The following is a 228,448-nucleotide window of genomic DNA, read 5'->3' as shown; positions in this document are numbered from 1 at the left end:
GCGGCCCGGCTTCGAAGGATATTTTCCGCCTCTCGCCGCGCCTGTTGACGGCGCGAATGTCTGCATGATCGGGATTCGCAGCGTCGATCCGGCCGAGCGGGCGGCGCTGGAGGGGACACAAATTACTGTGCACGACATGCGGACCATCGATGAACATGGTGTTGCGGCTCTTCTGAGAGATTTCCTGGAGCGGGTGTCGGCGGCCGGTGGCCGTTTGCATGTCAGTCTGGACGTCGACTTCCTGGAGCCGACCGTTGCGCCGGCCGTGGGCACGACTGTGCCCGGAGGTGCTACCTTCCGCGAGGCCCATCTTGTCATGGAGATGCTGCACGACAGTGGGCTGGTGACCAGTCTGGACCTGGTCGAACTCAACCCCTTTCTCGATGAGCGGGGGCGCACCGCCCTCCTCTTGGTCGACCTGACGGCTAGCCTGCTCGGCCGGAAGGTGCTGGACCGACCCACAAGGAGCTACTGATGCCGATTGCAGGCCTGAACCTGGTTCCGTTCATAAGCGTCGAGAACATGATGGACCTCGTGCTCGAGACCGGCATCGATGCCTTTCTGGTCGAGCTGGCCCAGTACATTGAGGAGGATTTCCGCCGCTGGGAGCACTTCGACAAGACGCCCCGTGTCGCGTCGCATTCGGCCGAAGGCGTGATCGAACTGATGCCGACCAGCGACGGCAGGCTTTACGGTTTCAAGTATGTCAACGGTCATCCGAAGAATACACGCTCGGGACGGCAGACCGTGACGGCCTTCGGAGTGCTCGCTGATGTCGAGACCGGTTATCCGCTGTTGCTTTCGGAGATGACGATCCTGACGGCACTGAGGACAGCAGCCATGTCGGCGGTTGCTGCCCGCTATCTCGCTCCAAAGAACGCGCGGACCATGGCGCTGATCGGCACCGGAGCGCAGAGCGAGTTCCAGGCACGTGCCTTCCGTGCATTGCTTGGGATCGAGAGCCTGCGTCTGTTCGACGTCGACGAGCCGGCAATGCGGCGCTGCCGTAGCAACCTGGCCGATCTGGGGCTATCTATCACCCTCTGTACGTCTCCGGAGGAGGCGGTCGAAGGGGTGGAAATCATCACAACCGCGACAGCGGACAAGCAGAATGCCACGATCCTGACCGACAACATGATCGGTGCCGGCGTTCACATCAATGCAGTGGGTGGGGATTGCCCAGGCAAGACGGAATTGCATCGCGACATCCTGCTGCGCTCCAGCATTTTCGTGGAATATCCACCGCAAACCCGTGTCGAAGGGGAGATCCAGCAACTCGATCCGGATCATCCGGTGGTGGAGCTTTGGCGCGTCATCTGCGGCAAGGAGGCTGGTCGCGACCGTTCGGACCAGATCACGCTCTTCGATAGCGTCGGCTTTGCCGTCGAGGATTTCTCCGCATTGCGTTACGTGAACGAGAAGCTGAAGGGGAGCAGGCACTATACCGCCTTGGACCTGCTGGCAGACCCGGACGAGCCGCGGGACCTTTACGGCATGCTGCTTCGGCGGCAGGCTTGGTTGAGACAGGCCTCCCTCGCATAGGCGCGCTCAAGCAAGTGGCATTATCTCCGTCGCAGCCTGCCTGATTGTCTGCATCAGGATGGATTGCGGGGCGGAAGGTGGCTGATCTGCCTTGAGGGTCAGTCCAACGGGACCTTTGGTCTCGCTGGTATCCACGGGTAATGACGCCAGGAACCCCTCCGCTAGGTCCCCCGACACCACGCCTTCCGAAATAATCCAGACGGCGTCGCTCGCGCGGGTGAAGGCGCGACCGAAGGCGTGGGAGACAGTTTCGACCTGCTTGGGGAGGCTTCCCACACCATTTGCGATTAGGAGCTGCTCGACGAAAGGGCGGATGATGGAGCCTCTCGTCGGCAGCAGAATGGGGAATGTCGGCAGGTCGGAGAAGATGGAGGGGCTGCCCTCCAGCAGCGGGTGTCCCGGCCGTACCGCCAAGACGACGCGTTCGGAGTAAAGGTGCTCGAACGTGAAACCTGTCATCTTTTCAGGTGCGGCGAGGCGCCCCACGACGAGGTCGAGGTCGCCAAGCCGCAGCTGCTCCAGCAGAACGGCGTTTTCACCCGTCACGATCTTTATACGGCTACCGGTTTTCTGTTCGAGGAAAAGTGACATCGCGCGCGGCATGATGCGCATCGAAACGGTTGGCAGCGCCCCAACGCGAACAGGCGGGGCGGCGTCGAAAAGTTCCTGTGAAACAGCATCGAATCCCTGCCGCAAAGCGGTCAGCGCCGCGCCGGCGTAACGGAGGTAGATCTCGCCATAGCGCGTGATACGGATGCCTCGCCCGTCCCGCTCGAAGATCGCGACACCCAGCGCTTCCTCCAACTCGCGGATGGTTTTCGTTACCGCGGGTTGGCTGACGTGAAGGACTTCCGCCGCCTTGACGACGCTTCTTTGCCGAGCGACCTCTAGGAATGTATGCAGGTGCCGAAACTTGATGCGAGGGTCGCCCAACTGATATAACCTGTAGGTTAAGGAAACGGCTGATAATGTCATTTTACCTAACCATTGCGGAGCTGCAATGGTATTCTTGGGAGGAGAGAGACAATGCAGTTTGTACGCATCAGCGATGTCACGATTCACTACGATGTGACCGTTGCGGATTCCGGAAAGCCGGTGCTGGTCTTCATTAACTCTCTGGGCACCGATTCCCGCATCTGGCACCACGTCCTGCCGAAACTCTCCGATGACTTCACCATCCTCACCTTTGACAAACGGGGGCACGGGCTTTCCGATCTCGGAACTCCGCCCTACAGCATAGATGACCATGTCAGCGATCTCGTCGGCCTGCTCGACCATCTCGAAATGGCGGAGGTCTTTATCTGTGGCCTGTCAGTGGGTGGATTGATTGCGCAGCGAGCCTATGAGCGACGCCCGGATCTGGTTCGGGCGATGATCCTGTCGAATACGGCGCACAAGATTGGGACGCCGGAGATGTGGAACCAGCGCATATCGGCAATCGAGACAGGCGGGATTGCCAGCATGGTCGACGATATCATGGCCAAATGGTTCACGCCGGAGTTCCGGGATCCGGGCAATGCAGCCTATCAAGGCTACCGCAACATGCTGCAACGTCAGCCTGCTGCCGGATACACCGGCACTTGCGCGGCGATCCGCGATGCGGACTTCACGGAAGCAGCGCAGAAGATTGCGGTCCCCGTCCTCTGCATTGCCGGTGAACATGACGGCTCAACGCCGCCGGCTCTGGTCCGATCGATGGCCGACCTCATCGACGGGGCGCAATACCGCATCATTGAGGATGCGGCTCATATACCCTGCGCCGAAGCGCCTGCCGCCTATGCGGCGCTGATCCGCAGTTTCCTGTTCAATGACGTCGAGGATTGAGACCATGACCGATTCATCTCCCGAGACGGAACGCTATCGACAGGGTCTTCAAACTAGACGGTCCGTTCTTGGCGATGCGCATGTCGACGGTGCCCTTGCCCGCGAAACCCCTTTCGATCGCCCATTCCAGCAGTTCATCACGGAAGGGGCCTGGGGGACATTGTGGTCGCGGCCGGGCTGGACGAAGCGGGAGCGCTCGATCGTAACGATTGCACTGCTAGCGGCTCTCGGTCACCACGAGGAGGTCGCCATGCATGTGCGGGCGACGGCTCGCACCGGTGCGACAATGGACGACATCTGCGAGGCCCTCATGCATGTGGCAGTATATGCAGGCGTCCCCGCGGCAAATCATGCTTTCAAGATTGCCAAGGCGGTCTATGCCGAAATGGACGCCAACACCGAGGACGGGGGAGACAAGAAATGAGAAACGCACCGCCTGAAACGACACCTTTCTTTGCCCGCGACCGCGACATGCATCCGCCGGCCTATACGCCGTGGTACAAGACGACGGTGCTTCGTTCCCCGCAGCGCGCGCTGATTTCGCTGGAAGGTACGAAGAGCGAGATCACCGGGCCCGTCTTCGGGCACAATATCATCGACGAGTTCGATAACGACCTGATCGTCAACTATTCAAAGCCGGGCGAGGGACCGATCGGCCAGCGCATTCTCGTCCATGGTCGGGTACTGGACGAGCGGGGGATCGGCGTTGCCGGAGCGCTTGTCGAGTTCTGGCAGGCCAATGCGGGCGGCAGGTACCGCCACAAGAAGGAGACCTACCTGGCTCCTCTGGACCCGAATTTCGGCGGCGTCGGCCGGACGATCACGGACGAGAACGGCTTCTACTGGTTCAAGACCATCAAGCCCGGCCCCTATCCCTGGCCGAACGGGGTGAATGACTGGCGCCCGGCGCATATCCATTTCTCCATCTTCGGGCACGGATTTGCCCAGCGCCTGATCACCCAGATGTATTTCGAAGGCGATCCGCTGATCTGGATCTGCCCTATCGTGAAGACAATTCCGGACGAGGAAGCAATCAAGCGGCTGATTGCGCCGCTCGACATGAATGCGACCATTCCGCACGATATGCGGGCCTACAAGTTCGACATCGTGCTTCGTGGCCGCCGCTCAACCCTATTTGAAAATCGCATGGAGGGTAACTGACATGGTTCAGCCACTCGGCTATCTCAAGGAATCGCCGTCGCAGACCGCAGGCCCCTATGTCCATATCGGCTGCACACCGAACTTCACCGGCGTACACGGCATCTTCGACAAGGATCTCGGCTCCGAATCCATGGTCAACGAGCAGACGCGCGGGGAAAGGATCACCATCCGCGGGCGCGTCATTGATGGCAGCGGAACGCCGCTACGGGATGCGCTCGTCGAGATATGGCAGGCCGATGCCGACGGCTTCTACAACAGCCCATCGGAAACTCGCGGCGAGGCGGATCCGAACTTCTTCGGATGGGCCCGCTGCCCCGGCGACATGGATACGGGTGAGTTCGTCTTCGAAACGATCAAGCCTGGCCGGGTGCCGTTCCGGGACGGTCGGATGATGGCGCCGCATGTCAACTTCTGGATCGTGGCGCGGGGTATTAACATCGGCCTCAATACGCGAATGTACTTCTCCGACGAGGAGGAGGCGAACGCGGAAGACCCCATCCTCGCCCGCATCGAGCACAAGGTCCGCGTCCCGACCCTGATCGGCAAGCGCGACGGCGATACAGTGACCTTTGACATCCATCTCCAGGGTGACAAAGAGACGATCTTCTTCGACGTCTGAGTTGCCGATGACCTTCTCCGCCTTCGACCATCCCTATCTCTCCGCCCTTGTCGGCGACGACGAGGCTGCCGGTTTCTTCTCGGCGGAGGCGGAGTTTGCGGCGATGCTTTCCTTCGAAGCCGCCCTCGCGAAGGCCGAGGCGCAATGGGAGGTGATCCCGGCGCCTGCTGCAGCGGAGATCGTGGCGTGCTGCAGGAACTTCCGGCCCCATATGGAACGGTTGCGCGCGGGAATTGCCCGGGATGGTGTGGTCGTGCCGGAACTGGTCAAGCAGGTGCGCGAAAGCCTGAGTGAGGAGTCCAAGCCGTACCTTCACATGGGGGCCACCAGCCAGGATGTGATCGACACGGCGCTGATACTGCGAATGAAGGGCGTGTGTGACCTCCTTCATTCGCGGCTCCTCGCCTTGCAAGGCGCGATGGAGAAGGTCGAGGAGACGTTCGGCGACAGGGTGCTGATGGCGCATACGCGCATGCAGGCGGCGATCCCCATCACCGTCAGGGACCGCGTGCGTGCATGGCGGGAGCCGCTGCATCGCCACGCGTCGGAGATGGATCGCTACAGGGCCACCGATCTCGTCCTCCAGTTCGGTGGTGCTGCCGGGACGCTGGAGAAGCTTGGCGACAAGGCAGAAGCGGTCCGGCGAACGATGGCGGCCGAGCTTGGGCTTCTCGATGCTCCGCAATGGCACAGCCAGCGTGACAGGATTGCCGGCTTCGGGAGTCTCCTGTCACTCCTGACAGGAAGCCTAGGCAAGTTTGGGCAAGATGTTGCCTTGCTTGCCCAGATGGGGGGTGAGATCACCCTCGCCGGCGGCGGTGGATCCTCCGCCATGGCGCATAAGCAAAATCCCGTCGCTGCGGAAATGCTGGTGGGGCTCGCGCGGTACAATGCGGCTCAGGCCGGCGGGCTTCATCAGGCCCTCGTCCATGAGCAGGAGCGCTCAGGGGCTGCATGGACCCTGGAATGGATGATCCTGCCATCCATGGTCGCGGCCACCGGAGCGGCCCTCCGCCTGGCGGATCGAATTGTGCGTGACATCCGCGACATTGGACGCAAGAGCTAGCCGCCTAGCTTGGTACGAGGAGGCCCGTTAGCTCAGACCTGAGGCAGCAGTTGCCGCGAGTTTGAGTTCTGCCCCTGCAGGACCACAACTCGTGACCCGTTCGGTACCCGCCGGTACAGGTCGATGATGTCCTGGTTCAACAGACGGATGCAGCCACTCGAGACTGCCTTGCCGATGGTCCATGCCTCTGTCGTGCCATGGATGCGGTAGAGCGTGTCCTTGCCGTCCTTGAACAGGTAAAGCGCCCGCGGGCCGAGCGGGTTCATGACGCCCGGTTCCATGCCGGCGGCGAGGGGTCCATAACGTTCCGGTTCCCGGGCGATCATGTCCTGCGTCGGGGTCCATCGCGGCCACTGCCGCTTGTACTGCACCACCGCCTCCCCCTCGAATTCCAGGCCTGCTTTGCCGACGCCGATCCCGTAGCGCAGCGCGCGACCGTTCTCGCGGACCAGGTAGAGGTACCGGGCTTCGGTATCGACGACAATCGTTCCCGGAGGCTGATCGGTCGGATAGGCAACATCACGCCGGAGGAACTGCGGCTCGACGCGCGCCAGATCCGTTGCTGCAACCGGGAAGGCCTCTCCATCGACTGCACCATACATGGCTACATACTCGTCGGGGATCAGCGGCTTCACTGTCCGGGTGCGGGGCGAGGTGGTGGTGCATCCGGCAGCAAGCAAGGGAACTGCAATCAAGAGTGAACGGCGCGTGAACTTCAACAAGGCAGGTTTTCCGGGAGGATGGAGGAGAGACCTGGGCTGGGGTTGGCCCTAGGAACGAGATGCCGGCCTGGAGCAGAACGTTCAAAGACGGCGCCTCCGCTATTAGCGCCAGCTCGCCACGGGCGGCAATTCACGGTCGGTCACCGAACCGTGAGCGGGGCGTGCCGCCATCAACCTCATCGAAGCATCGGTCCCAGTACGTCCGCCGTCTTCCTGAGTGGCGCGAGGAAATGGCCGACTAGTTCACTGGCAGGAATCTGTGCAGCGGATGCACCGATGTTGAGCGCCGCGAGAACATGTCCCCGTTCATCCTTCAGGGGTACGGCGATGGAGCAGAGACCGACCTCAAGCTCCTGGTCGATGATGGCGTAGCCTTGCTCCCGAACCCGGACAAGCTCGTCCATCAGGTCTTCCGGCTCCGTTAGTGTCGAGGGAGTGAAGGCGCGGAGTTCACTCTGGCGGATACGCACCAATGCATCCTCGGGCGGCAGGGCCGCCAGCATCACCCGGCCCATCGAGGCGCAATAGGCGGGTAGCCTGCTTCCAGGCATGAGATTGATGGACATTACCCGTTGATAAGACGCCCGTGCGACATACACGATCTCGCTGCCGTCCAGGACGCTGACCGAGGCGCTTTGCGCGACGTCCTGCGAGAGACGGTCGAGATGCGGCTGCACGATCCGCGGCAGGGGTGTCGCCGAAAGGTAGGCATGACCAAGGCGGAGCACGCGTGGGGTCAGCGAGAAGAACTTTCCGTCGTAATCTGCATAGCCGAGGCGCGCGAGGGTAAGCAGGCAGCGGCGCGTGGTGGCCCGGTCCAGTCCCGTGAGCCTCGCGACATCCGCAATCGACAGTTTCGGCCTTGCATCGGCGAAGGCTTCCAAAACCCGTAGCCCCTTTGCAAACCCCCCGAGGAAGTCGGTCTCCTGCATTTGAACAGGCCTTCTTGTGCGGTATATGAACAAACGTCGAATAACGCACAAATCCATTGATGTCCATGAGCCAGCCGGGTAACTCTGAATAAACGGAGACAGGAAGGATCACATGGACAAGTCTGTCGCGAACATTGCAGACGCCGTGGCTGGGATCGAAGACGGTGCCATTATCATGATTGGCGGCTTCGGCGGGTCGGGCGCGCCGATCGAGCTTATCCACGCCCTGATCGACAAGGGGCCGAAGGGCCTCACTGTTATCAACAATAACGCCGGCAACGGCCGGATCGGGATCGCCGCGATGATCGATGCCGGGATGGTGCGGAAGATGATCTGCTCATTCCCGCGTTCCACGGACCCCCGCGCCTTCACCGACCGGTATCTCGCGGGCGAGATAGAACTGGAATTGGTGCCGCAGGGGACGCTTGCGGAACGCATACGCGCAGGCGGGGCCGGTATCCCTGCCTTCTATACACCCACCGCCTACGGCACCGAGCTTGCGGAGGGCAAGCCGACCGCCGAATTCGATGGCCGCCACTATGTACAGGAGCGCTGGCTGAAGGCGGATTTCGCCCTCGTCAAAGGACAGGTTGGCGATACCCACGGCAACCTGACCTACAACAAGGCTGGCCGAAACTTCAATCCGCTGATGTGCATGGCCGCGGCGAAGACAATCGCACAGGTGACGAGGATCGTTTCGCCCGGCGGCATCGACCCGGAGCATGTCGTAACACCTGGAATCTTCGTGGACTGCGTGGTCGAGGTCAGCCAGCCCCGACAGGAAGAAGATCTCATTCGAGCCGGAGTGGCCTACGTATGACCGCCGAAACCCCCGTCAACACTCGCGAAGACATCAAACTCTCCAACGCCCAGATCGCCTGGAGGGCGGCGCAGGACATCGCCGACGGCGCTTATGTGAATCTCGGGATCGGATTTCCCGAGATGGTTGCGCGATACCAGCCCTCGGGGCGCCAGGCAATCTTCCATACCGAGAACGGCATCCTGGACTTCGGCGAGGCGCCGCCTGAAGGGGAAGAGGACTGGGACCTGATCAATGCCGGCAAGAAGGCCGTCACCCTGAAGCCGGGCGCCGCGTTCTTTCACCATGCCGACAGCTTTGCCATGGTTCGCGGCGGTCATCTGGATGTGGCGATCCTTGGCGCCTACCAGGTGGCGCAGAACGGCGACCTCGCCAACTGGCGCGTCGGCGCCAAGGGCGTTCCGGCTGTCGGTGGTGCGATGGACCTGGCGCATGGCGCCAAGCAGGTCTGCGTCATCACCGAGCATGTGACGAAGAAGGGCGAGCCGAAGCTTGTCGACCGATGCAACTTCCCACTGACCGGGGTTGCCTGCATCACACGCGTCTATACGAGCCATGCCGTTGTGGACATTGTCGGTGGGCGCTTCGTCCTGCGGGAGAAACTGGCGGCCATGACGCTGGAGGAACTGCAGGCCATGACCGGTGCGCCGCTTCACCTAGACGGCCCCGTCGCCGATCTCGTTGTTCCCGCTCTTTGAGGATATCCATGACCGAAGCTTTCATCTGTGACTACATTCGCACACCGGTCGGCCGGTTTGGCGGCTCCCTTTCCGCCGTGCGCGCCGACGACCTCGGCGCGGTTCCGCTTCGCGCGCTGATGGAGAGAAACACCGGAGTCGATTGGGAAGCGGTGGATGACGTCATCTTCGGCTGCGCCAACCAGGCCGGTGAAGATAATCGGAATGTCGCGCGCATGTCGCTTCTCCTGGCCGGCCTGCCGGTCTCCACAAGCGGTACTACGATCAACCGCCTTTGCGGATCAGGGATGGATGCCGTTATCGCGGCAGCGCGTGCCATCAAGGCGGGTGAGGCAGACCTGATGGTCGCTGGCGGTGTCGAGAGCATGAGCCGTGCTCCCTTTGTCATGCCCAAGGCCGAGACGGCCTTCTCTCGCAATGCCGAGATTTACGACACGACCATCGGGTGGCGCTTCGTCAATCCGCTGATGAAGAAGCAGTATGGCGTAGATTCCATGCCGGAGACCGGCGAGAACGTCGCAGAAGATTACAAGGTCACGCGCGAAGACCAGGACACATTTGCGCTCCGGTCCCAGGCGCGAGCCGCCGAAGCCCAAGGCAATGGCCGCCTTGCTCGTGAGATCGTTTCCGTCACCATCCCGCAACGGAAGGGAGAACCGGTCGTAGTCGAGCGGGACGAACATCCGCGCGCGACAACGCTCGAGGCGCTCGCCAAGCTTGGTACGCCCTTCAAGAAGGAAGGTGGCACGGTCACGGCCGGCAATGCCTCCGGCGTCAATGACGGAGCGGCGGCGCTGATCATCGCTTCGGAAGCCGCCGCACGTAAGCACGGGCTTGTTCCGATCGCCCGTATCCTGGGTGGTGCCAGCGCCGGTGTCCCACCCCGGATCATGGGAATCGGCCCCGCTCCGGCGACGCTGAAGCTTTGCAGCCGCCTCGGCCTATCGCCCCAGGACTTCGACATCATCGAACTAAACGAGGCATTCGCGTCTCAGGGCATAGCCGTGCTGCGCGAACTGGGTATTCCGGAGGATTCGGACCGGGTGAACCCGAATGGCGGCGCAATCGCGCTGGGGCACCCGCTCGGTATGTCGGGCGCGCGGATCACGGGTACGGCCGCGCTCGAGCTTCAGCTCCGAAACGCGAAGCGCGCACTTGCGACGATGTGCGTCGGCGTCGGCCAGGGCATCGCCGTAGCGCTGGAGCGCGCCTGAGCCAGAATTCCTGTCAATCGCGCGCCGGTGATGCTCCCCCCGGCGCGCCTCCTGCGAAGAAGGCGGCTATGTCATCGAAGAACTCCGCCCTCGATGCGGGATCCGTGTAGAACATGTGTCCGCCGCGATAGAGCTGCAAAGAGGTGCGTTCTGCCGCAAGCCGGGGGGGCAGATGGTCAAGCACGTAGCGGCTCATCCCGTGGGGCGTGATCGCATCGCTGTAGCCGTGGGCGACGAGCACACGAAACTCGGGAATGACGGATAGCAGATCGCGCAGATCGTCCACAGCAGACGCGGTAGCTCGTCCACCCCCGCCATGCTCACCATTCCATTCCCAACGCCGGTTCACCTCTTCGTTGAGGAGCGTGTAGGTCATCCTGCTGCGATAGCCCAGATGATGCTCGGCATAGGACGCGAAGACACCGCCATAGGCGCGCGTATAACCATCGAGGATCGGATCGTCGTTCCGTCCATAGGCGGCTTCCGGATAGGGATCCGGCCTTGCATAGGCGGCGTCATAGCGGCTGACAATCTGCCCGCTCCCCCCAGAGTTCTTGCTGTAGATGTCCGCCAAGAACCCCCGGCTATCTGCGACGACATCCTCCGGGATGCCGGTGAGCGCAGAGATCCTGCTGTAGAATTCTCCCGCAGCGTCACTCGCAAGTGGCGGTCCGGCGAGGGTTAAAAGGTAGTCAGTCATGGCGAAGCGTTCCGCCTCGGCCAGCGCCTCTCTCGTGAATGCTCCTTGTCGTTCGAGTTCGCCAGCTGCAAGAGCAGGCAGTTGCAGCGCCGCGCTCAAAGGATCGTCCCCGGAGTTGAAGAGGAAGCGGCCTTCGAGAAGTGGCGAGAGCATGATGATCCCCGACACCAGAAGGCCCTGGTTATCCTTCAGAGCAGTGGCTACTTTGGCCGCTCGGAACCCTCCGTAGCTTTCTCCGAGCAGGTATTTCGGGGATTGGAAGCGATCGGTCTTCTGGACGTAGAGGGCAATCAGCTTGGCGATGCTGTCGGCGTCCTGATTCACGCCATAGAAGCTGCGGGCGACATCATCGCTGGCAGCGCGGCTCCAGCCCGTGCCCACAGGATCGATGAAAACGAGATCAGTGAATTGCAACCAGCTGTCGGGGTTGTCGACGATGCTTGGCGAAGTGCCGCTATTGCCGTCGGGGCCGAAATCCACCACCTTCGGGCCCGCCAGCCCGAGGTGGAGGTAGGCTGATGCGGCGCCTGGCCCGCCGTTGAATGCAAAGGTAACGGGACGCGGTGACGGGCCCTCAGCCACATAGGCCGTGTAGAACACCTTTGCCGTCTGTCTCCCGTCCTGACCGTAGAGGTCCAGAGTGCCCGCCGTCGCCTGGTACTCCAGTGGCGAACCTTCAGACGATAGCCGATGCTCGGTGGTCGAATCGGCCGGAATGAGACTGAAGATGCCCGGCGGCTGGCTTTCCGCTTGCTGGGCTGCTGCGGGAAACACGAGCCCGGACAGAAGCGCGAGGGACAGAAGGAGGGGGGGCATGAAAGACACGTAGATCACTCCGGATTGTCGGAAGACGCAATCTAAGGCGATCGTCCGGCACAGACACTTCAATAGAAATTGAAGATCCCGCGGTCAGGACCGCCCTTGCCGGTCACGCATGATCATTGGGCTTTGCTGCGGTAAGCGGCTGGAGATGCAATTGGCGTGGCTTAAGAACGCTGTCATAAGCTTCGCATCTTCCGATGTAGATGATCGCGGCATTGTCCAGTTCTGCCAGGATCGCGGCCAGCTCCAGCTGAACATCTGCCTCCAAGCCCTCAAGAATGTCGTCCAGGACGAGCCAGCGCGGCTCGATCAAGAATAAATTCGCCAACCGCAGGCGCGCCTGATCCTCCTCTGACAACTTCCGATCCCAGCGCTCCGTCAGGTCAAGCGCAGCTACCAGGGGAGAAAGCCCGACCCGTTCGAGTGCAGTCCGAAAGCGATCCTCGTCCATGAGTGCGGAATCGAGCGGATAAGCCAGCACATCGCGCAGACGGGCATGCGGCAGGTAGCCCTGTTGAGGAACGAATACTATCCGGCCGTCACTCGGCAGGGCGATCTCGCCCTTTCCCCACGGCCAGATGCCCGCAAGAGCTTCGAACAGGAGCCGACGGTTGGCGCCGACGTCGCCGTTGATCATGATGTGCTCGCCCGGGAGGATCGTCTCGTCGGCGGGGAGACGCAGACCGTGGTTGCGCGGCGTGCCGGGGCTAGCAGTGTAGAGTTCAACTCCCCGCATAACCAGGCGATCCTGCTCCGTCGGCGGATATCGCAAGTCGCCGGCGCCGGGCGTCTCGTCCAGGGCAAGCAATACCTTCCTAAACGTCGAGACCCGCATCAGCGTTGCCTTCCAGTCGGCGATCTGGCGGAAGTTGTCGACATACCAGCGCAGGGCACCATAGACCTGGTTGAACGCGCCCACCGCCATCATCAGTCCGCCGAAGGTCAGGTTGCCGGCAAAATAGACGGGTGCCGCGATCAGGATCGGCACGACGGTGGAGAGCCAGCCAAAACCCGCGGAAACCCAGGTTAGATTTGTATATCCTCGGGCGAGCCGGCGGATGACATGAAGAACAACCGTGATGGCGTTCTGCACACGGTCGCGTTCACGGTCTTCCCCTCTCGCAAGGGTGATCGCCAGAATGTTCTCGTTCGTGTGCATCAGGGCGAAGCGAAGCTCCGCTTCCTTGGCATAGCGCTCGGCGTTCAGATCCGGCAAACGGCGGCCGACGATATTGCTGAGGATCGACGCGAGGCCCGCATAGCCGAGCGCAGCCCAGACCATGTAGCCGGGTATCGTGACGCGTTCGCCGTTAAACTGGAAGCTGAAGGTTTCGGAGATTGTCCACAAGACGCCGATGAAGCTGACCAGTAGAATGGTCGCGTTGACGAGGCCAATGGCGAGCGAGGTGGTCAGTTCGGAAAGATTTCGGGCATCCTCGTGCAGCCGCTGGTCAGGGTTGACCCCCATTGTCCGCATGTGAAGAAGCTTCAACGCCCGCTGAGGCCTCAGCCACTCGTCTACCAGGTCTCGTGCTAATCCCTCGCGCATGTGAAGGGCAGTGATCTGGTTCAGATAGGTCTGGACGACGTTCAGCAGGAGGAGAGAGCCTCCGATCAACGCAAAAACGCCCAGCTGGACCATGAACTCGTCCAGATCCCTCCTCTCGATGGCGTTGTAGAAGGGCACATTCCACTGATTGAGGCGATACTGCGCGTAGACCGTCGCCAGGATGATCACCAGCAGGGTTACCGCGAGGGCGAGGATGCGGTCTCTGGCGTGTGTGCGCCAGAAGGCCGACGCCATGAAGCCGACTTGCTCGGAAAAGGAAAGATGATGATCCTGGACATCCTCGTCCAGGTCCCGGATGGTCAATTGCTCTGTCGCCATGCCGACGCTGCCTCTTCGCCGACTATCTCCATAGCCCATCCTCCTTTACGAGGGATTGAAGCAGATCAATATCCGGCGCTTGTCGCCAGTTTCGGCTCGGAGAGCATGACGAAGAAGAAGCAGAAACAAAGAAAGCTTTCGAGGCACGGCGAGGTGCAGGACCGCAAACAGGCGCGGTCGGCACTCGACAAGCTTCGCAAGACATGGAAGAGGGCCTCCGAGAACGAACGAGAGGCCTTCCTGGCGGAAGCTGGACTGCAATTTCTGCATTCCAGCCTTAGCGGCGAGCGCCGCCTGATTGCGGATGGACGATACCTGCTGCCGAATACGATCAGTCGGATCGAGACTATCATGGTCCGACGGCGCCTCTCACAGGATGCATTGATGGAAGAACTAGGCTTTCCGGGCGAGGGAAAAGACCTTGTCCGCGCGCTCGCGAAGGGACGGAGTCTTCGGTTGCGGGTGATTGCGGCCCTGGACGAGTGGCTGACTGTACAGGAGCAAGGCGACCCAAGTGCAGGAAAAGCGGCAGATTGATCTAAGGTAGCCTTGAAATGCTGCCTTGAGCGGACAGATAGCTCGCCATGTCCCGACACCGGAAGCGGGCGAGTGGAGTATGGGTAAGCAGCAATGAATGTTCTGGTTCTGGAAGACGACGTTCTCCTGGCGATGGATGTGGAGGATTACCTTATCGAACAAGGCCACCAAGTTGTCGGACCATTCGCGCGCATCCCGCAGGCGCTTGCTGCCATCCGGGAGGGCAGGATCGATGGCGCGATTCTCGACCTCAACCTCAATGGAGAACTCTCCTTCCCCGTAATCGAAGCCCTTCAGGAGCGAGGCATACCGTTGATCGTGTGCAGCGGCTATGCAGAGCTTCCGGAACTCAAGGCCACGCTCGCAGGGCTGCCGCTGATCGCAAAGCCCTGGAATCCTCAGAAGATGTCAATGCTCATGGACGAGCATTTCCCGGCCTTGCCCGAGCGGCGTGCCGCCAGCAACTGACGGCTTGCGCGTCTATCCGGAAAGATCTGCGAGGGGGATGCCTATTTCGCAACCCAGCCCGGTCTCGAGATATTCCAGGCGGACCTCGCCATTCAGTTCGTAACGGACGCTACGTTCGATCAGCGTCATGCCGAACCCGGCTTCTTCAGGAATCCGGACGGCAGGCCCGTCGCTTTCCTGCCAACGTAGCGTCAACACGCCTTTGCTATCTGTTTGCCAGCTGACATGGACAGTCCCGTGCTCGCCCGAGAGCGCGCCGTGCTTTACGGCGTTGGTGGCAAGTTCGTTCAGCACCATGCTCAGTGCAAGGGCGGCCTTCGGGGTCAGCAAGGTTAGCGGCCCGGCATCGATCCGGACGCGTCCGGTGCCACGATCCTGCGGCGCAAGCGTCCGCCTGACGACTTCCAGCAGTTCCGCCTCGTTCCAGTTCGTCTCGAACAGGAGGGCATGCGCATCGGCCAAAGCACGCAATCGGCCGAGGAGGTTCTCAACGTAATCATCAAGCGAGGAGCTCGTCTTCACCGTGCGGCGTACCAGCGACATCACCATTGCCATGGTGTTCTTCACGCGATGGCTGAGCTCGCGGACCAGCAATTCCTTCTGACGCTCGGCGTCTCGACGCTCTGTCCGTTCGCGTGCCTCCGCGAGCGCCCGCTCGACTGCCGCCGGTAGTCTTATCAGGCGTTGCTTGAGGACATAGTCGGTGGCGCCTTGTCGGAAGGATTCGATTGCAACTTCCTCCCCCAGGATGCCGGAGACAAAGATGAAGGGCACCTCCGGTGCCACGTCGCGGGCCAGTTCCAGTGCACTCATGCCGTCGAAGTCGGGCAGGGAAAAGTCTGCGAGGATGACGTCATAGTCGCCCCCGTCGAGAGCCTCCTCGTAGGTCTTCCGGTTCTGCGCGTACCGGATTTCCGGGACGGGCTTCAGCGTCTCCAGGTGCTCCCGGATCAGTTCCGCATCCAGGTGGCTATCCTCGAGAACCAGGATACGGGGTTGGCGAAGCTGATTATGCACGTCCATTGCGCAGCGATCCGGGTGGGGGTTCGTTCAGCAGCGCCCAGAATACGCCGAGGTCCTGGATGGCCTTGAAGAACTCGTTGAACTCGACAGGCTTGACCACAAAAGCATTGACGCCGAGCTCATAGCTCTTCACGAGGTCCTGCTCTTCTCGCGATGATGTCAGCATAACGATGGGGATGTGACGGAGCCTTTCGTTGCGCTTGACCCTTTCAAGCACTTCCAGCCCATCGACCTTGGGCAACTTCAGGTCGAGCAGCACGACGGTCGGGTCGCCCTCCGGACGGCCTTCATAAGTGCCCGTGCCAAACAGATAGTCGATCGCCTCCGCGCCATCGCGCGCGATCACGATCTCATTGGCGAGCTGGCATTTCTCCAAGGCCGCGAGTGTCAGTTCAAGATCCCGCGGGCTGTCTTCCACGAGAAGGATCGGTCTCAGTTCAGGCAATCGCTCTTCCCTTTCTATCCGGTGTCGGCAGGGCGAATACGAACTCGGCGCCCTTGCCAACTTCACCTGTTGCCGTGATCGATCCGCCGTGGCGGTCAATGATGCGTCGTGCGAGCGCTAGGCCGATGCCGGTGCCTTCGAAATCTTCCGCGCGCTGGAGCCGCTGGAATACGCCGAACAGCTTCCCGACGTAAGCCATGTCGAACCCTACCCCATTGTCGGATATCCGATAGACGCGCTGTTCCATGTCTGCGGAACCATCGATGGAGATGACGGCCGGATCCTGATCTCTCGTATATTTCACCGCATTGTCGACCAGGTTATACCAGACCTGCCGTAGCAGGGTAGAGTCACCCCAGGCGACAGGCAAGGAGGCGATCCGCCATTCGATCTTCCGCTCACTCTGGGTCAACATCACGCTCTTGACCACTTCCGAAACGAGCTTGTTCATATCCACCTTCTTAGGCACGATCGCCGTGCGTCCGAGGTGCGAGAAGTTCAGAAGGTCGTCGACCAGCCGGCCCGCAGCGAGCGCTGATTCCGATATGTTGCTAAGATAGTGCCGGGACTTTTCGTCGAGTTCCCCCTCGCGTTCCCGCAGCAACTGCGCGAAACCCACGATGTGTCGAAATGGCGCCCGCAGATCGTGCGAGACGGAATAGGAGAAGGCCTCCAGTTCCTTATTGGAGCGCTGCAGCTCACTGGTCAGCTCCGCAAGTTCTTCCGCGCGTCGAAGGACGATCCCCACAATTGCAGCACGGAGGTCGCGTGCTGCCGCGATCTCCGCTGCTGTCCAGGGTAGTGCCTGCAGGCGCACCTGCTCCTGCCAGGCCCCGAAAGATTTGCGGGGATGGATACGCCCATTCTCGGCGACGTGCTTATGAGGATCGCCTCCCCAGATGACGGTCCGATGAACTTCCGGGCGGACCCAGATCAGCCAACTGGGGTATAGCTTGGAGAGTCGGATTGCCAGAATTCCACTCGCCGTATCGGCGAAGTCGGTGGCGGAGGCCAATTGGGCAGACAGCGAAGCCGTGGCGAAGACTTCGTCTGCATCCCCATTTTGTTCCAGCCAATGCACGATTGTCTGAAGCTGCGGCTCGGAGGGGGTGCTTCCCCGGCAGATGCACCGGGCGTCAGTCATGATTGCCGCACCTGTTGCGCTCACCTGCCTCAGCAGGTCGTCACGGGCTTCCGCCAATCCTTCGACCCAATCGGAACTAGCGCTCATGGAGGCAAGTAGCCGTCCGGTAACCTGGCTGAGGTGAACTCGTTGGGACGCTTCGGCTGCGCGTTCCTGGGCGGCAATACGCATGGCCAGCGACTGAACGACAAAGTCGCAGAGATCCCGAAGCGTCGAACTCACCTTGTGCGGCTGCGCACTGTGGCAGGAGACCAGGCCCCAAAGGTGCCCGTCAATCATGATCGAGATGGACATGGAAGCAGCAGTGCCCATGTTTCTCATGTACTCAAGATGAACGGGAGAGACGCTGCGCAGCTGTGCGGAACTCAGGTCAAGCGGCTCGTTCGTCTCGGGGTTGAGAGCGGGCTCGAGTGGAACGGGTTCGTAGCGTGCATCCGGGATAAGGCGAACCCGATTGGTGGCGTATAGCGCCCGTGCCTGCGCGGGTATGTCGGAAGCCGGAAAGCGCAGGTCCAGATAAGACGGAAGTCTTCCGTTCCCGGCCTCGGCGACGACTTGGCCATTCCAGGCGTCGTCGAAACGGTAGGCGAGGACGCGGTCGAAGCCTGTGAGTTCCTGCACGAACCGCACCGTTTCATTGAGGGAACCCGGCGTGTCAGTGTGGGCGGCCAGGCGTTCGATGAAACTTCGCAGTCCGGAAAAGATACCGGAGGGCGTCGCCTCTTCGGCCTCTTCCACTTCGCCAATGATGAGGCCGTTGGAGCGATGGGCGATCAGGATCAGGCCCCGGTCCGGTATGGCTATCTGTAAAGCCGGCTCGCCGCTTTCATACCATTCCCGGATGCGTTCAACGCTAGGGCCAAGGTTTAGTGGCTTATCGCTCAGGATGAGGCTCGATCCGAGCAGATTTCCTGTATTCGCACTGGCCTGAATGACGGTCATGTCCGAGGGGCGGAGCACGAACAATGCTCCGTGTGGCTGGATTGCTCCGGGGATGTGGATTGGCTCCCGCGCGCAACCTTCGAGATCCGATTCGGGCTGCACCACGTAAACAATCCTCCTGCTTCACCTCCGGCGATAGGGCTCTCTCACTGAACCGCCTCCGCCGTACTTCCGGACGTTAGTGTCTGGCAGAATAGAGCGGACCATCTCGATGTAAACCTTCTGCCCTGAAGTTAGGCATTTCGTGTCGCTTCAGGCGATCTTCTGCGTGATGAAGAACCCGGCAGTGGCAGCGAAGGAAGTCAGGACAGTGCCCCATGCCATGTCGGTGATGGTCATGGCCAGCGGCCAATTCTTCAAGGTCGCGAGGTTGGTCATGTCGTAGGTTCCATAGGCTACAAGGCCCAGGATTGCCCCTGCGATGGCGGCCTGTGTCCAGCTGTTTGCGGCCAGCGCAGGCATGACGGCGAAGTAGACGATGCCCGCCACGTAGACGAGGTAGAAGGCTCCCGCGGCTGCGAAGTTCGGCTGCTCAAGCATCATGTCGCCAAGCCAACCGCGATAGAGACCGGTTGCAACCCGACCGAGCCAGATTGCGTCAATGGCGAAGAATGCGACGGCGGTGACAAGATAAGCGACGACAGGTACTGGCATCGGACATACCTCTCCGGCTCTTGGATCAGATCTTGAGGATCGGCTGGATCATCCGAACGATCCAGCTCGTGAATTTCAGCGGCGCTTCGGTGACGGCGAGGCAGATGCAGTCTTCCCCTTCCGTCGCCACCGGCGTGTGAAGGAGTTCATCGTCCGCCTCCTCCATATCACCACGCTCGAACAGCTCGTCTCCGTCGCGGAAGCTTCCCGACAGCACGAGCGTAAGCTCCCGGCCCCTGTGGGTGTGTTCGGGGACCGGCTTGCCAGCGGGGATACGGAGCAAGCGAACCTGTGTGGAGGGGTCGCTGGTTGGAATCCGGATCTGATAGGCGCCGCGTCCCAAGGCGCGCCATTTCAGGCCGTCCACATCGCTGCCTACATAGGAGCGCAAGGGCTCCGGCAGGACAGCACTCGGCGTGCCAGGGGGAACTGTCCGCACGCTGTCGCCGGGAGCAGCAGCCTCCGGGTCAGTTGCCTTCTCCTTCAAGCGCGTCCGGAAACGGTCCCATGAATCACCGAAGTCATCTGACACCGAAATCTTGTCCAGGAGCGCACCGGCTGCGCCTTCCATGGCAGAGAGGTGATTGCGGCAGGTCGGGCAGAGGGCGAGGTGAGAGGCAACTGCAATACTCCAGCCCTCCGACAAGGTTCCGGCGGCATAATCGAGAAGCATTTCCTCGCTGATGTGGTGACGTACCTTCATCGCCGGTCCTCCAGCGCCGCGCGGAGCTTTGTGAAGGCCAGCCGGATACGCGACTTCACGGTACCAAGCGGCAGGTTCATCTGCTGCGCGATGGCAGAGTGCGGGATGTCTTCAAAAAATGCCTTCTTGAGTACATCCTGCTGTTCGCTCGGGAGTGTCGAGAGTGCCCGTCGCAGCAGATCTGCCTCCTGCGCCTGTTCGAACTCGCTGTCTGCAGGAGGTATATCGTCTGCGACGAAGGCCGGATCCTGGGGGTCGAACATGGGTTGCTTGCGCCGGTAGGCGTCGATGCGGATGTTGCGTGCCACGGTGAAGACCCAGGCGGATACAGTGCCTCTTGCCGGATCGAACTGGGCCGACTTCGACCAGACCGCCATCATCGTTTCCTGCATCAGTTCTTCCGCGGCCTGCCTATCCTTCGTCTTCAGCGCCATGAAGGCGCGGATTTTCGGGGCATAGAACCGGAAAAGCGCTTCGAACGCCTCCACGTCACGGTCCCGTCCCACGGTCACAAGCAGAGTTGCGAGATGCGCCGGTGTGGGTTCGGCTGCCTTGCTCGCCGGTGTCTTCGGCTTTGTCATACCTATGCCTTGCCTTGCCCGCCGCCGCCGAAGCGGTGCGGATGCATGGTTCTGGCACGTCTGGGGTGCAAATGGAATGCTCAAGCTCATGCGGCCCTCTACGCCCGCCGCATCAGTATGGATCATAAAAAAAAATCGCTGCCGTTTCCGATGGCCGGCCGATCCATCGTCCGATCCAGCGCGTAGAAGCGATCAGTCAATCATGTAGGGCTTTAGGTATGGGGCTGGAGTTTTCGGGCGGTGTGGGACCAATGCGCATCGCCGTCATCGGCTCGGGCATCAGCGGCATGTCGGCCGCTTGGCTCGCCAGCAAGAGCTGTGAGGTGACGATCTACGAGGCCGAGGATCGTATTGGTGGGCACTCGAATACGGTGACCATCGATGTCGATGAAGGAAGAGTCCCCGTCGATTCCGGGTTCATCGTCTACAACGAGCGCAACTATCCGAACCTGGTTGCGCTGTTCGATCATCTCGGCGTTGCGAGCGAGGCAACGAACATGTCCTTCGCGGCCTCGCTGGATGAGGGCTCCTTCGAATACTCCGGGACCGGTCTCGGAGGGCTGCTCGGCCAGCGGCGCAATGCGGCCCGGCCGCGCTTCTGGCGCATGGTGTCCGATGTGGTGCGGTTTTATCGAGACGCGCCTCAATTGCTGCAGAGGCCTGATCTGGATGGTCTTTCGCTGGGAGAGTTCCTGGTGCGCGAAGCGTATTCTCACGCATTCATCGACGATCATCTGCTGCCGATGGGCGCCGCCATCTGGTCTACCACAGCGAGGGACATGCGGGACTACCCGCTCACCGCTTTCCTGCGCTTCTTCATCAATCACGGGCTGGTGCAGTTCAAGGATCGCCCTCAATGGCGGACGGTGACGGGTGGCAGCGTGGAGTATGTCCGGCGTCTCATGGGAGATTTCCGGGGCGAGATACGCTTGAAGAGCCGGGTCACGGAGGTTCGATCTGAAGGAGGCCGGGTCATCGTAAGGGATGCCTCCGGAAATGCCGACCGCTTCGATCAGGTGATCCTGGCAACCCATGCCGACGATGCGCTCGCCGTTCTCGCCGATGCAGATCGGCGGGAGCGTGATGTGCTCGGTCGATTCCGCTACACGCGCAATCAGGCCGTCCTTCATTGCGACCGGTCGCTCATGCCGAAGCGAAAGCAGGTCTGGTCGAGCTGGAATTACATCGGCGCGAAAGCTTCCGGTGAGGATCGGCAACTTTGCGTAACCTACTGGATGAACCGTCTGCAGAACCTCGAAACCAGCAAGCCGTTATTCGTGACCCTGAACCCATGCCGTTCCATCGCCCAGGAGCACGTCATCCGGACGTTCGACTACAAGCATCCGTTGTTCGACGCGGCGGCACTGCAGGCACAGCGGCAGATCTGGGACCTGCAGGGAAGGCGGGGCGTGTGGTTCTGCGGCGCACATTTCGGGAGCGGGTTTCACGAAGACGGGCTGCAGGCCGGCCTTGCCGTGGCGGAACGATTGACCGGCAACCAAAGACCCTGGAAACTTGCCGAACCGTCGGGACGGATTTTTGTGCCCGAGATGCTCGAGGCTGCGGAATGAACAGAGGATCGGCCATCTATGTCGGCGACGTCGTGCACCGTCGATATCGACCGAAGGAACACCGGCTTCGCTATAAGGTGTTCTCTCTCCTCATCGACCTGGATGAGTTGCCGGATCTCGATCGCCGTCTTCGGGTGTTCGGCTATAACCGCAACGCATTGATCAGCTTCTGGGACACGGATCATGGCTCCGGGCAGCCGGGGAAGCTTCGGGAGTGGGTGGAAGCCCAGCTCTCTGATGCCGGGTTGGATCGAGCGGACCTTCGAATTCGTCTTCTCTGCTACCCGCGCCTGTTTGGCTATGTCTTCAATCCGCTGACGGTCTATTTCTGCGAAACGCGGGATGGGGATCTGGTGGCGATCCTGTACGAGGTCTGCAACACGTTCCACGAGCGGCACACCTATGTGATCCCGATCGACGGCGGTTCGCGGAGCGTCGTGCGGCACTCCTGCCGCAAGGAAATGTATGTCTCGCCATTCATCCCGATGGACTGTTCGTATCAGTTTACCACGCGACGGCCCGACTCCCGGGTTGCCATTGCGATACGTGAAGCGGATTGCGAGGGCTCTCTACTGTCGGCGTCTTTTTCCGGCGAACGAAGGGTTCTGTCCGATGCAAGCCTGTTGCGCACATTGATCGGCTTTCCGCTGATGACGTTGAAGGTGACTGCGGCTATTCATTGGGAGGCGCTGCGGCTCTGGCTGAAAGGCGTGCCCATTCACCGGCACATCAGGAGCCTGAGTCCACATGCCCGGACAATCGTCCAGTTGGAGGAGCGGTGATGACGGATCTCCAGCATGTCGACCACCACCGCGGATATTCGCGGTCACCGATCTGGCAGGCAGCCCTTTGCCGCTGGGCAGAGATGATCGTGGCGGGACGTCTCACACTTCGCTTTCCGGGTGGAGCAGAACGACATTTCGAGGGTTCTGCGGCCGGGCCTAGTGCGATCATCGAGCTCGCCAACGCACGTCCAGTACGCCGCCTCCTGGCGGGAGGGAGCCTGGGCTTTGCCCGTTCCTACTTGGACGGAGACTGGAGTTCCCCGGACCTGGGAGCGGTTCTGGAGCTCGCCGTTGCCAATGACGCCGCTTGGGGCCGGCTTCTTGTCGGCAGTGGTCTGCGAAAGCTCGTGGCATATGTGCGCCACCGTCTTCGCGCGAACTCGCGCTCAGGCAGCCGGCGGAACATCTCGTATCACTATGACCTCGGCAACGACTTCTACAGTGCCTGGCTCGACCGCACGATGACATACTCCTCGGCCTGCTTTGACGGTGCCGACCAATCGCTCGAGATGGCCCAGCGCGCGAAGTACGACCGTATCGTCAGGAGTCTCGATATCGGTCCTGAGGATCATGTGCTGGAGATTGGCTGTGGCTGGGGAGGTTTTGCGGAATATGCGGCGAGGGAAACCGGATGCCGCGTTACCGGGCTGACCTTGTCAACTGAGCAGGCTGCCTATGCGCAACGTAGGCTGCAACGCATGGGCCTGGCGGATCGAGTGGAAATCCGTCTTGAGGATTATCGCGACTGCCGGGGGCAATTCACCAAGATCGTCTCGATCGAGATGTTCGAGGCCGTCGGCGAAGAGAACTGGCCGATCTTTTTCGATCGCGTCCGCCGGCTGCTGCAGCCGGGAGGCGAAGCGGTCATTCAGACCATAACGATCGCGGAGGACCGCTTCGAGCACTATCGAAGGAATGCCGATTTCATCCAGACCTACATCTTCCCGGGCGGGATGCTTCCATCAGTTTCCGCCTTCGGGGATGCCGTCGAAAAAGCAGAGATGCGAGTTGCCGGGAGCTTCCGGTTCGGCCGAGATTACGAGCGGACACTGCTGCAGTGGGACAAGGCGTTTCATAAGAACTGGTCCCGGATCGCACCGCTGGGGTTCGATGAACGCTTCAGACGGATGTGGCACTACTACCTGCAGTATTGCGCCGTCGGCTTCAGGGCCGAGCGGTTGGATGTCGTGCAGTTCCACCTAAAGGTCGGGTAGCGATTCTTGGCTACTACCGCACCATCCGCTTCGTGATCATGAACAGCAGAGGCCTCGGGAGCGCACGCAGCAGTCTGATCGCCAGCGCCATCTTCCATGGAAAGATGATCTCGAAGCGGTCCGAAGCGAGGCCTCTCAGGATTGTTTTCGCGGCCTCATCCGTGCCGATCAGGAACGGCATCGGAAAGTCGTTCCTTGCAGTCAGGGGTGTTTCGACGAAGCCGGGGTTGATGACGCTCAGCTGTACGCCGGCGCGTTTCAACTCCGGATACAAACCCTCGCAAAGCGTGATCAGCGCCGACTTTGTGGCGCCGTAGAATGCGCCGCCCGGAAGCCCGACATATCCCGCGACTGAAGCGATGACGGCGATCCTGCCCAACCTGTTCTCCATCATACCCGGCACGATCGCTTCCAGGCAGTGACCGGTGCCGATAACGTTCAGGGTCATGACATCGGCCAGCGCCTGGGAATTGAAGCGCCTGGCGCTGTCGCGCCGGTAGCTTCCGGCGGAGAATATCGCCAGTTCGATCGGACCATGAGCCGCTTCGACGCGGGAGGCGACCAAGAGCGTGGCATCGCGATCCGTTACGTCCAGCGGGTAGGAGACGATGTTGCCGGGGTGTTCAGCCTCAAGCTCGGCAAGCTTGTCCCGGCTGCGCGCACTTACAGCAACAGTCCAGCCCTCGCTTGCGAGACCAAGGGCGATAGCGCGTCCAATGCCCGAGCTGGCGCCGGTCACCCAGGCAATTCTGGAGGCCTCGGACATGAGCGATATCCTCTCGCGATATCAATTCTGACGAATGATACGGCAAGTCACGGAACTTGGATTGCTAAAAGGTAAAGAAGGCGACGCCAGAGTTGCCGTCTAAGGGCGTCTGAGTGTCAGCCTTTATCCGATGCAAGATTTGCTCAGTCGCGGACGGGCGGTGGGCTGGTGTCTCGAACCGCCTCATCGTGGTACCAGCAGGTATCAAGGGCAGCGGCCGCAATCTGAGCTACCCTGTCCCCGGCGACTTTCCCGGTTTCAGCTTTCCGCCGGCCCGACCGGACCGGAAAAGGAATTATCTGGGCAGATCCGAACTCAACACCTGGGGTCATGTCGTTTCCTTACCACGGGCTTTGCGGGCACTATCGCACATATTTTGCGCAAATGCACTCTCAGTGGTCACGTATTGCCTCTGTTGTTGGCCAACCTTCCTTGGCTGGCACCTCATGAAACAACGCCGATCGAGTGTTGGCGTTCCGCTTCATGCCGGCTGGAAGCGCTAGCTGCAAACAATGGCGCGGAAACTGGGGTATCGACGCGGAAAAGGGCGGAGAGGCCGGGCGAAGGACACGCGGAAGGTACCCTCGTGCAATCTGGCATGAGAGTTGCTTAAGGGGAATATCCGAACCGGCAGGCGTGCTGCGCCGGGCCGGACGGCGATCTGATCGCGGTATCCACGAAGAGAGAGTTCCGATGACGAAATACAAGCTCGAGTACATTTGGCTTGATGGCTACACCCCCGTTCCGAACCTGCGCGGCAAGACGCAGATCAAGGAGTTCGATTCGTTCCCGGCGCTCGAACAGTTGCCGCTCTGGGGCTTCGACGGCTCCTCGACCATGCAGGCCGAGGGTCACAGCTCGGATTGCGTTCTGAAGCCGGTCGCGATCTATCCGGACCCCGCCCGCACCAATGGCGCGCTGGTCATGTGCGAGGTCATGATGCCGGACGGCGTCACGCCGCATCCGTCCAACGCACGTGCGACGATCGTCGACGACGAAGATGCGTGGTTCGGCTTCGAGCAGGAATACTTCTTCTACCAGGACGGCCGTCCGCTCGGCTTCCCCGAATATGGGTTCCCGGCTCCCCAAGGTCCTTACTATACCGGCGTCGGCTACAAGAATGTCGGATCGCTCGCTCGCCAGATCGTCGAGGAGCATCTCGACCTTTGCCTTGCCGCCGGCATCAACCACGAAGGCATCAACGCCGAGGTGGCCAAGGGCCAGTGGGAGTTCCAGGTGTTCGGTAAGGGGTCCAAGAAAGCCGCTGACCAGATCTGGATGGCGCGCTACCTGCTGCTTCGCCTGTGCGAGAAATATGGCATCGACATTGAATGGCACTGCAAGCCGCTCGGTGATACCGACTGGAACGGCTCGGGCATGCACTGCAACTTCTCGACCAAGTACATGCGTGAAGTCGGCGGCAAAGAGTATTTCGAGGCCCTGATGGCAGCCTTCGGTCGGAACTGGAAGGAGCACATCGACGTCTACGGCCCCGACAACCACATGCGCCTCACGGGCAAGCATGAGACCGCGCCCTGGAACAAGTTCTCCTACGGCGTTGCCGACCGTGGCGCCTCCATCCGCGTCCCGCACTCCTTCGTGAACAATGGCTATCGTGGCTATCTCGAAGACCGCCGCCCGAACTCCCAGGGCTGCCCCTACCAGATCGCCTCGCAGGTCCTGAAGACGATCGCGGAAGTGCCGACGGCTGACTTCGCCCGCAACGCCGCGTGATCCTCCTTCGGCGCCGGACATGCTCCGGCGCCGCAAACCTTGGGATCAGCTGCGGATCCCCGGTGATCTCTCAAGCCTTGCTGGACAAGGTCCCCGACCGACGCATATGGCTGTCTGCCATGACTGCGCATCACGGGAGACAATGCTCATGAACAATCCGCTCTTCAGCCTGGAGAAAAGAACTGCACTCGTGACAGGCTCGTCGCGCGGTCTTGGGCTGGCCATCGCGACCGGACTTGCGGAAGCTGGCGCCGCCATCGTTCTCAACGGAATCAATGCAGACCGTCTCGAGGAGAGCGCGGCAAGACTTCGCGACCGCGGCTTTGCCGTTACCGCGGCTGCCTTCGATGTTACCGATGAAGCATCGGTCGTTGCCGCGTTTGAGCGCTTCGATGCCGAGAAGCTGCAAATCGACATTCTCGTCAACAATGCCGGCATCCAGTACCGCAAGCCGATCGTCGAACTCGACAGCGCCAATTGGCAACGCGTCATCGACACCAATCTGACAAGCGCCTTCCTTGTCTCCCGCGAGGCCGCTAAGCGAATGCTGCCGCGCAAGCGCGGCAAGGTCGTCAACATCGGCTCATTGATGAGCGGGCTGGGACGGGCGACGGTGGCGCCCTATACCGCGGCCAAGGGCGGTATCAAGACCCTTACCCAGTCGATGGCCGCAGAGTGGGCGGAGCATGGCGTGCAGGCCAATGCCATCGGCCCCGGATATATGCTGACGGACATGAACCAGGCGCTGATCGACAACCCGGAATTTGACAACTGGGTCAAGGGCCGCACGCCCTCGAAGCGCTGGGGAAAGCCGGAGGAGCTGGTTGGTGCTGCCGTCTTCCTGGCATCGGACGCGTCCAACTATGTCAATGGCCAGATCATCTATGTCGACGGCGGCATGAGCGCCGTAATCTAGGTTTAATTCTCTTGGTAAATGATCCTCCGCGGCGATACCGCGGAGGATGTTATCCTTGGATCCACTACTCCGCCGCAACCGGCAGACACGCTTCGCAGATAGCGCTGACGTGCCTGTGGTCGGTGCCGCAACAGCCACCGAGGACCCGCATCGTGGGGTAACTCCGGCGCAAGTCGCTGTAGCGGCGAGCAAGGTCTACGGGATCCCCGATGTCGATTTCGGTCGCCTCGTCCAGTTCCGCATGGCTTTTGATTGAAGCATTGGCGCGGACGCCGCCGATCCGTTCTATCCAGCGTTCACCGCGATTGAGTGCATCCTCGAAATGCGTGGGGTGGGCGCAGTTGACCATGTAGTAGACCGGTGTGCCGCCGGTTTGACGATCGGTTTCCTCGACCGCCTCGCGAAGCGCCATCCCGCTCGCCAGCCGGCCGTCGGTCTCGACCGTGAAAGAGATCACGCAGGGCAGAGCAGCGCCGCTTGCCGCACGTGCGATGCCGATCGCTTCCTCGACGTTGTTCATGGTGATGGCGCTTACCATGTCGATTTCGGATCCGGCGAAGGCGCCGATCTGGAAGGCGTGGTAGGACTGCGCCTCGTCGACGGTCATCGAACCCGCCTTATAGCCGTCACCGCGCGGACCGAGCACCCCGTTGAGGACGATCGGCAGTCCAGGCCGTTCCCATAGTTCCCGCAAGAACGCGACATAGGCGACGGAACGGCGATTAATGGCGGCAAGGCCCTCGAAGTCGTAGCCGAGTTGTGCTGCCCAATCCGGGTTCGCTCGCCACGTCGGCGTGTCCAGAATGAACCCGAGGCCCCTTTCTCTCGCAATTGCCAGGTAGGCTTCATAGTATTCCGTCAGCTCCTGCCGCCCCTGCTCGTCATCGACGAGTGGAAAGGATGCAAAGAGCGGCAGGTCGATGCCGCGCTGGAACAGCAGGGTTGTCTCGAGTCCTCCATCCGTCAGGAAGGTTCCACCCTCCAGTTGTGGCAGTCGTGATCTGTATTTTGTCATGAGTTACTCCCGTGTTAGTATTTCTCGGCTTGGGGCCGGCCATTGTTTTGACCCACGGGTTTTCGCCGCATAACGGACCAGGAAATAGTAAGCTCGCGGTCAAGCTCGACTTGCCGTGACATAAATTCTCTAAGTATCAGGAGGTTAAGATGCTGACTTCCGCAGTCGTCGGACTAGGTGAGCCGTCCGGTGAGCCCGAAACTGCACCCGCGGTACAGCGATCTCCTGCGCCCAGGCGTGCCAAGGGCGAGGCGACCCGCCAGCGACTGCTCGAGATCGCGCAGGCTTCGGTCCTTGCCAAAGGGTTTGCGGCGACGTCGATTGACGAAGTGATCGCAGAGGCCGGCATAACCAAGAGCGGCTTCTTCTATCACTTCCGGGACAAGAACGAACTGGCGCGCGCAATGCTGCAGCGCTACGTCGAAGAGAACGACGAAATATTCGACGAGATCTTCGGCCGCGCGCAGGAACTCACGGACGATCCCCTGCAATCATACCTGCTTGGCCTGAAGCTGCTCGCGGAAATGACACGGGATCTGCCCGGAGGCCATCCTGGGTGCCTTGTTGCTTCCATCTGCTACCAGGAGCGACTGTTCGACCATCAGGTCCACGCCCTCAACGCATCCTCCGTCCGCAGGTGGAACGCGCGGTTTCACGGCTATCTGACAGAGATTGCGGCTGTCTACCCGCCGCGGGAAGAGGTGTCCCTTGAGGACCTTGCCGAGACGCTGACCTGCATCTTCGATGGCGCCATCATCATGTCGAAGGCGTTGAAGGACCCGGGCCAGCTCGAGAGGCAGGTTCTGTCCTACAGGACCTTCATCAAGATCCTGTTCGGCCGCTGAACCTGCCTTCACTGATGCTAGTGGTTGTGCCTCGGCGGCGTTTTCGCGATCTGCCGGAAGTCGGCCGCGCCCTCCAGGACGGCGCCGTCCGAAAGCTGTGTTACAGACTTTCGATAGATGCGTTGCCAGGGAGTGGCGTCTGCGGGCACGGCCGGGATGCCTTCGGCCTTGCGTCGCTCGATCTCCTCGGGCGCCACCAGCATGTCGCAGCGTCCCTGATTGAGGTCGATGCGGATGATGTCGCCGGTGCGCAGCCAGGCGAGCCCGCCACCTGCCGCGCTTTCCGGCGAGGCATTGAGGATGGAGGGGCTGTCTGCCGTGCCCGACTGGCGACCATCACCGATTGTCGGAAGGCTCATGATGCCCTGTTTTAGGATATAATCCGGCGGCTGCATGTTGACGACTTCGGCCGAACCGGGCCAACCCAGAGGGCCGGCACCGCGGATCACTAGGATCGTGTTCACGTCGATGCCGAGCGACGGATCGTTGATGCGATGGTGATAGTGTTCTGAACCGTCGAAGACGACCGCTTTGCCCTCGAACACACCCTCACGGCCGGGCTCCTGCAGGTAGCGCTCGCGGAAGCCTTCGGAGATGACGCTGGTCTTCATGATGGCGAAATCGAAGAGATTGCCTTTCAGCACCAAGAAGCCGGCCTTGTCCTTCAGGGGCGTGATCGAACGGGTAGATGACCTCGCGATCCGTGGCTTCCCTGCCTTCCAGATTCTCCGCAACCGTCTTGCCGGTGACCGTCCGGCAGCTCCCGTCAAGCTTTCCGGCCTGCAGCAGTTCCCACATGATGGCCGGTGTGCCGCCAGCGCGGTGATAGCGTTCCCCGAGATACTTGCCCGCTGGCTGGACATTGGCGAGCAGCGGAATGTCGAACCCGTGAACCTGCCAGTCGTCCGGGAAAAATTCGACACCTGCATGCTTGGCCATCGCGGCAAGATGCGGTTGTGCGTTGGTCGAACCGCCGATTGCGGAATTGACACGGACCGCATTGAGGAAGGCTTCGCGGGTCAGGATGTCGGATGGCTTCACGTCCTCCCAGACCAGTTCCACCGCCCGGCGCCCGGTGCGGTAAGCCATTTGTCCACGCTCCCGATAGGCCGCGGGAATGGCGCCGCATCCCGTGAGCGACATGCCGAGCGCCTCTGCCAACGCGTTCATGGTCGAGGCCGTTCCCATGGTATTGCAGTGGCCGACTGATGGGGCGGAATCGAGCGCTGCCTGAAGGAATTCGTCACGGTCTATCTCGCCGGCTGCGAACTTCCGGCGCATGCGCCAGATGACAGTGCCTGAGCCGACGAGATCGCCCTCGTGCCAGCCGTCGAGCATCGGTCCGCCGGAGAGCACGATGGCCGGAATGTCGACGGTAGAGGCGGCCATGATCGCCGAAGGCGTGGTCTTGTCGCAGCCGGTGGTCAGTACGACGCCGTCGAGCGGGTAGCCATACAGAACCTCGACCAAGCTCAGATACGCGAGGTTACGGTCAAGTGCCGCGGTCGGGCGCTTGCAGTTCTCGAAGATCGGATGCGTGGGGAACTCGATCGGAATGCCACCCGCATCCCGGATGCCGTCCCGCACGCGCTTGACCAGTTCGACATGGACCCGGTTGCAGGGAGTGAGATCGCTGCCGCTCTGGGCAATGCCGATTACCGGCTTGCCGGAACGCAGTTCCTCCGGCGTGACGCCGTAGTTCATGAAGCGCTCGAGGTAGAGTGCCGTCAGGTCGATATGGTCGGGGTTGTCGAACCAGTCCTGCGAGCGGAGGCGGCGCTTCGGGGTCGTGTTGTCGCTCATGGCTATGCCTGATCTTTCCGGTTGAGCTCTTCGAGATGAAGGAGGAGGCCGCTATGGTCCTTTTCGGCGCCGCCTTCGGCCACGAAATCGGCGAACTCCTGGCGGACCTGACGGGTCAGCGGCAGGGTCAGCGACAGGCTTTCGGCCATGGCCATGACCGCGTCGAGATCCTTGAGCTGGTTGGCGGACGCGCCGCCGGGAACGAAGTTCCGCTCGACCATTCGCTGTCCGTGCAACTCAAGAATACGGCTCTCGGCAAAGCCGCCGCGGATCGCATCTCGGAATGCGGCACGCGAAGCGCCGCCGGCTTCGGCCAAGATCATTGCCTCCGCGACCGCGCCGATGGTCACGGCGACGATCTGCTGGTTGGCAAGCTTGCAGATCTGGCCTGCGCCGCTCGGGCCGACATGCGTGACGCGGCCGAGTGCGGCGAAGACGTCGCTCAATGCCGCGACATCGGCGGCATCACCGCCGGCCATGATGGCAAGGGTGCCAGCGGCAGCGCCAGCGGTGCCGCCGGAAACCGGTGCATCGAGACTGCGGATGCCCCGGTCGGCCAGCCGGCCGGCGTTTTCCTTCGCGATCGGCGGGGCAATGGAACTGCAGTCCACGAAGATCGCGTCCTTCGACATCACGTCGGCCACGCCTTTGTCGAACAGGATCTCGCTGACTGCCGCCCCGTTGGTCAACATCGTGAAGACAACGTCCGCCCCCGCCGCGGCTTCGGACGGTGAATGCACCTGCCGCGCGCCATCCGCGACAAGGGGAGCGGCCTTCGCGCCATCACGATTCCAGACGGTGACGGGGAAGCCTGCGTTCAGGAGACAGCGCACCATGGGTGCGCCCATCAAGCCTGTGCCCAGGAAGGCAATCTTCTTCCTGACCGTCATGGCAGCTTGCCTCCCAGTTCATCCTCGATGTGGACCCGAATGATCTCGTCGAAGGAGGTCTCGGCGGTAAAGCCCAGTTCCCTCGCCCGTTTCGCCTCGAAGCCGGGAGCCCAGCCGGCGACCATCTTCATGATCATCTCGTCGGGTTCGCGGCGGATCAGCGCGATTGCCTTGTCGCCGGCAACGCGGCGCAATGCTTCGATCTGTTCGCCGACGGTCGCGCTGAGACCGGGCATGGAAAGATTGCGGCGCGGACCGACCTTGTCGAGATCCATGGTTGCGCCATGGATCAGGAAGCCGACGGCGGAGCGCGGCGAGGTATGCCAATGGCGAACGTCTTCGGAGACAGGAAGCACTGCCTCCTGCCCGACAAGCGGTTCGCGCAGGATGTTGGAGAAGAAGCCAGAAGCTGCCTTGTTCGGCTTGCCCGGCCGGATGCAGATCGTTGGCAGGCGAATGCCAATGCCATCGAAGAAGCCGCGGCGGCTGTAATCGGACAGCAGCAGTTCGCAGATCGCCTTCTGGGTGCCGTAGCTCGTCAGCGGGGTGAGGTGGAACTCGTCCGGGATCGGGAAGGGCAATGGGGCGCCGACGACGGCGATGGAGGAGGTAAAGACGACGCGGGGTTTATAGCCATCCGTGTTATGGGCCAGGCGAATTGCATCGAAGAGGTAACGGGTGCCGTCGAGGTTGATGCGATAGCCCTTGTCGAAGTCGAGTTCGGCCTCGCCGGACACGATGGCGGCGAGGTGGAAGATGACATCGGGGCGACCGGCAACGAGTTTTTCGGCTTCGCCCGGTGCCGAAAGGTCGCTTTCGCGCGCGTCCACGATGCCCGAAAACCCGGCTGGCGGTTCCGGCTTCACCACGTCGACGAGCGTCAACTTGTCGACCGTCTTGCCGCCGAGCGTCTTGTCCGCAACGAGCCGCTGCGCGAGCTTGCGGCCAACCATACCGGCGGCCCCGATGATGAGAATGTGCATGGGGTGCTTTCCCTCCTGGCGAAGTGTCACTGCCTGAGGGGCCTCAGGTGCGACTAATATCCTGCTTGTAAGGTTGTCTGATAACTTTATATGGTCGCATTGAAAACTGTTATTTATAAGCCGCAAGATACCGCTCTCAAATTGATTGGTGTCGGCGGCGAGCAGGGGCACGAGGCAGATGATACACGATACCACCGCTTCCATGGCCGAATGGCGGGTAAAGCTGCGCAGCACGCTAGGCGACGACATCGTCCTCAGCGAGAGCGATGAGATGCTTCCCTACTGCCGGGATTGGCACGGTGACGTGACCAGCAACGCGGTGGCGGTTCTAAGGCCGCGCTCGACGGAGCAGGTGGCGCAGGCAGTAAAGTTGTGCAGCGAACTTGGCCTATCGATCGTGCCCCAGGGGGGCAATACCGGCCTTGTCCTCGGCGCCGTCCCGGATGCGGATGCCAACCAGGTGGTGCTGAGCCTTGAGCGGATGAACAGAATCCGGCAGATCGATGCGGACGATTTTTCGGCCGTGGTCGAGGCTGGCTGCATCCTCTCCGAGCTCAAGGACGCGATCGCGGAAAAAGGAATGTTCTTTCCGCTTGCACTCGGCGCCCAGGGCACGTGCCGGATCGGCGGGAATGTCTCCACCAACGCGGGGGGCATCAACGTCCTGCGCTACGGCATGACGCGTGAATTGATCTTTGGCCTCGAAGTGGTACTGCCGGACGGTAGCATCTTTGACGGGCTGTCGACGCTGCGAAAGGACAATCGCGGCATCGACCTAAAACAATTGTTTATCGGAGCCGAGGGAACACTCGGCATCATCACGGCCGTCTCCGTAAAGCTGACGCCCTATCCGGACCAGGTGGCGACGGCGCTTCTCGGGCTTGCCTCGCTCGATGACGCCATCAAATTGTTCCGCCGGGCGCGCCGCGACTGCTGCGACCTGATGTCCGCCTTCGAGTTCATGCCGCCGCTGGCCTTCACACTGGCGAAGGAGGCGATGCCGGACCTGCCGATCCCGATCGCCGCCGACTATCCCGCCTATGTTTTGATGGAGATATCCGGCTCCGGTCTCGTTGATATCGACGACCTCATAGGCCGCTTCCTCGAGGCAGTCATGGAGGAGGGTATCGTGCTCGACGGGACCATTGCAGCGTCGCAGACGCAGGCTCGCAACCTTTGGCTCATTCGCGAGGGCATGAATGAAGGTCAGGCGAAGCGCGGCATGCATCTTCGGACCGATGTGTCCGTCAAGCTGTCGCAGCTGGCGGATTTCGTCGCTGAGGCGGAGAGGGCGGTCGCGGAAGCCGTGCCGGGATCGACCTGCGTCTCCTATGGCCATGTTGGCGACGGCAATGTTCACCTCAACGTCCTTCCGGCGGCCGAGGCGACGCTGGAGCAGAGGATCGAGCAGATCTACAAGGCGAAGGGCGCGATCAACGCTGTACTCGACCGTTATCAGGGGAGTATCAGCGCCGAGCACGGTATCGGCCGCTTGAAGCGGGCCGATTTCGAGGCGCGCCTGTCGCCGGTGCGGCGCCAGTTGCTGACCGCGCTGAAGAAGGCAATCGATCCGGACATGATGATGAACCCCGGCTGCCAATTGAAATTTTCCACGAACTCGTAGAACTAGGGGTGATGCCAGGGGAGGGCGGACGTGGCTGTTGCCGATTTCAACCAGATCAGACGCAGTGAGCATCTGCCGGCGCGGATCGCCGGCCAGATCGGCCGGGAGATCCTGGAGGGGCGGATAGCACCCGGTGAGAAGCTTCCGACCGAGCATCTACTGGCCAAGACCTTCGGGGTCAGCCGATCGGTGGTCCGGGAGGCGATCGCCCAGCTGCGGAACGAAGGTCTCGTCGAGACGAGGCAGGGTGTCGGAGCCTTCGCTACCGAATTTGGTCAGCGGCAATCGCTGAGGATCGAGCAGGGCGACCTGACCGATCGCGAAGCGTTCAAGAACCTTTACCAGTTGCGCATGCCGCTGGAGATCGAGGCCGCGGGACTTGCAGCGCTCCATCACACGGCGGATGATCTTGCACGGCTGGACGAGACCCTCGAGCAGATGACCGGTGCAGAAAAGTGGACCGAGCAGGGAATCGTCGCCGATCTGGCTTTCCATCGGGTCGTCGCCACTGCGACCCAGAACGAGTATTTCCCCCTCTTCATCGGCTTCATCGCCGAACGAATAAGTCTCGCAATCAAGGCGGCTCGTGCGAAGGCCGTTCTGGAGGAGATCGTTGAGGTGACCATTGCCGAGCACGTGGCGATCCGCGATGCCATTGTCAGCCGTGACCCCGCCAGGGCGCGCGATGCCATGCGCCAGCACCTGATCAAGGCTGCGGGGCGCTTGGACCTTACCTTGGAGACCTGCTGATCTTTCTCTGCCGACATTTACCGAGTTTTTCCCACAAGGGGGCTGGTGACTGGACAGGGCGGAAAAGTCATACTAGAAACGCCGACGCTTGTCAGACATCCTGACAATCAGGGAGATTTGGCATCTCCCGCCAAGGAGGAAATTTGGTGAAGTCCGAGACGATGTTGCGCGCACAGTCTATCCTGCCGCAAGATGCAGATGATGCTCTGCTGGTTGGCCGGGTTTGGTCGAAGGCTGCCAATGGCCCCTGCCCCGTTCTCTACAGGTCGGGCAGCATTTTCGATCTTTCGCCATTGGCGCCGACGCTCTCGGGACTGCTTGAGCATGAAGACCTGGTGGCCCGTCTTCGAACCGCCACAGACCTCAACGCGCTCGGAACGCTGGACCAGTTCCTGGACGGCTCTGCCGGCGATCTTCTTGCCCCGGCCGACCTGCAGGCGGTCAAGGCCGCTGGCGTGACCTTTGCCGACAGTATGCTTGAACGCGTGATCGAAGAGCAGGCCAAGGGCGATCCGCTCCGGGCACAGGAGATCCGCGGCCGGCTGGCGCCGGTGCTGGGCGACAACCTGAAAGGGGTCGTCGCCGGCTCGGAGAAGGCTGCCGAAGTCAAGAAGCTCCTCCAGGAGCTTGGCCTGTGGTCGCAGTACCTGGAAGTCGGCATCGGACCGGATGCGGAGATCTTCACCAAGGCGCAGCCCATGTCCTCCGTCGGCTGTGGCGCGACCATTGGCATTCACCCGAAATCGGACTGGAACAATCCCGAGCCGGAGGTGGTCCTGGCAGTTACCTCCGCCGGCAGGATCGTCGGCGCAACACTCGGCAACGACGTGAACCTGCGCGACTTCGAGGGGCGATCTGCCCTCCTGCTCAGCAAGGCCAAGGATAACAACGCCTCCTGCGCAATCGGACCGTTCATTCGACTGTTCGACGATCATTTCACCCTGGAGGATGTCAAGCAGGCAGAAGTGTCGCTCGACGTCCAGGGCAGCGATGGCTTCAGGATGACCGGACTGAGTCCGATGGCCGCGATCAGCCGCTCTCCGGAAGACCTCGTGGGTCAGTTGCTCAACGACAACCATCAGTACCCGGATGGCGTCGTCTTCTTCCTCGGGACCATGTTCGCGCCGGTCAAGGATCGACGCGGCGCAGGTCTGGGATTCACCCATGAGATTGGCGATCGTGTAGAAATCTCGACGCCGCGGCTCGGTCGACTTATAAACTGGGTGGAAACCAGCGACCGCTGCCCGAAGTGGAGCTTCGGCCTTGGAGCCTTTATGAAGAACCTAGCCCAGCGTGGGCTCTTGTAATCAACGGGAGGGACACGATGCAAAGGGCGGTCGATCTTTTCTATAAGTTTCTAGAATTCCTGCTGATCCTGCTGCTTTCCGGCATGGCCATCATGGTCTTCCTGAACGTCGTGCTACGCTACGGGTTCAATTCCGGAGTGAATGTCTCCGACGAACTGTCGCGATACTTCTTCGTGTGGGTGACATTCATTGGCGCCGTCGTTACCTTTCGCGAGAATTCGCATGTGGGCGTAGAGACGCTGGTGATGATGTTCGGACGTCGTGGACGCATCATCTGCATGATCCTCTCCAACATCGTCATCATCGCCGTGTCGGCGATCTTCTTCTGGGGTACGTGGAAGCAGGCACCGATCAACGCCAGCATGGTGGCTCCCGTCACCAAGCTGCCGATGATCTGGGTCTATGGCATCGGCTTCTTCACCGGCGCCGGCGTTGTCATCATCGCCCTGGAGCGCCTGTTCCGCCTGCTCACCGGCAGGATAACGGAAGAGGAAATTGCCGCCTTCGCCGGAGAGCACATGTCACTCGAGCAGCTTTCGGAGCGCACATAAATGACTCTGGTCGTCTTTATCGTATCGCTCCTCGGCGCCATGGCGATCGGCGTCCCGGTCGCCTTTTCGCTGATGTTCTGCGGCGTCATGCTCATGTGGTACATGGGCATGTTTAACACGCAGATCATTGCCCAGAACATGATCGCGGGTGCCGACACTTTCACGCTGCTTGCAATCCCCTTCTTCATTCTCGCCGGCGAACTCATGAACGCCGGAGGTCTGTCGCGGCGCATCATCGACTTTGCGATTGCCTGCGTCGGCCACATTCGCGGGGGACTCGGCATCGTTGCCATCATGGCCGCTGTTATCATGGCCAGCATTTCTGGCTCAGCTGCCGCCGATACCGCCGCACTCGCCGCTATCCTCATTCCTATGATGGCCAAGGCCGGCTACAACGTGCCGCGTTCGGCCGGCCTGATCGCTGCAGGCGGCGTGATTGCGCCTGTCATTCCGCCATCTATGGCCTTCATCGTCTTCGGCGTTGCGGCCAACGTGTCGATTACGCAGTTGTTCATGGCCGGCATTGTTCCCGGCCTGCTGATGGGGATTGCACTCGTCCTCACCTGGCTCATCGTGGTCCGCAAGGACAAGGTCGAGACGCTGCCGCGGACTGATGCAAAGGAACGTCTGCGTGCCACAGGGCGCGCTCTGTGGGCGCTTGGCATGCCAGTCATCATCCTTGGCGGGATCAAGATGGGGGTGGTCACTCCGACCGAAGCGGCCGTGGTCGCCGCGGCCTATGCGCTCTTCGTGGGGATGGTGATCTATCGCGAGTTGAAGCCGCGCGAATTGCCGGCGGTCATCCTGCAGGCCGCAAAGACGACTGCAGTGATCATGTTCCTCGTCTGCGCAGCGCTTGTCTCTTCCTGGCTGATAACCGCGGCGAACATCCCGGCCGAGATCACGGGCTTCATCTCTCCGCTGATCGATCGCCCGATGCTGCTTATGTTCGTGATCATGCTGGTGGTCCTCGTCGTCGGAACGGCACTCGATCTGACGCCGACGATCCTGATCCTGACGCCAGTGCTGATGCCGATCATCAAGCAAGCCGGGATCGATCCGGTCTATTTCGGCGTGCTGTTCATCATGAACACCTGCATTGGGCTGCTGACACCGCCGGTCGGCGTCGTGCTGAACGTCGTCAGTGGTGTTGGTCGCGTGCCTCTCGGAAAGGTGACCGTAGGCGTCTGGCCGTTCCTGGTCACGCAGGTCCTGGTACTACTCCTTCTGGTCCTGTTCCCAGACATTGTCCTCGTGCCCGCACGATGGCTCTACTGATCCGCAACCCCTCAACAACTTATCCAAGGGAGGATATATTATGAGGAAACTGCTTCTTGCCACGACTGCAATCGCGTTCGGCCTTTCGGCCGCAGCGCCGGCCTTCGCGGAGTTCAACGACCGCAACATCCGCGTTTCGAACGGCATCAATGAAGACCATCCGGTCGGCAACGGCATCAAGGCCATGCAGGCCTGCCTCGACGACAAGTCGGGTGGCAAGCTCAAGCTGACTGCATTCTGGGGCGGCGCGCTCGGCGGCGACCTTCAGGCAACGCAGGCCCTGCGTTCGGGCGTCCAGGAAGCCGTCGTCACCTCGTCGTCCCCGCTGGTCGGCATCATTCCGGCGCTCGGCGTGTTCGACCTGCCGTTCCTGTTTGCGAATGCCGAGGAGGCCTATGAGGTTCTCGACGGTGAATTCGGCGACATGATGAACGAGAAGCTGGAAGAAGCCGGCCTGATCAATCTTGCTTACTGGGAAAATGGCTTCCGCAACCTCTCCAACTCGGTACGTCCCGTCACCAAGTGGGAAGACTTCGAAGGGATGAAGGTTCGCGTCATGCAGAACGACATCTTCCTCGACACCTTCCAGAACCTTGGTGCCAACGCTACCCCGATGGCCTTCGGGGAGGTGTTCTCGGCACTGGAGACCAATGCGATCGACGCACAGGAAAACCCGTACGTCACCATCGACACTTCGAAGTTCTACGAAGTGCAGAAGTACGTAACCGAGACAAACCACGCCTACACCCCCTTCCTGTTCCTCTTCTCCAAGGCAATCTTCGATACGTACACTCCGGAAGAGCAGGCAGCTCTGCGCGAGTGCGCGATCGTTGGCCGTGACGAAGAGCGTAGGGTTATCCAGGACCTCAACAAGAAGTCGCTGGAAAAGATCAAGGAAGCCGGTCTCGAAGTTAACGTTCTCTCTGAGGAAGAGCAGGCTCGTATCCGCGAGAAGTCCATGGTCGTTTACGAGAAGCACAAGGCAACCATCGGTGCGGATGTCGTCGACGGCATCCTCGCCAAGCTGGAAGAGATCCGCAAGTAACGGATCTAGCTTGCGTGGCTGCGATTTACAGCCGCCCATCAGGAGAGGCTCGGAACATTGTTCCGGGCCTTTTCTGTGTTTCCAGGCCGCACAGGTGGCGCACCTAACTTCCCTCCACCGCTTCAGATGAACGACAGGCATGAAAAAAGCCGCCCCGAAGGGCGGCTTCTCTACGTCCTACGTGAAAATCGCGATGTTTACGGCACCTCCATCGGACGGTCCTGTTTCTTCTTCAACATCTGCTCCCGGATGAAGATGAACAGGCCCGAAGCAATGATCAGCGCAGCGCCGACCATTATCGTCAGGCGGGGAACGTCACCGAAGAACATCCACCCGAAGATCACTGCGTAGAGCAGCAGCGTATACTGCAGCGGAGCGACCGTCGCGGCATCGGACATCTTGAGCGCCCGATTGACGAGCATGTGTGCGGACATTGCCACGACGCCAAGCAGCCCGAGCAACAGAAGGTCAGTCTGGGACTGGATGGGCGACCAGTCGAAAGGCGCGAAGATGAGGCCAGCCACGCCGGCGGCGCCGGTTTGGAACAGAACCAGCGTCGTATCCGGTGTGCCGCGCAGGAAGCGGCCGGAGATCATCATGAAGGCGAATGCTGCACTGCCGATGATGGAGATGATGGCAGGCAAGGTGAACATGGCGCTCGAGGGCTCAAGCGCAATGATGACCCCGACAAATCCGATAGCAATCGCCGTCCAGCGCCGCCAGCCGACGCGTTCGCCCAACAGGAGCGGAGAAAGTGCGGCAACGTAGATCGGAGCCGCGAGCCAGAACGTCATCACATCGGCCAGCGGCAGGTACATGACGGCATAGTAGAAGCAGAAGACCTCGCCCGTGGAGAAGAGAACGCGGGCAAGCTGCATGCCCTTTCGCTCCGCGTTCACGATGGGTGCGAGGCCGGCCTTCCACAACAGCGGCGACAGAATGATGAGGGCTGCCACGCTACGGATCAGGATGACCTGCCCCAGTCCATAGGAGGACACGAGCCATTTTCCCATGGCATCGTTCAGGGCAAACAACAGCATTCCCAGCAACATGACCAGCGGTCCGGCTGCAGATGAGACCCCGAACCCGGCCGTAGCCGAAGCGATCTTGGTCATGATTCCTCCCGAAAAAAGCGTGGCGTCAGATGGTGGAAGCGTCGGAGAATCGACGGCTGACGGTGAAGGTCTTCTCTAGCTCCGGATGCAGTTCCATGCCAAGGCCAGGACCAGGCGGAACGGTGATCATGCCGTTCTTGACTTCCGGCAGTGCGGTCACGAGATCCCGATACCAAGTCTTGTAGAAGGCGCGTACGCTTTCCTGGACAAGGGCATTCGGGGCATTCAGCGATAGATGGGTCGAAGCACATAGAACCACCGGGCCGGTGCAGTCATGCGGGGCGACCGGCAGGTGCCAGGCTTCTGCCATGGACGCAATTTTGCGCGCTTCCGAGAGGCCGCCACACCAGGATATGTCGAGCATGACAATGCCCGCGGCTCCCGTTTCCAGGTAATCGCGGAAGCCCCAGCGGGTCGCCAGCGTCTCGGATGCCGAAATCGGCGCCGGCGAGATTTCGGCATAGCGCTTCAGGCTCGACAGGCTGTCCATCTTGATTGGGTCTTCATGCCAGAAGGTCTGGTATGGCTCGAGCGCCTTGGCGATCTGCATCGCCGGCAGGAGCTGCCACATGGAGTGAAACTCCACCATGATGTCGATCTTATCGCCGACAGCCTTGCGGATCTTTTCGAAAGGCTCGAGGGCGAGCTTCAGGTCCGGCATCGAGATATACTGGCCGCGCGTCTTTTCTGCGGCTGCATCGAAGGGCCAGATCTTCATCGCGGTTATGCCGTCCGCGAGCAGCGATTCCGCCAACTCGTCGGCGCGGTGCAGGAAGCCGTTCAGGTCGTCGTAGGCGGTGCCTCCGGTGAGGCCGTAGTTTGCGGTCGTCTGGCCTGTATTCTTCTTGATGTATTCAGTGCCGGCGCAGGTGTTGTAGGTGCGGATCTCTTTGCGGCTGAAGCCACCGAGCAGCTGGGCGATCGGCTGGTTCGTCACCTTGCCGAAGATATCCCAAAGTGCGATGTCAAAGGCAGAATTCCCTCGGACCTCTGCGCCGGACGACCGGAAGCCGAGATAGCCCACCAATTCGTTCGCCAGGAGATCGATCTGCAGCGGGTCGCGGCCGATGACGCGTGGCGCGACGTATTCGTGCATATAGCTTTCCACCGTCTCCGCGCCGAAGAATGTCTCCCCGAGCCCGGTGATGCCTTCGTCGGTGTGGACGAGGACCCAGAGGAGATTGCTGCGCTCGGCGATGCGCACGGTTTCGAGCCGGGTGATCTTCATAATGATTTCCTGTTGTCAGATAAGGCCCGCGCGCAGCAGGGCCTTGATACTCTCGTCGAAGTGCTCATCCATCAGGCGCGCTGCTGCTGTGGGTTCTCCGGCAGCGATTGCGTCGGCAATCGCAACGTGGAGTTCGCTCATCGCCTGCCGCTCATCGTCGCTCGTGCGACTTTTCCAGCCTATCGGCCACGTCTGTCGGGTGACGCCGCCGAAGGCGCCGATGATCAAGGTGAACAGCGGGTTGCGGGAGGCGTGGGCGATGGCAAGATGCAAGGCAATGTCGTGCTCCATCACCTTTCGCGGATCGTCACGATTCTCGAGCATCGCGCGGGCATGGGCCGCGATCGCCCTTGCCTCCGCATCCGTCCGGCGCAGGGCTGCCAGGGCCGCGGTACGGGCTTCTATGGTTCGGCGTGCATCGTAGATCTGCTGGATATCGATCTGATCCGTTACCACGCCGTGCTCGATCGTGAGCGAGAATGCGTCGTTATCCAGTTGCGCTACGGTCGGGCGCTTGCCGGCGCCAAGCTGGACAAGATGGAGCGCAGCCAGGGATCTCAGGGCTTCACGAATCACCGTGCGCGATACCTGAAGTTCTTTCGACAGGGTGCCTTCGGCAGGGAGGCGATCACCTGGTTTCAGATCTCGATCACGAATAAGCCGGGCGATCGCCGTGACCGCGCCGTCGACATAGTCGCTCCTGATCTGACCCTGAGGTTCAAGCATGTCCTACATTCTTCGGAAACCTGTATGATAGGTTTACGAGCGTCGCCACGGTTTGACAAGCAGAACCTTGTGCTGCGGCCCTACATGGCGGATGCAGAATCGTAGGCGGCAATCGTGGCTTGGGCCCTCTCGAAGACCTCAGCGGCGCTCATGCCCGGTTTATAGAGGCTGGAGCCGAGACCAAAGGCGGTGATGCCGGCATCTATGTAGTCGCGGAAGTTCTTTTCGGAAACACCGCCGACGGCGGCAATCAGCAAGTCCTTCGGCAGAACCGCCCGGATCGCCGTGATACCCGCCGGGCCGAGTACATTGGCGGGAAAGAACTTAAGGCCGGTCGCTCCGGCCCTTGCAGCGGCCAAAGCTTCGCTCGGTGTGAAGACACCCGGAAGCGTCACCATGCCCCTCGCGGCAGCGGCGCGGATGACGTCCGGCTCCACGTTCGGGCTCACCATCAGCCTTCCACCTGCCCCATCAAGCCGTCCCACATCCTCCACGGTCAGCACGGTGCCGGCGCCGATCAGGCAATCGGCCGGCGCGAGTCGGGCCGCGATTTCGATCGAGCGAAAGGGTTCGGGAGAGTTCAGGGGAATTTCAATTGCCGTAAAACCAGCCTCGATCAGTTTGCCGACCACCGCTTCTGCTTCCGCTGGCTTCAGACCCCGCAGGATGGCGACAAGGGGATAGGCCATGTCTGGGAGCGGGATGCGCGTCATCATGTGGTCCTTTGCAATTGAAGCGGTAGTATCTGACGTGCGGCTGCCGAAAGGCCGGCGCGAACGGCCTCGTCCGCGTCGATCGTGGTGAACGGCAGCGACACCGCAGTAAACGCGCCCTCATAGAGCCCTCGCAACCGGCCGGAGGCGACAAGGCGAATGGATGCTGCCTGTGAACCGGAGGAAGACAAGCCGCCTGCCATCTCAGCGCCGATCAGTGCTCCCGACAAGCGAGCGGCGGCATCCGTGGCTGTCAGTCCGGCGAGCAGCGTGCCGGACCGTACCGTAAAGAGGAGGTTCGTGAGACGCCGCGGCGCTTCAAAGGCTGCGCGTACCGCTGCAGTGAAAACGGGATGGTCGCCGTCGAACGAGTCGGCATCGGCAAGGGAATGCGCCAGCACCGAATGCTTTGAGACCACCTCGAAAAGCTCGCCCGTCATGTAGGTGGAAAATCCGCTGACCGTCTCACCGCTGAGATGCACCCACTTCGAGTGAGTGCCGGGCATGCAAACGTTCTGCTCACCGCTTGGCGCAGATCCGTCAATCGCACCAAGCAGTTGTGTCTCCTCACCACGCATCACGTCAGGAGCCTCTGGCGCACGCTGTGCGAGACCGGGCAGGATGTGGACCTTTCGGTAACTTTCCGGAACCTCCACTGCGCCTGAGAGTATGGCGGGCAGCAGCGCCGGGACGTCCACGTAGCCGGCCTCGATCCAACCCTGGCGGGCGCCTGCCATGCCACAGATAATGACCGGCAGATCCGCCGGGGCTTCGACCGCCTGCAGGTGGCTTTCCAAGACCTGGGGGAAGCCCATCTTTGCTGCGGACGTCATGCCCTCGCCACTGCGGCGCTCGGCCAGAATTCTGCCGGCCGGGTCCATCAGCCACAGGCGGAAGCTGCTCGTCCCCCAGTCCACGGCGGCATAGGCGGGCGTCGTCAAAGCAATCCTCCGTCGATGATGATGGTTTGCGCCGTCATCCCAGCAGAGGCTGAGGAGGCGAGAAATAGGCAGGGGCCGACGAGATCAGCTTCCGCGAGCGGGCGCTTCAAGCATTGCCGGGCAACGGTGCTGGAGAGGATCTCCTCCGTCAGCCACAAACGCTTCTGTCGCTCAGTGACGATCATGCCGGGCAGGATGGCATTCACTCGGATACCTTCCGGCCCAAGTCGGCCGGCGAGGCTTTTCGTCAGACCGATGATTCCGGCCTTGGCCGCCGCGTAGGAAGGCAGGTCGCCCATGTTGAGAAGATAGGAGATGGACGAGAAGTTGATGATCGATGCGCTGCACGCCTGCCGCAGATAGGGGAGGCTGGCCTGGGTGACGAAGAACATCTGCCTCAGATTGACGGCTTGGCTTTCGTCCCAATAGCCCTCGGTCACCTCGTCCACGTCATGCCGATCGTCCCAGCCGGCATTATTGACGAGCACGGAAATGGAGCCAAGGCCGGCTGCGGCTTCCCGAACGGCATACTGTGCCTGCTCGACGCTTCTCAGGTCGGCTTTGACGTATGTCACCGGGTGCACTGATCCGGCGGAGAGTGCAGCCGCCAACTCGCGGCTCGGCTCTTCGGCAAGGTCGATGAAAGCCACCTTCGCACCCTGGGCGGCGAATCCCGCAGTCAACGCGGCCCCTATGCCCGAGCCGCCGCCGGTCACGAGGACACCCTTTCCGGCAAGATCGGAGTGCTGGACAATGGGTGCGGACAAGGCTTGCCCTTCCTGTCGGCGCTGCTTCGTCAGTTGAGGGTGTTCTATGCAGGCAGTCACCAAAACACAAGAAGCCTCCAATGGAGGCTTCTTGATCTGTCGGCGCGTCTAGGAAGCGCTCCGTCGACGGAGGCTACTTCTCAAGCCGCTGTTTTTTTCATCCGCGATGCAGGGGTGGCATTCTGCTGACTTCCCGCGATACGGAAGCGCCCGATCAGTGCAGCCAACCGCCCGCTGATTGCCGAAAGACTTTGTACCGAGGCATTCGCCTCCTCCATCAAGGCGGCGTTCTGTTGGGTGATCTGGTCCATGCTGCGCACCGCCGAGTTGATCTCGCCAATACCGGATGCCTGTTCCTGGGCGGATCGCGTCAAGGATGCGATGTTCTCGTTGATCGAGCCGACCCGCTTCCCAATTGAACTGAGCGATTCTCCCGTCAGATTGACGAGATCTACCCCGCGCTTGACGTCGGCGGATGACCGGTCGATCAGCTCCTTGATTTCCTTCGCGGCAGCAGCGGATCGCTGAGCCAGCTCCCGGACCTCCTGGGCGACGACGGCGAAACCCTTGCCCTGTTCGCCGGCCCGCGCGGCCTCGACACCGGCATTGAGTGCCAGAAGATTGGTCTGGAAGGCGATTTCATCGATGACACCGATGATCTGGTTCATCTTCTGTGACGAACCTTCGATATCGCCCATGGCGGCAATGGCTTCCTTGACGATCTGCCCCGATCTAACGGTCTCCGATTCCGATTCCTGGACGACCGCCTGAACCTCGATGACGCGCTTTGCGGACTGGCCGGAGATCGTCGTGATCTGTTCCAGGGCGGCAGCGCTTTCTTCGAGCGCAGACGCCTGATGCTCCGTACGCTTGGCCATGTTGTCGGCAGCCGACGCGATGCCATCCACCTCAGCGCGCACCTCGAAGACGGCCTGGTTGATTTCCTGCATTGCCGCGTCAAGCGCTGCCACAGACTCGTTGAAGTTCGCCTTCAATACGTCGAAGTGAGGAGCAAGCTGCTCGCTCACCTGGCAGGTGAGATCACCTTGTGCCAGCCGGGAAAGAACAGGGGCGAGTGCAGACAGGGCAGCGTCCTGTTCTGCTTTTTCCGCCTGGCGCTGGGCCTCCAGGCGAGTGCGTTCCTCAGTCAAAGCATCAAGATAGACCGTGATCGCATAGTCCATGTCCACCAAGGCCGCCTTGGTGACGGCGGCAAGGTCGTTGCTAAGCTTCTCGGCCTTGCGACCGTGCAGGAACCCTTTGAGTTCCTCTTGAACGACCGCCTTGATGATCTGCTCGAGGATGAGGGCGTAGCCACCAATATACCAGCGCGGCTCAAGACCGATGCGCGCATGGGTTTTGCCAACGGTCGTCACACCGTCGACATAGTCGTCACGGTAGCTTCCCGAAGCAATCAGGGTCCAGTGCTTTTCCTGGCGGGACTTGGCATGCGCAACGTGGGACTTGTCCTTGAAGAAATTCGCGGTGTGCGGGTGGCGGGTGATCTTGCCATAGAAGGTGTCGAGGGCCGGGCCAAGAACACGGCTGATGAGAGGCTGGATGCCGGAAAGGCTGCGCAATTGCGCGGCATCGAGCCCTACAAACTGCAGTCGGTCTTGAAGATCAGTTGTGCGGTGGTTTGGCATGGTGCCCTCTGTGAGATGCTTGTTATGGGCGCGCTACGAGGCGGGTCGATCTACAACTCTCAATTCGCAATTAATTTAGCGTTAGCGATGATTGCCGCGGCATGTGTGAAAGAGCGAAGAGGCGGAGGGTTCTGCTACTCCCGAAGAGTCCGACGCCTGGGTCAGGTTGCGATTCAGCTTTTGTGAAGGAAGTGACGCCAAGCTGGCACCTGAGTTCCGAATCGTTCCAGTGCCACGAGTAGATATGACCCTTCTCCAATTCCCGTCCCATCGCCGCGCTGCAGACATCCGTCGATGTGCAGCGACCCTTCGCGACCTGCATGGTGAGAAGGCCAACCAGTTCTGGCGCAATGAGATGGCTCTGCTGGTGTCAGCGCTCCGGGAGGTTGGGGCGTGCGAAGCGGAAATCTCGCATCAGGCTCAAATGTTCATGAATGCGGTTCAACTGGAGCTACAGGCGGGCTTTGCCAGCGAATCCATCGGATAAGTAGCCGCTCTCAGCGCTTCTGCTTCAGATAGGAGCTGGTGACGCGCTTCCTCCTACGGGCTCGTGGTGCGCCTTGTCGACCAGTGCCTCAGCGTGGACTTAAAAAGACGAACCCACCAACTGCCGCTGGTACTGATGAGGCGTCTCCGGACGATAAATCATGCGCGTCGCAAGCTGGCCAGTGTCTTCGTTGCGGGATAGCGTGACTGCCAGTCCTCGGCAAATGCCATGAGGTCCGCTGACGACATCGGACGGGCGAAGGCGTAGCCCTGCAAGGTCTGGCAACCCATCTCCCTCAGGATCTCCGCATGGGTCATCGTCTCGACGCCTTCCGCCACGATCCCGATCCCGAGCGAACGTCCGATCTCGATGATCGACGCAACCAGGCGCCTCTGGGACTCCGAGACGTCGATGGGCGCGACCAGCTTCCGGTCGATCTTCAAGCGGTGCGGCGCAAGTTCCAGCAGGCTGACTATGGATGCATGGCCAGAGCCGAAATCATCGATCTCCACCTGTACGCCGCGCTCCTTGAGCAGGCGTATGGCCGCTTTCAAGTATTCTTCCTGATCCTCGAACGAGATGGATTCCAGGAGTTCGAAGGCAACGGTATAGCCGTCCGTGGGAAGGGCTCCCAACATTCCAAGCAGTTTCGGGTCCTTGAGACGCTGCGCTGAAATATTGACCGATAACTTTGGGATCTCGATGCCGTGGGCGCCCCAGCGCGTCATCTGGAACAGGGACTTCTCGAGGATCAGCGCGTCAATCTCGGCAACCCGACCGAGGCCTTCCGCAACCTCCAGGAACTTGTCGGGCGTCAGGATGCCCCGTTCGGCGTGCTCCCATCGCGCCAGCGCCTCAACGCCGCTGATAGCGAGGGTCTGAGCGTCGAACTGCGGTTGGAAGAAGGGGACGAACGCGTCGCCTTCTAGCGCTCTCAGCAACTCGTCCGCCGTCTGTTTCGTCTGAATCGTGACCGCTCGAAGATCATCAGAGAAGATCTCGACGCGGTTACGCCCTTTCTTCTTTGCCTCGTAGAGGGCGATATCGGCGTTCATCAGCAGTTGCTGCGGCGTCTCGCCCGCCATGGTCTGGCAGGCGATGCCAGCGCTACAGCCGATACGGCACTCCTGGCCTTCAATCTCGATGGGACGCGCCAGCATGGCGACGATCTGAAGGGCCACTTCCTGCGCCCGGTCCGCCGGATCAGGGCCGCAGGTGACGATCACGAACTCGTCCCCGCCGATCCGGGACACGACCTCCTCCGGGCCGACAATTTCGCGAAGCCGCGCCGTTGCGGCCTTCAGTACCTCGTCGCCGGTGCCGTGCCCAAGCGTATCGTTCACATGCTTGAAATGATCCAGATCGATATGAATGAAGGCGAGCTTCTGTGAAAGATCGGAAGTATCTGCCGTGACCATGAACTGGTCGAGAAACCGCCGGTTCGGCAGTCCGGTAAGGGCATCGTGCAAGGATTGATGCTCGAGGATGCGGCGCGTGGTCCGCAATTCCCGGTTCTGCTCCTCCGCCTTCGCTCTTGCTGTCCGCAACTCGACCTGCATGGCAATGTCCTCGGTGACATCCCAATTGGCACCAACAACGCGCACCGTCCCGTCTGGAGCTTCTTCCACGGCGCCATGGGCGCGGATGTGGCGAATCTCTCCAGAGGGTAGAATTATCCTGAAGTCCTTCAAGTAGGGGAGACGTTGGTCGATCGATCGCCTGAATGTGGCCTGGGCGTCGATCAGGTCGTCGGGGTGGAGCCTGGCTGCCCAGTCCTGGAACGATCCCTGGTTCTGGTCATGGGCTTGACCATAGAGGTCGCACATGTGCGAATCCCACAGGAGATTGTCTGTTTCGGGGTGGTATTCCCAAACCCCGATCTTGGAGGCCTCAAGCGCCAGTTGCAGGCGGCGAGACAATACCTCCAGCCGCTCTTCGCGTTCCCGCAGCAGGAGATGGCTTCGATGTCGTTGCTGCATCAAAAGTCCCGCCCACACGAGAGGCGCGACGATGAAGAACGCCACGAGCGCCGCCAGGAAGCGGAACCGGGACATGTCCGAAGGCTCGCTGCTCCACCCGCCTTTGGGAACTGCCGCGAGATACCAGCTATCGTAGCCCAAATCGATCGCTGCCGTCACCGAATCTTCAGAGAACAGCTCCGGTCGACCGAAGAAGACATCACCCTCGCGCGGCGTCGGGCGCCGCGAGATAGCAATATCGAGTGTCTGGGACGGCGAGTTGACGTTGCTGTCCCAGTAGAGCCGGTTGAGATCGATAACTGCGGATACCAAGCCCCAGAAGCGGTTTGAACTGAGCGAGAAGACAGGGTACCGGGCAATCAGTCCCTGTCCGCCCTGGACGAGATCAACCGGGCCCGTGATCATTACCAGGCGACGGGCGACAGCCTGAACGGCCGTCTCTCGCTGGGAGGGTGTTGCCATGTAGTCGAGGCCCAGGCTGGCCTTGTTGGGCTCCTGGGGGTAGATCAACCGCACGACAAAGTCCGGTGCGCCGGCAACATTGCGGAGCTGGGAGGGGACCGCGAAGATCCTTTCCGCGACCGCTGCAAAGCGGGGCTGGCTCATATGCGGATCGGCCGCAACCGCTGCGACAAGACCGTGCACGAGGTTCACGTTCCCGTGCACGTTCGTTTCGAGGCGTGAGATGACATCGGCCAGTTGTTCAGAAGCCTTGGCGCGCTGGGTTTCCCGATGCTGCGAAAGCCGATCGGAATCGGAGAGGGCGAAGATGGTCAGAACGGTCGTGATCGCGAGTAAGGCCGGGACGTAATAGGTCAACCCCCACCTCTTACGGGTGGCGTTAGGAGCGCGATGAGGGGGCTCTGATTGCATAAGCTGTGTCCGCGAGTTCAGCTGCAATCTCTCCGATAAACTTTAAGATATTCTATCCCGGATTGCCCTGAACCGCTGGGTCTCCGATGGCGCGAAAAGCTGCCACCATCCGTTGCCCTTCAGAACCTGATCTCCGGAAGAATACTGCAAGATGGCACGGATCATGCAGCTACACCCATCAACGAACTGATGGAGCGCAGCATGGGCTATAAAGTGTTACAGAGCGAGCAACCGGGTCTCGAAGTGGGACAGAAGCAACATGCAAGTCGGCACAACCAGCCAAGCAGCCCGCACTTGCCGAGGACGCAAGAATGGCTGAGAAAGCAGCGGGGAAGGCTTGCTAGCAGGCTCGCCATGGGCCTTATTTCCTCGCAGTCGCGCTACGCCCTGCGGCGCGATCTCGAATTGCAGTTTGCTCCGCGACCCGCCAAGATCCCCATAACGGTCCGGCCCTTGTGCGCGGATGACCTCGATCTGCTGATGCCGCAGGATGATCTTTCAAGATCCTTCGATGAACAGCAGGAGATCGCATGGCGACGGAGTTTCGCCGACACAGTGGGAAGCGGTGGCTATGTGGCGATTGACGGTCGCGACGGTCGGCCGTGCTATGTGCAGTGGCTTGTCGGCGCGTCGCAGAACGATCTGATCCGACGGCTGGGAGGCTTCCCGCGGCTTGATGAGGACACTGCGCTACTGGAGAATGCCTACACACCCCCTAGTCATCGCGGGTTCGGTATCATGTCCGCCGCGATGGCCCTGATCGCGGAGCGCGCGGCCTCGTTTGGTGCGCGCTATGTCCTCACCTTCGTTGGAACGGACAATGTCCCCTCGCTGAAAGGCTGCCAGAGGGCCGGATTCGAAGTGCACCTGGTTCAGCGCCGCCTACGCATGGGGTACGGATTGATCGACATCAGTCTATACACAAAGGGCGGCGTTAGCGACGCACCCAAGTGACATCCCATCCGCGATGAGCAACAGGATTGGCGCCAGGCTCTCCGAAGCAGAGACCAGGTCACGTGGTGATCAGGCTCCGGTCGTCCTCGGCAGCGATCAGCGTCTCGAGCATGAACTGTTCGCACAGGATGTGGCGACGAAGAGCCTCGGCAAAGCCGGTCACGAGCTGTCGGTCGGCCTGCTCGCCTGGAGAATAGTTTCCCCCCTCCAGCCGGTTCAAGGCCTGCAAGACGCGCTTGCAGGCATGAGCGTCGCCGCGATGCTCGGCCCTCAAGCGTTGAACGGCGCCTGGAGAAAGCGGCGATACGACCGTCCTGTCGAAGCTCGCAAACAGGCTGCGCTCTTCCAACTCATGCGTGTCCTCCAGAAGCGGCTGCATGGCATCGGCAGCAGTTCGCCAGTTCTCCGGGGCAATCTCTGACGGACCAGAGGTAGCAATCTCCTCCAGCAGAAGGCAGAGCGAAAGAAGCGTATGGTGATTGCGCTCCAGCGCGGCAACATCTGCCGCTCGCAGTTCCGCTTTTCTCGTCATGGTTCTCGCAATCTTCTTCGCCATCAAGCAAAGAAATCTAGTCCGGCACACGTTTCACGAAGTTGCGCTTCCGCAAACAAATTCAGCGGGGCGGACCATACTCGCTGGCAGTTACGAATCCGGCCTCGGCGCCGCCTCAGTGAAAATCGAGGGTGTTGACTTCAACGTCTCACGGTCCATTCTTGATATGAGCCGAATGGGAATAAGGAGATCCGGATGGCTGACTACCCGGTCAACGATCCGCCGGCGAAGGCGCCAAAGTCACGACGCCGATCTGAGATCGCGACCTTTCTCGTTCTCGCATTCGGGATCTGGCCGATCGTTGCCGTTGGCGTGGTCGGTGGTTACGGTTTCTTGGTTTGGATGTATCAGATCATTGCGGGGCCACCTGGGCCTCCGGGCCATTGAGGCAGGCATGGGCGCGCCTCTTTCAAGACGTGACTTTCTGCGCGGGCGCGGCCCCACCAAGGGCAAGGTGGTTCCTCCCGGTTTCCTTGGTACCCGACCCGACGTCTGTTCTTCCTGCAGTCTTTGCCTTGAACGATGTCCTTCCGGCATCGTTGTATTGGACCATGGCCTTCCCGCCCTCGACTTCACCCGGGGCGAGTGCACTTTCTGCGGCGAGTGCCGAACCCATTGTCCTCAGTCCGAAAATCTCTTTGCCGGACCTGTCCTTCTATCGCATGTCGTTGAGATCGACGGCGGCTGCCTCGCCATGAACGGCGTTGACTGCCAGGCCTGCCGCGATCACTGCCCAACCGACGCCATACGCTTCCGACCACGCCTCGGTGGACCCTTCCTGCCCGAGATCAACGAAGATGCCTGCAGCGGCTGCGGTGCCTGCATCGGCGTGTGCCCGGTCGCTGCGGTCGCCGTCAAGGCTGCAAAGGAGTTCGCAGATGCCTGAGAAGCCCCAGCGCTACCACGTTTCCAGCGCCGTCGTGGTTACAAGACCGGATGCGGCCGACAGCGTCGCTGCAGCGCTTTTAGCCATGGAAGGTGTCGAGATCTTCGCAGTCCAGGACGGCAAGATCGTCGTCGTCATCGAGGGCAGGACCAGCGGGCAACTCGGTGCTGTGCTTTCCGAGATCTCGGGGCTGCCCGGGGTCTTCGCGGCCAATATGGTTTTTGAACACGCAGAAGACGAGGAGGCTTTCGGCGATGAACGCAGAACTGACGCGGCGTAACCTGTTGAAGGCGCATGCGGCCGGAATTGCCGCAACGACAGCGGGGATTGCGCTACCGGCGGGCGCACAGCCGGTTCCCGGCGGGGTGGAGTCGCTGGAGATCAAGTGGTCGAAAGCGCCCTGTCGCTTCTGCGGCACCGGCTGCGGCGTCATGGTCGGCGTCAAGGAAGGCCAGGTTGTCGCCACTCATGGCGACATGCAGGCGGAGGTCAACCGAGGCCTCAACTGCATCAAGGGTTATTTCCTGTCGAAGATCATGTATGGCGAGGACCGTCTGACACAGCCGCTTTTGCGCAAGCGCGACGGCGTTTACGCGAAGGACGGGGAGTTCGAGCCGGTCGGTTGGGAAGAAGCCTTCGACGTCATGGCTGACCAGGCCAAGCGCGTCCTGCGGGAGAAGGGACCGACGGCCGTCGGCATGTTCGGCTCCGGCCAGTGGACGATCTTCGAGGGCTATGCGGCGACGAAGCTGATGCGCGCCGGCTTCCGTTCCAACAACCTCGACCCCAACGCACGCCACTGCATGGCATCGGCCGCTTACGCCTTCATGCGCACCTTCGGCATGGACGAACCGATGGGCTGCTATGACGATTTCGAGCATGCCGATGCCTTCGTGCTCTGGGGTTCGAACATGGCGGAGATGCATCCGATCCTCTGGACCCGGCTTGCGGACCGCCGGCTCGGGCACGAGCACGTCAAGGTCGCCGTGCTGTCCACCTTCACCCACCGCAGCATGGATCTGGCGGACATACCAATCATCTTCACGCCGAGTACCGACCTGGCGATCATGAATTACATCGCCAACCACATCATCACGACCGGGCGGGTGAACGAGGAGTTCGTCAAGAACCACACGACCTTCATGAAGGGCGTCGACAACATCGGCTACGGGCTTCGCCCAGAGGATCCGCTGGAACTGAAGGCGACAAACGCCGGCGATCCGACAAAGATGGAACCGATCGACTACGAGGCATTCAAGGCGTTCGTATCCGACTATACCCTGGAAAAGACGGCGGAACTCACCGGTGCCGATCCAGGATTCCTGGAGGAACTGGCCGAGCTTTACGCTGACCCGGACCGCAAGGTCATGTCGCTCTGGACCATGGGCTTCAACCAGCACACCCGCGGTGTCTGGGCCAATCACATGATCTATAACCTGCACCTGCTGACGGGAAAGATTTCCGAGCCGGGCAACGGACCCTTCTCGCTCACCGGCCAGCCCTCCGCCTGCGGCACCGCGCGCGAGGTGGGTACCTTCGCCCACCGCCTGCCCGCCGACATGGTGGTCACGAATCCCGAGCATCGGCACCATGCGGAAGAAATCTGGCGGCTTCCTGAAGGGCTCCTGCCGGACAAGCCGGGCTATCATGCGGTCCAGCAGGACCGTATGCTCAAGGACGGCAAGCTCAATTTCTACTGGGTTCAGGTCAACAACAACGTCCAGGCGGCGCCCAATACCGCTAACGAGACCTATCAGGGATATCGCAACCCGGACAACTTCATCGTCGTCTCGGACGCCTATCCGACGATCACTGCGATGTCTGCGGACCTCATCCTGCCAGCCGCCATGTGGGTGGAGAAGGAAGGGGCTTACGGTAACGCCGAGCGCCGTACCCATGTCTGGCACCAGCTGGTGAACGCCCCGGGGGAAGCCCGCTCCGACCTCTGGCAGATTGTCGAATTCTCCAAGCGCTTCACGACGGACGAGGTGTGGCCGGCGGAGATCCTTGATGCCCATCCGGACTATCGCGGCAAGAGCCTGTTCGACGTGTTGTTCAAGAACGGCAAGGTCGACCAGTTTCCGCTGGCCGAGGTGAACAAGGACTATGCCAACCGCGAGGCGGAGGCCTTCGACTTCTACATCCAGAAGGGCCTCTTCGAGGAATATGCCGAGTTCGGGCGCGGTCACGGGCACGACCTTGCTCCTTACGATACCTACCACGAAGTCCGTGGCCTGCGCTGGCCCGTGGTGGACGGGAAGGAAACCAAGTGGCGCTATCGCGAGGGCTATGATCCTTATGTGAAGCCCGGAGAGGGTGTGAAGTTCTACGGGCGCAAGGACGGCCGTGCCGTCATCCTTGCAGTCCCCTATGAGCCGCCGGCCGAGTCTCCTGACGAGGAGTACGACGTCTGGCTGGTGACGGGACGCGTGCTGGAGCATTGGCATTCGGGCTCAATGACCATGCGGGTGCCTGAGCTCTACAAGGCGTTCCCCGGGGCCCGATGCTTCATGAACGCCGACGATGCGCGCAAGCGCGGTATCAACCAGGGAGCAGAAGTCCGGATCATATCGCGCCGTGGCGAGATGCGCTCGCGGGTGGAAACCCGCGGTCGAAATCGCATGCCGCCGGGGCTGATCTTTGTGCCGTGGTTCGATGCAAGCCAGTTGATCAACAAGGTCACGCTCGACGCCACCGATCCCATCTCCAAACAGACGGATTTCAAGAAATGCGCAGTCAAGATCGTACCCGTCGCGTGAGCCGCGGCCCGATTGGAATTGCGGCAGCCTTCGCCGCCCTGTTCATGGCGACGATGGTTGTGGCACAGACGGTGCCGCAATTGTCCGGGCCGTCGGAGAAGATGGAGAATGTGCCCGCGCGGCCACTGCCGAAGTGGACCGTCGATGATGTCCGCAAGATGCGAGCCTATCCGGACCAGCCGCCGGTGATTCCGCATTCGATCGAGGGCTACCAGTTGTCGGTGAACACCAACCGCTGCCTATCGTGTCACAAGCGGGAATTCACCGAGAGTTCGGGTGCGCCGATGATCAGCGTCACCCACTACATGACCCGGGATGGCCAGATGCTGGCGGATGTGTCGCCGCGCCGGTATTTCTGCACAGCGTGCCACGTGCCGCAGGCGGAGGTCAATCCGCTCGTCGAGAACACCTTTCGCGACATGAGCGAGATGGGTGTGAAGCATCTCGGGGAGCACTAGAGAATGGACAGGATAAAACGTCTCTGGGCCTGGGTCTGGAAGGTTCTCAGCACGCCCGCCGCAACGCTCAGCCTAGCTTTTCTGACGCTCGGCGGCTTTGTGGGTGGCGTCATCTTCTGGGGTGCCTTCAATACGGCACTCGAGCTGACCAATACTGAAGCCTTTTGCGTCAGCTGCCACGAGATGGAGACCAATGTCTACGAGGAGTTGACCCGCACCGTGCACTTCTCCAACCGCTCCGGAGTGCGGGCATCGTGCCCCGACTGCCATGTACCGCACGAGTGGACGGACAAGATCGCGCGTAAGATGCAGGCCTCCAAGGAGGTATGGGGCAAGATCTTCGGGACCATCAACACGCGCCAGAAGTTCCTCGACGAAAGGCTACGGCTTGCCCAGCATGAATGGGCACGCCTCAAGGCAAATGACAGCCTGGAATGCCGCAACTGCCATTCCTCCGTGGCAATGGATCTGTCGAAGCAGACGGAGCGTGCGGCCAATATCCATCAGCGCTACCTGTTTTCGGGCCGCGCGACCTGTATCGATTGCCACAAGGGCATCGCCCATGAGCTTCCGAACATGCAGGGTGTGGAGCCGGGTTGGCAAATGCCCGACGAGCTCGAAGGCGAGGTCCTGCCGAGTGCATCCGCACTCGACGAACTGCGAAAGGCAATGGACCAGGCACATGTCGGGCTGGCGAGCATGAAATAGGACGGGTCGGCGCAGCCGATCAGTGGGGTGATGCCGCCGCAGGAACGGAGTTGAACCTCTCGGTGCCGCCCGGCAGGTTCAAGCGGGCAAGGGCTGTCTCTATCGTGGACTCGAATTGGACCATGGGCGGCCGTATCCCCTGGGCGAAGAGTTCGGCCCGGAGCGCCTCAGTCGTACCGGTCAGCAAGATTGTCAGTCCTCGGCGGCCGGCCTTGTGGCCAAGGTTTTCTATCGTGTTTGCGGCCGTCGAATCGATGAACGGAACCGCGTCCAGGTCAATGATCAACGCCCGGTGCCGATCGGAAATGCGGTCGAGTACGGCGCCGATCGAGGCTGCCGCGCCGAAGAAGAAGGCCCCGGAGATGCGATAGATCATGATATCAGGATCACTCGCAGCCGCCTCGTCATAGGCAGTTCGACCTCCCGTCGTCGCATCCGCCTCGTCTTCGGCCACGAGAGCATGGGCATGCACTGCGGTGGTCTGCGACATGCGGTGGATAAATAGCACGGAACCCAGTGCGAAGCCGGCGATAATCGCCTCTGTCAGGTCCCTGAAGATGGTGAGAAGGAAGGTGACGAGCAGCACCGCCGCGTCACCCCGACTGGCCTTCAAGAGGGTCCAGAATGCCTGCTTCTCGAACATGTTCCAGGCCACGACGGCCAGCACACCCGCGAGGCTTGCCAGCGGAATGAAACTGGCCAGTGGTGCTGCAAACACTATGAACATCAGCAGGAAGAGCGCGTGCAGCATCCCCGCAACCGGACCATGGGCACCGGAACGGACGTTGGTGGCTGTCCGGGCGATCGTACCCGTCACGCAGAAGCCGCCGAAGAGGGCGGAGCCCATGTTCGCGACGCCCTGCCCCACCAGTTCGCAGTTGGAGCGGTGTCGGCGCCCCGTCATGCCATCTGCCACCACCGCCGAAAGCAGTGATTCGATCGAACCCAGAAGCGCGAAAGCAAAGGCCGAAGGCATGACGGCCATCATCTTCTCGATGGTAATCTGCGGCAGGTGAGGTGTGGGGAGCGAGCCGGGTATTCCGCCAAACGCCCTGCCGATCGTGCTGACCGGCAGGGCGAGCAGTGCCGCCGCCGCTGCAGTTGCGGTAACCGCGATCAGGAGGCCTGGCCAGCGCGGCCGCAGCCTCTTCAGCGCAACGATGATGGCGACGGTCGATGCAGAAAGGGCGATCGTGGCGGGGTTTGCTGTCGGCAGGTTGTTCCACAGGACGGGTAGCTTCTCCAGAAGAGCGCCCGGTTCGGCGGAGGCGAGAGTAAGCCCCAGCAATTCCTTGATCTGGCTAGCGAAGATGATCACCGCGATTCCGGCGGTGAAGCCCACGGTGACCGGGTAGGGAATGAACTTGATGTAGGTGCCGAGGCGCAGGAAGCCGATCGCCGCCAGAATGAGGCCCGAGATGAACGTCGCAAGGATCAGACCGTCCATACCGTGCGCCTGCACCGTCGCCGCGACCAGCACGATGAAGGCTCCCGCCGGTCCACCAATCTGGAAGCGGCTGCCGCCGAGCGCGGATACGAGGAAGCCACCGATGATGGCCGTGTAGAGGCCTTGGGCTGGTGATGCGCCGGAGGCGATGGCGATCGCCATGGAAAGCGGCAGAGCCACGATGGCAACCGTTAAGCCGGCGATCGCGTCCGCACGAAGATGCTCCAGGCGATAGCCTTCCCGCAGGACCGTGACGAGCTTAGGCGTGAACAGCTCTGAGAACGAGGGTTCTTGTGGTCCAAATGTCGTCGTCGGGTGAGCCATGCGTCCTGCGACCTTCGCGGTGTTGACAAGCGCCTGCGGTGATCATTCCCCGCCGGTACCGTTCATTTTGCATGAGGCTTCCTCCGTCGATCCGTCGGCGGTAGCCATATCGCCATACCAGTCAGCGTCGCGGAAGATTGCAACTGCTACCAAAGTAGCGCCGGAACCTTAATCGACCGGAAAAGAAGGTCTGGGATCACGTCCCGCAGAGGGTCAGGGAAATGACGCCGATGAACGTGAAAGGCGTTGCGGCGGCCGCACCCAACCAGACGTAACGCGAGACCTCGCGGGTGAAGTCCATCAGATCGTCCGCCTTTGATGGGTCTGATCGCGTTGTCCGCTTCTTCCAGGAAAGAAGCATGACAGCAGTGGTGCCAAGGGCCGCCAGCACCGTCAAGGTCCATCGCAAGGCCGGATAGGAACCTGCCATGGCCGAAGGCTCTCCGCCCGCCAAATGGCAGCCGGTCGCCTGAGCCCCATAGAGCAGCAGGAAGAGGACGCTCCACAGAGCAAAACCCGCCATAATGGAGAGGAGCGGAGGCGCCTTCATCGGGGTGTCTCTCCCACAAGCGCCACGAGCAGGATCGGGAAGGCCAGTGCAGTCAGCCCCACGGCCGCGCTGTAGCCGTGCCAGAGTTGACCGATGCGCAAATCCAGAAGCCTCTTCCGGGAGACATAGCCCTTGCTGATACGGAAGAGGCCGAAGGAGGCCAGCACCACCCCGATACTGTTGTGCAGGGCCGCAAATGCGATAACAACAAAGACACTCGCTCCGGCGCCGTGAGCTTGAGCCTGCGGCCAGGCCAGCAGCAGGAGCCAACTGAATATCCCGACGGCGACAAGCTGGCAGACCATGTTGAGCAGAAGCAGGCTCGCCGCACCCGGTCCCGCCTGAACGGCTCTGTGGCCTGTCCATGCGGAGATCACCAGGACCGCGGCTGCGACAAGAGCCGGAAGGGGATCAACACCCAAGATTTCCGCCGGCGGCCAATTGGGGGCGGAAATCCAGAGGAACAGGGCACCGAACAGAAGCGAGATGAATGCCGTGGCATCGGCGATCAGAGCAAGCAGCATGGCCCACCAGGCAGGCGGGTGGGGAGCCTGCATATGCGGTGGAAGAGCCAGACCGTGCCCAATATCCAGGTCCTCAAGGTCCTCCTTCTCGGCGGTGTCACCGGTCCAGAGGAGGAACAAGGCGGGGACGAGCGCGAGAGCCAACGGTGCCATCCAGTAGAGCTTGAACAGGAGCGCGAGGAAAAAGCTGCCCGTGGCAACAGCTGTCGCGAAAGGAAGGAAGGTCTGACGAGGCAACCGGACGACATGGTCTGGGCGCCCACTGGCAATATCGACGGCAAGGAGTTCCATGCGTCCGTCGCGCGGCATGCCGAGATATCCTTCGCCCGCGGCCAGTGCCGGCCCCAACCGATCGGGATCGAGCTGATCGGCGCGGCGCTCGACCGAAGGGAGCGATGCAAAGTTGTAGGATGGAGGCGGCGTCGGCATCGCCCATTCGAGGGTGCCGGCCTTCCATGGATTGCGGTGATAGCGCCTGCCGAACCGGAACAGCAGGATGAAATCCAGAGCGATCAGCGCGAAACCCATGGTCATGACAAAGCTGCCCATGGACGAAATTAAGTTCAGCGTCTCCCATCCGGATTCCGGAGGATACTCGAAGACCCGTCGAGGCATGCCGCGCAGACCCGTCAGGTGCATCATGAAGAAAGTGACGTTGAACCCGATGAAGACCATCCAGAAGGCGGCCTTGGAGAGGTGCTGGACCGGCTGCCGCCCACTGATGTGCGGAAGCCAGTAATAGGCGGCAGCAAGCATCGGGAAGACGAAGCCTCCGACCAGGACATAGTGGAGGTGAGCGACGACGAAATGCGTGTCATGTGCCTGCCAGTCGAAGGGCACCATCGCCAGCATCACGCCCGTCAGGCCGCCGATCACGAACAAGAAGAAGAAACCGAAGATGTGCAGCATCGGGATCGAAAAGCGTGGATGGCCATGGCTGATCGTCGCGAGCCAGGCAAAGATCTGGATCGCCGTCGGCACCGCCACCATGGCGCTGGCTGCGGAGAAGAACGACAGTGCCACATGGGGAATGCCGACCGTGTACATGTGGTGTACCCAGAGCCCGAAGGAGAGAAACGCCATGGGCACCAGCGCCGCGATAATGATGCGGTAGCCGGCGAGCGGCGTGCCGGCAAACACAGGCAGGATGGTTGAGATTGCCCCCGCTGCCGGCAGGAAGATGATGTAGACCTCCGGATGCCCGAACAGCCAGAACAGGTGTTGCCAGAGGAGCGGGTCTCCGCCGCGGGTCGGGTCGAAGAAAGGCAGCCCGAATGCGCGCTCAACCTCGAGCAGCACCGATCCCAAGATGAGCGGCGGGAAGCCGACAAGCATCATGGTCGCGACGACGAGCATGTACCAGGCGAGGATCGGCATCTTGTCGAGCGACATTCCCGCCGCGCGCAACTTGAGGATCGAAACGATGACCTCGATTGCCGCGGAGAGCGCGGAGATTTCGACGAAGGTGATGCCAAGCAACCAGACGTCTGAATTGATGCCGGGGGAAAAGATGTTGGAAGACAGCGGCGTATACATGAACCAACCGCTATCGGGGGCAACTCCTCCGATGAGCGCCGCGATCAGTATTGTTCCTCCGAACAGGTAGCACCAGTACCCGTAGGCAGACATGCGCGGAAAGGCGAGGTCGCGCGTTCCGAGGAGCTTGGGGAGGAGGTACATCGCGCCACCCTCGAAAAACGGGATGGCGAAGAGGAACATCATCACCGTGCCGTGCATGGTGAAGACCTGCGCATACTGCTCGGCGTCCATGAAGGCGCTTTCCGTCGAGGCGAGCTGCGTCCGGATCAGCATGGCCAGGAGGCCCCCGATCGTGAAGAATACGAGCGCTGTCAGCATGAAGCGCTTGCCCACGATGTTGTGGTTCACGGCAGCCAGTCGCGCCCATCCAGGCGGCGTTCCCCATACCTTTTCGAAGGCCTTGTGGCGGGCGATGGGGGAAGGCTGCAATCCCGTATTCTCCCTCATCGGATCTCCTCCTGCGCCAAGGCAGCCGCATAGTCCGTTTCCGCATGCGCCTGAACGAGGAAGCGCATGCCAGCGTGACCCGCGCCGCAATATTCGGCACACTGACCGCCAAAGCGGCCCGGACGATCCGCCTTGAGACGGAGATATGTCGTGTGACCAGGGACCGCATCGATCTTGCCTCCCAGGCGCGGGATCCACAGACTGTGGATCACATCGTCGCTGGTGACCGCGAGTTCGACAGTCACCCCCGCTGGAATATGGAGAACGCCTTCCGAGACCGCTGCCTCGAAGTGTTCGGGATAGCGGAAGTTCCATGCCCAGCGGGTGGCCTTCGCTTCTATCCTGATCGTGTCGCCTGTATGATCGGTGCCGCCCCGCAGGAGGTATTCACCTTGCCAGAAGGCGTAGAAAGTCAGCGCAAACAGGATGGGTAGCGGCAGGACCAGTCCACCGCCAACGATCCAGAAGCGGGGAGATAAGCGCCTTCCGAACTTCGGAACGAATACCGTCGCCAGGAAGAGCCCGACCACTAGGATGAAAAGGAGGATCGAGGCGATGAGCATCACCCACCAGAGCCGGGCGATGGATGCAGCGGAAGGCCCAGCGGGATCCAGGGCGGAGAGATCCCCGGTGCATCCCGACAGAGCGACAAAGGCGGCAAGCCCCAACGGGTACTGGAACCATGGGCGGGATCGCCGGATTATAGCCGCAAAAGGAGAGCCCGGATGGACGAGACCGCAAACACTGCCAACCCGGTGATTTCCAAGCTGGAGGAGAAGGACGTCAGCTCCGCCGTCGCGGTCGCGGGCCACCCGCTCCACGCGATGAGCGTCCATTTTCCCATCGCGCTGGTGTTCATAACCCTTGCAATCGACCTCCTGTACTGGTGGTCCGGCGATCCTTTCTGGCTTCGGGCCGGCCTCTGGTCGGCAGGTGGTGCTTTCTTTTCCGGTATGGCCGCCGGTGCGGTCGGAACGGTGGAACTGCTGTCGGTCGCCGGAATTCGCGAACGCGTCGCGAGTTGGGCGCACGCGATCGCAGCGATGATGTTGATCGCCCTGGCTGGACTCAACTGGGGCCTGCGCGTGACCGATGCCGCAGAAATCCTGCCGCATGGGCTCCTCGTCTCCATCTTGGCGGCGGTCATGACCGGTATGGCTGGCTGGCATGGTGGCAAACTGATCTTTGATCATGGCATCGGGCTCATGGTAACGGCCAAGGACTGAGCGTCCTGATGAGGCGTTGCAGTCCGCCGGGCTCCAGGATGTCCCTGTTCAGCTCTACCGTTAGGGCGGGCTTGGCAAGCACCACGAAGAGGATGATCACGACGACCGCACCTGTGACTGCCGTGGCAAGCAAAAACCTCCAGACCGGATAAACCTCCCCTTCCCGGAAAAGACGGATGATGACGAGCCCTGTTAGTACGTGAAGCATGACCAGCAGGGCGACGAAGAAGAGCTTGACCGAAAACCACCCCGCGAATGTCTGCTGGCCGAAGAGGAGCGCGATGCCGCTTCCGACGGCAAGGAACGCGGCTGGAGAAATGACCGCGACGTAGCTGAAGCGTACGATCATCTGCAATTGATAGAGTGCTCGGTCATCCCTCACATGTGCCCGCTGTACATAGAGGGCCGGGAGGCTGAGGAGGCCACCTGCCCATATCGCAATCGCCGCTATGTGCAGGAACTTCAGCGCAGCGATCATGCTTCGCACCGCGAGGAGCGCGGACAGGATCGAGCCTGCCCAGCCGTGATCACTGCCGGAGTTGCAGAGGGATGCGGGCTTGCCCGGGTGTATTCTTTCGCCTTTGCCGGAATGCACATGAGGCAGGATGTAGCGCGACGAGGAAAAGCTTCTAGGGAAGGCTCATCCTTAACCCGATGGCGTTGGATGCCAACTTCCTGATTTCCTTGACATGGCAGGATCCCGCCGCCGGTTGCATCAATGTCGTGGCGTTTCGTGGCAGGGCGAGGCTGTACGCCGCTGTACGGCCTGGCCCGGCTTCGCCAGGGCCCCCCAGTCCTGTAGGCACTCGGGCAGGAGAGCGACTTCGCTCGGCGCTTGCAGTGCGAGCGCGCAGATGGGGCCTGGAGTTTGCCCACCTTGACTGCAGTCAAGGTTGCCTCTCCAATTATATCATAACCTCTCCCTGCTCGAAGCGGCAAATACTCCGCGACCAGACAGATGCAGCTTGTTCCAGAATGGAGATGAGTGATGAAATACCGCAACGATCCTGATCCGGTGCCGTTGGAAATCGCGGTCGAGAAGGTTTGCTTCCTGATCATCAAGGCCAGGGAGTTCGACGTGAAGGAGGAGGATACGGATCCGGACACCGGCTCCAATCCGACCGACGACGGAGAAATCACCGTGCTCGAGGACACCGCGGATGATCCGGTCGAAGAGGAACTGCGCTCGCTGATCGACGACCTGTCGATCGAGGAGCAGATCGACCTCGTGGCGATTTGCTGGCTCGGGCGCGACGATGCTAACGCCGCCTGGGCCGACATAAGGGCCCAGGCTGCAGAAGCCCACAATCGCCATACGGCAAGCTACCTGCTCGGTGACCCACTGCTGGCGGATCATCTGGCCGAAGGTCTGGCAGCGCTGGGCCATTCCTGCGAGGATGTTGAGCGCCGATATCTCTGACGTTGAGAAAGCGGCAGTGGGTCCAACTCCATGCCGACCTAAGGGGGCAAAACGATGTTCTCCGATCGTAAGCAGGCCGGGCAACAGCTTGCGGCCGCCCTGCAGTCCCATACCGGCCAACCTGTCACCGTGTTTGCGCTGCCGCGTGGCGGTCTTCCGGTAGCGCTCGAAGTGGCAAAGTCTCTTGGGGCGCCGCTGGAGTTGGCGTTGGTCCGCAAGATTGGTCTCCCGTTCTACCCGGAGGTGGCCATGGGAGCCGTGATGGATGGGGACCCGCCGACAGTCATCCGCAACGAGGAGATGATCTCGCATCAGCAGATCTCCGAGCGGGACTTCCAAGCATGCCTGAAACGCGAGCTTGCGGAGATCCAGCGTCGTCGTGGCGTCTATCTCGGCGACCGGCATGGCCGCGACGTCCGCGGCAGGACGGTAGTCATCGTCGATGATGGTCTGGCGACGGGTGCGACGATGCGGGCCGCGATCAAGGGGCTTCGTGCGCGGCAACCGGACAAGATCGTGGTCGCGGTGCCCGTTTGTGCCCTCGATGTCCTGCCCGTGATGCGCCTCAAGGCCGACGATGTGGTCTGCCTCGAGGCGCCTTCGGATTTTCAAGCTGTCGGGATGTATTACCGCCATTTCCCGCAGTTGACGGATCAGGACGTGCTGGATGTCCTGAAGCAGGCCGAGAAGATTGATCCCGCACGTTGAGGGCCGGCGAGCCGACGGCTCACGCCGGCCGGGCGCAGCACAAGTTGTGCCGGGCCTCGCTCAGATCACGCCGAGAGCGTCCATGGCCTGTGTCTTTGCACCAGCGCCGCCAGGGTCATCAGAGTTTCTGCATAAGAGACTGCCGACCAACCCCAGAAGAACCCTTCGCGAATCTCTGCGGGAGAGTTTTGGCTATGGAATCGATGGATCACGTCCCTTCCTTAACTGCGCGCTCCCGCCCCGGGGAGGTGCCCAGCCATCGTGCCTGCTCCACGGATGTCTCGACCGATACGGCTTATACGCTGACTATGGACCGGAAGCGCATCGCCATTTGATGCGCATCAATGTGAGCGGAGCCCAATCGCTCTTCGATGGTGGGGCCCGGTTACGCCAGTCGTGGATCCGAACCGGAAGCATCCTGATGCCACACGTTTGCTGATAGGAGAGAATGATGACTGATGCAAACAACAAGCTGCCTGCCAAGGGGAGCGAGAAGTCGGTGCAGCAGGACAATCCCTGGTCGCCTCTTATGACCCTGCGGACTGAGATTGATCGCCTGTTCGACAGCTTCCTTCCGTCGTCCTGGCGCCCCCTCGAGCGTTCCGTTCTCGCCTCTGGCCTACCGTCGCTGAACGGATGGGCTGTTGCCCCGGCCGTGGATGTTGTCGAGAAGGAAAACACGTTCGAGATCAGTGCCGAGCTCGCCGGAATGGACGACAAGGATATCGAGGTAAAGCTGTCCAACGGCTTCCTGACCATCCGGGGCGAGAAGCAGGAAGAGAGAGAAGACAAGCAGAAGGAATATCATGTCTCGGAACGGCGCTACGGTTCGTTCCAACGGACGTTCCAGCTCCCCGAAGGCGTCGATGCTGACAAGGTCGAGGCAACCTTCAAGAAGGGTATCCTGCGGATCATCCTGCCCAAGAACGCCGAAGCCAAGAAGAACGAGAGGAAGATCAACATCAAGGCGTCCTGAGAATTCCCTTACAGGAGGCGTCGACGGGTCGCCGGCGCCCACATCCGATCAGGCCTGTGCATTAGAGGCGGAAGTGCAGCCGCGAGGCGGGACTACTCGCGAATGGCTGTCAGGATTGCGTCTGAGACCGCTTCCGTTGATCCGGAGGCGTCGAGGTGCAGCCAGCCGATGTGATCCTGCCCTCGCTCCAATTGCTGGGCAAGCACACTTGTATCCGCATCCGAGGGTCCCCCCCGACGGTGCCTCACCCGCTCCCATAGCACTGCCGGATCGGCCTCCAGCCAAACCCCGAAGAAGGGGACGTCGGCATCTCTGGCGACATCTTCGATTGCCTTCCTATCGCCAGAGCGCTGGAACACGGCATCAACCACAACGGAGCCGCCTCGCTCTAGGATGAAAGTGGCGCGCCGTTGGAGCTCGCGATACACTTGCCTCGAGACCTCCGGCTGATAGGCCGAGGCTGGCAACCGGCTTTCGGCGGCCACACCATGCATGCTCTTGCGTATCCGATCGCTTTCGATGATCCTCGCTCCGGGCGCACGCCCAATATCGCAGGCAAGGAACTCTGCGACCGTTGTCTTGCCGGAGCCGCTCAGTCCGGCGATCGCGACGAGGCTTGCACCGGACGTCTGCAGCAGGTCGAGCGCCAGGACGTAGTATGATCTCGCCTCGGTCGAAAGTACTGCAGCCCGGTCCGCCGCGGCCTCGCAGGCTTGTGTTGCCGTCACGTGAGCTCGAACCGCGGCGCGCGTCGCCATGAAGAACGGCAGGAGTCCGAAGCCGTCATCATCCTGCACTTCGTCAAGGTATCGGTTGAGAACAAGATTGGCCAACCTCCGGAGGCCGCGGTGCCAGAGATCCATCAGCAGAAAGGCGAGGTCATAGAGAACGTCCGAGATGGCGATCTGGGGATTGAACTCTATGCAGTCGAAAAGGTGGGGCGCGCCTTCGAACATGCAGATGTTGCGAAGATGAAGGTCGCCGTGGCAGTGTCGGATTCGACCTGCCTCTGCTCTGCGGTCAAGAAGCGCCGTGTGTTCATGCAGTCGCGACCTGAAGAGTTTCGATATCGCCTGGACTTCATCTTCCGAGAAGACGCTGCTCGTGCGGAATCCGGCTTCATTGATGGCGAGAACTGGCGCGATGTTTTCTGAGCCTGTGCCGCTGGAAATGACCGGCGCGGCGTGATGAAAGTGTGCGATCGACCTGGCGGTCTCAGTCATCAATTCGGGCGTCAGCCTGCCGTCAAGCGCCATGCGGTCGAAAAGCGACTCCTGTGTGAACCGCACCATCTCCACGACGGTATCCACATGTCTTCCGGCGCCATCGAATGCGAGCTCGCCGGTATCCTCCCGGGTAATCCTGCGTATGCCGAGGTAAAGCGTCGGGGCCGTCAGCCTGTTGAGGACCACCTCTTCCTGGCAGGCATGATGGCGGAGCGCTACCGTGGAGAAGTCCACATACGGAAGCCGCACGGCCCGCTTCAGCTTGTAGGCACGATCGCCGGCAAGAAAGACTTCCGAGATGTGCGTGCCTATCACCTCGACGGGCCCCGCGACTCCATAGCTCTCATGGGCGCTCAGAAAGGACACGACGCTGGTCTGGTCCTCGACTATCACTGGAGCAATTCCCTCCGCTCTGACTTCCCTCGATCTAGTGCGCCATGAACACCGGCAAACTTGGCCCCTGCAGAACCGACGCCGTCACGCCCCCGAATATCCACTGGCGCATTCGCGAATGTCCGTAGGCCCCCATGACCATCAGGTCCGCCTGGATTTCTGAAGCGTGCTGCTGCAGCAACGTCTCCACGGGGCGCCCATCGCTGGCCAGCTGATCGACCACGACCTTCACCCCATGACGGGCAAGATAGGCGGCGGCATCTGCGCCGGGCTCCTCACCATCGCGGGCCTCCGGATCGACGATGACGAGGTTGACCTGATCTGCATCGACGAGCAGCTTCATGGCCGCTGTCGCCGCATGCGCAGCCCCGGGCTTGGAGTCCCATGCAAGGAGAACACGCTTCGGCTTCAACGTGACGGTGCCCTTATCAGACGCCAGCAACAGCGGTCGACCTGCGTGAAAGATGACAGCGTCGACCACTACACGCCTGAGGTCGGCAAGGCCGGATACGCCCCTTCCAATGACCGCAAGGTCGCTGTGGAGGGCCTTCTGGAACAACATGTCATCGAGCGGGGCTTTTTCAGCGAACGCGATCGCCACCTCGGAGGTCAGTCCGCTCGACTGGCACTGCTGAACGGCACGACTTCTCACAGCCTCCAACTGTCGGGATGCTTCATCGCGGCGTTCAATCCAGCCGATCCCGACGGGATAGTCGCCGACCGTCGGCGGTTCGGCGATGCCCGCCGCAAACACCACGAGGTGCGCCCCCACCTCCGTCGCCACCTGGATGGCAGCGGAAAGATCCTCGCTGGCTTGTTCGCTTCCGAGGATGGACAAGATCGTCATTGTGGCCATGAGGTGCTCTCCTTCGATGCCGGCAAATTAGGGTGATGCTGGACCTGCGGCCATGATCCTCGTCAATTTCAGGACCTCTGATTGCAGTTATGGGGAGAGCCCTTGGGTGATTGGGCCCGACTGTGCCGTGCCGGTTTGCTCCAGGCGCTCCAGTGCCAGCCGAATGTTGCGGTCCGTCTTGTCGATCCAGGGGCCGGCATCCTTCGCGCTCCCGTCCAGCAGGTGGGACAATGCCATGCGAGCCCGCATGGCCGCTCTGAAGGCGCCGTAGAACGCAAACAACTGAGGGGATGCCGGGCCTTCCAAGCGCGCGGTTAGCTGTCGGAACATGGTGGCCGCAATGTTGCTCGCGCCCAGGAATCTGCACTCCATGCCCAGGAATGCGATCTCGTCGAATGGATCGAGCATGCGCAGGGTCGGGTCGAATTCCAGGCAGTCGAAGATAACAAGGGGTTCGGTGAAACAGACATGCTCCGGCCGAAGGTCTCCATGGCCTTCGACAAACCGTCCCTCGACGATGCGCTCGATGATTGCCGGGCGGAATACGGCCAGCTGCGTGTCGAGGCGGTCCAATGCATGCCTGGCGGCGGAACGATCGAAGCCGTGATCTGCATGCTCCAAAACCTGCCGATTGAGATCCTGCTGGTGTTCAAGGGCCCGGAAATGCTGATCTTCATCAAGATGGGGGGAAGGTGCCGAGCGATAGAATTCAGTCAGCCGGTCGGCCAGACGCTGGATATGCCGTCGCGTCAGCCTCTTTTCACGGAGCATCACATCCATAAGACACTCCTCGGGAAGACGCCGCATCTCCACCAGCCAATCGATGACCTCGCCACGACCTCCAAATCCGAGTTGTCCGTCGTCCAGCCGTCGAAGCGGGATCACGCGTTTGTAGACATCCGGCGCAAGACGCCTGTTCAGCCGGACCTCCTCGCGGCAGTTGTTCTCCCGCGCTCGAACGCTGGTGAAGTCCACGAACGGCATGCGCACGGGCTTCTTGAACTTCAGCACCCGCTGATCGCATATCAGTACAAACGACATATGTGTTTCGCGAATGGTCACGCTGCTGCCGGCGGGCGCCGACGAGACGAGGTATGTCGAAAGAAAATCCAGTTCCTCGCGAATGCGGTTCATGGGTAGATTGGGCCTCCAGGGCAGCAGTCTTAGAGACAAGATCATGCGTCGCCGTGCGTCAATCGCCAATCGATCATCGTTTGATGCCGATCATGGCGGAGGACTTTGGCAACTGTTGAAGTGACGCCACGAAACGCGGAGCGAAACCATGCAGGATCAGAATTTCCCTCGATCTCCTCTGCTTTTTTCCCTCGGGGCCGATCGGATCGTCGGCGAGCAGGTGGCACGAGCTCTCGCTCTTCCGCTCAGCCCCGTCGAGGAGCGCCGATTCGAGGATGGCGAACAGAAAGTAAGGCCGCTTGTCAGCGTTCGCGGCCGCGATGCCTATGTCTTCTCCAGCCTGCATGGCGACAGCCAGGACACGGCCAATGACAAGCTGTGCCGGCTGCTGTTCTTCATAGGATGCCTGAAAACCAATGGCGCAAGGCGCGTGACGGCTGTGTCGCCCTATCTCTGCTACATGCGCAAAGACCGCCAGACCAAGGCGCAGGATCCAATCACAGGGCTCTACGTCGCACAACTGCTGGAGGCGGTGGGAACGGACCAGGTAATGACGCTCGAAGCCCACAATCTCTCTGCGTTCCAGAACGCCTTTCGCCGCCCGACCCTGCATCTCACCGCACATGGCCAATTCGTCGAGCGGATGATCGAGATTGCTGGCGACGCGGTATTCTGCGTCGTATCCCCTGATCTGGGCGGAGCGAAGCGGGCGGAGGCATTCAGGGAGCTCCTGGAGGCGAAATTGGGCCGTCCCGTCAACAAGGCGTTTCTTGAAAAGCAGAGAAGCAGCGGGCTGGTTACCGGGGACCTGTTCGCCGGCGATGTTGCAGGACGGGTCGCGATCATTATCGACGACCTCATCAGTTCCGGAACCACGATGGCCAGGGCGGCGGAAACATGCCGGAAGAACGGCGCAGAGCGTATCTATCTCTGTGCCACCCACGCGCTGTTTTCTCCGGGCGCTCGAGCGACACTGGCCTCTACGGCGATCGATGGGATCATCGTCACGGACAGCGTCGCTCTCGAAGAGGAGTGGGCAGGAGCGAAATCGCTCACCGTCCTGCCTATCGCCGGACTCCTTGCTGCTGCCATCTCCAGCGATGCGAACACGACGCATCGCTGACCTCGGCCAACGCGCTTTCGGGTGGCCGTCAACCGAGGCGCTTCTCTATATCGGCAACCGAGAGGTTCACGAGATCCTTTGCGATCTCTGCGACGACGAGCTCCTGCACGGAGGCAGGCACAGCCTTTCGAAGCTCGGCCAGCGCGCGCGGTGCCGCGACGAGAACGACGGCCGGAACCGCCTGCTGGCTGCAGACCTCGCCCAGTGCCTCAGCCACACGCTGGATGAAACGCTGCTCTTCGGCATCATGCATGTCGGCCTGTCCCATGCTACTGCGGTGGCTGCCCATCGCGGCGCGTCCGGGTCGATCCGTTCCCTGCTCACGGGTCGCCGGATTCGGCTCGGCTTCGACCACCTGCTCGACCGTCAGCTTGAGAGACTGCGGGATACCATCGTTCCTGAACACGATGGCCTTCCGGCCGTCTGCAACAAGCACCCTGGCATTCTTTCGTATCGCAACGTCTGGCATCTTCGTTGGCTCCGTTTGGTGTCCGGCACGATCCTATCGTGGCCGGCGCGCAGTCCTTTGATCGACGTCAAGATTGTTCCGAGCAGTTGAGGCATTCTTAGCTCACTAAGCCTGCCACAGCATTGGAGCGTCATCATGGTGCATAAACAGGTTCTGTTTAGAGCAGAGGCCCGCGGCAAGGTACTTCACGGGGCGAGTCAGCTGGCGGACGCGGTCCGCATCACCCTGGGCCCTCGATCAAAATCCGTTCTGATCGAGCGGAAATGGGGAACGCCGATCGTCTGCAATGATGGGGTCACAATCGCCAAGGAGTTCGATCTCAAGGATCCGGAGGAAAACCTGGGCGCTCGCATGCTGCGGGCCGCCGCGGAGAAAACCGGCGAAGTGGTCGGCGACGGCACCAGCACCTCCACCGTGCTGGCCCACGCGATCCTGGCCGACGGCCACCGCAATGTCATTGCGGGCGCCAGTGCCATCGACATCAAGCGAGGTCTCGACCGTGCGCTCGCCCGCACGATCACTACTCTAAAGGCGCTGTCCAGACCCGTCACGACAGACAAGGAGAAGCAGCAGGTCGCCGCAATCTCGGCCCACAATGACGAGGTAATCGGCCAACTCGTTGCGGATGCCATGTCCAAAGTCGGGGAGGAAGGTGTCATTACCGTCGAGGAATCGAAGACGATGGAAACCCATCTCGACGTCGTCGAGGGTATGCAGTTCGACCGCGGCTACATCTCGCCCTACTTCGTCACCGATGGCGAAAAGATGGAAGCTGTTCTGGAGGACGTCCGTATTCTTGTCTTTGATCGCAAGATCAGCGCCCTGACCGACCTCGTCCACCTCCTGGAGGAGATTGCCAAGTCGGGGCGCCCCTTGCTCATCATCGCAGAGGACATTGAAGGCGAAGTTCTGGCAACCCTGATCGTCAACCAGATTCGTGGCACGTTTCGGAACTGCGCCGTTAAGGCGCCGGGATTTGGAGATCGCCGCAAGGCGATGCTGGAGGATATCGCAGTCCTCACCGGCGGCCAGGTCATCTCAGAGGAACTGGGTTTCAAGCTCGAGAACGTGACACTTTCTCAGCTGGGCTCTGCAGCGCGAGTCGTCGTCGACAAGGACAGTACAACCATCATCAGCGGTGGTGGGGACAAGCAGAAGATTGGGGCGCGGGCGGAGCAGATCCGCCGGGAGATCGCCAAGACGACAAGCGATTATGACCGTGAGAAACTGCAGGAGCGGCTTGCAAAGCTCGCCGGAGGTGTTGCGGTCATCCGGGTCGGGGCGCCCGCCGAAGCCGAGATGAAGGCCAAGAAGGACGCGCTTGACGATGCAATCAATGCGACCAAGGCCGCTGTAAAGGAGGGTATTGTTCCCGGTGCGGGTTTGGCGCTGCTGCGATGCATTCGGGCGGTTGAGGAAGAGGAGGGGGCGTGTGAGGGCGATGAGCGTACCGGCGTCCAGATCCTCAAGCGTGCGCTTGAGGCGCCAGCGCGACAGATTGCAGAGAATTCCGCCGTTGACGGTGGGGTTGTCGTGGCGAGGATGATGGAGAGCGAGGGCAATCTCGGTTTCGACGCAGCCCGTAACCGCTACGTCGATCTCATGGAGGAGGGAATTGTCGATCCGACGAAGGTGGTGCGCGTGGCGCTGGAAAATGCCGTCTCCGTTGCGAGCGTCCTGCTGCTCACCGAAGCGACGATGACGGAGATACCGGAACCGCAGGCGCAACAAACTGCAGCGTCGATGCCGATGTAGGATGCGAGACCGTGCCATAAGCTCGCGTCACGCACTCTCGATGCAAATCGGGACTGCGGGTGGATAGCCCCCGGCGGCCACCTTCCTACGCCTTGCAGAACTTGGTGTAGAGGATGGCCATGATGTCGACCACCGCGGGGTCTGCGATGAAATAGTGGAGGGTCCGATGCTCGCGGCGAAAATCGACGATCCCTTCCTTCTTCAGCTTTGCCAGATGTTGGGAAACCGAGGTCTGGGCGATGCCGGTAGCCTCGATGATTGCGGTCACGCTGCGTTCGCCCTGCGCCAGCTCACAGAGAATACGCAGACGATGGACATTGGCGAGGCCGCTCATAAAATCGGCGGCGATGTCGGCCTTTTCAGCGATCGCTTCGGCAGCATCCATTGCTTGATCCAAGATATTGCATATTTGTAATATCATAAATATATGTAATGTTGAGATCCGTTCAACATGCGGATCGACTGGATAAGAGACGGTCCCGCTTGAGATACCTCACGGTGGGAAACAAGGGCCTGAGGAATGGGGTCCCGTCAAGTGGGCCGCATTCGGCGGGCCATCCCGGAGCCGATGGGCTGCGCGACGGTGGTTCTGGCTAAACACGTAGAAGGAAAATGATGATGACTCTCGATCGCTCTGTTCTCGCCTTCGCAGGCTTCATGGTGCTTCTGTCGGTGGTGCTGACGGTATGGGTGTCTCCCTACTTCGTCTGGCTGACGGTCTTTGTCGGTGCCAATATGCTGCAATCAGCCTTCACCGGCTTTTGCCCCGCGGCCATCTTCTTCCGTAAGCTTGGTATCCGTCCGGGCACCGCCTTCTGAGGATTGAACCCATGCGCCTTCTTTTGCTTGTCGCAACTCTTCTGTTTGCCGGTGGCGCTGCTGCCGAGACCATGAAGCTCGAGCCGGTAACGGTGACGGAGTGGAAGTCGGTCTACGGCACCATCCAGGCAAGAACGACGGTGCCGGCGCGAGCCAGGATCGGCGGTTCGGTGGTCGCCATCATGGTCACGGAAGGCGATACGGTGACGGCAGGCGAAAAGATAGCCGAGGTGAAGGACGAAAAGCTCGCCTTCCAGATTGCCGCATTGGACGCCCAGATTGCGGCGCTGGAGTCGCGACTGGCGACGGCACAAACGGATGTCAATCGAGCCGAAGCGCTGATCGGCCGGGGAGCCGTGACGCAGCAGCGCCTCGATGAGCTGCGCTCACAGGCCAGCGTCCTGCAGAACCAGATTACGGCCACCGAAGCCGAGCGTTCGGTCGTCTTGCAGCAGCAGTCGGAGGGTGATGTCAACGCGCCTGCCGATGGCAGGGTGCTGACCGTCCCCTTGACCGAAGGTACGGTGGTGATGCCAGGGGAGCCGCTCGCGACGATCGGTAGTGGTGGGCTGTTCCTGCGGCTTTCGATTCCCGAACGGCATGCAGGTCTCGTTCGGCAGGGCGACGAGCTCCGCATCACGCTCGACGGGCGGCAGATGGAAGGCCGCCTGGCGAAGATCTATCCGCAGATCGAGAATGGTCGCGTGACGGCGGATGTGGAGGTCGATGGCCTTCAGACGTCATTCGTCAATGCACGGGTCCTCGTTCAACTGCCCGTGGGGACACGCCAGTCGCTGCTCGTACCCAGCGATGCGGTGACGACCCGCGCAGGAGTGGAGTTCGTAACACTCAGGGATGGCGACCGAACGGTCGAGCGAGTCGTCTTGTCCGGCCAGGTGATCAATCAGCCTGATGGCGTCTTTACGGAGATACTGACGGGACTTGCTGTCGGCGATGAGGTTGTACTGCCGTGACACCGGAAAATGATCGACTGGGAATTGCCGGTCTTCTGACCCGCTCCTTCATCCGCTCGCCGCTGACGCCCCTGTTCCTGCTGGCATCGCTCGCCTTCGGCATGATCGCGCTGGTAACCCTTCCACGCGAGGAGGAGCCCCAGATCTCAGTCCCCATGGTCGACATCCATGTTCGTGCCGACGGATTGAGAGCGGAAGACGCGGTCAAGCTGATCGCAGAGCCCTTGGAAACGATCATCAAGGGTATCGATGCGGTCGAGCACGTCTATTCGCAGACCCAGGACGACCAGGTCCTGGTCACGGCGCGCTTCTTTGTCGGTACCTCGCCTGATACCGCCGTACTTCGCGTTCACGACAAGGTCCAGGCGAACATGGACCGCATTCCTATAGGGATTGCGCCACCCCTGATCGTCGGGCGCGGCATAGACGATGTCGCCATTCTCGCATTTACTCTTTCGCCGACAATCGAGGCTGCGGAACGCATCACTGCGAACGACCTGACGCGGATTGCCCGTGAAGTGCGTACGGAGCTTTCGAAGGTCGAGGATGTCGGTCTGACCTACCTCGTGGGTGAGGCCCATGAGGTGATCCGCATAGCGCCGGAGACGGAGAAGCTTGCCCTCTACGGCGTGACGCTGCAACAGCTTGCGCAGAAGGTGAACGGGGCCAATCAGTCCTTCCCGGCGGGCACCGTGCGGGATCGGGAGCAGCAGATCAGCCTGGTCGCCGGCGAAACGCTCGCGACACCGGCGCAGATCGGCAACCTTCTGGTCACCACGCGTGACGATCGTCCCATCTACCTGCGCGACCTCGCGGAGATCAGCCTGGCTTCCGATTCAGCTGAAAACCTGACTGCACGCCTCGTGCGCAGTGGTGATGGCTTACAGCGGCTACCCGCCGTGACGATCGCCATCGCCAAGAGGGCAGGCGCCAATGCAGTCGATGTGGCCCATGCGCTGACGGCGCGAATTGAGGCCCTGAAGGGCTCTCTGATTCCCGGCGACATGAATGTCGATATCAGCCGTGACTATGGGGAGACTGCTAACGAGAAGGCCAACGAGCTCCTGCTTCATCTGGGGCTGGCCACTATATCGATCATCATCCTCGTCGGACTGGCGATCGGTTGGCGCGAAGCGGCAGTGGTTGCGATCGTCATTCCCGTGACCATTCTCCTCACCCTGTTTGCCTCCCAACTCATGGGTTACACGCTCAATCGTGTTTCCCTGTTCGCGCTGATTTTCTCGATCGGCATCCTCGTCGATGATGCCATCGTGGTGATCGAGAACATTTCTCGCCACTGGGCGATGGGTGACGGCCGCACCCGGTATCAGGCGGCCATCGAAGCAGTCGCCGAAGTCGGCAATCCGACCATCGTCGCTACGCTTACCGTGGTTGCGGCGCTCCTGCCCATGCTGTTCGTTTCCGGCATGATGGGCCCGTATATGAGCCCGATCCCGGCAAACGCATCTGCCGCGATGATCTTCTCCTTCTTCGTCGCGGTGATCGTGACCCCGTGGCTCATGCTGAAGTTTGCCGGCCGCGCGGCCCCGCATCATGGTGATGCGCATGCGCAGGGCGGGGTCGTGGGCCGAGCCTATGTCGCCATGGCGCGACCGATACTTCAATCAAAAGGCAGAAGCTGGCTTTTCCTGCTTGTCGTGGGTGTCCTGACGCTGGGCTCGCTCTCGCTGTTCTACACCCAGCATGTCACGGTCAAGCTCCTGCCGTTCGACAACAAGTCCGAGCTTGCGGTCATCGTTGACCTGCCTGAGGGTTCTTCGGTGGAGGCCACCGATGGCGTGGTACAGGCGATGGCGCGCACGGCGATGGAGTTCGAGGAAGTCCGTGCCGCCGATACCTACGCCGGGTCGGCTGCGCCCTTCAATTTCAACGGGCTTGTGCGGCACTATTATCTGCGTGGTGCAAGCCACCAGGGAGAGGTGGCGCTGACGCTTCTCGGTAAAGGTGATCGCTCGCGAACCAGTCACGACCTCGCTCTTGCGATTCGTCAACGACTGGCTGACTTGCCAACGCCACCCGGCACGAGCATCAAGGTTGTGGAACCCCCGCCTGGTCCACCGGTCATGTCCACCCTGCTGGCCGAGATCTATGGACCGGACGCCGAGACGAGGCGGCAGACCTCGATGAAAGTCGAGGAAGCCTTCCGCATGGTGCCCTTCATCGTCGACGTCGACAATTCCTTCGGGGAGCCGGCGAGGCGGCTGAGGGCCACCATATCCACGGACGATGCGGAGTTCTTCCATGTCGAGGAGGGGGACGTCCTGGATACGCTCTCGATTCTCAACAGCGGCAAGACGATCGGCTACTCGCATCGCGGCGGTGGCCGGCCGCCGATCCCGATCCGGCTCGAACTGCCGAAAAACAGGAGGGCGATGGACGAGCGTTTCCTGACGACGCCGATTCCTGCGAATGCCCTGCCGGGTGGACGCGGCGTAGTCGAACTCGGCGATGTCATCCGCGTTGCCGAAGAACCGGCTTCCTATCCGATCTTCCGGCGCAACGGTCGTGCGGCCGAGATGGTGACGGCTGAGCTGGCGGGTGACTTCGAGGCGCCGCTCTACGGCATGATCGCTGTGCAACGGGCGTTGGATTCGCAGGACTGGAGCGGTCTGCAGAAGCCGGATATTTCCCTCCACGGCCAGCCACTGGACGAGACGCAGCCTACCCTGCTTTGGGATGGCGAATGGGAAGTCACCTGGGTGACTTTCCGTGACATGGGAGCGGCCTTCGGCGTCGCCCTGTTGGGGATCTACATCCTCGTCGTCGCGCAGTTCGGCTCGTTCAAACTGCCACTGGTGATCCTAACGCCGATCCCGCTCACCTTCATTGGTATCCTGCTCGGCCACTGGATCTTCGGAGCGCCGTTTTCGGCCACTTCGATGATCGGGTTCATTGCGCTTGCAGGCATCATCGTCCGCAACTCCATCCTGCTTGTCGATTTCATCCGCCATAGCGGATCGGACAGGTCGTTGACGGAGATATTGATCGAAGCCGGCGCCGTACGGTCCAAGCCGATCCTGCTGACGGCGCTGGCTGCGATGATCGGTGCCGCGGTGATACTGACCGATCCGATCTTCCAGGGGCTGGCGATCTCGCTGCTCTTCGGATTGGCTTCATCGACGCTGCTGACGGTCCTGGTGATCCCGGCCATCTATCGCGTGCTCCGCACGTAAGGGCGGGACGTAGCGCAGAGGCAGTTCGGGTTGGCTACCGCCGAGGGCGGCAGGATTGTCAGGCGGTGATGCGTTCGGCCTGCCGGATCGGTGGGACCTCGATCACTCGGTTCGACGCTGCCGCTTCCTGGGCCGTCTGGCCCATAAAGGCGGCCCAGAGCCCATCGTCGAGCGTCACCTCGACGGGTGCTTGGCCTGCAACGGCCCTCTGGAAGCGCTGGTGCTGATAGAAAGTGGAGCCGTTGTGGTCTCCGGCCTCCAGAAGCAGCGGATCGACCGGGATTTCCAGCTTCCTCGGACCTTTCGGATCGCGCGGCGAGATGATTACCTGGGCGATTGGAGGAGCGCCAAGGTGTTGTGGCCAGAACCTGCCAGGCCCGGGCACCTTGCACTCGATCTTCCCGCGCGGTCCGATCGCCGAGATTTCTTCCTGATAGCGCGCTCCTTCGGCAAACATGCAGAGCTCGAGCATTGCGCGGGCACCGGAATCGAAGTCGACAAGGACGTAGGCGTGGTCCCACACATCGGACCTGCGCCCGTCATGGAGCTCGTCCAGGTGATTGACAGCCTGTCCGCCGGATGCCGTGATCCGGATCGGATCCGATTTCAGGATATGACGCATAAGATCGAAGAAGTGGCAGCATTTCTCCACCAAAGTCCCGCCTGTCTGATCGTTGAAGCGGTTCCAGTTGCCGACCTTCTGCAGGAACGGGAAGCGATGCTCGCGAATGGTCAGCATCCGGATTCCGCCGGTCGCCTCCTCCGCTTCGCTGATCAAGCGGGCCACCGGAGGCATGTAACGGTACTCCATCGCGACCCAGATCGGCGCGGGGTAGCGGCTGCGCAGCGCCTCCAGCCTCGGCAGTTCGTCCATACTCGTGAACAGAGGTTTCTCCACGAGGACGGGAAGCGGGCGGATGGAGGCCACCTCTTCCAACTGGTCCAGGTGTACGTGGTTCGGGCTGGCGATCAGAAGGCAGTTGATGGCGTTGATCTGCAGCAGTTCGGGAATGGAGGCCACAAATACCGCTTGAGGAGCGATCGCCGCTGCCCGCTGACGCATCGTGGCATCCGGCTCGAAGATCGCGATTACGTCGGCGTCAGGAAGGAGCGCAATATTGCGCAGATGTTCCTGTCCCATCATCCCGCAGCCGATAACGCCGTACAGCAGTTTCATGTTGAGCTTTCCTATTTAAGCCGTGAGACATAGCGAGCCACTTCGTGATCGAGCCAGGTGCGGGATATCTCCGCGCGGCGGCGCTCCTGGTCTTCGCTGATTCTGAGGACATGGACGGCGGCGGCGCCAGGGAGAGGCCGGAATGCCTTCGGCGCCCAGTCCGGCACGACATCTAGCCCGATGCGATCCTCGGCGCGGACGATCCAGAGGCCGATCCTCGTCCGGTAATAGAGGTAGAGGGACTCAGACAGGTCTTCCCGTTCGATCCGGTCCACATAGGATCCGTCTAGCCAGATCTCCTCGATAGCGGCCGGCTTCCCGGACAGGCGGCGAAGCCGGTGTATTCGATGAGCATCGGCGCTGGTTCCGAATTGCGGCAGGCCGTCTGGCTTGCGTATGCGTGCGACATCAAGGACTTCGGCAGTCGGCAGTCCACCCCCATCAAGGAGTTCGAGCCTGAACATGGCGTAGACACTCTTCGGATCACTCACCGCGCGAATGTAGTTGCCCGAGCCCTGGACGCGTTCAAGCATCCCGTGCGCTTGGAGCTCCGAGAGTGCCTTCCGCAAGGTGCCGACAGCGATCCCGAGGTTTTCCGCCATCTCACGCTCCGGCGGCAGCTTTTCGCCATCGATCAGGCGGCCGGCCGCGATATCGCGGATAAGAAGCTCCGTGATCTGAAGGTAGATCGGAAGGCTGCCTGCCGTTTGCTGCATTGTACCCGACTGACTCAGTTGTAGAAATTGATACACTATTGATTTACATCAAGTCCAGTGTTACGCAAGGACAAAATCGTCGGGAGGAATTCGATGACTGTGGTGCTGCCAGTACGCTCTGCCGATCTTGATGGGTCCGAAATATCCTGGTTCGCCGCTCTCTGCTCCGACGATTACGAATATCTCGGGGTTCCGGACGGGCGCCTAAGGTCCAGCTGGGAACACTGTTCCGGGATCGTGCAGCAGGCAGAGGAGCTGGGCTTTCGCAACATCCTGTGCCCCTCCTCTTATCAGGTGGGCCAAGATACCTTGAGTTTCGTCGCGGGCTGCGCACCAATTACGAGCCGCATCAACATGCTCGCCGCCATAAGGTGCGGAGAAATGCAGCCGATCATGCTGGCGCGGACCATCGCAACGCTCGATCATATGCTGAAGGGACGCTTGACGCTCAATGTCATCAGTTCCGATTTCCCGGGCGAAGTGGCCGAGAGCAGCTATCGCTACAAGCGCAGCCACGAGGTTGTGCAGATCCTGAGACAGGCCTGGACGCGCGACAGGATCGATCACGAAGGAGAGGTCTACCAGTTCAGGAACGTAACAACGGACCCGGCCAGGCCCTACCAGCAGAACGGTGGGCCGCTCCTCTATTTCGGCGGGTATTCACCCGATGCGCTCGAACTGTGCGGCGCTCAATGTGACGTCTATCTCATGTGGCCGGAGCCCAAGGACCAACTGGCGGAACGCATGCGCGCCGTCCATGCCCGCGCCGAAGCTCATGGCCGGGTGCTAGACTACGGATTGCGCGTGCATGTGATCGTGCGCGATACGGAGCAGGAAGCGAGAGACTATGCCGAGCACCTCGTGTCGAAGCTGGACGACGAATACGGAAAGCTGATCCGTTCGCGCGCCCATGACAGCATCTCTCTCGGTGTCGCCCATCAGGCGCGGGCGCGAGAACTTGCAGACCAGTTTGGCTACGTCGAGCCGCATCTGTGGACAGGGATAGGGCGTGCCCGCTCCGGCTGCGGCGCTGCACTCGTCGGTTCCGCCGACCAGGTCCTGTCGGAGATCGAGGCCTATCGCAAGATGGGGATCCGCGCGTTCATCTTCTCGGGTTACCCTCATATGGACGAAGCGCGACACTTCGGCTCCAAGGTGCTCCCCCATCTGAAGACATGCTCTCTGCCCCATGCCTATGGCAGGGTGCCGAGCCAGACGCCGGCGACGCCGCTAGGGACAGGAGAACGCGTCTGATGGAACGCATAACGCTTTCTCCGGAGCTGGAGGTCAGCCGGATCGTCTACGGGATGTGGCGCCTGGGAGATGATCCTGAGACGTCACCCGCTCATGTCATAGCCAAAGTCGAAGCCTGTCTCGAACAGGGGATCACGACCATGGATCAGGCGGATATCTACGGCGGCTATCAAGCCGAGGCTATTCTCGGCGCTGCGCTGAAAACGGCGCCAGGTCTGCGCGACAGAATCGAGATTGTCAGCAAGTGCGGGATAATAGGTCCATTCGGACGTCATGCGGCGGCTCGGGTGAAGCATTACGATACCAGCGCAGATCACATCAACGCTTCCGTCGAAGCCTCTCTTCGTGATCTGGCAACGGACTACCTCGACCTGTTCCTCATCCACCGGCCCGATCCTCTTCTCGATCCCGACGAGACGGGTGCGGCACTCGATGCGCTCGTGCAATCGGGTAAGGTCCGAGCCGTGGGCGTGTCGAACTTCCGGCCATGGGATTTCTCGCTTCTGCAATCGTCCATGGAATCGACGCTGATTACCAATCAGATCGAGATGAGTCTCCTGGCCGCTGAAGCCTTCACCAATGGCGATCTTGCCTTCCTCTACGAGCGAATGATTCCGGTCATGGCGTGGTCACCGCTCGGCGGGGGCGCGTTGCTGGCTGGTAGAAGTCCTGAGCTTCTGGCCGCATTGCAGCGGATCGGTTCGGAGCAGGAGGTCGAGCCGGGAGCGGTCGCGGTAGCCTGGCTTCTGCGCCATCCTGCAAAGATCCTCCCGATTTTGGGAACGAACAATCCACAGCGTATCGGAAGCCTCGCGGAGGCAAGCAGGGTGGTGCTGGATCGGCAGACATGGTTCGAACTTTACAGTCTGGCACTTGGCCGGGAGGTGCCGTGATGGGCGCGATCGCATCCCCCTGCAGTCCCGAAAGGCTGTTCGTACCGGAACGCGGCAACGAGCGCGCCTACCGGGACGCACTCGGCAGTTTCACTACAGGCATCACCGTGGTTACCGCCATGACTGACCAAGGGCCCATTGGCATGACCGTGAACAGCTTCACATCGGTGTCGCTTGAGCCCCCGCTGGTGTTGTGGTCGCCCGCGAAGAGTTCCTCGAAGCATGGTTCCTTCCAGCAGGCGGTTCATTTCGCCATTCATGTCCTCGGTGCCGAGCAGGATCACCTGTGCCAGGCTTTCTCGCGTGGCGGGACGGGTTTTGCGGGCCTCTCATGGACTACGAGCAAAGAAGGCGTTCCAACCCTGTGTGATACCCTCGCACGGTTCGAATGTCGGCGTTCCGCCACGCATGATGCAGGAGACCATAGCCTTATTGTCGGGCGCGTGCTGCGAGTGGCCTTGCGGGATGGCGAGCCGCTTTGCTACTCCCGCGGCATGCTTGGTCGTTTCGCAGGAAGGAACTGAGGTTGGTCCCGTTCGTGGCTGGCGTCCATGACGCCTGGCGCAGGTATTTCCGTGGCGTCGCGGTTTCCATTCTGGTCGCGCTTGCCGCTGCCTTTCTCTCCGAGCATTACGATGCGCCGGCGATGCTGCTGGCGATCCTGATTGGCCTCGCCCTTCACTTCCTGTCGGACGATCCCCGGACTACTGCGGGGCTGGATTTTGCCTCGCGCAACCTTCTGCGGGCGGGGGTGGCGCTGCTTGGGCTTCGCATCAGCGCCGCGCTGATCGGTGATCTGGGATTCGGCCTCATTCTGCTCGTGATAGCCGCGGTGGCAGCAACGGTTGCCTTCGGCCTGCTTTCGTCCCGTCTCTTCGGTCAGGATGCGCGCTTCGGGACCTTGACGGGAGGTGCCGTTGCGATATGCGGTGCGTCGGCGGCGATGGCCATTGCAGCCGTGCTTGGGCGGTCGCGCTCCGAAGAAGCGGAGCGGGAGATGGCATTCGTGGTGATCGGCGTCACAATGCTGTCGACGATCGCCATGATCCTGTATCCGATCCTTGCAGACTTGCTCGGCCTCTCCGATCTCGCCACGGGCATATTCCTGGGAGCGACCATCCACGACGTCGCTCAGGTTGCAGGCGCCGGATTCTCCGTCAGTCCCGCGGCCGGCGAGACTGCCGTCTTCGTGAAGCTCATCCGTGTCAGCATGCTTGCGCCCGTGGTGTTGCTTACGGCGCTCGCATTCAGTGGCAGCCGCGCAACCGGACCGTCGTCGCCCGTTCTTTTCCCGGGCTTTCTCGCCGTCTTCATCGTCCTGGCCGGGATCAACTCCTTGATCGGGTTCCCTCCGGTCGTGGGCCAACTGGCGGGTGTGCTTTCGCAATGGCTGCTGCTGACGGCGATCGCCGCTGTCGGTGTCAAGACCTCGCTGGCCTCCATCTTCCGCGTAGGCAGGCGTGCGATCGGCTTGCTTGTCGCGGAAACGCTTTTCCTTGCGGGGTTGGCCCTGTCGGCATTGATGCTGCTGCACCCTGCCGGGAGCTGAGTGCCCTCAGGCCGCTGCGCCACTTTTCGTTATGGGTCTCGTCGACAATAGCCGCAGATCCTGCTCATCGAAAAGGTGCAGGGGCGCAGCATCAAAGTCGAGTGGAACTTCGTCACCGGCTCGATAAACCTGCTGCCCGGGCAGAACCGCCAGGAGCCGCTCGCCGTGGATATCACCATGGATCACCGTTTCGGACCCTAGCGCCTCTACGAGCCTCACCGTCATCCGGGGGCTGGCCGGATCCCGGCTCAAAGCAAGATGCTGCGGGCGTATACCTACCGTTACCTGCTGGCCCGCCTTCAGCCTGGCGTCATCTGCCGTCAGTGCAATTCGATGCCCGCCGGCAAGGGAAAGAACCGCGGAACTGCCGGCCGCTTCCAGGATCTCGCCGCTCAGGAAGTTCATGTGCGGGGCGCCGATGAAACCCGCGACGAAACGGTTGGCCGGCTTGTTGTATAGTTCCAGCGGCGTGCCGACCTGTTCGATCCTGCCGGCCCGCATGACGACGATGCGGTCTGCAAGCGTCATCGCCTCCACCTGATCATGGGTGACATAGATCATCGTCGAGGACAGACGAGCATGAAGGGCGGCCAGTTCAGCTCTTGTCGATACCCGCAGCTCGGCATCGAGGTTGGAGAGCGGCTCATCAAGCAGAAATGCCACCGGGCGCCGAACGATCGCACGTCCGATCGCGACGCGTTGGCGCTGGCCACCCGAAAGCTGCCCAGGCCGCCGATCCATGTATGCCTCGATCTCCAGCATGCGGGCCGCTTCCGTGATTCGCTCGGCGATCTCCGCCTTCGGCATCTTTGAATTCTCGAGGCCGAATGCGAGGTTCTGCCGTACCGTCATATGTGGATAGAGCGCGTAGGACTGGAAGACCATGGCGAGGCCACGCTCGGCGGCGGTGACATCGTTGACGCGTCGCCCGTCAATCTCAAGTGTCCCGCCACTCACCTGCTCAAGCCCTGCGATGACCCGCAGGAGCGTCGATTTTCCGCAGCCGGACGGGCCGACGAAAACGACAAGTTCTCCGTCGTCGATGTGAAGGTTGATGTCATGCAGGACATCGACGGCGCCGAAGGATTTCTTGACGTTGGTGAGCTTGATCTGGCCCATTAGTGGATCCCTATTTCAGTCCGGCACCGGCTATGCCGGTCGTGATGAAGCGCTGCAGGAAGATGAACACCAGGACGACCGGGATCATCGTCACGACGGTCATGGCGAGGATGAAGTGCCACTGCACGTTCAGTTCGCCCGCATAAATGCTCAGGCCGACCTGCAGCGTGTAGAGCTCCCGGCGAGAGAGAACGATCAGCGGCCACAGGAAGTCGTTCCAACGCCAGACGACGGAAAAGATGGCGAGTACCGCGAGCGCGGGTGCGGCCAGCGGCAGGACAATACGCCAGTAGATCTGCCACTCCGATGCCTTGTCCATGCGGGCAGCATCGATCAGCTCGTCCGGAATGGTCAGCATGTACTGCCGCAGGATGAAGACGCCGGTCGGCGTCGCTACCGTTGGCAGGATCACACCCCAGAGGTTGTTGAAGAGCCCCATCGACGAGATGATCGAGTAGAGCGGCACCATGATCACCGATAGCGGCACCATCAGGGTCGCAAGGATCACCAGCATCGCCAACGTGCGGCCGCGGAACTCATATTTCGAGAGCGCAAAGGCTGCCATGGAGTTTACGACAAGGGTAATCAGTGTCGCCATGACGGTGACGAAGACGGAATTCCAGAGATACTGGACGAAGTCGAATTGCACGAAGGGTTGCGTGTAGTTCTCTGTCGCAAGGGACATTGTGCGCACCGGTTTCCGGTCGGCGATGTTCACCTTGATGATCTCTCCCGGCGCCTGCGGATTGACCATCTGGCTGACGATGCCGATGCGACGGACTTCGGCCAGCACGCGGGTGCTCCCATCCGGCATGGCTGCCTCATAGAGGGCAAGTGGCTTGTCGTAACCCTCGACGGTTACCTGTTGCGTCACGTAGGGCAGGATCGTGGGCGGAAATTCGGCCAGTGCCGCCGGCGTCTTGAAAGAGGAGAATGCGAGCCATACAGCCGGACCGAACATGACCAGCAGTCCACCGACGAGCCAGACCCAGGTCACGATGTCCGTCCAGTGCCAGCCCTTGCCGGTTCCGCTTGTGCCCCTGCGCCGGAAGATGAAGCGTGCCGCCGATCCCATCATCTTTCCCCCTTCGCCTCCGAACGGCGGCCAATGCCGAGTTGGATCAGCGTCAGCACCACCAGAACCAGTCCCATCAGGATGGAGGCAGCGGCCGCAAGGCCCGGATTGCGCAACTGCGATGCAAATCCCGTCTCGTAGATGTACTGGGTGAGGTAGAGGGTGCTCGTGCCCGGCCCCCCGCCCGTGAGGACGTAGACCTCGTCGAACACCTGGACGGCCTTGATGAGCGCCAGCACCACGACGACCAGTAGGTTGGGTGCCAGGAGCGGCAGCGTGATCCGCCAGAAGACACGCGCAGGCTTCGTACCGTCCATTTCCGCGGCCTCGTAAAGGTCCTTCGGGATTGCCTGCAAGCCCGCGAGCAGGATGAGCGCGTAAAAGCCCATATGGGCCCAGATCGACACGCCCACCGCTGCGGCAAAGGCCCAGGTGCGGTCCGTGAGCCAGTTGTGCGGCTCCATCCCGAGTTCGAAGAGGGCGAAATTCAGCAGCCCCTGGCGTTGCAGGATCCACTTCCAGATCAGGCCGACCACCACAGGCGAGAGAAGGACAGGAAAGAAAAAGACCGCCCGCCAGAAGGAGCGGGCACGCAGATCGCGGTTGAGGATCAAAGCCGTAGCCAGAGCCAGCAGGATCATCAGTGTAACCTGAAGCAGGACGAACCAAGCCGTGTTCCGGACGGCGGTCCAGAAGGCGTCTTCCTGGCAGGACATCGGATCCAGGTAGGAGCCGCACTGAAACAGGCGCTGGTACTGGTCCAGTCCCACGAAACTGCGTTCCGACAGGAACAGCGCCGTCCCTCCGCTCATGGAATAGACGAAGTTGATGGCGAGCGGCAGCAACACGAATATGCCGAAGATCAGCATGTTTGGCATCAGGAAGAAGGCTGCCATTCCCGTTATTCCGGTCAGCCTCTGCAGCGCCCGCAAGGGTATGTCCACAAGCGTCATGAGACCGTTGACCGGCGCCATCACAATGGCGCCGAACTGCGACGGCGCGGACCGCTTGCTGCTGTTCATATCTTGCCCTCTTCGCGCCAAACCTCTGCGGCCCAACTCCTCCTCTTCCCCGCGGGAGAGGAGGAGTGGCTCAGGCCCCCACTCTTACGATACAGGGGCCGTAACTGTAGCGGCCTCAGCGATCCTAGAGACCGCTGTCCTTCACCTTCTGCGCAACGTCGGCGTCGATGCGGGCAAAAGCATCCTCAAGCGGAAGCTCCCCTGCAAGCGTCTGGCCGATGCGGGTTACGATGGCCGCATAGACGGTGTCGGCCCAGCGCCAGGCTGGGAGCTTCAATGCCGTCTCGGAGGTTGCCTTGGAGGCCTCGACAAATGTTCCGAGTGCCGCCTTGGCCTGCTCGTTGTCGGTCTGGAAGTTCAAGCCACCCTTTTCCACGACCGCTTTGTGGGCCGGCAGGAAGAGTGTCCTTTCGGAGAACTCCTTGACGATCTCCTCCCGCGCCATCCAGTCCATGAAGGTCGCAACCTCTTGCGGGTTCTTCGTGTACTTCACAGCAACGAGCGCCGCGCCGCCGGGCATGCCGGTGCAGGCTGCGGGACCGCAGGGACTGCCGGTTGCCACCCAGTCGAAGGCGTCACCGATCTTGGTGGCGAGGTTTGCGACCTGCCAGGAGCCTGAATAGTAGAAGGCGAGCTGGCCGTTGATGAAGTCATCCGCGGCAGCGCGATAGGTATTGCCAGCGGCCGAAACCCATACGTCCTTGGCAAAGGTGCCGTCTTCGGTCCAGCCCACGAACTTGCTCAGGAAGTCCTTGCCACCCTGGTCGAGCGGGGCAGGTTTTCCGTCCGCACCGATATAGTTCGCTCCATAGGAAAGCATGGGAGCCGTGATTCGGTGCCCCGAACGGTCGATCGCCATCGGGAAGGGGACCTGCTGGCTTTCAGCCACCTTCTTGGCCGCCTCCGCCCATTCCTCCCAGGTCGCCTGAGGTCCGGGGACCTCGACGCCCGCCTGATCGAAAAGCGTCTTGTTGGCGAAGCCACCTGTCAGCGTCAGCTGGGTCATGAAGCCCGAGATCTGGTCGGAGCCATCCGGGCGCATCCAATCGGCCTTGTCGCCGAAGTTCTCGTCCCAGTATTCAGGATCCTTCACCAGCGGCCGCAGGTCGAGCCAGTGGCGGGCGAGGTCCTTGATGGCCGTGACCCGTGCAATATCGGGGCCGTTCCCGGCCTCCAACTGCACCGGCAGCTGCTCCTTAATGACGCTGTAGGCGACATTGTCGAGGATCACGTTGATCCCCGGGTTCTCCTTCATGAAGCGATCGACGAGATCCTTCATGACCTCGCCCTCGACCCCGTCAGAGTACCACATGACGCGGACATCGCCGGCGACTGCGGCCGTGGATGTCAGGAGTGCGAGGGCAAGCCCCGCGATCATCGACGTTGTTTTCATTTCATTTCCTCCCTTTGTGGACGGAGCCTCCTTCCGTCCGGTTAGCATGCGTTAGATCATAATGGTGTCGCCTGCGACCGTATAATCACTTCGCAGCAGCCGCCGGCCCTCCGCCTCCACCGAGCCGTCCGCCAGGAAGCGGACAGGGCCGTATTCCGGATCCTCGACTGTCCAGCTATCGTCCGCCCCCTCCGTCACTGCCAGTGCAGAAAAGCGATCCCCAACGGATTGCAGGTCTTCGGCTTCGCAAATGCGCACGATCCAGCGGGTTTTCGGGCCGTGCTGTCGTAGCTCGCTACCCGCGGACGGACCTTCTTCAACGGGGAGCAGATCGCTGCTGCCCTTCAGGAAGACGGCTCCTCCCCCGCTTCCCGCGAGCGCGGAGCGGCCTTTGACCCGCACCTCGTCAAACTCCGCCTGCGGGAACCAGGCATGGGTAAAATCAGGCTGTTCCGGCTTCAGCCTGAACTCGAGCACCGCGAGGCCACGATACTGCTGGACCCGTGGAACAGTGCCGCAGCCACCCCAATAGGATGGCCGGCCGTAGCCGAACTGGATCGTTTCGCCCGGATGGTTGATCCAGACCGCAGCCTCGGGTCTTTCGCCGAGGCGCAGGTGCAGAATGGTTTCCTGGTATCCCCAATCGTCCCAGCGGTAATGCACCGCCGACCCCATGGCGAAGTGCTTGCCCTTGTAATGGTAGAGAGCCGCGAAGCGGTTCTCGCCCTGGGCAAAGCGCCATTCCTGGTGCGCTGCGTACTGGTGATCAGCGATAGCCTCCAGGTCAGCAGGAACCTGCAGGCCGTGATCGCGCAGGCAGACCGCCAGTTGCGGGAGGGCGTGCACCCGCCGGCCGTACCAGCCTTTGCCCCAGAGAAGCCGCGCGACACCGGAAAGCTCCAGCGACCGCCCGGCGCAGAGCGTATGCTCATAGGACCGGCCCTGTGCCGCCGTCACCATGCCGTGATGGGCGGAGCGCGCAATGACCTCGCACAGCCGGACGATCCCCCTTTTCGCCCGCTCGGCGATGTCGACATCCGGGGAAAGGGCGGCGAGGGCTGTCAGTCCCTTCAAGTCGATCGGGAAGTAGGGGGCGGAGTTATACTCCGCCATTTCCCATTTCTCGAAGTGGTCGAGCCACGCCCTGACCCTTTCCGCGCCGATCCGGCTCTGCTCCCGGCCGATCCGCCCCGAGCGGACGAAGGTTGCCTCGGGTAGCAGGTGGCCGGCCAAATAAGCGGAGGTGTGGAAGAGCAGGGCGTGGTTTTCAGAGAAATACCACTGAACATCGTTGCCAGGCTCGTCCATCCAGTAGCGATAATGGAGAATGGCATTGTCGATCCGGCTCCGCGTTGCGTCGGCGATGTCTGCACCCCAAACCGTCCTCGACCAGATCAGCGGCACCAGCGAGAAGTCAGCGCAGTCATGGCAGTCTTCGATGGAGGGAAGAATCTCCTCGATCATGGCGTCGGTCTCGGATCCGCCACGGCCGCTCGCGAGACGGGCGAAGGCACGTACCGTGTCGCGTTCCGAGTGTTCGGAAACCTCGTTCAAGGCTTCAGTGATCCGGCCGGAAAGAGTTGCCGGCGCCCTTCCCTGACGAGCGACATGGCAGATCTCGACGCCCAGCGAGCGGGAAGCGACGAAGCCACCGGCGTCCAGCGTGACACGGAAATGACGGAAATCGGCTGGGCAATCTTCCGAAGGACCGATGTTCAGCTCCGTTGCGCCAGCCGCCAGGACAAAGTCGCGGTCGAAACGTTCGGTCGACATGAAGTCGCCTTCGATGGCGACATTTACCTGGACCTCTACGGGAAGTGGTGCCGCCAGCTTCAGCGCGATGTCGCCGCTAAAATAGTGGGGACGGTCGAAATGCATTCCACCCAGCGCTGATTCCAGGCTTTCGGCCACCGAAGCCGCCACCGGAACCGGTAGAGAAAGGCGCGCGCCAGGACCTGAAAGGTAGTCCATCTGGAATAAGTAGCGGGCGTCGCGTTCGGCGAGGTCGTCGAAGAATATGGTGATCTCATTCAGCCCCTGTGAGAGCGGCAGGTCGAACTCCTGCTTGGCTTCCAGATTGCGGCTGTAGGGCGCCATCCAGCCGATCTCTTCACCATTCACCCAGACGACGGCGCCTCCGCAGGTTCCGAGCCGGATCGCCGCAGTTCCCGCGGTATCTGCCTCGATATACGTCCGCGCCCAGGCCGCAACCCGCGTCGGGCGGAACCAGAAGCCGGAAAGATCGAGGCGGGGTGAGTCGAACGGCAGCCACCAGCGGGACGCTTCGAAGGTGCCGCGCACGTCGGGCCGCTTGTCACGGTAGGTCTCCGCAAACTGGGTGCGGCACGGATACTCATGTGGGATGAAGTTCTTCACCTTGGTGAGGAAGAAGAAGGGATCCATCTCCCCTTGCATCGGTGCATCCGGCACGTCAAATCGTTCTTCGGAGAGCGTGCCCAACTGCCAGTAGCGGATCGGATCTCCAGGGTTGAGCGCCTTCTGCATCCAGTGTGTCTGTGCGTTCATCACTTTCGCGCTCATTTCAATTCGGAAGGGGCGACGGGTGTCACGTCGTTGTATTCCTGGTTCTCGCCGGTCATTCCCCAGACGAAGGCGTAGGGCCCGGTTCCGGCACCCATGTGGATCGACCAGGCCGGCGAAAGCACCGCATTCCCGTCGGCAACAATCAGATGCCGGGTTTCCTCGGGCCGCCCCATCAGGTGGATCACCCGGTCCTCCTCCGATAGGTCGAAGTAGCAATAGGCTTCCATGCGCCGCTCATGCAGGTGTGGAGGCATGGTGTTCCAGATGCTGCCCTCGGCGAGATCGGTGATCCCCATCAGCAGAAGGCATGACGGCGCGACCTCCGGGTGGATGTACATGCGCAGCTGACGCTTGTTGGAACGCCGCGCGTCCCCGAGGTCAAGCGGCTTCGATTCCGCCTGCGTGATGAGCCGGTGCGGGACGTCAGCGCCGGCGGGTACAGAGTTCATGTAGAAGCGGGCTGGACGCTCCGCCGACACGCTTGATGCGGTCAGTAGGCGTGCGCCCCGGCCGACATAGAGCACGTCGCGATTGCTGAGGTCGAAGCTCTGGCCGTCGACGGTGATGGTGCCCGGGCCCCCTAGATTGACGATGCCCATCTCGCGGGCGGACAGGAGGTGGGGAGTTCCGACGTCCTCGCCGCTACCGAATTCTAGCGTCTTCGATACCGGAACTGCGCCGCCGACGATCAACCGATCGACATGGGTATAAGTAAAATTGACAGTGTCTGGACGAAAGAGATCCTCGACCAGGAACTCGGCACGCAACCGCTCGGTATCGTAGCCTTTGACATCTTGCGGACCTGCACCGTAGAGAATCTTCATTGTCATGTTGCCCGCACTCCTGCATCGATGTGCCGAAGGGCTTCTGACAGGCAAAGGATGGACAGCGCCTGCCCGTAGCCGGTCGGCTGGAGAGGAATGTCCCTGTAGAACTGCAGGTCGTGACCCATCCGCGTGCCGTAGGAGACGTTGAGTACTGTACCGGTCTCATCGATATTGTTCAGTACCGCCTCGACGGCCTTTAGCCCCGCCACGCGCCATTCCGCGGTACCCAAACCCAAGCGATGCCCCTTGAGAAGTCCGTAGCCGATGCCCGCGGTCGCAGAGATCTCCTCGTAGGAGGTCGGATCGTCGAGCAGCGTCCGCCACGCACCGGAGCCTGTCTGGAGCGGCAGCAGGGCATTCACCTGCGCCACGAGAACACCGAGAAGGAAATCCTTCACGGGCCTCGCCACCTCCGCCAAGTCAAGCAGATCAAGAATGCCTGCAGTGATCCACGCATTGCCTCGTGCCCAGCGGGCATCGGCGAAATTATGCCGACCGTCGAATGTCCAGCCGTGGAACCACAGGCCGGTCTTGCGGTCGGAAAGGTAGCGGGCATGGACGAGAAACTGGCGCGCCGCCTCGTCGACGAGCTCCTGGCGACCGCTTGCCTGTCCGTAGGAGGCGAGAAACAGGGCCACCATGTAAAGCGTATCATCCCATAATTCGTGATGATTAACCTTGTCGGAGACGTGATGCTCGAAGGCACCTTCCTCCGTTCGTCCCATCTCGGTCATCACGCGGTCCGCCCAGGAATCGAGCGGCTTCTGCCAGCGCGGATCACGGGTCTCCCGCCACAGGACGGAAAGGCCCAGCATAGGTGCTGTGGTGTTGACGTTGAGGGAGGGCAGTCCGGCACCGATTCGTTCGGCGTACCAGTCCTCGACCAGTTGCCTCAGGTCCTGGCGGCCGGTGAACAGCCAAAGGCGGATGAGGCCGTAGAGGCCGACGCCCTGCGGCCATTCCCAGCTGTCGAAGGAGATGTAGTCGCCTGCGCTACCGTCAAGATTGGGTTCGTCGAATCGACCATCGTGGCGCAGGCCGGTCATCCCCGCGACCAGCAGGTCGAGCTTGCGGCGGATTTCTCCAGCCGATCCTTGCATGTGCATCCTCCCACTCCGTCCAATGTCGGACAGGCGCCTCCTCCGGCTGCGGCGGATGTAAACATCGGAAAAATTCTTGCGCAATCTGAAAATTTTTTGCAGTTTGTCAAATGTGGAGGGACGTCGATGAATGGCGGCATGGGCAAGCGCGGGAAGAAACCGCGGCGCGTACGGCTGGAGGATATCGCGACCAAGGTCGGCGTGTCGCTCAGCACCGTGTCGCGCGCCCTCTCCGGGGAGAAGGGCGTCCGCGAGGATGTTCGCCTGCGTATTCTGGATGCGGCACGTGATGCGAATTACGCCTTGCCGAAGCCGGTGGCCGGAACGAAGGTTGTCCTTGCGGCCTCGAGCGCGGCAATGATCGATTACGTGCGAAATCAGTTCACGCTCTATGTCCTGGAGGGGATCCGTGACAGGGCCGAGGCAGTCGGGATCGAGATCGTTACCAGGCCCGTGGCGGACGCCGCCGAGGAGCAGAGGGTCCTCGAGGAGGCGAGGCTTGATGAAGAGGTTGCCGGCCTGCTGTTCCTTACGGTGGATGACGAGCGAATGCTTGCGGCCACACGCGACGTTGGCAAGCCGGTCGTTCTGATCAATGGCGATGACCCGCTTATGAGGCTCTCAAGCGTCACGCCCTGCAACAGGTCGGCCGCCCAACTGGCGACGGAATACCTGATCGAACGGGGACATAAGCGCATCCTGTTTCTCATGCGTCCGGGCCGCAGAACCATCGTGAGACGGTTGGAAGGATGGCGGGATGCCCTGGCGCAGCATGGACTGCCCCATCCGGACGACCTTGTGATGTCGGTCGATGACTGGCTGCCGGAACTCGCCGATCAGGTCATCTCGGATCGGATCGGGCAGCGTGGGCTTGACTTCACCGCCGTCCTTGCAGCCGGCGAGAGCCTTGCCGTGGGTACCATGCGTGCCCTTGAACGCGCCGGCTATGGCGTTCCTGACGACGTTTCAGTGATGGGAATGGACGATCTTCCCCAAGCCGCCTTCCTTAGCCCGCCATTGACAACGGTACACATACCGGCACGGGAGATCGGGATGACGGGAGTGGATCTTCTGCGCGACATATGTGCGGGATCGCCTGCACTGCCGCGCCGGGTTGAACTTGCCTGCCACATCGTCGAGCGCCAGTCGGTCGCGGGTCGTCGACAAGACAAGGCGGAAGAAGCATAGCGAAGGGGTCTCCGACAGCCTTCCCTCTGCAACCTTTGTGTCTTTGGGACGACAAGCCGAGCGGCATGATCGTGTAAATGACGCTGGCCGTTGCCGCAGATGATCGCCGCCCTATTTTCTGCCGATCGTGTATCGACTTTGAGGGGGCGCAGTTGGTCAAGGCACGCGAGAATTCGGCAGACAACGCGGATCAGCCAGCCGCCGAGCTGGTCTCATCCGAGGGATCAGCCGGCATGTCCACAGGCGAGGCATTGCAGTTGGCGGCCTTGCTGGATGTCCTGCAACGGGTTCGCGGAGGCGACTTCACAGCAAGGCTGAGCTCCGATTACACCGGCCTGTCAGGCCGAGTCGCCGACGCCTTCAACGACATCATCGCAGCCAATCAGCGCATGGCGGCACAGCTTGACCATGTAGGCCAACTCGTGGGTCGTGACGGGCGGACGAAGAATCGTGTTCGGCTCAGCCTTTCGGGCGGTGCCTGGAGCGACATGGAGGATTCCGTCAACGCTCTGATCGACGATCTCGTCTGGCCGACGCATGCTATGACGCGAACGATCTCGGCTGTTGCCAAGGGTGACCTGCTCCACACGGTGCCTCTCGATGTCGATGGACGCCCCCTGAAAGGGGAGTTCCTGCGTTCGGCGGAGATCGTCAACGGCATGATCCGGCAGCTGGGTGTATTCACCTCAGAGGTAACGCGCGTCGCCCGGGAAGTCGGGACGGACGGCAAACTCGGTGGCCAAGCTCATGTCCCGGAAGTGACCGGCGTTTGGAAGGATCTGACCGAAAGCGTCAATTCCATGGCGTCTAACCTGACGGCGCAGGTGCGGAACATTTCCGACGTGACGATCGCCGTCGCGAATGGTGACCTGTCCAAGAAGATCACCGTCGATGTTCGGGGCGAGATCCTCCAGTTGAAGGAAGCGATCAACACGATGGTGGACCAGTTGCGGTCCTTCGCGTCGGAAGTGACGCGAGTCGCCCGGGAAGTCGGCACGGAGGGAAAGCTTGGCGGCCAGGCGATCGTGCCGGGTGTTGCTGGCACCTGGAAGGATCTGACGGACTCGGTCAATGCAATGTGCGGTAACCTGACCGATCAGGTCCGCAACATTGCTGAGGTGACTACGGCCGTGGCGCGCGGTGACCTCTCGCGCAAGATCACGGTCGATGTGTCCGGCGAAATTCTGGAACTGAAGGAGACCATCAATACGATGGTCGATCAGTTGAACGGGTTTGCGGGCGAGGTGACCCGCGTTGCGCGTGAAGTCGGTACCGAAGGACGGCTTGGCGGGCAGGCGAAAGTGCCAGGCGTCGCCGGCACCTGGAAAGACCTCACCGACAACGTCAATTCCATGGCCTCCAACCTCACGGCCCAAGTGCGAAACATCGCTGAAGTCTCGACGGCGATTGCCAATGGAGACCTGTCGAAGAAGATCACGGTGACCGTGTCGGGCGAGATTCTCGAGCTGAAGGAGACCATTAATACGATGGTCGATCAGCTCAATTCCTTTGCCGGCGAAGTCACGCGCGTCGCCCGAGAGGTCGGTACCGAGGGCCGACTGGGCGGTCAGGCAAACGTGCGCGGCGTTGCCGGAACCTGGAAAGACCTCACCGAGAACGTCAACTCCATGGCCGGAAACCTGACGGCTCAGGTCCGCAACATTGCTGAAGTCTCGACAGCGATCGCCAATGGCGACCTCTCGAAGAAGATCACCGTCGACGTGAAGGGCGAGATCCTCGAGCTCAAGGAGACCATCAACACGATGGTCGACCAGTTGAACGGCTTTGCCGGTGAGGTCACGCGCGTCGCCCGCGAGGTGGGGACGGAGGGTCAGCTGGGCGGCCAGGCCAATGTCCGCGGGGTTGCCGGAACATGGAAGGACCTAACGGACAGCGTCAATTCGATGGCATCGAACCTTACGGCGCAGGTGCGCAACATCGCCGAGGTTGCCACCGCCGTCGCGCAGGGGGATCTTTCAAAGAAGATCACGGTGACGGTCTCAGGTGAGATTCTCGAACTGAAGGAGACCATCAACACGATGGTTGACCAACTGAACGGGTTCGCCTCGGAAGTGACGCGTGTCGCCCGAGAGGTAGGGACCGAAGGTCAGCTGGGCGGCCAGGCGAATGTGCGCGGCGTTGCCGGCACGTGGAAGGACCTGACCGACAGCGTCAACTCCATGGCGTCCAACCTCACGGCGCAGGTGCGAAACATCGCCGAGGTTTCGACGGCGATCGCGAACGGCGACCTGTCGAAGAAGATCACCGTCGACGTCAAGGGCGAAATCCTTCAGCTGAAGGAAACCCTCAACACCATGGTCGACCAGTTGAACCGCTTTGCCTCGGAAGTGACGCGCGTTGCGCGCGAGGTGGGAACGGAGGGGAAGCTCGGTGGTCAGGCACAGGTGCCGGGCGTCGCCGGTACGTGGCAGGACCTGACCTACAACGTCAATTCGATGGCGTCGAACCTCACCGACCAAGTCCGCAATATTGCAGAGGTAACGACTGCGGTTGCTCGCGGTGACCTGTCGCGGAAGATCACCGTCGACGTCAAGGGCGAGATTCTCGAATTGAAGGATACCATCAACACGATGGTGGACCAGTTGAACGCCTTCGCCGGCGAAGTGACGCGTGTCGCCCGCGAGGTCGGGACGGAAGGCAATCTCGGCGGCCAGGCTCAGGTACCGGGCGTTGCCGGAACGTGGAAGGACCTGACCGACAACGTCAACTCCATGGCGGGCAACCTGACAGCGCAGGTCCGCAATATCGCCGAAGTCGCGACGGCGATCGCCGGCGGCGACCTTTCCCGAAAGATCACGGTCGATGTCCGCGGCGAGATGCTGCTGCTGAAGGATACGCTGAATACGATGGTCGACCAGTTGCGGTCCTTCGCCGGCGAGGTGACGCGCGTCGCTCGCGAGGTGGGGACGGACGGGCGGCTCGGCGGCCAGGCCGTGGTCCCCGGTGTCGCGGGCACCTGGAAGGACCTGACCGACAACGTCAACCTTCTCGCGGCCAACCTCACCACGCAGGTGCGCAACATCGCCGAGGTCACCACGGCCGTTGCGCGCGGCGACCTGTCCCGCAAGATCACCGTCGAGGTGAAAGGTGAGATCCTGGAACTGAAGAACACGATCAACACGATGGTTGATCAGTTGAACGCCTTTGCCGGCGAAGTGACGCGTGTTGCCCGCGAAGTCGGGACCGAAGGCAAGCTCGGAGGTCAGGCCCAGGTTCCCGGGGTCGCGGGCACGTGGAAGGATCTGACGGATACCGTCAACGTCATGGCGACGAACCTCACCGAACAGGTCCGAGGCATCGTCAAGGTGGTGACGGCGGTTGCGAACGGTGACCTCACGCAGAATCTGACGGTCGCCTCCAAGGGGGAAGTGGCTGCCCTTGCAGACACCATCAACAACATGACCCACACCCTTGCTACCTTCGCCGATCAGGTGACGTCGGTTGCCCGAGAGGTAGGCGTCGAAGGACGGCTGGGCGGCCAGGCGCGGGTTCCGGGAACGGCCGGTATCTGGAAGGATCTCACCGGCAACGTAAACCTCCTGGCCGCGAACCTGACAACCCAGGTCCGCGCCATCGCCGAGGTTGCTACGGCAGTGACGAAGGGGGATCTGACGCGGTCCATTCAGGTCCAGGCACGGGGAGAAGTGGCTGAGCTCAAGGACAATATCAATACGATGATCGGTAATCTGCGGCTTACCACAGAGCAGAATACCGACCAGGACTGGCTTAAGACCAATCTCGCCCGCCTGACCACTACGCTGCAGGGTCAGCGGGAACTCGCTCTCGTCGGCCAGACGCTGCTGCGGGAACTGGCACCGCTGGTGGGCGCACATCAGGGCGTCGTCTACCAAGTGAAGCAGGAGGTGGATGAACCGGCACTGGTGCTGCTTGCGACCTATGCGGACGGCGTTGGTCAATCACATCCGCGCAGGATGCAGCTCGGCGAGGGTTTGATCGGCCAGTGTGCGCGTGATGGCCGGCAGATCCTGATCAGCGACATGCCGGACAATGTCGTGCCGATAGGCTCGGGAACCTTCTCGGCCCTGCCGCGCAGTGCCATCGTCCTGCCGATCCTCTTCGAGGGACAGGTCAAGGCGGTGGTTGAGCTGACTTCGGTCGCGAATTTCACCGAGCTGCAACTTTCCTTCCTGGAACAACTCACATCGTCCATGGGAATCCTGCTGAACTCGATCGAAGCGACGATGCAGACCGAAGCCCTGCTGCAGCAGTCGCAGCAACTTGCGGCGGAACTTCAGACGCAGCAGAGCGAACTGCAGCAGACCAACGAGCAGTTGGAGCAGAAGGCCCAGCAGCTGGAAGAACGCAATGTCGAGGTGGAGGCCAAGAACCAGGAGATCGAGCAGGCAAGACGGGCTCTCGAGGAGAAGGCGACGGAGCTAGCGCTCACCTCGAAATACAAATCCGAATTCCTGGCCAATATGTCGCACGAACTGCGGACGCCGCTTAACTCGATCCTGATCCTCGGGCAGCAGCTCGGGGAAAACCCCGACGGAAACCTGTCGTCCAAGCAAGTTGAATTCGCAAAGACGATCCATGGTGCGGGCACCGATCTTCTCAATCTTATCAGCGATATCCTGGACCTGTCGAAGATCGAGTCCGGAACGGTCTCCGTCGAGGCGGAGGAGATCGCCCTCGGCAATCTTCTCGAAGTGATGGCGCGGCCATTCAGGCACGAGGCGGAATCCCGTGCACTCACGTTCGCGGTCGATCTGGATGACAGCCTGCCCCGCACGCTGATCACCGATGCCAAGCGGCTGCAGCAGATACTCAAGAACCTGCTGTCGAACGCGTTCAAGTTCACCTCCGAGGGCGGTGTCCAGTTAAGAGTGGAAACGGCCGCAAGTGGATGGAGTGAAAGCCGTCCTTCGCTCAAGAACGCCCCGGCCGTCATTGCCTTCCATGTTTCCGATACCGGCATCGGCATTCCGGTCGATAAGCAGAAGATCATCTTCGAGGCATTCCAGCAGGCGGATGCCTCGACGAGCAGGAACTATGGCGGGACCGGCCTGGGACTGGCAATCAGTCGCGAGCTTGCCAACCTCCTGGGCGGCGAGATCCAGCTTTCCAGCACTCCAGGCGAAGGAAGCACATTCACGCTCTACCTTCCGCTGACATTCGTCGGGGCGGCGACGCAGCCGGTCCGTAGCACTACGGGCGGGATGAAGAGCCACAATCACGGGCTCCCGCGCCGTTCCACAAGCATCGGTGAAGTGCCCGAAGACGATCGCTACGGGATCAGTGGTCGAGATGCCATCCTGCTGGTCGTCGAAGATGACCCCGGATATGCTTCCTTGCTGCGGGATGCTGCACGCGACAAGGGCTTCAAGGTGCTGATCGCCGGCCGCGGTACGGATGCGCTGGCGCTGGCCCGGGATTATCGTCCGACTGCCATATCGCTTGACATCTGCCTCCCCGACATGCTCGGCTGGACTGTTCTCAGCCAATTGAAGCAGAGCCCCGAGACCCGTCACATCCCCGTGCAGATCATCAGCGTGGATGAAGACCGCCAGCATGGCCTGACGCGTGGGGCCTTCGCCTTCACGCACAAGCCGGCGACAAGTGACGGGCTGGGAGAAGTCTTCTCGCGATTGAAGAGCTTCTCGGAAACCAGCCGGAAGCGTCTCCTGCTCGTAGAGGATGACGAAAACGAACGCTTCAGCATCACCGCCCTGCTCGGCCACAGCGATATTGACATAACCAGCGTCGGTACCGGTTCAGAGGCGCTTCAAATACTGGAGAACGAGCCAGTCGACTGCGTCGTTCTCGACCTGTCACTGCCCGACATGTCCGGGTTTGAGGTGCTGGAGAAGATCTCCGAAGATGTGAAGATGACGGATGTGCCCGTTGTCGTGTTCACGGGACGCGATCTCTCTCCGGCCGAAAGTGCCCGGCTGCAGAGCATGGCGCGGAGCGTGGTGGTGAAGGGGGTTGAATCGCCGGAACGTCTGCTTGACGAGACCTCCCTCTTCCTGCACCGGGTGATCGCTGACATGCCACCTGCCAAGCAGGACATGCTCGAAAAGCTGCATAGTTCGGACGTGGAGCTTGCCGGCAAGACGGTGCTGCTCGTCGATGACGACGCGCGAAACATCTTCGCCTTGAGCAGCGTTCTTGAACGGCGCAGCATGAAGGTACTGACGGCAACCACGGGAAGTGAAGCGATCCAGATCATCAACGCCCAGTCCGACATTTCGCTGGTTCTCATGGATATCATGATGCCGGGCATGGACGGATATGAGACAATGCAGGTAATCCGTAAGGACGAACGTCACAGCCGCCTGCCGATCATCGCGCTGACGGCCAAGGCGATGAAGGGCGACCGTGAGAAATGCCTGGAGGCGGGCGCTTCGGATTACCTTGCCAAGCCGGTTAATACGCAGGAGCTGCTTTCGGCACTGCGCATGTGGCTCCACGAGTGAGATGACCATGCCTGATCCCGTCAACATTCTGCTCGTGGACGACCAGCCCGCCAAGCTCTTGAGCTACGAGGTAATCCTCCAGGAGCTTGGCGAAAACCTGCTCGTGGCTCAGTCGGCGCGGGAGGCGCTGGAACATCTTCTCCGCACGGATGTCGCCGTGATTCTGGTCGATGTCTGCATGCCCGAGCAGGATGGATTCGAGCTCGTGGAGCTGATCCGCGCCCACCCTCGGTTCGAGAAGACCCCCGTGATCTTCGTATCGGCCGTGATGATGACCGAACCCGACCGCCTGCGGGGCTACGCGGCCGGCGCGGTCGATTATGTGTCCGTCCCGATTGTCCCGGACGTCCTGCGTGCCAAGGTGCGGGTCTTCGTGGAACTCTACCGGAAAACCCGGGAGCTGGAGCGGCTGAATGCGGACCTTGAGCGCAGGGTTCAGGAGCGGACAGCCGAACTCGAGACGTCCTACCAGCAGCTACAGACCCTCAACGAGGAACTCGAAAACCGGATCGAGCTTCGCACCCGGGAGCGCGAGGAGGCGATGGCGCAACTCTTCGAGGCCCAGAAGCTGGATACGATCGGTCAACTCACCGGCGGGGTAGCCCATGATTTCAACAATCTGCTGATGGCCGCGCTTGGCAGCCTCAGCCTTTTGCGCAAACGCATCCCGGCCGAGGAGAAGAACCTTCGGTTGCTCGACAATGCGGTCCAGGCTGCCGAACGTGGCGCGGCACTGACCCAGCGCCTGCTGGCCTTCGCGCGCCGGCAGGAGCTCAAGCCTCAGGCAGTCGATCTCGTGCAACTCCTCGGCAGCATCGAAGGGCTGCTGCAGCGGGCGGTGGGTCCGACCATCCGGCTTGAGAACCGGCTTCCAGTTGAACTGCCTCCGGCCCTCGTGGATGCCAATCAGCTCGAGCTGGCGATCCTCAACCTTGCCGTCAACGCCCGCGATGCAATCCAGCAGGAAGGCGTCATCTCGATCGATGCCGAAGAAACCATTCCCGGCGATCACGATCTCCCGCCAGGGCTGTCGGCCGGACGCTATCTGCGGGTGCGGGTTGCCGATACCGGTTCGGGTATGGACGAAGAGACGCTTGCGCGTGCGGCCGAGCCCTTCTTCACCACCAAGGGGCTCGGCAAGGGAACGGGTCTCGGACTCTCGATGGTCCACGGGCTGGCTGCCCAGTCAGGGGGAATTCTGCAGCTTCACAGCACCCCTGGCGAAGGGACAACGGCAGAGCTGTGGCTGCCCGTCGCCAAGGATGACGTTTCCGAACATGCCGGGGCGGCGCAATCTGCTTGGAGCGCTTCCGGGGAGGCCGAGGCTGCCGCCTCCCTGCGGATACTGGTGGTGGACGACGATGTCCTTGTCTGCATGGGCACGGTCGACATGCTGGAAGACCTTGGCCACAGGGTCACGGAAGCCAATTCCGGGCAGGCGGCCCTGGAAATCGTGAACTCAGGGCAGAGTTTCGATCTGGTTATCACCGACCACGCCATGCCCGGAATGTCGGGAGCCGATCTTGCCCGCTCGTTGCTTAGCGCCAATCCGGCACAGCCGATTATTTTGGCATCCGGCTATGCCGAGCTTCCGGATGGCGCATCGGTCGGAGCCCTGTCGCGGCTCGTCAAGCCGTTTACGCAGGAGCAATTGGCACAGGCGATATCCATGGCGATCAGCAGGGACGCTACGGCAGCCAGCCACGCTCCGCTTCAACGAAACGGGACAATGTGACCGCGGTCCCCCATCGAGGCTATTCCTTGGCAGTCTCGGCGAGTTCAGATAGCCCCTTGATATCGCGGACGAGAAGTTTCTGGCGCCCGCCTTCCACAAGGCCCTTGCTTTCCCAGGCGCTCAGGATCCGCGAAACGGTATGGAGCGTCGTTCCCGTCATCTCGGCGATATCCTGGCGCGAGATCGGGAAGTCGATCCGTACGCCTGAGCCCTCGGCCTTGCCGGCCTGCTTCGTAAGGCGCAGCACCGCGTGGGCGACGCGCCGCTCCACTTCCTCGGTCGACATCTCACGAATTCGGGTATGGGCCTCCTCGAGACGCTGGCCGATCGTGTGCATTGCCGAGACGGCAAGGCGCGGATGGTGGTCGATGAATTCTGGCCAGAGATGCGTCGGCCAACTGAGTGCAACGCTTTCAGCGGCGGCAATCGCCGTTCCCGGGTAGTCTGCTCGCTGCAGCGCCTTCGCGAAACCGAAGAGATCCCCGGGGTGGACCACGCGGACGATGATCTGCTGGCCGCTCGCAGTCACCTGCGTGACCTTGAGGCGTCCATGGAGAAGCAGGAAGAAATGCGTCGCCGCTGCCCCTTGTTCGAAAACGGCTTCGCCGGGTGGGACGCGCCGCGAGGTGGAATGCGCCAGCAGCTTTTCCAGGCTTTCGTCGCTCATCTTGTCGAACAGCGGAAATGCCCGGACCAGGCTCTTGTCGATCTTCACTCTGTCACTCTCCGATATCGCGGTGCAGGATACATGATCACTACCGCTCTCGGAAGAGGCGAAGCCAGACGGCGCGCGGCTAACCTGCCAGGCCCTTCGCGCGAAGCATCTGCAGAACCGGGGCGTACCACGCTGTCGACTTCACCAGCCGGAAGCCCAGATTGTCCGGCGGCGTCCCAACTGAGCAACCGCCGCCGCGGGGGTCGCGGATGAAGCTGCTGGTCGGCGAACGATGTGGACCGACGGCCACGTTGACGCCGCAGATGGTCTCCACGCCCTTCTGGGTCCCGTTGTCATAGAGGTTCACCCGTCTGTGGCAGGTGCTCGTCCACTCCCAGACGTTTCCACCGAAATCGGCAAGGCCGAATTCGTTTTCCCCGAAGCTGCCGATAGGCTGCGGTGCCGGATTCCGCTTTGATCGCGACGCGGCTTCACGTTCGTAGTCGGCGATCCATTTCAGGGCCGGATTCTTGTTGTCTGGATCGAGCCCGGAGGCATCGTCGGGAAAGCTCTTGCCGGCGGCAAACGCTAGGTCCTGATCGGATGGTAAGGCCCAGTATTCGCCGGTCTTCTCCGAAAGCCACCGCGCATAGGCTTGGGCGTCATCGTAGTTGACGCCGGTGACGGGAAGGTTCGTGTCGGATGTGCTCGGATGTGCCGCAGGCGCGCAGGCGCCTTCCATGACGCAAGCGTCGTATTCCGACAGCGTCACCTGAAACTTCATGATGGTGAGTGCATCTGTACGCGTGACAGTCGATTTCGGAGCGTCGATCGGATGAACTCCCCGCACATACTCGCCGTCTGTCCGATACTGGAAGGTATGAGGCGGGATGACCACAGTCTGTGGCTGGTAGAGAGCAGCCGCGGACGGAGCGGCCGCGAAGAACCCGGCCTGGTGAGCAATGCCGATGCCGAGAGCCGAAATCAAGGCCAGTGGAAGGGCGGTCTGGAAGAGCGAGGACGCGGTCTTGCTTGCTGCGGCGGACATGATCGCCTCCTTGGGCGAACCTCGGGCAGTGGCCCGTCAACATGTCATCTGAGGTTTCGGAGGCGCGGGCGAACCCGCGCCTCCGGTTGTCGATCAGCTTCCGGTCGGCGAAACGATGGCCGTCATCAGGTCGTCGTTCCAGTCGCCGGTCACCTTGAAGTGTGCCGCGGCGCCGAGTTCGAAAGCCTCGATCAGGTTGTGATTCACGTAGGCGTAGATGCCCGGCTGCTCGAAGGTGTAGAAGGCTGCGCCGGCGGTGCCGCCAGGGATGAACCAGGTCTCCTGGTCCAGATCCGGAGGGTTGCGGAACTTGCCGGTTGCCCAGACATAGTCGCCATGGCCGCCGATCAGGTGCGGGCGGGTGTCGCGGTTGGCCTGCGAATGGACGATCAGCACCTTCTCGCCGACAGCGGCGGTCATGGCGTTCTCGCCCGTCAAAGCACCGACGGCGCCGTTGAAGACGATGTGCGTGGGTGTCAGGGTCCGCATGACTTCCAGGGTGTCAGCGTAGGATTCGCCCACGCTGTCGTACTTCTTGAAGTTACCCGCCTCGTCGCGCGGCACGTAGAAGTCCTGTTCGCCGACATAGTAGATCTTGTCGTAGACCAGTTCCTTGCCGTGGCCGTCCGTCAGGCCTTCGCGCGGCAATACCATGATCGCGCCGTTCATGCCCGAGGTAACGTGCCAGGGAACCATCCCGGGAGGTGCGCAATGGTAGACGAAGACGCCTGCCTTGGTGGCCTTGAAGCGCAACACAGCCTTCTCGCCCGGGTTGACGATCGTAAGCGCTCCACCGCCCAGCGCACCCGTTGCCGAGTGGAAATCGATGTTGTGCTGCAGTTCGTTCGTTTCCGGGTTGATCAGCGTCAGCTCGACGTAGTCGTCCTGGTGAACCACCATCATCGGACCAGGGACAGAACCATCAAACGTCATGGCGTGGAGTTCAGTGCCCTGGTCGTCGATGACCATCTTCTTTTCCTGGATCGTCATCGTGAACTCGACGATCTTCGGCGGGCCATCGGCCTTCTGGGTGTGGGCATGAACGAACGGGGGCTTTACCAGGTCGACCTTGACGCGCTTCAGCGCAGACAGATCCATCGGGGTGGTAATGGGGGCAACTTCCTCATTCGCCCTGGCGAACGAGGCCTGGACGAGTGGACCAATGGCGCCGGCAATGGCAGCACCGGCCAACATCGAACGTCTGGTCAAATTGAACTGTGTCATCGTCTTTCTCCTAGACTGAGTGGCGGAGCCATCTCCGTCTCTCTGGTCACGGAAACTAGTATTGGTTCGCAATAGCATCTTTGAGCCAAGACAAATTTGGCGAAGGATTTTCATTGCGCATTCGCAAAGACCCTTCTGCTCTCCCGGAATAGACAAAGATCAAGATACAGAAGGAGAGTATTCATGGCCTTAGGTTCCGCAGAACAAGCCCGAAAGGGCGGCATTCCGAGGGGGCTGTCGCAGAGCGCGCCAGTGCTTTTTTCCTATGGGTTCCGGCCGTTCTTCCTTGGCGCGGCCGTGTGGGCCGTCGTCACCATGGCTCTCTGGATCGCAAGTCTGACGGGCCTTCTACCGGTCGCCGAGGACTATGGCCCTGCCCATTGGCATGCGCATGAAATGCTGTTCGGCTATTCCTCAGCCGTGCTCGCCGGCTTTCTTCTGACGGCGGTACCGAACTGGACGGGCAGGCTGCCGGTGTCCGGCTGGCCGCTGTTCTGGCTGTTTGCATTGTGGTTGGTCGGGCGGCTTGCCTTCCTCATTCCGGGGATTGCGACCGGAACGGTGGCCGCCATCGAAAGTTTGTTCCTGCCGACCTTGTTGCTGATCTGCGTGCGGGAGGTCATCGCCGGCCGGAAGTGGAAGGACCTGAAGGTCATGGGGGGACTGCTCGCACTAACCTCCGGCAATATCCTGTTTCATCTCCAGGTGATGCAGGGCGGCCATCCTGATATCGCGTTCAAGCTTGCGGTCTCGGCCTATGTCGTGCTGGTGATGATCATCGGTGGACGCATCATCCCAAGCTTCACCCGGAACTGGATCAACAAGGTCGGTCGCACGGACTTCCCGGCCCCATACAGCCGCTTTGACAGCGTGGCGATTCTTACCGGAGTTGCCGCACTCGCTGCTTGGGTGCTTCTTGCGGAAGGATGGATCGTTGCTGCTTTGAGCTGTGCCGCTTTCATGCTTCATGCAGCGCGGCTGACGCGCTGGCGTGGCTGGACCACGCTGGATGAACATCTGGTTACCGTCCTGCACGTGGCTTATCTCTTCGTGCCGCTCGGGTTTCTTGGTATTGCCGTCGCCGCTCTCGGCGTGGTTTCGCCGACCGCTGCCCTGCATGTCCTGACGGTCGGTACCGTGACCTCGATGATGCTTGCCGTGATGACCCGTGCCACCCGTGGGCACACCGGCCGCGTATTGACCGCATCCCGCACGACCTCGATCATCTATGTGGCGATTGTGCTCGCAGCCATTGTCCGGCCTATAGCGGATTTCCTCCCGGACCATGCCCGGCTGTTGTATGTCATCTCGGGTGCGAGCTGGCTGCTGGCCTTCGGTCTTTTCCTGGTTGAATATGCGCCGATGCTGACACGGGTCAGGCGCAAGATCGGTTGAGCGCTGGGCAGCGTGTCTGGATGGTCCCCTCGCTCAGGGGGCCATCATCCCCGGGTCCCAGCGTGGTTCGTGGGTCAAGCGGACATCCGCCTCAAGCACGCCCTCGACTGACCGGGTAGCATAGCGAACGGCATCTACCAGGAAGGCAGAAGCCGGACATCCTTGGGTCGTCGTCGTCATCGTAATCCGAACAGTTCCCGCATCGCTTGCCTCGACGCCGTAGATAATGCCCAGCGCGACGACATTCTTGCCCAGCTCTGGATCGATGACGGCGGTCAAAGCCTCACGGACCCGTTCCGTCAGATCGTTCTGATGGCCCCCAGGCATCACTCGGCCCTCGATCCGACACGGATCATGATGCGATAAAGGTTTCCGGTCGCGTCGAAGTTGCCGACCCATTGATGTCCACGGCTGGTCAGCTCGGGAAACAGGAACAGCGGTTCGCGAGACAGGACGGCGAAGATGACCTCCCCTGGATCGAGACGCTCTGCTTCCGCTAGCAGCCTGACCATCGGCTCCGGCGGATCCAGTTCCGACAGGTCGAGGTCTATCGAAGGTTCCGGCCAGAGGTCGGGCGACGGACCATCTCCCGAATACCGGATTTCCGGCTCGGCCTGTTTGGGCAGGAACCGGACTTCGAAGTCGCCATCCTGCAGTTCTTCGAGTTCATAGTCGAAGCCACGCCGCGCCATGACCGTGAACAGCGGTTGCGGCCGGAAGGGCGCAAGTAGTTTCAGGCCCTCGCCCGGAGCCAAAGCGTCAACTGCTCCCATGATGGCCTGAAAAGGCTCGCCGCCTGACTCAAGGATCGGCCGAACATCCAGCGTCTTGAATTCTGTGGCCATAGTCATTTCCTTTCGAGCGGGTGGGGCAGGAAGAGATTCGGGCGCGGCGTCGTCACCGCACTGCCCGACGAAAATGATACATAGCGCAGCCGGCGGGTGCGGGCGATCTCGAGCGCCAGCATGCCGACCGACACGGTCTGCAGCAAGGCGACAGTGCGGAAGAGGGCCACGGATCCCAGAAGAAGCGCGAGAACAGCCGCGGCCACCGCACAGATATAGAGGTAGAACCAGCGGGACGCGCGGCGTTCATTGACAAGATCCTGTACCCTCGGGACCGGCTGACGGCCAAGTACGGGGCCGTAGTGTTCGAGCCATGTCATGAAGGCGGCGATCTTGTAGAGCTGGCCCAAGCCGAGCGTCGTCAACCATCCGAAACAGACGAGATAGACGAGGGGTGCGAGCTGTCGCTCGAGTGTTCCGAACGAGGCCAGCAGAATGAAGGCCAGTACGGAAACCAGCAAGGCGCCTACTGCGACAGCAGTGAGGAGAGTATTCAGCTCCAGCGCCTTTCGCTTGCGCTGTCGATACATGACGACGACGTCTGAACTGAAGAGAACAGCAGCGACGGCGGCGAGTGCCAGGCTGGCGTAGATAAGGCCGTGTATCGTGCCACCCAGCAGAAGGACAAGCACAAGCGACATGGCAATCGTTATCGAGGCTGCAAGCAGATAAAACGCGAACTGGCTCGTCCGCCGCTCCCGCTCCGGTGCCAGCAGGAACATCGCCAACAGGCGGTAGCTGACGCCGAAGGCGCTGACGCTCATCCAGCCGACGAGACCGAGATAGGCATGGATCGACAGGCCGTCAGGCAGGAAATTCGCTAGCGGTGTACTGCCGGTGAGGCCTGACAGCTGAAGAGAGAAGAGAAATCCGAGACCGGCCGTGCCGCCAAGTGCCAGAAGGCCCAACGCAACGAAGCGGGCCGGCAAAGCGAGTGGTGTGCCGGCGACCAGCGTCCCGCCGATCATGTAGATGATGAAGCCGAATCCGATCGTCAGCAGCATTGCCCCCATCGGCAGGAGGAAGGCACTGACCTCGATGCGTCCCCCCAGGTGGAGGAAACCGAGGCAGAGAAGAAGAAGTCCGACGATGAGCAGGATCAACGCGTGGAGCGCGAGCGACGGCGCATGGAGGGGGCGAGCCACGAGAACAGGGACGAACTGAAGCAAGGCGCCGCAGAACAGCAGCCCTAGCCAGCCGATCGCCAGCAGATGGACGATGACCAGCGTTTCCGGCGCCTCGACCTGCAGGACAGGGTATCCGAAACCCACGACAAGAAGTGCCTGCCCGATCAGAAGAAAGACGAGCGACGTCGCGAAGTAGGTCATGGTCCAGCGGGAAATCGAGGCGCCTTGCATGTCTCTGTTCCTCAGTGTCCGCAGCAGCAGTCGCAGCCGGAGCTTTTTGCGCGCGTGATCTCGACGCGCCAGGTCATCGGCCCTTGTTCAAGATAGTTCCAGTCGAACTGTTCCGGGTAGCGGCTTTCGATCTGATAGTGCAGCGGTCGCGGGTCATGGTCGCTGGCGACATGCATCGCGGCGCCTGGCTCAAGTGTGGTCAACAGACCAAAGATGCGCGGGTGACGCTCCGGAGGCGGAATGAGCCTCACGTCGATCAGAGGGATCTCGGCAGTATTCGACATCTATGTCTTTCCGAAGGCCTGGTTGATGATGGGTGGGAGAGCAGGCCGAACTCATCCCGATCTCAACCTATCGCGGCCGTTAGCGGCCCACTTTGTGGTGCGACAAACAATCCCGCTGGTGCACCGATCAATTGACATTGCGCAAAGACGGCCCCGTGGATCGCCGGTAGTTCCTTGAGCTGAAATGCTAGAAGGAAGATTTCCATGTCGCAGTCCATCGTGGAAAAATACGGCGAGGCGCGCCTGCCGCGCTATACGAGTTACCCCACGGCTCCGAACTTCACGGCCGATATCGTCCCCGGCACCTACGCCGGCTGGTTGAGTTCGATTCCGACCGACCGTGCCACCTCGCTTTACCTCCACATCCCCTTCTGCCGCTCCATGTGCTGGTACTGTGGCTGTCACACGACCATCACGGAGAAGGACAAGCCGATCCTCGATTATCTCGACGTCCTGCACCGCGAGATCGAGTTGGTCGCCGCTCAGCGGAAAGACAGCCTCAATGTCGGGGAGATCCACTTCGGTGGAGGCACTCCGACAATTATCGAGCCCGAGGAATTCCTTGGGCTGATGCAGGCATTGCGGACGAAGCTGGGCTTTGCTCCCGAGGTCAACACGGCGGTCGAAATCGACCCCCGCCGGCTGCAGGCGGAGATGATGGAAGCGCTCGGACGTTCCGGCGTCACGCGCGCGAGCCTTGGCGTGCAGAGCTTCGATCCGAAGGTGCAGAAGGCGATCAACCGCATCCAGACTGCGGAGGCGACGTTGAAGGCCGTTGATGGCTTGAGGGCGAATGGCATCCATGCCATCAATTTCGACCTGATCTACGGGTTACCGTTCCAGACGGTCGAATCCTGCGTCGAAACGGTGGACACTGCCGTCCAGATGCGTCCGGATCGCTTCGCGGTTTTCGGCTACGCCCATATCCCCACCTTCAAGAAGCACCAGCGACTGATCGACGAGGCTGCACTTCCGGATGCGCAGGGACGCCACGCCCAGGCGGAGGCGATTGCGGAGAGGCTCGTGGCGGCCGGCTATCGACAGATCGGTCTCGACCACTTCGCCTTGCCTGATGACGAGTTGGCCGTTGCACAACGCGAAGGACGCCTGCACCGGAACTTCCAGGGATATACCACCGATGCCTGTGAGACGCTCGTCGGCCTCGGTGCGTCGGCGATCGGCAGGCTCGGCCAGGGATACCATCAGAACGAAGTGCCGCCCGGCCTCTACGCCAACCGCGTGTGCACCGGCGAACTGCCGACGGCCAAGACCTACGCGCTGACGTCGGAAGACCGGCTCCGTGCTGAAGTTATCGAGAGGCTGATGTGCGACTTCTCGGTTGACGTGGCTGCAATCTGCGCCGCGCATGATTTCGACGCGGACCTCCTGCTGAAGGATAACAAGGCGCTTGACGCGCTGGAAAGCGACGGACTGATCCGTCGTGGTGCCGGTACGGTCCAGGTCAATGACGCCCATCGCTTTGTCATTCGCGCCGTTGCGGCTGCGTTTGATGCCTATCTCGGAGCCTCGCAGCGGACCTACAGCAAGGCCGCGTAGACAAAGAACTTCTACAGAAACAGAAAGAGCCCGGCTGGGGGATGTCCCGCCGGGCTCTTCCGTGCGACCGACGCCCCCGCCCTAAGTCGTCAGGCCGCGATAGATGGCCGGCAGTGCCGCCGGCAGTTTTGAGATGTCGCCGACGAGCGCATATCCATTGCGGCCGAACATGATCGGCAGGTAGGATTGGGCGTCCCGGTCGACCGTCACGGCGAAGACCTTGGTGCCGTTGCGGCGCGCTTCCTGGACCGCACGGCGGCTGTCTTCCAGAGCGAAACGACCCTCATAATGGTCGATGTCGTTCGGCTTTCCATCCGTCAGCACCAGCAGGAGCTTTGTGCGATTCGGCCGCTTCTGCAGTTCGGCGGTCGCATGGCGCATCGCAGCGCCGAGCCGCGTATAGTAACCGGGCTTCAGAGCGCCGATCCTATTCTCGACCGCTTGCCCCATCGCCTCGTCGAAGGCCTTGACTGTCTCGACACGAACCCACGAGCGGCGCCGCGACGTGAAGGTCAGGATGGAATGGTCGGTACCGCAGGCGGAAAGGCCCTGCGCCAGCACCAGCAATGCTTCCTTCTCGACATCGAGAACGCGGCGATTGTCGATCCACGCATCCGTCGACAGTGACACGTCAACAAGGATGGTCACCGCCAGATCCGTGGTCTGCGGCCGGCTCATCAGATGAATTCGGTCGCTGCCCTGCCCGCCGGCGATGAGGTCGGTCCGCGAGCGGACCACGGCATCCATGTCGAGCTCCGAGCCGTCCAGCTGTGCCTTCAGCAGCTCATGGCGCGGCCTCAGGATCTCAAACTGACGGCGGACCTTCTTCACGAGCCTCCGTGTCTCGTCATCGGTCGCCAGCGCATCTCCCTTCTCGGAAGCCGGCGCCGCCAGTACGCGGCAGTAGCTCTTGAGATAGGTCGATTTCCGGTAGTCCCATTCGGGGTAACTGAGTTCCGCTTCTATGTGACTCAGGTCGAGCATTTCCGGCGGCAGGTCGAGGTCGAAGCGGAATCGCGACGATGGGCGTTCACGGCGGCGGCCGAGAACCATGTCGTCAAGATCGTCCGCGGCCTTGCCGTCCTCGTCGTCCTTGTCGTCGGTCGGCCGGTCGACATTGACCATCTCGGCCATCGCGAGAATCTTCTCGAAGCGATTCAGGATGAACGGGCTCCGCTCGTTGCGCTTGTCGTCGACGGCCTCCCGCTGGGCGACGAAGCGCTTGCCGCCAGCAGGTGCGCTGGCATCACCTAGTGGACTGTCGGTTTCGCAATTGGCGGGTGCCGTCTCGCTGGTATTAAAGAACTCCGGCCAGAGGGGCACATCCATCATCGGCTGGTAGCCGGGCGGCGACTGTCGCGGAAAGATCGATGCGGGAAGCGGATCCTCTAGCGAGGCCGCCTTTCGCAGGATGCTCAGGATTCGGTTCTCAACGAGCTGTTCGACCGGTGGCAGCTTTCCGCGCTGCCGCTCGGCAAGAATGGCGCCGCAGAGGTTGCGATAACTTGCGCCCAGACCCGGGAAGGCCTTCAGCACCTCCCGGACCGTCTCCTCCGCCCGGTCGATCCGGGCAAGGTCACGCGCCAGCGGCTCGTCCGCATTGATCCCCCGTGACGGGGCGAGCGCGAGATAGGCGGTGAGCCAGATATAGAGACTGCGGTTGAGGGCCCGGTCGGGGAAGAAGTCAATTTCTGCCGGCAACATGACGCGCGCGAAGTCACGGCCGATGCGCGCCACCCGTTCCTCTCCGAGACCGACCAATTGTCGCAATTTCAGCCTGTGGCCGTTCGTCTTCTGTGCCGCAGGCACCAATTGGCACGTGCTTTCGCCGCCGAAGCCGCGGAAGCAGGAGGCCAGCACGGGAGAGACCTCGTCAAGGCGTACGGCCTGCTCCGGATAGCGGGGCATGCTGCGGGTCTGGCCGACAAGGCGATGCCATGTCTTCCCGACGGTTTCTTCCAGTTCCAAGAACTCGAACATGATTGCCTCAGGGTATGATTGCGCCTGCCACTTCGCGTAGCGCCAGCCGTACATCCGGATCGTCCGTCAACGGCTCGATCATCGCTGCGGAGATCGCCTCGCGCGGTGTCAACCCGCTCTCGATCAGCGATGCGCAGTATACGAGGAGGCGGGTCGAGACACCTTCTTCGAGATCGTGTCCCTTCATCGTGCGCAGTCTCTGAGCGAGGTTGACCAGCGGTGCGACATGGCGCTCCTCAAGGCCGCTTTCGGCGGAAACGATCGCGATCTCCTGCTCCTTGGGAAGGAAATCGAACTCGATCGCGACGAATCGCTGCTTCGTCGACGGCTTCAGGGCCTTCAGGATGTTCTGGTAGCCGGGGTTGTAGGACACGACGAGCATGAACTCTGCGGGAGCCTCCAGCGTCTCGCCGGTTCGCTCGAGCGGCAGGATACGACGGTCGTCGGTCAGAGGGTGCAGGACGACGGCGACATCCTTGCGGGCTTCCACGACCTCGTCGAGATAGCAGACGCCGCCATTGCGGACGGCGCGAGTGAGTGGTCCGTCTACCCAGACCGTGTCGCCACCCTTCAGGAGATAGCGCCCTGTGAGGTCAGCGGCGGCAAGGTCGTCATGGCAGGAAACGGTGGAGAGCGGCAGGCCCAGTCTGGCGGCCATATGGCTGACGAAGCGGGTCTTGCCGCAGCCAGTCGGCCCCTTGAGAAGAAGTGGCAGCTTCCGCTTCCAGGCCAGTTCGAAGAGTTCGCACTCGTTGCCCGCCGGGATGTAGTGGGGCACCAGCGCCTTACCTGGCGCCGTGGCGGAAAGATGGAGGTTCATTGTCGGATCCTTTCAACGGAGGAGGTGGGTGCGGCCCCGGTCGTGACGGGGCCGCACCTCTCATTCGGCCGGAACTGCCGCCGTGGCGGAGGGAAGCCGCTGGCGACCCGGCACGAACAAGGCCCAGAGGAACATGATGGCCGACAGCAGCACGAAGACGCCCGAACCCAGGCGGACCCAGTAGAACATCGCCAATTGGTCCTGGACGTCCATGTAGCTCTCGCCCAGCACGCGCTGGAGGTGGACCTGCAGCACGCCTGCGAAGGTCAGTGCAAAGGTCATCACCGACATTGCGGTGCACATGATCCAGAAGCTGACCATTGAGAGCATCTGGTTGTACGGGGCGCGGCCGCGGATCTCCGGTACCGCATAGGCCATGACCGCGAGGTTCAGCATGACATAGGCGCCGAAGAAGGCGAGGTGGCCGTGGGCGGCAGTGACCTGCGTGCCATGGGTGTAGAAGTTCACCGACGACAGGGTGTGCAGGAAGCCCCAGACACCGGCGCCGAAGAAGGCCATGACCGAGCAGCCGATGGACCACAGGAGGGCTGCACGGTTCGGATGCTTGCGGCCGGCCTTCCAGGTCATCACGAAGGTGAAGATCACCATGGTGAAGAAGGGTGCCACTTCAAGCGTGGAGAAGAGCGAGCCGATCCACTGCCAGTAGCCCGGAGCGCCGATCCAATAGAAGTGATGGCCGGTGCCGAGGATGCCCGAGAAGAGTGCCAGGCCGACGATCACGTAGAGCCACTTTTCGACGACTTCGCGGTCGATGCCGTTCAACTTGATCATCAGGTAGGCGAGAATGGACGCCATGATCAGCTCCCAGACACCTTCAACCCACAGATGGACGACATACCACCAGTACATCTTGTCGAGCGCCAAGTTGGCCGGGTTGTAGAAGGCGAAGAGGAAGAAGATCGCTACGCCCCAGAGACCGAAGATCAGGATGTTGGTGACGACCGTCTTGCGGCCCTTCAGGACCGTCATGGTGATGTTGAACAGGAACATCAGGCAGACGACGACGATGCCGACCTTGATGATGAAGGGCTGTTCAAGGAACTCACGTCCTTCGTGGATCTTGAACATATAGCCCACCACGGCAACCGCTGCGGCGCCGAGGAAGAGCCAGAACTGAATGATGGCGAGCTTCGGGCTGTAGAGCTCCGTTTCCGCCTCCTCCGGAAGCAGGTAGTAGGTGGAACCCATGAAGCCGATCAGCAGCCAGACAATCAGCGCGTTGGTATGGATCATCCGCACGATGTTGAACGGCAGGAGCTCGGAGAGCGTGTTGGGCAGGACATAGATCGTGCCGGCGAGGACGCCGAACAGGACCTGGGCGACGAAGAGGCCGAGCGCGCCGTAAAAGTACAGCATCGCGACCTTCTGGGTTTGATATTTCATGGTGGTCTTCCTTTTCCCTCAGGTCAGCCGGCGTCGTTTGGCGGCCAGTTCTGCGTCTTGATCCGGCTCGTCCATTCCAGGAAGGCAGCGAGGTCGTCGAGTTGCTGGTCGGTGAGGTTGAACTGTGGCATCTGGCGACGACCCTCGATGCCGGTGGGCATGGCCGCCATCCAACCCTTCAGCGTGTCGCGGGCCGTTTCAGCGTCTTCGTGGCCGCCATAGCGGATCCAGACATTGCCGAGTTCAGGTGCGAAATAGGAGCCCTCGCCGAGGAGCGAGTGGCAGTTGATGCAGGAGTTCTCCTCCCAGACATGCTTGCCGCGCGCAACGGCATCCGTCAGCGTCGATTCGTCGGTGGAGGTGGTGCGTATGTAGTAGTGGCTGTGCGCCGTCAGCCCGAGGAATATCGCGAAGAAGAACGCGGACCCGCCGTAGAAGACGTTGCGCGCTCCGGTCTTTGTCAGGCGTTCTGACATGCCGAGGTCCTTTCCTGGCGCCCGTCCAGCTGATCTCCGGCGGGCATGTTTGCGTCGCGGCCACCGACGCGATGTCAGATCGGACTCGGTGGGCCATGCTGTGTTTGCGATTTTTCAGGCTGCCCTTCTTTGCTTTTTGGCAAATACATCAGCGGTAGCCGGCAGCATGGCCTGAAATACAAGCAGCCGACCACCCTGGCAGGTAGCCGGCTAATAAGCTGCGGCGCAGAGACTCATCCGAACCAGTAAGAGCCGAGGGCACGACCCAGGGACGCGAACGAAAAGAGGGTCGGCCAGGACCAGAGTGCAATCGCCATGGCGGGACGTGCGGCGCGCAAGCCCATGAAGTCGAGGATGATTAGCCGTGCCTTGATGACGGTAAAAACGAGGAGCAGGACAAGGATCGCCAACGGTACAGCCTGATGTTTCCATTGAGCTGCCATCAGCGCTCCGACGATGGCGAGCATCATGACCCAGTTGGCGCTGGTGAAGAGACGAGCAGACTGTTTCGCGGTCATGACATTCATCCGAGGTAGAGGAGCGGGAACATTACCAGCCAGATGAGGTCGACGACGTGCCAGATCGTTGTGGCCATCACGACGTTCGACTGGCGCGGCTTCCAGGCGATGAGCAACAGGACCAGGGCCAGGAAGGCAACATGGGCCAGATGGAAGCCGGTTATGAGGAAGTAAAGCTCGAAGAAGGAGCCGAAGGCGGCATCTCCGGCCGCCGGCATCTCGGCGGCGTATTCTGCGAGCTTGACGGCGACGAAGCCAAATCCAAGAACCGCCGTTGCCGCAAGGTAAACCTGCTGCAGGCGGCGGTTCGAGACGGCATGCACGGCGAGGGCCGCTGTCCAGCTGCTGGCGAGGAGCACGACCGTGTTGAACCCGGCAATGCGGGTCGAGAGCTGAAGCTTGGCGGCAGCGAATTCGGCGGGCTGGAAAAGCGAGACCACCAGGAATGCGGCAAAGAGAATGCCGAAGGTAACCAGTTCGCTCCACACCAGAATCCAGAGGAGAAGATCTCCTCCCTCGTCAACGGGCTCTGCATGGGAAGCCGGGACGTCCGCCATCTGTCATCTCCAGTTTCGTTGCGGGTGAAGATGGCGAGCGGCTGCAGCTTGTTCTTTGTCAAATCGCAAAGACGGTGAAGGTTTGGCGCCTAGAATGGGCGCAAAAAGGATGTTCCAAGATGACTGATGCCCAAGTCGGCCTTGCGCTTGCCACCCCGATCATTGTCGCCTTCGCGATTGCACTCAAGAGAATGGGCGTGCTGCAGGGCTACAGTTCCTTTGCCGCCGTCCTATTTTCTGTAGCGATCGCGGCCGTGCTGTTCCTTCAGCAATAGCCGCGGCAGATCGAGACGAGGTCCGGCCATGACGCAGTTCCTGGCGGCGTTCACCGTATTCGTCGCCCTTCACTCCATTCCTGCGTCGCCCCGCATCCGGGGAGCGCTCGTGTCGCACCTTGGACACGGCACCTACATCGCGCTCTACTCCGCCGTCTCGCTGGTCGCACTGGCCTGGCTGTTCTACTCTGCTTTCAATCTGGACTACATCGAACTGTGGGCGCTTGCCGCATGGCAAGGACATGTGGCCTTCGCCGCCGCACCGCTGGGCCTTTTCTTCGTTCTGGCCGGGCTCTTGAGCCGGAATCCCTTCTCGACCACCGCGCGGCGCGGAGGGGGCGAGCCGGGCGCCATCGTTGCGGTGACCCGGCATCCGGTACTGTGGGGCTTCGTCCTCTGGGCGCTCGGCCATATTCCAGCAAATGGCGACCTGCGCTCGCTGCTCCTCTTCGGAGGCTTTGCGATTTTCAGCGCCGGCAGCATGGCGATGATGGAGAAACGCAGCCGCAAGAAGCACGGTAACGCCTTAACGGAGATGGCAGCGGATACGTCGATTGTTCCTTTCGCGGCGATCCTGCAGGGGCGGGCACGGCTGCGGTTCGACATGCCGATGCTCCTGGCAGTGGTCGGTATGGCGGTTCTGGCTGCATGGCTGCTGGCGGGCGGGCATGCCTGGCTGTTCGGCGGCGACCCGCTGCTCTTCATCCGCAGCCTCTAGGCCTCAACGTTCCTTCACCGACTGCATGGCGACCGAAGTGGACGTGCTTGCCACATGTGGCAGGCTCGAGATCTTCTCGCCGAGGATCTCGCGGTAGCGGCGGATGTTCGGCGTGCGGACCTTCAGGAGATAGTCGAAACGCCCGGCGATCATGTGGCACTCCTCCACTTCTCTGATCTTCCGGACGGCCTGGTTGAATTCCGCCAAGGCTTTCTCCCGGGTGTCCGACAGGGTCACTTCCGCGAAAGCCACATGCTCGAGCCCGAGCTTCTGAGGATCGAGCATCGCCCGGAAGCCCAGGATGTAACCTTCTTCAATAAGACGTTTGAGCCGCGCGGCGCACGGGGTCTTTGAGAGACCAATACGGTTCGCGAGTTCGGTAACCGCGATCCTCCCGTCTTCGGAGACTATCTCCAGGATCTTCCGGTCGAATGCATCAAGTTGGCTATCTTTTGGGATCTGCATAGGAAATCTTCTTTATCTCGAAGCAACTAAAAGACGATCAGTCTATCATATTGGCCCTGAAAAGTCTGTCGTCCGACCTGCTTCGAAGTATTATTTGTCATCGTCGTTTCACCTTCGGAAGAGCCCGATGTCCAGCCAGGCCCAGCTTCGTTCCAACAGTCGCCCGGGCGGAACGCCCTTCGCCGATTTCGCACCGTCCATCCGGCCGCAGAGCCCGCTACGGCAGCTGATCACGGCCGCCTACCGCCAGCCAGAGCCGGAATGCCTGCAGCCGCTGCTGGAAGGGGCGACGCTGCCGGAAACCATGCGCCTCGATATCAAGGATACCGCCCGGAAGCTGATCACCGCGCTTCGCGCCCAGCATACCGGCTCCGGCGTCGAGGGACTGGTGCACGAATATTCGCTGTCCAGCCAGGAAGGCGTGGCGCTGATGTGCCTTGCGGAGGCGCTGCTTCGCATCCCCGACACAGCCACGCGCGACGCCCTCATCCGCGACAAGATTTCGTCCGGCGACTGGAAGTCACATGTCGGCGGCGGCCGATCGCTCTTCGTCAACGCGGCAAGCTGGGGCCTCGTCGTCACCGGCAAGCTGACGGCCACGGTCAACGACCGTGGCCTCTCCGCGGCGCTGACGCGGCTCATTGCCCGTTGCGGTGAGCCGGTCATCCGCCGTGGTGTCGATATGGCGATGCGCATGATGGGCGAGCAATTCGTCACCGGCGAGACGATTGACGAGGCGCTGAAGCGGTCCCGCGACCTGGAGGAACAGGGCTTCCGCTATTCCTACGACATGCTGGGGGAGGCGGCCACGACCGCGGCGGATGCCGAGCGCTACTTCCGCGACTATGAAACCGCGATCCATGCAATCGGCAAGGCCTCGAACGGGCGCGGCATTTACGAGGGGCCCGGCATCTCCATCAAGCTGTCTGCACTGCATCCGCGTTACACGCGATCGCAGGTATACCGCGTCATGGGTGAACTCCTGCCCAAGGTGAAGGCGCTGGCGCTCCTCGCCAAAGGCTACGACATCGGGCTGAATATCGACGCAGAGGAGGCGGACCGACTGGAGCTGTCGCTCGACCTTCTGGAGGAGCTGTGCCTCGATCCGGATCTCTCCGGCTGGGACGGTATCGGGTTTGTGGTGCAGGCCTACGGCAAACGCTGCCCCTTCGTGCTCGACTTCATCATCGATCTCGCCCGTCGTTCGGGCCATCGCGTCATGGTGCGGCTGGTGAAGGGTGCTTACTGGGATGCCGAAATCAAGCGCGCCCAGCTGGACGGGTTGGAGGACTATCCAGTTTTTACCCGCAAGGTCCACACGGACGTGTCCTATATCGCCTGTGCCAGGAAGCTATTGGGCGCGATGGATCTCGTTTTCCCGCAGTTCGCGACCCACAACGCCCAAACGCTTTCGACAATTTATCATCTCGCTGGACCAGACTTCCACGTAGGCAAGTATGAGTTCCAGTGCCTGCATGGGATGGGCGAGCCGCTCTACGAGGAGGTCGTCGGCGCCGAGAAGCTTGACAGGCCCTGTCGCATCTATGCGCCGGTTGGCACGCACGAGACGCTGCTTGCTTATCTCGTTCGACGGCTGCTGGAGAACGGCGCGAACTCGTCCTTCGTCAACCGCATCGCCGATGAGACGGTCTCGGTCGAAGAGCTTGTCGCCGATCCGGTATCCGTGGTCCGCGCCATGGCCAGTCCAGGTTCGCGGCACGACCAAATCGCGCTGCCGCGGGATATCTTCGGGAAGGCCCGGCCAAACTCCTCCGGTCTTGATCTTTCGAACGAAGAGACCTTGGCTGCACTCAGTGCAGAGCTGCAGCGAAGCGCCACCATGAACTGGTCGGCGATTCCATTGGTTGAAGGCATGCGCCTGAGCGGGATCGCGCGGGCGGTCTTGAATCCTGCCGATCATGCGGATGTGGTCGGCCAGGTTATCGAGGCGAGTGAGGAGGAGGCGCAAGGAGCAGTCCGGTTGGCGGCTGAAGTCGCGCTGGAATGGTTGGCTGTCATTCCGGCTGAGCGGGCCGCACAGCTGGAGCGGGCGGCGGACCTGATGCAGGCGCGCATGCAGGTCCTGCTGGGATTGATCATGCGCGAGGCTGGTAAGTCGCTTCCCAATGCCATTGCCGAAGTACGCGAGGCCGTCGATTTTCTGCGTTACTACGCAGCGCAGGCACGACGGACACTGGGGGCGGCGCACAAGCCGCTTGGCCCGATCGTCTGCATCAGCCCCTGGAACTTTCCACTGGCGATCTTCACGGGTCAGGTGGCAGCGGCACTTGTCGCCGGCAACCCGGTGCTGGCGAAGCCTGCCGAGGAGACGCCGCTCATTGCCGCAGAAGCCATTCGCCTTCTGCACGAAGCCGGCGTTCCGGAGCGTGTCCTGCAGTTCGTCCCGGGGGACGGGCGGGTTGGCGCGGCATTGGTCGGTGCTGCGGAAACCTGCGGAGTGATGTTCACCGGATCGACAGAGGTTGCCCGCGTTATCCAGCGACAGCTCTCCGACCGGTTGCTGCCGAACGGCAAGCCAATCCCGCTGATCGCCGAAACGGGTGGCCAGAACGCCATGATCGTCGACTCTTCGGCTCTTGCCGAGCAGGTGGTGGCCGATGTCATTGCCTCTGCCTTCGACAGTGCGGGTCAGCGTTGCTCCGCACTCCGCGTCCTGTGCCTGCAAGAGGAAGTCGCGGAGCGGACACTGACCATGCTCAAGGGCGCGCTGAAGGAGCTGTCCATCGGCCGGACGGATTGTCTCAGCGTCGACATCGGTCCCGTCATAACCGAAGAAGCGAAAACGTCGATCGAATCTCATATCGAGAAGATGCGTGGTCTGGGGCGCAGGGTCGAGCAAGTCGACCTGCCTGCGGAAACAGCGGCAGGCACTTTCGTGTCGCCGACGATCATCGAATTGCAGTCGTTGAAGGATTTGGAGCGGGAGGTCTTTGGCCCCGTCCTGCACGTGATCCGCTATCGCCGCAACGAGCTCGACAGGCTGATCGATGATATCAACGCGACAGGCTACGGGTTAACGTTCGGGCTCCACACGCGGCTCGACGAGACCATTGCGCATGTGACGAGCCGCATCAGGGCGGGCAATCTCTATGTCAACCGCAACATCATCGGCGCCGTGGTGGGTGTGCAGCCGTTTGGCGGACGCGGGCTTTCTGGCACCGGGCCGAAAGCTGGCGGACCGCTTTATCTCGGCCGGCTGGTGGAAAATCCGCCAGTGCCACCGCAGCACAGTTCCGTCCACACCGATCCGGTGCTGCTTGACTATGTGCGCTGGCTGCAGGCAACAGGCAAGGCCGAGATGGCCGAGATCGCTGCTGCCATGGGCAGCGCCTCGACACTTGGCCTCGACATCCAGCTTCCCGGTCCGGTCGGTGAAAACAATCTCTACGCTCTCCACCCCAGGGGGCGCATCCTGCTTGCACCGGAGACGGAGACTGGGTTGTTGCACCAGCTGGGGGCGGTGTTGGCCACAGGCAACCACGCGGTGATCGACGAGGCTAGCGGGTTGAGACCGATCGCTGCGACCCTTCCGGTTAGCGTCGCTGCCCGGCTCAGATGGTCGGGCGACTGGTCGGCCGAAGGACCCTATGCCGGTGCGCTGGTGGAAGGTGAACCGGAGCGGGTTCGGACAATGAGCGCGCGGATCGCCCAAATCGCGGGTCCGCTGGTACTGGTGCAGGCGGCGCAACCGCAGGCCCTCGAGAAAAAGGCGGACGCCTACTGCCTCGGCTGGCTCCTCGAAGAAGTGTCCACCTCGGTCAACACTGCGGCAGCCGGCGGCAACGCCAGCCTCATGGCGATCGGCTGAAGATTGGTACCATCTGGTCTTGCCATCGGTGCCCGGTGCGGCTTTGATGGTCTGCCGGGACAAGCCTTCCGGTGCAATGCCGGGAGGAGTGCATGGAACCGTTCGTCTTCGCTACAACTGCCCGGATCGTCTTTCGGCCCGGCGCCGCGAGCGATCTTGGCAGGACTATCGAAGGACGCTGCGGCTCTCGCGTTCTGCTCGTGACGGACGCGGGCCTGCGCAGGCTGGGCCTATGCGATGCAGCCCTGCAGTCCCTGTCGGAAGCTGGTGTCTCGGCGACGGTGTTCGATGCGGTGGAGGCCGATCCTTCGCTCGCCACGGTGCTGAAGGCGGTGCAAACCGGTCAGGCAGCCGGTGTCACCGGCGTGGTCGGCTTCGGCGGCGGCTCTTCGCTCGACGTCGCGAAGATTGCAGCCCTGTTGCTCGGCTCCGGCGAGGACATAGATGAAGCCTGGGGTGTAGGGAACGCGAAGGGGCCGCGCATGCCGCTCGTTCTGGTGCCAACCACTGCCGGCACGGGATCGGAAGTGACGCCGGTTTCCATCATCACCGTTGAGGCTGACGAAAAGCGGGGCGTATCCTCACCGATCCTGCTGCCGGACATCGCCGTTCTTGATCCGGATCTGACACTTGGCCTTCCGCCAGCGATCACGGCCGCCACCGGCATCGACGCCATGGTGCATGCTATCGAAGCGTACGCCTCGCTTAACGCAAATAACAACCCCTTGTCGAAGATGCTGGCGCGACAGGCGCTGCAGTTGCTGGGCGCCAACATCGAACGTGCGGTCCTGGATGGCGCGGGTCGGCAAGCACGGGGTGCCATGCTGCTTGGCTCAATGCTGGCGGGTCAGGCTTTCGCCAACTCGCCCGTCGCCGCCGTTCATGCACTCGCCTATCCGATCGGCGGCAGATTTCACGTTCCGCACGGGCTTTCGAACGCACTCGTCCTTCCGCATGTAATGCGCTTCAACGCACCTCAGGCAGAGAAGGCCTATTCGGACATCGCTCCCGACGCCTTTCCGCACCTCGCCGGGGAACGGGATATGCAGGTCCGCTGCAGAGCATTCATCGATTGTCTCGAGGGGCTCTCTGCGCGCCTCGCCCTGCCACAGCGTCTGCGTGATGTCGGTATCGGTGAGGAACATCTACCGGCCATGGCGGCGGACGCGATGAAGCAGACGCGGCTTCTCGTCAACAATCCGCGACCGGTCGGAGAACCAGACGCGCTGGCGATCTACAAGGCCGCATGGTGAGTCAGAGGAGCCCGTGGGTCGCGGCAGCCAATACGAGGTAGCGCGCCCCCTTGCCGATGAAGACCAGCAGCAGGAAGGTTGGCAGCGGCTCCCGAAGGACGCCGGCAATGACCGTAATTGCGTCGCCCCCGATCGGAAGCCAGCTCAACAGGAGCGACCACTTTCCGTAGCGGTGGTACCAGTTACGCGCCTTTTCGAGTTTCTCAGGTGATGCCGGAAACCAGCGGCGGTTACGGAACCGCTCGATACCGCGCCCGAGCGCCCAGTTGACCACCGCTCCCAAGGTGTTGCCAATCGATGCCACGGCGACGACGGCCGCCGTGGAATAGTCGCCGGACAGGATCAGCCCGACCAGAATCGCCTCCGACTGCATCGGAAGGATGGTAGCGGCCAGAAAGGCGGCCGCGAAGAGCGCGACATAGGCGGCCAGTATCGTCTCCTCCCGAATCTTGGCTAAAGAAAAAGGGGCGGATGCAGTACCCGCCCCTTCCGATGTCTGCTTCAGTCTCAGGCTTGCTTTGGCCGTTCACTGTCCTCCAGCGCCGTGTCCTCAGCAACCTCCGCGGCTGCCTTGGCGCGGCGGGTGCGCCAGTCTCCGAGGAAGAGCAGGATCGGCGCCGCAATGAAGACAGAGGACGATGTCGCGATGACGATGCCGAAGACCATTGGAATGGCAAAGCTCGAAACGGCGCTGCCGCCCCAGATCGCCATCGGGATCATCGCCAGGAAGGTCGTGGCGGATGTGTAGAGGCTTCGTGCCAATGTCTCGTTGATCGATCGGTCGATCAATTCGCGGAGTGGCATCTTCTTGTAGAGACGCATGTTTTCGCGCATCCGGTCGTAGACCACCACCTTGTCGTTGACCGAATAGCCGACGAGGGTGAGTACTGCGGCGATTGCCGTCAGGTTGAAATCGAGCCCGGTAATGGCGAAGAAGCCGATAGTCTTGGTGACGTCGAGGATCAACGTGGCTATCGCGCCCACGGCGAATGGCCACTCGAAGCGCACCCAGATGTAGATGAGCATCGCCAGTGCCGCCAGCACGACGGAGAGAATGCCTGCCGTTGCCAATTCGTCGCTGACCTTCGGCCCGACCACTTCTGTCCGCTCCACCTTGGCGGTCGCGTCGATCTGCGTCACCGTTGCACGCAACTGCTCGACTGCGGTGGTCTGTGCCTCCTCGCCGCCCGGCTGCCGCTCGACACGAACGAGAATGTGATTGGAGCTACCAAATTCCTGAAGCGCCACCTCGCCGAGCCCGAGCTCACCCAGACCGCTGCGGAAGGCAGCAAGGTCAGCCGGACCTTCGGTCGCAACCTCCATCTGGATCCCGCCCTTGAAGTCCACGCCGTAGTTGAGCCCGGGTGTGAAGAACAGGATGATCGACGCGACGGAAAGGAAGAGCGAGACACCAATCCCGAAGAAACGCGCCTTCATGAACCGGATCTGCGTGCCGTCCGGGATCAGGTTGATGGGCAGAAGCGGCTTGATCTCGATCTTCTTGAGCTTCATCCGGCCGGTCGCCCAGATCATCGCGATGCGAACGATCGCAACTGCGGTGAACATCGAGATGATGATGCCGAGGCCCATGGTGATCGCGAAGCCGCGAACCGGTCCGGAGCCGAACCAGAACAGCAGGACCGTTGCAATCAGCGTCGTAACGTTACTGTCGACGATGGTCGAGTAGGCACGCTGGAAGCCGGCGTCGATCGCGGCGAATGCACTGCGGCCCTTCCGGCTTTCCTCTTTGATGCGCTCGTTGATGAGAACGTTCGCATCAACGGCGATACCGATGCCGAGGACGATACCCGCTATACCAGGCAGGGTAAGCGTCGCCCCGAGCAGCGTCAGCGCCGCAAACGTCAGGATGATATTGATGAAGAGGGCAATATTGGCGATCAGTCCCCAGCCGCCATAGAGCAGCAGCAGGAAGGCAACCACGAGGCCGAAGCCGATGAAGCCGGTGAAGATCCCCATCTCGATGGCATCGGACCCCAGGTCGGCGCCAACGGTGCGCTCTTCAATGACGGTGAGCTTTGCCGGCAGCGCACCTGCGCGAAGCAGCGCGGCAAGCGTGTTGGCCTCCTCGACGGAGAAGCCGCCGGAAATTTGTCCCGAGCCACCGGTAATCGGCTGGCGGATGACGGGTGCGCTCAGCACCTTATTGTCGAGGACGATTGCGAACGGCCGCCCAACATTGGCCTGCGTGATCTGTGCGAAGCGGCTTGCGCCGGCGGTGTCGAAGCGGAAGTTGACGACAGGCTCGTTGGTCTGCTGGTCGAAGGCAGCGCGTGCATCGGTCAGACGATCGCCGGACAGTTCCACCCGGTCGAGAACCGGGAATTGCTGGCCCTGGTCATCGGCCAGCATGGTAACGCCCGGTTCGCCCTGATTGCCCAGCAGATGGAAGCTCATCTTGGCAGTGGAGCCGAGCAACTGCCGCAGCCGCGAAGGATCCTGCTCCCCGGGCAGCTGGACCAGGACCCGGTCGTCGCCTACCCGCTGGATGGTCGGCTCTGCCACGCCCACCTGATCGACGCGCTGGCGGATGATCTCGAGGCTCTGCTCGACAGCCGCACTGCCGTGCGACGTGATGCCGGCTTCGGTGTAGGCGAGCGTGATGGTGTTGTCGGCCGGAGTCCGGATGCTCAGGTCCGTCTGCCCCACCGCGGTACCGAGGCCCACGGGATTGGCAAGGGTTTCCAGCTGGTCGACGGCGGCTCCGCGTTGCGCGGGGTCGCGCAGCGTCACGGTGATGGCGTCTCCACTGCGACGCACCCCAGCCACGTCGATCCCGTTGTCGCGAAGCACCCGGCGGCTGTCCTGCAGCAGGTTCTGGAGTCGTTCGTTGACGAGGTCTGCGCGATCCACTTCCAGCACAAGGTGCGAGCCGCCGCGAAGGTCGAGCCCAAGCGAGACGCGGTCATGCGGCAGCCACGAGGGCAGGCGATCGAGAGCGCTCTGGGAAAGTACGTTCGGCAAGGCAACCAAGATGCCGATGAAGATGATGAAGGCGTAAGTCGCCACCACCCAGGGAGAATTTCTCATGTCATTGTTCCTGCTCGGCCCTCGCGGCGCGTCACGCGGCCGGGGCGCTGATTTCTAGCCTGCGGATGATCTTTCATCCACGCGTCAGGCCGCGGCCGGAGGTGCTCGCGGTTGGAATGGCGAGGCACCGGTGCCTGCTGTCCCGCCTGGCACCACGAAGCGATAAGTGCCAGGGGCATCGGCAGGGAACGACCAGCGCGCTGGAGGCGGCAGGAAGCTGCCGCCATCCGCAGATGCCGACGCGGGCGCGCTATCGCGCCGGATGTCGACGACAACGATACGAGAAGGCTCCCGCTTGGTCGGATGGGCCATGTCCGAGCCGATTGCGTCGGTATGCGTGGCGACATCGGGTCGGACGAGGTGGCTGGCATCGGCAATCAAGCTGCCGAAGGCAGCGAGAAAAAGCCCGAGCACCATCCGGAGCCACCAAGCCTCCGCCGGTCTCCGTCTATTTCGCGATGATGTCCGCAATCGTGGCGGAAGTCGCGCCATCCGCTTACTCCGGAGCGTTCGCACCCTGTCGTCCGAGGGCTTTTGGCGGCGTTCTAATGGAGAGCCGGGTCAGGGTCAATGTTCCAAGCCCTAGCAGGCCTTCTACGCTCCTCCGGGAGTGTGCCTAAGCAATCTGGCGGCTGCTGATGGACCGGCAGGCAGGATCGCATATAACTTGTGCAGGAGACATGCGGCAGGAGGAAGAAGATGACGACAGCACAGATCGTCGGCTGGGCACACTCAAAGTTCGGGAAATCCGAAGCGCCCACCACGCGAGCACTCATGGCGGAAGTGATCAACCCGGCGCTCGCTCATGCGGGCATCGAGGCCAAGGGCGTTGATGGCATCTTTGTCGGCGTCTTCAACAACGGCTTTACCAAGCAGGATTTTCAGGGTGCGCTTGTCGCCATGGCTGCAGATGGCTTCACCCATACGCCGGCAGCCAGGATGGAGAATGCCTGTGCGACCGGATCGGCGGCGATCTATTCGGCGCTGGATTTCATCGGATCGGGGCGAGGCCGCGTTGCGCTGGTCGTCGGCGCGGAGAAGATGACCTCCTTGCCGACCAAGGAGACGGGCGACGTGCTTCTGGGCGCGTCATTCCGTGAGGAGGAAGCAGATATCGAAGGCGGTTTTGCCGGACTCTTCGGACGGATCGCGAACAACTATTTCCAGCGATACGGCGACCGTTCGGAAGAGTTGGCGATGATTGCCGCCAAGAACCATGCAAATGGCATGGCCAACCCCTATGCTCACATGCAGAGGGACTTCTCCTTCGACTTCTGCAACACGGTCTCCGACAAGAATCCCTATGTCGCGGCACCGCTTCGACGGACCGACTGCTCCCTCGTTTCGGACGGAGCGGCGGCCCTGGTGCTCGCCCACCCCGACGTCGCAGAAGGAATGCAGCGCGCCGTTGCCTTCCGCGCCCGAACGCATGTCAACGACATCCTCGCCATGTCGCGCCGCGATCCCATTGCGTTCGACGGTGCGCGCCTTGCCTGGCAAAAGTCCCTTTCGGAGGCGGGGCTGACGCTGGATGATCTCGATTTCGTCGAGACTCATGACTGCTTCACAATTGCTGAGCTGATCGAATATGAGGCCATGGGATTGGCTAAGCCTGGCGAGGGCTACAAGGTCGTCCGCGAGGGACTGGCCGCAAAGGGCGGGAAGCTGCCGGTCAATCCTTCTGGCGGCTTGAAATCGAAGGGGCATCCGGTAGGTGCCACCGGGGTCTCCATGCATGTCATGGCGGCGATGCAGCTCTGCGGCGAGGCCGGCGACATGCAACTGCCGAATGCCGGGAAGGCTGGGGTCTTCAACATGGGTGGCGCGGCCGTCGCCAACTATGTCTCAATTCTCGAACGGGTAACGTAAGCCGGGAGCCGGGCCGCAGTCGAGACCACATTGACATACGCCCCGCAAGGAAGAAGATGGCCCCCACGATAGCAGCGTTCGGGGGACATCATGTCTAAGCGCGCAATAGTCGATTTCTCTGCATTTGTCTTCACCATTATTCTTGCTCTGGCAGCGCCTCTCCAGGCGGCGGAGCGGCGCCTGGAGATTACGCCGGACGGGGATTATTTCGGCTTCGACCTCCGCACGGTCCAGAACGTCTCGCAAGCCCAGTGCGAGGCGGCCTGCATCGGCGACAAGGCCTGCAAGGCGTTCACCTACAATGTCAGGGCGCAGTGGTGCTTCCTCAAGTCGGACTTCGACCAACTCAACAGCTTTCCGGGGGCAGTCGCCGGCAAGATCGTCGAGGCGGATGCAGAGCCCGATATCGGCGCTCCGACCCGGCTTGGCTTCCTGTCCGACGATCTGTTGCGCGAGGCGCGTGAATACAAGTCCGATCTTGCGCTGGGGGACAATCAGCAGGGCTATGGGGCGGAAGAACTGAAGGCTATCGCCCAGAACGAGCTTCTCGCCGGCAATCTCGACAACGCGCTCTATAACTTCAAAGGCGCCTTATCTCTTATGCCAGAAGACGGTGCTCTCTGGACGGAAACGTCGCGGGCGGCGGGGACGGCAGTCGGCAACTACGCCATGGCCAGCGAGGCGGTGCTGACCGCGATCAACGGCTACCAGCTCAGCAGGACGGCGCAGGCCCGTGCGGACGCGTTGGCCGTACTTGCCGCCGCACTCGAACGGCAGCAGAACTACCGCCCGGCCCTTACTGCCTACAGGGAGAGCCTGGCGCTGGTGCGATCGCAGACGGTTCAGGCTGCCTATGATGACCTCCGTGAACGGCAGGGGTTCCGGGTGGTCGGCAATACCATCGATTCCGACAGCGCCAGCCCGCGTGCTTGCGTTCAATTCTCAGAACCGCTCCTGAAGGCAACCGACTATGCGCCGTTCGTCGTCGTCGATGGCAGGGCTCCGGCGGCTCTGGAAGCAAGCGACAATCAGATCTGTGTCGAGGGCCTGACCCACGGGCAGAAGCTCGCGCTCTCGCTCCGCCGCGGCCTGCCGTCCTCCGTGGACGAGGACCTGCAGCAGCAGGTTGATCTTGAGCTTTACGTGAAGGACCGTTCGCCGGCTGTCCGCTTCACCGGCGACGCCTTCGTCCTGCCGTCCACTGCCCGGCGCGGCATCCCGATCGTCTCGGTCAACACGGACCAGGCGGAACTCAAGCTCTACCGTGTCGGCGATCGAAACCTCGTGTCGCTGATGACCAATTCGCAATTCCTTACCCAGATGGACGGTTACAGCGCCTCCCGGATTGAGCAGGAAAGCGGAGAGCTCGTCTGGGAGGGCTCGATCGAGATGGGTCAGGATCTCAACAAGGAGGTCGTCACCAGCTTCCCCGTGGATGAGGCGCTACCGGCGCGCAAGCCCGGCGTCTATATGCTGATCGCGGAAGCGGCCAATGCTCCGAGCCAGGAATGGAACAGCAAGGCGACCCAATGGTTTGTCGTTTCCGACATCGGGCTTTCTACCTATGCCGGAACCGACGGCCTTCATGTCTTTACCCGATCGCTGGCATCCGCAAAGCCGTTGCAGGGCATCGAGCTCCAGTTGCTGGCCAAGAATAACGACGTGCTCGGAACCGCGACGACCGATGCGGATGGCCGCGCCGTCTTCACCGCGGGGCTGATCCGCGGGACGGCGGCAACGGCGCCAGCGATGGTCACTGCGCGGAAGGGGGATTCGGACTATGTCTTCCTCGACATGACGCGAGCCGGCTTCGACCTCTCCGATCGCGGCGTCACCGGAAGACCGGCCCCGGGTGCTATCGATCTCATGCTCTGGACAGAGCGCGGCATCTATCGACCGGGCGAGACCGTCCATGCATCGGCGCTTGCCCGGGATGTCGATGCCAATGCCATAGAACGACTGCCGCTGACCTTCGTCTTCCTGCGCCCCGATGGGGTAGAGGACCGGCGGGAGGTCAGGGAGGGCGAACTGGGCGGCTATGCGCTCGGCCTGCCGCTGCTGGAAACGGCCATGCGCGGCACCTGGACGATGCAGGTCTTCACCGATCCCAAGGGCTCGCCGATGGCCGAGAAATCCTTTCTTGTCGATGATTTCGTTCCGGATCGGATCGAGTTCGATATCACCAGTACCGCAAGTGAAGTGGATCCGGGGAGCGCGGTGCCTGTCGCGATCGACGGCCGCTACCTCTACGGCGCACCGGCTTCAGGGCTTTCGCTCGAGGGAGAGGTCGTGCTGAGACCAACCCGCGAACGGGAAGCCTATCCGGGATACCAGTTCGGACTGACCGACGAGGAGGCGAGCGAAACCCTTCGCTTGCCTCTCGAGGGGCTTCCCGACGTGGATGACGACGGGAAGGCGACTGTCGATGTCTCTGTCGAGGAAGCTCCGGCGACAACGCAGCTCGTTGTGGCCGATATCGTCATTCGCATGCAGGAGGCCGGAGGTCGGGCAGTCGAGCGGAAACTGACCTTGCCGGTCAAGCCGGATGGTGCGCGGATCGGCATAAAGCCCGAGTTTACTGGTGACCTTCCCGAAAATGCAGTCGCCAACTTTCATCTGATCGGCATTAATCCGGATGGTCAGCGACTTCCGCTCCAGGGACTTGGCTGGAAACTGCTGAAGGTGGAGCAGGAATACCAATGGTATCGGGAGGGATCTGCCTGGCGCTTTGAGCCCGTCACCCGCACCAGCCAGGTCTCCGACGGTCGGGTGGACCTGGAACAAGAAGGCGCTCGGATCTCCATGCCTGTTACGTGGGGACGCTATCGGCTGGAGGTGGAAGGCAGCGAAATCGGCGCTGCCTCGGGTGTGGAGTTCGACGCGGGCTGGTTCGTCTCGGCAACATCGACCGAGACTCCGGACGCTCTCGAGATCGCGCTCGACAAGCAAAGCTATGCGGTGGGAGATACCGCCAGACTCAAGATCGCGTCCCGCCATGCCGGGGAGTTGCTCGTCGTCGCAGGGTCGGAAGAACTCATCTCCGTGCAGACAGAGAGCTTGGCAGCAGGCGGGGGCGAGGTGGAGATTCCCGTTACCGCCGATTGGGGTGCCGGTGCCTATGTGACGGCAACCCTGTTCCGCCCTGGCGACAGTCAGGAGAGCCGGATGCCGATGCGCGCGATCGGGGTCACCTGGCTGAAGGTCGATCCACAGGATCGCGACCTGGAGATCGGCCTCGATGTGCCCGACCAGACGCTGCCGCGGCAGCCCCTCGACATCTCGCTCCAGGTTGCCGGCGCCGGTGTCGGCGAGGATGCCTATGTCACGGTGGCAGCCGTGGATGTCGGCATCCTCAACCTGACCCGCTACGAACCGCCTGCTCCCGATGACTGGTATTTTGGCCAGCGCCGGCTGGGAATGGAGATTCGCGACATCTACGGTCGGCTCATCGATGGATCGCTCGGTGCCACGGGCCGTATCCGGACAGGAGGCGATGGTGGCAGCATGGCCCTGCAGGGCGAACCACCGACCGAGAAACTGGTGGCATTCTTCTCCGGGCCGACCCGCGTGGATGGAGAGGGCAGAGCGAATGTCTCGTTCGACATTCCCCAATTCAACGGGACCGCGCGGGTCATGGCGGTTGCCTGGTCCAGGAGTGGCGTGGGTCATGCCGTCAAGGATGTCGTCATTCGCGATCCGGTGGTCGTGACCGCTAGCCTGCCTCGCTTCCTGGCGCCGGGCGACGAGGCAGACCTGAGGCTTGATTTCGCAAACACGGACGGCGCGCCTGGCCAGTACGAACTTGCCATCGACACCAATGATGCGATTTCCGTGGGCGAGACCCAACAGAGCCTCACGCTGGACGCAGGCGGAAGGACGGACCTCACCATTCCTTTCACCGGTCTGGAGCCGGGAGACGGGCAGGTGACCCTTCGGCTGAGCAATGCCGCAGGCTTGTCGCTCGAGCAGGTTCTTCACCTGCCGGTCAGGCCTGCGACGCTGCCGATGACCGAGCGCCGAGTGATCGCGCTGGCACCCGGAAACAGCCTGACCGTGAGCGGTGACCTTCTGGCGGACAGCATCCTCCCGGGCGCTTCCGTCAGCCTCAATGTCAGCCGCTCGAGCGCATTCGACATCCCGGCCCTCATGATGAGCCTTGACCGCTATCCGTATGGCTGCACCGAGCAGACGACGAGCCGTGCCTTGCCGCTTCTCTACCTGAGCGAACTGGCAGCCCGGAATGGCTTGACCGAGAACGGCGAGGTGAAGCAACGGGTGCAGGATGCGATCCGCCGCATCCTCTCCAACCAGTCGTCGTCCGGCAGCTTCGGCCTCTGGGGGCCGGGAGGCGGCGATCTCTGGCTGGATGCCTACGTCACCGATTTCCTCTCCCGAGCAAGAGAGCAGGGCTATGACGTGGCGGAGCGGGCGATGGTTCAGGCCTTGGAAAACCTGCAGAACACTCTTTCCTACACCAACAACGTCCGCGACCAGGGCAACGAGATCGCCTATTCGCTTTACGTCCTCGCACGAAACCGCAAGGCCGCGATCAGCGACCTTCGCTATTACGCCGACACCATGCTCGGCGACTTCCCCACACCGCTCGCCAAGGCGCATATTGCGGCATCGCTGGCTCTGTACGGGGATGCGCAGCGGTCCCGGTCGATCTTTGCCGATGCGCTGGGAATGGCGGAGCAGTCGCAGCTCCAGCAGGTGAGCCTGGTCCGGTCGGATTACGGCTCCTCACTGCGGGACGGTGCGGCGGTGCTGGCTCTTGCCGCGGAAAGCAGGCCTGTTCCGCCAATCGTCCCGGCGCTTGCGGACGTCGTCGCACGGGATTGGGAACAGAAGAGCTACACGAGTACCCAAGAGCAAGCCTGGATGCTGCTTGCCGCCCGCGCCTTGCAGACAGGGGACGAGGACATCGACCTCGAAGTGAACGGCGCGTCGCATGCCGGGACATTGATGACGCGCATGGCAGGCGAGGCGGTGCTCGATCACCCGCTGACCGTGACCAACAATGGCGACGAGGCGCTTTCGGCCACCGTTACCACGGTCGCGGCTCCAGCCAGTCCGCTCGCCGCCGGTGGGGAGGGCTTCGTCATCGACCGGAGCTATTACACACTGGACGGTGAACCGGCGAATGTCTCCCACGCGCGACAGAACGAGCGTTATGTTGCGGTACTGACCATCACGGAGACCAATGACTGGCCATCGCGGATCCTGGTGCAGGACCTGCTCCCTGCGGGATTCGAGATCGACAATCCCAGCCTTGTGGACAGCGCGCAGTTCGCGAACTTCGACTGGATCGACGAGGTCGAGCCGGCGCATACGGAGTTCCGCAACGACCGGTATGTCGCGGCCTTCAATCGCAACACAGGCGACAATCGTGATATCACGCTCGCCTATGTCGTTCGTGCCGTGACTCCCGGTACCTATGATCACCCCGCCGCGCAGGTCGAGGACATGTATCGCCCGCAATTCTCCGCCCGCACAGCTGCGGGGCGAATGGAGGTTTTGGCGGCCCGGTGAGATGATGAGGTTCGAAAGGATTGCCGTTGGTCTGGGCATGGTGGTCGCCGCCGCTGCGGCGACAGCGTTCGGGCTCGATGCTGCGGACCGGGCCTATCCACCGCCGCTGGAGCGGGCGCTCGTCGTTTCGCCCGAGGTTGTTGATGCCGAGGGTGCCCTGCTCCGAGCCTTTGCGACAGCCGAAGGGCGTTGGCGCCTCGAAACGAAGATCGAGGATGTCGATCCCCGTTTCTTGAGGATGCTCGTCGCCTACGAGGACAGGCGCTTCTTCGACCATTCTGGTGTTGATTCTCTTGCCGCCGGACGTGCATTCCTGCAGCTATTGGCCAATGGTCGCGTCGTATCAGGCGCATCAACATTGACGATGCAGGTCGCCCGGCTGATCGAACCGCGCGAGACTCGTTCCCTCTCGGCGAAGCTGCTGCAGGTGGTGCGTGCGGTCCAGCTCGAGCGGCGGCTCACGAAGAATGAAATTCTCGAGCTTTACCTGACCCATGCGCCCTACGGCGGCAACCTGGAGGGCGTGCGGGCAGCAAGCCTCGCCTATTTCGGGAAGGAGCCGAAGCGGCTCACCGTGGCGGAGGCAGCGCTCCTCGTCGCCCTTCCGCAGGCGCCGGAAGGCCGCAGGCCGGATCGGAAGTGGGCGCAAGCAATGGCGGCGCGGGAGCGGGTTCTGGCGCGTTCCGGCGTGGCGGATGTCATAGGCGAAGGCGAATTGCAGCGCGCGACCCGCGATCCTCTGCCCCAACGGCGACGAGAGCTTCCAAGCCATGCGGCGCATCTGGCTGAAGCAGCAATCCGCAACTATCCGACGGTTCAGGAACATCGCACAACGCTGAGAAGAAGTGTGCAGAAGGCACTGGAAGACGTTGCCCGTGAGGTGGCCTCGAAGCTCAGCCCGAAGGTTGGGGTCGCGATGGTCATGGCCGACGCCGCGACGGGCGAGATCATCGGGGAGGTCGGCTCTTCCGACTATTTCGATTCGAGCCGGTCCGGCTGGATCGACATGACCCGGGTAAGTCGCTCACCCGGCTCGACCCTGAAGCCATTCATCTACGGACTCGCGTTTGAGCAGGGTCTGGTTTCGCAGGAAACCATCATCGAGGACCGCCCCTCCGATTTCTTCGGGTATCGGCCGAAGAACTTCGATATGGGTTATCAGGGCGATGTGACCGTGCGCCATGCGCTGCAGCTGTCGCTGAATGTTCCAGCTGTAAGGCTGCTCGACGTGGTAGGGCCATCCAGGCTGATGTCGCGGTTCCGTCGCGCGGAGGTGCGAGCAGTACTGCCGCCGCACGAGGCGCCGGGTCTCGCAATCGGTCTCGGCGGCCTCGGCATCACGCTCGGCGATCTGGTGCAGGCCTATGCGGCCCTTGCCAACCAGGGCGCTCCGGTTCGGCTCGGTAACGGGATCACCACCGAGCCGGGAGAGCTTGAGCGTGGACCGCTTATGGAGCCGGCGGCGGCCTGGCATGTAACGGACATCCTGTCCGACATCCTGCCGCCGCTCGGAAGCCCCCGCCTCGGCATCGCCTACAAGACGGGCACGAGCTATGGCTATCGGGATGCCTGGTCGGTCGGCTACGATGGGCGCCACGTCCTCGGCGTCTGGGTTGGCAGAGCGGACAACGGTGCCGTGCCCGGCATTTCCGGATACCAGACGGCAGCGCCGATCCTCTTTGAGGCCTTCGCACGATCGGGTGTCGTGCACACGCCGCTGCCTCGGCCGCCTGCCGGCACCACGCGCATCGCCCAAGGCGATCTACCAATAAGCCAGCGCCGCTTCTCCATGACGGCCGGGGGGCTGATCGCCGCGTCGGCCGGCGCGCCGGCGCCGCAGATCGTCTACCCGCCGGAAGGCGCGAAGGTCGACCTCGGTGTGACGTCGCAAGCCGGCGAAATGCCGCTGGCGCTCAAGCTTCAGGGTGGCAAGGCGCCTTTTCGCTGGCTGGCGAACGGCAGGCCGCTGGAGGGTCTCTCCTATCGCCGCACCAGCGAGTGGAGGCCGGATGGTGCCGGCTACGCCACGCTGACGGTGATCGACGCTGCCGGGCGTGCCGCCAGCGTCAGGATCTTCGTGGAGTGATCAGGCCGCAGTCGCCGCTTTCTTGCGGGCGACACGGGCACGAATGGAATCCACATCCGCCCGTGGCGTCGCGGCGAACAGCGTTCGGGTATACTCGTGCTTCGGATCGGAGAACACTGCATCACGGGTGCCGTACTCAACAGCCTCGCCGAAATACATCACCATAACCTCGTCGGCGATGTAGCGGACGACGGAGAGATCGTGGCTGATGAAGACATAGGTCAGCCCGAACTCGTCCTGCAGGTCCGCGAGCAGGTTCAGAACCTGCGCCTGGACCGAAAGATCGAGAGCAGACACCGGCTCGTCGAGGACCAGCAGCTTCGGGTTCAGCATCAGCGCGCGGGCGATGGCGATCCGCTGCCGCTGGCCGCCCGAGAACATGTGGGGGTAGCGGTTGTAGTGCTCCGGCCCCAGCCCGACCTTCACCAGCATCTGGGTGGCGCGGTCACGCCGCTCCTCCGCGGACATCTTGGTGTTGATCAGCAGCGGCTCGCCCAGGACGTCGCCGATCTTCTGGCGCGGGTTCAGCGACCCATAGGGGTTCTGAAAGACGATCTGCACCTTCTGGCGCATTTCGGCGGTCAGCTGGCCGGGACGCGTGTCGATCTTCTTGCCGTCGATGATGAGGTCCCCGGCCGTCGGTTCGTCGATGAAGGTCAGCATGCGGGCAAGCGTCGACTTGCCGCAGCCGGACTCGCCGACGATGGCCAGCGTCTTGCCGCGTTCCAGCTTGAATGAAACACCCTTGACTGCATGGACGATCTTCTTCGGCTTGAAGAGACCACCCGGAAGCTCGTAGTCACGCTTGATATCGCGAACCTCGAGCATGATGTCGTTCGATGCTTCAGTCATGCGCGTGTCTCCACGGGTTCCGGCGTGCCGTCGAAGAATTCGGAGACCGTTGTCAGACGGTCGCCGGTGGCGTTTTCCGGAAGGGCGGCGAGGAGCGCCCGGGTATAGTTGCTCTTGGGGTTTTCGAAGAGGGAGAGGACATCGGCCTCCTCCATCTTCTTGCCCTTGTACTGCACGACCACGCGATCGGCCGTTTCGGCGACCACGCCCATGTCATGGGTAATCATGATGAGGCCCATGCCGTTCTTTGCCTGCAGCGACATCAGGAGATCGAGGATCTGCTTCTGGATCGTCACGTCAAGCGCAGTGGTCGGCTCGTCAGCAATCAGCAGCTTCGGATCGCAGGCGATGGCAATGGCGATCATGACTCGCTGGCACTGGCCACCGGACATCTGGTGCGGGAAGTGGTTGAGCCGTTCCTCCGGATTGGGAAGACCCACCTGCCGGAACAGCTCGATCGCCCGCTCGCGTCGTGCCTTCTTGTCCAGCCCGAGATGGATGCGCAGCACCTCCTCGATCTGGAAGCCGACCGTGAAGCAGGGGTTGAGACTTGCGATCGGCTCCTGGAAGATCATCGAGATGTCCTTGCCGATCAGCTTGCGGCGCTCCGCCGCGCTGATGTTCTGGATATCCCGACCTTCGAAGAGCATCCGGTCAGCCGTAATCTTTGCCGTCCAGGGCAGAAGTCCCATGACAGCAAGCATGGCGACCGATTTCCCGGAGCCGGATTCACCCACGATCGCCAGAACTTCCCCCTTCTCGACGGAAATGGAGACGCCGTCGACGGCGCGGAACCAGCCGGAGGCCGTTTCGAATTCGACGGTGAGGTTGTCGATTTGCAGCAGCGCCATGGTCAAGACCTCTTCAGTTTCGGGTCAAGCGCGTCCCGCAAACCGTCACCCATCAGGTTGATGGCCAAGACGGTGATGAGGATTGCCAGACCCGGGAAGGTGACGACCCACCAGGCGCGGAGAATGAACTCACGCGCTTCGGCAAGCATCGTGCCCCATTCCGGTGCCGGCGGCTGAGCGCCCATGCCGAGGAAGCCGAGGGCCGCGGCGTCGAGGATGGCGTTCGAGAAGGAGAGCGTCGCCTGCACGATGAGCGGTGCCGTGCAGTTCGGCAGGATCGTGCGGAACATCAGGCGCAACGGACCGGCGCCGGCGAGGCGCGATGCCGTCACATAGTCGCGGGTCTTTTCCGTCATCACGGCAGCGCGCGTCAGGCGCACGAAGTGCGGCTGCAGCACGAGGGCAATGGCGATCATGCCATTGATCAGCCCAGGACCGAGGATCGCCACCAGCACGAGGGCCAGCAGCAGCGACGGGAATGCGAGGATGATGTCCATCAGCCTCATGATCACGGTGTCGACCCAGCCGCGATAGTATCCCGCGATGACGCCGATCAGGATGCCGCTGGTCAGCGACAGCGTGGTTACGAAGACGCCGATGAAGAGCGAGTATTGCGAACCGTAGATCAGGCGCGAAAGGATGTCGCGGCCGACCGGGTCGGTTCCGAGAAGATAGCTCATATTGCCACCCTCCAGCCAGGCCGGGGGAAGCAGAACGGCGTCGCGATACTGCTGGAAGGGCGAATGCGGTGCAATCAGCGGTGCGAAGATCGCAGTCAGTACAAGCGCCACGAAGACGAAAAGACCAATCACCGCGCCGCGGTTTTCGGAGAAGTAGAACCAGAATTCCTTCAGCATCTTGCGGCGCAGCGCCGAGCTCGAAATGACTTCCGGGGAATTGTCGATGTCATTGATGGTATCGGCCATGGGATTTTCTCCTTCTAGTGCCGGATACGGGGGTTGATCAGGCCGTAGAGCAGATCGACGATCAGGTTGACGAACATGATGATCGCGGCGATCAGCAAAAGGCCGCCCTGGATGACCGGGTAGTCGCGCCGGAAGACGCTGTCGACCATCCACTTGCCGATACCCGGCCAGGAGAAGATCGTTTCGGTCAGGATGGCACCTGCGAGCATGACGCCGATCTGCAGGCCGATGGTGGTTATGACCGGGATCATTGCATTGCGAAGCGCATGAATGCCGACGACGCGGAATGGCGACAGGCCCTTGGCACGTGCCGTGCGTACATAATCTTCCGAGAGCACTTCGAGCATTGCCGATCGGGTCTGGCGGGCGATGACCGCGAGCGGGATAGTCGCCAGCACGATCGACGGCAGAGCCAGGTGGCTCAGCGCCGACATGAAGGCGCCCTTCTGACCGGACAAGAGCGAGTCGATCAGCATGAAGCCGGTGACCTGCGGGAAGAAGTACATCAGCGAGATGCGGCCCGAGACCGGTGTCCATTGCAGGATGCCCGAAAACAGGATGATCAGCAGCAGGCCCCACCAGAAGATCGGCATCGAATAGCCGACAAGGGCGATGCCCATCAGCGACTGGTCAAAGAATGAGCCACGCTTGATGGCAGCAATCACGCCAGCAGGGATGCCGATAATGACAGCCAGGAAGATTGCGCAGAGCGACAATTCCACGGTTGCCGGGAAAAGCGCCAGGAACTGGTCGAGGATCGGTGTCTTCGAGACGATGGAGGAGCCGAAGTCGCCGGTTACGACGCCGCCAAGATAATCCAGGTACTGAACGACCAGCGGCCGGTCCATGCCGAGCTGGGCGCTGATCTGCGCGTGCCGCTCCGGCGACATGACACGTTCGCCCGAGAGAAGTGCGACGGGATCGCCCGGCAATAGCCGGATAAACGAGAATGCAATGATCGAGACCCCGATAAAGGTCGGGATCAGAACGGCGAGACGCCGCAGGAGAAAGCCGAACATCAGGAAACCTTCTGTGTCTTGAGCCGCGTCAGGTATCGAACCCCGCACGTGGCGCTTGAAGTGGTTTCACTTCATTTTTTTGGGCGCTCATAAAGCAAATGCCGCGGGAAACGCAACGTATCCCGCGGCAGATTCATCAATTACGCGCGATTACTCGGCGATATCGACGTTTTCGAAGGTGAAATCGCCGAGCGGGCTCTGGACGAAGCCGGACACTTCCTTGCGCATGGGAACGATTGACAGCGAATGGTCGATGGTCGCCCACGGAGCTTCACGCTTGAAGACGACCTGCGCCTCTTCGTAGAGCTTCGTCCGCTCAGCCTGGTCGGAGGTGACCTTTGCCTTCTTCACCAGGGCGTCGAACTCCTCGTTGCACCACTGGGCACGGTTGTTGCCGCCGACGGCATTGCAGCCGAGCAGGGTGTCGAGGAAGTTGTCCGGGTCGCCATTGTCGCCGGTCCAGCCGAGCATGACGGCGCCGTCACGATCCTTCGCCTTGGAGCGGTCGAGATACTCGGCCCACTCGTAGGAAACGATCTCGACATTGACGCCGATCTTGGCGAAGTCGTCCTGGATGATTTCGGCGGCGCGGCGTGCATTGAGCATGTACGGACGCGATACTGGCATCGCCCAGATCTTCATAGAGAGGTTTTCCACACCTGCGTCCTGAAGCATCTTCTTGGCGGCTTCAATGTCGTAGGCGTCATCTTCGATCGCGTCGTTATAGGACCACATGGTCGGCGGGATCGGGTTCTTGGCGGGTGTCGCCATGCCCTGGAAGACGGCGTCGACGATCGCTTCCTTGTTGATCGCCTTGTTGAGGGCCTTGCGCACCTCGACCTTGTCGAACGGAGCCTGGGTCGTATTGTAGGCGAGGTAGGCAACGTTCAGGCCTTCCTGCTCCAGAACCGTCAGGTTCTCATCCGCCTTCATCGATTCCACATCGGCCGCGTTCGGGAACGGCATCAGGTGGCACTCGCCGGCCTTCAGCTTCTGATAGCGAACCGCGGCATCGGTGGTGATTGCGAAGACGAGATCGTCGATCTTCGGTGCGCCACCCCAGTAGTCGGCGTTCTTCTTGTAGCGGATGACCGCATCCTGCTGGTAGCCGACGAAGGAGAACGGGCCGGTGCCGACGGGCATCTGGTTCAGCTGTTCCTTCTTGCCATCGGCTTCCAGCTTGTCGGCATATTCCTTGGAGGCGATCGATGCAAACGGCATTGCCAGGTTTGCGAGGAACGGTGCTTCCGGACGGTTGAGCGTGATCTTGACAGTCAGGTCGTCAACCTTCTCGATCGACTTGATCAGTTCCGGGAAGCCCATGCCGGCGGCATATTCCCAGGAGGTGCCAGCGACGTACTGGTTCCACGGATGATCCGCCTTGAGCTGGCGCTCCAGCGAGAAGATGACGTCGTCCGCATTGAACTCGCGGCTCGGCGTAAAGAATTCGGTCGTGTGGAACTTGACGCCCGGACGCAGCTTGAACGTGTAGACCGTGCCGTCTTCGCTGACTTCGTAGCTTTCGGCGAGACCGGGTTCCGCCTCGGTTGTGCCGGGCTTGAATTCCATCAGGCGGCTGTAGATCGGATGAGCCGAGGCGTCGAAGGTCGTGCCGGCGGTGTACATGCCCGGGTCAAAGCCTTCCGGCGAGCCTTCGGAGCAGTATACGAAGGTCTTTGCGCTGGCGGCGCTGGCGAAGAAGGTCGCCGACAGCAGTGCTGCAGCAAGTGTAATCTTGTGTTTCACGGGTATTCTCCCAGTTTTTGTGGCCGGCAAGGCGCCGGATCCGATTGAGACGTGGTGTCGATGCGCTTTTCGCATCCTTTAAGTCTTTTTTGCTTCACCTCCTGCCGACCCGGATTCTCAACCGGGTCGACGATCAAGCTTTACCCCTTTTTGGCTCGCACCCGGATGACCGGCCTACGCTCCTGCCTGTCGCGTCCGTGAATCTGTTTCCCGGGCGCCCCGTCCGGACTTCGAAGAACAATCTGCCTCGAATGCTCCGCAATCAGACATGTTTTGCCACCCTTTGTGGCATCCTTGGAAAATTGCGGCCGGACTGTGGCGCGGGAGCATAGCGAATACCTCGTGCTTGTCGAGATGCTTTGAGCTTGGAGCAATTCGATGTGATTACGGGCATCTTCGGCCACCGCATTTGCGACCGTCCGGGAATACCGGTACCGTCCGCACCCGTCAGGCACTGCAGCAGGGGTGAAGCCGAATGACTTACATCACGCCGAACCATCCGGTCATCTGGGACATGGTGGATCAGAAAAGACAGTCCTTCATCGACCTCAGCGACCGCGTGTGGACGACGCCGGAAACCTGCTACATGGAGACGGAGTCGGCTGCCGCTCATCGCGACATGCTCGAGAAGCAGGGCTTCCAGATCACTGAGAATGTGGCCGGCATTCCGACGGCGTTGATTGGCGAAGCCGGCGAAGGCGGTCCGGTCATTGCTTTCCTCGGCGAATATGATGTACTGGCGGGCCTCAGCCAGAAGGCCGGCCTCACCTCCCACGATCCGGTCGAAACTGGCGGCAACGGCCATGGCTGCGGCCACAACCTGCTCGGATCAGCCTCCCTCCTGGCGGCCACGGCGCTGAAGGACTGGCTGCAACAGACGGGGACCCCGGGCCGCGTTCGCTACTACGGTTGCCCGGCCGAGGAAGGTGGAGCCGCCAAGGCCTTCATGGTCAGATCGGGCGCCTTCGAGGACGTGGACATCGCCATCAGCTGGCATCCCAGCAATTTCGCGGGCGTACAGCGGGAGACATCCCTGGCCAACTGCAGGATCGATTTCGACTTTTTCGGCCGCGCGGCACATGCCGCCGCCGTGCCGGAGCTCGGTCGCAGCGCGCTGGACGCGGTGGAACTCATGAATGTCGGCGTCAACTACATGCGCGAGCACATGCCGTCCGACTATCGCATCCATTACGCTATCCTCGATGCTGGCGGCATCTCGCCCAACGTCGTCCAGGCTTATGCAAAGGTTCGCTATGTAGTTCGAGCAACGGAGCTCGGCGGGCTCCTGACCCTGATCGAGCGGGTCAAGAAGGTTGCACAAGGAGCTGCGCTGATGACGGAAACGCGGATGGAAAGCACCATCCTCGCCGGAGTCTCCAACATCATCGTCAACACGCCATTGATGGACGCGATGCAGGGCATTTGGGAAAGCCTCGGACCGCCCCCATTCGATAGCAACGACATTGCGTTTGCCGAGAAAATCCGGGCGACATTGACGCCTGAGGACATTGCCGCGAGCTGGAGCCAGGAGCGGCTCGACCCGCGCGGTATCCCGCTCGCCGACTTCATCCTGCCCCCGCACAACGAGATCCGGCAGATGGGGGGATCCACGGATGTGGGCGACGTCAGCTGGGTCGTCCCGACCGTCCAGGCCTACGGTCCAACGCTGGCGGTCGGGACCCAGCTTCATACCTGGCAGGTCGTCGCCCAAGGTCAGAGCGCCTTGGCGCACAAGGGCATGGTTGCGACCGCCAAGGTCATGGCGGCGACCGGCCTTGCCGCGCTTGAGAACGCCGATCTGCGCCAGGCCGCCTGGGCCGACCTTCGCCGCCGTCGCAAGGGCCAGGCTTATGTCAGCCCGATACCGGACGGAGCGGCGCCGCCCGTTGCCGCCATGGCTGCCAGGCAGAACTGAGACATCGTGTACCGTTTTTCGCTGCTGACGCGAGTCCGGCTAAGGGATATGAGTGCGGTGTGATTTCGCCAAGGAGACGATCGTGACCGTTCAGCCCAATTCCGTGGAAGCCCGCGACCAGGCCTACCAGCTGCATTCCTATACCAATGCACGGGCGCTGGAGCGTGATGGCGCGCTCGTCATCGACAGGGGCGAAGGCGTCTATGTCTACGACAACAACGGCAAGCGCTACATCGAGGCGATGTCCGGGCTCTGGAGCGTCGCCGTCGGCTTCGGGGAGCAGCGGCTGGTTGACGCCGCGGTGCGGCAGATGTCGATCCTGCCCTATTATCACACCTTCACGGGTCGCACCCATGGACCATCCGTCGACCTTGCGGAAAAGCTGATCCAGATGGCGCCGGTGCCGATGTCGAAGGTGTACTTCACCAATTCCGGCTCGGAAGCCAACGACACAGCCATGAAGATCGTCTGGTACCGGTCGAATGCTCTTGGCAAACCGGAGAAGAAGAAGATTATTTCCCGGGTCAAGGGCTATCACGGGGTTACCATCGCCAGCGCCAGCCTGACCGGCCTTCCCAACAATCACCGGTCCTTCGACCTGCCGCTGTCGAATGTCCTGCACACGACCTGTCCGCATTATCGCGTCTTCGCGCAGGAAGGAGAGACTGAAGAGGACTTCGTCGCGCGATGCGCTAGAGATCTGGAGGACCTGATCCTCAAGGAGGGCCCTGAGACCGTGGCCGCTTTCATTGGTGAACCGGTCATGGGCGCGGGCGGCGTCATCGTGCCGCCTGCAGGATATTGGACTGCTATACAGGCGGTCCTCCGCAAGTACGACATCCTGCTAATCGCCGACGAGGTGATCTGCGGCTTCGGACGGACCGGCGAAATGTTCGGTACCACGACCTTCGGGCTGCAGCCCGACATCATCACCGTATCAAAACAGCTGTCGTCGTCCTACCAACCTATCTCTGCCTTGCTCATCAACGAGCGGGTTTATGCGCCGCTGGCTGACGAGTCGGCGAAGATCGGAACATTCGGGCATGGCTTCACCGCGAGCGGCCATCCGGTCGCAGCCGCCGTCGCGCTGGAAAACCTCGCAATCATCGAGGAGCGCGACCTGGTCGGCAATGTGCGAGAACTCAGCCCGCTCTTCATGAAGCGCCTGAAGGCACTGGAAGCCCATCCGCTTGCGGTGGAGGCGCGGGGCGTCGGGCTGATCGGTGCATTGGAACTCCATCCAAGGGACGGTTTTGCGGCCGGGCAGTTGGGCCCGAAGTTCGCGGCCCTCATGCTGGACAGGGGCGTGATCGGCCGGGCGATCGGGGACAGTATCGCGCTCTGCCCGCCATTGATCGTCGACGAGCAGCAGATCAACACCATCTTCGATACCTTTGAAGCCTCCCTGGATGCATTCGCGAAGGAGATCGGCGCTGATTGAGAAAAGCCATAACCGGCATCGCGCGGTCGCTGATTGCGGGGGGCGAAGAGCTGCCTATATCTTCGCATCATGCTGACCGCCATTGAGCCGTACTGGCCCCACGTCCTCTTCCTGCTCTCGCTTGTGCTGGGGGCGGCGGCTGCCATACACGCGGCGATGACCAAGGAAGAGGTACGGTCGGCAATCGGCTGGGTCGGCATCATCATCCTTTCGCCGATCGTCGGAGCGGTCCTCTACTTTATTGCCGGAATCAACCGCATCCGCCGCAGCGCGATCAGCGACCGGCGGTTGCTCCTGGGCCACGCCCGTGACCATTTCGAGGCCTATGACGCGACAAGCGAGATGATCGCCGACCAGTTCAGCGAGCGCTTCGCGGCAATGAAGATCCTGGGCGACCGGGTGACCGAACACGACATAACCACCGGCAATTCCATTGAGACGCATGTTACAGGCGATGATGCCTACCGCGCGATGCTTAAGGCAATCGGCGAGGCGCAGCGGTCGATCCTTCTCGAAACCTACATCTTCGATCGCGATCGGGTGGGGCGCCGTTTCGTCGAGGCCCTCACGGCCGCCGCCCGGCGGGGAGTAGCGGTGCGGGTGTTGATCGATGCGGTGGGTGCCCGCTATTCCGTGCCGAGCGTGCTAGGGATGCTGCGCGATGGTGGCGTGACGGTCGATGTCTTCAACGGCAATGTCATCATGGGCCTACGCTTGCCCTATGCGAATCTGCGAACCCACCGGAAGATACTGGTCGTCGACGGCTGCGTGGCATTCACCGGGGGCGTCAACATTCGCGAAGCGTTCTCCGGCGAACTTTTCGGGGCAGATTGCGCGGTTGATACGCATTTCAGGATCACGGGGCCGGTCGTTGCGGATATCTTTGCCATTGCCGCCTCCGACTGGCGGTTCACTTCTGGCGAGGATCTTCACGGCGAGCCATGGCAGATCATCTCGCCGACGAGCGAGCCGGGCGAGCCCGTGGCGATCCGTGCGGTCGCCTCTGGTCCCGATCGCAGTGTCGAAACCAACCACAAGATGCTGATGGGCGCGTTCTCCGTTGCAGGCCGGTCGATCCGCATCGCATCCCCCTATTTCTTGCCGGACCGGGAATTGATCACCGCCCTGGTCACGGCTGCGAGGCGCGGGGTGGAGGTCGACGTGGTGGTGCCGCAGGCAAACAATCTGACGCTCGTCGACCGCGCGATGACTGGCCAATTCGATCAGTTGCTGAAGAACTATTGCCGGATCTGGCGAGCGCCGGGAGCGTTCAATCATTCCAAGCTGATGGCGATCGACGGGTGCTGGGCTTTCGTCGGTTCTTCGAACCTCGACCCACGCTCGCTGCGCCTCAACTTCGAGGTCGACCTTGAGGTAATGGACAGTTCTTTCGCGCAGGAACTGGAACGAAGGATCGATCTCGCCATTTCCACTGCAACTCAGGTTACACTGGACGGGTTGCGAAACCGGCCATTCCCGGCGCGGCTGCTCGACAGGATGCTCTGGCTCGGGTCACCCTATTTGTAACTGAGCGGATCAATGATTGCGCTTGCTGGAGAACCATGAGGACGCAACGAGAACGACTTTCGGCCAATATTCTCGCCTCTATCCGGGAGCACCGGCGACGGGGGAAGGCTGCAGGCGGCGCGTCCGGCGAGGATGCAGGCGAGGGGCTGCTGATCGCGTCCTACAATGTCCATAAGTGCGTCGGTGTCGACGGAAAGTTCGATCCCTACCGAACCAAGGAAGTGATCCGCGAGGTCGCTGCGGATGTGCTTGCGCTGCAGGAAGCCGATACACGGTTTGGAGAGCGTCGCGGTCTCCTCGATCTCGAGTGGCTCGAACGCGAAACGGGCCTGTTGCCGGTGCCGCTTGGTGGTCGCTCCAAAGCGCATGGCTGGCATGGCAATGTGATCCTGTTCCGCGAGGGACTGATCCGTGACGTCCACCAGGTGAAGCTGCCGGGCCTCGAGCCTCGTGGCGCGCTGATGACCGAACTGGATCTGAAGGACGGGAGCAGCCTGCGCGTCATTGCCGCGCATCTTGGTCTTCTTCACCGGTCCCGCCACCAGCAGACTCGCATGATCATCGATCTCCTCCGGTCCCGTGACGACCAGCCGACTGTTCTGATGGGCGATCTGAACGAGTGGCGCCTCGGCGACCGCTCTTCGCTCAACACGCTGACGTCCATCTTCGGTCTGCCCCCGGCAGTGCCCAGCTTCCCGTCCCGCCTTCCCGTGCTGGCGCTCGACCGGATCATGGCCAACCGCCCCGAGATACTAGGTCCCGTTGCCGCTCATGATACGCCGCTTGCCCGTCTGGCGTCGGATCATCTGCCGATAAAGGCCCGCGTCCTGCTGCCGAACGTGGAAGGGGTTGCGGATGAGCGTCCGGAAAACATTAGTCATACTATTGAACGCGACAGCTCGACGTCGTAAGTCAGGCCCCGACCGAAGACACAAGGAGCGTGCATCATGACCATCTACCAGAACCTCATTGCCGGCGAATGGGTGGGCAGCGACGCCTCCAAGAACATTAGTCCCTCCGACACCAACGATGTCGTCGGTTCTTATGCACAGGGTTCGGCCGAAGATGCCCGTCAGGCGATCGCCGCTGCCAAGGCAGCCTTCCCCAAGTGGTCACAGTCCGGAATCCTCGAGCGCCACGCGATCCTGAAGAAGACCGCGGACGAAATCCTGGCGCGCAAGGAGGAGCTCGGCAAGCTCCTGGCGCGGGAAGAAGGCAAGACGCTGCCGGAGGCGATCGGGGAAACCATCCGTGCCGCTCAGATCTTCGATTTCTTCGCCGGCGAAGCGCTGCGGCTGACGGGCGAGGTTGTGCCATCCGCACGTCCGGGCATCGGCGTGGAAATTACCCGCGAGCCGCTCGGCGTCATCGGCATCATCACCCCGTGGAACTTCCCGATCGCCATTCCGGCCTGGAAGATCGCGCCGGCACTCTGCTACGGCAATACTGTCGTGTTCAAGCCTGCCGACCTGGTGCCGGGCTGCGCCTGGGCGATCGTCGACATTCTGCATCGTGCGGGCCTGCCGAAGGGTGTGCTGAACCTAGTGATGGGCCGCGGCTCCGTCGTCGGCCAGGCCATGCTGGACAGCCCGGATCTTGCCGGCATCACATTCACCGGCTCCACCGGGACGGGCAAGCGCGTGGCGCTCGCGTCCATCGAGCATAACCGTAAGTTCCAGCTGGAAATGGGCGGCAAGAACCCGATGGTGGTTCTGGACGATGCCGATCTCAAGGTCGCCGTGGAAGCGGCAGCCAATTCCGGCTTCTTCTCTACCGGTCAGCGCTGCACCGCTTCGTCGCGCATCATCGTGACCGAAGGCATCCATGACAGGTTCGTGGCGGCGCTGACGGATAAGCTGAAGGCGCTCAACGTCGACAATGCTCTCAAGCAGGGAACGCATATCGGCCCGGTCGTGGACGAGAAGCAGCTCCAGCAGGACATGGACTATATCGAGATCGGCAAGAAGGAAGGCGCCAAGCTAGAGTTCGGCGGCGAGCGCATCGAGCGCGAAACCCCTGGCTTCTACCTGCAGCCGACGCTTTTCACGGAAGCGACGAACCAGATGCGAATTTCGCGTGAGGAGATCTTCGGTCCGGTCGCGAGCGTCATCCGGGTGAAGGATTACGACGAAGCTCTCGCTGTTGCCAACGATACGCCCTTCGGCCTGTCGGCGGGCATCGCCACCACCAGCCTCAAGTATGCGACGCATTTCAAGCGCAACTCCGAGGCCGGCATGGTCATGGTCAACCTTCCGACAGCAGGCGTCGATTTCCATGTGCCGTTCGGCGGTCGCAAGGCGTCTTCCTTCGGTCCGCGCGAGCAGGGGAAATACGCAGCCGAGTTCTTCACTGTGGTGAAAACTGCCTATACGTTGCCCTGATCAAGGGCGCCGGCTATCGGCGCCTCAACAGGGTCCAACATGACAAGTATCCAGATGATCGAGGCCGCACGCGACCGTCTTGCCGGTCGGGTGCGGCGCACGCCGCTCCTTTCCTCGCCCTTCCTCGATGAGATTGCCGGGCGACGGATCTTTGTGAAGCCCGAATGCCTGCAGCACACCGGATCCTTCAAGTTCCGGGGCGCATGGTCCGCCATCTCGGCCTTGTCGCCCGAGGTTCGAGAAAAGGGTGTGATCGCATTCTCGTCCGGTAATCACGCGCAGGGCGTGGCTCTTGCGGCGAAACTTCACAATATCCCCAGCGTCATTGTCATGCCGTCGGACGCCCCGCGCATCAAGATCGCCAATACCAAGGCCTTCGGTGCCGAGGTCGTGCTCTATGATCGGGCAACGGAGGATCGGGATGCCATCGGCGCCAGGCTTTCCAGTGAACGCAACCTGACGCTGATCCGCCCCTTTGACGAGCCGCTGGTCATCGCGGGACAGGGAACAACTGGCCTGGAGATCGCGGAGCAGGCAAGGGAAGAGGGCATCGAGACGGCAGATGTGCTCGTTCCAACCGGCGGCGGTGGCTTGGCGTCCGGCGTCGCGCTTGCGCTTGAAGCGAAGGCGCCCGCTCTTCGGGTCCAGACGTGTGAGCCCCTCGGCTTCGACGATTTTGCGCGCTCGCTGGACGCGGGGACCATCCAGCGGAATGCCAGCCAGACCGGCTCCATCTGCGACGCGATCGTCACCCCCCAGCCGGGCAACCTCACGTTTCCGATCCTGTCGCGGCTTGCCGGACCGGGCATCGCCGTCAGCGATGACGAGGCGCTTCAGGCGGTCGTGCTTGCGTTCAGCCGTCTGAAGATCGCGGTCGAGCCCGGCGGTGCCGTGGCGCTCGCCGCCGCTCTGTTTCATGGCGAAACGCTTGGCGATACGGTCATCGTCATCGCCTCAGGAGGCAACATCGACAACGATGTCTTCGACGCGGCCCTCAAGCGGTTCGGTTGAACGCCCCTGTCTGCTTAGGCTCCGTTGCTCGCTGGCAGCCAGCTCTCCGCGAGCTCGACCCACAGGGCCGCGCCAATCGGCAGGACGTCGTCATTGAAATCGTACCGCGGATGATGAAGCGGCGGGTCCTTCTCCGTCCGCCTCGTGCCCAGGAAGAAGTAGCTGCCGGGCCTTTCGGCCAGCATGTAGGCAAAATCCTCGCTTCCCATCATCGGGCGCGGGACATCGTGCACCTTCGCCGGGCCGACCACGCGCCTGGCCACCTGCCGGGCGAACTCCGTCTCCGCAGCGTGGTTGACGGTCGGCTCGTAGCCGCGCTCGTATTCGATGCTGACCGACATGCCGTAGCTCGCCGCCTGTCCCTCCGCCACCGCACGAATGCGCGCCTCGAGCAGGTCACGGACCTTGGGATCGAAGGACCGGATGGTCAGCAGCATTTCGGCCCGTTCCGGAATGACATTGCTCGCCTGTCCGGCATGAAAGGCGCCGACCGTGACGACGACGGGATCGAGCGGATGCAGGTTGCGTGATACGACGGTCTGCAGCGCCATGATGATGCTTGCGCCGGCAATGATCGGGTCGGCCGTTTCCTGGGGCTCGGCACCGTGGCCACCCCGGCCGTTGACAACGATGCGGCACTCGTCGACCGCCGCCATGATCGGCCCTTCCCGCAGATGGACTTCTCCGAATGGAAGGGCCGGATCGTTGTGGAGCGCAAAGACGGCATCGCACGGAAAGCGCGCGAACAGCCCGTCCTCGATCATCAGCCGGGCGCCGCCAAAATTCTCTTCTGCCGGCTGGAAGATCAGGTGGATCGTTCCATCGAAATTGCGTCTTTCGGCGAGAAGCCGGGCAGCGCCCAGCAGCATGGTCATATGGCCGTCATGCCCGCACGCGTGCATCAGGCCATCGGTCTTGCTGGCATGTGCTGCCCCCGTCTCCTCCAGGATCGGCAGGGCATCGATATCGGCGCGAATGCCGAGCGAACGGTTGCTCGTGCCGTTCCGGAGCGTTGCCACCAGTCCCGTCTTCGCGAGCCCCCGCGTCACCTCATATCCGAGGGTGGATAACATGCCGGTAAGGTATTCTGACGTTCCGTATTCCGATAGGCCGAGTTCCGGATGCTGGTGGAGATGATGCCGGATTGCCACCAACTCCGGCATGTCGTTCGGGATATGAATCGTCATGTTTCTACTTGCCTTCGTGGTAAAGTTGAGAGTCTGTCGGAGCCGCGGGGGCACCCATAGCATGGCGCATACGCAAGGAAAGCCCAGACACGCGCGGTGGCCGTCATTCAGCTTGCGTTCAGCCTGCGCGGGTTAAGCGCGAACTGCACGATTCCCTCCTCAGGCAGACGCTGTTTGCAAAATCCAGACTCCCCTCTATTTTCCCCGGTCTCGGAGACTTTCTGGTCACCAGGGTGCCTTGATCGGCACGACGATGAACGGCTTGTCCTGCAGGCATGTGCCCCACGGCTCCAGATCGAAGCGTAGACAGAAGAACCATGTCTTTTCACAGCACTCCGTCAGCCTCCCCCCGCGATACCGACGTCAAGCATGTCGATCATAACGACACGATCCGTGCGGCGTACATGAAGAACGAGGAATTGCGGGATCTGGGGCAGGTATTCGGCCGTGACGGGCTGCAGCGCCTTCCGGAGTTCGCACCCTTCGAATTCTACGGTCGCCATCGCTCCAATGAGAAGGACATTCTTCGCATCTACCGGACGATCGCCGCCGACGTCGATGCGGGAGCGGCTATCACGCCGGCGGCCGAATGGCTGATCGACAATCACTATATCGTGGAAGAGGCGATCCAGGAGGTTCGTCGCGACTTCCCACGGAGGTTCTATCGCCAGCTTCCCCGGGTAACCGTCGGCGGTCACAGCATGCCGCGGGTCATGGCGCTCGCTTGGCTCTATGTGGCGCATACCCACAGCACAGTCTCGAAGGAGTCGCTGGCTTCGCTCGTCGAAGGCTTCCAGGAAACGGAGCCGCTCGAAATCGGTGAACTCTGGGCGCTGCCTTCCATTCTTCGCTTCGTGCTCATCGAAAACCTCCGGCGGATCGCGGTGCGTGTGGACAAGTCCCGGCGCATGCGGATCAGGGCGAACGAACTGGCAGACCGCATCATCCGGCTGAACGACGAAGGTGCCAGCGCCGGTGTCCTGAAGGACATGGAGCCCTTCGCTGCGGACCATACCTTTGCGACGCAGTTCTTCTACCGGCTTCGCAACGCCTCGCAGACATCCAGTTTTGCGGTGTCGTGGCTCGACGAGCGGCTCCAGCAGGCCGGCACGGATGCCGAAGAGGTCATGATGGCGGAGCACAACCGCCTTGCCTCCGGCAACGTCACGATGGGCAACATCATCAAGAGCCTGCGCGAGATCGATGACACCGAGTGGAGCGTCTGGTTCGAGGACGTCTCGCATGTGGATCGGATCTTCCGCGAGAGGTCCGATTACGAGGCTCTCGATTTCGGCTCGCGCAACAGTTACCGCAACCGGGTGGAGCAGTTGGCGCGCCGGTCCCCCAGGACCGAGATCGAGGTGGCACGGGCGGCCGTCGAGCTTGCAGCCGAGGCCGAGCGCAGCGGTGCAGATGCAGGTGAGCGCAATATCGGCGCCTTCCTCGTCGGACGCCGCCGCAGGCGGCTAGAGGCGGAAGTGGGTTACAACCCTCCGCTCCTGCAGCGCACCATCCGCCAGGTTCGGCGGCTACATTGGCTGGCTGTTGCCATTCCGGTTGTCGCGCTGACGCTTCTGGCGATGATCGTCGTCGGCTGGTTCCTCGCCGAAGCCGGTATGCCGGGGCCGCTGCTTGCGCTCTTCCTCGTGATGTTTGCGCTGCCGGCATCGGAAGGAGCGACGGGCCTCTTCAACACGCTGGTCACCTATTTCGTGAGACCGGCGCGCCTCGTCGGGTATGAATTCAAGGACGGTATTCCCGAGGACGCCCGCACACTGCTCGCCGTACCGTGCATGCTCACGAACCGGGACACGGTGGATGAACTGGTCCGGAACCTTGAGGTCCATTATCTCGCGAACCCGCGCGGCGAAATCTATTTCGCGCTGGTGAGCGACTGGAAGGACGGCCAGGTCGAGGAATCGCCAGAAGATCTCGAAATTCTCGAATACGCAAAGCGGGAAGTCGCCAACCTCGCGCGCAGATATGCCTTCGACGGTCGGACGCGCTTCTACCTTCTCCACCGGCGCCGGCTGTTCAACCCAAGCGAAGGTGTATGGATGGGTTGGGAGCGGAAGCGCGGCAAGCTTCATGAACTCAACCTCCTCCTGCGAGGAGACAAGGACACGAGCTTCCTGCCGGGCGCAAATGTGATTCCGGATGGCGTCCAATACGTGATGACCCTGGATTCCGACACCCGGCTCATGCGCGATGCGGTGACCAAACTGGCAGGCAAGCTGCACCATCCGATCAACCAGCCGGTTCACGATCCGGATTCTGGTCGGGTAATCGAAGGTTATGGAATCCTTCAGCCGCGGGTTACGCCGTCGCTGACGACGGGCAAGGACGCATCCGTCTTCCAGAGGGTGTTCTCCGTTGGCCGCGGCCTGGACCCTTACGTCTTCACCGTGTCGGACGTCTACCAGGACCTCACCGGAGAGGGTACTTTCACAGGCAAGGGTCTTTATCATATCGATGCGTTCGAGCAGGCGATCAAAGGTCGGATCGACGAGAACTCGGTTCTCAGTCACGATCTTCTTGAAGGATCGTTCGCCCGCTGCGCGCTCGTCACCGATGTGGAACTGGTCGAGGATTTTCCGACACGCTATGAGGTCGAGGTGTCCCGCCAGCATCGCTGGGCGCGGGGCGACTGGCAGCTGCTGCCCTATATCCTCGATCCCAGCCGCGGGATCACCGCGCTCGGCCGGTGGAAGATGGTCGACAACCTGCGCCGGTCGCTGACTCCGATCGCCTGGTTTTTCGCTTCCGTCCTTGGCTGGTACTTCTTCGAACCCCTTGGCGCTCTTGTCTGGCAGATATTCCTGATTTTCCTGCTCTTCGTTGCGCCCACGCTGTCGCTCGTCACCGGCCTTCTGCCCAGAAGCCGGGACATCGTGCCGCGGGCCCACTTCTACTCCGTCTGGTCGGAGATCCGTTCTGCCAATGCACAGGTGGCGCTCCGCGTCGTGTTCATCGCCGATACGGCCTGCCTGATGACCGACGCGATCGGCCGGTCGCTCTATCGCCTGTTCGTCAGCCGCAAGCTCATGCTGGAATGGAAGACTGCCGCAAGCATCCAGTCCAGCGCCCAGGGCAGCCCTTTAGACTATTACAAGCAGATGTGGCATGCGCCGACGATTGCTGTCTTTAGCATCATCTTCGCGGCGATCCCGGGCGACAACGCGTTTCTCGTCGGCCTGCCCTTCGCGATGCTGTGGATACTGTCTCCGCTAGTGGCCTGGTATGTCAGCCAGTCCGCCGAGACGGAAGATCGGCTGTTCGTTCCCGACGAGGTCGCCACCGAACTTCGGCAGATTTCCCGGCGCACCTGGCGTTACTTCGATACCTTCGTGACGGCAGAAGAGAACCACCTGCCGCCGGACAACTTCCAGGAGCGGCCGGAGCCGGTCGTTGCGCGCCGGACCTCACCCACCAATATCGGCGTCTATCTTCTTTCCGTCGTATCCGCCCGCCAGTTCGGATGGATCAGCTTCGCGGAGACCATCGAGCGGCTTGAGCGAACGATCGAGACCGTCGGGAAGATGGAGAAATACCGCGGTCACCTGGTGAACTGGTATCATACGGACAGCCTTGCACCACTCGGACCGAGGTACATTTCCTCAGTCGATAGCGGCAATCTTGCCGGCCACCTGATCGCGATCTCCTCGGCCTGCAAGGCTTGGGGGGAAGCACCCTCTGCGCACCTGCAGTCAAGCCTCGACGGCGTCGGCGACGTGGCGGGAATCCTGTCGCTGGCGCTCAAGGCGCTACCCGACGACCGAAAGACCGTTCGGCCGTTGCGGCGCAGGATCGAGGAGCGGGTGAATGGCTTCGGCAATGCCCTCGCAGCCGTCAAGCGGGAGCACGAATTTGCATCGATCCGGATCATCAATCTCGCCGTGCTGGCGCGCGACATCCAAAAGCTTGCGACAAACCTTCACCACGAAACGCAGTCCCCGCTGAGCGAGGAACTGCTCTATTGGTCGAACGAATTGGTTGAGGTCTGCGAGGCGCATATTTCCGACAGCGTCTTTGACCACGCCAATATCGAGCCTCTGCGTAGGCGGCTCGTCGCCCTCGCTGACAGGGCGCGAGACATCGCCTTCAGCATGGATTTCACCTTCCTGTTTCGGAAGGACCGCCGACTGCTCTCCATCGGTTACCGGCTCGACGGCAACGAACTGGATGAGGCCTGCTACGACCTGCTTGCATCCGAATGCCGTCTCACAAGTCTCTTCGCGATTGCCAAGGGTGACTTGCCCAATGAGCATTGGTATCGGCTTGGGCGTCAGGTGGTGCCGATCGGTGCCCAGGGCGCGCTCGTCTCCTGGTCCGGGTCCATGTTCGAATACCTCATGCCGCCTCTCGTCATGCAGGAACGGCAAGGAGGTATCCTCAACCAGACCAACAACCTCGTCGTGAGGGAACAGATCGCTCACGGACGGCGGCTTGGCACGCCATGGGGCATATCGGAAGCAGCATTCAACGCCCGCGACCACCTGCTGAACTATCAGTACACCAACTTCGGGGTTCCGACGCTCGGCCTCAAGCGCGGGCTGGGGCAGAACGCGGTCATCGCACCCTATGCCTCGATCTTGGCCAGCCAGTACGATCCGCTGGCCGCCATCGACAACCTCCAGAATCTCCAGAAGCTCGGAGCGCTTGGGCGCTACGGTTTCCACGATGCCGTAGACTTCACGCCTACTCGCGTGCCCGCCGGTTCCCGCTGCGCTGTCGTCTACAACTACTATGCACACCACCATGGCATGTCGATCGCTGCGGTCGCGAACGTTGTCTTCAACGGCTATCTCCGCGAGCTCTTCCATGCCGATCCCGTCATCGAGGCCGCGGAGCTCCTGCTGCAGGAAAAGGCCCCGCGCGACGTTCCGGTGATGAGCGCGAAGTACGAGGAGACACCCGGCAGAGGTCGGTCAGAACTGCTGCGGCCGGAGATCCGTACGATCGAGAACCCGGCGTTCCGGGATCGCGAGATCGCTCTCCTCTCCAACGGCCACTACTCGGTAATGCTGACAGCGACCGGTTCCGGCGCTTCCCGTTGGAACGGACAGGTTGTCTCGCGATGGAAGCCGGATCCTACCGAGGACCGCTGGGGCCAGTTCATCTTCCTCCGCGATACGGCGACAGGCGAGTGGTGGTCGACGACCGCCGAGCCCCGGCGCGCTGAAGGTGAAACTGCGCGGACCATGTTCGGTGACGACAAGGTGGAGTTCCACAAGACCGTCGGCGACCTGACAAGCGTGGTGGAGTGCATTGTTGCCAGCGAACACGACGCCGAAGGGCGCCGGGTGACATTGCTGAACATGGGTGATGACGATCGCTTCATCGAGATCACGTCCTATCTCGAACCGGTTCTGGCGATGGAACAGGACGACAACGCCCATCCCGTGTTCTCGCGAATGTTCGTACGCACCGAAATCGGCAAGCGCGGCGATGTTATCCGTGCCTGGCGAAACAAGCGCACCCCGAACGATCCGGACATGATGGTTGCCCATCTGGCGGCCGACAATGCCGGCTCGGCCCGGCCGACCGAATTCGAAACGGACCGACGCAAGTTCCTCGGGCGTGGCCGCAGCCTGGCAGAGGCCGCAGCCTTCGACAGGGACGCCGCCCTCTCGGGGACCGACGGCTTCACTCTCGATCCGATCATGTCGCTTCGGCGTGTCGTCCGAGTCCCCGCCGGCAAGAAGATCACCATGATCTTCTGGACAATTGCCGCACCGAAGCGCGACGAACTTGATCAGGCGATAGAGCGTTATCGCCATCCGGATGCCTTCGCTCACGAGCTGGTTCAGGCGTGGACGAGAACCCAGGTCCAGATGCGCCATCTGGGCGTAAGCTCCCAGCAGGCCGCGGGGTTCCAGCACCTGGCCCGCTACCTGATATACTCGGACATGCATCTCCGCTCGGACCAGGAGACATTGCTCTCTGGTCTGCAGCCGCAATCGGCACTTTGGCCCATGGCCATATCCGGAGACCACCCGATCTTTGTCCTGCGCATCAATGACGACATGGATGTGGGCGTGGCGAAGGAGGCGCTGAGCGCCCAGGAATACCTTCGCTCACGCGGGGTCGTCGCCGACCTTGTCATCATCAACGAGCAGGCTTCCTCCTACGCACAGGAAATGCAGCATGCGCTCGAGAGCATGAGTGAGGGTCTGCGCCGGGCGAGCCAAGCAGAATCGGGGCGTGACCACGTTTTCGTGCTGCGCCGGGATCTCATGGACGAGGGAACCTTCGACGCAATCATATCTGCGGCGCGCATCGTTCTTCATGCCCGCAACGGCAAGCTCATCGACCAGATCAACCGTGCAGTCTCGCTATTCTCGACACCTGCCGATGCGACGACCTACCAGCGGCCGCTGGTCTCCGCTCACGATCCGCTGACCGCATCCGGGTCGGCGCTTAGTGAAGGTCTGGACTTCTGGAATGGCTTCGGCGGGTTCGACAAGGACGGAAGCGAGTACGTAGTTCGCCTCCGCGGCGGCCAGAACACCCCGCAGCCCTGGATCAATGTCGTCGCCAACGAGCGGTTCGGCTTCCATGTCGCAACTGAGGGCGGTGGCTACACCTGGTCACAGAACTCGCGAGACTACCAGCTTACCGCTTGGACGAACGATCCTGTAGTCAACCGGCCGAGCGAGGCATTCTACGTCCTTGACCGCGACAGCCGGGCCGTCATCAGCCCCTTCGCGGCCCTCGCAAGACAGTCTGACACTGTCTTCGAGGCGCGTCACGGGCTCGGCTATTCTAGCTTCTCGACCCGCGAAGAGGGATTGAAGATCACGCTGACGCAGACGGTTGACCAGCGGCGTCCGGTCAAGATCTCGTCGCTCAGCGTCCGGAACGAAGGTTCGACCCCACGGGAACTGCGAGTGTTCGCCTATGCCGAATGGCTGCTTGGAAACAGCTCGGCCAGGACGATGCCTTATGTGGTTACGAGCAATGACCCCGAGACGGGTGCTTTGCTGGCGACGAACCGCTTCAACACCGCCTATCGCCGTCACGCATTCTTAGGTGCGAATACAGAGCTTTCCAGCTTCACGACCAGCCGTCGCGATTTCATCGGCCGCTTTGGATCGATCGCCTATCCGGCTGCGCTGGCATCCCTGGAGGATCTGAACGGCTCGGTTGGGATTGACGGTGATCCATGCGCGGCGGTCGCCTGCGAAGTCACGCTCGCGCCCGGCGAGGAGAAGGAAATAGCCTTCTACCTAGGGGACGCCGAGACAGCGGAGGAAGCGATCGCGTTGCTGCGCGAAATTCGAACCGAAAATCCCGGCCAGATCTTGGATGCGACCAGGCGCCATTGGCGTGATCTCACCGGCAGGTTGTCGGTCGCCACACCCGACAAGGCCTTCGACGCCCTCGTGAACCACTGGCTTCCTTACCAGGCGCTCGCATGCCGCATCACGGCGCGCAGCGCCTTCTATCAGGCCAGTGGGGCATATGGCTTCCGTGACCAATTGCAGGACACGCTGGCTTTCCTCGCCCAGCAGCCGTCGCTCGCGCGGGAGCAGATCCTCGCGGCCGGATCGCGGCAGTTCCCGGAAGGAGACGTGCAGCACTGGTGGCTACCGCAGGGAGGAGCCGGCGTGCGCACCCGGATCGCCGACGATGTGGTTTGGCTCGCTTACGCCGCAAACGAATATATGCGGGTAACGGGGGACGACACCATCCTCGATGAGGAGCTTCCCTTCATCGAGGGTCCGATCCTCGACGAGAGACAGCACGACTCCTTCTTCGAGCCTGGCGCCAGCTCGCAAACGGCCACCCTCTATGAACACGCGGCCCGCGCTCTCGATCTGGCTGTCAGCCGGACCGGAGAACATGGATTGCCGCTGATCCTCGGGGGTGACTGGAACGACGGAATGAACCGCGTTGGCATTGGCGGGAAGGGCTCGAGCGTCTGGCTTGGGTGGTTCCTTCTCGGCACGCTTACCGAGTTTGCCGTCCATGCCGCAAAACGTGGAGACCTGTCTCGTGAAGAGCTCTGGAAGGAGCATGCCGCGCGGCTGAAAGAAGCGCTGGAGACTGCGGGCTGGGATGGGGCCTACTATCGGCGCGGCTATTTCGATGATGGTTCCCCGCTCGGCTCGGCGCAAAACACAGAGTGCCGGATCGATTCCCTTTCTCAGTCATGGAGTGTTCTCTCCGGGGCAGGCGATCCCGAACGCTCTGCTCAGGCGATGGATGCTGTCCTTTCGGAGCTCGTCGATGACAATACGGGGATCATCCGGCTCTTCACGCCTCCGTTCGCAGAAGCGGCCGTAGACCCCGGCTATATCAAGGCATATCCGCCCGGCGTGCGCGAAAACGGAGGGCAATACACCCATGCGGCGGCATGGGTGGTGCTCGCGCTGATCCGGCTCGGGCGAACAGATGAAGCCTGGCGTTGCTTCAACCTCCTTAACCCGATCAATCATACACGGGATGCGGAAGCTGCGGAGCAATATCGGGTGGAACCCTATGTGGTTGCAGCCGATGTCTATGGTGCCGGGGATCTCGCCGGGCGCGGTGGTTGGACCTGGTATACGGGTTCGGCCGGATGGCTGTACCGAGTCGCAGTCGAGGGCTTTCTCGGCATCCGCCGGGAGGCGGAGCGTCTTGTGGTCCGACCGACGATACCAGCCGACTGGCTGGGTTACTCAGCCGAGATCATGGTCGATGGTGTCCGCTACAATGTGGTCGTCGAGAGACGCGAGGAGGGACTCTCGGTTTCGGTCAACGGCATCCAAGTAGACGGCGACCAAGGTATCCTGCTGTCGGAGGTTTCCAGCAGAAGGATGCGGGAACAGGTTATCGCCTAAAGAGACAGGGAAGACATCGGAACGAGATCTTCCCTGTTGTTCAGGCCTGTGCCACGGACATGCTGCTCGCGTGCTCTTCGTCCGTCAGGATGCCGCTGGTCCGAAGCAGGGAGGTAAAGCGGCCGCCGCTACGGCTCAGTTCATCGAACGTGCCCATCTCCACGATGCGACCATTGTCGAGGAAGATTACCTTGTCAGCATCCCTGACGGTCGAAAGGCGATGGGCAATGATGAAGGTGGTACGGTTCTCCCGCAGACGATCGATTGCCGCCTTGACCCTGGCCTCCGTTTCGACATCGAGGGCACTGGTCGCCTCGTCCAGCACCAGGATTGGAGCATTCTTGAGGATGGCGCGCGCGATTGCGATGCGCTGGCGTTCGCCGCCAGAGAGGCGATTGCCGCGTTCTCCGACGGACGTATCGTAGCCGGTGAGACGGCTCTCGATAAAGTCCGTCGCCGCGGCAGCCTCTGCGGCCCTGGTGATTTCCTCCTCCGTAGCGCCTTCACGGCCAAGCCGGATGTTTTCGGTGATCGAGCGGTTGAGAAGGCCGGCGTCCTGGAAGACGGTAGCGATGGAGTGGCGGAGGGAGCGTCGGGTAACGGTCGAAATGTCGATCCCGTCAATGAGGATTTGTCCCTGCCTTGGGTCGTAGACCCGCTGCAGCAGGTTGACGAGGGTCGTCTTCCCTGCCCCGGTTGGACCGACGATTGCGACCGTCTCACCAGCCTTGGCAAGGAAGGAGATGTCCCGGATGCCCTGCGCGGTGCTCGCAAAGTCGAAGCACACGTTCCTGAACTCGACCGTGCCGCGAACATCCGTCAGTTCGGCCATGCCGGCCGGCTCTTCGCGCTCCTGGACCGAGTCTTCGAGAATGAAGAACTCTTCGAGCTTCGCTCGTGCCTCAAAGATCTGGGTTGCGAACTGCCGCATCTGATCGAGACGGCCGATCAGCAGGTTCGCGAAGCCTATGAAGGCGATGACGTCGCCGACCCGCAACTCTCCCTGCTGGACGAGAATGGTGCCGATGATCAGGATCACCATCATCGAGACGGTCGACGCCGTCCGGTTGAGCGCGCTGGCCAAGGCCCACCAGTCGAGGACGGGATATTGGGCGGCGAGAAGGTTCTTCGTGTAGTCCTGCAGCGCTCGCGTCTCCGCCTCTATGCGGTTGTAGCTGTGCAGCACAGAGACATTGCTGATCGAATCGCTCACATGCGAGAACACGTTGTGGTAATGCCCTTCCACGGAAGCCTGACCTTCCTTGGTGCGGTTCATCACCATTTTGCCGATCATCCAGTAGCTGATGCTGAGAAGCACCAGCACGATGCTCATGCGCACATCCATGGAGAAGGCCGTGGGGATGAGGAGCAGCAGAGCCACCGCCGTCGCAAGATGGGTTCGCATGAACTCCAGCCAGAGGCCGAAGAGTGTCTCGCTTGCCCTCAGCAGCGTGTGCAGCGCATTGGAGGTGCCCCGCTGATGATGCCATGCGAGGGGCATCGAGATGATGCGCCCGAAGGCCTCGGTCAGAAGTGAAGCACGGCGCCCGTGGGCCAGCCGATCGGCTTCTCGGGCCACGAGAACATAAGCCACCGTGTTGAAGACGCCGAAGCCCGCCCAGAGCATCAGGATGGCGGTTACCTCTCCGCCCGAAGAGATCGCGTCAATGATGCGACCGAAGAGCACCGGCTCGGCGATCGTGATCACCGCCAGCACGATGTTGGCAAGAACGACCACGGCGACCCGGAACCGGTTATCGGCCAGGTACTTCAGTGCTCTCGTATAAACTTGGAACAGCGTCACCTGCCGCTATCCTTTCCTGATATGTCGTCTGCGGCTCAAGAGCCCGGTTTGGCCAGAGCCTCTAGCTGCCTCAGCATGAAGGCCCGCTGAACAATGGATAGCAAGTCGAAAAGTTCTGCACTGGCTGCTGGGGAACCTAGGGCGGCTCATTCTGTTTCTGTCAGTATTACGTCGCAAAGCGCTAAATCTAGCGATTCAAATTCAACCGTTGATAACCATGGCTGCTGGATTATCAACACTTGCGGGAGATTCGCCGTCTAGGCAGGCAATCGCATTGAGCTGGGGGCAGCTTTGAGTGTTCATCTAATTGTGCAACTTCTCGTTCTTGCAGGCGAAGCGAAGACTGCAGGAGAATTGGTCGGCCAGCTTGAGGCCCTTCTGGGCTCTTACCGGTTCGATTTCTACGAGCTGTCACTTCGTGCAAAGCCGGAAAACGGTGAATCGGAGCATGTTCTCGCTGCGCGGATGCCGGAGAACTGGCGGCAGGTCTATGTCGCGAAGCGCTATGGTCTGGTCGATCCCGTCGCACGCATGCTGCTCGTCGCTCAGCGTCCCTTTCGGATGCGGGACGCCGCTTCGCTGATGCGAAACGATCCGCGGCGGGCTCGACTGCAGCGCTTAACGCAGGATGCGATGCGGCACGGCATCCTCGACGGCTATGTCTTCCCTATCCATGGGCGGAACGGCCTGATGGGCCACATGTCGATCAGTGGTCGACCAGTCGACCTTTCACCGGTTGAGATCAGTCTCTTCGATACGGCAGCAAAGCGTATCATGTGGCGGTACCTTGAGTTGCAGGGGGCGGCCTCGGAGCATGAGAAGCATGAACCGGACAGTGTTCCACTCACCCGTCGCGAACTGGAAGTCATCTCCCATCTCACTCAGGGGTTGACGTCACCGGAGATTGCCCGAACGCTGCAGATATCGAGCCACACGGTCGACTGGTACATAAATGGTCTGCAGGACAAGATGAAGGCGAAGAACCGTCAGCATGTGGTTGCGCTCGCGCTGCGCAAGGGCATCGTGATCTGACTCGGCTATTCTGAAAATGAGTAAATTGAACTTCTCCGCTTAAGCGGCTATTGCTCTTCGCAGTGCAGCAACGGCCGCGGTTGATGGAGGAGATCTACCTTGCCCATATCGAAAATACTTGTCGCCAATCGTTCCGAGATCGCCATTCGGGTGTTTCGCGCCGCCAATGAGCTCGGCATAAGGACGGTTGCGATATGGGCCGAGGAAGACAAGCTGTCGCTCCACCGGTTCAAGGCGGACGAAAGCTATCAGGTGGGCCGCGGTCCGCATCTGGAGCGGGATCTCGGGCCGATCGAGAGCTATCTCTCCATCCCGGAGATCATCCGGGTTGCGAAGCTCTCGGGTGCAGATGCCATCCATCCCGGCTATGGGCTGCTATCGGAAGGCCCGGAGTTCGTCGACGCGTGCAACGAGGCCGGTATCATCTTCATCGGTCCGACCGCCGATACCATGCGCAAGCTCGGCAACAAGGTCGCCGCACGCAATCTTGCGGTATCGGTCGGCGTGCCGGTCGTGCCGGCCACGGAACCTTTGCCGGATGACATGGCCGAAGTCGCTCGGATGGCGGCCGAGGTCGGATACCCAGTGATGCTGAAGGCATCGTGGGGCGGTGGCGGCCGTGGCATGCGCGTCATCCGCTCGGAAGCCGACCTCGCCAAGGAAGTGACGGAAGCGAAACGTGAGGCAAAGGCGGCCTTCGGCAAGGACGAAGTCTATCTCGAGAAGCTCGTCGAGCGGGCGCGCCACGTTGAGAGTCAGATCCTCGGTGACACTCACGGCAATGTCGTCCATCTCTTCGAGCGAGACTGCTCCATCCAACGGCGTAACCAGAAGGTCGTCGAACGCGCTCCAGCCCCCTATCTCAGTGAAGCGCAGCGTCAGGAACTGGCGGAGTACTCCCTGAAGATCGCAAGGGCCACGAGTTATATCGGTGCCGGCACCGTCGAATATCTGATGGATGCTGATACCGGCAGGTTCTACTTCATCGAAGTTAACCCGCGTATTCAGGTCGAGCATACGGTGACCGAGGTCGTCACGGGCATCGACATCGTGAAGGCGCAGATCCACATCCTCGAAGGCGCGGCAATCGGTACAGCCGAGTCCGGTGTGCCGCGGCAGGAAGATATCCGCCTCAACGGGCACGCGCTGCAGTGCCGGATCACCACCGAGGATCCGGAACAGAACTTCATTCCCGACTATGGGCGCATCACCGCCTACCGTTCGGCTGCCGGTTTCGGGATCCGCCTCGATGGCGGCACCGCCTATTCAGGTGCGATCATCACCCGCTATTACGATCCGCTACTAGTGAAGGTCACGGCATCCGGCAGCACGCCGCAAGAAGCGATCAGCCGTATGGACCGGGCCCTGCGGGAGTTCCGTATCCGCGGCGTTGCCACCAACCTCACCTTCCTCGAGGCGATCATCGGCCACCCGAGCTTCCGGGACAATTCCTACACGACGAAGTTCATCGACACGACGCCGGAGCTCTTTGCGCAGGTGAAGAGGCAGGACCGGGCCACGAAATTGCTTACCTATCTTGCCGATGTCAGCGTCAACGGGCATCCGGAAGTGAAGGGGAGGCCCCTGCCGTCGCCGCAGGCCGCCAAGCCGGTAGTTCCCTATATCAACGGTCCGGTGCCGGATGGCACGAAGCAGATGCTCGACCGGCTTGGGCCAACGGGGTTCGCCGCGTGGATCCGCAGCGAAAACCGCGTTCTGATGACCGATACGACGATGCGGGACGGGCACCAGTCGCTGCTTGCAACACGCATGCGCACCCACGATATCGCCCGGATCGCGGAAGTCTATGCCCGAGCCCTGCCGAACCTGTTCTCCTTGGAATGCTGGGGCGGCGCCACATTCGACGTTTCGATGCGCTTCCTCACTGAGGATCCATGGGAACGGCTCGCACTGGTTCGCGAGGGAGCCCCCAACCTTCTCCTGCAGATGCTCCTGCGCGGCGCCAATGGCGTTGGCTACAAGAATTATCCCGACAATGTGGTGAAGTACTTTGTCCGGCAGGCAGCCCGCGGGGGCATCGACGTCTTCCGCGTCTTCGACTGCCTCAACTGGGTCGAGAACATGCGCGTCTCGATGGATGCGGTTCAGGAGGAGAACCGGATCTGCGAGGCCGCCATATGCTATACCGGTGACCTGCTCAATGCCGCACGCCCGAAATACGACCTCAAGTACTACACCTCCCTGGCGGAGGAGCTGGAAAAGGCCGGCGCCCATATAATCGCGGTCAAGGACATGGCGGGCCTCCTGAAGCCGGCGGCCGCACGCGTCCTCTTCAAGGCGCTGCGAGAGGCGACGGATCTGCCGATCCATTTCCACACGCACGACACTTCGGGCATCGCGGCAGCGACGGTGCTTGCGGCCGTCGAGGCCGGTGTCGACATCGTCGATGCGGCGATGGACTCGTTTTCCGGCACAACGTCGCAGCCCTGCCTCGGATCGATCGTCGAGGCTCTTTCGGGCACGGAACGAGATCCGGACCTTGATCCGGAGTGGATACGTCGGATCTCCTTCTACTGGGAAGCAGTCCGCAACCAGTACGCGGCGTTCGAGAGCGACCTCAAGGGACCGGCTTCGGAAGTCTATCTGCACGAAATGCCGGGCGGGCAGTTCACCAATCTGAAGGAGCAGGCGCGCTCGCTTGGCCTCGATGCTCGCTGGCACCGGGTCGCCCAGACCTATGCAGACGCCAACCGGATGTTCGGTGATATCGTCAAGGTCACTCCCTCCTCCAAGGTGGTGGGCGACATGGCGCTGATGATGGTCAGCCAGGACCTGACGGTGGCGGATGTCGAGAACCCGGACAAAGACATCGCCTTCCCGGACTCGGTTGTGTCGATGCTGAAGGGTGACCTTGGTCAGCCTCCCGGGGGTTGGCCGGAGAAGCTGCAGAAGAAGGCGCTCAAGGGTGACACGCCTTATACGGAGCGGCCGGGTTCGCTGCTTGCCGATGCCGATCTTGATGCCGAACGGACGGCGATCGAGACGAAGCTTGAACGCTCCGTCACGGATTTCGAGTTCGCTTCCTACCTCATGTACCCCAAGGTCTTCACCGACTTCGCGCAGGCGCTCGAAACCTATGGCCCGGTCTCCGTTCTGCCGACCCATGCCTATTTCTACGGTCTGGAGGACGGCGAGGAACTGTTTGCGGAAATCGAGCGCGGCAAGACGCTCGTCATCGTCAACCAGGCGACCAGCGGTACCGATGACAAGGGGATGGTCACGGTCTTTTTCGAACTGAACGGCCAGCCGCGCCGCATCAAGGTGCCGGACCGGATGCATGGTGCCTCGGGATCCGCCGTGCGACGGAAAGTGGATGCTGCGGATCCGAACCACCTGGGCGCGCCGATGCCGGGCGTCATCTCCACGGTCGCTGTCTCCGCCGGCCAGACGGTCAAGGCTGGCGATGTGCTGCTGTCGATCGAGGCGATGAAGATGGAAACGGCGCTGCATGCCGAGCGGGACGGCGTCGTGTCCGAACTGCTGGTAAAGGCCGGCGACCAGATCGACGCGAAGGATCTTCTCCTCGTCTACGGGGCATAAGACTCTCACAAGGGTGGCACGTCGAAACAAAATGTGAGGCCGCAGGAGGACTTGCGGCTTGCTATCCTAATCGATTGAAATAGATCTCGCCTCACAACGGGATCTGGATCGAATGGACATGCCCCAAAGCAGGACGGCCGGTGTGCGGCAGGCATACGTTACGCGGGAACGGGCAGGCGTCGCGCTTCTGTTCCTGATGAACGGCTTTTTCGTGGGTGCCTGGGCGCCGAAGATCCCGGAATTTGCGAGCCGGCTGGGCCTGACGGAGAGCGCGCTGGGTGTGATGATCCTCGTCTTCGGACTTGGCTCGCTGGTAATGATGCCGATAGCCGGCGCCCAGATTGCCCGCTTTGGTTCCAGCACCGTATCCCGGGTCACCGCACTGCTTGCCGTGCCGACGCTTCTGTTCCTGACCTGGGTCGGTAGCATCTGGTCGGGAGCGGTCGCCATCTTTCTCTTTGGCGGCCTGATCGGTGCGATGGATGTGGCGATGAACGCCAATGCTGTTGCGGTCGAGAAGCACATGCGCCGGGCCATCATGTCGTCCTGCCATGCCTTCTGGAGCCTGGGGGGCCTTCTCGGGGCCGCCACAGGTGGCTTCCTGATCGAACGGATGGGAGTTTCCGGCCATGTGATCCTCGTCACGATTGCTGCTGCGCTGATGCTGGCCTTTGCCTGGCCCGTGGTCTTGCGGGACGCTCCACATCCGGAAGAGGTGCATGAGCGGTTGCGGTTGCCGAGAACGGCGCTGCCCTGGTTGCTCGGCCTGATGGCCCTCTTCTGCATGATCCCGGAAGGAGCCGTCATCGACTGGAGTGCGCTCTACCTTCGCCAGGAGTTGGGCTCTTCCGTCACCACCTCCGGATTCGCGTTTGCGGCCTTCTCGCTGACGATGGCGATCATGCGGTTCGCGGGAGACCTTGTCCGGGACAGGTTCGGAGCCGTTCGCACGCTTCGAGTCTGTGCCGTGATTTCCGTCACCGGCCTGCTGCTTGCCGGACTGGCTCCGAGCGCCAATACCGCCATCCTCGGATTTGCACTCGCGGGCATCGGGATTTCCAACCTCGTGCCGATCGTCTTCTCGGCGGCCGGAAACCTTCCCGGATTGCGGCCGGGCGTCGGCCTTTCCGTCGTCACCACCATGGGGTATTCCGGCATTCTTCTTGCGCCGTCGGCCATCGGGTTCATCGCCGAGTACAGCGGGCTTGCGATGATATTTGCCGCGCTCTCTGCATTGCACCTGGTCGTATTGATGTTGTCGCCGCTGGCGCGCCATGCCGACGGCGTGCGTCACGACTGAAATCGTGAGACCCGCGTCGGCGGACAATGCCGCGAGGTTGACATTGGCTAGGGCATCCTCCACCTGAAGGGCAGGTTTTCAGACGCGAGAGCTTCATGTCCACACCGCTTGAATATGATCCGAAGCCACGCCGGGCGACCGTGGCAGTCGATGTCGGCGGCGTGATCGTCGGCGGTGGTGCTCCTGTCGTCGTCCAGTCGATGACAAATACCGACACGGCCGACATTGATGCGACCGTGGCGCAAGTTGCGGCGCTGCATGCGGCTGGGTCGGAAATCGTGCGCATTACCGTCGATCGCGACGAGAGCGCCGCAGCCGTGCCGAAGATCCGGGAGCGCCTGCTGCGTCTCGGCATGGACGTACCGCTGGTGGGAGACTTCCACTATATCGGCCACAAGCTCCTGGCCGATCATCCCGCCTGTGCGGAGGCACTTGCCAAATATCGGATCAATCCCGGCAATGTCGGCTTCAAGGACAAGAAGGACAAGCAGTTCGCCGACATTATCGAGATGGCGATCCGCTACGACAAGCCCGTCCGCATTGGGGTCAACTGGGGCTCCCTCGACCAGGATCTCCTGACAACGTTGATGGACCGGAATGCTGCCGAAGGCTCGCCCATGTCCGCGCGCGAGGTCATGCACGAGGCGATCGTGCAGTCGGCGCTGATCTCCGCCGAGCTCGCCGAGAACATCGGCCTGCCACGCAACCGCATCATTCTCTCGGCGAAGGTCAGCCAGGTGCAGGACCTGATTGCCGTTTATTCCATGCTGGCGGAACGCTCGAACCATGCGCTTCATCTTGGTCTCACCGAGGCGGGTATGGGCTCCAAGGGGATCGTCGCCTCGTCGGCCGCTATGGGCTATGTCCTGCAGCACGGGATCGGCGACACGATCCGCGTTTCGTTGACGCCGGAGCCGAACGGTGACCGTACCCGCGAGGTGCAGGTCGCGCAGGAACTGCTTCAGGTCATGGGCTTCCGCCAGTTCATCCCGGTGGTGGCCGCTTGCCCCGGCTGCGGCCGCACCACATCGACCGTGTTCCAGGAGCTCGCCCAGCGCATCCAGGAGGATATCCGCAAGAACATGCCCGTCTGGCGGGAGAAATATCCGGGTGTCGAGGCGCTCAATGTTGCGGTGATGGGCTGCATCGTCAACGGTCCGGGCGAAAGCAAACATGCCGATATCGGTATTTCCCTGCCTGGCACTGGGGAAACTCCCTCCGCTCCTGTCTTTATCGACGGTCGGAAGGCCCTGACCCTGCGCGGGCCGGATATCGCCGCCGATTTCGAAAAACTGGTGATCGATTATATCGAGCAGCGGTTTGGTCAGCGATCCGCTGCTGAATGACAAGCGTCTGTCCCGCAATCGCCGCAATCTGTGGTAAATGACCTTTCACCACAGACGACGGGGACATCGATTCGCATGATCAAGAAGCTTGCATTCGTCGCGCTTGCCGCGACCTACCTTTCCGCCTGCACCACGACCGATCCCTATACGGGTCAGCAGAAGGTTTCCAATACTGCCGGTGGAGCCGCCATCGGGGCCGGTCTCGGTGCCCTCACCGGGCTTGCGGTCGGCGGTGACGGGAAAGGTGCACTGATCGGCGCCGCAGTGGGCGGTCTCGCCGGCGGAGCCATCGGCAACTATATGGACCAGCAGGAGGCGGAATTGCGTGCTCAGTTGCAGGGTACGGGGGTGTCCGTGACCCGTATGGGCGATCGCATCGTTCTCAACATGCCGTCCAACGTTACCTTCGCGACCGACCAGGACCAGGTGATCCCTCCCTTCTATCCGACACTGGATTCGGTGGCGATCGTGCTGAACAAGTTCAACCGGACCCTGATCGACGTCAACGGCCATACGGATTCGACCGGCAGCCTTGCGCATAATCAGGGCCTGTCCGAGCGGCGTGCCGCTTCAGTTGCCAACTACCTCGGAAGCCGTGGTGTTGACCAGCGCCGCATATCGACCCTCGGTTTTGGCCCGTCGCAGCCGGTAGCCTCGAATGCTACGCCGGAAGGGCGGGCACAGAACCGCCGCGTTGAAGTGCTGATCGCGCCGATCACCCGCTGAAGGAAACTCCTGGCGAGCCTCACAGGCGGCTCGTCAGGAGCTTCAGTCCGGCAAAGCAGTAGACGGCAGACATTGCGCCCTCGATCCAACGGCGGGCGGCCCTGTAGACGCGTAGCGCCTGCGGGGTCGAGAACAGGATCGCGTAGCCGGTGAAGATCAGCAGGCCCGAGGCTAGGCATCCGCCGATGATGACGGCGATCGCGGTGCCCGGTGCGCCTTTCGGTAGACCCAGTGAAATGATGGCCAGCCAGGCGAAGATCGCCTTCGGATTGGTCACGTGGATGGCGTAGCCGCGCAGGAAAAGCTGGCGCGAGCTACGGTCTGAACCCCGCACCAGCAAAGGCAGGTCCTCATCCTTCAGGCTTGCCGCCCGAAATGCCTTCCAGCCGAGATAGAGAAGATAGAGGCCGCCCGCGATCTTCAGGATCTCGAGGGCAAACGCATAGTGGCGAAGCAGGGCCGCCATGCCCATGGCAGCGGAAATGGCCCATGTGGCGGAGCCGAGACTGATCCCGAGCGCGGTTATCAGGCCCGCTTTCCTGCCTTGCGCGATGGCCGTCCCGATGATGGTGAAGACTGCGGGGCCTGGACTCAGGACGGCAACCAGATAGGCGACATAAGCTGGCCAGATCTGCGGGAGATAGGCGATCACGTCACCCATTCTCCCGTCCTCAGCTCTTGCGCTCTGCGATGAACCGCGCCGTCTGCTGCAGCGTGTTCGCCCGCGAGCCGAAATGGGCAAGCAGCCCGATAGCCTCCTCCGTCAGGGCCGAGAGGCGCTCCTCGGCCCAATCGGTACCTTTCAAGGCCACGAGCGTTGCCTTGCCCCGGGCAGCGTCCTTGCCGGTCGCCTTGCCCAGGGTCGCCGCATCGGCCTTTACGTCAAGAAGGTCGTCCGCAAGCTGGTAAGCAAGCCCGATCTTCTGCCCGAAGGTTCTGAGGCGCTGGCGATCTTCCATATCGGCGCCGGCGATGATGGCACCCGCTTCGCAGGCAAAGCGCAACAGTGCACCCGTCTTCATGGCCTGCAGGGTCTGTATCCCGGCTTCGTCGGGAGCCGAATTCTCGGCCGCGAGATCAAGTGACTGGCCGCCGGCCATGCCGCCCATGCCGGAGGCACGCGACAGCGACAGCACGAGCTGGATCTTCTGTCTGTCGGCCAGCCTCGTTTCCGGCGCGGCTATGATGTCGAAGGCGTAGGTCAGCAGGCTGTCCCCTGCCAGGATCGCGGATGCTTCGTTGAAGGCCCTGTGGACCGTCGGCCGGCCGCGGCGCGTGTCGTCATTGTCCATCGACGGCAGGTCGTCGTGGATCAGCGAGTAGCAATGCACACATTCCAGGGCACAGCCCACGCGCGCCGCGACCTGTGGGTCGCCGCCAAGAAGCGCCGAGCTTTCCTGCACGAGGAAGGGCCGCAGCCGCTTGCCGCCATCGAGGGTGCCATGTCGCATCGCCGCCAGAAGTGGTGCGGGGCGCGCGATCTCGTCGGGCAGGCAGTTGCCGGAGAGCAGGGAGGCGAGAAGGGCCTCCGTCCGCTTGGCACTCTCGCCCAGATGCTGTTCGAATGAGACGGTCGAAATTGTCATTCCGGTTGTTTGGCACGGGTCGTGACCGACTTCAACTTCGGCTTTGGCACCGCAAACGCCAATCGGTCAATTTGCTGGTCTTTGACCGCACCAAACGTTAAGAAGCGGCCGAATGGAGAGGTGAAGCCAGCTGTGAGATCCGAGGAACAGGCAGGAGAGGGAGGCGAAGGCTTGCATCGTAGCCGAGGGCTCTCGCTCGCTCGTTTTCTACGCCGCCTTGTCCTGATCGTACTGGGGGCATTGGTGGTCCCCTACCTGCTCATTCTTGCCTATGCGTCGCCGGTCGTGCATCCCGTCTCCACGCTCATGCTCGCAGACATCGTGACCCTGAAGGGCTACGATCGCAGGTGGGTCAGCCTGGATAGCATTTCTCCAAATCTCGTCCGCTCGGTGATGATGTCGGAGGACGGGCAGTTCTGCCGCCATGGTGGTGTCGACTGGGGAGAGATGAAGGCGGTCGTGCAGGACGCGCTCGAAGGCGAGACAACCCGAGGTGCGAGCACGATACCCATGCAGACAGCCAAGAACCTGTTCTTGTGGAATGGCCGCTCCTTCATCCGCAAAGCTTTGGAAATGCCGCTGGCGATTGCCGCCGACTTTGTCTGGTCGAAGCCGAGGACGATGGAGATCTACCTCAATGTCGCCGAATGGGGCCCTGGCATCTATGGAGCGGAGGCTGCCGCGCAACACCATTTCGGCGTGCCGGCCGGCGAGCTGACGCGCGGGCAGGCTGCACTGCTCGCGGCAGCGCTTCCCAACCCGATCACCCGAGTTGCCGGCAAGCCGGGCCCCGGCATGAGGCGCATCGCAGGGGTCGTGGAGCGGCGGGCGCGGAACGCGGGCGATTACATCACCTGCATTTATGAATGAGGTTCAGGCTTTTCATTGGTCGCGGCTGCTGATGGCCGCTAGGCTGGGCCGGCTGCACGGAGGGCCACCATGGAAGAGCTTACCCTTTATATCGGAAACAAGAACTATTCCTCCTGGTCGTTTCGGCCATGGATTGCCCTGACGGCGGCCGGTGTCCCCTTCAGAGAGCATCTCATCCCGTTCGACTTCCCGGCCGGGAATCCTCTGTTTCGCGACATCTCGCCAACGGGACGCGTTCCGGTCCTTCATCATGGATCGCTGCGAATATGGGAGTCGCTCGCCATCATAGAGTATGCTGCAGAACTGTTTCCAGACCGGGCTCTGTGGCCGGCCCGGCGCGAAGACCGGGCGGTGGCGCGATCGATTTCGGCAGAGATGCTTTCGGGCTTCAGGGCGCTACGCGGCGCCTGTCCGATGAACATTCGCCGCGAGAAGCGAAGGATCCCTCTTCCCGACGGGGTGATGGAGGATGTCGAACGGATCTCGGCGATCTGGAAGGAATGCTGCGAGAACTCCGGGGGGCCGTATCTTTTTGGGTCATTTTCGGCAGCGGACGCGATGTTTGCGCCGGTGGTCAATCGTTTCGACGTCTATGACCTGACGCAAGACGCGAAGGTGCTTGCTTACATGGAGGCGGTGAAGTCTCATCCCGCCTGGATCCGATGGTGCGAAGGCGCCCTGGAGGAGACCTGGATCGTTCCGGAAGACGAAGCTTGAGACGCGTGACGGAAATTTTGCGACAGGGACTGGTCAAGCTGGCGATCAGCATGTATAAGCCGGCCCAATTTCCGAGATTGAGGGATGTCCAGTTCGGCTAAAGTTCCGGCCGATGACATGCCTTGCACGAAGTGGAGTAGCGAGAATGGCTGTACCGAAGAGAAAAACAAGCCCGTCGAAACGCGGTATGCGCCGTTCGGCCGACGCGCTGAAGGCCTCGACCTATGTCGAAGACAAGAATTCCGGCGAGCTTCGCCGCCCGCATCACATCGACCTCAAGACCGGCATGTATCGCGGTCGCCAGGTTCTGACGCCGAAGGAAAGCGCATAAGCGTTTTCTTCCCGATCTTTTCGTAAAAGAGGCCGGTCAATCCGGCCTTTTTTCGTTGCGCGACAGATGCGTTTTCGCAGGATCAGAGCTTGTCCAGTCTGCTCTGCAGGTTCCGAAGTTGCTCCTTCAGTTCCTCCAGATCCTTGGATTCGGATTTTTTGGAAGCGCTGCCTGCCGCCTCGCTGCCGAAGGGCGAGAACATCTGCATCGCCTGGCGGAACATCTCCGTATTCCGCCGAACCTGCTCTTCCATCAGTTGCATTGGTGCCTGGAGGTTCTTGGTAAGTGGGCTTTCCCCCAAGGCACGCGTCATCTGTTCGCGCATCTGCGCCTGCTGATCGGTGAAGGCCTGCATCGAGTGCTCGAGGAATGTCGGTACGACCATCTGCATCTGGTCGCCATAGTAGGAGATCAACTGGCGCAGGAAGGAGATCGGCAACAGGGTGTTGCCTGTCTTGGACTCCTGCTCGAAGATGATCTGGGTCAGCACCGAGTGGGTGATATCCTCTCCCGTCTTGGCGTCCTGGACGGTGAACTCCTCGCCCTTCTTGACCATCTTCGCGAGGTCTTCCAGCGTGACGTAGGTGCTGGTGCCGGTGTTGTAGAGACGCCGGTTGGCGTATTTCTTGATGACGGTGTCGCCTTCAGTCTTGGCCATTCTCATCTCCTCGCTCCGTCCAAGCTCCTGCCGGAAGAGCTCTCCCCAAGCAAATGTAAGCCCAAACGAAGCAGCCTGACAACGTGTTTTTGTGCGCCGCGGGGAGGCGGTTTGCTGCGCAAAAACAAGCTGTCAAACGTCAACTCTTCATCCGATCAAAGTTGCAGGTAAGCCTGTTTGACTTCGTATCGAAGCTTTGTCACTGTTTCAGCAAAATGGAAATGACGAGGAGACGTCCGTGACCAACCCTTCCATCGTAATCGCCTCGGCTGCCCGCACCGCCGTTGGCTCGTTTAACGGCGCGTTCGCAAACGTGCCGGCGCATGAACTGGGAGCCGCCGTGATCAAGGGCGCTCTCGATCGCGCCAAGGTCGATGCCGCCGAAGTGGACGAAGTCATTCTTGGTCAGGTTCTGCCTGCAGGTGAGGGCCAGAACCCTGCACGGCAGGCTGCGATGAAGGCAGGCGTCCCCCAGGAGGCGACCGCCTGGGGCGTCAACCAGCTCTGCGGCTCAGGTCTTCGCGCCGTCGCGCTCGGCATGCAGCAGATCGCTCTCGGAGATGCCAGGATCGTCGTCGCCGGTGGGCAGGAATCCATGTCGATGGCGCCGCACTGCGCCCATCTGCGCAACGGCGTGAAGATGGGCGACATGAAGATGATCGACACGATGATCAAGGACGGCCTGACCGACGCCTTCTATGGCTATCACATGGGGATCACGGCCGAGAACGTCGCCCGTCAGTGGCAGTTGTCGCGCGACGAGCAGGACCAGTTCGCGGTCCAGTCGCAGAACAAGGCGGAAGCCGCGCAGGCTGCCGGACGGTTCAAGGATGAGATCGTTCCCTTCGTGGTGAAGGGGCGCAAGGGCGATGTTACGGTCGATACCGACGAGTACATCCGCGCCGGAGCAACCCTCGACAACATGGCGAAGCTTCGCCCGGCCTTCGACAAGGAGGGTACGGTGACCGCCGGCAATGCCTCTGGTATCAATGATGGTGCCGCCGCTGCCGTCCTGATGACGGAAGAGGAGGCGAGCCGCAGAGGTATCCAGCCGCTCGTGCGGATCGTCTCCTGGGCGACGGCCGGCGTCGATCCGCAGATCATGGGGACGGGACCCATTCCATCCTCGAGGAGAGCGCTGGAGAAGGCAGGGTGGAAGCCGCAGGACCTGGACCTGGTTGAGGCGAACGAGGCTTTCGCTGCCCAGGCTTGCGCCGTCAACAAGGAACTCGGTTGGGATACGGCAATCGTCAATGTCAACGGCGGCGCCATCGCGATCGGTCATCCGATCGGCGCCTCGGGTGCGCGCATTCTCAATACGCTTGTGTTTGAGATGAAGCGGCGTGGCGCCCGCAAGGGCCTGGCCACGCTCTGCATCGGAGGCGGCATGGGTGTTGCCATGTGCCTAGAGGCGATGTGACGGGCGACGGTTGCCGCAACCGATGCGGCGGCCGGCCTGATTAATTCTGCGCGGGCTCGCGAGGGCTGCTTGAAGGTGCAACGGAGGAGAGCTGCATGAGTAGGGTTGCATTGGTTACGGGGGGGACGCGCGGGATAGGAGCAGCCATATCGGTCGCGCTTGCCGCCGCCGGATTTCGCGTCGCGGCCAGTTTTGCGGGAAACGAGGAGAAGGCGAAAGCCTTCGGCGAAGAGACTGGCATTCCCGTCTTCAAATGGGACGTCTCCAACTATCAGGAATGTGCAGACGGTGTCGCCCGCATCGAGGTCGAGATCGGTCCGGTCGAAGTCCTCGTCAACAATGCCGGGATTACCCGCGACGGGATGTTCCACAAGATGACGCCCGAGCAATGGAACGAGGTCATCGGCACGAACCTCACCGGCCTGTTCAATATGACCCATCAGGTCTGGGGCGGCATGCGTGATCGCGGGTTCGGACGCATCATCAACATCTCGTCGATCAACGGCCAGAAGGGACAGATGGGCCAGGTCAACTACTCCGCCGCGAAGGCAGGCGATCTCGGCTTCACGAAGGCGCTCGCGCAGGAAGGGGCGGCCAAGAACATCACCGTCAACGCCATCTGCCCAGGCTATATCGGCACTGACATGGTGAAAGCGGTACCGGAAAAGGTCCTGAACGAGCGGATCATCCCGCAGATTCCGGTGGGCCGACTGGGCGAACCGGAGGAAATCGCACGTTGCGTGGTCTTCCTTGCATCAGACGACGCAGGTTTCATTACGGGATCGACCCTGACCGTGAACGGGGGGCAGTACTTCGCCTGATCCTCATTCGGAAGACAAAACGAAAAGCGGCGCCGGGGTTACCGGCGCCGCTTTTTTGTTACAGAAGGTGCCAATTAGCGGCAGCGTGCTTCGTAGGTCCGGCCGTAGCGATCCCGATAGACGCAGTAGCCCGAGCGCTCCTGGGAGGCACCCACCAGCGCGCCGACCGCACCACCTGCGACCGCGCCGACCGCTGCACCACCCCAGCTGTTCGTTGCAAGGCCGCCGACAACAGCGCCGGTACCGGCGCCGATGGCCGTGCCGCGTTCCGTGGAGGTGCAGGATGCGAGAGAGCCGATGAGGGCGGCGGCGAGCAAGATCTTCTTCATGATTTTTCCTTCCCGATTTGACGACGCTTTACTAGATCCTGCCCATGAGCAGGAGGATTATGACGATGACCAGGATGAGCCCGAGACCTCCTGATGGTCCGTAGCCCCAGCCGCGGCTGTAACCCCAATTCGGCAAAGCGCCAATCAGGAGCAGTATCAGGATTACCAGCAACACCGTACCGAGCATGCTATTCTCCGATCCAACATTCAGGATGCGGGAACAAACGCATCTTCTACCGTTTTGTTCCGCGGCATCAATGGACGGGAAAACAATTTGTTCCAGGACCAGCGCAAGGAATGCGCACGCGGCCATAGGCCGCGTGAGAACAAAACAGCATCCGAGCGAGTCAGCGATTCGTCGCCAATTTGTTCCGCTTTGTTCATGACGACCTTGCAAAACAGCGGGACAGGCACGCTGGCGTCTTGCCATGCCGGCTTGCGATTGCCATGTCTGGGGCGCTGGTGACGCGTGCTCCGGCACTCACCATGTACGGATACGGATTTGAATTTCCATCCTATGATCCTCAGCGGCCGCGGTGTTACCGCCGTTCTCGGCCCCACCAATACCGGCAAGACCCACTATGCGATCGAACGGATGGTGGCCCACGGCAGCGGTGTGATCGGCCTGCCGCTGAGACTTCTTGCTCGCGAAGTCTACACCCGGGTGGTGGAGAAGGTCGGGACAAACGCGGTCGCGCTGGTGACCGGCGAGGAAAAGATCAGCCCGTCGAATGCCCGGTTTTCTGTCTGCACCGTCGAAGCGATGCCGCGGGAAACGAACGCTGCATTCGTCGCGATCGATGAGGTGCAACTGGCCGCCGATCTCGAGCGCGGACACATCTTCACCGATCGCATCCTGCATCTGCGAGGTCGCGAGGAGACGCTGCTTCTCGGTGCCGGCACGATGCGGCCGATCCTGGAGCGCATCCTGCCCGGCATCACCATCGTCGAGCGGCCACGGATGTCGCAACTTTTCTATGCGGGCCAGAAGAAGATCACCCGGCTCCCGCAACGTTCGGCCATCGTGGCGTTCTCGGCCGACGAGGTTTACGCGATTGCAGAACTGATACGCCGGCAACGGGGTGGCGCCGCGGTCGTTCTCGGGGCGCTCAGCCCGCGCACCCGCAACGCCCAGGTCGGGCTCTACCAGGAAGGTGATGTCGAATATCTGGTGGCAACCGACGCCATCGGCATGGGACTCAATCTCGATGTCGATCATGTTGCCTTCGCCCAGGACCGCAAGTTCGACGGTTTTCAGTTCAGGCATCTCACGCCCGGTGAGATGGGCCAGATAGCCGGCCGTGCGGGCCGCCATCTCCGCGATGGTACGTTCGGCGTGACAGGTCAGGTCCCGCCGCTAGACGACGAACTTGTCGAGCGGATCGAGAGCCATGAGTTCCAGGAGGTCAAAGTCCTGCAGTGGCGGTCGAAGGCGCTCGACTTCTCGTCGCTCCGGGATCTGCGTGAAAGCCTGGAAGTGGCTCCCACTGTTCCTGGCCTCACCCGCGCCCTGCCCGCCACCGACAGCCGGGCTCTGGAGCACCTCTGCCGCTATCCCGAGATCCTGGATATCTCCACGACGCCGGCGCGGGTCGAAAAGCTTTGGGAGGCTTGCGCGCTCCCGGACTACCGTCGAATTGCGCCGGCGCAGCATGCGGACCTCATTTCGACTCTTTTCTTCGATCTTGTGCGTCGCGGAACCGTGAATGAGGAATTCATGGCCGAGCAGGTCAAGCGCGCTGACCGCACGGATGGTGAAATCGATACCTTGTCGGCGCGGATCGCGCAGATCCGCACGTGGACTTACGTCTCGAACCGCCCGGGCTGGCTGACTGATCCGACACACTGGCAAGAAAAGACCAGGGAAATTGAGGACAGGCTGTCGGACGCGCTACATGAACGGTTGACGAAACGCTTTGTTGACCGCAGGACATCTGTGCTCATGAGGCGCCTGAGAGAGAATGCGATGCTGGAAGCAGAAATCAGTGTGAATGGCGATGTCTTCGTAGAAGGACATCACGTCGGGCAGTTGGCCGGATTCCGGTTTACGCCGGTATCGGGCGCTGAAGGTCCCGATGCGAGGGCTGTCCAGGCGGCGGCACAGAAGGCTCTGGCGCTCGAGTTCGAGGCGCGGGCGGCACGCCTTTTCGCGTCCGGCAACAGCGATCTTGCGATTGGCTCGGATGGCTTCGTCCGCTGGCTGGGTGATCCGGTTGCGCGCCTTGCGGCGAGCGATCACGTGATGCGGCCGCGGGTCATCCTGCTTTCCGATGAGCAACTGACCGGTAATGCACGCGATCATGTCCTCGCTCGAATCGAGCGGTTCGTGAACCATCATATCGCGACTGTGCTTAAGCCTCTCGATGATCTCTCCCGTGCCGAAGACCTCCAGGGCCTCGCCAAGGGGCTTGCGTTCCAGCTGGTCGAAAACCTCGGCGTCATGTTCCGCCGTGATGTCGCGGACGACGTGAAGTCGCTTGACCAGGACGCGCGCGCTTCCATGCGCCGCTACGGCATCCGCTTCGGCGCGTATCATATTTTCATGCCGGCGCTCCTGAAGCCAGCCCCGGCAGAACTCATTACCCTGCTCTGGGCGCTCAAGAACGATGGTCTGGATAAGCCGGGCTACGGCGAACTCATTCCGGCCCTGGCCGCCGGCCGGACGTCCGTTGTTGCCGATCCTGGCTTCGAGCGCACCTTCTACAAGCTCGCCGGCTTCCGCTTCCTCGGCAAGCGTGCCGTGCGCGTGGACATTCTGGAGCGTCTGGCGGATCTCATTCGTCCGCTCCTGCAGTGGAAGCCCGGTTCATCGCCCCGTCCGGAGGGCGCCTATGACGGGCGCCGCTTCATGACGACCACATCGATGCTCTCCATCCTGGGAGCCACTCCCGACGACATGGAGGAAATCCTCAAGGGTCTCGGCTATCGCGCCGATACCGTGACCGCAGAAGAGGCGGCATCGTTCCTGGCGGCACAGGATCCCGCTCCGGCATCGGAAGCTACGGCAGAGGCGCAGGCGAAAACTGCTGAAAAGACCGAGGATGCTGCCGATGAAAGCGCGTCTCCCGGTAATGAACCAGTCACTGAAGCGCCGGTTGACGGTGCCGTGGCGGAGCCTGAAGCCGCCGCTGCCGAGGCTAGCGAAGGCGAAGCGGCTGCTGCAGCCGAGCCCGAGGCTCCGAAGCCGGTGCTGCTCTGGCGTCCGGCGGGACGCAACGAGAACCAGCGTGCAGGCCGCCCGCAACAAGGAGACCGTCGCCACGGTCGCGATGAGCAGCGTGGTGAAGGCCGCGGACAGGGTGAGCGGGAGGCCAAGGGGCCGGGACGCTCCAATCGTCGTCCGGACAGCAAGCCTGGCCGCGGTAGCCGCCCTGAGCGGGGCGAGCGCCCCGACCGCGGCAAAGGGCCGCAGCCTGCGAGGTTTGAGGCGAAGCCGCCGCGCAAGGAGAAGCCGATGGACCCGGATTCACCCTTCGCCAAGCTGGCTGCGCTGAAGGAACAGATGAAGAAGTAGGCTGCCATGGACGAAGAAGGCCCACGGGAAGGTTCGCGCCAGCGCATCGACAAGTGGCTCTTCTTTACGCGCATGGTGAAATCGCGCTCGCTCGCCCAGTCGCTGATCGCCGCAGGCGCAGTGACCTTGAACGGCGAAACGGTTCTCCAGCCTCGCTGCCTCGTTCGTCCCGGAGACAGGGTTGGGCTTGCGCTGGAGCGGCGCGACGTCCTGCTGCTCGTGCGCAACGGCGGCGATCGTCGCGGGCCGTTCGAGGAGGCGCGGCTCCTCTATTTCGACATTTCTGAGACCCTCGGCCCACAAAGGCCGCTGACGCCCTTCGAGCGCGCCCAGAGGCGTCCTCGAGCCTGAGTATCGGGCGTATCGGCATTGCGCGAGCGGCCGCACACCAAGGAGAATAATGCTCCTCCCTGATCCGTTTCCGGAGAAGGTTTATCCTTGCTAAGCGTCGGGAAAGGTCTTACCTCACACACCGACGCGCAGGGGTTGCGCCGGGGTGGCCGCGATGGCCGCAATGGCCTCTCGTCTGTGCCGGCGAGCGGCCAATCTCCCGAGGCCGAGCCCGCCAGACCGCAATTCTGGAGTGCTGCATGACCTACGTGGTGACTGACAACTGTGTTCGCTGCAAATATACCGATTGCGTGGAGGTTTGCCCCGTCGACTGTTTCTATGAGGGCGAGAACTTCCTCGTCATTCATCCGGACGAATGCATCGATTGCGGAGTCTGCGAGCCTGAATGCCCGGCTGAGGCCATCAAGCCCGACACCGAGCCTGGTCTCGACAAGTGGCTGAAGGTGAATGCCGAATACGCCCAGATCTGGCCGAACATCACGGTGAAGCGCGAGCCGATGCCCGAGGCCAAGGAAATGGATGGAGTTCCTGGCAAGTTTGACCAGTATTTCTCGCCGGAGCCTGGAAAGGGCGACTGAAGCTGGTGCCGCGCAGTGGGTGTGCCTTCCATTTGTGCAGCTAGGTCAGCGTGCCGTCATGGCGCGCATAAAAGCAAATAATTGATTTCCGCACTTTTTTGTGGTAGACAGGGATTACTGTTCCACGAGCGGCACAAGCGTGCCCAAAAAACATCACGAAAGTTACAGAGCATCCGACGCGGTTTCCGTGACATTCCCATAATGTGTTTGTCGTCGTTTATCGCGGTGGAGGTTCTTTTCGCGCACGTTGGTCGGACCAGTATCGAGTGACCCGACGGTTTCCCCCGTCTCATCCGGGCCTGCCTGACCCGGCCCCGGTCGTACACCGGGTGCGTAACAGGGAGTTTGTGAAACGTATGACGACCCAGCAGAAAAAATCTTCGGCACGCCAGGGCTTCAAGACCGGTGAAGCGATCGTTTACCCGGCACATGGCGTAGGTATGATTACCGCGATCGAAGAGCAGGAAGTGGCGGGCATGAAGCTCGAGCTTTTCGTGATCGATTTCGAGAAGGACAAGATGCGGCTCAAGGTGCCGGTGGCTAAGGCTGTCAGCATCGGCATGCGCAAGCTCTCCGAAACCGACTTCGTCGAGCGGGCCCTCAAGGTGGTGCAGGGCAAGGCGCGCGTGAAGCGCACCATGTGGTCGCGCCGCGCCCAGGAGTATGATGCAAAGATCAACTCTGGAGACTTGATCTCCATTGCGGAGGTCGTGCGTGATCTTTACCGCGCGGAAAACCAGCCGGAACAATCCTATTCGGAGCGCCAGCTCTATGAAGCTGCCCTCGATCGAATGGCGCGGGAGATTGCAGCGGTCAACAAGATGTCTGACACGGAAGCCGTACGTCTGGTCGAGGTAAACCTCGCCAAGGGCCCGAAGCGCGGCAAGGTCGTTGAAGAAGAAGAGTCCCAGGCCGAAGCCGCATAAGCTTCGGCTGCATCGTAACTTTGAGAAACCCGGCCATTGTGCCGGGTTTTTTATTGGAACTTTTTCTCGCGCAGGACGTTAACCCGCCGGAACGGCGACAACTGTGGCGTCTGCAGACGCTTCAAGAACCGCTCCTCAAAACAGGAAATAGGGGCCAGCCGCGAGATGGCAAGGCCTCTTGGGAACGAAGAGGGGACGAGGAAGGCGGAGTGGGTAAATCGTGGCGGCGGCCGCGGCACCATCTGACTGTCATTCTTGTCGAAGCCAGCCAACGTCACGGAGAAGACACGATGAAAGCCATGTCTGCGGACCGCAATATGATCAAGATTGCAATGTCAGCTCCCTATCTGGCCAGAGACGAGGAGCGCAGTCTCGCGGTCCGGTGGAAGGATGACCAGGACCAGGATGCCCGCAATCAGATCGCCCTTGCCCATATGCGGCTCGTTATCGCCATGGCATCCAAATTCCGCGGCTTCGGCCTGCCGATGAGCGACCTCGTTCAGGAAGGTTATGTCGGGCTTCTGGAGGCGGCCGCCCGCTTCGAACCGGCCCGCGATGTCCGGTTCTCTACCTATGCCAGCTGGTGGATTCGCGCCTCAATGCAGGACTACATCCTTCGCAACTGGTCAATCGTCCGCGGTGGAACGAGCTCCGCGCAAAAGGCGCTGTTCTTCAACCTTCGCCGGCTGCGTGCGAAGCTCGCACGGGGCGACAGCAACCTTACATCGCGGGCTATCCATGAGGAAATTGCTGTTGCGCTCGGCGTAAGTGTCGCGGACGTTCAGACCATGGACGCCCGTTTGTCGGGCAATGACGCCTCACTTCAGGCACCCTCCATAGCCGGCGATGCAGACAGCAGCGAGCGGCTGGACATGCTTGCAAGCGGCGAACCCCTTCCCGACGAGCAGGTCTCCGGCATGATCGACGGAGAGCGGCGCATGCGCTGGCTACACGGAGCTCTCACCAAGCTGAATGACCGCGAGAAGAAGATCATCCGGGCTCGCCGGCTGACGGACGAAGGAGCAACGCTTGAGGCGCTTGGTGCTGAACTCGGCATTTCCAAGGAACGCGTGCGCCAAATCGAAAGCCGCGCCATGGAAAAGCTGAAGTCGGCGCTGGTCTCCGCGAATCCCCAGATGGCCGCCTGCTAAGCTGCCAAGGGATTATTCCGAGACGATCTTGAACCGCTGACCCGGCGAGACTGCAGCGCCAGCCGGGAGCGCGTTGATCACTCGGAAAAGGTCCAGCTTCCGGTTGGTCCCCATCATTCGCGCCGCCATGGTCGCAAGCGTATCCTGTGGGCCTGCAGTTACCACCCTCACACGCAATGGTTTGAGGGACGCAATTTCCTGTGGCTTCATCTTCCTGAAGCTTGACTTCAGTACGGTGGAAACCGTTTCCAGTGCCGGGCTACCCTTCGGAACGGCGGTGAGGAAGCGAAAGATCTGATCATCGATCCGGATGACGGTGACGTCAAAATCCCAACGCTCCGCCGAGGCGCGGGCCGTGGCTGCCGGAAGTCCGTTAACACTGGCCATACGCACGCTTTCCGGCTTGAGACCGGCGACCCAGCCGCTGGTGAGGTAGTTGGTCAGGCTGGTCGTGTCACCGGCGTCGACGCCATCGAAACGGATCGCGGTTTCGCCGGGGCCAGTTGCAAGGACGGCATCCACCTTGTTGTCGATCTGGAAATCCTTCGGCACCTCGAAGCGTATGCCGAGGCTCCCGTGCAGGAATGTCTGTCCGCGAACGAAGCCTTCTTCCGGGCTGTCACCGAAGAGAAGCCCGTCGATGCCCGCGAGATAGTAGTCCCGGCCGCGGTCGCCGACGGTGCCTTCCATCCCTTGTGCGCGAGCGTGACGACGGGCGAGGTCGACCCGCTGGGGCGCATTCGGGTGGCTCGACAGGAAGTCCAGGCTCTGGTCGCTGTCCGGATCCACCGAGGAGAAGCGCGCATAGGCCGCCATGGAGTCGAGGAACCGGGGTGCAGCATAAGGGTCATAGCCCGCTTCCCCCAGCATCCGGACACCGATGACATCGGCCTGCAATTCCTGCTGCCGCGAAAAGGCCGCGAGGCGAAGCTTGCCGCGTGCCAGCGCCTGCTTGCCGGCGAGGTCGCTGGACAGGACCTCGGCCACGACTCGGCTGGCAATCACCTCCGCTTCCTCGCGCTTCTGACGCTCGATTCCGTGATTGGCGGTCACGTGAGCCATCTCGTGAGAAAGAACGGCCGCCACTTCCGAGGCATCATTGGCGAGTGCGAGCAGTCCGCGCGTCACGTAAAGATAGCCGCCCGGGAGGGCGAACGCATTGATCGCCGGCGAGTTCAGGATGGTGATGCGATAGGACTGCGAGGGGTTCTCCGAGACGGCAGTCAGCGCTCCGGCAATACGGGCGACGAGCTTCTCCGTCTTGGCGTCGTGATATTCTCCGCCATAGCTCGCGACGATCCGTGGATGTTCCCGCGCACCCATCTGCGCCCGCGGGTCGTTCTTCTGGACCTCGTCGACGATCTGCGGGTTATCGGAGGGGGCGACATTCGGCTGGTAAGCCTGGTCGAGAATTGACTGGCAGCCGGAGAGCGCGGTAGCCCCTGCGAGCAGAAGAGCGAGATGCCTTGCCGCACGCGCAGTACCGGCTCGGCGGGGTGTCGTCCCTTCACGCATCATCGTCAGCAATTTCGGCTTCGTCATTATCCAGACCCGCTTCCCGATCATCCATCGGGTATGCCCCACCGTAAACAAGACCGGCCGCTCCTGTCGCCGGCTTAGCGATTTTCCTTCAGCCAATATAGTGCTTCTTGTTCAGATCGCCTGTGGCGGCCAAAGCAGAAAGACGCTGTTGCTGCGATGCCACCGTGCCACGACCAAATTGTGGCACAGGCTTCAGCTGGCGAGGAATTGAACGACGGCGGGGATGTCGCATCGCCGGAGGAAATCTTCTACTGGAGCGTTCACGAGCACATTCCCGCCCTCCATGAAGATCACATGGCTCGCAAGGCGTCGCAGCTCATCCCGGTCGTGCGTTACCAGGATGACCGTGCTTTTCGTTTCTCGGTGCAGTTCCGATAGAAGATTTGCCATGGTCTGCCGCAGCCCCGGATCAAGCGCTGCGAAGGGTTCATCCATTAGCAGGACCGGTTTCTCGCGAACAAGAGCGCGGGCGAACGCCACGCGTTGCTGCTCGCCTCCGGAAAGCGTCGGTGGCAGCCGGCGCTCCATTCTTCCGAGAGCGACACGATCGAGTGCAGAGACGACGGCCTGTCTCTCCCCTACGGTCAGTCTGCGAAGGGACGGATTGATCCCGAGCGCCACGTTGGTGAAGACGTCAAGATGCCCGAAGAGATTGTTGTTCTGGAAGATCAGCGACACGGGTCGTTCCGATGGATGCCGGAACGTCAGATCCTGGCCGTTAAAGAGGACGCGACCACTGTCGGGGACCTCGAAGCCCGCGACCAGGTTCAGAAGGGTGGACTTGCCTGCGCCGGACGGTCCGGCAACCGCTGTGATCGTTCCGGGTGGAATGTCGCAGTCCAGGTGGAAGCGTGTGCTTCCCAGCGTCAGATCAACGCGGTCCAGGCGGATTTCCGGCGGATCGTCATCGACGGGCATGATGTGTTCCGTTCATTCGCCAGCCCGAAGTGCCGATGATCGTAAGCAGAAGGCATGCCGCGGCAAGGAGAAGCGCCAAGCCATCGGCATCCTGCGTACGATAGCTGGAAAGGCTGCTGTAGAGGAGCCAGGGCAGGGTTACGAAGTCGCTGGAGGCGAAGAGCGCAACGGCGCCCAGATCTCCAAGGGAGAGCGACATTGCAAAGGAGAATGCGAGGAGCGCCGGCCGCGTCAGAACCGGTCGGTCGATGCGCCAGAAGCGCGTCCAGCCGCCGATCCCTAGACTCGCCGTGAGTCGTCCGGAGCGGTCGCGGTTCTCCTTCATTGCCGGCTCTAACACCCTGATGACGAAGGGGATTGCCATCAGCGCGTTGATTGCAACGACGATCCAACCAACCCATAGCGATGCCGAGCCTGAAAGCCTCAGAAGCAGGAACCAGCCCGTCCCAAGCACGACCGGGGGGACTAGGAGAACAAGAAAGGAAGTGGCATCCAGAATGGCAGAGAAACCCCGCAGCAGGACGCCAGGGTTCTTCCGGTCGGCAATCGCCAGGCGCGCATCGATGAGCGTGACCGATGCCATCACCGCCAGCAGGCCTGAAGCCAGTGCAATCAGCGTGCTCGTTGCCAGCGCCCGCTGGAACGCGTCGCTCGCCACGAGGCGCGGGAGGTCTGCCTGGATTCCCGCCCGGAGAACGGCGAGCAGCGGCATCAGGATGAAAGCTGTGGCGACGGCGATGACCAGAGTGTCCCATACCCGCGCCGCGGCTCCTTTGCCGTCGAATCGCCTAACGCGGTGGCCGCTGCTCGGCGATCGGTCGTCGGTCACAGGCAGCCGGGACAGGATGATCAGGAGCATGGCCGTCAGCCCGATCTGCAGCAGTGACAGTCCAACTGCACGGGCAGGATCAAAATTGAAGCGCAGTGACTGGTAGATCGCAACTTCAAGCGTTGTGGCAGCCGGACCTCCGCCCAGTACCAGAACGAGCGTGAAGCTGGTTGCGCAAAGCATGACGATCAGGCCCGCGACGCCTGGCAGGACCCGCAAAAGGACAGGCCATTCGACGAACCGGAAGATGGCGCCAGGCCGCATGCCCAGCTGTGCGGCCAGCATCCAGTATTCGCCCGGCAGCCGATCGAGCGAGGCCACCATCAGGCGGCATGCGAGAGGCAGGTTGAAGAAGACGTGTGCGAGCAGGATGCCGCCAAGACCGTAGATGCTGACCGGCTCGTCGAGACCGCCGCGCAGGAGAAGCGAATTGACCAGTCCTTGCCTCCCCCAGATCGTAATGAGGCCAAGGGCAGCGACGAGTGCGGGCAGACCCATCGGCAGCGCCATCAGCCGCAGGATCCAGAGCCTGCCCGGAAGTTGCGGCCGCCGAGCCAGCGCCAATGCGACCGGAATCGCCAGGCCGATAGACAGCAAAGTGGAGAGCCCTGCCTGAAGAAGCGTGAAACGCAGCACGCGCGCCGTGTAATCTGTACAGAGTGCCTCGCCGCCAGCGTCCGGCGCCGCGGCAAGGAGGGAATAGGTGGCAAGACTGATGAAGGCAGCGACGCTTGCGAAGGTGGCGATACCTCCACCGATTGCAGTTTGCTGCTCCCGCCTCGTCAGCATCGAGCTTTAGCGTCCGCTCATCGCCGCCAGCCACTCATCGATCCAGGCCTGCCGGTTTCTCGCCACGTGCGCGGAGTCCATGAGGAAGGTCTTTTCCGGCTGGACGAGGCGGTCGAACGCTTCCGGCAAGGGCTCGCTCGTCTTGCCGGCGGGCATCATCCAGTTGGTGGTCGGTACGATGTTCTGGAAGGCCGGCGACATCATGAATTCGAGAAACTGGCGCGCCAGGTCCTTATCCTCCGATGTCCGCAACAGACCTGCGACCTCGATCTGGATATAGTGGCCTTCCGAGAAGGGCACTGCCTGGTACCGATCAATGTCCTCGGCCACCATGTGATAGGCAGGGGAGGTGGTATAGGAGAGAACCATCGGGACCTCTCCCTTGGTGAACAATCCATAGGCCTCAGACCAGCCCGGCGTGACCGTCAGGATGCGTCGACGAAGCTTTGCCCATGCCGCCTCGGCCTCCTCGCCGTAAACCGACTTCATCCACAAAAGCAGACCGAGGCCTGGGGTGGAGGTTCTCGGATCCTGGATGACGATCTTTTCGGAAGGGTCGCCCTCAACCAGCTCCTTCAGGCTGGCCGGCGGGGCGGCGATCGATTGGGTGTCGTATATGACGGCGAAGTGTCCGTAATCGTAGGGGATGAAGACGTCGTCCCCGTACCCGCCCGGCACGCTGATGGGACTTGTATCCAGTCCATGCCTTTCGAACAGGCCAGTGGCCTTGGCTTCATCGGCAAGATTGGTGTCGAGACCGAGAACGATGTCAGCCTCGTTATTCTCGCCTTCGAGCTTCAACCGCGAAAGAAGTGCGACGCCATCCGCGACCGCCACGAAGTTGACGCGGCAGGTGCAGGATTTCTCGAACTCTTCCTTGACCCTTGGCCCCGGGCCCCATTCGGCGGTGAAGCTTTCATAGGTGTAGACGGTCAGGCTGCGCTCCTCGGCGACTGCCGAGGTTGAAGCGATCATCGCCGCAATGAAAAGCGAAAGTGCCGAGAGCCGCATCGATGCCTCCTCTTTGGCAGAAAGGACGAGGGGCTGATGGACGCCGTTCTAATCCCTCCGCCGGTGTGAACCGGATCAGGTTCTGCGGGTTGGCGAAAGCCTCTCAGCCACAAAGTGGCACCCCGTTAGATCGGTCAGAGATGTAGCGATCGATCCGGCGCTTGGCAAGCGCCGCCCATGGTTGCTCACTGGGCGTTAGTGGGCGCTTTGAAGGACGCGAAGCTCGCGGGGGAGTTCGGCATAACCTCCCGTTCGGCCTGCAAGGATATAGCCGATCGTCTGCTCGATCACATGCGGCATTACCGGCTTCGTCAGCACCCCGAGCGGCCCATAGCTTCCGGCTTCGATCTCTTCAGGATTGGCAGTCATGAAGATGACCGCAACGCCATATTTCTCGGCGAGTTCGCGGCCGATCGACGGTCCAGTCTTGCCGTCAGCCAGATTGACATCGACAAGGGCAATGTCTGCCGACTGGGCGAGTGCCAGGGCGGGGTTGCGGCCATTGGCGAGGCCTGCGACCTTCAAGCCCATGGCTTCGACCGTATCGGCCACGTCCAAGGCGATGAGAAACTCGTCTTCCACGATCAGGACGCGATGTTCCTCAGAGACCGGGGTCTGCCAACCACTCGTTACACTTGTCAGCATCGGATGCTCCTGATGGTTCGGTGCCGCTTCGTACCGATCCCGGCCGTGCCGCATCGATACTGCCACCCGAACGACCACCTGCCGTCATTGTTCCGCAATGTGACAGGTTGACGGGTTTCAAGTGCGTTTCATGGATAACAGATGGTTAACGTCACCCCTCCAACTCCTCGCGCAGCATTTCAAGCTCGAGCCATTCCTCTTCCATCTCTGCGAGCTGCTTGCGTAGCGCCTCCAGTTCAGAAGCCAGGGCGGTGAAGCCTGCCGGATCTCTCGTGAAAAGGTAGGGATCCGCCATTCGCTTCTCCCGGGCGGAAATCTCGGCCTCGGCCTTGGCGATGTCCTTCGGCAGGTTCTCCAGCGCGAACTTCTGCTTGAAGGACAGCTTGCCGCGGTTTTTCGGCGCCTCAGCGGCCGGCGCCGACGTCTCCGTCCTCTCCCTTGCCTGGCGTTCGGAACGCCGCCTTTCCTCCTGGACGCCGCGGCGTTGTGCCAGCATGTCGGAGTACCCGCCTGCATATTCGATCCAGCGCCCGTCCGGCGTTTCCGGATCGGCGGGTGCTATGGTCGAGGTGACCGTCCGGTCGAGGAAGTCGCGGTCGTGGCTGACCAGAATGACAGTGCCGTTGTAGCCGGCGACGATCTCCTGCAGCAGATCCAGTGTCTCGATGTCGAGATCGTTGGTCGGCTCATCGAGGATCAGCAGGTTGGAGGGCCTGGCCATGATCCGCGCCAGGATCAGCCGTGCCCGCTCGCCGCCGGAAAGGTTCTTGATCGGCGTGCGGATCTGCTCGGGCTGGAACAGGAAATCCTTCATGTAGCCCGCGACGTGACGCTGCTCGCCATTGACGAGAAGCGTTTCGCCGCGTCCGTCGGTGAGGTAGTGGGAAAGCGTGTCCTCGGGATCGAGGTCCTCCCGCTTCTGGTCCAGCGTGGCGATTTCGAGATTTGTCCCGAGCCGCACCGTTCCCGAATCCGGATCGAGCTGCCCCGTCAGCATCTTCAACAGCGTCGTCTTTCCGGCACCGTTGGGTCCCACAAGGCCTATCCTGTCGCCGCGGTGTACGCGGATGGAGAAGGGCGCGACGATAAGCCGGTGTCCATAACTCTTGGTGATCGCTTCTGCCTCGATCACCAGCTTTCCGGATTCCCGACCTTCCGATGCCGCCGCCTGGACTGACCCTTGCGGGCCTTTGTGACCGCGATAGGCGGCACGCATCGTCTGCAGTTCCCCCAGCCGGCGCATGTTGCGCTTGCGCCGGGCCGTCACGCCGTAGCGCAGCCAGTGCTCCTCGCGCTCGATCGCCTTGCCCAGCTTGTGCTGCTCCAGTTCCTCCGCCGCCAGTACCTCGTCCCTCCAAGCCTCGAAATACGAAAATCCGCGATCGAGACGTCGCGACGTGCCGCGATCGAGCCAAACCGTCGCCGTCGATACCTTCTCTAGGAAGCGCCGGTCGTGTGAGATGAGGACGAGAGCGCTCCGCGTCTTCCTCAGTTCCTCCTCCAGCCATTCGATCGTCGGCAGGTCGAGATGGTTGGTCGGCTCGTCCAGCATCAGGATGTCTGGTTCTGGCGCCATGACGCGGGCGAGCGCCGCCCGCCGGGCCTCGCCTCCCGACAGTCGGTTCGGATCCTCTTCGCCGCTCAGGCCGAGATGCTCCAGGAGGTAGGTGACGCGATAGGGATCGTCCCCTGGACCGAGGCCCGCTTCGGCATAGGCCTGTACCGTCCGGTGGTCCCCAAAATCCGGCGCCTGCTCCAGGTATCGTATGGTGGCACCCGGATGGCGGAATACTTCCCCGGACTGCGGCTCGACCAACCCAGCCGCGATCTTCATCAGGGTCGACTTGCCGGATCCGTTGCGGCCGACGAGGCAGATGCGGTCGCCCGGCTCCACCTGCAGTCCCGCACCGGCCAGGAGAGGCGTGCCCCCGAAGCTCAGGAAGATGTCGTCGAGTTTGAGGATGGGAGGTGCCACGGTTCAGGCTCCTGTCAGATCGTATGGGCGGGCGAAGATCATCGCCTTCCCGCGCTTGAGCGAGAAGGCCACCGGACCCTCTGCCACATTGGAAATCGTCCGCGACGAGCCGAAGGGCAAGACGAAGTTCTCGAGCGGATAACGGGCGTTGAGGATGTCGAGGCCTTCCAGCTCGGAAAAACCGATGACAGAGAACAGCGAGCCTGCCGGCAGATCCAGAAGGCGGCGTCCGGGAAGCAGAGGGACGGCTTCTTCGGCGCCGGAGGTCAGAAGGACTTCAATGCCACGTTCGGCCAGGCTGAGGGCGTGGAAGACATGCTGCAGGGCATGGTCGCTTCGCTCGCCGCCGAGCGCGCCAGCAAGCACCAAGCGCTCGGCACCCCGGTCAATCGCTTCCGCCGTCGCGATCTCTCCATCCGTCTCGTTCTTCGCTGCGGGGTAGGGCTGCCGCGGAACTCCGGACTGCGCCTCGATCAGCGCGGGCGGTGTCGAGTCGAAATCACCGACCCAGAGCTCAGGCTCGATGCGGAGGGTTGCGGCATGTCGCATGCCGCCGTCGGCCGCGATGAAGCGGCTTCCTTCGAGCGCTTCGCGCAGCCGCTGCGTGACGGTGAGCTCGCCTCCGAGGAGGATCGTGAACGTGGACTTGGTCATTGGGGATGTCCATAGCCCAGACCGACAGGCAAGGGAAAGCGGCTTGCACCGGTTCGGCCGAGCTTTTAGGTTGCCGCCAAAATTCCCTACAGGTCTCCTCATGCAGTTTCATGGTACATCCGACTATATCGCCGATACCGACCTGATGGTCGCGGTCAACGCAGCCATCCGCCTCGAGCGACCGCTCCTGGTCAAGGGCGAGCCGGGGGCCGGCAAGACGGAACTCGCCCGGCAGATCGCCTCGGCGCTCGGTCTCGATCTCATCGAGTGGAACGTCAAGTCGACTACCAAGGCTCAGCAAGGCCTTTACGAGTACGATGCTGTCTCGCGTCTGCGCGACAGCCAACTCGGTGACGAGCGCGTGAATGACGTTCGCAACTATATCCGGCAGGGGAAGCTCTGGCAGGCCTTTGCCGCGCCGCAGAAGACCGTCCTGCTGATCGACGAGATCGACAAGGCGGATATCGAGTTTCCGAACGACCTCCTGCAGGAACTCGACCGGATGGACTTCCATGTCTACGAGACAGGCGAGACGGTGAAGGCGCAGCAGAGGCCGATCGTCATCATCACCTCGAACAACGAGAAGGAACTGCCGGATGCCTTCCTTCGCCGCTGTTTCTTCCATTACATCCGGTTTCCTGATGCCGAGACCCTCGCGCGCATCGTCGAGGTGCACTATCCGGGCATCAAGCAGGAACTGGTCCGAAACGCTCTGGCGCAGTTCTATCAGATCAGGGAGGTGCCGGGCCTGCGCAAGAAGCCGTCCACCTCCGAGGCGCTCGACTGGATCCGGTTGCTGGTCTCAGACGACATCGACCCAGCCGACCTGCGTGCCGACGTCAAGACGATCCTGCCCCGGCTGCACGGGGCATTGCTGAAGAACGAGCAGGACGTCCACCTGTTCGAACGGCTGGCCTTCATGGCCCGGCGGGAACGGTAGCCCCCCGGCATCGGCGGCCGCAATTGACCTGAGGGGAAGAAGAGCCTATCTAGATTGCACTTCGTGGTGATTTGGCCGGCCGGCTTGCAGCCACGTTAAACAAGTCGCTAAAGGGCCGCGCGAAGTTCACTTTGACGCGCCGGTTGCGATTTGTCGCCGCCGGCTTTTTGTTTTGTGAGTGTGCGATGCCGATCAAGATCCCCGATACGCTGCCCGCCTTCGAAATCCTCGTGCAGGAGGGCGTGCGGGTGATGACCGAGACGGTTGCGGTACGGCAGGACATCCGGCCGCTGCAGATCGGGCTCCTCAACCTCATGCCGAACAAGATCAAGACCGAGCTGCAGATGGCGCGCCTCGTCGGCGCGACTCCGCTTCAGGTGGAGCTGTCGCTGGTAAGGATCGGTGGCCACAAGGCGAAGAACACGTCGGAGGAGCACCTGCTCTCCTTCTACGATACCTGGGACGAGGTGAAGCATCGGAAGTTCGACGGCTTCATCATCACCGGTGCGCCGGTCGAGACGCTGCCCTTCGAGAGCGTGACCTACTGGGACGAGATGCAGCAGATCCTCGACTGGACAACCACCAATGTCCATTCGACGATGAATGTCTGCTGGGGCGCAATGGCGGCGATCTACCACTTCCATGGCGTGCAGAAGCACGAGTTGAAGGAGAAGGCGTTCGGGGTCTACCGCCACCGCAATCTCTGCCCCTCGTCCGTCTACCTGACCGGCTTCTCGGACGACTTCCAGGTGCCGGTGTCGCGCTGGACGGAGGTTCGCCGCGAGGACATCGACAAGATCCCGGACCTCAGGATCCTGATGGAATCGGACGAGATGGGGGTCTGCCTCGTCGAGGAAGCGAAAGGCCGCCGACTCTACATGTTCAATCACGTGGAATATGATTCCACGTCGCTGGCGGAGGAGTACTTCCGCGACGTCAATGCGGGCGTGCCGATCAAGATGCCGCACGACTACTTTCCGCATAATGACGTGACGCTGCCGCCGCAGAACCGCTGGCGCAGCCACGCGCATCTCCTGTTCGGCAACTGGATCAACGAGATCTACCAGACCACCCATTACGACCTGGAGCGGATCGGGACCGAGTAGAATGCTGCTTTCGTTTTTCCTGCAGCTGAGGGTGGAAAAGGTGCCCGTCACGCTGCGCGAATACCTGAGCCTCATCGAGGGGATGAAGCAGGGCCTGGCGGATTTCGATATCGACGCCTTCTACTTTCTCGCGCGCACCTGCCTGGTGAAGGACGAGCGACACATCGATCGGTTCGATCGGGTCTTCGCGTCGCACTTCCGTGGGCTGCAGGCGGTATCGGGAGAGGCCGGACTGGAGGCGAGCGAACTCCCAGAGGAGTGGCTGCGCAGGCTCGCGGAAAAGCACCTGACGGAGGAAGAGAAGCGGCTCATCGAGACGCTCGGCGGCTTCGAGAAGCTGATGGAGACGCTGCGCAAGCGGCTGGAGGAGCAGAAGGGCCGCCACCAGGGTGGATCGAAGTGGATCGGAACTGCCGGCACTTCGCCCTTCGGCGCCTATGGCTACAACCCCGAGGGTGTCCGCATCGGGCAGGAGGGCTCGCGGCATCGTCGTGCGGTCAAGGTCTGGGACAAGCGCGAGTTTTCCGACCTCGACGACACGGTGGAACTCGGCACCCGTAACATCAAGATCGCCCTTCGCCGGCTGCGGCGGTGGGTGCGGGAGGGTGCCGCAGAGGAATTCGACCTGCAGGGGACAATCCGCTCCACCGCGGAACACGGATATCTCGACGTGCAGACGCGACCCGAGCGCCGCAACGCCGTCAAGCTCTTGATGTTCTTCGATGTCGGAGGCTCTATGGACGACCATGTGCGGGAGGTCGAGGAGCTTTTCTCCGCCGTCCGCAGCGAATTTCGCCACCTGGAGCATTTTTATTTCCACAACTGTCTCTACGAGAGCGTCTGGAAAAACAATGGCCGGCGGTCGGAGCGACTGCCCACGGAAGCGATCATTAACGGGTTTGGCAGCGACTACCGGGTGATCTTCGTTGGGGACGCATCGATGAGCCCCTACGAGATCAGCCATCCGGGTGGTTCCGTGGAGCACTGGAACAAGGAACCGGGAGAGACTTGGCTTCGCCGCATCACCGCACACTTCCACCGCTTCGCCTGGATCAATCCGGTACAGGAAGCGCACTGGAGCTACGTGCAGTCTATCGCGATGATGCGCCACATACTGTCGGAGCGGATGTACCCGCTCACCCTCGGCGGCCTGGAGCAGGTTACGCGGGTCCTCAGCCGCTAGCTTTGTCGTTGCATCATCCGCCTGAATCGATCAGGTTCTGCGGCGCTGACCGGGAGGGTGCAATGGCAGAGCAGGAAGTCTTCGGCAAAACGTCACGGGGCGAGACGGTCCATCGTCTGCGGATTTCCGGCGGCGGTCTCACGGCTTCCATCCTGACGTGGGGGGCGATGATCCAGGACCTGCGCCTGGACGGTCACAAGCCGCCGCTGGTGCTCGGCTTCGAAGCCTTCGACGACTATCCCCGCTACTCCCCCTATTTCGGGGCAACGCCCGGTCGCGTCGCCAACCGCATTACAGGTGGGCGTTTCAGGCTGGACGGCAAGCTTCACCAGTTGGAGCTCAACGAGAACGGCGTCACCCACCTCCACGGCGGCAGCGACGGCATCGCGAAGCGGGTCTGGGACATCGTAGACCTTGCGGCAGACCGGGTCGTGTTGCGGATCACCGATCCCGATGGCCGGGCGGGGTATCCGGGCAACTGCACCATTACCGCCACCTATAACCTTGCCGCCGATGGTGTGCTCCGCGTGCTCTACGAATCTTCGGCCGACCAGCCGACACCCTGCAACATCTGCCAGCACAGCTACTTCAATCTCGACGGCGCGGAGACGGCGCTCGGCCACGACATCATGATTGCAGCCGACCACATTCTGGAGGTCGACGAGCGGCAGTGTCCGACGGGAAACCTGACGGCTGTCGACGGCACGCCGTACGACCTGAGGGTCATGGGCCCGACGGACCGTTTGCAGAACGGCGAGCGTCTCCTCTTCGACCACAACTTCTGCCTTTCGGAGGGGCGGGTGGCGAAGCGCTCCGTGGCGCTTGCCCGCAGCGTCAATTCCGGCGTCTCGCTGGAAGTCCGCACCACGGAGCCCGGCATCCAGTTTTATTCGGGCTACAAGCTGAGAGTGCCGACCCCTGGCCTCGAAGGCCGTCAGTATCCGGCCTTTGCGGGCTTCTGCCTCGAAACGCAAGGCTGGCCGGATGCGGTGAACCATCCCGGCTTCCCAAGCGCGATCCTGAGGCCGGGCGAAGTGCTGCGCCAGGAGACGGACTACGTCTTCATGAAGAACTGAAGCCGCCCTCGGCTTCCGGCAGGCTGGAACCGCTGCCACCACGGCGGCAGGTCGCCTGCGGGCCGATGAGGGGAAAACAGCAGGGGACCGTGCGAACGCGCTACTGCTGAAGGTTGTCAGCCTTGGTCGGAACAGTCAATGGGAGAGAGAATTGGAGCGGGTGAAGCGATTCGAACGCTCGACCCCAACCTTGGCAAGGTTGTGCTCTACCCCTGAGCTACACCCGCTCATATCCGCGATCCTGGGGTAGTGGGTGGATCGTGGGCCGGCCGTGTGGCGGCGACGGGCGGTATATGGCCTAACTCGTTTTTGAATGCAACAGGGAAAAGACGATGGTGTCGAGAAATTTTCACTGCCACCGGCGCCCAGACTGAGCTTGCCAATGGGCAAGCGGCGAGGCGCAAGCCACCCATGAGGCTCCTGTGCTTGCCCCCTTCCTGCAGGCAGGATAATCCGGTGCCTGCGGCGGCACGGCCGCCCGACCTGAACAATGGACAAGTGCTGACATGAACGACATCGCGATCCTGCCTGCGCCCACGACCCCCGAGGCTTTCTACGCTTTTCTCGACAAGCTCGGCATCGCCCACAAGACGAAGACGCATGCCCCGGTCTTCACGGTGGCGGAATCGGTGAGCCTGCGCGACGAGATCCCTGGCGGGCACACGAAGAACCTCTTCGTCAAGGACAAGAAGGACCGCTACTTCGTCCTGACGGTGGAAGAGAACGCGACGGTGGACCTGAAGGCGGTCCACAAGGTGATCGGTGCGTCGGGCCGAGTCTCCTTCGGCCGTCCGGAGAAGATGATGGAATATCTCGGCGTCATGCCAGGCTCCGTCACGGTGTTCGGCGCGATCAACGATACGGCCGGGAATGTCACCTTTGTTCTCGACGAGGATCTGATGAAGCATGAGCTCATCAACGGCCACCCGCTTTCCAACGATGCCACCACGTCCGTCAGTCGCGACGACCTGCTTCGCTTCCTGGAGGCGACCGGCCACACGCCGCTTGTCTTGAAAGTCACCGACTGACATACGATGTTTCGCGGCGTATAACGCGGCGAAGACGAGACCGGGAGACAGCATTCATGAGCGGCACAGACAACCCCTATGGCGGCTCCTATGGTGGCCAGATGACGGCCAAGGCGCAGTTCGGCGGTGCGGCCGCAGCGAGCGGCGGCAATGGCGCAGGATCCTTCATCAAGGATACCAGCACGGCGGCCTTTCCTGCCGACGTGATGGAGGAATCGCGTCGCCAGCCTGTCCTGGTGGATTTCTGGGCGCCGTGGTGCGGGCCCTGCAAGCAGCTCACGCCCGTCCTGGAGCGCGTCGTCAACGAGGCGCAAGGGCGGGTGAAGCTCGTCAAGCTGAACATCGATGACCACCCCGCCATACCGGGCCAGATGGGCATCCAGTCGATCCCGGCCGTTGTCGCCTTTGTTGACGGGCGGCCGGTCGACGGGTTCATGGGGGCGGTGCCGGAGACCCAGATCCGGCAGTTCATCGACAAGGTCGCCGGTCCGGCGGGTGCCGATCAGGCTGCCGAGATCGAGGCTGCCGTTGGCGAGGCGGATGGTCTGCTTGCAGCCGGCGACGTCCAGTCGGCCGCCCAGCTCTACGGTGCTGTCCTGCAGGCGGATCCAGAAAATGCGAAGGCCGCTGCCGGGATGATGCGCTGCATGATCGAACTGGGCGATCTCGCGCGCGCTTCCCAGATGCTGCACTCGCTTCCCCCGGAAATTGCTGGCGACCCTGCCGTGCAGGCCGTAGCGAAGAAGCTCGAGCAGTTCGAGGAAGCGCGCAAGCTCGGCGACCCGGCTGCGCTCGAACACCAGTTGTCGCTCCATCCGGACGATCACGAGACGCGGCTGAAGCTCGCCAAGGTCCGCAATGCCGAAGGCAAGCGCGAGGAGGCAGCGGAGCACCTGCTGATCATCATGCGCAAGGACCGCAGCTTCGACGACGACGGCGCACGCCGCCAGCTCGTCGAGTTCTTCGAGGCTTGGGGGCCAAAGGATCCGAACACGATCGCCGCACGCCGGCGGATGTCGTCCATCCTGTTTGCCTGAGCCGGGCTGCCGTTAGGCGGCCTTGCGCTCCGCGCCCGGCGCCCCACATTACCGGCAATGGCGGTGTGGGCACCATGCCCGGTGGTCCTCTGGAGGATTGGGCCTAATGATTGTGGGTAATGCAAGATATGTGAAGCGGGAGGACCTGCCGGAGACGGTGCGGGTATTTCCCTTGACCGGGGCGCTTCTTCTGCCTGGTGGCCAGTTGCCGCTCAATATATTCGAGCCGCGCTATCTTGCCCTGTTCGATGCGGCATTGGCAGGTGACCGCCTGATCGGCATCGTGCAGCCGGCCCTGTCGGATCAGGGCGGAAACGACGTCGCAAGCCCAGTGCTCAGCAGCGTCGGGTGCATCGGGCGGATTACCTCGTTTGCCGAGACGGGAGACGGCCGCTACATCACTTCGCTCAGCGGGGTTTGCCGTTTTCGTCTCCTGGAGGAGATCGGCGAGGGCCATCCGTTCCGCAGCTTCAGGATCGCTCCATTGATGGCGGACCTCTCCGCCGAGGACGATGAGGCTGCGGTTGATCGCGCCGAACTGCTTCGTGTCTTTCGTGCCTATTTGGATGCAAACAAGCTCGAAGCCGACTGGGAGAGCGTGGAGCGGGCGGGCAACCGGACTCTGGTGAACTCGCTTTCGATGATGTCGCCCTTTGGTCCGGCCGAGAAGCAGGCGTTGCTTGAGGCTCCCGACCTCAGGACACGGGCAGAGACGCTGATCGCCATCACGGAGATCCTGCTTGCCCGCGGAACCGGCGACACCGACACCGTGCTACAGTAGGGTGCCATGGATCAGATTGTCAGCAAGGTCGACCCCAAACTGCTCGAACTTCTGGTCTGTCCGCTGTCGAAGGCAAGACTGAGTTTCGATCGCGAGGCAAATGAACTCGTCTCCGAAAAGGCGCGGCTCGCCTATCCCATCCGCGATGGTGTGCCGATCATGCTGGTCTCGGAGGCTAGACGGCTGGAAGATTAGCCGCCGGCATCAGATCGGGTGTCCCGCCAGCAGCTTTGGCTGATTGGGTGCGGACGTGCCGGCAGCCTCTCCGATGAAGTAGGATTTCAGGCCGGGCAGCCGTTCCACCAGCGATAGTCCGAAGTCGCGGGCGATCCGGATCGGCGTGATGTCGTTGGAGAAGAGGCGGTTCAGCACGTCCGTGGTTACCCCCATACGGAAGGTGTCGAAACGGCGCCAGGACTGGTAGCGCTCGAGTACGTTCAGGGCGCCGATGTCGAGACCCAGCCGATCCGCTTCGACGACCGTCTCCGCGAGCGCCGCAACATCCTTGAAACCCAGGTTGAGGCCCTGCCCGGAGATCGGGTGGATCCCGTGCGCTGCATCCCCCGCAAGTGCGACACGCGGAGCGACGAAGGCGCGTGCCAGGGTCAACCCGAGCGGGAATGCCTTTCTGCTACCGGCGACGGTAATCGCGCCGAGCTTGTGGCCGAACCGACGCTGCAGTTCTTCCTCGAACACCAGTTCATCAGCGCGAACGAGCTGCTCCGCTTCCTCGCGCCGCTCGGTCCAGACCAGCGACGACCGATTGCCGGTGAGAGGTAGGATGGCAAAGGGGCCCGAAGGAAGAAAGTGTTCTTCGGCAACGCCCTCATGCGGCCGCTCATGTTCCACCGTCGTCACGATTCCCGACTGGCCGTAGTCCCAGCTGACAGTCTTGATCCCCGCCATATCGCGCAGCTTCGACTTTACGCCGTCACAGGCGACGAGCAGGCGTGTGTCCACCGTGCTGCCATCGGAGAGGGTGACGGTTGTCTTCGTGCTCGTGGTTGTGAAGCCGGTCGCGGACAATCCGTGCCGGATCGCAATGCCGAGCCGCTCGCAAGCGCCCCGCAATGCCCTCACCATTTCCACGTTTGGCACCATGTGCGCGAACGGGCGGCCTTCCTCTACTGCGCCGTCGAAGGTCAGGAAGACTGGCCGCACCGGATCGGCGGTGCGGGAATCGGTGACGACCATCCTGTTGATCGGCTGCGCTTGCGGCAGGATGTCCTGCCAAACGCCGAGGACCTCGAGCATGCGGCTTGCAGCGGCGATGATCGCGGATGCTCTCTGGTCATTCTGCCAGACATGTTCGGGCGCGGCCTCGATCACTTCGATCTTCAGGTGTGGAGCAGACTGCTTCACCGCGACCGCCGCAGAAAGCCCGACATAGCCTCCGCCGACCACCAGCATATCCAGCATTTGAGCACTCTCCCGAGAGACTTGAGAAGACGATAGGGTCCATATAGATCATCCGGCACCAGCTTCCTACCATCGGAGTCTCCAGAATGTCGCGTCCGCCTGAATCGCAAGCCGCCATGGACCAGCTTCTGGCCACGCTCGATCTCGAAAAGCTGGAGGAGAACCTCTTCCGCGGCAGCAGTCCGCAGGTTGGCTGGCAGCGCGTCTTCGGCGGGCAGGTGATCGCACAGGCGCTGATGGCCGCGCAACGAACGGTCGCCGATGACCGGTTCGTCCATTCGCTGCATGCGTATTTCATCCGGCCCGGCGACCCGTCCGTCCCGATCGTCTACCAGGTGGACCGGATCCGTGACGGTTCGAGCTTCGCGACCCGGTGGATCGTCGCGATCCAGCATGGGCATCCGATCTTCTCCATGTCGGCCTCCTTCCAGGTGGAGGAGGGTGGTCTCGATCACCAGGTGCCGATGCCGCCGGTCACGCCGCCCGAGAAGCTGATGGGCGAAAAGGAGTTCAAGGAGCTGTTCCTCGCCCAGGCGCCTGAGGTTGTCCGGAAGTACTGGAGCCAGGACCGGCCGATCGAGATACGTCCCGTCTCGCTCGTGCATTACCTCACGAAGGACAAGCTCGAGCCTCGACAGGACATCTGGGTGCGCGCGGTCGGTGCGGTACCTGCCGACCGCCACTACCAGGCCTCCATCCTCGCCTACCTCTCCGACATGACGCTTCTCGACACATCGCTCTATCCGCATGGAACATCCATCTTCAATCCGAAGCTGCAGGTGGCGAGCCTTGACCATGCCATGTGGTTCCACAGGCCCTGCGCGATGGACGACTGGCTGCTCTACACCCAGGATAGCCCCAGTTCCTCGGGTGCCCGTGGCATGACGCGTGGTGGCCTCTATACCCGCTCAGGCGTGCTGGTGGCCTCGGTCGCGCAGGAAGGCCTGATTCGCAAACGTGCAGATGAATAGATAACCGGCACCTTTTCTCTTGTGGCTATTTTTTGTGCTTATCGCTTCGATCTTGATGCCTTCGTAATGGACGCTTCATTTATACAGTAATGAAATCATAGGCTTATAGCCCATTACCTTCATCTGGCATGACCCTTGTATCTCCTCTGTCAGTCGCCTCGGCTTGATCCGCCGGCGATGAGGGAATTCGGCTTCGGCCGGACTAACAGAGGATGGGAAAGCCAGATGAAAATCGTGATGGCCATTATCAAGCCGTTCAAGCTGGACGAGGTGCGCGAAGCTCTCACAGCCGTCGGTATCCAGGGCCTGACCGTTACCGAAGTCAAAGGTTACGGCCGCCAGAAGGGACACACAGAGATCTATCGCGGTACCGAATACGCCGTGAGCTTCCTGCCGAAGCTGAAGATCGAAGTCGCCGTCCCCTCGGATCTTGTCGACAAGGCCGTGGACGCCATCGCTTCGGCTGCCAAGACCGGCCAGATCGGCGACGGCAAGATCTTTGTCTATTCGATTGAACAGGCCGTGCGCATCCGGACCGGCGAAACCAGCACAGAAGCGCTTTAACGAACGGCTGATTGGGGAGCTTACAATGCAATTTTCCAGATTTACCACCTCGCTCGGCCGCCTGGGGGCTGCGTCTGCAGCCTTGATGGCGCCGGTTGTCGCCTTTGCCCAGGAGGCGGCTGCACCCGCTGCCGAGGCTGCGGCCGCGGCTCCGGTCCCGGACAAGGGCGACACCGCGTTCATGTTCATCTGCACGCTTCTCGTGCTCTTCATGCTGATGCCCGGGATCGGCCTGTTCTACGGCGGTCTCGTGCGGGCGAAGAACATGCTGTCCGTCCTCATGCAGTGCACGGTCGTCGGCGCCTGCATGATGATCGTCTGGGTGCTCTACGGCTATTCCTTCGCCTTCGGCGGATCGGAAAACGCCTTCTTCGGCGGCACGGCGAAGATGTTCCTGTCGGGCGTCACCATGGATTCCACGGCGGCGACCTTCTCTGACGCAGTCATCCCGGAATTCATCTTCATGCTGTTCCAGATGACCTTCGCGGCATTGACGCCGGCGCTGATCGTCGGGGCCTTTGCAGAACGTATCAAGTTCTCGGCAGCGATCCTCTTCTGCGTCCTGTGGGTGACCTTCGTCTATTTCCCGGTCGCGCATATGGTCTGGGATGCCAATGGTCTTCTCTTCGGCATGGGCGCGCTCGACTTCGCAGGCGGCACGGTCGTTCACATCAACGCTGGCGTCGCGGGTCTCATCGGAGCAATCATGGTCGGCAAGCGCATCGGCTTCGGCAAGGACATGATGGCCCCGCATTCGATGACGCTGACGCTTGTCGGTGCGGCCATGCTCTGGATCGGCTGGTTCGGCTTCAACGCAGGCTCCAACCTGGAAGCCTCCGGCGGCGCCATGCTGGCAACCGTCAACACCTTCGTCGCCACGGCCGCAGCCATCCTGTCCTGGTGTGTCGTCGAAACCTTTGCGCGGGGCAAGGCGTCCATGCTCGGTGCCGCCTCCGGCATGATCGCCGGTCTCGTCGCCATCACCCCGGCGGCCGGCATTGCCGGACCGATGGGTGCCATCGTCATGGGGATCCTCGTCTCGCCGATCTGCTACTTCTTCATCGCCGTGATCAAGAACAAGTTCGGCTATGACGACACGGCGGATGTCTTCGGCGTCCACGGTGTCGGGGGCTTCTTCGGCGCTCTGGCAACCGGGATTTTCGCCTCCTCGTCGCTCGGCGGCATTGGCTATGCGGAAGGCGTCACCATGGGTGGCCAGTTCATGACTCAGCTGACCGCCGTCGTCATCACCATCGTCTGGTGCGGTATCGGCTCGGTCATCCTCTACAAGATCGTCGACCTGATCATTGGACTGCGGGTCACTGTCGAAGCGGAGCGCGAGGGGCTTGATCTCGCCTCCCACGGTGAAGCTGCCTACCACTCCTGATCACAAGAGCTTGCGGCGATCTTCAGGATCGCCGCAGAACCTCCCGTCGCGGCCGCCTCCGGTTGTCGCGCTTGCCCGGACCTCGGTCCGGGCCTTTTTATTTCCACGCCTGTCGCAGCCTCCCCGGTCTTGCGATCGTGGTTAAAGACGCATTAACCACCGCCGGGCTACCTTGCGACCCAATGTGGCGGCGTGTGACCTCATGCGACCGCAATCTTCCACGAGTGTTGGCACGGCGGAATCGTAATGGGCAGAAGTACATCAGCGGCGATGGGAAGCGGGACGACCCGGGCAATGCTGCTGGCCTTCGTGATACGACAGGCGATGGCCCTGGCGGGCTTCGCGATCTTCCTCGGTCTTGCGCTGGCGATCGCAGCGCTTTCCACCTGGAACGTTGCCGATCCCAGCTTCTCCTATGCCACCGACAACGAGCCGACGAACCTCCTCGGCCATGGCGGTGCCGCTTTCGCCGACCTGATGATGCAGTTCCTAGGCCTGTCGAGCCTTGTCGCGCTCCTGCCGGTTCTGGCCTTTGCGCTTGCTCTGATCTCCGGGCGCGAGTTCAACCGCATTCCCGCAAGGCTTGCGGCCTGGGGCGGCGGCACCCTGCTGGCCGCCGCTTCGCTCGGCTGCTTTCCCGCCCCGCTGACGTGGCCCATCCCGAACGGTATCGGCGGCGTGATCGGCGACATGATCCTTCGCTTCCCGGCCCTGTTTGTCGGAGCGTATCCTACCGGCGTCCTGGCAACCGCTCTGGGTGTCGTCTTCGCCGTGCCAGCCGTCTGGTTGCTGCTGTTTGCGTCGGGCCTTGTGGGCGAGGCCTTCGAGGCGGAAGACGAGATTTATGCTCCTGCCGCCTCATCAAGCTCGCGTGCGCGTCCGCAGGCGGATGATGACGATGAAGAGGACGAAGGCGGTTTTGTTGGCTTCCTGGCACTCGGTGCCCTTGCGCATTACTGGTATATCGCCCAGGCGCGCTTCCGGCGTCTCTTAGGCATCAGGCATGCGAGCCCGAATTTTGACCAGCCGTATGATTTCAATGAGGACGAATTCGGGACGCTGAACGAGCCGGTTCGCGCGAAGGTCCAGGCGCCCGGAGTCGCTCGTATTGAGCCCTCTCTGGATGGTGCCGCCCGTCGGTCGATCGTGACACCGCCCATGGCTCATGACGACGATGATTTCGATGATGAGCCTCTCGTCCGGCCGGCCGGCATCCTTGCTGACGACGATGACGTGCCGTTCAGCGCGACGAGCCGGCCATCCGCTCCGGGCGCGCGCGTTCAGCCGCGGGTGGCCGCACCGCCGGCACCTCCGAAACCCAGTCCCCGCGTTGCCCGTGAAGCACAGGCGTCATTCATCGACCCGGATGGCTTCCAGCTTCCTTCGGTGCACCTCCTTGCCGAACCGAAGGCGGTTGCACGGGATGCGACGCTCTCCGCCGATGCGCTCGAACAGAATGCCCGTATGCTCGAAGGCGTGCTGGAGGATTTCGGCGTCAAGGGCGAGATCATTCACGTCCGTCCCGGCCCGGTCGTCACGCTTTACGAACTTGAGCCGGCGCCGGGCATCAAGTCTTCGCGCGTGATAGGCCTTGCGGACGACATTGCCCGGTCAATGAGCGCGATCGCCGCGCGCGTCGCCGTCGTGCCGGGCCGCAATGCAATCGGTATCGAACTGCCGAACCGCACCCGCGAGACCGTCTACCTGCGGGAAATGATCGGGTCCAAAGATTTTGAATCCAGCAAGGCGAAACTCGCCATGGCGCTCGGCAAGACGATCGGCGGCGAGCCGGTGGTGGCGGATCTTGCCAAGATGCCGCATCTGCTCGTCGCAGGTACAACCGGTTCCGGTAAGTCGGTAGCCATCAACACGATGATCCTGTCGCTGCTCTACCGCTATACGCCGGAGAAGTGCCGCCTGATCATGATCGACCCGAAGATGCTCGAACTCTCGGTCTACGACGGTATTCCGCATCTCCTGTCGCCTGTCGTGACCGATCCGAAGAAGGCTGTGGTGGCGCTCAAATGGACCGTCCGCGAGATGGAAGAGCGCTACAAGAAGATGTCGAAGATCGGCGTGCGCAACATCGACGGCTTCAACAGCCGGGTGGAGCAGGCGTTGGCCAAGGGCGAGGTCCTTACCCGAACCGTGCAGACGGGCTTCGACCGCCAGACCGGCGAGGCCATGTACGAGACGGAGGAGTTCGACCTCCAGCCCATGCCCTATATCGTGGTTATTATCGACGAGATGGCCGACCTGATGATGGTCGCCGGCAAGGACATCGAGGGTGCCGTGCAGCGCCTGGCGCAGATGGCGCGTGCCGCCGGCATCCACGTCATCATGGCCACGCAGCGTCCGTCGGTGGACGTCATCACCGGTACCATCAAGGCGAACTTCCCCACCCGCATCTCCTTCCAGGTCACCTCGAAGATCGACAGCCGCACCATCCTCGGGGAGCAGGGTGCCGAGCAGCTTCTCGGAATGGGCGACATGCTCTACATGGCCGGTGGTGGGCGGATCCAGCGCGTCCACGGTCCCTTCGTATCCGACACCGAGGTGGAGGAGATCGTCGCCTACCTGAAGACGCAAGGGGCGCCGCAATATCTCGAGGCCATCACGGCCGACGAGGACGAGGAAATGGATGGCATGGGCCCGACCGGGACCGGCAACCTTTCGGAATCGGACGATCCCTACGACCAGGCGGTGGCGATCGTATTGCGTGACGGAAAAGCCTCGACCTCCTATATCCAGCGGCGTCTGGGCATCGGCTACAACCGCGCCGCCTCATTGATCGAGCGTATGGAGCAGGAGGGGCTGATCGGCCCGGCCAACCACGCAGGGAAACGCGAGATCCTCGTGCCCACCGAAGGCGACATTCTGGAACGCTAACGCTCTGCGACGCGTTGTCATGAAGCCGCCGCGTTTTGAGCCCAGAAAGCGGCGGAAGGAGAACACAGAATGAAAAAAAAGACCGTTCGCTCCAGTCAGTTCGGCTCCATCAGCCGCCGATCCTTTGCGGCCGGACTGCTCGGTGTCGGGGTGTCCGCGATGCTTCCGTCAACTGGCGCTGCCCAGGGTGCCGCCGGATCGGCGGCCGCGCAGCGGATTGCCGACCATTTCTCTTCCGTCAAGACGATGATGGGCGAGTTCGTCCAGTTCGGACCTCGCGGCGAGCAGACGGGCGGCAAGTTCTTCATCGAGCGGCCGGGCAAGCTGCGCTTCAATTTCGAGGACCCGTCTCCCGTGCGCGTCATAGCCGACGGCAAGAATGTCGTCATCGGCAACATGAAGCTCAAGACCTGGGACCTGTATCCGCTCTCCAAGACGCCGCTGAGCCTCCTTCTCTCCGACCGGATCGACCTGTCGCACGAGATGGTGCGGGGTGTTCGCGAAGAGCCCGATCTCACCACGATCGTGCTTGGCAACAAGACGGTCTTCGGCGACTCGACCATCACCATGATGTTCGATTCCAAGACGTTCGAGCTTCGACAGTGGACGATCACCGATGCACAGAACAAGGATACGTCGGTGATGATCTACAACGTCAAGAACGGAGTCGGGTTCGACGACCGGGTCTTCCGCATCCCGTATGACGAGGTCCGCAAGCTCTAGCTGTTGGCTCAACGGAAAAGGCGGCTTTTTTACTTCACCGCTTCCGTGAAATCTCCTAAACCTCCGGCATCCCCGCCGAGGTTTAGGAATGACATTCTCCATCACCACCTGGAACATCAATTCGGTGCGGCTGCGCATGCCCATCGTCGAGCAGTTCATCGTGCGTCACCAGCCGGACATTCTGTGCCTGCAGGAGATCAAGTGCCAGGAGCACGAGTTCCCGCTGCAGCCGTTGAAGGATCTCGGCTACCAGCACATCATCATCCACGGTCAGAAGGGTTATCATGGCGTCGCGATCGCCTCGCGGGTGCCCCTCACCGAAGACCATAGGCAGAACTATTGCGGCGTCGGCGACGCCCGCCACATCTCGGCGATCTTCGAGCGCGGTTCGCGACGTATCCGGCTGCATAACTTCTACGTGCCGGCCGGTGGCGACGAGCCTGACCGTGCCGTCAACCCGAAATTCGGCCACAAGCTGGACTTCGTCGAGGAGATGAAGTGCCTTAAGGCAGATCCCACCCCCGGCATCTCCTCGATCCTCGTGGGGGACCTCAACATCGCCCCGCTCGAGCATGACGTGTGGTCGCACAAGAAGATGCTGAAGATCATCAGCCATACGCCTGTCGAGACGGAAGGTCTGCTCGAGGTGATGAGCAAGGGAAACTGGCTGGACCTGATGCGCCAGCACGTGCCGGACACCGAGAAGCTCTACACGTGGTGGAGTTACCGCGCCAAGGACTGGGCAGCAGCCGATCGAGGCCGCCGTCTCGACCACGTCTGGTCGTCACAGGATCTCGGCCCCTTCCTCGATCGGATAGAGGTTCTGAAGGAGGCGCGCGGATGGAACCAGCCATCCGACCATGTCCCGGTCACGGCCGTCTTCAGGTTCTGACGCCTAGCTGAACCGGTTCTGTAGCCCCGCGACGGCGCCGGCCATCGCGACGATATTATCGCGGATGCGCGCTTCCACCATTCGGCCTACCTGCGGGTATTCCTCCAGCAGTCGGTGGAAGAGGGTGCGGGTGACGCGAAGCACTTCGGCGTCCTCAACCGCAATGGCCGTGAATTTCCGTTCCACCATCGTGACCAGTGCCAGCTCCGACAGAAGTGTCCCCGGTACCGCAACGTCCTGGAGGCGGGCCGCACCCCGATCAGACGCGTAGAGTTCAAAGGTGCCCTTTGCGACCACGAAAGCGCATTCCGCCGGTGACCCCTCGCGGAACAGTTCCTGTCCTGCCGCAACGGCACGACGTTCCGCCCCAAATGCCAGCAGCCGCAACTGATCCTCGTCCAGTTCGCGGAACAGGGTGACCTGCGAAAGAAGGCGTATGTCGTCGTTGAGCGCCATGGGTGCTACGGGACGATCTTGTAGCCACCGTTCTCCGTCACCAGGATTTCGGCGCTGGAGGGGTCGCGCTCGATCTTCTGGCGGAGGCGGTAGACATGGGTTTCAAGCGTATGGGTGGTCACCCCGGAATTGTAGCCCCAGACTTCCTCGAGCAAAACGTCGCGGGTTACGACCTTCTGGTCGGCGCGATACAGGTAGCGGATGATCGCCGCTTCCTTTTCCGTCAGCCGGATCTTCTTGCCGTCCTCCGTGGTCAGGAGCTTCTGGCTCGGCTTGAAAATGTAGGGGCCGACCGTGAAGGTTGCGTCCTCGCTCTGCTCGTACTGGCGCAACTGTGCGCGGATCCGGGCGAGCAGGACTGCGAAGCGGAAGGGCTTGGTGATGTAGTCATTGGCCCCTGCCTCGAGACCGAGGATCGTGTCGGAATCCGTGTCGTGGCCGGTCAGCATGATGATCGGAGCCTTGAAGCCGTTCTTGCGCAGGAGCTTCACCGCCTCGCGTCCATCCATGTCCGGAAGACCGACATCCATGATCAGCAGGTCGACCTGGCTCGACTTGGCCACCTGCATCGCCTTGGTCGCATTCGGTTCCTGCAGGAGCGAAAACTCCTCGTAGAGCGCCAACTGTTCGGACAGCGTCTCGCGCAGGTCGTCATCGTCATCCACCAGCAATATCGTGCGAACTGCCATATGCTCCTGCCTCTCGTTTTTCTCGTCCCAAAGGTCCTACGGCGGCCGAGGGTAATTAGATCAGGCACTTGATCTAAGTCGCATCGTGCTATGATTTCAAACCAAATCATCTTCAAAGCAAGAATTCGTGAGGAAGGATGGCGAATTTGTGCAGACAGGGGCGCTCCCGTCGAGGTGTCGTGACCGTGCGGGCTGCTCCCGGCAGTTCCCGCCGGGGGCTCGTTTCCTTCTCTGGCGTCACTGTCCCGGCCGCGCTCGGCCGTAGCGGTCGTACAGCCTTCAAGCGGGAAGGAGATGGCGCCACGCCGATCGCGAACATGCGGCTTCTCTACGGCTTCACCCGCGGCGACCGGATGAAGTCGGTGCAAACGGCGCTGCCGATGCGGAGGATCAGGAATGACATGCTCTGGTGTGATCAGCCGGACCATCCGAGCTACAACCGGCTGGTTCGCGCACCGTTCAGGCCAAGTCATGAGGAGATGATGCGGCAGGATGGCCTTTACGACATCTGCCTGGTGCTCGATTGGAACGTCACCTCGCGCCGCCGCCATCGCGGCTCGGCGATCTTCTTCCACCTGATCAGGCCCGGTTACCAGCCGACCGCCGGCTGCGTGGCCGTCAGCCTCAGAGACATGCAGCGGCTCCTTCCCCACCTGCGCCGCGGGACGATCATACGCATCCTTTAGGTCTACGTTGTCCACCATCCCTCGCAGGGACATGGTTTATGGTGGCAATGCGACCAACCATATATCGGGGCGTCGCCGGACTGGGTGCCGATGAGACCTACCGCAAGGAACGTGGTGTCACGAAGCGGGTCAGAAGGCCGGAGCCCGGTCCGACCTGCCGCCAGTCCGTCACGGGGAAGTCGATGACCGCCAGTGCAGCCGTCGGATACTTCGCCGCCAGCGCGTCGCGAGCTCGTGCGTCCCCGTCGCCGATCAGCATCAGGGCCAGATCCTGAAGGCCGGGATTGTGACCGATCAACAGCAGCGTGGCAGCGGAATCGCCCAGGGCATGGATCGTATCGAGAAGTCTTGACGCGGAAGCTTCGTAGATATCCGAGGTCGTGCGCGCCGCGACCTCGGCCGGCAGCCTGCGCTGCACGAGTTCCCACGTCTGGCGTGTTCGCCTCGCATCGGAAACCAGGGCGAGATCCGGAATGAGGTGTTCCCGTGCCATGTAGTCTCCCATGGCAGGTGCGGCCTTCTCCCCGCGCTCCGCAAGGGGCCGCTCGTGATCGGCGACTGCGTCCGGCCAGGCAGACTTCGCATGCCGCAGGAGAAGCAGACGGCGCTGCCCCTGAGGCGCTTCCTTGTGGGGTTTGTTTGTCACAGGTCACCTGCCCGTTGTCACGCTCTGCCAATATGGTGTCAAAGCGCCGGCGGGACCAGCCGTTCCCTCCCTTGTAGCAGGAGCAAAACGAAAAATGCCGCCAACGGGGACGTCGACGGCATTTCTGGAAACACGATCAGGCAGGGGGCCTAGTTCCACTCGCGAATGTCGACGAAGTGGCCGGCTACCGCAGCAGCCGCGGCCATCGCCGGCGAGACGAGGTGCGTACGGCCCTTGTAGCCCTGGCGACCCTCGAAGTTGCGGTTCGAGGTCGAGGCGCAGCGCTCTTCAGGCTTCAGCCGGTCGTCGTTCATCGCCAGGCACATGGAGCAGCCCGGCTCGCGCCATTCGAAGCCGGCTTCCTTGAAGATCTTGTCCAGGCCCTCGGCCTCGGCCTGCTCCTTCACGAGGCCGGAACCCGGGACAACCATCGCCGAGACGGTCGGCGCCACATGCCGGCCTTCGAGCACCTTTGCAGCGGCGCGCAGATCCTCGATGCGGCCATTGGTGCAGGAGCCGATGAAGACGCGATCGATAGCAATGTCGGTGATCTTCGTGCCCGGCTTCAGGCCCATGTAGTCCAGTGCCCGCCACTTGGAGGCGCGCTTCGTCTCGTCCTTGATGTCATCGGGATTGGGCACGACGCCCTGCACCGAGATGACGTCTTCCGGGGAAGAGCCCCAGGAGACGATCGGCGGCAGGTTGGCCGCGTCCAGCACGACCACCTTGTCGAAGTGGGCGCCTTCATCCGTGTGCAGCGTCTTCCAATATTCCAGCGCCATGTCCCAGGCCGCACCCTTCGGCGCGCGGGGCTTGTCCTTGATGTAGGCGAATGTCGTCTCGTCCGGCGCGATCAGGCCGGCGCGGGCGCCGCCCTCGATCGTCATGTTGCAGATCGTCATGCGGCCTTCCATCGACAGCGAGCGGATCGCCTCGCCTGCGAATTCGATGACGTGGCCGGTGCCGCCGGCGGTGCCGATCTCGCCGATGATGGCAAGGATGATGTCCTTGGCGGTCACGCCTTCGGGGAGCTTCCCGTCGACGCGCACCAGCATGTTCTTCGCCTTCTTCTGCACCAGCGTCTGGGTGGCGAGAACATGTTCCACCTCGGACGTACCGATGCCATGCGCCAGCGCACCGAAGGCGCCATGCGTCGAGGTATGGCTGTCGCCGCAGACGATCGTCATGCCCGGCAGGGTGAAGCCCTGTTCGGGGCCGACGATGTGCACGATGCCCTGCCGCTTGTCCTTCTCCGAATAATACTCCACGCCGAAGTCGTGGGCGTTCTGCGCCAGCGCCTCGACCTGGATGCGGCTTTCCTCGTTCTTGATGCCGATGTGGCGGTCCGGCGTCGTCGGCACGTTGTGGTCCACAACGGCAAGCGTCTTCTCAGGAGCGCGAACCTTGCGGCCGGCCATGCGCAGGCCCTCGAAGGCCTGCGGGCTCGTTACCTCATGGACGAGGTGGCGGTCGATATAGAGGAGACAGGTACCGTTGTCGTCGCTGACGACGTGGTCGTCCCAGATCTTGTCATAGAGTGTACGGGGTGCGCTCATGGCTGCCATCCATTGCAGGGATTATCACGAAAAGGGAATTCCGGCATGTATCGCTGCCGGCGCGAGCATGGATCGGCTCAGCTAAGTCGGCTGTTCAGAGCGCCATGGACGCGCGCGAAGAACCGTGCCGGCAGGCGCTTGTGATCCTGCAGCACGATGAACTGGTTCGCGAGGCATCCGAATTTCGATCCCATGGCCACCTTATTAGCAGTTTTGGGAGGTCCATTCAATATCGATGCCGCGAGCCCGGCGTCGTCAGCGCCCCGAGGCGAGAGGCAATCACATGGTCCAGCGACAGGCGCCCAGGACCGCGTGCGGCGATCAGCAGCAGGCAGGCGGCCCAGGTCCCGTGGGTTGGCCAGGCGCCGGGATAGACGAAGACCTGGATCACCAGCGTCATGGCCAGAAGCCCAAGCGCCGCGAGGCGGCTGCCGAGACCGAGGACCAGCAGGACCGGCAGCAGATGCTCCGCCAGCGTCGCCATGTGGGCTGCAAGCGAAGGATTGAGGAGCGGCAGCGAGTATTCGTGCTCGAAAAGATAGATGGCGTTTTCCGATACTCGCCAGCCGTCGAGCTTCGTCTGCCCCGACTGCCAGAAGACCCCGGCAATCGAGAGCCTGGCGACCAGCACGATCAGGTCATGGGGAATGCGTTCGAGCAGGCTTGCGCCCGCCCGCAGGCGGCGGGCCGGGCGTGTGTCAGCGGATGCGGCAACCGGACTGCTCATGGCTCTTCTCCCTGATGGCGGATGGCAGTGAAGACGCCGGAACGGAGAGCGCCGGCGATGTTGGCGGATAGATCAAAACCACGCTCTGCAGCCGCCGCGTCTTCGGCTGCGGACTGCAGGTCTCCTCCGGCGGCGAGCGCGTCGAGGAAGGCCCCACCGCCTCGCGGCAATTGCAGCACTTCGACCGTCAAGTGCGGTCGAACCACAAGGGCGTCCTGCCCTGCCCAGTCGGTGACCGGCGCGACCGCCGCCTCACCGGCATTCATCGCCCAAATGGTCACCACCGGATAGGCGGAACGGATGACGGAGACGGAGGGGTGGAGCGCTAACCGCAGCCCCGGCAGCCGTCCCGGCGGAACCTCCGAAAGGCGCGCGGGATCGAGCGGGGCCATGTCGACGGCATGATAGGCGCGTCCCCTCGCGCTCTCCAGACGGATGACGTCCGGCAGGTAGGGCAGCGCCGCGGCCGGCGGAAAGTCTGCAGCGAATCCGGCCAGCTCATCACCATAGCGGAAGAGCAGGGGGGAGCGCGGCGGGTGGAGGCGGATGAAGCTGTCCGCCATCCCGGCAAAGAAGGCTTCTCCGACGATCCTTTCGGTGACCGGAAAGCGGCTTGCCAGCGCACGTCGCAGGCTGATCATCACATTGTTCCGATAGACATCGTACCGAACCCCGGGGTCGCGGGAATTCCAGGACGCAAGTCCGGCGGGAGGCGGCCTGTCCGGGTGCATCAGTGCCCGCGCGAAATGATCATGCATCGTCGACATCGCCAACTCCTAGGCTGCGAGTGCGGAACGGCGCAGAATCGCGTCTGCGGCCTCGGCCTCCGCCCTCAGCACTGGCCAGCCGGGCACGTCATTGTCCCATTCGATCAGCGTCGCCACCGGCCCCGTGCGCTCGATCACCTCCGCATAGAGCGCCCAGACCGGGTCGCGCACCGGATTATCGTGAGAATCGATCAGAAGGGGTGCGCCGAGATCATCCTCAGTGACCGAATGACCGCCCAGATGGATCTCGCGAACGTGCCTCACCGGAAAACGGGCGAGGTAGCTGCGAGGATCTGTGTTGTGGTTCGTGGACGCCACGAAGACGTTGTTGACGTCGAGCAGCAGCCCGCAGCCGGTCCGCGCCACGACTTGCTCGAGGAAGTCCGTTTCCTCGTAGGTGCTTTCCGTGAAGAGGAGGTAGGTCGCCGGGTTTTCCAGCAGCATCTGACGCCCCAGCGTCATTTGCACCTCGTCGATATGCCGGCATACCTGCGCAAGCGTCTCCTCGGTGTAAGGCAGAGGCAGCAGGTCGTTCAGGAAGGTCGTGTCATGCGTCGACCAGGCGAGGTGCTCGGAAAAGCTCTCCGGCTGGTAGCGATCAGAGAGCGTCTTCAGGCGCTGCAGGTGATCCCGGTCGAGCGGCTGCATGGAACCGATCGACAACCCGACTCCATGGATCGACAGCGCGTAGTCCTCTCTCAGCCGCGAAAGCTGTGCATGCGGGACACCGCCATCGCCCATGTAGTTCTCGGCATGGATTTCGAAGAAGCCGAGGGGTTGCCGCGACATGTCGATGCTGGTGAAGTGTTCCGGCTTGAAGCCGACGCCGGCGCGGGCCGGAAGCTGTGAAGGCTGCATGTCTCTCTCCCTGAAGAAACCGGCGCCGCACCCGCTGCGACGCCGCGCTTTTCCTGATGTCAGGCGGGAGCCGGGCCGGGCTCCAGCATGCCGTGACCGTTCGGTGTCATCATCGCCTCGCAGGTGCCGGCGGGAACCAGCTTGAAGGCGTTCTGCTGGTAATCAACCTTGGAGGTTCCGGCGCAGGTGGTGCCAGGGCCCGCGGCGCAGTCGTTCTGGCCCTTCAGGGCGACGCCGTAGCATTTCTCCTTGCCTTCCTGGGCAAGGGCCGGCGATGCGATCGACGCCAGTGCCGAGGTGACGGATGCCGCGACGGCAAGTGAAAGAATTGAGTTCTTCATGTCAGGTCTCCCGTTCGAGCAAGCCTTGGTGGCTTGCATGAAGACCTACGGGTGGGCTCGTCCGACCGTTACAAGTGCGCGAGAAACTTCTTGGCTGCTCCCTCGAACGGAAGGAGTATCCCGCCCTCCAAATCTGCAGATATCCGTGTAACATTCGGTTCTGTGGCGGCGTAGGGCTCATTAATGAGTGAAGTTGCGCGCGAAGAGCAATGGTCTGCATGGATGCGGGCGGCAGTCCGCGGTGATGCCCAGGCATATCACCGCTTCCTGACGTCCGTGACACCGCACCTGCGCGTCATGGCCCGCCGCCGTTGCGCCCAGTTCGGGGCACCTGCCAGCGAAGCGGAGGATGTCGTGCAGGAGGTCCTGCTGTCGATACACCTGAAGCGCGCAACCTGGGACCCGTCGCGGCCGATCGCACCATGGATATCGACCATCATCCGCAACAAGCTGATCGACAGCCTGCGCCGCCGCGGCCGCCACGTGGACGTGCCGCTCGAGGACGTCGTCGCGGTGTTGCAGATCGACGAGCAGGTGGAAACACAGGAGCGGCTGGACGTGGACCGGATATTGAAGACGCTGAAGGAGCCCCAGCGGACTATCGTGCAGGCGATTTCGGTCGAGGGCAGCAGCGTCCGAGAAACCGCGGGCAGGGTCAATATGAGCGAGGGGGCGGTGCGCGTGGCACTGCACCGCGCGCTGAAGGCGCTAAGTCTCACCTATCGGAGCCAATGACGTGAAGACTGATGAACTGATCAACATGCTGTCCCAGGATTCCGATGTCCGGTTCCGCTTCGGTACCATCATGATGAGCGCACTCGTTGCTGCGGTTCTTCTTGCCGGCCTGCTCTTCTTCGCCGCGATGGGCGCGCGGCCGGATTTCTACGAGGCGCTGGAGAGCGTGCGATTCCTCTTCAAGTTCGTGATCACCCTGGCACTGTTCCTGGCTGCCGCCAACCTGATGGCGCGGATGGCTCGTCCCGGGGTGCCGATCCTCTTCTCACGTGCTGGGCTTCTGGTTGTCCCCCTGCTTCTCGCCTTTGCGGTGCTGGCGGAACTGGCGGCGGTTCGCCCGGCCGACTGGGCGCTCAACATGATCGGTCGCAACGCCTACGAGTGCCTGACGCTGATACCGCTTCTGTCGATCGGCCCTCTCGCAGCCTTCCTGCTCGCACTTCGCCAGGGCGCTCCGGCAGATCCGGGCAAGGCCGGCGCGGTTGCCGGACTGGCTGCAGGCGGCATTGCAGCCGCATTCTACGCGGCGAACTGCACCGACGACAGCCCGCTCTTCGTGGCGCTCTGGTACACGCTTGCAATCGGTATCGTCACCGGTGCCGGCTATCTTGCCGGCCGTCGCTGGCTCGCCTGGTAGCAATCGAAGCCGGAAGGGGACCGACGGCAACAAAAAAAGGCGGCCCGAGAGCCGCCTTTTCAATTCCAGTGGGAGGAAGCTTATTCTGCCGAACCTTCGGCAGCCTTTGCTTCTTCCGCTGCCTTCGCTTCGGCAGCCTCTGCTGCGGCCTTCTCGGCGGCAAGCGCCTGTGCGGCTGCTACCTTCTCGGCCTCGAGACGGGCCTTTTCCTCGGCAATGGCAGCGCGCTCTGCTTCGTTCAGCTTGCGTGCGCGGGTGCCGGTGTTCTCGACGATACGAGCCGATTTGCCGCGACGATCGCGCAGGTAGTAGAGCTTGGCGCGGCGGACCTTACCGCGGCGAATGACTTCGACGCCTTCGACGAGCGGCGAGTAAACCGGGAATACGCGCTCGACGCCTTCGCCGTAGGAGATCTTGCGGACGGTGAAGCTCTCGTTGATGCCGCCGCCGGAACGGGCGATGCAGACGCCTTCATAAGCCTGTACGCGGGTACGGGTACCTTCACGGACGCGCACGTTGACGCGGACCGTGTCGCCGGCTTCGAACTCGGGGAGCTTGCGCTGGGCTTCGATCTTGGCGGCCTGTTCGGCTTCCAGTTCCTGGATGATGTTCATTGTCAAACCTTTCCGTTCTTCTGAAACAGCCAGAGCGCTCGATCATCGTCCTTCGGCCGGGCCTCCGGAGTGTGTCCCTTGCGGAACAAGAGCGGGTTCGCCATTCTTTCTTGCTGGTCGACGGGAGATCACGCGCATGCGCGGGGCCCATGTCCGGGTGCGCCAATACACCAAAGAAACCGGTTTGTCATCATGCGCGCCACAGATTTTGCACCGTAACGCTTCCTCTGCCGCCTGCCTTGCCGTTCCAAGCGCTCCCCGCTATGTGCTCTCGCCAGCCAAGGGGGACATCATGACAATCGCAACCATCCTGCTGCTGTTCACGTCGGCCTTCCTCGCCGGCGCGGTGAATGCGATCGCTGGCGGCGGGACCTTCCTGACCTTCGGAGCACTCACTGTCGTCGGCATGCCGCCGATCACAGCCAATGCGACGTCCTCCATCACCCAGTTCCCCGGCTATATCACCTCCACGCTCGCCTATCGCGACGAGATTGCCAGGAGCTGGCGTAGCGCCATCGCCCTTTCCGTCGTCTCGGTCATCGGCGCCCTTGGCGGGTCACTGCTTCTCCTGTCGCTCGACAATCCCTCCTTCCGCCAGATCGTGCCATGGCTGCTTGCGGCAGCGACGATCATCTTCGCAGCCGGACCTTGGCTCAAGCCCAAGGCGAGTGCTGAAAAACCAGTCAATTCGAAGATCAGCGTCGTGGCCCAGTTCTTCACGTCGATTTATGGCGGCTTCTTCGGGGCGGGCATGGGCATCATGATGCTCGCCGTGCTCGGCATCACCTCCGGCGGCACCTATCACCACCTCAACGCGCTCAAGAACCTTCTGTCGATCCTGATCGCGGCAGTCGCCATCGTCATCTTCGTGTCCGGCGGCGTCGTCGCCTGGCCGCAGGCGCTGGTGATGATTCCCGGCGTCGCGCTCGGCGGCTATGCCGGCGTGTGGATGGCGCGGCGTGTGTCCCAGACGGTGATGCGTGTAGTCGTCGTCGCCGTCGGCGTTGCCCTGACCACCTATTATTTCGTGACGGGCTGACCGATCCGTCCCAGATGCGTGTCGTGGAAGCCGCTCATGTGCTTCAGGCCGTAGCCGAGCGCTCTGTCCAGACCGATGTGGGCGGCCCAGATCAGGGCGAGCGCCACCGCAAGATCCCATGCCATTAAATAGCCGAGGGTCAGAAGCAGCCCGACCCCGATGTAGCTGTGCAGCGCATTGTAGCAGATGGCGCCGATCCGCGGACCGAACAGGTAGCCCGCCATCGCGGCGTCGGGCACAAGGATGAGCATCAGGAAAAGCCACCATCCGGCGCCGAGATGCTAGTAGGCGCCCAGCGCCACCAGCGCTACGGTCGCGTTTTCAAGGCGCAGGAACAGGCGCATCGGTCAATCCTGCCCTGACTGTAGAAGATCCGGCCGCCGCTCGCGCGTCAGCTTCAGTGCCTGCTGGCGGCGCCACTTGTCGATCTCGGCATGGTTGCCTGAGGTCAGCACGGAGGGAATCTCTCGGCCCTCGAAGACCTGCGGCCGGGTGTAGTGCGGATATTCCAGCAGCCCATCCTCGAAGCTCTCGTGGGTGCCCGAAAGGTCATTGCCCATCACGCCGGGCAGGATGCGCACCACCGCGTCGAGCAATGTCAGCGCCGCCGGCTCGCCGCCGGAGAGGATGTAGTCGCCGACCGAGACTTCCTCTAACTGGCGTGCCTCGATTACCCGCTGGTCGACACCTTCGAAACGACCGCAGACGATGACCACGCCCTCGCCGGCCGCCAGTTCCCGCACGCGTTTCTGCGTCAGCGGGCGACCGCGGGGGCTCATCAGCAGGCGTGGCCGGTTGTCATGGCCGGAAACCTGGTCGATGGCTTTCGCGAGGATATCCGGCTTCAACACCATGCCGGCGCCGCCGCCGGCAGGCGTGTCGTCCACAGTCCGATGCCGGTCCTCGGCGAAGTCGCGGATCTGTACAGGCTCGATCGACCACTGGCCACGCCCCAGCGCCTTTCCGGCAAGCGAATGGCCGAGATGACCGGGAAACATCTCAGGATAGAGTGTAAGGATCGTGGTGCGGAAGCTCATGGCGCGTCGCCGGGTTCGCCCCCACGCCGGTCCTTGCCCTGCGGACGATCCTCCGGGTCCTCGATGAGGCCGGCTGCACGAGGATCGATCAGGATACGACCGCCTTCGAGGTCGATCTCCAGCACCGCGGCTTCGGAGAAGGGGATAAGCACCGGGCGTCGGCCCGGGCCCTTGAGTTCGAGCAGGTCGCCGGCGCCGAAATCGAAGACGCCGGTCACCGTCCCGTAGCTCTTGCCGCTCTCATCGACGGCCTCCAGCCCTTCCAGATCGGCATAGTAGAACTCGTCGTCATCCAGCTCGTCGTCCGGCAGGTTCTCCCGCTCGATGAAGAGCTCGAGGCCATTCAGGGCTTCGGCCGCGTTGCGGTCGTTGATGCCGCGGAAACGGACAATCGCGACATTCTTCGCCTCGCGGATCTCCAGGATCTCGAAGATCCGGCCATCCTTGCCGTGCAGGTTCCCGTAGTCGCCCAGCGCCAGCGGGTCGGCCGTGTAGGCGCGCACCCGCACCTCGCCGCGCAGGCCCTGCGCCGCGCCGACTGTTGCCATGAGGATCGGGTTGTGGAGCTTCGTCATGCGCATATTCCGGATGGTTCAGGCGCTTGTACCGGCAGCCGGGACAAATGGAAACAGAAAACGGGCGGCGCGTCTCCGCACCGCCCGTTCGTCCGCAAGATGCGGATCAGCCTTATTCGGCAGCAGCTTCGGCCGCCGCAGCCTTGGCGTCTTCTTCGCGCTGGGCGCGCTCGGCGGCACGCTCCTGGGCCTTCTTGCCGGGCTTTGCCTTCTCCGGGTTGTTACGGGCGTCGCGCTGGGCGACGCCGGCTTCGGCGAGGAAGCGCAGGACGCGGTCGGTCGGCTGGGCGCCCTTGGCGATCCATTCCTGGATGCGCTCGAGGTTCAGCTCGACGCGCTTCTCGTTATCCTTCGGCAGCATCGGGTTCCAGGACCCAAGCTTTTCCAGGAAGCGGCCGTCGCGGGGCGCGCGGGCGTCGGCAACGACGACGTGGTAGTAGGGGCGCTTCTTGGAGCCGCCACGGGCGAGACGAATCTTCAGGGTCATTTTCTTACTCCTTGGTGTTTCTTGAGGCCGCCCTGCGGCGGGCTGTCTGGTTCAAGCGGGTTGTTTCGTGCCGCCGTGCTCGGCGGCGATGGCTTCATGATGCCGGATGACTTCCTTGATGACGAAGTTGAGGAACTTCTCGGCGAAATCCGGATCCAGATGAGCATCCTTCGCCAGGCGGCGGAGGCGTTCGATCTGGTATTCTTCGCGCGCCGGGTCGGCCGGCGGCAAATCGTACTGGGCCTTCAGGAGGCCGACTTCCTTGGTGCAGCGGAAGCGTTCTGCGAGCATGTGCACCAGCGCCGCATCGATGTTGTCGATCGACTGACGGTAGCTCGCGAGCTTCTGCTTGATGTCCTCGGCCATGGTTCCCCCTCTTTACTTCTTCTTCGGCAGGCCGGGCAGACCCGGGAAGCCGCCGCCGCCGAGGCCCGGAAGGCCGCCACCCGGCAGGCCCGGCATGGAGCCCGGCTTGAAGCCTGCGGCTTCCGCCTGCTTCTGCAGCGCTTCGAGCTGCTTAGGGTCGAGCTTGGAAAGGTCGGGCATGCCGCCCATTCCACCCCCGAGGCCGCCCATGCCGCCAAGTCCCATCTTGCCGGCAAGGCCGCCCATCATCTGCTTCATCATGCCGCCGCCTTTGCCCTTGCCGCCCATGGCCTTCATCATGTCGGCCATCTGGCGGTGCATTTTCAGCAGCTTGTTGATCTCGGCGGCGTCGGTGCCGGAGCCGGCGGCGATGCGCTTCTTGCGGGAATGCTTGAGGATATCCGGATTGGCGCGTTCGGCCTTGGTCATCGACTGGATGATGGCGATCTGGCGGTCGAACATCTTGTCGCTCATGCCGGACGCGGCAAGCTTGTCCTTCATGCCGGCCATGCCGGGCATCATTCCCATGATACCGCCCATGCCGCCGAGCGACTTCATCTGGCGCAGCTGGTCGGCGAGGTCGTTCAGGTCGAACTTGCCCTTGGCCATCTTCTCGGCCATGGCGCGCGCCTTCTCGGCGTCGATGTTCTCCGCGGCCTTTTCGACGAGGGAGACGATGTCGCCCATGCCGAGGATGCGGTCGGCGATGCGGCGGGGATGGAATTCCTCCATCTCCGCCATCTTCTCACCCGTTCCGATCAGCTTGATCGGCTTGCCGGTGACGGCGCGCATGGAAAGTGCAGCGCCGCCACGCCCGTCGCCGTCCATGCGGGTGAGCACCAGGCCAGTGATGCCGACGCGTTCGTCGAAGTTGCGTGCGAGGTTGACGGCGTCCTGGCCGGTCAGGCTGTCGGCAACGAGCAGGATCTCGTGCGGGTTCGACTTCCGCTTGATCTCGGCCATCTCGACCATCAGCGGCTCGTCGATATGGGTGCGGCCGGCGGTGTCGAGGATGACGACGTCATGGCCGCCGAGCCTTGCCGCCTGCACGGCGCGTGCGGCAATGTCGGTCGGCGACTGGCCGGCGATGATCGGCAGCGTGTCGACGCCTGTCTGGACGCCGAGCTGGCGAAGCTGTTCCTGGGCGGCGGGGCGGCGCGTGTCCAGCGACGCCATCAGCACCTTCTTCTTCTCGCGGTCGGTCAACCGCTTGGCGATCTTGCCGGTCGTGGTCGTCTTGCCCGAGCCCTGGAGGCCGACCATCATGATGACGACGGGGGCAGGTGCATGCAGGTCGATGCCGACCCCTTCGGAGCCCAGCATCTCAACCAGTTCGTCATGGACGATCTTGACGACCATCTGGCCGGGCTTGATCGACTTCAGGACCGCAGCCCCGACTGCCTTCTCGCGCACCTTGTCGGTAAAGGCGCGGACGACCTCGAGCGACACGTCTGCCTCGAGCAGCGCACGGCGAACCTCGCGCAGCGCCGCGGAGACATCCGCCTCGCTCAACGCGCCACGGCCGGTCAGTCCATTCAGGATGGAGCCAAGACGGTCCTGGAGGTTTTCAAACATCCGTGTCTTCCTTCTTCGTTTCCGGGTGCCGGAAACGTCGGGTCTTTCCGCGACGAAAACAAGGCGCCCAGACGCGGGCAAAGCCGAAAAGCACCCGAGGGCGCCACGCGCTGTCGGATGTTGACCTCCGGGCTCAGTATCATCGGCCCCGGTCGGCGGCTCCAAGTCTTGTCACTTGTCAGCAGATGCGGGCGATAAACAGGAAACGGGCAGGAAAGTCAAGCTTCGCGGTGCTGTCACTTCTCCGCGACCTCGTCGGCTACGCTTGAAGCCACATGACGCCGACCCTATACATCTGCAATGAACCGTCGCAGCTTCCTCAAATGGTCCGGTCTCGCGGCCCTTGCCGCGCTTGCCGGAGGCGTCACGGCAAGGAGCGCCATGGCCGGCAACAAGTATTATTCCGGGCCGGTGAGCGATCACTTTGATGGCAAGCTGTTCTTCAACCCCGACGGAGAGGAGCCGAGCGGCCTCCTGAACCTCGTTCGCTGGAAGCTCGGCAATGGCAACAAGGCCTGGCCCGAGAGTTTCCCTAGTCCGTTTCCACAGGCCGTGCCTGAAGAACGGATAACAGGTGACCGGCTGGTGGTCACCCTGGTCGGTCACGCATCGTTCCTGATCCAGGTCGCGGGCCTCAACATCCTGACCGACCCCGTCTGGGACGAGCGCGCAAGCCCCGTCCGCTTCGCCGGCCCGAAGCGGGTCAACCCGCCCGGCATCAACATGGGCGACCTGCCGCCCATCGATCTCGTCATCGTCACCCACAACCACTACGACCACATGGATCTTGAAACGCTCTGGGTGCTCCAGGGGCGCGACAAGCCGCGCTTCGTCACGCCCCTCGGCAACGACGAGATCATCCGCGCCCGTGTAGAGGATGGACGCTTCGACGGCATGGATTGGGGCGATCGGCTGGAGGTCGGCCGTGGCGTCACCCTTCATTGCGAGCCCTGCCACCACTGGTCCGCGCGTGGGCTGGGGGACCGCCGCATGGCGCTCTGGGCTGCCTTCGTCATCGAAACACCGGCCGGCAAGATCTACCATATCGGTGACACCGGCTTCCATCGGGGGATCAACTATCGCGCGGCAAGGGAAAAGCATGGCGGCTTCCGTCTCGCCAACCTGCCCTTCGGCGCCTACGAGCCGCAATGGTTCATGAAGGCGCAGCACCAGAACCCCGAAGAGGCGGTGGAAGGCATGCTTCTCTGCGGTGCCGGCCATGTGGCCGGGCATCACTGGGGCACCTTCAAGCTGACGGACGAGGGCGTTGAGGAGCCGGTGGAGGCATTGCATGCAGCACTCGGCAAGCGCAGCCTGTCGCGTGATCGCTTCCGTCCAATGCGACCTGGCGAGGTGTTCGAGGTGCCTGCGGCAACAGTCTGATCCGAGGACATGAGGCGTTGTTTTCGCACAGCTGCCTCAACTGGTTCAAAGACTTAGCCCACTTTACATCCACCTATTCGAAAGTGGAGGGACAATGCTCCCGCTTCCGTCGCCGGAGTGTTTCGCGAGACGTTTGCGGGCAGGCGGGAGCCGGCGCCCTGTCTCGATGCCGTAACGTGCGGTGAGAGGCAGGGAGGCGGAAGTCATGGCGGTGTTGTCGCAAGATGCCGCTGCCTATCAAGTCTCCCCCGGGCCGCCAGGTTCCGGTTCGGTTTAGCCGTGCAAGTGCGAGCGCTGCTCGTACGCAGCGAGACGAGATGACCGCCTGTAGGGACCGGAAGTCCCGAAAGAACGCCGAAGGCCACGCACATGCGGAGCCACACTTTAATACTTTGAGAGGTTTCGCATGTGCGTGGGCTCTCCTGAAAACGTGTCTGCAACCGCGCCGGCTTCCGGTGGCGGCGGCTCGGCATGGCCTTGCTCTGGTAATTATCCTTGGTTTCCGCCATATACGGCGGCAAGCGGCAGGGGCTGAACGGGATCGAAGGCGATGGCAGATCAGGTCGAATTTGCAAGAATGAACGGGCTTGGCAACAAGATCCTCGTCGTCGACATGCGCGGCCGGACGGACACGGTCACGCCCCAAGCGGCGATTGCCTTGAATGCCGATCCTGCAACGCAGTTCGACCAGATCATGGCAATCCATGATCCGAAGGCCGAAGGCACGGATGCCTGGATCGACATCCTGAACTCGGATGGCTCCAAGGCGCAGGCCTGCGGCAACGGCACACGCTGCGTCGTGCAGGCGCTCGCCGCCGAAACGGGGCGCAAGGCCTTCACCTTCCAGACAGTTGCTGGCATCCTGAACGCCGCCGAACACGAGGACGGGTCGATTTCCGTCGACATGGGCAAGCCGGTCTTCGCTTGGAACCGGATCCCGCTGTCGGAGGAATTCTTCGACACGAGCCGCATCGAACTGCAGATCGGCCCGATCGACGCGCCAGTCCTGCATTCGCCCTCGGCCATGTCGATGGGCAACCCCCATGCGATCTTCTGGGTCGACAAGGACCCGATGGCGTTCGATCTCGAACGCTTCGGGCCGCTTCTCGAAAACCACCCGATGTTCCCCGAGAAGGCAAACATCACGCTGGCCCAGGTCACCTCGAAGGGCTCTCTGCGCACCCGCACGTGGGAGCGTGGTGCCGGCCTGACGCTCGCCTGCGGTTCGGCTGCCTGTGCGGCCGCCGTCTCCGCCGCCCGCACCGGCCGTACTGGTCGCAGGGTCGAGATCGACGTCGCCTCCAGCTCTATCCGCCAGCCGCTGGTGATCGAGTGGCGCGACGACGATCATGTCATCATGACCGGGCCTGCGGAATGGGAATGGTCGGGCAAGGTCGATCCCGCCACCGGCTGCTTCAACCGCGATCTGGAGCCGGAAAACCACGGGCAGGGGGCTCAGGCGAATTGAGCGGCGTCGAGGTCATCACCTTCGGCTGCCGGCTCAATACTTATGAGTCGGAAGTGATGCGGGCCGAGGCGGAAAAGGCTGGGCTCAACAATGCCGTGCTCGTCAATACCTGCGCCGTGACAGGGGAGGCGGTGCGCCAGGCACGCCAAGCCATCCGCCGCGCTCGGCGCGACAATCCGCACGCCCGCATCATCGTCACCGGCTGTGCGGCGCAAACCGAAAAGCAGACCTTTGCCGACATGGCCGAGGTGGATGCAGTGCTCGGTAACGAGGAGAAGCTGACAGCTACGTCCTACCGCTCTCTTCCGGATTTCGGCGTTTCGGCGGAAGAGAAGCTGCGCGTCAACGACATCATGAGCGTCAAGGTGACCGCGCCGCAGATGGTGAAGCACATCGACGGGCATGTGCGCGCCTTCATCCAGGTGCAGAACGGTTGCGACCACCGCTGCACCTTCTGCATCATACCCTATGGCCGCGGCAATTCCCGTTCGGTGCCTATGGGTGCGGTCGTTGCTCAGGCCCGCAAGCTGGTGCAGAGCGGCTATCGCGAGATCGTGCTGACCGGCGTGGATGCCACCAGCTACGGCGCCGATCTTCCGGGGGAACCGACGCTTGGGCTCCTCGCGAAGACCTTGCTGAAGCAGGTGCCGGACATCCTGCGGCTGCGCCTGTCCTCGATCGACAGCATCGAGGCGGACAGCCACCTGTGGGACCTGATCGCCGATGAACCGCGCTTCATGCCCCACCTACACCTGTCGCTGCAGCATGGCGACGACCTGATCCTGAAGCGGATGAAGCGTCGGCACAGCCGCGCGGATGCACTGGGTTTCGTTGCGCAGGCACGGCGGTTGCGGCCCGAGATCACCTTCGGCGCGGACATGATCGCCGGCTTCCCGACGGAGACCGAGGAGATGTTCGAAGGCGCCGCACGCCTTGCGGAAGAAGCAGACATCTCCTTCCTGCACGTCTTCCCCTACAGCCCGCGTCCTGGCACGCCGGCGGCACGTATGCCGCAGCTCGATCGAGCCTTGGTCAAGGAACGGGCTGCGCGTCTGCGTGCTCGCGGCGATGCGCTGCACCGGGCCCATCTCGACCGCATGGTCGGAAGCGTTCAGACGATCATCGTCGAGATGAACGGCATGGCGCATACGGAAAACTTTTCGCTGGTCGCAGCGCCCGGGCTTGTTCCCCGCGAGATCCGGCGCGTTATCATTACCGGCCACAACGGCAAACATCTGGATATGGAGGTTGCGCCGGCACTGGCGGCGTAACCGGAGCGGATTTCATGGCACTAGGCTTCATCAAAAAGGTCTTCACCTTCGGCAAGGAGAAGCCGATCGAGCAACAGGCGCCGGAAGAGCACCTGACGCCGGCGCAAGCCGCTGCGATCGAAGCGGAAGTTGAGCCGCATTCGCGCGAAGAGGACCTGCCGGTTTCGCCGGTCGACCCGGTGGCGCCGGTTGAGATGGAGACGGCCGGCGGCCCGGCTGCCGATGACGCACGGGATGTCGTGGAGCCAGTCGAACCCGAGCCGGCAGATGAAGAGCCATCGGAGGAAGAACTGCCGCCCCTTCTGCCCGGCGCCGAAGAGAACACGGAAATCGGCATCGTGCCGCTGTCGCTGCTTGAGGCGGAGAGCGAGGCCGGTACGGAAAGCTCGCCGGTGTCCGAACCCGTTCTGCCGAAGGGTTTCACCACCCGGGTCGATGAGGTGCCGGAGCCGGAGGTCGTGGCACCTCGGATGACCTGGTACCAGCGCCTGCGGGCTGGTCTTGCCCGTACCTCCTCCCAGCTTACCGGGCAGATCACCGCTCTATTTACCAAGCGCAAGCTGGATGAGGAAACGCTGGAAGACCTGGAGGACCTGCTGATCCAGTCCGACCTCGGCGTGGAAACCGCCATGCGCATTACCGGTGCCCTGTCGGCCGAACGGTATGGCAAGGATGTCACCGGCGAGGATGTCTCCCGCATCATGGCCGCCGAGATCAGCAAGGTGCTCTCACCGGTCGCCAAGCCGCTGCAACTCGACCTCAACCACAAGCCGCACGTCATTCTCGTCGTCGGCGTCAACGGCACGGGCAAGACCACAACGATTGGCAAGCTCGCGGCGAAGCTCTCGGGATCGGGGCTGAAGGTCATGCTGGCCGCCGGAGATACGTTCCGTGCTGCCGCCATCGAGCAGTTAAAAATCTGGGCGGATCGCACCGGCTCGGAATTCATCGGCACCAGGCTTGGCGCCGATGCCGCCGGCCTTGCCTACGACGCCTTTGAACAGGCGCGGGCGAAGAAGTCAGACGTGCTGATCATCGACACAGCCGGGCGCCTGCAGAACAAGGCGGAGCTGATGGCGGAACTCGAAAAGATCGTCCGCGTGCTCAACAAGCTCGATCCGGACGCACCGCATACGGTCCTGCAGACGCTCGATGCTACCACCGGGCAGAATGCGCTGCAGCAGGTGGAGATCTTCCGCAATGTTGCCGGCGTCAGCGGCCTGATCATGACCAAGCTCGACGGGACGGCGCGGGGCGGTATCCTCGTGGGCATCGCGGCCAAGCATAAGCTGCCGGTCTATTTCATCGGCGTCGGAGAGGGCGTCGATGATCTGGAGCCTTTCGAGGCGGATGATTTCGCCAAGGCCATTGCCGGTCTGACGCATTGATGCCACAGAAACAGCGTTTCCAGCCGCAGAACCCATCAGCAGAAGTTGAATCGATGCAGATCGAAAGCGATACCAAGGCCACACCGGAAGAAAAGCATCATCCGATGCTGAAGTTCGCGCTCGAGATTGGACCGCTCTTGGTCTTCTTCTTCGGCAACATTCGCGGCGAATGGCTGGCGGAAACCTTCCCGGCCTTGGACGTCGTCGGCGGTCCGCTCCTGATTGCGACCGCGCTCTTCATGGTCGCGACGGTCATCTCGCTTATCGTCTCGAAGATCGTCTTCAAGCACCTGCCGGTCATGCCCTTCGTTTCCGGTGTCGTCGTCATGGTCTTCGGCTCGCTGTCCATCTGGCTGCAGGACGAGACCTTCATCAAGATGAAGCCGACGATCGTAAACACGCTCTTCGGCGTCGTCCTGCTCGGGGGGCTGCTGTTCGGCAAGGCACTGCTCGGCTACGTCTTCAACGCTGCCTTCAATCTCGACGAGATGGGCTGGAAGAAGCTGACCCTCCGCTGGGGGATCTTCTTCCTTTTCCTCGCAGTGCTCAACGAAGTCGTCTGGCGCAACTTCTCCGACGACTTCTGGGTCAACTTCAAGGTCTGGGGCACCATGCCGATCACGCTCGCCTTCACCTTCGCGCAGCTGCCGCTGATCATGCGCCACACCATCCCCGACGCCGTCGCGGAAGCCGAGAAGTGAGCGTGGCCGCTACTCCATCGTCGTGGTCACCGTGGTCGCGGCGGTGGTTGCTGGTGGCCGTCACGCTCTTCGTGCTTCAGCTCGTGGTTCTCTACGCCATGGGCCGCATCCCGATTTGCGAGTGCGGCTACGTCAAGCTCTGGGAAGGCGGGGTGAACTCTAGCGGCAATTCCCAGCACCTGTCGGACTGGTACACGCCGTCCCACATCATACACGGCTTCCTGTTCTACGGCCTCGCTTGGCTGCTGTTCCGCCGGGCGCCGCTGACGGCGCGGCTTTCGTTCGCGGTGCTGATCGAGGCGGCATGGGAGGTGCTGGAAAACACGCCGATGGTGATCGACCGCTACCGCACCGCCACCATGGCGCTCGGCTACAGCGGCGACAGCATCCTCAATTCGGCGATGGATACCGTCTTCATGACGATCGGCTTCCTGGCCGCTTCGCGTCTGCCAGTCTGGCTAACGGTTGCGATTGCCATCGGCTTCGAACTCCTGACCGGCTGGATCATTCGCGACAACCTGACTCTCAACGTGCTGATGCTGCTCTGGCCGCTCGATGCGGTGCGCGAGTGGCAGGCGGCGCTGGGCTGACATTTCAGGTTCCGGAGGCGGCTTTCTCGATGGCCGGCAGCAGTTCCTGCGTCAGGCTGCGTTCGTCAAACGGACCGACCTTCTTGTAGAGGATGGTCCCGTCCGTCCCGACAAGATAGCTTTCCGGAATGCCGTAGACACCCCAGTCGATGGCGGCCTTGCCGTTCGGATCGACGCCGATCGCATCATAGGGATTGCCGAGCTCGCCGAGGAAGCGCAGCGCGTTGTCGTTGCGGTCCTTGTAGTTGATGCCGACCACCGTCAGCCGTTCGTCCTTCGCCAATTCCTTCAAGAAAGGATGCTCCTGCCGGCAGGGGACACACCAGGAGGCGAAGACGTTAACGAGTGTCAGCTTGCCGTCGATCGCCGCATCCGTAAGCGCTGGCGTGTTCGAACCTTCGAGAGCCGGCAGGGCCAGTGATGGCGCCTTCTGGCCGATCAGCGCGGAGGGAATGGCGGAAATGTCGCGGCCGTTGACGTCCTGGTCGTAGAGCATCTTGCCCGCGACGAGGGCAAAGCCCGCGAAGACGGCCAGCGGTATGAGCGCCAAGAGATACCGGCCGATGCCGCGCCGGCGGGCGGGTGCTTTGTCGATCTCGCTGGTCATGCGGCGCCATCCTTGACGGGTGCAGAGGAGCGCCGCCGGATGCCGGAGGCTTCCAGTTCCGCAAGCTCCCGCTGTCGGGCACGCCCGTCCAGCCATATCCAACCGAGCATGAGCGCGATGATCAAGCCCGAGACGCCATAAGATACTGCGATGTAGAAATCGTGGCCCATCTCAGCTCTCCCGGCTCGCCATGCGCGCCGCCATGCGTCGTTGCGCCGTGATCCGGCGGCGCCAGATCTCGTTTCGCATCGCCATGAGGTGCAGCGTGAAGAAGAGGAAGGTAAAGGCGAACGCCATCACCAGCAGCGGGATCAGGAATTCCGGATCGATCGTCGGGCCATCCAGCCGCACGACGCTCGCCGGCTGGTGCAGCGTGTTCCACCACTCGACCGAGAACTTGATGACCGGGATATTCACGAAGCCGACGAGAATGAGCACGGCGCTGACCCGTGCGGCCTTCGACGGGTCGTCCATCGCCCGGTTCAGCGCAATCAGGCCGAGATACATCAGGAAAAGCACGAAGACCGAAGTCAGCCGCGCGTCCCAGACCCACCACGTGCCCCACATGGGCTTACCCCAGAGCGATCCGGTCGCGAGCGCGATCAGCGTGAAGGCTGCGCCGAGCGGGGCGGCGGCCTTGTGGCTGACATCGGCAAGCGGATGACGCCAGACCAGCGTGCCGATGGCCGAAAGCGCCATCACCGTGTAGCACATCATCGACAGCCATGCTGCCGGGACGTGCACGTACATGATGCGCACGGTCTCGCCCTGCTGGTAGTCGCCTTCGGTCGTGAAGCTGAGATAGAGGCCGACCGCGAAGAGGCCGGCGGTCAGACAGCCCAGCCAAGGCAGGATCCGCCCCGACAAATTCAGGAAGCGGGTCGGGTTGGCGAGGTCGCTGAACTTTGTGATGGCGAGGCTTTCGGTCATGGGTTCTTTCTAGGCAGAAACGGCGCTTTCGGGCTTGATCCTAGTCAATCGCTCGCGTTGCGCAAAGCAAGCGATGCACCGAGCGGGCCGATAACTGCGAAAAACATCGTGATCGCTAATAATATCAGGAATGGCGGCATAAACGGGGCAGGGTCCTGGACCGCCGCATAGGATGCACTGACGCCGAAGATCAGCACCGGTATGGCGAGCGGCAGAACGAGGATCGATACCAGCAGACCGCCCCTCGGCAGGCTTACCGCGACCGCGGCTCCCACGGCGCCGATAAAGGTGAGGGCAGGCGTGCCGACGAGTAAAGTCACGGCGACCGCGCCGATGGCGACTTCACTCATGTTCATGAACAGGCCGAGAAGCGGCGAGGCGATCACCAGCGGCAGGCTGTTGGCCAGCCAGTGGGCGAGGCACTTGACCAGCACGGTGAGCACCAGCGGGTGCTCCTGCATCAGGATCAGGTCGAGCGAGCCGTCGTCCCGCTCCGTCTGGAAGAGGCGGTCGAGCCCGAGCAGCGCCGC

201 protein-coding genes, 1 tRNA gene, 4 pseudogenes and 2 riboswitches (2 of these 208 cut by a window edge) are annotated in these 228,448 nt (G+C 61.9%); of the genes and pseudogenes, 104 read left to right on the top strand and 102 right to left on the bottom strand.

Translation table 11 applies throughout. The annotated features are described in order from the left end of the window. Positions 1 to 475: the 3' portion of an arginase gene (gene rocF / locus NT26_RS17880; RefSeq protein WP_052640700.1), read on the top strand. The gene continues 446 nt to the left of window position 1, outside the view; only the last 475 of its 921 coding nucleotides appear in the window; its start codon lies beyond the left edge, outside the window; the stop codon is at positions 473 to 475. Next, positions 475 to 1,542: an ornithine cyclodeaminase gene (locus NT26_RS17875; protein WP_052640699.1), complete on the top strand. Its 1,068-nt coding sequence runs from the start codon at positions 475 to 477 to the stop codon at positions 1,540 to 1,542. Before rocF ends, NT26_RS17875 begins: the two co-directional genes overlap by 1 nt. A 6-nt stretch (positions 1,543 to 1,548) precedes the next feature. On the opposite strand, the gene pcaQ is transcribed toward NT26_RS17875, so the two are convergent. Then, the gene (pcaQ, locus tag NT26_RS17870; protein ID WP_425287740.1) at positions 1,549 to 2,517 is read right to left on the bottom strand and encodes a pca operon transcription factor PcaQ; all 969 of its coding nucleotides are present in this window, start codon (positions 2,515 to 2,517) and stop codon (positions 1,549 to 1,551) included. A gap of 51 nt (positions 2,518 to 2,568) precedes the next feature. On the opposite strand from pcaQ, the gene pcaD reads away from it, so the two are divergent. From pcaD to NT26_RS17845, 5 genes are read left to right on the top strand one after another with little or no spacing between them, the layout of a single operon-like run. Next, positions 2,569 to 3,366, top strand: coding sequence for a 3-oxoadipate enol-lactonase (gene pcaD / locus NT26_RS17865; protein ID WP_052640698.1), 798 nt, complete (start codon positions 2,569 to 2,571; stop codon positions 3,364 to 3,366). A gap of 4 nt (positions 3,367 to 3,370) precedes the next feature. Next, on the top strand, positions 3,371 to 3,790 hold the full coding sequence (gene pcaC, locus NT26_RS17860; RefSeq protein WP_052640697.1) for a 4-carboxymuconolactone decarboxylase: 420 nt from the start codon (positions 3,371 to 3,373) through the stop codon (positions 3,788 to 3,790). Beyond that, positions 3,787 to 4,527 carry a protocatechuate 3,4-dioxygenase subunit beta gene (pcaH, locus tag NT26_RS17855; RefSeq protein WP_052640696.1) on the top strand — a complete coding sequence of 247 codons (741 nt, stop codon included), beginning with the start codon at positions 3,787 to 3,789 and terminating at the stop codon, positions 4,525 to 4,527. The genes pcaC and pcaH overlap by 4 nt, the downstream gene beginning before the upstream one ends. Before the next feature lies 1 nt (position 4,528). Continuing rightward, positions 4,529 to 5,146, top strand: coding sequence for a protocatechuate 3,4-dioxygenase subunit alpha (gene pcaG / locus NT26_RS17850; RefSeq protein ID WP_052640695.1), 618 nt, complete (start codon positions 4,529 to 4,531; stop codon positions 5,144 to 5,146). Between the two features lie 7 nt (positions 5,147 to 5,153). Then, complete coding sequence (locus NT26_RS17845; protein ID WP_052642339.1) at positions 5,154 to 6,212, top strand: 3-carboxy-cis,cis-muconate cycloisomerase; 1,059 nt, start codon at positions 5,154 to 5,156, stop codon at positions 6,210 to 6,212. Positions 6,213 to 6,244: 32 nt separating this feature from the next. Here NT26_RS17845 and NT26_RS17840 read toward each other — a convergent pair whose 3' ends face one another. Together NT26_RS17840 and NT26_RS17835 are read right to left on the bottom strand one after the other, a co-directional pair. Continuing rightward, positions 6,245 to 6,934 carry a L,D-transpeptidase gene (locus NT26_RS17840; RefSeq protein ID WP_052640694.1) on the bottom strand — a complete coding sequence of 230 codons (690 nt, stop codon included), beginning with the start codon at positions 6,932 to 6,934 and terminating at the stop codon, positions 6,245 to 6,247. A 176-nt stretch (positions 6,935 to 7,110) separates the two neighbouring features. Continuing rightward, complete coding sequence (locus NT26_RS17835) at positions 7,111 to 7,866, bottom strand: IclR family transcriptional regulator (RefSeq protein WP_052640693.1); 756 nt, start codon at positions 7,864 to 7,866, stop codon at positions 7,111 to 7,113. 112 nt (positions 7,867 to 7,978) lie between these two features. On the opposite strand from NT26_RS17835, the gene NT26_RS17830 reads away from it, so the two are divergent. Genes NT26_RS17830 through pcaF form a run of 3 tightly spaced genes read left to right on the top strand, consistent with a single transcriptional unit; the run spans position 7,979 to position 10,598 of the window. Continuing rightward, complete coding sequence (locus tag NT26_RS17830) at positions 7,979 to 8,686, top strand: 3-oxoacid CoA-transferase subunit A (protein ID WP_052640692.1); 708 nt, start codon at positions 7,979 to 7,981, stop codon at positions 8,684 to 8,686. Beyond that, positions 8,683 to 9,384 carry a 3-oxoacid CoA-transferase subunit B gene (locus NT26_RS17825; RefSeq protein WP_052640691.1) on the top strand — a complete coding sequence of 234 codons (702 nt, stop codon included), beginning with the start codon at positions 8,683 to 8,685 and terminating at the stop codon, positions 9,382 to 9,384. The genes NT26_RS17830 and NT26_RS17825 overlap by 4 nt, the downstream gene beginning before the upstream one ends. 8 nt (positions 9,385 to 9,392) lie before the next feature. Then, positions 9,393 to 10,598, top strand: coding sequence for a 3-oxoadipyl-CoA thiolase (pcaF, locus tag NT26_RS17820; RefSeq protein ID WP_052640690.1), 1,206 nt, complete (start codon positions 9,393 to 9,395; stop codon positions 10,596 to 10,598). Between the two features lie 13 nt (positions 10,599 to 10,611). Here pcaF and NT26_RS17815 read toward each other — a convergent pair whose 3' ends face one another. Then, the gene (locus NT26_RS17815) at positions 10,612 to 12,114 is read right to left on the bottom strand and encodes a S10 family peptidase (RefSeq protein WP_052640689.1); all 1,503 of its coding nucleotides are present in this window, start codon (positions 12,112 to 12,114) and stop codon (positions 10,612 to 10,614) included. A gap of 112 nt (positions 12,115 to 12,226) precedes the next feature. Further along, positions 12,227 to 14,008 (bottom strand): ABC transporter ATP-binding protein/permease, encoded by a 1,782-nt coding sequence (locus NT26_RS17810; protein WP_052640688.1) that lies wholly within the window; start codon positions 14,006 to 14,008, stop codon positions 12,227 to 12,229. A 105-nt stretch (positions 14,009 to 14,113) separates the two neighbouring features. Here NT26_RS17810 and NT26_RS17805 point away from each other — a divergent pair, with 105 nt between their 5' ends. Together NT26_RS17805 and NT26_RS17800 are read left to right on the top strand one after the other, a co-directional pair. Continuing rightward, on the top strand, positions 14,114 to 14,545 hold the full coding sequence (locus NT26_RS17805; RefSeq protein WP_052640687.1) for a hypothetical protein: 432 nt from the start codon (positions 14,114 to 14,116) through the stop codon (positions 14,543 to 14,545). Between the two features lie 93 nt (positions 14,546 to 14,638). After that, the gene (locus NT26_RS17800; RefSeq protein WP_052640686.1) at positions 14,639 to 15,013 is read left to right on the top strand and encodes a response regulator; all 375 of its coding nucleotides are present in this window, start codon (positions 14,639 to 14,641) and stop codon (positions 15,011 to 15,013) included. Positions 15,014 to 15,025: 12 nt separating this feature from the next. On the opposite strand, the gene NT26_RS17795 is transcribed toward NT26_RS17800, so the two are convergent. The 6 genes from NT26_RS17795 to NT26_RS17770 form a co-directional block, all read right to left on the bottom strand. Further along, positions 15,026 to 16,036, bottom strand: a complete 1,011-nt coding sequence (locus NT26_RS17795) for a sensor histidine kinase (protein WP_052640685.1) — start codon at positions 16,034 to 16,036, stop codon at positions 15,026 to 15,028. Next, the gene (locus tag NT26_RS17790) at positions 16,023 to 16,481 is read right to left on the bottom strand and encodes a response regulator (protein WP_052640684.1); all 459 of its coding nucleotides are present in this window, start codon (positions 16,479 to 16,481) and stop codon (positions 16,023 to 16,025) included. The genes NT26_RS17795 and NT26_RS17790 overlap by 14 nt, the downstream gene beginning before the upstream one ends. Next, positions 16,474 to 18,669: an ATP-binding protein gene (locus NT26_RS17785; protein ID WP_342025638.1), complete on the bottom strand. Its 2,196-nt coding sequence runs from the start codon at positions 18,667 to 18,669 to the stop codon at positions 16,474 to 16,476. The genes NT26_RS17790 and NT26_RS17785 overlap by 8 nt, the downstream gene beginning before the upstream one ends. A 150-nt stretch (positions 18,670 to 18,819) precedes the next feature. Then, positions 18,820 to 19,221, bottom strand: coding sequence for a DUF2177 family protein (locus NT26_RS17780; RefSeq protein ID WP_052640682.1), 402 nt, complete (start codon positions 19,219 to 19,221; stop codon positions 18,820 to 18,822). A gap of 25 nt (positions 19,222 to 19,246) precedes the next feature. After that, positions 19,247 to 19,924, bottom strand: coding sequence for a ChrR family anti-sigma-E factor (locus NT26_RS17775; RefSeq protein ID WP_052640681.1), 678 nt, complete (start codon positions 19,922 to 19,924; stop codon positions 19,247 to 19,249). After that, positions 19,921 to 20,505 (bottom strand): RNA polymerase sigma factor, encoded by a 585-nt coding sequence (locus tag NT26_RS17770; protein ID WP_052640680.1) that lies wholly within the window; start codon positions 20,503 to 20,505, stop codon positions 19,921 to 19,923. The genes NT26_RS17775 and NT26_RS17770 overlap by 4 nt, the downstream gene beginning before the upstream one ends. Before the next feature lie 251 nt (positions 20,506 to 20,756). Between NT26_RS17770 and NT26_RS17765 the strand changes: the two genes are divergently transcribed. The 3 genes from NT26_RS17765 to NT26_RS17755 are packed head-to-tail and all read left to right on the top strand — an operon-like array spanning position 20,757 to position 24,075. Next, complete coding sequence (locus tag NT26_RS17765; RefSeq protein ID WP_244467638.1) at positions 20,757 to 22,076, top strand: NAD(P)/FAD-dependent oxidoreductase; 1,320 nt, start codon at positions 20,757 to 20,759, stop codon at positions 22,074 to 22,076. Further along, positions 22,073 to 22,858, top strand: coding sequence for a DUF1365 domain-containing protein (locus tag NT26_RS17760; RefSeq protein WP_052640678.1), 786 nt, complete (start codon positions 22,073 to 22,075; stop codon positions 22,856 to 22,858). Before NT26_RS17765 ends, NT26_RS17760 begins: the two co-directional genes overlap by 4 nt. Continuing rightward, positions 22,858 to 24,075 (top strand): SAM-dependent methyltransferase, encoded by a 1,218-nt coding sequence (locus NT26_RS17755; RefSeq protein ID WP_052640677.1) that lies wholly within the window; start codon positions 22,858 to 22,860, stop codon positions 24,073 to 24,075. Before NT26_RS17760 ends, NT26_RS17755 begins: the two co-directional genes overlap by 1 nt. Before the next feature lie 13 nt (positions 24,076 to 24,088). Here NT26_RS17755 and NT26_RS17750 read toward each other — a convergent pair whose 3' ends face one another. Beyond that, positions 24,089 to 24,841: an SDR family NAD(P)-dependent oxidoreductase gene (locus NT26_RS17750; RefSeq protein ID WP_052640676.1), complete on the bottom strand. Its 753-nt coding sequence runs from the start codon at positions 24,839 to 24,841 to the stop codon at positions 24,089 to 24,091. Between the two features lie 143 nt (positions 24,842 to 24,984). Further along, positions 24,985 to 25,173, bottom strand: coding sequence for a DUF2735 domain-containing protein (locus tag NT26_RS17745; RefSeq protein ID WP_052640675.1), 189 nt, complete (start codon positions 25,171 to 25,173; stop codon positions 24,985 to 24,987). 361 nt (positions 25,174 to 25,534) lie between these two features. Here NT26_RS17745 and NT26_RS17740 point away from each other — a divergent pair, with 361 nt between their 5' ends. Then, positions 25,535 to 26,575 carry a glutamine synthetase beta-grasp domain-containing protein gene (locus NT26_RS17740; protein ID WP_052640674.1) on the top strand — a complete coding sequence of 347 codons (1,041 nt, stop codon included), beginning with the start codon at positions 25,535 to 25,537 and terminating at the stop codon, positions 26,573 to 26,575. Positions 26,576 to 26,723: 148 nt separating this feature from the next. Beyond that, positions 26,724 to 27,491 (top strand): SDR family oxidoreductase, encoded by a 768-nt coding sequence (locus NT26_RS17735; RefSeq protein ID WP_052642337.1) that lies wholly within the window; start codon positions 26,724 to 26,726, stop codon positions 27,489 to 27,491. A gap of 64 nt (positions 27,492 to 27,555) precedes the next feature. On the opposite strand, the gene NT26_RS17730 is transcribed toward NT26_RS17735, so the two are convergent. Then, complete coding sequence (locus NT26_RS17730; protein ID WP_052640673.1) at positions 27,556 to 28,506, bottom strand: homocysteine S-methyltransferase family protein; 951 nt, start codon at positions 28,504 to 28,506, stop codon at positions 27,556 to 27,558. A 149-nt stretch (positions 28,507 to 28,655) separates the two neighbouring features. On the opposite strand from NT26_RS17730, the gene NT26_RS17725 reads away from it, so the two are divergent. After that, positions 28,656 to 29,351 (top strand): TetR/AcrR family transcriptional regulator, encoded by a 696-nt coding sequence (locus NT26_RS17725; RefSeq protein ID WP_082077758.1) that lies wholly within the window; start codon positions 28,656 to 28,658, stop codon positions 29,349 to 29,351. A gap of 17 nt (positions 29,352 to 29,368) precedes the next feature. Here NT26_RS17725 and NT26_RS17720 read toward each other — a convergent pair. The 3 genes and pseudogenes from NT26_RS17720 to denD form a co-directional block, all read right to left on the bottom strand. Continuing rightward, positions 29,369 to 31,154: pseudogene (locus tag NT26_RS17720) on the bottom strand (IlvD/Edd family dehydratase). Between the two features lie 2 nt (positions 31,155 to 31,156). Then, positions 31,157 to 32,044 carry an NAD(P)-dependent oxidoreductase gene (locus NT26_RS17715; RefSeq protein ID WP_052640672.1) on the bottom strand — a complete coding sequence of 296 codons (888 nt, stop codon included), beginning with the start codon at positions 32,042 to 32,044 and terminating at the stop codon, positions 31,157 to 31,159. Then, positions 32,041 to 33,027, bottom strand: a complete 987-nt coding sequence (gene denD, locus NT26_RS17710; RefSeq protein WP_052640671.1) for a D-erythronate dehydrogenase — start codon at positions 33,025 to 33,027, stop codon at positions 32,041 to 32,043. The genes NT26_RS17715 and denD overlap by 4 nt, the downstream gene beginning before the upstream one ends. A 178-nt stretch (positions 33,028 to 33,205) precedes the next feature. On the opposite strand from denD, the gene NT26_RS17705 reads away from it, so the two are divergent. The 6 genes from NT26_RS17705 to NT26_RS17680 all read left to right on the top strand — a co-directional run bounded on the left by NT26_RS17705 (position 33,206) and on the right by NT26_RS17680 (position 39,582). Then, positions 33,206 to 34,651: an FAD-binding oxidoreductase gene (locus NT26_RS17705; RefSeq protein WP_052640670.1), complete on the top strand. Its 1,446-nt coding sequence runs from the start codon at positions 33,206 to 33,208 to the stop codon at positions 34,649 to 34,651. A 30-nt stretch (positions 34,652 to 34,681) separates the two neighbouring features. Beyond that, positions 34,682 to 35,401 carry a FadR/GntR family transcriptional regulator gene (locus tag NT26_RS17700; RefSeq protein ID WP_052640669.1) on the top strand — a complete coding sequence of 240 codons (720 nt, stop codon included), beginning with the start codon at positions 34,682 to 34,684 and terminating at the stop codon, positions 35,399 to 35,401. Between the two features lie 161 nt (positions 35,402 to 35,562). Beyond that, positions 35,563 to 36,708 (top strand): fumarylacetoacetate hydrolase family protein, encoded by a 1,146-nt coding sequence (locus NT26_RS17695; protein WP_052642332.1) that lies wholly within the window; start codon positions 35,563 to 35,565, stop codon positions 36,706 to 36,708. A gap of 17 nt (positions 36,709 to 36,725) precedes the next feature. Then, positions 36,726 to 37,259 (top strand): TRAP transporter small permease, encoded by a 534-nt coding sequence (locus tag NT26_RS17690; protein ID WP_052640668.1) that lies wholly within the window; start codon positions 36,726 to 36,728, stop codon positions 37,257 to 37,259. Continuing rightward, positions 37,260 to 38,537 carry a TRAP transporter large permease gene (locus NT26_RS17685; RefSeq protein WP_052640667.1) on the top strand — a complete coding sequence of 426 codons (1,278 nt, stop codon included), beginning with the start codon at positions 37,260 to 37,262 and terminating at the stop codon, positions 38,535 to 38,537. A 40-nt stretch (positions 38,538 to 38,577) separates the two neighbouring features. Continuing rightward, positions 38,578 to 39,582, top strand: a complete 1,005-nt coding sequence (locus NT26_RS17680) for a TRAP transporter substrate-binding protein (protein ID WP_052640666.1) — start codon at positions 38,578 to 38,580, stop codon at positions 39,580 to 39,582. 197 nt (positions 39,583 to 39,779) lie between these two features. Here the strand turns inward: NT26_RS17680 and NT26_RS17675 are convergent, their stop codons facing one another. The 7 genes from NT26_RS17675 to NT26_RS17645 all read right to left on the bottom strand — a co-directional run bounded on the left by NT26_RS17675 (position 39,780) and on the right by NT26_RS17645 (position 46,718). Continuing rightward, positions 39,780 to 40,697: a DMT family transporter gene (locus NT26_RS17675; protein ID WP_052640665.1), complete on the bottom strand. Its 918-nt coding sequence runs from the start codon at positions 40,695 to 40,697 to the stop codon at positions 39,780 to 39,782. A gap of 25 nt (positions 40,698 to 40,722) precedes the next feature. Continuing rightward, positions 40,723 to 41,925 carry a mandelate racemase/muconate lactonizing enzyme family protein gene (locus tag NT26_RS17670; protein ID WP_052640664.1) on the bottom strand — a complete coding sequence of 401 codons (1,203 nt, stop codon included), beginning with the start codon at positions 41,923 to 41,925 and terminating at the stop codon, positions 40,723 to 40,725. A 15-nt stretch (positions 41,926 to 41,940) separates the two neighbouring features. Next, on the bottom strand, positions 41,941 to 42,651 hold the full coding sequence (locus tag NT26_RS17665; protein WP_052640663.1) for a FadR/GntR family transcriptional regulator: 711 nt from the start codon (positions 42,649 to 42,651) through the stop codon (positions 41,941 to 41,943). Between the two features lie 80 nt (positions 42,652 to 42,731). Then, positions 42,732 to 43,364, bottom strand: coding sequence for a 2-dehydro-3-deoxy-6-phosphogalactonate aldolase (locus tag NT26_RS17660; protein ID WP_052642331.1), 633 nt, complete (start codon positions 43,362 to 43,364; stop codon positions 42,732 to 42,734). Beyond that, a complete protein-coding gene (locus tag NT26_RS17655; RefSeq protein ID WP_082077757.1) occupies positions 43,364 to 44,305 on the bottom strand; it encodes a 2-dehydro-3-deoxygalactonokinase in 942 nt (313 codons plus the stop codon). Before NT26_RS17655 ends, NT26_RS17660 begins: the two co-directional genes overlap by 1 nt. Then, positions 44,302 to 45,072 (bottom strand): SDR family NAD(P)-dependent oxidoreductase, encoded by a 771-nt coding sequence (locus tag NT26_RS17650; RefSeq protein ID WP_052640662.1) that lies wholly within the window; start codon positions 45,070 to 45,072, stop codon positions 44,302 to 44,304. The genes NT26_RS17655 and NT26_RS17650 overlap by 4 nt, the downstream gene beginning before the upstream one ends. Before the next feature lie 140 nt (positions 45,073 to 45,212). After that, the gene (locus tag NT26_RS17645; RefSeq protein WP_052640661.1) at positions 45,213 to 46,718 is read right to left on the bottom strand and encodes a globin-coupled sensor protein; all 1,506 of its coding nucleotides are present in this window, start codon (positions 46,716 to 46,718) and stop codon (positions 45,213 to 45,215) included. 244 nt (positions 46,719 to 46,962) lie between these two features. On the opposite strand from NT26_RS17645, the gene NT26_RS17640 reads away from it, so the two are divergent. Next, on the top strand, positions 46,963 to 47,205 hold the full coding sequence (locus NT26_RS17640; protein ID WP_052640660.1) for a DUF6074 family protein: 243 nt from the start codon (positions 46,963 to 46,965) through the stop codon (positions 47,203 to 47,205). Between the two features lie 158 nt (positions 47,206 to 47,363). Here the strand turns inward: NT26_RS17640 and NT26_RS17635 are convergent, their stop codons facing one another. Continuing rightward, positions 47,364 to 50,003: a bifunctional diguanylate cyclase/phosphodiesterase gene (locus NT26_RS17635; RefSeq protein ID WP_052640659.1), complete on the bottom strand. Its 2,640-nt coding sequence runs from the start codon at positions 50,001 to 50,003 to the stop codon at positions 47,364 to 47,366. Positions 50,004 to 50,411: 408 nt separating this feature from the next. Between NT26_RS17635 and NT26_RS17630 the strand changes: the two genes are divergently transcribed. Then, positions 50,412 to 51,011, top strand: a complete 600-nt coding sequence (locus NT26_RS17630; protein WP_052640658.1) for a GNAT family N-acetyltransferase — start codon at positions 50,412 to 50,414, stop codon at positions 51,009 to 51,011. 58 nt (positions 51,012 to 51,069) lie between these two features. On the opposite strand, the gene NT26_RS17625 is transcribed toward NT26_RS17630, so the two are convergent. Then, entirely contained in the window at positions 51,070 to 51,543 is a 474-nt protein-coding gene (locus NT26_RS17625; protein ID WP_065814601.1) for a hemerythrin domain-containing protein, read from the bottom strand. A gap of 216 nt (positions 51,544 to 51,759) precedes the next feature. Here NT26_RS17625 and napE point away from each other — a divergent pair, with 216 nt between their 5' ends. The 6 genes from napE to NT26_RS17595 are packed head-to-tail and all read left to right on the top strand — an operon-like array spanning position 51,760 to position 56,375. Next, positions 51,760 to 51,951 (top strand): periplasmic nitrate reductase, NapE protein, encoded by a 192-nt coding sequence (gene napE / locus NT26_RS17620; RefSeq protein WP_052640656.1) that lies wholly within the window; start codon positions 51,760 to 51,762, stop codon positions 51,949 to 51,951. A 7-nt stretch (positions 51,952 to 51,958) separates the two neighbouring features. Next, positions 51,959 to 52,450 (top strand): ferredoxin-type protein NapF, encoded by a 492-nt coding sequence (locus tag NT26_RS17615; protein ID WP_052640655.1) that lies wholly within the window; start codon positions 51,959 to 51,961, stop codon positions 52,448 to 52,450. Then, positions 52,443 to 52,730, top strand: coding sequence for a chaperone NapD (locus NT26_RS17610; protein ID WP_052640654.1), 288 nt, complete (start codon positions 52,443 to 52,445; stop codon positions 52,728 to 52,730). The genes NT26_RS17615 and NT26_RS17610 overlap by 8 nt, the downstream gene beginning before the upstream one ends. Further along, entirely contained in the window at positions 52,705 to 55,209 is a 2,505-nt protein-coding gene (gene napA / locus NT26_RS17605; RefSeq protein WP_052640653.1) for a periplasmic nitrate reductase subunit alpha, read from the top strand. Before NT26_RS17610 ends, napA begins: the two co-directional genes overlap by 26 nt. Beyond that, positions 55,179 to 55,667, top strand: a complete 489-nt coding sequence (locus NT26_RS17600) for a nitrate reductase cytochrome c-type subunit (RefSeq protein ID WP_052640652.1) — start codon at positions 55,179 to 55,181, stop codon at positions 55,665 to 55,667. The genes napA and NT26_RS17600 overlap by 31 nt, the downstream gene beginning before the upstream one ends. A 3-nt stretch (positions 55,668 to 55,670) precedes the next feature. Next, positions 55,671 to 56,375, top strand: coding sequence for a NapC/NirT family cytochrome c (locus NT26_RS17595; protein ID WP_052640651.1), 705 nt, complete (start codon positions 55,671 to 55,673; stop codon positions 56,373 to 56,375). 19 nt (positions 56,376 to 56,394) lie between these two features. Here NT26_RS17595 and NT26_RS17590 read toward each other — a convergent pair whose 3' ends face one another. The 4 genes from NT26_RS17590 to coxB all read right to left on the bottom strand — a co-directional run bounded on the left by NT26_RS17590 (position 56,395) and on the right by coxB (position 61,769). Then, positions 56,395 to 58,146 (bottom strand): SulP family inorganic anion transporter, encoded by a 1,752-nt coding sequence (locus tag NT26_RS17590; RefSeq protein ID WP_052640650.1) that lies wholly within the window; start codon positions 58,144 to 58,146, stop codon positions 56,395 to 56,397. A gap of 196 nt (positions 58,147 to 58,342) precedes the next feature. Beyond that, the gene (locus tag NT26_RS17585) at positions 58,343 to 58,696 is read right to left on the bottom strand and encodes a hypothetical protein (protein ID WP_052640649.1); all 354 of its coding nucleotides are present in this window, start codon (positions 58,694 to 58,696) and stop codon (positions 58,343 to 58,345) included. After that, complete coding sequence (gene ctaD, locus NT26_RS17580) at positions 58,693 to 61,206, bottom strand: cytochrome c oxidase subunit I (protein WP_052640648.1); 2,514 nt, start codon at positions 61,204 to 61,206, stop codon at positions 58,693 to 58,695. The genes NT26_RS17585 and ctaD overlap by 4 nt, the downstream gene beginning before the upstream one ends. Next, positions 61,203 to 61,769: a cytochrome c oxidase subunit II gene (gene coxB, locus NT26_RS17575; RefSeq protein ID WP_244467637.1), complete on the bottom strand. Its 567-nt coding sequence runs from the start codon at positions 61,767 to 61,769 to the stop codon at positions 61,203 to 61,205. Before coxB ends, ctaD begins: the two co-directional genes overlap by 4 nt. A 162-nt stretch (positions 61,770 to 61,931) precedes the next feature. Between coxB and NT26_RS17570 the strand changes: the two genes are divergently transcribed. Next, complete coding sequence (locus tag NT26_RS17570; RefSeq protein WP_052640646.1) at positions 61,932 to 62,432, top strand: DUF2231 domain-containing protein; 501 nt, start codon at positions 61,932 to 61,934, stop codon at positions 62,430 to 62,432. Here the strand turns inward: NT26_RS17570 and NT26_RS17565 are convergent. Further along, a complete protein-coding gene (locus NT26_RS17565; RefSeq protein WP_052642327.1) occupies positions 62,410 to 62,910 on the bottom strand; it encodes a CopD family protein in 501 nt (166 codons plus the stop codon). The two genes, NT26_RS17570 and NT26_RS17565, sit on opposite strands and share 23 nt — an antisense overlap. A gap of 510 nt (positions 62,911 to 63,420) precedes the next feature. On the opposite strand from NT26_RS17565, the gene NT26_RS17560 reads away from it, so the two are divergent. The 3 genes from NT26_RS17560 (at position 63,421) to NT26_RS17550 (ending at position 65,536) form a co-directional block, all read left to right on the top strand. Next, on the top strand, positions 63,421 to 63,852 hold the full coding sequence (locus NT26_RS17560; RefSeq protein ID WP_052640645.1) for a DUF3775 domain-containing protein: 432 nt from the start codon (positions 63,421 to 63,423) through the stop codon (positions 63,850 to 63,852). A gap of 54 nt (positions 63,853 to 63,906) precedes the next feature. Next, positions 63,907 to 64,560, top strand: coding sequence for a phosphoribosyltransferase (locus tag NT26_RS17555; RefSeq protein ID WP_052640644.1), 654 nt, complete (start codon positions 63,907 to 63,909; stop codon positions 64,558 to 64,560). Positions 64,561 to 65,011: 451 nt separating this feature from the next. Next, the gene (locus tag NT26_RS17550) at positions 65,012 to 65,536 is read left to right on the top strand and encodes an Hsp20/alpha crystallin family protein (RefSeq protein WP_052640643.1); all 525 of its coding nucleotides are present in this window, start codon (positions 65,012 to 65,014) and stop codon (positions 65,534 to 65,536) included. Positions 65,537 to 65,628: 92 nt separating this feature from the next. On the opposite strand, the gene NT26_RS17545 is transcribed toward NT26_RS17550, so the two are convergent. From NT26_RS17545 to NT26_RS17535, 3 genes are all read right to left on the bottom strand, one after another. Then, on the bottom strand, positions 65,629 to 67,155 hold the full coding sequence (locus NT26_RS17545) for a bifunctional aminoglycoside phosphotransferase/ATP-binding protein (RefSeq protein WP_052640642.1): 1,527 nt from the start codon (positions 67,153 to 67,155) through the stop codon (positions 65,629 to 65,631). Positions 67,156 to 67,189: 34 nt separating this feature from the next. Further along, positions 67,190 to 68,011: a universal stress protein gene (locus NT26_RS17540; protein WP_052640641.1), complete on the bottom strand. Its 822-nt coding sequence runs from the start codon at positions 68,009 to 68,011 to the stop codon at positions 67,190 to 67,192. A gap of 87 nt (positions 68,012 to 68,098) precedes the next feature. Beyond that, positions 68,099 to 69,145 (bottom strand): hypothetical protein, encoded by a 1,047-nt coding sequence (locus NT26_RS17535; protein WP_052640640.1) that lies wholly within the window; start codon positions 69,143 to 69,145, stop codon positions 68,099 to 68,101. Positions 69,146 to 69,293: 148 nt separating this feature from the next. Here NT26_RS17535 and NT26_RS17530 point away from each other — a divergent pair, with 148 nt between their 5' ends. Next, the gene (locus tag NT26_RS17530; protein ID WP_052640639.1) at positions 69,294 to 70,268 is read left to right on the top strand and encodes a ribose-phosphate diphosphokinase; all 975 of its coding nucleotides are present in this window, start codon (positions 69,294 to 69,296) and stop codon (positions 70,266 to 70,268) included. Between the two features lie 28 nt (positions 70,269 to 70,296). Here the strand turns inward: NT26_RS17530 and NT26_RS17525 are convergent, their stop codons facing one another. Next, a complete protein-coding gene (locus NT26_RS17525; RefSeq protein WP_052640638.1) occupies positions 70,297 to 70,737 on the bottom strand; it encodes a host attachment family protein in 441 nt (146 codons plus the stop codon). A 135-nt stretch (positions 70,738 to 70,872) separates the two neighbouring features. Here NT26_RS17525 and groL point away from each other — a divergent pair, with 135 nt between their 5' ends. Beyond that, the gene (gene groL / locus NT26_RS17520) at positions 70,873 to 72,492 is read left to right on the top strand and encodes a chaperonin GroEL (protein ID WP_052640637.1); all 1,620 of its coding nucleotides are present in this window, start codon (positions 70,873 to 70,875) and stop codon (positions 72,490 to 72,492) included. 85 nt (positions 72,493 to 72,577) lie between these two features. Here the strand turns inward: groL and NT26_RS17515 are convergent, their stop codons facing one another. Continuing rightward, positions 72,578 to 72,877: an ArsR/SmtB family transcription factor gene (locus NT26_RS17515; RefSeq protein ID WP_052640636.1), complete on the bottom strand. Its 300-nt coding sequence runs from the start codon at positions 72,875 to 72,877 to the stop codon at positions 72,578 to 72,580. A gap of 233 nt (positions 72,878 to 73,110) precedes the next feature. On the opposite strand from NT26_RS17515, the gene NT26_RS17510 reads away from it, so the two are divergent. From NT26_RS17510 to NT26_RS17500, 3 genes are read left to right on the top strand one after another with little or no spacing between them, the layout of a single operon-like run. After that, the gene (locus NT26_RS17510; protein ID WP_052642326.1) at positions 73,111 to 73,311 is read left to right on the top strand and encodes a YgaP family membrane protein; all 201 of its coding nucleotides are present in this window, start codon (positions 73,111 to 73,113) and stop codon (positions 73,309 to 73,311) included. 11 nt (positions 73,312 to 73,322) lie between these two features. After that, positions 73,323 to 74,285: an efflux RND transporter periplasmic adaptor subunit gene (locus tag NT26_RS17505; RefSeq protein WP_052640635.1), complete on the top strand. Its 963-nt coding sequence runs from the start codon at positions 73,323 to 73,325 to the stop codon at positions 74,283 to 74,285. Further along, complete coding sequence (locus tag NT26_RS17500; protein WP_052640634.1) at positions 74,282 to 77,479, top strand: efflux RND transporter permease subunit; 3,198 nt, start codon at positions 74,282 to 74,284, stop codon at positions 77,477 to 77,479. Before NT26_RS17505 ends, NT26_RS17500 begins: the two co-directional genes overlap by 4 nt. A 58-nt stretch (positions 77,480 to 77,537) precedes the next feature. On the opposite strand, the gene NT26_RS17495 is transcribed toward NT26_RS17500, so the two are convergent. Together NT26_RS17495 and NT26_RS17490 are read right to left on the bottom strand one after the other, a co-directional pair. Beyond that, a complete protein-coding gene (locus NT26_RS17495) occupies positions 77,538 to 78,656 on the bottom strand; it encodes a Gfo/Idh/MocA family protein (RefSeq protein ID WP_052640633.1) in 1,119 nt (372 codons plus the stop codon). A gap of 11 nt (positions 78,657 to 78,667) precedes the next feature. After that, positions 78,668 to 79,372, bottom strand: a complete 705-nt coding sequence (locus NT26_RS17490) for a GntR family transcriptional regulator (RefSeq protein WP_052640632.1) — start codon at positions 79,370 to 79,372, stop codon at positions 78,668 to 78,670. Between the two features lie 93 nt (positions 79,373 to 79,465). On the opposite strand from NT26_RS17490, the gene NT26_RS17485 reads away from it, so the two are divergent. The 4 genes from NT26_RS17485 to NT26_RS17470 are packed head-to-tail and all read left to right on the top strand — an operon-like array spanning position 79,466 to position 83,068. Next, positions 79,466 to 80,626 (top strand): LLM class flavin-dependent oxidoreductase, encoded by a 1,161-nt coding sequence (locus NT26_RS17485; RefSeq protein WP_052640631.1) that lies wholly within the window; start codon positions 79,466 to 79,468, stop codon positions 80,624 to 80,626. Beyond that, complete coding sequence (locus tag NT26_RS17480; protein WP_052640630.1) at positions 80,626 to 81,519, top strand: aldo/keto reductase; 894 nt, start codon at positions 80,626 to 80,628, stop codon at positions 81,517 to 81,519. The genes NT26_RS17485 and NT26_RS17480 overlap by 1 nt, the downstream gene beginning before the upstream one ends. Further along, on the top strand, positions 81,519 to 82,043 hold the full coding sequence (locus tag NT26_RS17475; RefSeq protein WP_052640629.1) for a flavin reductase family protein: 525 nt from the start codon (positions 81,519 to 81,521) through the stop codon (positions 82,041 to 82,043). Before NT26_RS17480 ends, NT26_RS17475 begins: the two co-directional genes overlap by 1 nt. A 2-nt stretch (positions 82,044 to 82,045) precedes the next feature. Continuing rightward, the gene (locus NT26_RS17470; RefSeq protein WP_052640628.1) at positions 82,046 to 83,068 is read left to right on the top strand and encodes a YeiH family protein; all 1,023 of its coding nucleotides are present in this window, start codon (positions 82,046 to 82,048) and stop codon (positions 83,066 to 83,068) included. Positions 83,069 to 83,074: 6 nt separating this feature from the next. On the opposite strand, the gene NT26_RS17465 is transcribed toward NT26_RS17470, so the two are convergent. The 7 genes from NT26_RS17465 to bglB all read right to left on the bottom strand — a co-directional run bounded on the left by NT26_RS17465 (position 83,075) and on the right by bglB (position 92,148). Further along, complete coding sequence (locus NT26_RS17465; protein WP_052640627.1) at positions 83,075 to 84,187, bottom strand: ABC transporter ATP-binding protein; 1,113 nt, start codon at positions 84,185 to 84,187, stop codon at positions 83,075 to 83,077. 10 nt (positions 84,188 to 84,197) lie between these two features. Then, on the bottom strand, positions 84,198 to 85,262 hold the full coding sequence (locus NT26_RS17460; RefSeq protein ID WP_052640626.1) for a carbohydrate ABC transporter permease: 1,065 nt from the start codon (positions 85,260 to 85,262) through the stop codon (positions 84,198 to 84,200). Continuing rightward, positions 85,262 to 86,284, bottom strand: coding sequence for a carbohydrate ABC transporter permease (locus NT26_RS17455; protein ID WP_052640625.1), 1,023 nt, complete (start codon positions 86,282 to 86,284; stop codon positions 85,262 to 85,264). Before NT26_RS17455 ends, NT26_RS17460 begins: the two co-directional genes overlap by 1 nt. Positions 86,285 to 86,408: 124 nt before the next feature. Beyond that, the gene (locus tag NT26_RS17450) at positions 86,409 to 87,677 is read right to left on the bottom strand and encodes an ABC transporter substrate-binding protein (protein WP_052640624.1); all 1,269 of its coding nucleotides are present in this window, start codon (positions 87,675 to 87,677) and stop codon (positions 86,409 to 86,411) included. Between the two features lie 51 nt (positions 87,678 to 87,728). Next, positions 87,729 to 90,203, bottom strand: coding sequence for a hypothetical protein (locus NT26_RS17445; RefSeq protein WP_052642325.1), 2,475 nt, complete (start codon positions 90,201 to 90,203; stop codon positions 87,729 to 87,731). An 11-nt stretch (positions 90,204 to 90,214) separates the two neighbouring features. After that, positions 90,215 to 91,051: a 5-dehydro-4-deoxy-D-glucuronate isomerase gene (gene kduI / locus NT26_RS17440; protein ID WP_082077754.1), complete on the bottom strand. Its 837-nt coding sequence runs from the start codon at positions 91,049 to 91,051 to the stop codon at positions 90,215 to 90,217. After that, a complete protein-coding gene (bglB, locus tag NT26_RS17435; RefSeq protein ID WP_082077753.1) occupies positions 91,048 to 92,148 on the bottom strand; it encodes a beta-galactosidase BglB in 1,101 nt (366 codons plus the stop codon). Before bglB ends, kduI begins: the two co-directional genes overlap by 4 nt. A gap of 138 nt (positions 92,149 to 92,286) precedes the next feature. Here bglB and NT26_RS17430 point away from each other — a divergent pair, with 138 nt between their 5' ends. The 4 genes and pseudogenes from NT26_RS17430 to NT26_RS17420 all read left to right on the top strand — a co-directional run bounded on the left by NT26_RS17430 (position 92,287) and on the right by NT26_RS17420 (position 101,532). Next, entirely contained in the window at positions 92,287 to 93,336 is a 1,050-nt protein-coding gene (locus tag NT26_RS17430) for a LacI family DNA-binding transcriptional regulator (protein ID WP_052642322.1), read from the top strand. Between the two features lie 233 nt (positions 93,337 to 93,569). Further along, positions 93,570 to 98,508: pseudogene (locus NT26_RS17425) on the top strand (HAMP domain-containing protein); the annotation flags it as partial. A 77-nt stretch (positions 98,509 to 98,585) separates the two neighbouring features. After that, positions 98,586 to 99,797: pseudogene (locus NT26_RS23435) on the top strand (response regulator); the annotation flags it as partial. 1 nt (position 99,798) lies between these two features. Further along, entirely contained in the window at positions 99,799 to 101,532 is a 1,734-nt protein-coding gene (locus NT26_RS17420; RefSeq protein WP_082077752.1) for a response regulator, read from the top strand. A gap of 19 nt (positions 101,533 to 101,551) precedes the next feature. Here the strand turns inward: NT26_RS17420 and NT26_RS17415 are convergent, their stop codons facing one another. The 3 genes from NT26_RS17415 to nirK form a co-directional block, all read right to left on the bottom strand. Further along, positions 101,552 to 102,247, bottom strand: coding sequence for a Crp/Fnr family transcriptional regulator (locus tag NT26_RS17415; RefSeq protein WP_052640621.1), 696 nt, complete (start codon positions 102,245 to 102,247; stop codon positions 101,552 to 101,554). A gap of 79 nt (positions 102,248 to 102,326) precedes the next feature. After that, entirely contained in the window at positions 102,327 to 103,235 is a 909-nt protein-coding gene (locus NT26_RS17410) for an SUMF1/EgtB/PvdO family nonheme iron enzyme (protein ID WP_052640620.1), read from the bottom strand. A gap of 93 nt (positions 103,236 to 103,328) precedes the next feature. After that, positions 103,329 to 104,459, bottom strand: coding sequence for a copper-containing nitrite reductase (gene nirK, locus NT26_RS17405; RefSeq protein WP_052640619.1), 1,131 nt, complete (start codon positions 104,457 to 104,459; stop codon positions 103,329 to 103,331). A 183-nt stretch (positions 104,460 to 104,642) separates the two neighbouring features. Between nirK and NT26_RS17400 the strand changes: the two genes are divergently transcribed. Continuing rightward, positions 104,643 to 105,854 carry an NnrS family protein gene (locus tag NT26_RS17400; protein WP_052640618.1) on the top strand — a complete coding sequence of 404 codons (1,212 nt, stop codon included), beginning with the start codon at positions 104,643 to 104,645 and terminating at the stop codon, positions 105,852 to 105,854. Positions 105,855 to 105,887: 33 nt separating this feature from the next. Here the strand turns inward: NT26_RS17400 and NT26_RS17395 are convergent, their stop codons facing one another. From NT26_RS17395 to NT26_RS17380, 4 genes are read right to left on the bottom strand one after another with little or no spacing between them, the layout of a single operon-like run. Beyond that, positions 105,888 to 106,181, bottom strand: a complete 294-nt coding sequence (locus tag NT26_RS17395) for a metal-sulfur cluster assembly factor (RefSeq protein ID WP_052640617.1) — start codon at positions 106,179 to 106,181, stop codon at positions 105,888 to 105,890. Beyond that, positions 106,181 to 106,705, bottom strand: a complete 525-nt coding sequence (locus NT26_RS17390; protein ID WP_052640616.1) for a DUF2249 domain-containing protein — start codon at positions 106,703 to 106,705, stop codon at positions 106,181 to 106,183. Before NT26_RS17390 ends, NT26_RS17395 begins: the two co-directional genes overlap by 1 nt. Further along, a complete protein-coding gene (locus NT26_RS17385) occupies positions 106,702 to 108,057 on the bottom strand; it encodes a hypothetical protein (protein WP_052640615.1) in 1,356 nt (451 codons plus the stop codon). Before NT26_RS17385 ends, NT26_RS17390 begins: the two co-directional genes overlap by 4 nt. A gap of 11 nt (positions 108,058 to 108,068) precedes the next feature. After that, positions 108,069 to 108,341: a DUF2249 domain-containing protein gene (locus tag NT26_RS17380; protein ID WP_052640613.1), complete on the bottom strand. Its 273-nt coding sequence runs from the start codon at positions 108,339 to 108,341 to the stop codon at positions 108,069 to 108,071. A 204-nt stretch (positions 108,342 to 108,545) separates the two neighbouring features. On the opposite strand from NT26_RS17380, the gene hemN reads away from it, so the two are divergent. Continuing rightward, positions 108,546 to 109,898, top strand: coding sequence for an oxygen-independent coproporphyrinogen III oxidase (gene hemN / locus NT26_RS17375; RefSeq protein WP_052640611.1), 1,353 nt, complete (start codon positions 108,546 to 108,548; stop codon positions 109,896 to 109,898). A gap of 81 nt (positions 109,899 to 109,979) precedes the next feature. On the opposite strand, the gene NT26_RS17370 is transcribed toward hemN, so the two are convergent. From NT26_RS17370 to NT26_RS17345, 6 genes are all read right to left on the bottom strand, one after another. Continuing rightward, the gene (locus NT26_RS17370) at positions 109,980 to 111,878 is read right to left on the bottom strand and encodes a nitric oxide reductase activation protein NorD (protein WP_052640609.1); all 1,899 of its coding nucleotides are present in this window, start codon (positions 111,876 to 111,878) and stop codon (positions 109,980 to 109,982) included. Positions 111,879 to 111,885: 7 nt separating this feature from the next. Continuing rightward, positions 111,886 to 112,698, bottom strand: a complete 813-nt coding sequence (locus NT26_RS17365; protein WP_052640607.1) for a CbbQ/NirQ/NorQ/GpvN family protein — start codon at positions 112,696 to 112,698, stop codon at positions 111,886 to 111,888. A gap of 60 nt (positions 112,699 to 112,758) precedes the next feature. After that, positions 112,759 to 114,102, bottom strand: coding sequence for a nitric-oxide reductase large subunit (locus NT26_RS17360; protein ID WP_052640605.1), 1,344 nt, complete (start codon positions 114,100 to 114,102; stop codon positions 112,759 to 112,761). A 23-nt stretch (positions 114,103 to 114,125) separates the two neighbouring features. Continuing rightward, a complete protein-coding gene (locus tag NT26_RS17355) occupies positions 114,126 to 114,578 on the bottom strand; it encodes a c-type cytochrome (RefSeq protein WP_052640603.1) in 453 nt (150 codons plus the stop codon). A gap of 233 nt (positions 114,579 to 114,811) precedes the next feature. Beyond that, entirely contained in the window at positions 114,812 to 115,096 is a 285-nt protein-coding gene (locus tag NT26_RS17350) for a hypothetical protein (RefSeq protein ID WP_052640601.1), read from the bottom strand. A 5-nt stretch (positions 115,097 to 115,101) separates the two neighbouring features. Continuing rightward, positions 115,102 to 115,653, bottom strand: a complete 552-nt coding sequence (locus tag NT26_RS17345) for a cytochrome c oxidase subunit 3 (RefSeq protein WP_052640599.1) — start codon at positions 115,651 to 115,653, stop codon at positions 115,102 to 115,104. Positions 115,654 to 115,772: 119 nt separating this feature from the next. Between NT26_RS17345 and NT26_RS23020 the strand changes: the two genes are divergently transcribed. Further along, positions 115,773 to 115,928 carry a hypothetical protein gene (locus NT26_RS23020; RefSeq protein WP_172972370.1) on the top strand — a complete coding sequence of 52 codons (156 nt, stop codon included), beginning with the start codon at positions 115,773 to 115,775 and terminating at the stop codon, positions 115,926 to 115,928. A 28-nt stretch (positions 115,929 to 115,956) separates the two neighbouring features. Next, positions 115,957 to 116,646: an NnrU family protein gene (locus tag NT26_RS17340; protein WP_052640597.1), complete on the top strand. Its 690-nt coding sequence runs from the start codon at positions 115,957 to 115,959 to the stop codon at positions 116,644 to 116,646. A gap of 3 nt (positions 116,647 to 116,649) precedes the next feature. Here the strand turns inward: NT26_RS17340 and NT26_RS17335 are convergent, their stop codons facing one another. Further along, positions 116,650 to 117,111 carry an Lrp/AsnC family transcriptional regulator gene (locus NT26_RS17335; protein ID WP_052640595.1) on the bottom strand — a complete coding sequence of 154 codons (462 nt, stop codon included), beginning with the start codon at positions 117,109 to 117,111 and terminating at the stop codon, positions 116,650 to 116,652. A 127-nt stretch (positions 117,112 to 117,238) separates the two neighbouring features. Here NT26_RS17335 and putA point away from each other — a divergent pair, with 127 nt between their 5' ends. Further along, on the top strand, positions 117,239 to 120,940 hold the full coding sequence (gene putA, locus NT26_RS17330; protein ID WP_052640593.1) for a trifunctional transcriptional regulator/proline dehydrogenase/L-glutamate gamma-semialdehyde dehydrogenase: 3,702 nt from the start codon (positions 117,239 to 117,241) through the stop codon (positions 120,938 to 120,940). 92 nt (positions 120,941 to 121,032) lie between these two features. Further along, positions 121,033 to 122,193 (top strand): iron-containing alcohol dehydrogenase, encoded by a 1,161-nt coding sequence (locus NT26_RS17325; RefSeq protein WP_052640591.1) that lies wholly within the window; start codon positions 121,033 to 121,035, stop codon positions 122,191 to 122,193. A gap of 1 nt (position 122,194) precedes the next feature. Here NT26_RS17325 and NT26_RS17320 read toward each other — a convergent pair whose 3' ends face one another. The 3 genes from NT26_RS17320 to NT26_RS17310 form a co-directional block, all read right to left on the bottom strand. Continuing rightward, the gene (locus NT26_RS17320) at positions 122,195 to 122,566 is read right to left on the bottom strand and encodes a YqaA family protein (RefSeq protein ID WP_082077751.1); all 372 of its coding nucleotides are present in this window, start codon (positions 122,564 to 122,566) and stop codon (positions 122,195 to 122,197) included. 134 nt (positions 122,567 to 122,700) lie between these two features. Further along, on the bottom strand, positions 122,701 to 125,241 hold the full coding sequence (gene secD, locus NT26_RS17315; RefSeq protein ID WP_052640587.1) for a protein translocase subunit SecD: 2,541 nt from the start codon (positions 125,239 to 125,241) through the stop codon (positions 122,701 to 122,703). A gap of 84 nt (positions 125,242 to 125,325) precedes the next feature. Continuing rightward, positions 125,326 to 125,658: a cupredoxin domain-containing protein gene (locus tag NT26_RS17310; protein ID WP_052640585.1), complete on the bottom strand. Its 333-nt coding sequence runs from the start codon at positions 125,656 to 125,658 to the stop codon at positions 125,326 to 125,328. 282 nt (positions 125,659 to 125,940) lie between these two features. Between NT26_RS17310 and NT26_RS17305 the strand changes: the two genes are divergently transcribed. From NT26_RS17305 to pbpC, 3 genes are all read left to right on the top strand, one after another. After that, complete coding sequence (locus NT26_RS17305; RefSeq protein ID WP_052640583.1) at positions 125,941 to 127,110, top strand: acetyl-CoA acetyltransferase; 1,170 nt, start codon at positions 125,941 to 125,943, stop codon at positions 127,108 to 127,110. Positions 127,111 to 127,200: 90 nt separating this feature from the next. Continuing rightward, complete coding sequence (locus NT26_RS17300; protein WP_052640581.1) at positions 127,201 to 132,642, top strand: alpha-2-macroglobulin family protein; 5,442 nt, start codon at positions 127,201 to 127,203, stop codon at positions 132,640 to 132,642. Positions 132,643 to 132,646: 4 nt separating this feature from the next. Then, complete coding sequence (gene pbpC / locus NT26_RS17295; RefSeq protein WP_425287739.1) at positions 132,647 to 134,728, top strand: penicillin-binding protein 1C; 2,082 nt, start codon at positions 132,647 to 132,649, stop codon at positions 134,726 to 134,728. Here the strand turns inward: pbpC and NT26_RS17290 are convergent, their stop codons facing one another. The 5 genes from NT26_RS17290 to NT26_RS17270 form a co-directional block, all read right to left on the bottom strand. Then, positions 134,729 to 135,580: a dipeptide ABC transporter ATP-binding protein gene (locus NT26_RS17290; protein WP_052640577.1), complete on the bottom strand. Its 852-nt coding sequence runs from the start codon at positions 135,578 to 135,580 to the stop codon at positions 134,729 to 134,731. Continuing rightward, entirely contained in the window at positions 135,577 to 136,431 is an 855-nt protein-coding gene (locus tag NT26_RS17285; protein WP_082077750.1) for an ABC transporter ATP-binding protein, read from the bottom strand. The genes NT26_RS17290 and NT26_RS17285 overlap by 4 nt, the downstream gene beginning before the upstream one ends. A gap of 2 nt (positions 136,432 to 136,433) precedes the next feature. Continuing rightward, positions 136,434 to 137,357, bottom strand: a complete 924-nt coding sequence (locus NT26_RS17280) for an ABC transporter permease subunit (protein WP_052640575.1) — start codon at positions 137,355 to 137,357, stop codon at positions 136,434 to 136,436. Positions 137,358 to 137,371: 14 nt separating this feature from the next. Further along, entirely contained in the window at positions 137,372 to 138,376 is a 1,005-nt protein-coding gene (locus NT26_RS17275) for an ABC transporter permease subunit (protein WP_052640573.1), read from the bottom strand. 150 nt (positions 138,377 to 138,526) lie between these two features. Beyond that, positions 138,527 to 140,122: an ABC transporter substrate-binding protein gene (locus tag NT26_RS17270; protein WP_052640571.1), complete on the bottom strand. Its 1,596-nt coding sequence runs from the start codon at positions 140,120 to 140,122 to the stop codon at positions 138,527 to 138,529. Positions 140,123 to 140,597: 475 nt separating this feature from the next. On the opposite strand from NT26_RS17270, the gene NT26_RS17265 reads away from it, so the two are divergent. The 6 genes from NT26_RS17265 to NT26_RS17240 all read left to right on the top strand — a co-directional run bounded on the left by NT26_RS17265 (position 140,598) and on the right by NT26_RS17240 (position 148,397). After that, positions 140,598 to 142,037 carry a M20 family metallopeptidase gene (locus tag NT26_RS17265; RefSeq protein WP_052640569.1) on the top strand — a complete coding sequence of 480 codons (1,440 nt, stop codon included), beginning with the start codon at positions 140,598 to 140,600 and terminating at the stop codon, positions 142,035 to 142,037. An 82-nt stretch (positions 142,038 to 142,119) separates the two neighbouring features. Further along, positions 142,120 to 143,478 carry an aspartate aminotransferase family protein gene (locus NT26_RS17260; RefSeq protein ID WP_052640567.1) on the top strand — a complete coding sequence of 453 codons (1,359 nt, stop codon included), beginning with the start codon at positions 142,120 to 142,122 and terminating at the stop codon, positions 143,476 to 143,478. Positions 143,479 to 143,547: 69 nt separating this feature from the next. Next, on the top strand, positions 143,548 to 145,005 hold the full coding sequence (gene cls / locus NT26_RS17255) for a cardiolipin synthase (RefSeq protein WP_052640565.1): 1,458 nt from the start codon (positions 143,548 to 143,550) through the stop codon (positions 145,003 to 145,005). 35 nt (positions 145,006 to 145,040) lie between these two features. Then, entirely contained in the window at positions 145,041 to 145,916 is an 876-nt protein-coding gene (locus NT26_RS17250; RefSeq protein ID WP_052640563.1) for an endonuclease/exonuclease/phosphatase family protein, read from the top strand. A 36-nt stretch (positions 145,917 to 145,952) separates the two neighbouring features. Continuing rightward, positions 145,953 to 147,386: an aldehyde dehydrogenase family protein gene (locus tag NT26_RS17245; protein WP_052640561.1), complete on the top strand. Its 1,434-nt coding sequence runs from the start codon at positions 145,953 to 145,955 to the stop codon at positions 147,384 to 147,386. A gap of 39 nt (positions 147,387 to 147,425) precedes the next feature. Next, complete coding sequence (locus NT26_RS17240) at positions 147,426 to 148,397, top strand: threonine ammonia-lyase (RefSeq protein ID WP_052640560.1); 972 nt, start codon at positions 147,426 to 147,428, stop codon at positions 148,395 to 148,397. 14 nt (positions 148,398 to 148,411) lie between these two features. Here the strand turns inward: NT26_RS17240 and NT26_RS17235 are convergent, their stop codons facing one another. Continuing rightward, on the bottom strand, positions 148,412 to 149,584 hold the full coding sequence (locus tag NT26_RS17235; protein WP_244467635.1) for a M20 aminoacylase family protein: 1,173 nt from the start codon (positions 149,582 to 149,584) through the stop codon (positions 148,412 to 148,414). Positions 149,585 to 149,901: 317 nt separating this feature from the next. Between NT26_RS17235 and NT26_RS17230 the strand changes: the two genes are divergently transcribed. Further along, positions 149,902 to 158,409 carry a glycoside hydrolase family 94 protein gene (locus tag NT26_RS17230; RefSeq protein WP_052640558.1) on the top strand — a complete coding sequence of 2,836 codons (8,508 nt, stop codon included), beginning with the start codon at positions 149,902 to 149,904 and terminating at the stop codon, positions 158,407 to 158,409. Positions 158,410 to 158,449: 40 nt separating this feature from the next. On the opposite strand, the gene NT26_RS17225 is transcribed toward NT26_RS17230, so the two are convergent. Then, on the bottom strand, positions 158,450 to 160,213 hold the full coding sequence (locus NT26_RS17225; protein WP_152336149.1) for a glucan ABC transporter ATP-binding protein/ permease: 1,764 nt from the start codon (positions 160,211 to 160,213) through the stop codon (positions 158,450 to 158,452). Between the two features lie 291 nt (positions 160,214 to 160,504). On the opposite strand from NT26_RS17225, the gene NT26_RS17220 reads away from it, so the two are divergent. The 5 genes from NT26_RS17220 (at position 160,505) to NT26_RS17200 (ending at position 168,178) form a co-directional block, all read left to right on the top strand. Continuing rightward, positions 160,505 to 161,245: a helix-turn-helix transcriptional regulator gene (locus NT26_RS17220; protein WP_052640556.1), complete on the top strand. Its 741-nt coding sequence runs from the start codon at positions 160,505 to 160,507 to the stop codon at positions 161,243 to 161,245. Between the two features lie 99 nt (positions 161,246 to 161,344). Then, complete coding sequence (gene pyc / locus NT26_RS17215; protein WP_052640554.1) at positions 161,345 to 164,806, top strand: pyruvate carboxylase; 3,462 nt, start codon at positions 161,345 to 161,347, stop codon at positions 164,804 to 164,806. 112 nt (positions 164,807 to 164,918) lie between these two features. Continuing rightward, entirely contained in the window at positions 164,919 to 166,106 is a 1,188-nt protein-coding gene (locus tag NT26_RS17210) for an MFS transporter (RefSeq protein ID WP_052640552.1), read from the top strand. A 95-nt stretch (positions 166,107 to 166,201) separates the two neighbouring features. Beyond that, positions 166,202 to 167,452, top strand: coding sequence for a flavodoxin-dependent (E)-4-hydroxy-3-methylbut-2-enyl-diphosphate synthase (ispG, locus tag NT26_RS17205; RefSeq protein WP_052640550.1), 1,251 nt, complete (start codon positions 166,202 to 166,204; stop codon positions 167,450 to 167,452). Positions 167,453 to 167,527: 75 nt separating this feature from the next. Beyond that, on the top strand, positions 167,528 to 168,178 hold the full coding sequence (locus NT26_RS17200) for a YiaD family glycine zipper/OmpA-like lipoprotein (RefSeq protein WP_052640548.1): 651 nt from the start codon (positions 167,528 to 167,530) through the stop codon (positions 168,176 to 168,178). Between the two features lie 19 nt (positions 168,179 to 168,197). On the opposite strand, the gene NT26_RS17195 is transcribed toward NT26_RS17200, so the two are convergent. Both NT26_RS17195 and NT26_RS17190 read right to left on the bottom strand, forming a co-directional pair. Further along, complete coding sequence (locus NT26_RS17195) at positions 168,198 to 168,839, bottom strand: LysE family translocator (protein ID WP_052640546.1); 642 nt, start codon at positions 168,837 to 168,839, stop codon at positions 168,198 to 168,200. Between the two features lie 10 nt (positions 168,840 to 168,849). Beyond that, positions 168,850 to 169,764 (bottom strand): polyprenyl synthetase family protein, encoded by a 915-nt coding sequence (locus NT26_RS17190; protein WP_052640544.1) that lies wholly within the window; start codon positions 169,762 to 169,764, stop codon positions 168,850 to 168,852. A 171-nt stretch (positions 169,765 to 169,935) separates the two neighbouring features. On the opposite strand from NT26_RS17190, the gene mtgA reads away from it, so the two are divergent. From mtgA to rpmF, 3 genes are all read left to right on the top strand, one after another. After that, positions 169,936 to 170,634, top strand: coding sequence for a monofunctional biosynthetic peptidoglycan transglycosylase (mtgA, locus tag NT26_RS17185; protein WP_052642312.1), 699 nt, complete (start codon positions 169,936 to 169,938; stop codon positions 170,632 to 170,634). A 69-nt stretch (positions 170,635 to 170,703) separates the two neighbouring features. Further along, positions 170,704 to 171,351: a glutathione S-transferase family protein gene (locus NT26_RS17180; protein WP_052640542.1), complete on the top strand. Its 648-nt coding sequence runs from the start codon at positions 170,704 to 170,706 to the stop codon at positions 171,349 to 171,351. 145 nt (positions 171,352 to 171,496) lie between these two features. Next, on the top strand, positions 171,497 to 171,682 hold the full coding sequence (gene rpmF, locus NT26_RS17175; protein WP_006724402.1) for a 50S ribosomal protein L32: 186 nt from the start codon (positions 171,497 to 171,499) through the stop codon (positions 171,680 to 171,682). An 82-nt stretch (positions 171,683 to 171,764) separates the two neighbouring features. Here the strand turns inward: rpmF and phaR are convergent, their stop codons facing one another. Next, positions 171,765 to 172,340: a polyhydroxyalkanoate synthesis repressor PhaR gene (gene phaR / locus NT26_RS17170; protein WP_052640540.1), complete on the bottom strand. Its 576-nt coding sequence runs from the start codon at positions 172,338 to 172,340 to the stop codon at positions 171,765 to 171,767. Between the two features lie 238 nt (positions 172,341 to 172,578). Here phaR and NT26_RS17165 point away from each other — a divergent pair, with 238 nt between their 5' ends. Further along, entirely contained in the window at positions 172,579 to 173,760 is a 1,182-nt protein-coding gene (locus tag NT26_RS17165) for an acetyl-CoA C-acetyltransferase (protein ID WP_052640538.1), read from the top strand. Positions 173,761 to 173,855: 95 nt separating this feature from the next. Then, complete coding sequence (gene phbB / locus NT26_RS17160) at positions 173,856 to 174,581, top strand: beta-ketoacyl-ACP reductase (RefSeq protein ID WP_052640536.1); 726 nt, start codon at positions 173,856 to 173,858, stop codon at positions 174,579 to 174,581. Positions 174,582 to 174,655: 74 nt separating this feature from the next. Here phbB and NT26_RS17155 read toward each other — a convergent pair whose 3' ends face one another. Then, a complete protein-coding gene (locus tag NT26_RS17155) occupies positions 174,656 to 174,913 on the bottom strand; it encodes a YMGG-like glycine zipper-containing protein (RefSeq protein WP_172972469.1) in 258 nt (85 codons plus the stop codon). Between the two features lie 28 nt (positions 174,914 to 174,941). Further along, the gene (locus tag NT26_RS22205; RefSeq protein ID WP_065814554.1) at positions 174,942 to 175,097 is read right to left on the bottom strand and encodes a DUF3309 family protein; all 156 of its coding nucleotides are present in this window, start codon (positions 175,095 to 175,097) and stop codon (positions 174,942 to 174,944) included. Between the two features lie 330 nt (positions 175,098 to 175,427). Between NT26_RS22205 and NT26_RS17150 the strand changes: the two genes are divergently transcribed. The 5 genes from NT26_RS17150 (at position 175,428) to NT26_RS17130 (ending at position 181,430) form a co-directional block, all read left to right on the top strand. Further along, positions 175,428 to 178,424, top strand: coding sequence for a helicase-related protein (locus NT26_RS17150; protein WP_052640532.1), 2,997 nt, complete (start codon positions 175,428 to 175,430; stop codon positions 178,422 to 178,424). Between the two features lie 6 nt (positions 178,425 to 178,430). Then, complete coding sequence (locus NT26_RS17145) at positions 178,431 to 178,775, top strand: RNA-binding S4 domain-containing protein (protein ID WP_065814553.1); 345 nt, start codon at positions 178,431 to 178,433, stop codon at positions 178,773 to 178,775. Positions 178,776 to 179,014: 239 nt separating this feature from the next. Further along, positions 179,015 to 179,353, top strand: a complete 339-nt coding sequence (gene fdxA, locus NT26_RS17140; protein WP_052640530.1) for a ferredoxin FdxA — start codon at positions 179,015 to 179,017, stop codon at positions 179,351 to 179,353. 356 nt (positions 179,354 to 179,709) lie between these two features. Then, positions 179,710 to 180,279, top strand: coding sequence for a CarD family transcriptional regulator (locus tag NT26_RS17135; protein WP_052640528.1), 570 nt, complete (start codon positions 179,710 to 179,712; stop codon positions 180,277 to 180,279). Positions 180,280 to 180,569: 290 nt separating this feature from the next. Then, entirely contained in the window at positions 180,570 to 181,430 is an 861-nt protein-coding gene (locus tag NT26_RS17130) for an RNA polymerase factor sigma-32 (RefSeq protein ID WP_052640526.1), read from the top strand. A gap of 12 nt (positions 181,431 to 181,442) precedes the next feature. Here the strand turns inward: NT26_RS17130 and NT26_RS17125 are convergent, their stop codons facing one another. The 7 genes from NT26_RS17125 to NT26_RS17095 all read right to left on the bottom strand — a co-directional run bounded on the left by NT26_RS17125 (position 181,443) and on the right by NT26_RS17095 (position 189,793). Continuing rightward, complete coding sequence (locus tag NT26_RS17125) at positions 181,443 to 182,945, bottom strand: M48 family metalloprotease (protein WP_483150650.1); 1,503 nt, start codon at positions 182,943 to 182,945, stop codon at positions 181,443 to 181,445. Between the two features lie 219 nt (positions 182,946 to 183,164). Continuing rightward, the gene (locus NT26_RS17120; RefSeq protein WP_052640524.1) at positions 183,165 to 183,890 is read right to left on the bottom strand and encodes a thiamine ABC transporter ATP-binding protein; all 726 of its coding nucleotides are present in this window, start codon (positions 183,888 to 183,890) and stop codon (positions 183,165 to 183,167) included. Then, positions 183,877 to 185,508 (bottom strand): thiamine/thiamine pyrophosphate ABC transporter permease, encoded by a 1,632-nt coding sequence (gene thiP, locus NT26_RS17115; protein ID WP_052640522.1) that lies wholly within the window; start codon positions 185,506 to 185,508, stop codon positions 183,877 to 183,879. Before thiP ends, NT26_RS17120 begins: the two co-directional genes overlap by 14 nt. A gap of 6 nt (positions 185,509 to 185,514) precedes the next feature. Beyond that, the gene (gene thiB / locus NT26_RS17110) at positions 185,515 to 186,519 is read right to left on the bottom strand and encodes a thiamine ABC transporter substrate binding subunit (RefSeq protein ID WP_052640520.1); all 1,005 of its coding nucleotides are present in this window, start codon (positions 186,517 to 186,519) and stop codon (positions 185,515 to 185,517) included. 35 nt (positions 186,520 to 186,554) lie between these two features. After that, positions 186,555 to 186,654, bottom strand: a riboswitch (TPP riboswitch). A gap of 60 nt (positions 186,655 to 186,714) precedes the next feature. Continuing rightward, on the bottom strand, positions 186,715 to 187,164 hold the full coding sequence (locus NT26_RS17105; RefSeq protein WP_052642308.1) for a response regulator: 450 nt from the start codon (positions 187,162 to 187,164) through the stop codon (positions 186,715 to 186,717). 151 nt (positions 187,165 to 187,315) lie between these two features. After that, a complete protein-coding gene (locus NT26_RS17100; protein ID WP_052640518.1) occupies positions 187,316 to 189,139 on the bottom strand; it encodes an ABC-F family ATP-binding cassette domain-containing protein in 1,824 nt (607 codons plus the stop codon). Between the two features lie 3 nt (positions 189,140 to 189,142). Then, positions 189,143 to 189,793 (bottom strand): thiamine diphosphokinase, encoded by a 651-nt coding sequence (locus NT26_RS17095; RefSeq protein WP_052640516.1) that lies wholly within the window; start codon positions 189,791 to 189,793, stop codon positions 189,143 to 189,145. 100 nt (positions 189,794 to 189,893) lie between these two features. Here NT26_RS17095 and NT26_RS17090 point away from each other — a divergent pair, with 100 nt between their 5' ends. From NT26_RS17090 to NT26_RS17075, 4 genes are all read left to right on the top strand, one after another. Next, positions 189,894 to 190,733 (top strand): AAA family ATPase, encoded by an 840-nt coding sequence (locus NT26_RS17090; RefSeq protein WP_052640514.1) that lies wholly within the window; start codon positions 189,894 to 189,896, stop codon positions 190,731 to 190,733. A 53-nt stretch (positions 190,734 to 190,786) separates the two neighbouring features. Further along, positions 190,787 to 190,864: riboswitch (SAM riboswitch) on the top strand. Positions 190,865 to 190,918: 54 nt separating this feature from the next. Beyond that, positions 190,919 to 191,839 (top strand): homoserine O-acetyltransferase MetA, encoded by a 921-nt coding sequence (metA, locus tag NT26_RS17085; RefSeq protein ID WP_052640512.1) that lies wholly within the window; start codon positions 190,919 to 190,921, stop codon positions 191,837 to 191,839. A 1-nt stretch (position 191,840) separates the two neighbouring features. Beyond that, complete coding sequence (locus NT26_RS17080; protein WP_052640510.1) at positions 191,841 to 193,022, top strand: vWA domain-containing protein; 1,182 nt, start codon at positions 191,841 to 191,843, stop codon at positions 193,020 to 193,022. 62 nt (positions 193,023 to 193,084) lie between these two features. Continuing rightward, positions 193,085 to 194,098, top strand: a complete 1,014-nt coding sequence (locus NT26_RS17075; protein WP_052640508.1) for an aldose epimerase family protein — start codon at positions 193,085 to 193,087, stop codon at positions 194,096 to 194,098. A gap of 152 nt (positions 194,099 to 194,250) precedes the next feature. On the opposite strand, the gene NT26_RS17070 is transcribed toward NT26_RS17075, so the two are convergent. Further along, a tRNA-Gly gene (locus tag NT26_RS17070) sits at positions 194,251 to 194,325 on the bottom strand. Between the two features lie 279 nt (positions 194,326 to 194,604). On the opposite strand from NT26_RS17070, the gene NT26_RS17065 reads away from it, so the two are divergent. The 4 genes from NT26_RS17065 to NT26_RS17050 all read left to right on the top strand — a co-directional run bounded on the left by NT26_RS17065 (position 194,605) and on the right by NT26_RS17050 (position 197,139). After that, complete coding sequence (locus tag NT26_RS17065) at positions 194,605 to 195,126, top strand: prolyl-tRNA synthetase associated domain-containing protein (RefSeq protein ID WP_052640505.1); 522 nt, start codon at positions 194,605 to 194,607, stop codon at positions 195,124 to 195,126. Positions 195,127 to 195,182: 56 nt separating this feature from the next. Further along, entirely contained in the window at positions 195,183 to 196,163 is a 981-nt protein-coding gene (gene trxA / locus NT26_RS17060) for a thioredoxin (RefSeq protein ID WP_052640503.1), read from the top strand. Positions 196,164 to 196,269: 106 nt separating this feature from the next. Beyond that, positions 196,270 to 196,944, top strand: coding sequence for an LON peptidase substrate-binding domain-containing protein (locus NT26_RS17055; RefSeq protein ID WP_052640501.1), 675 nt, complete (start codon positions 196,270 to 196,272; stop codon positions 196,942 to 196,944). A 6-nt stretch (positions 196,945 to 196,950) separates the two neighbouring features. After that, positions 196,951 to 197,139 carry a Trm112 family protein gene (locus NT26_RS17050; RefSeq protein ID WP_052640499.1) on the top strand — a complete coding sequence of 63 codons (189 nt, stop codon included), beginning with the start codon at positions 196,951 to 196,953 and terminating at the stop codon, positions 197,137 to 197,139. Between the two features lie 9 nt (positions 197,140 to 197,148). Here the strand turns inward: NT26_RS17050 and NT26_RS17045 are convergent, their stop codons facing one another. After that, entirely contained in the window at positions 197,149 to 198,408 is a 1,260-nt protein-coding gene (locus tag NT26_RS17045) for a ubiquinone biosynthesis hydroxylase (protein WP_425287738.1), read from the bottom strand. A 41-nt stretch (positions 198,409 to 198,449) separates the two neighbouring features. Here NT26_RS17045 and tesB point away from each other — a divergent pair, with 41 nt between their 5' ends. From tesB to NT26_RS17015, 6 genes are all read left to right on the top strand, one after another. Beyond that, entirely contained in the window at positions 198,450 to 199,334 is an 885-nt protein-coding gene (gene tesB / locus NT26_RS17040; RefSeq protein ID WP_052640495.1) for an acyl-CoA thioesterase II, read from the top strand. Positions 199,335 to 199,559: 225 nt separating this feature from the next. Beyond that, complete coding sequence (locus NT26_RS17035; protein ID WP_052640493.1) at positions 199,560 to 199,898, top strand: P-II family nitrogen regulator; 339 nt, start codon at positions 199,560 to 199,562, stop codon at positions 199,896 to 199,898. Between the two features lie 25 nt (positions 199,899 to 199,923). Next, a complete protein-coding gene (locus NT26_RS17030; RefSeq protein WP_052640490.1) occupies positions 199,924 to 201,285 on the top strand; it encodes an ammonium transporter in 1,362 nt (453 codons plus the stop codon). 246 nt (positions 201,286 to 201,531) lie between these two features. Further along, complete coding sequence (locus NT26_RS17025) at positions 201,532 to 204,174, top strand: FtsK/SpoIIIE family DNA translocase (protein WP_052640489.1); 2,643 nt, start codon at positions 201,532 to 201,534, stop codon at positions 204,172 to 204,174. 69 nt (positions 204,175 to 204,243) lie between these two features. Continuing rightward, positions 204,244 to 204,897 carry an outer membrane lipoprotein carrier protein LolA gene (locus NT26_RS17020; protein ID WP_082077749.1) on the top strand — a complete coding sequence of 218 codons (654 nt, stop codon included), beginning with the start codon at positions 204,244 to 204,246 and terminating at the stop codon, positions 204,895 to 204,897. Positions 204,898 to 204,985: 88 nt separating this feature from the next. Further along, entirely contained in the window at positions 204,986 to 205,789 is an 804-nt protein-coding gene (locus NT26_RS17015) for an exodeoxyribonuclease III (RefSeq protein WP_052640488.1), read from the top strand. Between the two features lie 3 nt (positions 205,790 to 205,792). On the opposite strand, the gene NT26_RS17010 is transcribed toward NT26_RS17015, so the two are convergent. Beyond that, positions 205,793 to 206,245, bottom strand: a complete 453-nt coding sequence (locus NT26_RS17010) for a cyclic nucleotide-binding domain-containing protein (protein WP_052640486.1) — start codon at positions 206,243 to 206,245, stop codon at positions 205,793 to 205,795. A gap of 5 nt (positions 206,246 to 206,250) precedes the next feature. Continuing rightward, positions 206,251 to 206,934 (bottom strand): response regulator transcription factor, encoded by a 684-nt coding sequence (locus NT26_RS17005; RefSeq protein ID WP_052640484.1) that lies wholly within the window; start codon positions 206,932 to 206,934, stop codon positions 206,251 to 206,253. 137 nt (positions 206,935 to 207,071) lie between these two features. On the opposite strand from NT26_RS17005, the gene NT26_RS17000 reads away from it, so the two are divergent. After that, complete coding sequence (locus NT26_RS17000; protein WP_052640482.1) at positions 207,072 to 207,620, top strand: L,D-transpeptidase family protein; 549 nt, start codon at positions 207,072 to 207,074, stop codon at positions 207,618 to 207,620. Positions 207,621 to 207,717: 97 nt separating this feature from the next. On the opposite strand, the gene NT26_RS16995 is transcribed toward NT26_RS17000, so the two are convergent. From NT26_RS16995 to NT26_RS16970, 6 genes are all read right to left on the bottom strand, one after another. After that, positions 207,718 to 208,266: a SixA phosphatase family protein gene (locus tag NT26_RS16995; RefSeq protein WP_052640480.1), complete on the bottom strand. Its 549-nt coding sequence runs from the start codon at positions 208,264 to 208,266 to the stop codon at positions 207,718 to 207,720. 149 nt (positions 208,267 to 208,415) lie between these two features. After that, positions 208,416 to 209,822 (bottom strand): 3-isopropylmalate dehydratase large subunit, encoded by a 1,407-nt coding sequence (gene leuC / locus NT26_RS16990; protein ID WP_052640478.1) that lies wholly within the window; start codon positions 209,820 to 209,822, stop codon positions 208,416 to 208,418. Between the two features lie 226 nt (positions 209,823 to 210,048). Next, positions 210,049 to 210,549: a DoxX family protein gene (locus NT26_RS16985; protein WP_052640476.1), complete on the bottom strand. Its 501-nt coding sequence runs from the start codon at positions 210,547 to 210,549 to the stop codon at positions 210,049 to 210,051. Continuing rightward, positions 210,546 to 211,316, bottom strand: a complete 771-nt coding sequence (locus tag NT26_RS16980) for an HvfC/BufC N-terminal domain-containing protein (protein ID WP_052640474.1) — start codon at positions 211,314 to 211,316, stop codon at positions 210,546 to 210,548. Before NT26_RS16980 ends, NT26_RS16985 begins: the two co-directional genes overlap by 4 nt. A 9-nt stretch (positions 211,317 to 211,325) precedes the next feature. Continuing rightward, positions 211,326 to 212,174: an MNIO family bufferin maturase gene (bufB, locus tag NT26_RS16975; protein WP_052640472.1), complete on the bottom strand. Its 849-nt coding sequence runs from the start codon at positions 212,172 to 212,174 to the stop codon at positions 211,326 to 211,328. 59 nt (positions 212,175 to 212,233) lie between these two features. Continuing rightward, positions 212,234 to 212,515 carry a BufA1 family periplasmic bufferin-type metallophore gene (locus tag NT26_RS16970; RefSeq protein ID WP_052640470.1) on the bottom strand — a complete coding sequence of 94 codons (282 nt, stop codon included), beginning with the start codon at positions 212,513 to 212,515 and terminating at the stop codon, positions 212,234 to 212,236. A gap of 183 nt (positions 212,516 to 212,698) precedes the next feature. On the opposite strand from NT26_RS16970, the gene NT26_RS16965 reads away from it, so the two are divergent. Both NT26_RS16965 and NT26_RS16960 read left to right on the top strand, forming a co-directional pair. Further along, positions 212,699 to 213,250 carry a sigma-70 family RNA polymerase sigma factor gene (locus NT26_RS16965; protein ID WP_052640468.1) on the top strand — a complete coding sequence of 184 codons (552 nt, stop codon included), beginning with the start codon at positions 212,699 to 212,701 and terminating at the stop codon, positions 213,248 to 213,250. Between the two features lies 1 nt (position 213,251). Then, on the top strand, positions 213,252 to 213,887 hold the full coding sequence (locus NT26_RS16960) for an NrsF family protein (RefSeq protein WP_052640466.1): 636 nt from the start codon (positions 213,252 to 213,254) through the stop codon (positions 213,885 to 213,887). A gap of 80 nt (positions 213,888 to 213,967) precedes the next feature. Here the strand turns inward: NT26_RS16960 and rplS are convergent, their stop codons facing one another. Then, positions 213,968 to 214,501: a 50S ribosomal protein L19 gene (gene rplS, locus NT26_RS16955; protein ID WP_052640465.1), complete on the bottom strand. Its 534-nt coding sequence runs from the start codon at positions 214,499 to 214,501 to the stop codon at positions 213,968 to 213,970. 292 nt (positions 214,502 to 214,793) lie between these two features. On the opposite strand from rplS, the gene NT26_RS16950 reads away from it, so the two are divergent. Then, entirely contained in the window at positions 214,794 to 215,540 is a 747-nt protein-coding gene (locus NT26_RS16950) for a sulfite exporter TauE/SafE family protein (RefSeq protein WP_052640464.1), read from the top strand. Here NT26_RS16950 and NT26_RS16945 read toward each other — a convergent pair. From NT26_RS16945 to ffh, 6 genes and pseudogenes are all read right to left on the bottom strand, one after another. Next, positions 215,522 to 215,806: pseudogene (locus tag NT26_RS16945) on the bottom strand (DUF4260 domain-containing protein); the annotation flags it as partial. The gene NT26_RS16950 and the pseudogene NT26_RS16945 overlap by 19 nt on opposite strands. Positions 215,807 to 215,887: 81 nt before the next feature. Beyond that, the gene (gene trmD, locus NT26_RS16940; protein WP_052640463.1) at positions 215,888 to 216,577 is read right to left on the bottom strand and encodes a tRNA (guanosine(37)-N1)-methyltransferase TrmD; all 690 of its coding nucleotides are present in this window, start codon (positions 216,575 to 216,577) and stop codon (positions 215,888 to 215,890) included. Beyond that, complete coding sequence (gene rimM, locus NT26_RS16935; protein ID WP_052640461.1) at positions 216,574 to 217,152, bottom strand: ribosome maturation factor RimM; 579 nt, start codon at positions 217,150 to 217,152, stop codon at positions 216,574 to 216,576. The genes trmD and rimM overlap by 4 nt, the downstream gene beginning before the upstream one ends. Positions 217,153 to 217,264: 112 nt before the next feature. After that, the gene (gene rpsP, locus NT26_RS16930; protein ID WP_052640459.1) at positions 217,265 to 217,639 is read right to left on the bottom strand and encodes a 30S ribosomal protein S16; all 375 of its coding nucleotides are present in this window, start codon (positions 217,637 to 217,639) and stop codon (positions 217,265 to 217,267) included. A gap of 51 nt (positions 217,640 to 217,690) precedes the next feature. Continuing rightward, the gene (locus NT26_RS16925) at positions 217,691 to 218,005 is read right to left on the bottom strand and encodes a chorismate mutase (protein WP_052640457.1); all 315 of its coding nucleotides are present in this window, start codon (positions 218,003 to 218,005) and stop codon (positions 217,691 to 217,693) included. A 12-nt stretch (positions 218,006 to 218,017) separates the two neighbouring features. Further along, positions 218,018 to 219,580 (bottom strand): signal recognition particle protein, encoded by a 1,563-nt coding sequence (gene ffh / locus NT26_RS16920; protein ID WP_052640455.1) that lies wholly within the window; start codon positions 219,578 to 219,580, stop codon positions 218,018 to 218,020. Positions 219,581 to 219,880: 300 nt separating this feature from the next. On the opposite strand from ffh, the gene NT26_RS16915 reads away from it, so the two are divergent. From NT26_RS16915 to NT26_RS16890, 6 genes are all read left to right on the top strand, one after another. Next, positions 219,881 to 220,963, top strand: a complete 1,083-nt coding sequence (locus NT26_RS16915) for an MBL fold metallo-hydrolase (RefSeq protein WP_052640453.1) — start codon at positions 219,881 to 219,883, stop codon at positions 220,961 to 220,963. Between the two features lie 550 nt (positions 220,964 to 221,513). After that, positions 221,514 to 222,431 (top strand): diaminopimelate epimerase, encoded by a 918-nt coding sequence (dapF, locus tag NT26_RS16910; protein ID WP_052640451.1) that lies wholly within the window; start codon positions 221,514 to 221,516, stop codon positions 222,429 to 222,431. Then, a complete protein-coding gene (mtaB, locus tag NT26_RS16905; protein WP_052640449.1) occupies positions 222,428 to 223,702 on the top strand; it encodes a tRNA (N(6)-L-threonylcarbamoyladenosine(37)-C(2))-methylthiotransferase MtaB in 1,275 nt (424 codons plus the stop codon). The genes dapF and mtaB overlap by 4 nt, the downstream gene beginning before the upstream one ends. Positions 223,703 to 223,716: 14 nt before the next feature. Then, positions 223,717 to 225,090 carry a signal recognition particle-docking protein FtsY gene (gene ftsY, locus NT26_RS16900; RefSeq protein ID WP_052640447.1) on the top strand — a complete coding sequence of 458 codons (1,374 nt, stop codon included), beginning with the start codon at positions 223,717 to 223,719 and terminating at the stop codon, positions 225,088 to 225,090. Between the two features lie 53 nt (positions 225,091 to 225,143). Continuing rightward, positions 225,144 to 225,791, top strand: coding sequence for a septation protein A (locus tag NT26_RS16895; RefSeq protein ID WP_052640445.1), 648 nt, complete (start codon positions 225,144 to 225,146; stop codon positions 225,789 to 225,791). A 2-nt stretch (positions 225,792 to 225,793) separates the two neighbouring features. Further along, on the top strand, positions 225,794 to 226,381 hold the full coding sequence (locus tag NT26_RS16890; protein WP_425287718.1) for a DUF2585 domain-containing protein: 588 nt from the start codon (positions 225,794 to 225,796) through the stop codon (positions 226,379 to 226,381). A 4-nt stretch (positions 226,382 to 226,385) separates the two neighbouring features. On the opposite strand, the gene NT26_RS16885 is transcribed toward NT26_RS16890, so the two are convergent. The 4 genes in view from NT26_RS16885 to ccmB are tightly spaced (at most 44 nt apart) and all read right to left on the bottom strand, a layout consistent with a single transcriptional unit that may run on beyond the window. After that, positions 226,386 to 226,988 (bottom strand): DsbE family thiol:disulfide interchange protein, encoded by a 603-nt coding sequence (locus NT26_RS16885; RefSeq protein ID WP_052640442.1) that lies wholly within the window; start codon positions 226,986 to 226,988, stop codon positions 226,386 to 226,388. Beyond that, positions 226,985 to 227,158: a heme exporter protein CcmD gene (gene ccmD, locus NT26_RS16880; protein ID WP_052640439.1), complete on the bottom strand. Its 174-nt coding sequence runs from the start codon at positions 227,156 to 227,158 to the stop codon at positions 226,985 to 226,987. Before ccmD ends, NT26_RS16885 begins: the two co-directional genes overlap by 4 nt. Position 227,159: 1 nt before the next feature. Further along, positions 227,160 to 227,918 (bottom strand): heme ABC transporter permease, encoded by a 759-nt coding sequence (locus NT26_RS16875; protein ID WP_052640438.1) that lies wholly within the window; start codon positions 227,916 to 227,918, stop codon positions 227,160 to 227,162. A gap of 44 nt (positions 227,919 to 227,962) precedes the next feature. Next, positions 227,963 to 228,448: the 3' portion of a heme exporter protein CcmB gene (ccmB, locus tag NT26_RS16870; RefSeq protein WP_052640436.1), read on the bottom strand. It continues 174 nt past the right edge of the window; the window shows 486 of its 660 coding nt (coding positions 175–660); the start codon falls outside the window, past its right edge — the gene reads right to left on this strand; the stop codon is at positions 227,963 to 227,965.

The sequence above is a fragment of the Pseudorhizobium banfieldiae genome, assembly GCF_000967425.1.
Lineage (GTDB): Bacteria > Pseudomonadota > Alphaproteobacteria > Rhizobiales > Rhizobiaceae > Neorhizobium > Neorhizobium banfieldiae.
Note: the sequence above shows the minus strand (reverse complement) of the source record. Positions and strands in the feature narration are given on the sequence as shown.

Excerpts from the sequence above, each read along its gene's own strand:
- coxB (WP_244467637.1), bottom strand. The coding sequence starts at position 61,769 with ATGCTCATCGCCTCGATCCTCCTTTTCATCCTAGTGGTCGGGCTCTTC.
- NT26_RS17765 (WP_244467638.1), top strand. The coding sequence starts at position 20,757 with ATGCGCATCGCCGTCATCGGCTCGGGCATCAGCGGCATGTCGGCCGCT.
- napA (WP_052640653.1), top strand. The coding sequence starts at position 52,705 with ATGAACGCAGAACTGACGCGGCGTAACCTGTTGAAGGCGCATGCGGCC.
- NT26_RS17570 (WP_052640646.1), top strand. The coding sequence starts at position 61,932 with ATGGACGAGACCGCAAACACTGCCAACCCGGTGATTTCCAAGCTGGAG.
- NT26_RS17725 (WP_082077758.1), top strand. The coding sequence starts at position 28,656 with ATGCTGACTTCCGCAGTCGTCGGACTAGGTGAGCCGTCCGGTGAGCCC.
- NT26_RS16965 (WP_052640468.1), top strand. The coding sequence starts at position 212,699 with ATGAGTGAAGTTGCGCGCGAAGAGCAATGGTCTGCATGGATGCGGGCG.
- NT26_RS17035 (WP_052640493.1), top strand. The coding sequence starts at position 199,560 with ATGAAAATCGTGATGGCCATTATCAAGCCGTTCAAGCTGGACGAGGTG.
- NT26_RS17360 (WP_052640605.1), bottom strand. The coding sequence starts at position 114,102 with ATGAAATATCAAACCCAGAAGGTCGCGATGCTGTACTTTTACGGCGCG.
- NT26_RS17845 (WP_052642339.1), top strand. The coding sequence starts at position 5,154 with ATGACCTTCTCCGCCTTCGACCATCCCTATCTCTCCGCCCTTGTCGGC.
- NT26_RS17320 (WP_082077751.1), bottom strand. The coding sequence starts at position 122,566 with ATGCAGTCGGAGGCGATTCTGGTCGGGCTGATCCTGTCCGGCGACTAT.
- NT26_RS17190 (WP_052640544.1), bottom strand. The coding sequence starts at position 169,764 with ATGACAATTTCGACCGTCTCATTCGAACAGCATCTGGGCGAGAGTGCC.
- NT26_RS17600 (WP_052640652.1), top strand. The coding sequence starts at position 55,179 with ATGCGCAGTCAAGATCGTACCCGTCGCGTGAGCCGCGGCCCGATTGGA.
- NT26_RS17610 (WP_052640654.1), top strand. The coding sequence starts at position 52,443 with ATGCCTGAGAAGCCCCAGCGCTACCACGTTTCCAGCGCCGTCGTGGTT.
- NT26_RS17660 (WP_052642331.1), bottom strand. The coding sequence starts at position 43,364 with ATGACGCGCATCCCGCTCCCAGACATGGCCTATCCCCTTGTCGCCATC.
- bufB (WP_052640472.1), bottom strand. The coding sequence starts at position 212,174 with ATGCAGCCTTCACAGCTTCCGGCCCGCGCCGGCGTCGGCTTCAAGCCG.
- NT26_RS17715 (WP_052640672.1), bottom strand. The coding sequence starts at position 32,044 with ATGACGGTCAGGAAGAAGATTGCCTTCCTGGGCACAGGCTTGATGGGC.
- NT26_RS17055 (WP_052640501.1), top strand. The coding sequence starts at position 196,270 with ATGATTGTGGGTAATGCAAGATATGTGAAGCGGGAGGACCTGCCGGAG.
- NT26_RS17460 (WP_052640626.1), bottom strand. The coding sequence starts at position 85,262 with ATGGGATCGGCGGCACGCTTCATCTTCCGGCGCAGGGGCACAAGCGGA.
- NT26_RS17020 (WP_082077749.1), top strand. The coding sequence starts at position 204,244 with ATGAAAAAAAAGACCGTTCGCTCCAGTCAGTTCGGCTCCATCAGCCGC.
- NT26_RS17630 (WP_052640658.1), top strand. The coding sequence starts at position 50,412 with ATGGGCCTTATTTCCTCGCAGTCGCGCTACGCCCTGCGGCGCGATCTC.
- NT26_RS17355 (WP_052640603.1), bottom strand. The coding sequence starts at position 114,578 with ATGTCAGAACGCCTGACAAAGACCGGAGCGCGCAACGTCTTCTACGGC.
- NT26_RS17290 (WP_052640577.1), bottom strand. The coding sequence starts at position 135,580 with ATGACTGAAGCATCGAACGACATCATGCTCGAGGTTCGCGATATCAAG.
- NT26_RS16970 (WP_052640470.1), bottom strand. The coding sequence starts at position 212,515 with ATGAAGAACTCAATTCTTTCACTTGCCGTCGCGGCATCCGTCACCTCG.
- NT26_RS17565 (WP_052642327.1), bottom strand. The coding sequence starts at position 62,910 with ATGATCGCTGCGCTGAAGTTCCTGCACATAGCGGCGATTGCGATATGG.
- NT26_RS17335 (WP_052640595.1), bottom strand. The coding sequence starts at position 117,111 with ATGCAGATCCCAAAAGATAGCCAACTTGATGCATTCGACCGGAAGATC.
- pcaD (WP_052640698.1), top strand. The coding sequence starts at position 2,569 with ATGCAGTTTGTACGCATCAGCGATGTCACGATTCACTACGATGTGACC.
- NT26_RS17065 (WP_052640505.1), top strand. The coding sequence starts at position 194,605 with ATGAACGACATCGCGATCCTGCCTGCGCCCACGACCCCCGAGGCTTTC.
- NT26_RS17815 (WP_052640689.1), bottom strand. The coding sequence starts at position 12,114 with ATGCCCCCCCTCCTTCTGTCCCTCGCGCTTCTGTCCGGGCTCGTGTTT.
- pcaQ (WP_425287740.1), bottom strand. The coding sequence starts at position 2,517 with ATGACATTATCAGCCGTTTCCTTAACCTACAGGTTATATCAGTTGGGC.
- NT26_RS17585 (WP_052640649.1), bottom strand. The coding sequence starts at position 58,696 with ATGAAGGCGCCTCCGCTCCTCTCCATTATGGCGGGTTTTGCTCTGTGG.
- pcaH (WP_052640696.1), top strand. The coding sequence starts at position 3,787 with ATGAGAAACGCACCGCCTGAAACGACACCTTTCTTTGCCCGCGACCGC.
- pbpC (WP_425287739.1), top strand. The coding sequence starts at position 132,647 with ATGAGGTTCGAAAGGATTGCCGTTGGTCTGGGCATGGTGGTCGCCGCC.
- NT26_RS17210 (WP_052640552.1), top strand. The coding sequence starts at position 164,919 with ATGGACATGCCCCAAAGCAGGACGGCCGGTGTGCGGCAGGCATACGTT.
- NT26_RS17385 (WP_052640615.1), bottom strand. The coding sequence starts at position 108,057 with ATGCAAGGCGCCTCGATTTCCCGCTGGACCATGACCTACTTCGCGACG.
- NT26_RS17445 (WP_052642325.1), bottom strand. The coding sequence starts at position 90,203 with ATGAACGCACAGACACACTGGATGCAGAAGGCGCTCAACCCTGGAGAT.
- NT26_RS17145 (WP_065814553.1), top strand. The coding sequence starts at position 178,431 with ATGGACGAAGAAGGCCCACGGGAAGGTTCGCGCCAGCGCATCGACAAG.
- NT26_RS23020 (WP_172972370.1), top strand. The coding sequence starts at position 115,773 with ATGACTGATGCCCAAGTCGGCCTTGCGCTTGCCACCCCGATCATTGTC.
- NT26_RS17475 (WP_052640629.1), top strand. The coding sequence starts at position 81,519 with ATGGGCGCGATCGCATCCCCCTGCAGTCCCGAAAGGCTGTTCGTACCG.
- ffh (WP_052640455.1), bottom strand. The coding sequence starts at position 219,580 with ATGTTTGAAAACCTCCAGGACCGTCTTGGCTCCATCCTGAATGGACTG.
- leuC (WP_052640478.1), bottom strand. The coding sequence starts at position 209,822 with ATGAGCGCACCCCGTACACTCTATGACAAGATCTGGGACGACCACGTC.
- NT26_RS17480 (WP_052640630.1), top strand. The coding sequence starts at position 80,626 with ATGGAACGCATAACGCTTTCTCCGGAGCTGGAGGTCAGCCGGATCGTC.
- NT26_RS17670 (WP_052640664.1), bottom strand. The coding sequence starts at position 41,925 with ATGAAGATCACCCGGCTCGAAACCGTGCGCATCGCCGAGCGCAGCAAT.
- NT26_RS17430 (WP_052642322.1), top strand. The coding sequence starts at position 92,287 with ATGGGCAAGCGCGGGAAGAAACCGCGGCGCGTACGGCTGGAGGATATC.
- rimM (WP_052640461.1), bottom strand. The coding sequence starts at position 217,152 with ATGACGAAGCTCCACAACCCGATCCTCATGGCAACAGTCGGCGCGGCG.
- NT26_RS17730 (WP_052640673.1), bottom strand. The coding sequence starts at position 28,506 with ATGACAAAATACAGATCACGACTGCCACAACTGGAGGGTGGAACCTTC.
- NT26_RS22205 (WP_065814554.1), bottom strand. The coding sequence starts at position 175,097 with ATGCTCGGTACGGTGTTGCTGGTAATCCTGATACTGCTCCTGATTGGC.
- rpmF (WP_006724402.1), top strand. The coding sequence starts at position 171,497 with ATGGCTGTACCGAAGAGAAAAACAAGCCCGTCGAAACGCGGTATGCGC.
- phaR (WP_052640540.1), bottom strand. The coding sequence starts at position 172,340 with ATGGCCAAGACTGAAGGCGACACCGTCATCAAGAAATACGCCAACCGG.
- NT26_RS17550 (WP_052640643.1), top strand. The coding sequence starts at position 65,012 with ATGACTGATGCAAACAACAAGCTGCCTGCCAAGGGGAGCGAGAAGTCG.
- NT26_RS17285 (WP_082077750.1), bottom strand. The coding sequence starts at position 136,431 with ATGGCGCTGCTGCAAATCGACAACCTCACCGTCGAATTCGAAACGGCC.
- pcaG (WP_052640695.1), top strand. The coding sequence starts at position 4,529 with ATGGTTCAGCCACTCGGCTATCTCAAGGAATCGCCGTCGCAGACCGCA.
- NT26_RS17325 (WP_052640591.1), top strand. The coding sequence starts at position 121,033 with ATGGAACCGTTCGTCTTCGCTACAACTGCCCGGATCGTCTTTCGGCCC.
- bglB (WP_082077753.1), bottom strand. The coding sequence starts at position 92,148 with ATGCAAGGATCGGCTGGAGAAATCCGCCGCAAGCTCGACCTGCTGGTC.
- NT26_RS17135 (WP_052640528.1), top strand. The coding sequence starts at position 179,710 with ATGACGACCCAGCAGAAAAAATCTTCGGCACGCCAGGGCTTCAAGACC.
- NT26_RS17680 (WP_052640666.1), top strand. The coding sequence starts at position 38,578 with ATGAGGAAACTGCTTCTTGCCACGACTGCAATCGCGTTCGGCCTTTCG.
- ccmD (WP_052640439.1), bottom strand. The coding sequence starts at position 227,158 with ATGGGCCACGATTTCTACATCGCAGTATCTTATGGCGTCTCGGGCTTG.
- NT26_RS17875 (WP_052640699.1), top strand. The coding sequence starts at position 475 with ATGCCGATTGCAGGCCTGAACCTGGTTCCGTTCATAAGCGTCGAGAAC.
- NT26_RS17000 (WP_052640482.1), top strand. The coding sequence starts at position 207,072 with ATGGCGAATTTGTGCAGACAGGGGCGCTCCCGTCGAGGTGTCGTGACC.
- NT26_RS17705 (WP_052640670.1), top strand. The coding sequence starts at position 33,206 with ATGATACACGATACCACCGCTTCCATGGCCGAATGGCGGGTAAAGCTG.
- NT26_RS17810 (WP_052640688.1), bottom strand. The coding sequence starts at position 14,008 with ATGGCGACAGAGCAATTGACCATCCGGGACCTGGACGAGGATGTCCAG.
- thiB (WP_052640520.1), bottom strand. The coding sequence starts at position 186,519 with ATGCGGCTCTCGGCACTTTCGCTTTTCATTGCGGCGATGATCGCTTCA.
- NT26_RS17640 (WP_052640660.1), top strand. The coding sequence starts at position 46,963 with ATGACCCTTCTCCAATTCCCGTCCCATCGCCGCGCTGCAGACATCCGT.
- NT26_RS17080 (WP_052640510.1), top strand. The coding sequence starts at position 191,841 with ATGCTGCTTTCGTTTTTCCTGCAGCTGAGGGTGGAAAAGGTGCCCGTC.
- NT26_RS17455 (WP_052640625.1), bottom strand. The coding sequence starts at position 86,284 with ATGAACAGCAGCAAGCGGTCCGCGCCGTCGCAGTTCGGCGCCATTGTG.
- phbB (WP_052640536.1), top strand. The coding sequence starts at position 173,856 with ATGAGTAGGGTTGCATTGGTTACGGGGGGGACGCGCGGGATAGGAGCA.
- NT26_RS17590 (WP_052640650.1), bottom strand. The coding sequence starts at position 58,146 with ATGGCTCACCCGACGACGACATTTGGACCACAAGAACCCTCGTTCTCA.
- NT26_RS16915 (WP_052640453.1), top strand. The coding sequence starts at position 219,881 with ATGAACCGTCGCAGCTTCCTCAAATGGTCCGGTCTCGCGGCCCTTGCC.
- NT26_RS17345 (WP_052640599.1), bottom strand. The coding sequence starts at position 115,653 with ATGGCGGACGTCCCGGCTTCCCATGCAGAGCCCGTTGACGAGGGAGGA.
- NT26_RS17005 (WP_052640484.1), bottom strand. The coding sequence starts at position 206,934 with ATGGCAGTTCGCACGATATTGCTGGTGGATGACGATGACGACCTGCGC.
- NT26_RS16895 (WP_052640445.1), top strand. The coding sequence starts at position 225,144 with ATGCAGATCGAAAGCGATACCAAGGCCACACCGGAAGAAAAGCATCAT.
- NT26_RS17235 (WP_244467635.1), bottom strand. The coding sequence starts at position 149,584 with ATGACGATTCATATCCCGAACGACATGCCGGAGTTGGTGGCAATCCGG.
- NT26_RS17805 (WP_052640687.1), top strand. The coding sequence starts at position 14,114 with ATGACGAAGAAGAAGCAGAAACAAAGAAAGCTTTCGAGGCACGGCGAG.
- ftsY (WP_052640447.1), top strand. The coding sequence starts at position 223,717 with ATGGCACTAGGCTTCATCAAAAAGGTCTTCACCTTCGGCAAGGAGAAG.
- NT26_RS16950 (WP_052640464.1), top strand. The coding sequence starts at position 214,794 with ATGACAATCGCAACCATCCTGCTGCTGTTCACGTCGGCCTTCCTCGCC.
- NT26_RS17365 (WP_052640607.1), bottom strand. The coding sequence starts at position 112,698 with ATGAACCTCCATCTTTCCGCCACGGCGCCAGGTAAGGCGCTGGTGCCC.
- NT26_RS17495 (WP_052640633.1), bottom strand. The coding sequence starts at position 78,656 with ATGAAACTGCTGTACGGCGTTATCGGCTGCGGGATGATGGGACAGGAA.
- NT26_RS17280 (WP_052640575.1), bottom strand. The coding sequence starts at position 137,357 with ATGGCCGATACCATCAATGACATCGACAATTCCCCGGAAGTCATTTCG.
- NT26_RS17560 (WP_052640645.1), top strand. The coding sequence starts at position 63,421 with ATGAAATACCGCAACGATCCTGATCCGGTGCCGTTGGAAATCGCGGTC.
- NT26_RS17515 (WP_052640636.1), bottom strand. The coding sequence starts at position 72,877 with ATGGATGCTGCCGAAGCGATCGCTGAAAAGGCCGACATCGCCGCCGAT.
- pcaC (WP_052640697.1), top strand. The coding sequence starts at position 3,371 with ATGACCGATTCATCTCCCGAGACGGAACGCTATCGACAGGGTCTTCAA.
- NT26_RS17825 (WP_052640691.1), top strand. The coding sequence starts at position 8,683 with ATGACCGCCGAAACCCCCGTCAACACTCGCGAAGACATCAAACTCTCC.
- NT26_RS17750 (WP_052640676.1), bottom strand. The coding sequence starts at position 24,841 with ATGTCCGAGGCCTCCAGAATTGCCTGGGTGACCGGCGCCAGCTCGGGC.
- ctaD (WP_052640648.1), bottom strand. The coding sequence starts at position 61,206 with ATGAGGGAGAATACGGGATTGCAGCCTTCCCCCATCGCCCGCCACAAG.
- NT26_RS17780 (WP_052640682.1), bottom strand. The coding sequence starts at position 19,221 with ATGCCAGTACCTGTCGTCGCTTATCTTGTCACCGCCGTCGCATTCTTC.
- secD (WP_052640587.1), bottom strand. The coding sequence starts at position 125,241 with ATGAGAAATTCTCCCTGGGTGGTGGCGACTTACGCCTTCATCATCTTC.
- fdxA (WP_052640530.1), top strand. The coding sequence starts at position 179,015 with ATGACCTACGTGGTGACTGACAACTGTGTTCGCTGCAAATATACCGAT.
- denD (WP_052640671.1), bottom strand. The coding sequence starts at position 33,027 with ATGCACATTCTCATCATCGGGGCCGCCGGTATGGTTGGCCGCAAGCTC.
- NT26_RS17685 (WP_052640667.1), top strand. The coding sequence starts at position 37,260 with ATGACTCTGGTCGTCTTTATCGTATCGCTCCTCGGCGCCATGGCGATC.
- trxA (WP_052640503.1), top strand. The coding sequence starts at position 195,183 with ATGAGCGGCACAGACAACCCCTATGGCGGCTCCTATGGTGGCCAGATG.
- NT26_RS17200 (WP_052640548.1), top strand. The coding sequence starts at position 167,528 with ATGATCAAGAAGCTTGCATTCGTCGCGCTTGCCGCGACCTACCTTTCC.
- NT26_RS17530 (WP_052640639.1), top strand. The coding sequence starts at position 69,294 with ATGCAGGATCAGAATTTCCCTCGATCTCCTCTGCTTTTTTCCCTCGGG.
- NT26_RS17250 (WP_052640563.1), top strand. The coding sequence starts at position 145,041 with ATGAGGACGCAACGAGAACGACTTTCGGCCAATATTCTCGCCTCTATC.
- NT26_RS17300 (WP_052640581.1), top strand. The coding sequence starts at position 127,201 with ATGTCTAAGCGCGCAATAGTCGATTTCTCTGCATTTGTCTTCACCATT.
- tesB (WP_052640495.1), top strand. The coding sequence starts at position 198,450 with ATGTCGCGTCCGCCTGAATCGCAAGCCGCCATGGACCAGCTTCTGGCC.
- NT26_RS17490 (WP_052640632.1), bottom strand. The coding sequence starts at position 79,372 with ATGCAGCAAACGGCAGGCAGCCTTCCGATCTACCTTCAGATCACGGAG.
- NT26_RS17075 (WP_052640508.1), top strand. The coding sequence starts at position 193,085 with ATGGCAGAGCAGGAAGTCTTCGGCAAAACGTCACGGGGCGAGACGGTC.
- NT26_RS17745 (WP_052640675.1), bottom strand. The coding sequence starts at position 25,173 with ATGACCCCAGGTGTTGAGTTCGGATCTGCCCAGATAATTCCTTTTCCG.
- NT26_RS17095 (WP_052640516.1), bottom strand. The coding sequence starts at position 189,793 with ATGACCAAGTCCACGTTCACGATCCTCCTCGGAGGCGAGCTCACCGTC.
- NT26_RS17800 (WP_052640686.1), top strand. The coding sequence starts at position 14,639 with ATGAATGTTCTGGTTCTGGAAGACGACGTTCTCCTGGCGATGGATGTG.
- NT26_RS17120 (WP_052640524.1), bottom strand. The coding sequence starts at position 183,890 with ATGCCCGTCGATGACGATCCGCCGGAAATCCGCCTGGACCGCGTTGAT.
- NT26_RS16985 (WP_052640476.1), bottom strand. The coding sequence starts at position 210,549 with ATGAGCAGTCCGGTTGCCGCATCCGCTGACACACGCCCGGCCCGCCGC.
- NT26_RS17770 (WP_052640680.1), bottom strand. The coding sequence starts at position 20,505 with ATGACAAAGCCGAAGACACCGGCGAGCAAGGCAGCCGAACCCACACCG.
- NT26_RS17615 (WP_052640655.1), top strand. The coding sequence starts at position 51,959 with ATGGGCGCGCCTCTTTCAAGACGTGACTTTCTGCGCGGGCGCGGCCCC.
- NT26_RS17305 (WP_052640583.1), top strand. The coding sequence starts at position 125,941 with ATGACGACAGCACAGATCGTCGGCTGGGCACACTCAAAGTTCGGGAAA.
- pcaF (WP_052640690.1), top strand. The coding sequence starts at position 9,393 with ATGACCGAAGCTTTCATCTGTGACTACATTCGCACACCGGTCGGCCGG.
- NT26_RS17755 (WP_052640677.1), top strand. The coding sequence starts at position 22,858 with ATGACGGATCTCCAGCATGTCGACCACCACCGCGGATATTCGCGGTCA.
- dapF (WP_052640451.1), top strand. The coding sequence starts at position 221,514 with ATGGCAGATCAGGTCGAATTTGCAAGAATGAACGGGCTTGGCAACAAG.
- rpsP (WP_052640459.1), bottom strand. The coding sequence starts at position 217,639 with ATGACCCTGAAGATTCGTCTCGCCCGTGGCGGCTCCAAGAAGCGCCCC.
- NT26_RS17835 (WP_052640693.1), bottom strand. The coding sequence starts at position 7,866 with ATGCAGGAGACCGACTTCCTCGGGGGGTTTGCAAAGGGGCTACGGGTT.
- NT26_RS17395 (WP_052640617.1), bottom strand. The coding sequence starts at position 106,181 with ATGCCTGGGGGCCATCAGAACGATCTGACGGAACGGGTCCGTGAGGCT.
- NT26_RS17310 (WP_052640585.1), bottom strand. The coding sequence starts at position 125,658 with ATGGTGCTCGGGCTTTTTCTCGCTGCCTTCGGCAGCTTGATTGCCGAT.
- NT26_RS17010 (WP_052640486.1), bottom strand. The coding sequence starts at position 206,245 with ATGGCGCTCAACGACGACATACGCCTTCTTTCGCAGGTCACCCTGTTC.
- NT26_RS17645 (WP_052640661.1), bottom strand. The coding sequence starts at position 46,718 with ATGCCAAACCACCGCACAACTGATCTTCAAGACCGACTGCAGTTTGTA.
- NT26_RS17735 (WP_052642337.1), top strand. The coding sequence starts at position 26,724 with ATGAACAATCCGCTCTTCAGCCTGGAGAAAAGAACTGCACTCGTGACA.
- NT26_RS17240 (WP_052640560.1), top strand. The coding sequence starts at position 147,426 with ATGACAAGTATCCAGATGATCGAGGCCGCACGCGACCGTCTTGCCGGT.
- NT26_RS17485 (WP_052640631.1), top strand. The coding sequence starts at position 79,466 with ATGACTGTGGTGCTGCCAGTACGCTCTGCCGATCTTGATGGGTCCGAA.
- NT26_RS17030 (WP_052640490.1), top strand. The coding sequence starts at position 199,924 with ATGCAATTTTCCAGATTTACCACCTCGCTCGGCCGCCTGGGGGCTGCG.
- NT26_RS17450 (WP_052640624.1), bottom strand. The coding sequence starts at position 87,677 with ATGAAAACAACGTCGATGATCGCGGGGCTTGCCCTCGCACTCCTGACA.
- NT26_RS17275 (WP_052640573.1), bottom strand. The coding sequence starts at position 138,376 with ATGTTCGGCTTTCTCCTGCGGCGTCTCGCCGTTCTGATCCCGACCTTT.
- NT26_RS17410 (WP_052640620.1), bottom strand. The coding sequence starts at position 103,235 with ATGTCCGCCGCAGCAAGCAAGACCGCGTCCTCGCTCTTCCAGACCGCC.
- groL (WP_052640637.1), top strand. The coding sequence starts at position 70,873 with ATGGTGCATAAACAGGTTCTGTTTAGAGCAGAGGCCCGCGGCAAGGTA.
- nirK (WP_052640619.1), bottom strand. The coding sequence starts at position 104,459 with ATGACACAGTTCAATTTGACCAGACGTTCGATGTTGGCCGGTGCTGCC.
- NT26_RS17830 (WP_052640692.1), top strand. The coding sequence starts at position 7,979 with ATGGACAAGTCTGTCGCGAACATTGCAGACGCCGTGGCTGGGATCGAA.
- NT26_RS17420 (WP_082077752.1), top strand. The coding sequence starts at position 99,799 with ATGACCATGCCTGATCCCGTCAACATTCTGCTCGTGGACGACCAGCCC.
- NT26_RS17540 (WP_052640641.1), bottom strand. The coding sequence starts at position 68,011 with ATGGCCACAATGACGATCTTGTCCATCCTCGGAAGCGAACAAGCCAGC.
- NT26_RS17555 (WP_052640644.1), top strand. The coding sequence starts at position 63,907 with ATGTTCTCCGATCGTAAGCAGGCCGGGCAACAGCTTGCGGCCGCCCTG.
- NT26_RS17370 (WP_052640609.1), bottom strand. The coding sequence starts at position 111,878 with ATGTTCGAGTTCTTGGAACTGGAAGAAACCGTCGGGAAGACATGGCAT.
- NT26_RS17390 (WP_052640616.1), bottom strand. The coding sequence starts at position 106,705 with ATGACTATGGCCACAGAATTCAAGACGCTGGATGTTCGGCCGATCCTT.
- NT26_RS17050 (WP_052640499.1), top strand. The coding sequence starts at position 196,951 with ATGGATCAGATTGTCAGCAAGGTCGACCCCAAACTGCTCGAACTTCTG.
- ispG (WP_052640550.1), top strand. The coding sequence starts at position 166,202 with ATGTCCACACCGCTTGAATATGATCCGAAGCCACGCCGGGCGACCGTG.
- metA (WP_052640512.1), top strand. The coding sequence starts at position 190,919 with ATGCCGATCAAGATCCCCGATACGCTGCCCGCCTTCGAAATCCTCGTG.
- NT26_RS17105 (WP_052642308.1), bottom strand. The coding sequence starts at position 187,164 with ATGCTGACAAGTGTAACGAGTGGTTGGCAGACCCCGGTCTCTGAGGAA.
- NT26_RS17090 (WP_052640514.1), top strand. The coding sequence starts at position 189,894 with ATGCAGTTTCATGGTACATCCGACTATATCGCCGATACCGACCTGATG.
- NT26_RS17245 (WP_052640561.1), top strand. The coding sequence starts at position 145,953 with ATGACCATCTACCAGAACCTCATTGCCGGCGAATGGGTGGGCAGCGAC.
- kduI (WP_082077754.1), bottom strand. The coding sequence starts at position 91,051 with ATGACAATGAAGATTCTCTACGGTGCAGGTCCGCAAGATGTCAAAGGC.
- trmD (WP_052640463.1), bottom strand. The coding sequence starts at position 216,577 with ATGAGCTTCCGCACCACGATCCTTACACTCTATCCTGAGATGTTTCCC.
- NT26_RS16885 (WP_052640442.1), bottom strand. The coding sequence starts at position 226,988 with ATGACCAGCGAGATCGACAAAGCACCCGCCCGCCGGCGCGGCATCGGC.
- cls (WP_052640565.1), top strand. The coding sequence starts at position 143,548 with ATGCTGACCGCCATTGAGCCGTACTGGCCCCACGTCCTCTTCCTGCTC.
- NT26_RS17775 (WP_052640681.1), bottom strand. The coding sequence starts at position 19,924 with ATGAAGGTACGTCACCACATCAGCGAGGAAATGCTTCTCGATTATGCC.
- NT26_RS17690 (WP_052640668.1), top strand. The coding sequence starts at position 36,726 with ATGCAAAGGGCGGTCGATCTTTTCTATAAGTTTCTAGAATTCCTGCTG.
- NT26_RS17125 (WP_483150650.1), bottom strand. The coding sequence starts at position 182,945 with ATGCGTGAAGGGACGACACCCCGCCGAGCCGGTACTGCGCGTGCGGCA.
- NT26_RS17740 (WP_052640674.1), top strand. The coding sequence starts at position 25,535 with ATGACGAAATACAAGCTCGAGTACATTTGGCTTGATGGCTACACCCCC.
- NT26_RS17130 (WP_052640526.1), top strand. The coding sequence starts at position 180,570 with ATGAAAGCCATGTCTGCGGACCGCAATATGATCAAGATTGCAATGTCA.
- NT26_RS17525 (WP_052640638.1), bottom strand. The coding sequence starts at position 70,737 with ATGCCAGACGTTGCGATACGAAAGAATGCCAGGGTGCTTGTTGCAGAC.
- NT26_RS17195 (WP_052640546.1), bottom strand. The coding sequence starts at position 168,839 with ATGGGTGACGTGATCGCCTATCTCCCGCAGATCTGGCCAGCTTATGTC.
- NT26_RS17350 (WP_052640601.1), bottom strand. The coding sequence starts at position 115,096 with ATGACCGCGAAACAGTCTGCTCGTCTCTTCACCAGCGCCAACTGGGTC.
- NT26_RS17400 (WP_052640618.1), top strand. The coding sequence starts at position 104,643 with ATGGCCTTAGGTTCCGCAGAACAAGCCCGAAAGGGCGGCATTCCGAGG.
- NT26_RS17665 (WP_052640663.1), bottom strand. The coding sequence starts at position 42,651 with ATGCTTGAACCTCAGGGTCAGATCAGGAGCGACTATGTCGACGGCGCG.
- thiP (WP_052640522.1), bottom strand. The coding sequence starts at position 185,508 with ATGCTGACGAGGCGGGAGCAGCAAACTGCAATCGGTGGAGGTATCGCC.
- napE (WP_052640656.1), top strand. The coding sequence starts at position 51,760 with ATGGCTGACTACCCGGTCAACGATCCGCCGGCGAAGGCGCCAAAGTCA.
- NT26_RS17150 (WP_052640532.1), top strand. The coding sequence starts at position 175,428 with ATGATCCTCAGCGGCCGCGGTGTTACCGCCGTTCTCGGCCCCACCAAT.
- NT26_RS17535 (WP_052640640.1), bottom strand. The coding sequence starts at position 69,145 with ATGAACCGCATTCGCGAGGAACTGGATTTTCTTTCGACATACCTCGTC.
- NT26_RS17695 (WP_052642332.1), top strand. The coding sequence starts at position 35,563 with ATGTTGCGCGCACAGTCTATCCTGCCGCAAGATGCAGATGATGCTCTG.
- NT26_RS17265 (WP_052640569.1), top strand. The coding sequence starts at position 140,598 with ATGACTTACATCACGCCGAACCATCCGGTCATCTGGGACATGGTGGAT.
- NT26_RS17230 (WP_052640558.1), top strand. The coding sequence starts at position 149,902 with ATGTCTTTTCACAGCACTCCGTCAGCCTCCCCCCGCGATACCGACGTC.
- NT26_RS17510 (WP_052642326.1), top strand. The coding sequence starts at position 73,111 with ATGACTCTCGATCGCTCTGTTCTCGCCTTCGCAGGCTTCATGGTGCTT.
- NT26_RS17340 (WP_052640597.1), top strand. The coding sequence starts at position 115,957 with ATGACGCAGTTCCTGGCGGCGTTCACCGTATTCGTCGCCCTTCACTCC.
- NT26_RS17025 (WP_052640489.1), top strand. The coding sequence starts at position 201,532 with ATGGGCAGAAGTACATCAGCGGCGATGGGAAGCGGGACGACCCGGGCA.
- rplS (WP_052640465.1), bottom strand. The coding sequence starts at position 214,501 with ATGAACATCATCCAGGAACTGGAAGCCGAACAGGCCGCCAAGATCGAA.
- NT26_RS17465 (WP_052640627.1), bottom strand. The coding sequence starts at position 84,187 with ATGGGCCAGATCAAGCTCACCAACGTCAAGAAATCCTTCGGCGCCGTC.
- NT26_RS17380 (WP_052640613.1), bottom strand. The coding sequence starts at position 108,341 with ATGTCGAATACTGCCGAGATCCCTCTGATCGACGTGAGGCTCATTCCG.
- NT26_RS17675 (WP_052640665.1), bottom strand. The coding sequence starts at position 40,697 with ATGACCAAGATCGCTTCGGCTACGGCCGGGTTCGGGGTCTCATCTGCA.
- NT26_RS17595 (WP_052640651.1), top strand. The coding sequence starts at position 55,671 with ATGGACAGGATAAAACGTCTCTGGGCCTGGGTCTGGAAGGTTCTCAGC.
- hemN (WP_052640611.1), top strand. The coding sequence starts at position 108,546 with ATGTCGCAGTCCATCGTGGAAAAATACGGCGAGGCGCGCCTGCCGCGC.
- NT26_RS16925 (WP_052640457.1), bottom strand. The coding sequence starts at position 218,005 with ATGGCCGAGGACATCAAGCAGAAGCTCGCGAGCTACCGTCAGTCGATC.
- NT26_RS17015 (WP_052640488.1), top strand. The coding sequence starts at position 204,986 with ATGACATTCTCCATCACCACCTGGAACATCAATTCGGTGCGGCTGCGC.
- putA (WP_052640593.1), top strand. The coding sequence starts at position 117,239 with ATGTCCAGCCAGGCCCAGCTTCGTTCCAACAGTCGCCCGGGCGGAACG.
- NT26_RS16875 (WP_052640438.1), bottom strand. The coding sequence starts at position 227,918 with ATGACCGAAAGCCTCGCCATCACAAAGTTCAGCGACCTCGCCAACCCG.
- NT26_RS16980 (WP_052640474.1), bottom strand. The coding sequence starts at position 211,316 with ATGTCGACGATGCATGATCATTTCGCGCGGGCACTGATGCACCCGGAC.
- NT26_RS17795 (WP_052640685.1), bottom strand. The coding sequence starts at position 16,036 with ATGGACGTGCATAATCAGCTTCGCCAACCCCGTATCCTGGTTCTCGAG.
- NT26_RS17505 (WP_052640635.1), top strand. The coding sequence starts at position 73,323 with ATGCGCCTTCTTTTGCTTGTCGCAACTCTTCTGTTTGCCGGTGGCGCT.
- NT26_RS17180 (WP_052640542.1), top strand. The coding sequence starts at position 170,704 with ATGGAAGAGCTTACCCTTTATATCGGAAACAAGAACTATTCCTCCTGG.
- NT26_RS17625 (WP_065814601.1), bottom strand. The coding sequence starts at position 51,543 with ATGACGAGAAAAGCGGAACTGCGAGCGGCAGATGTTGCCGCGCTGGAG.
- NT26_RS17760 (WP_052640678.1), top strand. The coding sequence starts at position 22,073 with ATGAACAGAGGATCGGCCATCTATGTCGGCGACGTCGTGCACCGTCGA.